Genomic DNA, 230,686 nt, shown 5'->3' with positions numbered 1-230,686 from the left:
CGCAAAATAGATGGTTTCAAATATCTCCTGATTTAATTTTTTTGCTTCTTCACAGGTAAAAGGCATCCTCAACATGATAAATGCATCTGCCAGACCTTGAATACCAATTCCCACCGGCCTGTGTCTCATATTTGAGTTTTCAGCTTCAGGTACAGGATAAAAATTCTGATCGATTACCGTATCGAGATTTTTTGTGATCTTCTTGGTGACTTTAAAAAGCTTTTTGTGATCAAAGAACTTTTCTCCGTCCGAATTTTCGGTGACGAACATTGGAATCGCAATTGACGCTAAATTACATACTGCAACTTCGTCAGGAGCCGTATATTCCATAATCTCTGTACAAAGATTTGAAGAACGGATCGTCCCAAGATTTTTATGATTTGACTTTCTGTTGACGGCATCTTTATAGAGCATATAAGGGTTTCCTGTCTCAATTTGAGCTTCAAGGATCTTTTCCCATAATTCTCTTGCTTTTACTGTTTTTCGTCCTTTACCAACTTTTTCATATCCTGTATAAAGTTTTTCAAACTCATCTCCGTAGGTATCATAAAGGTGAGGACATTCATTTGGACACATCAATGTCCATTCTCCATCCTCTTCGACTCTTTTCATGAATAAATCTGGCATCCACATGGCATAGAACAAATCTCTTGCCCTCATCTCTTCCTTTCCATGGTTCTTTTTCAAATCGAGAAACTGAAATATATCAGCGTGCCATGGTTCAAGATAAACAGCAAATGAACCTTTTCTTTTACCACCTCCTTGATCAACATATCGTGCAGTATCATTGAAAACCCTCAGCATTGGAACGATTCCGTTCGAGGTGCCATTTGTTCCTCTTATATACGAACCAGTTGCTCTTACATTATGTATAGAAAGACCAATTCCACCGGCGGACTGGGATATTTTAGCAGTTTGTCTTAAGGTGTCATAGATCCCGTCAATACTGTCTTCCTGCATCTGAAGCAGGAAACAGGATGACATCTGTGGTTTGGGCGTTCCCGCGTTGAAAAGGGTAGGCGTTGCATGAGTAAAAAAGCGTTTACTCATTAATTCATAGGTTTCAATGGCTGCGTCAAGGTCTTCTTTATGGATTCCAACAGAAACCCTCATTAACATATGCTGGGGCCTTTCAACAATCTGACCATTTATTTTAAGCAAATAGGAGCGTTCAAGGGTTTTAAAACCAAAAAAGTCATACCCGAAATCTCTGTTGTAAATGATGGTTGAATCAAGTTTATCTGCATTTTTTTCGATAATCTCGTAGACATCTTCAGCGATCATTGAAGCTTTTTTTCCTGTTCTGGGATTCACGTATTCGTGAAGGTCCTTCATCGTTTCACTGAAGGATTTTTTGGTGTTTTTATGAAGGTTGGAAACCGCAATACGAGCTGCAACCTTTGCGTAATCCGGATGGGTAGTGGTTAAAGTGGCAGCAATCTCAGCTGCAAGGTTATCTAATTCAGAGGTGGTTACTCCGTCATATATCCCTTCTATCACCCTCATTGAAATTTTGATCGGATCCACCAGATCATTTAATCCATAGCATAATTTTCTAACTCTTGCGGTAATTTTATCGAACATTACCGGTTCTCTTTTGCCGTCTCTTTTTACTACATACATTGACTTATTATGTTTTATTTAAGGTTAGTTATTCTCATGCCTTAGTCATGAGCCCACATTACTCGTTAAAAAATTGCAATACCTGAAAGCGATATTACAATGAAATTGAATAGATTTTTATCACTTCTAAAATAGGGTAAACACAAATCCATTCGGGAAACTCTTTAAGATATTGTTAACAATTTATCGTTAATAATGTTTTAAGACACTAATAAACAGCAAATTGCGAGCAAATAACCCTAAAGAAATGATTGATTAAAAATCAGCATCGAACGATATGCTACCGGTCCCGCCTGATTTTACACCTGCCTTTTGATATTCAGAAACTCTTTTTTCAAAGAAATTGGTTTTCCCTTCCAAGGAGATCATTTCCATAAAATCAAAAGGATTTGTAGCATTGTATACTTTCTCACAGCCGTATTCAAGTAATAATCTGTCAGTCACAAATTCCAGGTATTGTGTCATCAGATTCGCATTCATTCCTATCAAACTTACAGGAAGAGATTCAGTGATGAATTCTCGCTCAATGTTGAGTGCATCAACCAAAATCTCTGTAATTCTTTCTTTTGGAACTTTATTTACTATATGATTCTGGTGCAGATATACCGCGAAATCAGCATGCAGACCTTCATCTCTGTTGATCAGCTCATTGGAAAATGTCAATCCAGGCAGAAGGCCTCTTTTTTTCATCCAGAAGATAGAACAGAAACTTCCTGAAAAGAAAATACCTTCTACAGCCGAAAATGCAATCAAGCGTTCAGCGAAACTGTCACTTTCCACCCATCTAAGCGCCCATTCCGCTTTCTTTTTGATTGCCGGAAAAATTTCAATGGCTTTAAAAAGCTCATTTTTTTCCTTTTCATTTTTAATATACGTGTCAATTAACAAGGAGTAAACTTCAGAATGAATGTTTTCCATCATTAATTGAAAACCGTAAAAGAATTTTGCTTCGGTATACTGAACTTCGCTAACAAAATTTTCGGCAAGATTCTCATTTACTATTCCATCGGAAGCAGCAAAAAAAGCAAGAATATGCTTGATAAAGTATTTTTCATCACTATTGAGTTTATTCTCCCAATCAATTACGTCTTGTTCAAGATCTATTTCTTCAGCCGTCCAAAAGGAAGCCTCCTGCTTTTTATACCAGTCCCAGATATCGTTATGCTGTATAGGAAAAATAACAAATCGGTCTTTGTTCGGACGTAGAATAGGCTCAATATTTGACATAATGGGTGTGTTGTTAATTGAAAATTAATAAATAATTGGGAAAATCGTGAAGCAAAGATTTGACATTTTGCCCGAAAATAAAATCTTAGTTATTCACATTGCATCGAAAGTTTTTAACACGACCGTTAAAAAGTTTTTGAACTAATAAAATTTAACATTATTGTCCAAAGCTAAGAATCTGATAATCAGAAATAATTATTTTATTCTTGATAGGCTCAATTGCAGTTACTCTCATTTGTCCTTTTTGTTTTGAAACGGAATCATCAAAAAACAATTCCATCATCAGACCCTGGGCCTCATCCGGAATTTCATCAAAGGTTTTTCCTCCAAGTGATTTACTCATATTAAAAAACATATTCTTTTGAAAAAGCGATAACTCTTTTGTTACCCAAAAAGAAAACTTGCTCGTCTCATTCTGAGATTCGAATTCTTCACATGAATACCCTAATATGGTCTTTGTTTTTCCGGTCGGTTTAATTGATTCAAATTCTGTTTCCGTTTGTTCAGCCTGATTTTCTTTTTCGGCAATATCTTTGATTCTTTCCATTGAAATCATCTGTGCCATTTTTTGCTCCTCCATGAGAACAATCATTGCCTGGTTGCCATCATCCAAAATGGATAGAACTGAGGTCGGCATATCCTTGTCTTCCGGATCATTACTGCTCAGGACCTTAGTCGCCATATAATTTCCTTTTGATGGGAACCACATCTCATAGCTTACATCTGAAAGTTTACCATTCTCTTCTATGGTCATCAAATAGCTCACTTTTGTGTCAAAAGAATAGCTGTCCTCAACGGTGATGCTTCCCGAAGTGGAGCCCATCATATTTTTTAACTGCTCTTCATATTGTGACTGTTGTTCCTGATCTTCCATCATCATGCTATCCAAAGTCTTTTCAGACTCTTTTTGAGCTCTTTCTTCTATTACATCTTCTGTTGCATCCTGAACTCGCTTTTTTAATTTTTTCAGTAGTTGAGCCTGAAGAGAAGTAGCGGATAAAACACTAATTAACAAGAAAATAAATAGGAGTTTAGGCTGTCGCATGGTAAAGGATTTAGGGGGTTAAAATCTTCATATAAAGTTACGAAAACGGAGGGTAATAAAATCAAAAAAGGGTCCAAATTTAGGACCCCCTTTCGGTTTCTCTTCAAAGAGTTACCATACATCCAAAATACTCTTTTGTTTATAATTAAAACAATTACTTATTGTATTTGACTATTAGTTCGGATCCAAGCAGATGGTAAACATCAAATGTGATTTTATTTTAAAATATCAGTCCAAAAAGCAAGATCAACTAAGCCTTCAAAAATTCAAGCGTTTTATGGACAACCTCAGATAAATGCTCAGGTAATTCCGTATTTTCCCAGGGGTGACTGCTGCCAAAAGTATGATTGGCTCCTGAAATAATTTTTAAACTGCTATTTTCCGACCAGGATCCAAGATTTCGGGCCTCAGTGACCGATACGGTTTCATCCTCATCTCCGTGAAGAATCAGATACGGAATATTTGAATTTGAAACAGCTGTACGAATTGTTAGTTTGGCTTCATTTTCCTTAAAGGTATCGTAAAACTGAATATAATGAGGCATCTGCTGATTCGTCCTTGAATTTGTAATATAGGCTACGCCTTTTTTCTTCCATTGTTCTAATTGATCTCCCTCAGGAAATCGGCTTCCAAAATCTGAAACACCTGCCCAGCTTATTATTTTCTTAATTCGTTCGTCAGATGCCCCTTTAAGAGCCACAATTCCCCCACCACGTGAATGGCCTATCACAGAAATACGATTAACATCTTTCTCTTTACTATACTTCTGATCAGAACAAATCCATGAGATAACGGTGTCAAGATCATCTAATTCGATTAAAAAATTATTTAGCCCAAAAGCTTCAAGGTCCGGAAAATCGATCGGCTGATCAACGGTCCCCCCGTTGTGGGAAAAATTCATTTTTACAAAAAAGTAATTGTTTTGTGCAAATTTTTCGGCAACCAGTTCCCAGGCACCCCAATCTTTGTAACCCTTATAACCATGGCAAAAAACGACAACATCTTTGCTTATTTGATTTTCTGGGTAAAACAAATCTATCAATATAGGCCTGTCATGACTTCCTTCAAGGACCAGATTCTTTATTTTTTTCATTATAACGATTTTTAAAAATTAAATAACGGAAGTTCTTTTTCTTTGAAAGGAATCTCGATATTAAATATTTCCTCCAATAACTTATCGAGCTCTCTCGTATAAGCATCTAGTACCTCCTCCGTGAGGACTTTACCGTTGAATGGCATAAATCCCTGTTTCAGATTTTTAAAAGATACGATACCGGTCTCAATGGGAACCTGAAACAAATCTAATTTCAAAGAATTTAGATATATATATGCGTAAGTAAGAACCTGAAAACTTTTTGAAAATTTTTCATCTGCGCACAATTGATCCCATTGTTTCAGATTCAATTGATTTTGATTTACTTTTCCTGTTTTATAATCGATGATCCGCAGGACACCATCGACTTCATCAATTCTGTCAATTTTACCCTGAAGTTTTACAGGAAGATTTAACCCGGAATGAAAATGTATCATTTCAATACCTAACTCCAAACCTCTAACGATTATTTTTCTCCCTTTTTGAATCTGTTTTAGTTCATAATCAATAAAATTAAGCACGAACTGTTTGGCGATTTCAAATGCCAGAAGGTTTTTCCCTGATTTTACGGCCTTGATAGAATAGGTTTTTCTGAATTGATTTTCTACTTCTTTTTCAACCTTTAAAATCATTCTTTGAAGATACTCTCCTTTTAGTTCAGAATCAATATATGGGCTATAAAGCTGCTCAAGCGTATCGTGGACTATGGTCCCAAAGGTGTTGGCCGCAACGGTTTCTTCCGTTTTTCTGTATTCTTTTATTCCCAATACGGACCGTTTGTAAAAGTCGAGCGGATTTCTGATATATCTCATTAAGGCACTTGGAGAAAACCCTTTTTCAGCTCTGAATTTCAGTTCTTCGATAACCTTTTCAGTTTTATCAATTTCAGATAGTGAAAGAGGATCATGATTCAATTTAGGATGAATAACTGCCTCTTTAAAAGTCACCTTGTCGAGTAATCCAAGTTGTTTGGAAATCTTTAACTGTCTTATAAATCGGCTCGGTTCTCCAGAGCCAAAATCATCAGTAATATTGTTGTAAATCAGGTAAACATTCTTTGCTCTGTGCAGAAGCCTGAAGAAATGATAAGAAAATATAGCGTCCTTTTCAAAATAAGTTGGAATTTTCTTCTCCAGTTTCACATCCAGGGGTATAAAGGAATTGTTTCCACTGCTGGCAGGCAAATAACCTTCGTTAAGCGAAGTTATGATCAAGGTTTTAAAATCGAGGGCTCTCGATTCAAGAAGCCCCATAATTTGGAGGCCCTCTAAAGGCTCGCCCTGAAATGATAATTTTTCCGTTTTAAGAATTTGCTGGAATATATGATATAAGGTTTTTAAATTCTTAATAAATCGGAATTTTTCATTAAGATTGGAAATTTCCAGGAATATATTGTTAAATCGGAAGAGATACTCGCTTCTCAGCGGATTCAAATTTTCGTTTTGATTAAGGGTTTTAATAACAGAAGATAATTTTTGCAATGGTATATCAGCCCCGTTATTCCAATCTAAAAATAATTGCTGAAACAGATCAGACAGATAAACAGAATCATGGACAATTTTAATCAAATTCTCCTCTGAAATGAATAATTCCTTATTGATGGTACTCTTCAGCCTGTCCTCAAATTCCGGAAGCGATTCACAGGCTTCTTTCATCAAGGGGTCATTTAGCAGAGCCAATAAATCTTTGTAATAAAATGATCCTTTTTTATCAAGTTTCGCCTGGTTGAGATGCATTTTAAACAAGGAATGAAAAAAAGAGCTTAAAGGAACGTTTTGCAATTCATACCCCATTGTTATGTTGGCTGTACTTATTTCCTGCGGGATAGAATTCAATAAAGAGGGCAGTAACTTTTCGTTTCCAAGAATAATGGCAGTATCTTCAATTGAGCCATTTTGATTAAGTTCTTTTAGAACAGAACCAACGTGCTTAATTTGACTAATATTTTTAGGAAGCCCATGTAGATGAATGGTTTTGGGGGAATTCATCAGGTCTGATTTCCATCTGAACTGGTTTAATCGATAGTATTTCCAGGTTTTCTCATAGCGATTAAAGAACTGTTGCGATTGATTATTTGATTCTTGATAAAAGTTGTCGTTATCCCAAAATATTTCGGCTACTTTATTCTCTAACAAAAATTGGATAATATGTTCTTCAGCTTTGTTCAATGCGTTAAAACCCGCAAAGATGTATTTTTTTCCTTTTCCTTCAGAGAGAAAAGAATTTAAATTACTGCAAGCAATTTTATAGATTATTCCCTGATAACCTGATTTTATTTGGATCAAGTGCTGAGAGAATGACTGGTGGTAAGTTATAATCTGGTCAAAAAACGATAAGTAGTTATCAATCATTTGACTTTCTCCGTATGCTTCAAGTTTCCAATGCTCAATTCTCTTGGCATCACTTAAATAGGAGAGAATAGATTCTGCATCCAGAAGGTTACTGTCCAGGTCATTGAAATCCTGTATAAGTATAGGTGCCCATTTTGAAAAGTTTTCGAAGGAATCTATATTCTCTTTAGCGGTGTGTTCTTTGTATACTTTATAAAATTCAAACAACAGGTTAATCGAATCCAGTGATTCAAATCCTGAAATATCTTTTACAAATTCTTCAATACTCTGAATTACGGGCAGAAAGCTATTTTTTGCAGCCTCTTTTTTAAGAATTTTTTTCAGGAAGATCCCGGATCTTTTATTCGGTAATACGAAGGTAATATCTGAGAGAGATTTGTTTTGGATGAGTACCTCCGATACCACTTTATGGAGAAAAGATTGCATACTCAAATGTAATCATAATCCATAAAAAAACCACCCGTTTTACAACGGATGGTTTCAATTATTTCAATTAAAGAAAGATTATCTTTCAGCGTACTCAGAGAAGATTTCAACTCTTCTGTTCTGCTGTCTTCCTTGTCTTGTTCCGTTATCTCCAATTGGGTTGGCAGAACCAAATCCTTTAGCAGTGATCATGTCAGCTGGGAAACCATTTTCAATTAAGTAGTCTCTTACAGCATCAGCTCTAGCCTGAGATAATTTGTTGTTGATTGCATCACTACCAGTGCTGTCAGTATGACCTTCAACTTCAAAACTTAATGTTTTGTACTGGTTTACAATTTTACTTACCTGCTCCAATCTGATCGCAGTTTCATCAGTGAATTTAGCGCTTCCTGTTTTGAAGTAGATAGCTCTTGCCAAATCAGTGATTTCTTTCTGAACTTCAGCAGAAACAATTGGACAACCATTGTTTTCAGCAACACCAGCTATATTTGGACATTCGTCATCTTTATCAGGGATTCCGTCTCCATCAGCATCAGGCCATGGGCAACCATTGTTCGCAGCAGGACCAGCAACATCTGGGCACTGATCATCTTTATCAGCTACACCGTCACCATCTCTGTCTGGACAACCATTAAGAGAAGCAGGGCCAGCTTCAGTTGGACATGCATCATCTTTATCTGGCACACCGTCACCATCAGAATCTGGACAACCATTGAATTCAGCTAAACCAGCTTCGTTTGGACAAGCATCTTCTGAATCCTGGATTCCGTCTCCATCAGTATCAGGACATCCGTTGAACTGCTCTAAACCAGCAACTTCAGGACATGCATCGTATTTGTCATAGATACCATCTTTATCAGTGTCAATACCACCAAATTTAAATACGATTCCAGCGGCGTGTTGCCAGTGAGGAAGAAGTTGGTCTTCGTCGAAAGAATGTTTGTATTTAGTTTGAACATTGAAACCTAACCAGTCATTGAACCATAAGTTGAATCCAAGTCCGGCATTGGCAGTACCATTACCATCACCTTCTAACCAAGTGTAACCACCACCGGCAAGAATGTAAGGATCAAACCATCCGTGTTCTCTTACGAAATTAAATTTGATATCCAGATCGGCAGCAATTAATGAAAGTTTACCGTTCGTACTGAAATCACCAATTTTTTCAATTGTATTCATAGAACCTGTTAATCCAACAGAGAATCCGCTTCCTACATAGTAACCAACTCTCAAACGGTTAAGCAATGAATTGCTGTTCCAGTGTTCCGTATTGAAGAAATCTTCAAACATACCTCCGGTACGAGGATCATCAGCACCAGTGGGGTACAGGTCAATAGCGTTGGCACCCAACTCTATTACCCAGCGATCATCCTTATCCTGAGCATTAACGTTGTTAATAAAAACAACAGCCAATAGGATTAATAATACTTTTTTTAAATGTTTCATTGTAATCAATTTTAAATTAATCTTTTTAATTGTTAAGTAAGCTTAAATTTTAAGTAATATTTAACAAATATATAAAAACTTGTCAAATATCGCACTTTAAGGATTTTTTTTTTGTGGCTTCAAACACAAAGTGTCAAGTATTTACGAGGAAATCAAAGGATTTTCCTAGTAAAAAACAGCACGGTTATCCACGATGTCAGAATTCTCTTTGAGAGCGTCAAAAATCATCAGGCTTCTTCCGCTAAGAGCTCTTTCAATGTTCTTTTTATTACTATTGTAATTTTGAAGTTCAGTTGGCAGGGTTTTTTTCGTAACAACAGCAAATGCCACTCCATTTTTACCAACGATGTTTTTGGCAAGTTCATTCTCTTCCAATCCCGTTACAACACCTGCAATATCAACAAATCTACCTACTCCGGCAAATACGGGGCTACTGTTTGAAACCGCCATACTGCTTCTTTTGGTCACTTTATTTTGTTCCGCGATTTCTTCAAGAGTGGATCCTGTGGATCTTTCCTTAATAAGTTCTGCTTTCTTTTGGTTTAAGACAATGCTCCTTACATTTTTTCCTTTACCTGAAAGCCCGGCTTTGTTCTTTGATGATAATCTGACTACAGCATAACCGTTTTCCAGATCGAAACGCTTAATATCACCAACTTCGGTGCCGTCTTCAAAGGTCCATCTCACAATTTGTCTTTGAGAACCTAACTGACCAATATTGTCATCAAAAACCTCAAGTCTTAAAACGGGTTGTACCTGAAGGTTTTGGGCAGCAGCCAATTCTTTCATGTCATTACCTGAGATCAGGTCAGAAGCAAAAGTCTCCGCTTGTTCGAAAATATCATTTTCTGTTTTTTCAGAAGGATCTATTCTCCTTGAGAAAGTAGCTATTTTTACATTTTTTTGTTTGTTCTTTTGTCCATCGATTCTTATAATATGGAATCCAAACTGAGATTTAACAACCCCCATATCACCAACAGAATTTTCAAAAGTATAATCCCTGAATTCCGGAATCATCGTTCTGTAAACAAACCACCCCAGATCACCACCTTTGGCACCACTCACTTTATCAACTGACATCTCTTTGGCAAGTTCCTCAAATTTAGATTTATTTCCCTTTACAACTGTCAAAACACTATCGGCAATCTTTTTTGCTTCTTCTTCAGTCTGAATTACAGAAGGGTCTGCAGTAGCTGAACCAACAAAAGGGATCAGGATGTGACTGGCCTTTACAGAATCCGGAAGCTGTTTTACCTCCATAACCTTAGACAATTTGAACATTCCATTGTCTTTATAAGGTCCGAATACTTCTCCAGCTGGAAGGTCAAAAATGGAATCAGCCGCAACCTTGCTCAACCCGTTTTTATTGTAAAAAGAAGGGTCATACGGTGTGTCAGATTCATTTTCAGCATTAAATTCTACCATATCTTCGGCATTTCTGAATCCTTGAACCGTTACGTTGGTTTTTGCAGCAGAACTGTACTCTTCACGATCCTCAATCATGTTCATTAATTCTGCCTCAATTGCATTTTCATCTTCCTGAGTTGCCTCAATTTTGAATTGAACAAATTCAATATCTCTGGATTCCTCAACGGTATAGGTTTTTGGATTCGCCTTTATGTATGACTTCATGTCATCGGCGGTTACCGTAACAAGGCTGTCAGGAATGCTTGAAAAAGGAACATATACATAATCTACGTCCACGCTTGTATTTTGCATAAAGTATTCGCGTTCTCCTTCACTCAAAGTACTTCCCAAACCAGCTCTAATAAGGGCATTGTAGGTGTTTTGTTCAAGGTTTTTCTTGATACTTTTTTCATAGTTGATCCAACCTCTCCAGGCGGCTGCACCACTGGCATCTTCTTCTGAATTATCCTGCAGGGTTGCGATATATTCCTTTAATTTTTCCGGATCAAAAATTCCGGCTTCATTAGCAAACTGCGGGCTGTTTTGAGCAGATATTTGAGTCACCATAGCGTCCCAAACGTCTTTTTCTCCAACAACAACACCTGATTTTTCTAATTGAGTCTGATATATTTTTTCGCTGACAAGAGAGTTCCATGCGTTGTTGACATTCTGCATGTTTGTCGATCTTCCATTTGACCTGTTTCGGTAAAGTTCAACCTGCTGAGCAAATTCTTCTCTTGAAATAGGTTCACCATTTACTTCTCCTATACTGCTCGCGGTCTTGTTGAACAAGTTTCCGTCAAATAATCCACTTAAAACAAATGAAAATAAAGCAAGCGCAATAATTATGATTAAAAATAATGATCTCTCTCTAATTTTCGATAATACAGCCATTTTCTTTTCTATTATAAATTTTTAGGTTGCGAAAATACAATTTACCTTTTAATAATGAAAGGAGAACAAGACTAATTTTTTGGGTGAAAAAAGAAGCTATGTGTCTTGAAATAAAACTTTTAAATAAACCTCTTCAATTTTTGAGGCACTGACCTTAAGGATTGTGAATTGATAGTTTTCAATTTCTATGATTTCTCCGGTCGAAGGGATGTTTTCGGTATGGTTGACAATGAGCCCGCCAAGGGTTTCGTAATTACTGTCTTCAGCCAGGTCAAGGCTGTAAACCTCATTTATATAATCCACTTCCAGCCTTGTGGAGAATTTGTATTCCCTGTCGTTAATTTTTTCTTCCAAAAGGGAAATTGTATCATGCTCATCTTCAATATCACCGAATAATTCCTCTATGATATCCTCAATGGTTATCAGCCCTGAAGTACCACCATATTCGTCAAGTACGATTGCCACACTTTTGCTCTTCATGATAAGGTCGTTTAAAATATCATGGATCATCATGGTTTCAGGGACAATCTCTATGGGCAACAGAATCGATCTAATATTTTTGGGTTTTTTAAAGAGATCAAAAAAGTGGGCGTATCCAATAATATCGTCAAGTGAGTTATTATATACCATAATTTTTGACAAACCCGTTTCAATAAATAATTGTTTGAGATTTTTTGGAGAGTCATGCACTTCAACTGCGATAATTTCAGTCCTTGGAATCATGGCTTCCCGGGCCTTTACATTGTGAAAGTCCAATGCATTCTGAAATATCTGAATTTCAGAGTCAATTTCATCTTCGGCAGTCTCAAGCTGTTCATCAATATAATGGCCCAGTTCCGCTTTTGTGAAAGCGAGCTGAACCTGATCCTCCCGTACATTGAAAAAAATCCTCAGGAAAAAATCCGAAATAGCGGTTATAAATCTTGAAACAACGTAAAATAACAGGTAAAAGAAATAAGCGGGAAAGGCAAAAATTTTCATGGATTCATTCGCGTAAATCCTGAACACCGCTTTTGGAAGAAACTCAGCCGTTATAAGAATAATTATTGTGGAAATAAAGGTTTGGGTAAGGAGAAGCAAAAATTCATTTTGAATTCCATCCTTAAAAAAATTCATCAGGATATCCCCCATAAAATACCCGTAAATTACCAGGGCAATATTATTTCCAACCAGCATTGAAGTGATTAACTTAGAGGGTTTCCGGGTAAGGTTTCTCAATATTTTGGCCAGCAGTGTATCTTTTTTCTTTTCAAGTTCCAGATGCATTTTGTTGGAAGAAACAAAGGCGATCTCCATCCCTGAAAAAAAGGCTGACAACAGTACAGAGCTCAATATGATGATCATTTTAACGATCATTCCTTTTTCTCGTGCTTTTCAAAACGTTTTCTGTATTTCTTTCTAAAAAAATACATGAATACGGCCAAAACAGAGAAGGCCAGAAAGATATAGGCTTTATTAGGCTCCGAGTTCCATCTTAGCACAGTCTCAACCAAAAAAACAATGGCAATAATGAGATATGCAATTTCAAAGAATTTAAAATATTTTGACATAACTTAGGTTATTCGTTGACGTAGATGCTACCCTTTATGGATTTCATATTTACCTTGCTCAGGTCTTCATTCGATTCAAATCCTTTACCATGGATTGTATCGAGTTGTGTTATGAGCGTAAAATCTTTTTCAGTATAAATATAATGCTCATTTGAATCCCAGAAAAGCTGACTCGTAAATAATTTGGTATTTTCTGCCTTATTAACTACGGAAACACTGTCTTTTACTTCGGATATATTCGTATTATTAAAGGTTATGGAATAACCCGCGGTTAAGATAACGGAGTCTCCTTTCGCGTCAAAACTGACTATACGAACACCTTCAGGAAATAAGGTATAAGGATGATTTTCCCGATTCGAAAAATCATGCATTACGGGAGCAGTTAAAATAGTCTTTACCTTTCCCGAGTCTGTATGAACCAAATATACGTTCTTTGCCGCCCCAATCGGAAGATTTTTTTCGGCCAGAAAATCCTGTACTTCTTTAATATCGTTACCACAAGAAAAAAACATTGCTACTATAAGCATAGTAGCAATGTTTAAAAAACGGTATGATATTTTAGTACTCATAAAATCAATTATGGTATTCTTGCTGTCTCATTTATCCAGCATCCTATTTTATGCGTGGTACCGGATTCAAGGCCTTCGGTAAACACCAGCTTTTTGGATGGGGCACTAGCCATATAACTTTTGATATATTTATTTGCCATGGATGTAATTCCAGGGTCAGCTGCTTTTGCTTGTCTTGCTTTGTCTGCCGCAGCAACGTAAACCATTCTTTTGGAAATTTCATCAGTTCCGCAAGTATTCGCACTGGCTGCGTATAAATTGGAAATTAACAAGTAGGCACTTCCCATACTCGGTCTTTCCTTGATAGCCAGACGCGCATATTTTCTTGATTGGGATCTCGATCCTTGTTTCTTCATGATCAAAGCAACTCTGTAGTAATATTTTGCTTTTTTATAGTTATCTGATTCAAGGCCGACCGCTTTGTTAAAGTACTCAATTGCCTTGTCATTATCTCCGCTATCCATAAGGATTCCGGCATAGAATACATAAGCATCGGATGATGGTGCAGCATTTACATAGGCTTCTACCATTTGAGGATAAAGAGGGTTATCTGTACATTCTTTTTGGTTCAAACGAGACACAGCTCTTTTTAACCAGCTAATATTTCCTTTATTTTTTTCAAAATTGTCTTTGTAAAGAGGAATTAATCGCTCACAGGTAGCAACCTCGCTCAATGTATTGTCAAGATAACCTTCTACCTGGCCTAAGGCTCTCAGATTGACCTCTCTTGCTCTCTTTTTGCTTTTCTCCTTACTCGTAAGGGGTTTGCCACTTGCTTCTTTTGCATTAAAAGCGTCAAGGTCCTTTGAATACCCTTCCATTTTAGTACCGATGGCTTCCATAATGTCATCATAGGTGTCAAATACGAACTGCGGATCTGTGTCCTTATTCAAGTCTGTCAGCGTCTGGAAGTATTTACCAAGATTCTTTACGCTCATGCCGGTTGGGTCCGCTTTAAAAGATTTGCCGAGCTTGTCAAAGATCTCATCCCCAATTTCCAAGTATTCTATGACTCCTCTTTTGAATAAAAAGTTCGCCCAGTCACTGTAAACTTTACCTAAATTATCAGGAAAATGCTTTACTCTCATTTCATAGACATAAATGACTTCTCTTGCTTTTTCAGGCAATACCTCTTTGTTTGCATTTGAAACATCGAAATATTGCTTGTCAACCTTAAAGATGTGATCGTTTGTAGTTACTTTCTGACCTTTTTCAACCTTGATCAAACCTGCATTCTGATCATAAAAAGCTTCAGTCATTTTAATTCCATCACTGTAAATGATTTTTGAGGCCTGAGGACAATTTTCTAGACACCATTTCCAGGGTTCATAGGCAGCCTCATAGTTTTTCATTTTCACAGCCTCATGAAAAAGAGATAGATTCGTTTTACATTCGTCTGGTTGGCTACCATACTTGTCTTGTGCATGCATAGCGGCATTTCCTCCAATCAGGAAAATCACCACTACCATCATTACCGTCTTTACTAATTTCATTTTTAAGATTTGTTAATATTAATAAATTTTTTGTTTTCTAAACCATTTGTCGTTAAGTGACAAACTCAATCTGAAGTTGAAAAAATCTTCTTCAACCAAATTATTATCAGTTGTACCTCGTTTTCCAAGTTCAAATCCCAAATTTACGTTAGATAATTTTAATCCAATGGGTAAACTCACCCCAAAAGATATGCCATATTCATTTATTTCTGTATCATTAACCACTAAACCTGTTTTTTGATAGTTAAATCCGGCCCTGTAAGTAACGCGTTCAAAATAGTTATTAATCGAGTTAATTTTTGGCGTGTAAAAACCACCAACAGAAATATTCATAAATTCTTCATACCTGTAAAAATCAATATCATCATAAATGCCTCCGGTAAATTCCAAAGGGTTTTGAAATGTATATTCAGCGCCTACAAACCACTTGTTATCCTCACCTATACCCGCACTAATGGCGGTTTTAAGAGGTGATAATATCGTGGAGGTGTAGGAGTCACTGGACAAAGTGTCCACCGGAAATCCGGTTCCATCTTCCACGTTAAAGATAGTGTAAAGAAGAATATCTCCTTTTTCTCTTAAGGTGGATTCTAGATCTGCAGATACACCAACCTTCAGCCTTAGTTCATCCTTTATTTTCGGGCCATAATGAATTCCTAGTTTTGCTGAAGTTCCTTTAATATTAGAATCTGTAATATGCTGAGTCGCCAATTGAACATTGTCCCTTCTATTCAGTACATTGTTGTCAATTCCGCCAAAGACATAGGCCAGTTCTGCTCCCAAAGATAAATCAAAAGGGAACTTATAGCCATAACCAAGAAAAACCCGGTTTGTGCCTCCATTGCCGTAATATCTGTCAATTTCTTTCACGTTTCCGTCATCATAAAACTTTTGATCAACAAGTGAGTATCCTACAGCTGTATTTAATTGAAGCCCCATAACAAGGCCCTGATTTCCTCTTATAGGTATTCCCAGCCCAATATAACTAAGTGCAGCTGCTGAACTTGTTTGCTTATTTTCACCATCATCAACAAAATTAGTTTTGTTGCCTCCTGCAAAAACATATGTTGTATAATTTAACGAACCGTATGAAGCAGGGTTCGTAAAACTTAACTGATATTCGCTATTTAATGCTCCACCCATCTGTCCCATCGCAATTTCCTCAACCGTCTTTAGATGTGCCTGATCTCCGATTCCGAATAAAGAATAAGGAGAAGAATTTGTTGCCTGTGAAAAACCTAGTGTTGATATAAAAAGAATAGCAATTACTATTATATCTTTTATCATCCCTCTATATTATGTATCAAAATACTATTCAATCCCTCCAATAAAAAATTTGGAATGGCAAATATGCTACTTTTTATGTTTTTTGCCAAGAAAATTGTGTCTCCGCCTGTTAAAACAACTGTTAATTTTTGATAAATGGCCTTATATTGGCTGATCACTCCTTCAATTTCCTGAATTACACCGTTTAACACTCCTCTGTGAATGGCATTTTCAGTAGAATTTCCTATTTCAGGAATGTGTTCTGATTTTTCCAGTAAAGGAAGGTTAGCCGTAAAATGGTTCACAGCCTTATAACGCATATGTATTCCGGGGGAGATGTCTCCTCCCTCGTAAGAACCGTCTTCATTCAGGAAATCAAATGTTATACAGGATCCGGCATCGATGACGAGTACATTATTTTTTGGAAACTGGGATATTGCCCCGGCCATCAATGCAATTCGATCAACACCCAGAGTATTCGGGGTTTGATATTTGTTCTTAAAAGGCAACTGTGTTTTATAATTTAGTTTCAATGGCTTAATCAGGCCCTCTATGTCCTGCCAGACTTCATTATCAAGACTTGATACATGAGAGACAATTGATCTTTTGATTTCATATTGTTCGTCAATTGAAATTATTTTTGAAATAATCTGATCTTTGGGAAACTGATCTTTGTAGAGCAGAATAGTATCCTCAAATACTGCAACTTTGATTTGCGTATTGCCTATATCAATTACTAAATTCATGATGGACTGAGATGAGGCGCTAAATTACAATAGATTTTTTAATGATTTGTTTTGAAAAAAATAAAAAATAAATTTATATTTGCACCCGCCTAAAGCGATGGTGCCTTAGCTCAGTTGGTAGAGCAATGGACTGAAAATCCATGTGTCCCTAGTTCGATTCTTGGAGGCACCACATTTAAACCCTTAATTCTCATATGGATTAAGGGTTTTTTGTTGGACTGATTTATCCATTTTTTTTAAACCGGCATTTGATAATTATTATTGATCTATTCCAAATTGCCTGGCGTTCATTCTGGCTACAGGAAGGTATTTTTGAAGATCCTGAATCCTTGTTTCATTTGAGGGGTGGGTACTCAGGAATTCCGGAGGAGATTCCCCTTTATTAGCATCTTTCATTCTTTTCCAAACCTCAATTGCTTCTTCAGGATCATAACCGGCCATGGTCATAAATACCATTCCGAGTTTATCTGCTTCTGTTTCATGTGTCCTGCTGTAAGCCAGCATACCTATTTGTGAGCTGATTCCGTATATACTGTTCCAAAGAACCTGTGTATCATAATTTTGACCCGAAGTGCCAATGGCAACTGCCATTCCACCCAATTGCTGGCCGTAACTACTTGTCATTCTTTCCTGTCCGTGTTTTGCAAAGGCATGAGCTATTTCATGACCCATAACAGCTGCAATGCCATCTGTATTTTCACAAATTGGGAGAATTCCTGAATAAAAAACAACTTTTCCTCCGGGTAAACACCAGGCATTCATTTGATCATCCTGAACCAAATTAAACTCCCATTGGTATTTATCGGCCTCTTCAGTCATTCCATTGGCTCTCATAAAGCGATCCACAGATTTCGATATCCGGATACCCACCTCCTTTAATTCCCTGGTCTTTTCTGCATCTTTGGACAAGGCATTTTCTTTTAGGAAATTATCATATTGCGCAAAGCTTGCAGGAAGAATTTCATCATCATCAACAATATTTACACGTTTTCTCTCTGTAATTGGTACGGTACTGCAGGAGAGAATTAAAACAAAGGATGTAAAAAGAATAAGCTTTTTCATTGTTTCTTATAAAATTAAGATGCGATACAAATTTATGAATCAAATTCTTAATCATAATTAGTGGACTAAATAGAATTAAAAGTAAAGTATTTTATATAAAAAGTAAAATAAACTTTACAATATGGAAAAAAAAGTATACATTTGATTTTTAAATTGAATCAATATGAAAACTAATTATTTATTTCCGCACAGATTTAAACGAATTGGGTTAATATTCTTAATACCATTCTCGTTGTTTGGGATTTATGTAGTTCAACAAGATTTAGAGCCTATTTTTTTGGACTGGACGGTTCCGGCTATTTTTTACGATGAAATTATGGGAAATCAACTGGTTTTTTCCATGGCCGAAAACAATGTTTTAAATGAAATCATTGGAATCATTTTAATTATCAGTGGCATTATGGTGGCTTTTTCCAAAGAAAAGCAGGAAGATGAATTCATTTCAAAATTAAGATTGGAATCGTTGGTATGGGCTACCTATGTTAACTATTCCGTTTTACTGGTTTCAATGCTGTTTGTTTTCGGAATTTCTTTTCTTTGGGTTATGATTTTGAATATGTTTACAATTCTTCTGTTTTTTATAATCAGGTTCAACTGGCAGCTGAGAAAATTGAATAAAATCGGAGAGGATGAAAAATAGAATCAAGGTACAACGTGCGGAATTGAACATTACGCAAGCTGAACTGGCTTCGAGAGCAGGGGTGAGCAGACAAACGATAAATGCCATGGAACTTGGAAAATACGTCCCTTCAACGGCATTGGCTTTAAAGCTTGCATCAATATTTGACACGTCGGTTGAAAATATATTCAGTCTTGAGGAGAAAGACTGGACTTAAACGGATTTAAGAACTAAGATCATTTATTCCCCGGGATGGTATCTTGATTGAGCTCTTTTGAGAACATCTTCACGGTAATAGGCAGCATCTTTGAATTGAACCTTTGCGTATCTTTCGGCTTGATCATCAAAGTGTTTTGAATTCGGATTTCCGCTTTGCCCTCCAGCCAGCAGTGTTTTCGCCTTAACTTGCTCTCCAAACTCTACAACAGCAACAAAACTATTTCCACCGACTCCATATACCCTTTTGGTATTCTCTCCTGTCCTTGATCCAAATGAGGCCAGGGAGCCCCAATAACCACTTGCCATTCCCACAGGTATGCTTGGAAGGCTGTCATCAAATTTTTGAACAATGTCGCCATTGATCCTCTGGTATCGATTGTACTCTCCCCATGGAACCTGGGAAGTTCCGAAATCCTTGATCAAAACTTTTACGGATTTTTTAAAAATCTGAATTCTTTCTTTTTCAGATGATTCTTGACTCATATACTGAACCATTTTTATAAAATCTCTCGAGGAATATGGTGAATATCCGGATTTTCGGTAGGTATTCAAATAGTATTGTGCCAGGGTCATGGCCGAAGATTCAGTGTTTACCTGAAAATTCCAATTTTCTAAAAGATCCAGTGCAGTATTTTCTGATTCATTCAAATTTTCAGCTTTATTCAAAGCTCTAAGAAGGCCGGATATCAATTCCTTAGCACCGGGAAGAAAAGGGTCATAAGCCAGGTCGATCAGTGAATCAAGCGTCAGGTTATGGGCTTTACTGAGCAAGTTAATAGCATGAATACCTCTGTAGTTTTCCGGAAATGAGGCCATATAATCCGGATAGTTTTCGGTTTTAGGGCTTTCAGGACCTGCTGCTGTAAAAGGAGTTGAATTACAATTCTGAATCCACCCGATTTCAGGGTTGACAATCAAAATATTTTCATCCACTGTATGAAGGCCGTTCCAATCTGTCAAAGGGTCACTTCCATCCACAGGTTTAGAATAATCAAACTTCTGATTCCTTCTGGGGATAAAGTTGCCGTGATAATAAGCAATATTTCCCTCTGAATCTGCGAAAACAGTATTGTTGGAAGAGTTGGTTCTGAGATCCATCATTTTTCTAAACCCTTCATGGTTTTTTTGTTTTGTTCTGATAAACGACTGCTCCAAAGCCTTTACAGGCTTCCACATCAAGGCCGTAGCCACCCATTTATTATCATTTTTGTGTGTTATGGGGCCATGATGGGATCGATACAGGGTAAATGATTTATCCCTTAACCCTTCCTGAGTCAGGTATTTTAATTTTACGGGAAATGAAATCAGATCTTTTTTTTCCTTTCCGTAAAGATACTGCAGGTTGGCCCCATCCGCTATAATCGTTTCTTCAAATTCATCAATAATATCAGTTCCTGTTGATGTGTGCATCCAACCAGTATGCTCATTAAATCCCTGATAAATGAAAAACTGGCCCCACGTAACCGCACCATATGCATTGAGTCCTTCTTCACTGACAACATGGATTTCTCCCCTGAAGAAAAATGAGGTATGTGGATTGATAAGCAACATACTGTTACCCGATTGAGTCAATTTTCCACTTATCGCAAATCCATTCGATCCTTGATGATCCCCGTATTGAAGTCCTAACTTTCCATCATATGCAGTAGAATTGTTTGCGAGACCCTGAGGATCATAAAACTGCTGAATTCTTTTGGTTGAGACCCTTTCAATATCCCCACCAATAGATCCTTCGCTAAAATAGAAAGGCATCCAGGGTTCAAAGTGCTTTATCAGCTTGGGTTCCACTTCCGGGTGGGTGTTTAAATAATAATTAATTCCATCTGCAAATGCCAAACATAATTTTTTCAACCATTCAGGACTGTTTTCATAATGAGCCATAGCTTCTTTTTTTGTCATGAACAGATTTGCCCTTATATCACTGTAGATAGCCCTTTCACCTTCGATTTCAGCCAAACGACCGGTTGCCCATATATAGTTGCGTTCAACTCTGTTGAAATCGTCCTCACACTGAGCATATAACATCCCAAAAACGGCATCCGCATCTGTTTTCCCGTAAATATGTGGAACTCCAAAATCATCCCTGATGATTTCGACATTTTTGGCGTGCTCCTGCCATCGTTTAAGATCCGGATTAGAGGAATTCTCCGAAGCGGAAGGGGAGCAGCTTAAAAAAATGAAAAGTAAAAAGGGAACAAAATATTTCATGTAAGAAGCAGATTTAATGGAACAGGTCCCCAAATATAAGTTTTTTAACGCCCTATTTTCCTATTTTAGAGCGCTGTTTATTTCATAATACAAAGCCCTTAATCCTGACTTTACTGAAATTTTCAGTATTTTTAATCTAGACTTAGCATAATTGTAAATCTTATTTTAAGAATGAATCAGGGCCAAATTATTAAGGAAGCAGAATTCAGTTTAAAGATCAAAACCTATATTTTACTAACCGTGTCCTTTTTTCTGCTGATCACAATTATAGGAATTCCAATATTGATCATCTGGTTACTGGGTCTTGGACAATATGTAAGCAGGAGGTATTATGAGAATTTGAAATGTACACTAACGGATCGTCATTTAATCTTTAGTAAAGGTGCATTTTTTAAGGTGGAAAAAACCATACCTCTTGAAAATATACAGGATCTTACATTTCTTCAGAATCCGATTCTAAATTTGTTGGAATTAAAAATACTTAAAATTGAAACAGCAGGCGGCAGCAACCCGGATGGCAGCGATATGAAGTTGATTGGAATTGTAGGGTCTGAAGAATTCAAAAGAATGGTTCTTGAAGAGAGAGAAGTATTGGTTCGTAAACCTAAAACCGAAGAAACCCAGGATAAGGATTTGGAAACATTGACTGTATTAAGAGAAATAAGAGATCTTCTAAAAGATTTGCAAAAGAGTAAATAGAATGAGTTTCCTTTATTGAAATGGAACAGTTTTCATAAAGAGATATTTTAAAATACCATGAGGATATTGCTTACCGGAGCAACCGGTTATATTGGGAAGAGATTACTGCCGGCACTTGTTAGCAATGGGTATGAGGTGATTTGTTGCGTAAGGGATAAAAAGCGATTTAACCCTCCTACTTCTATGGCTTCTAAAATCGAAGTCATCGAAATCGATCTCCTTGATAAATCTTCCCTTCAAAAAATTCCGAAAAATATTGACGGGGCTTATTATCTTGTGCATTCCATGTCTAATTCCAAAAACTATGTAACACTGGAGAGTCAATCTGCGAGTAATTTCAGAGAAGCTATGAACTTAACGAAAGTGAAGCATGTGGTTTATCTCAGTGGCATTATCAACGAAGAAGCCCTGTCAAAGCACCTTTCTTCCAGAAAGAATGTAGAAGAAGAACTTTCCCGGGGAAAGTATAAACTTACAACCCTGAGGGCCGGTATCATCATTGGCTCAGGAAGTGCGTCTTTTGAGATTATCAGGGACCTGGTGGAAAAATTGCCTGTTATGGTAACACCCAGATGGTTAAATACAAGATGTCAGCCAATTGGAGTTAAGGATGTGATAAGTTTTCTTATCAAAACCATGTTGAATGAAAAAGGCTACGATAAAGATTTTGATATTGGAGGGCCGGATATTTTGAGCTATAAAGAAATGTTACTGGAATTCGCGAGAATAAGAAATTTGAAACGCTATATCTATATTGTCCCTGTTATGACCCCCAGGCTTTCTTCCTACTGGCTATATTTTGTTACCTCCACTTCTTATAATCTTGCGATCGCTCTTGTGAACAGCATGAAGATAGAAGTGATTTGCAGGGATAATAACTGGGCCGAGACCTTGGGTATTAAACCTGTCAGCTATGAGGAATCACTTCGAAGAGCATTTAGTAAGATACAAAGTAATGAGATCATATCAAGCTGGAAAGATGCAATGAGCAGTGGCACATTGGAAATGGATATTTCTGATTTCATTAACGTTCCTTCTTTTGGCTGTTTCAGGGATCAAAGAGAAATGAAGTATGATGATTTTGAAGCTACAGTGGACAGGATTTGGAGGATAGGTGGTGAGAATGGATGGTATTATGGGAATATCCTTTGGAAGTTTCGAGGATTTCTGGATAAGCTGGCAGGAGGAGTTGGATTACGAAGAGGAAGGACCAGCCAGGTTGAACTGAATTCAGGAGATGCTGTTGATTTCTGGCGGGTATTATTTGCTGATAAAAAAGAGGGAAGGCTCCTGTTATTTGCAGAAATGAAACTTCCCGGAGAGGCCTGGCTGGAATTCAGAATAAAGAACGGGATGCTTGTGCAAACCGCAACGTTCAGGCCTGTGGGAATTATGGGAAGAATTTACTGGTATCTGGTTTATCCGTTTCACGGACTTATTTTTAGAGGAATGCTCAAGAATTTAGTAGGTGCTGAATAGGATCTCTAATAAATCTAATAGATAAATGAAGACTGCTGTATTTTGGTTTCGACGAGATCTGAGAATTGACGATAATATTGGTTTTTTTTCTGCACTTGAAGAAAATGAACAGGTTTTGCCGGTATTCATATTTGACGAATTGATCACCAGGGAACTGGAAACCGATGATCCACGTATCACTTTTATATATGACTCACTCAGGAACATTAACCAGGAGTTTTCCCAATATGGAAGTAGCCTGAAGATTCTAAAGGGAGATCCTTTAGGGGCCTGGAAGGAGTTGCTGCGAGAATACGATATATCAACACTTTATTACAACAAAGATTATGAACCCTATGCCAGAGAAAGAGATCAAGAGATCGAACTTCTGTTAAAGCAGGCATCTGTTGAGTGCAGATCTTTTAAAGATCAGGTTATTTTTGAGGAGGATGAGGTTGTCAAAGGGGATATGAAGCCCTATCAAGTCTTTACACCCTATAAAAATAAATGGCTGAGTCTTTATCAAAAGGGAGGACCGTTTAAAAAGGCTAATTTAGAACGATTGATCCGGCAAAAAATACCATTTCCGGAAATAGAAGAACTTCAGTTTAAGCGTTCAGGGATAGTGGTTCAACCCTTTGATTTGAGCAAAGCTAAAAAGTATGAAGAAGATCGAGATTATCCTTTTAAGGATGGGGGGACCCGTTTAGGGCCACACTTAAGATTCGGAACGATTAGTATTCGCAGGCTTGTTGAAAAAATTGAGAAAAAAAGTGACGTACTGTTAAGTGAATTGATCTGGAGAGAATTTTTTATGCAGATCCTATATCATTATCCAAAGGTGGTTCATGAAAATTTCAAATCCAGGTATAACGGAATTATTTGGAGAAACAATCAGGAGGATTTTGAAAAATGGTGCAATGGAATGACAGGTTACCCGATGGTTGATGCAGGTATGCGGGAATTAAATACAACAGGTTATATGCATAACCGAACCAGGATGATAACTGCTGGTTTTTTATGTAAACACTTGTTAATTGATTGGAGATGGGGAGAGGCTTATTTTGCTTCAAAGCTTCTGGACTACGAACTATCTTCGAACAATGGAAACTGGCAGTGGGCGGCAGGCACCGGTTGTGACGCCGCTCCCTATTTCAGGATTTTCAATCCGTCTTCACAACTGAAAAAATTTGATAATGACCTGCTCTATGTTAGAAAATGGATTCCAGAATATGAAACTTTTGATTATCCGTCGCCTATGGTTGAACATAAAATGGCTCGCGAAAGAGCGCTGAAAGTCTATAATGCCGGTTTGGAATTTAGCTAATCGGAGCAGTTAATTTTTAAAATCCTTAGCTCACACCTATCGAAACATACAGTAATGGAAATTATCAAAACCAGTTCAAAGAATAAAGAATTTCAATTTTTAGTTCTTCTTTTAGATGAAGAACTTGCCGAACGCGACGGGCCGCTGCACGATTTTTATCACCAGTTTAACGGTATAGAAAATTTAGACCATGTCATTTTAGTTAAGGAAGGAGAAGTTGCAATCGCGTGTGGGGCTATTAAATTATTTGAAAGGGATATGATGGAGGTAAAAAGAATGTTCGTTAAAAAGGAGTACCGATCAAAGGGTATAGCAGGATTGGTCCTTAAAGAACTGGAGTCATGGAGCATTGAACTTGGCGCTGAGAAATGTGTTTTGGAAACAGGGAAAAGGCAGCCTGAAGCAATTTCACTGTACCTAAAGGCAGGATATAAAAAAACACCTAATTACGGGCAATATAAGGGTATTGAGAATAGTGTCTGTATGGAAAAGGATTTGATTTAACTCACTTCAAAAAGGGTTTCTTTTTCTTATTGACATGCCATGTCGTCTGGATTCTAATGTGTTGAATCTAAATTTACAGCATTAAAATCGATGTCATGAAGGAAATATTCAAAAGTATCATTGGGATGATCGTCATCATAACCTTGTTCCTGGTTGTGGAAATTGCTGTTCAACTTTTTGTTCCTCAATTAAATCCTTTCGTGTCAGTATTAAAGGGAATTGCCATCATTACAATGATTTTGGGAATTTCCATCATCTCAAAATCGGTATTTGACCTGACTTTCAAAAGATAGCCTTAACGATTCAAAATCCGCTACAATACAAATTGCCCTGCACAATCCAGAGCGGTCACAAGACACTCATTTTCAAGGTTTTTGTTTACAAAGAATAATAACTATAAACCCTGAGTAGTTTCAGAATTGAATTTAAATTTCTATTTTTGAGCGGTTTGGTGAATTTAATCTGGAAATCATGAAAGGAAAAATCATTGTCCTTTCACTTGTTTTAATGTATGGAAAAATAACATTTGGACAAGCGAAAGTAGATGTTTCTGAAATAGAGGAGAGAAATGTCAATGGAAAAAATATCTTAATTGCGAATGAAAAACCTTTTACCGGGATTGTCTATGAAAATTATGTGGCCCCCAAATTAAGATATTCAGTAAAGGAAGGGGTTAAGGACGGCAGCTATGCTTTGTATTTTGAGAACGGACAACTTAGAAGAAAAACCTCTTTCGAAGCGGGAAAATATAACGGTCAATATGAGGAGTTTTATGACAATGGCCAATTGAAAATAAAAACAAGCTTCAAAATGGGCAAATACCACGGCCCTCTTATCATGTATTATAAAAACGGGCAAATCGAAGCAACAGGGAATCATCTGGAAGGTCAGTTTGACGGAGTTCAGAAGAAGTATTATCAGAATGGAAATTTAAAATCAAAGTCAATATATGTTAATGGTTCAAGACAGGGAGAATCATTGAAGTATTACGAGAATGGAGATTTAAAAGAAACTGCCTTTTACAAGGATGATCAGTTAAATGGAAGTTACGAGAATTATTATGAAAATATGATGCTCTATGTAAAGACCGAGTACTATGAAGGAGAGAAGGAAGGGGTCTTCCATATGTATTATGAAAACGGTTATCTGAAAAGAAAGGGATATTACTCAAAGGGGAAGGAAAACGGTCCGTTTGAAATTTACCACGATAACGGAAAACTCAAAAGGAAAGGATACTTCAAGGACGGAAAGTTGAGTGGAGAATTTGAAAGCTACGATGAAAAAGGGCGGCTCGTAAATAAAATGACTTACCGTAATGGCCAGGTTATAGGATATGTTCACTAGAACCTTAATTAGAACGATTCTTTAATTGCCATTAATCTTCTCAAGGGCTTGAAAAACAGGGGATAATTTCGTAACTTCATAAAGTGAATTTTTAAAAATCTTGACTCATGAAAAAGAGTAATGAGGTTTTTTACAAAATTTGCTTTGATTCCCTGTTAGAGGGAATTTGTATTGCAAATCATGAAGGGAGAATTATCATGAATAATTCTGCCGTGGAGGAGATGTTTGGTTATGAAAAAGGTGAGTTAGTTGGAAAAGAGATCAGCGTTTTAATTCCTGAGGAACAACGAAAAATTCATCTCAGTTATTTTCAAAATTTTATTGACCATCCCAGAAAATATAAAAAGGGAAAAGGTAGAGAATTCAGGGGTCTTCACAAAAGTGGGAATATTCTTGATTTGGAAATAGGACTAAATTACTTTACACACGAAGGAAAATTTTATGCAAAAGCATTAATTTCTGAAATAGGTATAAGAAAGCGCAAGGAACTTCGTATTAAGGAGAAGAATAAAAATCTGGAGATAGAGGTAGAGGAACAAGAAGGTCAATTGATGGACCTCATCTCTGAACTTGAATTTTCCAATATAAAACTCAAGGAGGAAATTAAAGAAAGATCGTTTGCTGAGCATCGTGCCAAATTAGCACTGGAGAAAGAAAAGGAACTTAATATCATGCAAACAAAGTTTATTTCTCTTGCTTCTCATGAGTTTAAAACACCCTTAAGTGGAATACTAACTTCAGCTTCCCTGATTCAAAAGTATAATGAGGTTCAGGCCAACCCCCGTATCTCAAAACATACAAATACGATCAAGTCGCTGGTGGGACAACTAAATAATGTGCTGGACGATTTTCTATTCCTGGAAAACTCTGAAAGAAAAGGGTATCCAATGAATTTGTCAAGATTCAAGTTGGGTGAAATAATAAAAATGCTTGTTGAAGATGCTACCGCCATATTAAAAGAAGGGCAACGCATAGTAATCTCTCCCTACGACCTGAATACAGAAATTCGGCACGACAGAAGAGTTATTGACATCATCATAAGAAATGTTCTATTTAATGCGATAAAATATTCGGGAAAAAACTCGATCGTGAGTATAAATATAAATACGGGAAAAGATTTGAAAATTGTTATCGAAGATCAGGGAATTGGAATACCCAGCGAAGCTAAAGAGCATATTTTTGACCGGTTTTACAGAGCAAAAAATGCTTTGCCAATTCAAGGAACAGGAATAGGCCTCAATATTGTACAAAGGCATTTGCAACAGGTAAAAGGCTCAATATATGTTGAAAGTGAAGAGAAAGAGGGTACTAAGGTGTTCATTAACCTTCCTTTGACTGTTAAGGACTAATCAGTTAACATTGTAAAATTTTAATATGATGAAAAAGAAGATATTAATCATTGAAGATGATACAATTGTAAGAGAAAATACAACTGAAATATTGCAATTGGCAAATTATGAAGTCATATCAGCTGAAAACGGAAAGATTGGTATTGAAAAGGCTTCCTTTTTTAAGCCTGATCTAATTATTTGCGATATATTAATGCCGGACCTTGATGGTTACGGTGTACTTCAGATCCTTATGCGAAATAAGTCCCTGCAAAAAATTCCGGTGGTTTTTATGTCTGCCAAAACCAAGCATGAAGACATAAGAAGGGGGATGGACCTGGGAGCAAGTGACTATATAACAAAACCTTTTGAAGAATCAGAACTATTGAGCGCGGTAGCCACTCGATTGAAGAGAAAGGAGATTTATGAAAGAAATATTAATGAGGAAAACAGGATTCCACGTAAACTTAAGATTGATGAAATAGAAAGAGCGTTTAAGTTTAAGGAATCGGTTGAATATAAGGCCGGATCAACCATTTATTGCGAAGGCAACGTAAGTAACCATATATTTTTTATTGTCAAAGGGGAGGTAAAAACATTTAAGGTCAATCAGGATGGTAAGGAATTAATTACTGAAATATATTCGGATAAAAGTTTTTTCGGATTTACTTCATTGTTGGAAAGTTCTCCTTATGTTGAAAACGCAGAGTCCATCAAGGACACTAAAATATTGAAAATTCAAAAGAATGAATTCTATCAAATCATAAAGGATAATCCGGAATTAGGTCTGAATTTTATTGATATGCTGTCGCATGATCTGGAATTCATAAAAGACCATCTAATGCATTTGGTATATGATTCAGTACGTAGAAAGACAGCCGATGCAATTATTCAATTGCATGATAAAAGGGGAGGGCAAAGCCCGATAGAAATTTCCAGGTCCGATCTGGCCAGTTTTCTGGGAATTGCCAAGGAAACTTTGACCAGGACCCTGACCGATTTTAAAGAGGAAAACCTGATATACACTCAAAAAAACGAGATTCAAATTAAAGACAGGGAAAGACTCCAAAAAATTCAGTAATCAGCGTTAAATTTCTAAAAACACTGATCAAAATCAACGTTGAGGCTGACCGGGGTCAATGACTGGCATCCATGATTTTTATAGATTTAAAACATACTAAAACTTATTATCATGAAAAAGATTCTTTTACCTACGGACTTCTCTGAGAATTCTATAAATGCGATTGAATATGCCACAGAATTATTTAAGGACATACCCTGTAAATTCTATGTATTGAATGTCTTCAAAATTCCGTATTTGGCAAATGAGGAATTGATGGAGCACAACGCCACCCAATTGGCGGCTCTGGAAGAAGAAATGTACGATCATTCCATTGAAGAAATGAATAGGCTTCTGGAAAAAATTCCTGAAAATCCAAAGCATAATTATGAAACCATCAGTGATTATAATTTGTTTAGTCTGGCGGTTCATCAAGTTGTTTCGGAAAAAGAGATTGAGCTGATTATTATGGGGACGAAGGGAGCTACCGGTGCCAAGGAAATATTCATAGGAAGTAATACCAGCGATGTTATTATGAGAAACGCATGTAATGTGATTGCAATTCCAGAAAATCATTCGTTTAAGTTTCCAAAGGAAATAGTTTTTCCAACCGATTTTATGATCAGATACAGTCCAGAGGACCTGGAACCCTTATTGGATCTGGCCAACAAATTTGAGTCTTCGGTTCGGGTTGTTCATTTTAGTGAAAGTGATATACTGGAAGAGGATCAGATCGAGAATAAAAGAGTTCTGGATTCCTTTCTCAAAAATGTTAATCACCAGTATTACACGCTGTCTAATGATGATTTCGAAGAGGGTATCAATTGCTTTGTTCAGAGCAGAGCCAATATTGATTTGATCATGATCATAGGCCGTCATTACGGATTTTTTGAAAGGCTGTTTTTGAAGCCGAAAGTAAGGACCTTGAGTTTTCATACAAAGGTACCTTTATTTGTGGTGCATCATAAAAAAGAATAGATGATGGATATATCGATATTTCTTGCAAAATTCTGGGGTTGGTATTTTATGCTCTTTTTTGTCCTTTTCATGGTTTATCCGAAAAGGATAAAGCAAATGTTCCTGTTTGCCAGGGAGGACCAGTTTATGATCATATTGTCAATTCTGGGAATCATCATAGGGCTTCTGCACATTTTGGCCCATAATATTTGGGTAACGGACTGGAGGATAATTATTACGCTTTTCGGATGGTTCAGTTTGATGAAAGGCATAAGTCAGTTTGCTTTTCCGGGATTCGCAACTAAATGGGTAAATAATATTGATTATAAGTGGTTTCAATTTATTTTGTTCTTATTGTTTTTGGTAGGATTGATTTTGCTAAATCAGGCCTATCAATGGGTTCTTTATTAAAAAAACACTCCCGTATTGATCAGAATCAATCAAAGTATTGATTCTGATCATTGTTTTGTATTTGATTTGATTCTAAATTTGAACTATTAAATTAAAATTCCATCAAGGGTTTAATTTATAAACAAATTCTATGAAGCATTAAAAGGCAGAGTATGTTCCGGCATACAAAGCCTCTGAATCGAAGATGGTTTTTATAGATTAACATGTACCTAACTGATGATTAAGATCTGCTAAGGAATTTAACGTAGGTATACTTAAGTATAAAAGTTATTTTTGATTTAAGGGAACAGGAAATTAAAAACTTCCTGTTCCTTTTTTTTTAGTTTTTTTGAATTTTACTGATTAGGATCATTCTTTCTTATGAGCGGGGTCATTGTGGGCGGAGCTTCCATTAATTAATTTTATTTCAAGCAATGAGTAACAGTATTTATTAATTAAAACCAAAAGCATCATGAAAAAAGTATTTTTAGGTTTATTAGCACTTGGGTTAACCGCCCAATTATCTGCTCAGGTAGTTAATGATGGCATGCTACCGGAAGTTGAGGTCCGTGCCACAAATTATAAATATCTGAACAGCGTTGACAACACTGAAGCAGCCGTGCCGGTTAAACTTCTTGAGGATATGGTTGCCAAATTTGATGTAAAAAGTTCAGAGTTTTACGAAGATGGCAATGATTTCTACAGAGTTTATTTCTATATCCCTGAGGGAAAAATAGTTGCTGCTTATGATCGAGATGGAAAGATTCTTTATACCATTGAAAAGTTTAAGAATGTGGCTTTACCTGACAACGTTGCCTCTGCCGTGGCAGAAAGGTTCCCCGGCTGGTCCATCGACAAGGATGTCTACAGGGTAAATTACGATGTAGATTTAGGAACAAATAAGCGGTACAAATTAGTTCTTAAAAATGGCAAAAAAACCATAAGAGTTAAAGTTGATGAAGATGGTGTTTTTCTATAGGCTGATTCTATCAACCTGAAAAAGTTGCCTTCCGGGGCAACTTTTTTTTTTGACGACAATCATTTGGCCTGTTGATTTGGATCATTGCAAAAATCAAACTTCAGGATTAGCTTTGATACGTTATTAATTATAAAATGTTTTGTCATGACTCTTGTAAAATTTAAAAGACCCAGATTACCTTGGTACGACAACATGTTTTCAGATCTTTTAGGATCGGACAGGTTGCTTACCAATGACTTTTTTATGGAGGACAGATGGATACCTGCAATGAATATCAAAGAAACTGAAGATTCTTATGATATCGAAATTGCAGCTCCAGGTTTTAATAAAAAAGATTTTGAAGTATGTATTGAGAATGGAATGTTAAAAATCGAAGCTGAAAACAGCGAAGAGAAGAAAAAAGAGAAAAAAGACTACACTCGCCGAGAGTTTAACTACAATTCTTTTTACAGATCATTTACTTTGCCAGAAAATGTAAATGAAGATGAAAAAATCGATGCGACCTACAAACGTGGTATCTTGAAATTAGTTTTGAACAAAGTTCCTGTAGTGGAAACTACTCCAAAACAAATGATTGAGGTTCATTGATCTTTGAAATAGGGAGTTTAGGCTCCCTATTTTAAATTAATAAAACTTTTAAATTGAATATTATGGAAGCCGGAGAAAAAGAATTGTACCATTTACATGAAGAGACGTCCAATTGGTTGAGTGAAATGGAGTTTATGAAAGATGAACAGCTATTTCTTGAGCACTTATTGAGTACGCATTTTTTGGATTTAAGTTCCACCAAACTTTACGAACCAACCCGAAAGTTGATAAAAAGGTTAAAAGAGGTTGAATCGTTGGGTACGGAATTGGTCGACAGAACCCGGAAACATGATGAAAATACCGGAATAATGCTTGAAAATATACAAGCATCAAGAACTTCAAAGTTGTTGACGGAACATGAAAAGATCAAAATAGAATATGACAATTATACCCTGAAGTTCAGATATGTTAAGAAAAAGATATTTGCTTTGATCAAAGAAATTATGATCCAGCACAAACAAAAATTACTCATTAACAAAACCTGATAATTAATCAAATTTTTCCCCCTTCATGAAGAATAAATAGGTTCACACTCGAGGGTGTAGCCTATTTATTTTTTTGTAAACGAAAAATATTCGAATCAAGGGGAGCGAGATCAATACTTATTTTCCCCTCTCCCTGAACAATTGTCAGTTCGCTTATTGAGTTATCCGAAAGCTCATCTTTCACCTGGTAGGTGGTGCCATCTTGAAGCCCCCACTCTTTAATAAGATCTTCGGGAATAATAAGGTCAGTTTTATAATGGTTGTTTTCGTCAAAATTGGAAACAATAACCAAGTGTTCATTCTGACTCCATCGCACAAAAGAGAAAATACGATGATCGTAAGCAGGGTTACGGTCTTTATTGAAATAGTGAATTTCTCGATATTTTCCCATCAGGGCCCCGCTTCCAATAGTGAAAGACAGAAGCTTTTTATAGAATGAACGTAGTTGTTGTTCTTCAGGCTTAAGCGATCCTCCGTCGAATTTTTTATGATTTGTCCAGCGTTGTAAAGAAGGAACCCCTATATAATCGAAAATTGAAGTACGAGTCGGGGAGCCAAATCCGGCATTTTCGGCCCCTGGTTCTCCAAATTCCTGAGCAAAATACACAAGGGTAGGAGAAGTGCTGATGGTAGTTGAAACTACCATAGCGGGCTTTCCTTTTTCCGCAGACCCCGCAAAATCGGGACTAGCAATTCTTTGTTCATCATGATTTTCAAGAAAATGAAGCATCTGATGTTCAATATCCTGGACTTCCTCCTGAACCTTTGGAATATGATCCGTCCAGCCATGGCCCTGTACGATATGTTTTATGCTATCATAAAAACCAACTTTATCGTACAAATAATCCATTTTCCCCAAGCGTATATAATCCCTATATAAGCTTGGATTATAAACTTCTGCCAGTAATAAGGCCTCCGGGTATTTGACTTTAATGGAGGAATTCATGTAACTCCAAAATTCAACGGGAACCATTTCGGCCATATCATACCTCAGGCCGTCAACTCCCTTGGACAGCCAGAAAAGTGCAATATCCCGGAATTTGATCCAGGAATCAGGAACGTTCTTATCCTTCCAGAATTCATAATGGGCGTTAAAATCCATCTGATCGTAACCTTGCGGGAGGCTTTCAAAATCCTTCGTTCCGTCTGGAGCAATTCCATAGTTGATTTTTACTGTTTCATACCAGTCATTTTGATCCGGCCGAGATAAACGCGAGCCATTTCCGGTCCATTTTGCCGGATTTTCTTCAAATTTACCATCGGCAAGAGGATGTGTTTCCCCTCCCAGAGGCTTGTAATTATCTCTCCATTCCGGGACCTGAAAGGATTCCCCATTGATATAATAAAAATTGTTATCCCTTTTATAGGTAACTGAATTATCATCATTTTCCCCGAAGTCCACAACACCTTCAGGATTATTTAAGCCTTCGTATTTTCTGGCTATATGATTGGGAACTATATCGATGATTACTTTCATACCCTGATTATGTGTCCTCTCTATAAGCGCCTCGAACTCCTCCATTCGCCGGGCTGGGTCTTCTGCAAGATCAGGATCTACACTGTAATAGTCTTTTACGGCATAGGGTGATCCTGCCCTGCCTTTTACTACATCCGGATCGTCATTTGAGATTCCGTAAGCCGTATAGTCTGTTACCATGGCATGATGTAATACCCCCGTGTACCAAATATGAGTAACTCCAAGTTCACGTATACCTTTTAAAGCACTATCACTAAAATCATTGAATTTTCCTACTCCGTTTTCTTCAATCGTACCCCAGGGTTTGTTGGTCCTGTTTTCATTACCAAAAAGGCGTGTGAAAACCTGATAGATTACTTTTTTATGTTTGTCATCCTTCATCTCAGGAATATTTTGATCATTATTCTTTGAACAGCCGAAAAATAAGCCGATTAATGAAATTATAAAAAGAATAGCTGGTTTTTTCATAAGAAACTTTATCTAACTTCTTCCAATAAAATAATTGAGTGAGGACTATTGATTTCTACCGCACCATTTTTTACAACAGTTTTAATCCCAGAATAGGCGTCATGTAAGGCTGCTCCTTCTTTAAAATTATTACCAACAGATATGGTTTGGCTGCCCTCACCAAGATTAAGCCCTACGACTACGGTATCTTCAAAATCACCCTTTTTAAATTGTCTCTGGAAAACATAAGGAGATTCACTGATCATTTTGTGCTTTCCTGCACCAATAGATGGATGTGCAATTCTGAATTTACCTAATTTTTGCCAGTGTTCCAGCAAAGACTGGGTTTCCGGATTTGTACTGATATCTTCCCAGTTCATAAAGGATCTCAAAGTTGCATCCCCCTGGGTTCCTTCGATAATAAGGTTTCGTGCAGATTCATCTCCGTAATATACCTGGGCCGTTCCAGGTGATAACAGCAATTTCGTTGCTGATTCATAAGGTTTAGCTCTTTCTTTATCAAAAGGAGTGGAATCATCATGAGAGGTCAGATAGTTGAGTACCTGAAATCCAGAGCTGTCATTATTGAGCATATTGCTGTAGGTTGAGAAAATACTTTCATAATCCTGTTCTGCACTCTGTTTGAATTCAAAATTGATCATACTGTCAAAGCCATGGTCGTAATAATTCACCTTAACATCTCCGAAATCAAAACTTTTTCCTGTTGAAATAATATAGTATCCATAAACCTCTCCAACCATGTAAAAATCGTTGTCATCCAATACCAATCCAGGATTATTTTTTTTCCATGATAAAAATGCCTCATCACATTCGTTTTTGAACTCAGCCCATACTTGTTCTTCTATGTGCCTTACAGTATCTGCTCTGAATCCGTCAATACCAAAATCTCTCACAAAATCCGTAAGCCATTTAATAATGTAGAACCTGGGAGCCCTCGGGTATCCCGTCCTTTCAAAGAAGGAATCAAGCTCTGCCATTTCCTTTTCATATCTTCCTTCTGCCTTCCATTTTTTAATAAGTGCCTCAGGAAGTTCAACATTATCATCCGATTCGGTTAATATGTCCGGAAGATTTTCAACTAGAGTGCAGGTCACAGCTGTTTCGTAGGAATCAAATTCGCATTTAGGACTGGTTCTAACCCAATCCGATGGCCAGACAGGGTCTTTTTCAGTAACAGGGCCCGTGTGATTGATCACGGCATCCATTACGATTCTAATTTTATTCTCATGAGCTACTTTTACAAGTTCAGCGAGATCTTCCAAGGTTCCAAAGTTTGGATCCAGTGCCGTCCAGTCCTTTGCCCAATAACCGTGAAAGCCGTATGTAAATCCTGTTCCCTCATCTGTACCTCCATGAATTTGTTCAACGACGGGCGTGAACCATATGGCATTGATTCCCAAATCTGTAAAATAACCATCTTTGATTTTTGCGGTTATTCCTTTAATATCACCACCCTGGAATCCCCTCATGGGAGCAGTTGGTAAATTCCTGTCAAAGTTCATGTCATTTTCCGGATCTGCATTATTGAACCTGTCGGTAAGAAGGAAGTATAAATTGGCATTTTCCCAAAGAAAAGGTGTTTCTTCCGTCAAAGTTTCAGCATTTGACCTTTCCCCGGCCGATTCCGAAGCTTTTTGAGTATCTCTTCCGCATGAAGAGATCAATATCACTATACTGACAAGCAAGAGGTTCTTAAACATTGTGTTCATATTTCAATAATTTTTGATTCAAGTTTTAGGTTCGAATAACCAGATTACAGCCCTTTCAAATTCAGCTTTCCAAAGCTTTTCATTGTGTTCTCCGACGGGGTTTACCCTGGTATAAATATTTTCAACGGGTATGCCTGATTGAATCATTTTTTCAGACATAAGTTTCATTTCCTTAACGACATTGTGGCCTTCACGACCTCCCGACATGAAATAAATTCTAAGTTTTTGTAGTTCAGGGTTTCTCTGAGAAATTTCTATCTCTTCATCCACCAGTGGAAAAGAAGGTGAAAAGATACCTGCTATACCAAATACTTCAGGGTATTCGATGGCTGTATAAAATGAGATCAGGCCGCCCAGGGAGCTTCCCATTATACCCGTATTTTCAGCTTCTTTAAGTGTACGGTAATTCTCATCCACATAGGGCTTTAAATTCTCAGAAATGAATCTTACATATTGATCTCCTTCTGCATTTGTTGGATAATTTTCAAGGTTCCAGGGCGAATATTCATCAATTCTTTCAGCTCCTCCATGATCAATTGCAACTACGATAAGTTCCAGGCCGATTGAATCTTTCAGTTTGTCCAGCGTCTCATCCACTTGCCATTCACCACTGAAGGAAGTAGTTGCATCAAACAAATTCTGTCCGTCATGCATGTACAAAACAGGATATTTTTTTTGATCATTTTCATATTCCTCAGGAAGATAGATCCAGATTCTTCTTTTTTTGTTCAAAGGAAGCATATCAAAGTTTTCATCAAGAACACGGACATTTTTTGAGGCAGTGCTTTTTGCCGGGCTGAAATCGTGCCATCGCGAAATGCTAAGGTTCACGGTGTCATTTTCCCGTTTAAACGAATAGGTTCTGTTCTCCATCTGTAGCCCTTCATGATCTACCTCCACGGTAGCCCAGCTACCTCTTGTAAACTTAAATTCGATCGGCCTCTCATCCATTTCATTGAAGGTATATACATACTTTCCTTGCATGGATTTCATTTTATATTTGTCTTGCCCGCCTGTCCATCCTTCAAAATTGCCGGAAATGAATATCTTCTCACCTACCGGGGTGTTCTCAGGGATTTCATCAATCACAAAAGTTACCTGCGCAGACACTAAATTTGAACAGATAGCAAAGAAAAACAGATAAACATAATGATATGAACAACTGATTCTGCGCATAGATCTATTTTGTGGACAATACCCTGGCTCCTTTTTCCTTTAGAACTAATTTATCCTTCCAAATCAGATTCTCCCCCGTGATTACATCCTTTAGATCTCTGTTGTCAAGAATCATTTCCTTAAATCGTAATAAATCCAGTTCAACGGGGTCATCATTTTTATTTAGAATCAACACCACGGTTTCTTCATTTAAAACTCTGAACATGACATAGACCCCATCCTTTGGTGCAAAGTGTACAGTTTTCCCTTTGTGTATAGCTTTGGAGTTTTTTCTGAATCGCAAAAGTGTCTTTACATAGGCCTGCATGTCTTTTTGATCCGCTTTGAGGCCCTCTCCGGTAAAAGCATTCACCTCATCTCCTTCCCAGCCTCCGGGAAAATCGGTCCTGATCAGTCCATGATCCCCGGGTTTAGCCGTATTCTGCATTAATATCTCGGTGCCATAGTAAATTTGAGGAATTCTGGGCAAGGTTAAATGATAAGCCAGAGCCATTTTGGTAAGTACCGGATCCTCATTGAGTTGGGTATGTATCCTGTCCATATCATGATTGTCAGGAAAAATCATGATTTTCTCAGGGTTCGGATAATGGAAATCATTGGCAAGGCCTTCATAAATTTTGATTAGCCCCGAATTCCATTGTTCTTTCTCTTTAAGTGCATCTGAAATTGTCTTCTGCATTGGAAAATCCATTGACGAGGTCAGATTTGAATGGTATCCGTCATGGTTCTCGGCACCCTGCTGCCAATAAGCAACAAGTAACGGATTATAACTCCATTCTTCGCCAACGATGCTAAAGTTAGGATACTCCTTCATAATGGCTCCTGCCCATTCTGACATAAATATTTTGTCCGGGTAGGGATAGGTATCCTGCCTGATTCCACCAAGTTGGGCTGTTTCGATCCACCAAATTGAATTTTGAATGAGGTAGGTTGCCATAAACGGATTGTTCTGATTCAAATCCGGCATACTATCAGTAAACCATCCATTTGTCATTCCAATGGCATCAATTTTGGAAGCATAGATGTCCTGATTTGTGGTCCTTTTATGATTTGAATAAGTTGTTTTCTCACCAGCTTCATAGGCTGCCTGATAATTAAGCCAATCTTCAAAAGGCAGATCTTTTATCCACCAGTGTCCTATCCCACAATGATTCGCTACCTGATCCATAATTAACTTAATCCCCTTGGCTTTTGCTTTTTGCGATAATTCAATATATTCTTCCAGGGTGCCGAATCTTGGGTCAATCTGGTAAAGATCCGTAATGGCATAACCGTGATAAGAGGCCTGAGGCATGTCATTGGTAAGCACAGGGCAAGACCAGATTGCGGTAAACCCCATCTCATCGATGTAATCAAGATGGTTTGAAATGCCTTTAATATCACCTCCATGCCTTGCATAGTCATCGTTTCTGTCTATAGCAGCTTCTTTTAATCCCTTAACAATGTCATTTTCAGTCAGGGCATTCGCAAAACGGTCCGGGGTAATTAAATAAACTACATCGGAACTGTCAAAACCTAGAAATTCCTCTGAAGGTCTTGAACGTTTTTTTAACTCGTATTCATACTTGAGTTTTTTCTTTCCTTTACGCTCGAAAACAATTTGCATTGTTCCCGGCTTTGTATCTGTTGAAATACTCAGATCGAGAAAAAGGTAATTCGGGCTTTTCGCCTTGTTAGTTTTTACAATACTTACTCCTGCATATTCAATATTTGGGGTGTAATCAGAGATATTCTCACCCTTAATTAGCAATTGAAGATCTTGATTTTTAAAGCCAACCCACCAGTTTGGCGGTTCGACTCTTTCAATCTGACCAAAGGCACTAATACAGATAAAGCTGATAAAGAACAATGCAAGACGTTTCATAGGTATTGAATTTAGGTTTATAATATGACCAGATCCTGGTTAAATATGGTGACCTCCTTTCCGGAGACGATAATATTTACAGGTGTATCGGATTCGTTGTAAAATTTACAGCCTTCATGGTTTTTGAAAACTTTTATCGTATGATCTCTGTATTTGATTTTAAATGAGTAAGATTTCCAGTTTTTAGGAATAACAGGGTCAAATGAAAGCTGATCATTAAAGTTTCGCATTCCTCCAAATCCTTGGACGATGGACAGCCAGGTTCCCGCCATCGACGTGATATGCAAACCTTCGTGAACTTCATGATTATAATCATCAAGATCCAGCCTTGAGGTTCTCAGGTACATTTCATAGGCCTTTTCAATTCTTCCAATTTTGGCTGCCAGTATGGAATGTACACATGGGGATAAGGAAGATTCATGGACCGTTAGGGGCTCATAAAAATCAAAATGTTTTACCAGAGCCTCCAGTTCAAAAAGGTTCTCAAAGAAATAAAATCCTTGAAGAACATCAGCTTGTTTGATATAAGGGGATCTCAATATTCTGTCCCAGGACCAGTTTTGATTGATAGGCCTGTCAGCTTTAGATAATTGATCGGCCGGAACAAGTTCTTTATCCAGAAACCCGTCCTGCTGAAGAAAAACTTCATATTTTTCACTGTAAGGGAAATACATTCGATCAGCCACTTCCGTCCAGTTGGCTATTTCGGACTCGTCCAATGCCACTTTTTGAATGATGCGGACATAATCTTCAGGGTATTTATCCTTAATCTCCTCCAGATTTTCAAGCGCATATTCAAGGCACCATTTGGCCAGATAATTTGTATACCAGTTATTGTTGATGTTATTTTCGTATTCATTGGGCCCGGTTACACCCAGAATTACATATTGGTCCTTGTCGCCGGATAAGGTGGCTCTTTGACTCCAAAACCGTGCAATGGCCAAAATTACTTCCATTCCATGCGTTACCACGTACTCGTAGTCTCCACTGTAATTCACATAATTATAAATGGCATACACCATGGCTCCATTACGGTGAATTTCCTCAAAAGTAATTTCCCATTCGTTATGGCATTCCTCACCATTCATTGTTACCATTGGATAAAGGGCAGCGCCATTTGTAAATCCTAATTTTTCGGCATTTTCAATGGCTTTGTCCAATTGATTATATCTGTACAAAAGCAAATTTCTGGCCACGTCCTTATCCTTGGTACTCATGTAAAAAGGTATACAGTATGCTTCGGTATCCCAATAGGTGCTACCTCCGTACTTTTCACCTGTAAACCCTTTTGGACCAATATTCAATCTTGAATCATCTCCAGAATAGGTTTGATTAAGCTGGAAAATATTAAATCGGATAGCCTGTTGAGCCTTCATATCACCGGTGATCGTGATGTCGGCAGTATCCCATATTTTATCCCAGGCCTTTTGCTGTTTTTCGAACAGTTGATCAAATCCTTGTTCGGCTGCAGCATTCAAAGTATTTTTAGAAACATTATATAGCTCAGAATTTGGATGATTCATCGATTGTGTGTATCCTCCGTATTTTACAATTGTAAAAGTGTCTCCACTGTTTACCAGCGTTTTATAGGCGTATTTGATACTTTTGTCTGTAGAAGACGATTCTTTTTCAATGTCAATGATGTAATCGTTGAGAATTAACTCTATCTTCATTCCAGTACACACTTGAAATCCTGTTTTCAAGGTTTTCGAGATGATAAAAGCTTCGTTATCTTCTTGTTTTTTATCAAGAATCTCCCAGAAAAATTCATCGTAATTACTGTCTTCATTCATGATGCCGGCATCTAAATACGGGTCAAATTCAATAGTTCCCTGAAAATTGATCGGGGTAACACTGTATTTGATCACTCCAACCTCCTGCAGATCCATACTCAGAAACCTCGTGGCCAGAATTTTTACCATATCTCCGTCTTCAAATTCTGCAATAAAAGACCTTGTCAGGACACCATTTCTCATGTCGAGTTCACGGCTAAAATCGATAACCTTGCAGCTATTTAAGTCAAGGGTTTTTCCGTTGATCTTAACTCCTATTCCTATCCAGTTCGGAGCATTTAGTACCTTGGCAAAATATTCAGGATATCCGTTTTTCCACCAACCAACACGTGTCTTGTCAGGATAATAAATCCCACCGATATAACTTCCCTGAAAAGTGTCACCGCTATAATCTTCTTCAAAATTGGCACGCTGTCCCATAGCGCCATTTCCAATGCTAAAGATACTTTCTGAAGCAGTAACATGTTCTTTGTTGAATCCTTCCTCAATTATTTTCCAGTCATCTGGTTTGATATAATCTAAATTCATGGTCTTGTATTTAAGCGATTAATTTCTGCACGAAATCAACAGTTAATTCATTTGTATTTATCAGATTGTAATCGGCGTTTTCCAAAACGTCGGGGTCGCCGATCCCTATACTCGTCATTCCCGCCCTGGCAGCGGCGTCTATACCCGCTTTGGCATCTTCAACCACAATACATTCTTTGGCCGGTACACCGAGTTTATCTGCACCTATTAAAAACACTTCAGGATCAGGTTTCGCTGTACTGACGTCATTTCCGTCAACGATGGCATCAAAAAGATCAAGAAGATTAAGGGTTTTGAGAATAAGCCGGGCATTCTTACTTGCAGATCCCAAGGCAAAAGGAATTTGGTTACGTTTTAAATAATGTAATACCTCGTCAATACCAGGCAAGATTTCAGAATGGTCCATCTTGGCTATATATTTTAGGTATTGTTCATTTTTTTCATGAAGATATTTTTCTTTTTCATCCTGATCGAGCTTTACATTTCCTATATCCAGGAGAATTTCGAGAGATCTAACCCGGCTCACGCCCTTAAGAAGTTCATTTTGTTCATGACTGAAATCAAACCCTAACTGATTTGCCAGTTCACGCCAAGCCAGATAGTGATACTTTGCCGTATCCACGATTACGCCGTCAAGGTCAAATATAAAGGCCTTATTTTTCATTTCTGATTATTCTGTTTTTAATGAAACATGATCATCAACATCTTTTACTTTTGAGACCAGAGCTGCGGCGATCAAAAAGGAAACACCACTTATCACCAATGCGTAAATTGGATTCCCGTCATAAACATATTTTACGATAGGCCCTCCGATCAAGGCATTTATGATTTGTGGGATAACGATAAAAAAGTTGAAAATACCCATGTAGACTCCCATTTTCTTTGGTGGGATGGATCCTGCTAAAATTGCGTAGGGCATGGCCAGTATACTAGCCCAGGACACGCCTATGGCCACCATCGAAAGTATCAACCAGTTTTTGTCAGGAGCAAAATAAATTGAGATTAAGCCTAACCCACCAATGATAAGTGATATCGCATGAGTTCTTTTTCTCCCCACTTTTTCCGCAATTGCAGGCAGAAAAAAGGCATATATTGCAGATATCAGATTATATACCCCAAAAAGAATTCCAACCCAGTCACCGGCATTTTGATAATCAGTACTATGAGAATCGTCTAGTGGAAGTCCATAGACATGATGTGCTATTGCCGGAGTTGAAAAAACCCACATTCCAAACAGACCAAACCAGGAAAAGAACTGAACCCAGCTCAATTGTCTCATGGTCAATGGCATATTTTTGAAATCTGTAAAGATGTTGAGTAAACTTGATTCCTCTATCGCCTCATCTTCTTCAGCTCCGTTGATCAGCGCCATTTCCTCGGGAGAATATTCTTTTGTGGTAATGACCGTTATCAATATACTTGTTATGAGTACGGCAGCACCAATAATAAATGATAGCATTAAACTCAGAGGAACCTTGCCGGGTTCCGCCGTATTTTCAATGCCAATCCAGTTGGTCAAAACATAAGGTAACCAAGAACCCAGAACAGCACCGATTCCAATCAGCACGGTCTGAACACTAAAACCTAAGGTCCTCTGATCACTTGGTAAAACATCGGCAACCAAAGCTCTGAATGGTTCCATGGCTACATTAAAAGAAGCATCCATGATCATGAGCATTCCTGCTCCCACCCAAAGGGCAGGCATAAATGCAGTAAACATATCAGCATTTGGCATCAGGATCAATCCAATTGATGCCAATAAAGCACCTGTAAGAAAAAAGGGTCTCCTTCTTCCTAATTTTGTCCATGTGCGATCACTGTAATAGCCGATTATAGGTTGAACAATTAACCCAGTTAACGGGGCCACAATCCAGAACCAAGACAGTTCATGTACATCAGCTCCAAATATTTGTAATACTCTAGAGGCATTTGCATTTTGAAGGGCAAAACCCATTTGAATTCCAAGAAATCCGAAACTAAGGTTCCATATCTCCCAAAAACTAAGACGTCTTTTTTCCATAATCGATTTAGAATTAAAGTGAAATTTTATTTATTACATGTTACGTCAAGAACACAAAAGAAAACCTCCTCTTGCAAGTTGTCGAACATCAAATAAATAGGTTGGGATTCAGCACATGGCCAAGTCCGTTAGTGAAGTATTAAATAATTAGCAAGTCGTGAAATATTTACTAATAAGGGTCAAATATATAAAATTTATTTCTTAATTCTGAAGTTGAACCTTTTTTGTTGAGTTTCTAACTTTGAGATCAGTCTGTATTAAATGTGTTTTGTGATGATACTGAAGGTCTTGCGAGTCAATTTCATCGAGAAGAAGTTCCAAAGCTTTTTGACCCATTGTTCTCCCATGTTGAGCCACAGTAGTCAATGAAGGAGATGTAAATTCAGAAATGAGACCATCGGTAAAGCCAATAACTTCAATATCGTCCGGTACCGAGTGACCAAATTTTCTTGCTACTTTCATCACAGTGGCGGCGTAAATCTCGTTTACGGCAAATATACCGTCCGGAATTGTATTTCCCTCAAATAAATCATTCAGCTGATCATCAATTGATTTTTGATCATCAATTGTGATCACGAGATCTTCATTAGTCGGGACATTGTATTCGTTCAGGGCCTTAAGATATCCTTCCTTTCTTTCATGCCCTACAGTTACATAGTCAGGAGTTGTAATAAGTGCAATATTGCTGCAACCATTTTTGATCAATTGTTCCGTTGCGAGGAAAGCTCCACCTTTATCGTCTGCTATAACTTTATTACATTCAATTTCATCGACCACCCTGTCAAACATGACCAGTGGGATTCCATTATCGATCAACTCTGTAAAGTGTCTGTAATCTTCTTTTGCTTCTGTTTCTTTGGCCACTGAAGCAATAATGCCATCAACCACTCCATTTGCCAGCATATCAAGGTTTAGTACCTCCTTTTCGTATGATTCGTTCGAAAGGCAGATCATAACGTTGTAACCTTTTTCGTTAGCGAGTTTTTCAATTCCCGTAATGACTTTGGTAAAGAAATGGTGTACGATCTCAGGAATGATGACACCAATGGTTTTCGTTTTTTGATTACGCAGGTTTAGGGCAAGGCTATTGGGTTTGTAATGATAATATTTGGCGAAAGCCTGAATCTTTTCCTTTACTTCAGAACTTATCTCGTGACTATCTTTTAGAGCCTTTGAAACTGTCGAAATTGAAACACCAAATTCCTTCGCTATTTTTTTTAATGTAATTTTTTGTTTCATACTTTATTCGCCCTCTAATTCTAAAAAAATGTACAGGTTTAAATCAATATTTTTCTTCCTGTAACACCCAAGCAATAAAACCAAATTAAATTGTCACAATCAACTCCGGTTTATGTTCATAAAAATAGGAAAATTTAATCGGTGAAAAAAATCAAATAATTCTACCAATGTCAAGTATATAATTTGAGCCCTATATTTTAAGAATTTGTGAATATTCCCCTCTTAAATTTGGAATTTATTAACATCTTTAACTTGGGTCGAAAATTTACTCTAACGTTTGCGTAATAAAACTTATCAACACGAAAACGTTTTCGCAATTTTTTTCATGTATTAATTTTGTGTTAAATCCCTGTTAACGAATTAAATTCGTAACGTGAAATATTCAATAACAGCAAGTTTAATTACAAATCATAGTGCTTAATAACTAAATTCATTTTTATGAAAAAAATTAGACAATTAGTCTTTGCGATTTTATTTTTATTGCCAATGATGATTTCCGCTCAGGAACTTATCACAGGTAATGTAAAAGATGACCAAGGAATTGACCTTCCCGGTGTATCTGTAATGATACAAGGTACAACTCAGGGAACAGCCACAGACTTCGACGGGAATTTTGAACTCGAGGTTGAGGAAAATGCGATATTAGTATTCTCTTATGTTGGATATACCGGTACAGAGTTACCTGCAACGGATAATATGCAGGTTGTACTGATGGAATCTGCGGAGAGTTTAGATGAAGTTGTATTGATTGGTTATGGACAAACAACCAAAAAAGATGCAACCGGTGCGGTAGAAAAAGTAAGCGAAAAAGAGTTCAACGTTGGTGTTATCGCTTCACCTGAACAATTGATCACGGGTAAAACCGCAGGTGTGAATGTTACACCTCCCAGTGGTAGACCGGGTGAAACAGGAGACGTTAAGATCAGGGGTGGTATTTCATCGTTGAGCAATAACAGCCCGCTATATGTAATTGATGGGGTGCCGATTGACCAGAAGGGTCCTGCACTAAATTCGATTAACCCGAATGATATTGAAAGTTTTAACATTCTAAAAGATGCTTCTGCAACAGCGATCTATGGATCGAGAGCGACAAACGGGGTTATCATCATTACAACAAAGTCAGGAAGAATGAATTCAGACTTCCGGGTTGAGATTGGAAGTTACGTATCTGCCGGTGTAAAATCGAACACGGTTGACGTGCTAAAACCAAGCCAATTCAGAAAGGCGATCAATTCTCTTGAGAACCCTGACGCTTCTGCATTACTAACCAATGATACTACCAACTGGCAAGACAATATCTACCAAACCGCATTTGGAACGGACAACAATATTACCTTATCAGAAGGTTTTGACAACAGTTCTTATAGAGTTTCAGTTGGATACATGTATCAGGAGGGAATTTTAAAAACAGGGAAATTTTCAAGGCCAAGTATTGCCATGAATTTCAGACAAAATTTGTTTGACAATTCGTTGAAGATGGATTTCAATCTGCGCGGATCCTGGGTTCAGGATCGATTTGCTGATCAGGGAGCCATTGGAAATTCAGTGAGTTTTGACCCTACGAAACCAATTTACAGCGGAAGCCCTGAATATGGCGGATACTGGGAATGGCTGAACAATGATGGCAGCCCGAATAACCTGGCTCCAAGAAACCCCGTTGGCCAATTGATGCAGAATTATGATAATGCAAATACACAAAGGTATTTGGGAAATGCGAAGTTTGATTATAAATTCAACTTCTTGGAAGGTCTTAGTGTGGTTTTGAACCTTGGTTTTGATTATTCAGAAGTTCAGGGGCAATTCATTGTTCCTGCAGAATCTGCCAGTGGATATAACTCTCTGGGATCAGTTAGAGATTATTCTGAATTGAAAAGGAACACGCTTGCAGATGTTTACCTGAACTACCTGAACACTTTTGCGGACAAGCATAAAGTTGATGTAATGCTCGGACATTCCTTCCAGGATTTTTATCGTGAGAATTCAAATGTTACAGAAACAGGTTTAGGTAATGTTACAGGGCGTCCACGAATTGTTTCTTTAAATGCCTTGGAATCTTATTTTGCACGTCTGAATTATACCTTTAATGATAAGTACCTGGTAACATTTACGTATCGTCGTGATGGTTCGTCAAGATTTGCCCCTGAAAACAGATGGGCGAATTTCTTCTCTGGTGCTCTTGCCTGGAACATTTCTGAAGAAGCTTTTCTTCAGGATTCTGAAACCATATCAAATTTGAAATTAAGACTCGGATTTGGACAAACAGGACAACAGGAAATTGATAAAGATTTTGGTTATTTGCCTATTTACACTCCAGGAGATAACGGGGTGAGATATCCATTTGGAGGCAGTTACCATTACACATTACGTCCGGAGGGATATGACAAGAATATCAAGTGGGAAGAATCTGACACCTACAACATTGGTTTGGATTATGGTTTTATGAATGATGTTATCACAGGTTCGATAGAATACTTTAAAAGAGAGTCTTCTGATATCCTAAGTACGATTGCTCCTCCGGCCGGATCCAACCTTACCAATAACCTATATACGAATATTGGTGATTTATCAAGTCAGGGTGTTGAATTTACACTGAACGCTGATATTTTCCAGAGAGAAAATTTTACGTGGAACGTGAACTTTAATGCTACCTGGTTAAGCAATGAGATCAAGAAATTGAATAATGTTGATGATCCTTTATCACCGGGTATTGCCCAAGGTGGTATTAGCGGAGGTGTAGGTAATACCATTCAAACGCATAAAGTAGGACATCCACAATTCTCATACCTGGTGTTTGAACAGGTTTATGATGAAAGCGGTAATCCTTTAGAAGGAGTTTATGTGGATCAATTAACCGTTGACACCAATGGTGACGGGATTGCTGATGCCAGAGACGGGGTAATCAATGACAGTGACAAGAGAATCTATAAAAATCCAAATCCTGATTATTTATTCGGTTTTTCATCTTATATGAATTTCCATAATTTTGATTTATCATTTACACTTAGGGCCACACTTGGAAACTATGCCTACAATAACGTTGCTTCTTCAAGAGGTTATGAAGGGGCCTTATATGAGTTAGGAACTCTAAGGAATGTTCATTCAGATTATCTGGATACGGATTTTAAAACACAACAGTTCTGGTCTGACTACTATATTCAGGATGCATCTTTCTTGAAAATGGATAACCTTTCTCTGGGTTATACCTTTGATGACCTTAAAGAAGGAGAAGTTGGATTAAGATTATATACAACTGTTCAGAATGTATTTACCATTACAGGATATAAAGGTTTAGATCCTGAAATTAGTGGAGGAATTGACAATAATTTTTATCCAAGACCACAGACATTCTTACTTGGATTTAACATTAACTTTTAAAAGCATTGATGATGAAAATATTTAATAATATAAAATTAAAAGTAGGTATTGTCGCTTTAGTGCTTGCATTTGGATTTGTATCCTGTGAAAGTGAATTAGACAAACAACCTGTTACTGAACTTACCGAGGGTCAGGCTTTTGCTGATCCCGAAGCTTATACAGAGTTTCTTGCAAGGGTATATGCTGGTATTGCCGTGAGTGGACAAGAAGGTCCGGCCGGTAATCCGGATATCCAAGGAATTGACGAAGGGTTTTCGAACTATTTAAGACAGTTCTGGAAGCACCAGGAGTTAAATACGGATGAAGCAATTATTGCATGGAATGACGGAACCATTCATGATCTTCATAACCATGTATGGACCCCTTCTAACGAATTTATCCGTGCAATGTATGACCGGATTTATTTCCAGATCGGGATTGCAAACCAGTTTTTAAGAGAAACTACGGATGAAAAACTGGACGGAAGAGGCGTAGACGGTGCATTAAAAGCGGAGATTCAGATATTCAGAGCTGAGGCTCGATTTATGAGAGCCTTGAGTTACTGGCACGCTATTGATTTTTATGGAAACATCCCCTTTGTAACTGAAGAGGATGCTGTAGGAAACTTCTTCCCTGAACAAAAAAGCCGAGAGTTTGTTTTTGACTGGTTAATATCAGAATTAAATGAGATTGAGCCATCAATGGTAGGAGCTCGTCAGAACGAATACGGAAGGGCGGACCAGGCAACGGTTTGGATGCTTTTGGCAAAATTGTATTTGAATGCAGATGTTTACATAAATGAATCGAAAGCTTCAGAGGCCATGGCGAATATCACTAAGGTAATTAATGCCGGGTATACCTTGCACGACACCTACACAGAGCTTTTCCTTGCAGACAACGATGTCAACGGTTCTCAAAATGAAATCATCTTCCCGATCCGATTTGACGGAATCAATACTACCGGATACGGAGGAACAACGTTCTTGACACATGCCCCTGTAGGAGGAAAGATGAATGCTGCAGACTTTGGAATCAACGGAGGCTGGGGTGGTATCAGAACCACCAAGAATTTTGTGTTCCAATTTGGAGATTTGGATACTGATGCTTTGAATGAGGCCATAGGACCTGAATCAAAATGGGGCTTGGTAGGAAGTTCCACTCCAAATGAATGGTCTGGACCTGATATGGTAATGCATGAATCTGCCACGGATCAATATGCCATCTACGCTAATTTGGTTGCCGGCGAGATCAAATTCAGATTTGACAATGACTGGGGCCTTAACCTAGGCGATAATGGTGCCGATGGTACTTTGGAAGAAGGAGGTGCAAATATTGCCATTGCCAATGATGGAGCGTATTATATCACCCTGGACAGAACAAATAATACCTATACCATTACGGAAACAGGAGACGGAAGGGCCAACTTCTTTACAGAAGATCAAACCCTTGAGATCGAAGATCCTTTCAATTTTTCTAATGGCTATGCCGTTGAGAAATTTAAAAATGTGGACGTAAACGGAAACCAGGGATCAGATGGATCAGGGGATTTTGTTGATGTTGATTTTCCAATGTTCAGATTAGCAGATGCTTATTTGATGTATGCGGAAGCCTTTTTAAGAGGTGGAGGAGGAAGTGCCTCTGAAGCAGCAGTATATATTAATATGCTTAGAGAAAGAGCTTACGGAAGTTCTGCCGGAAATATTGATGCCACTGATTTGACTCTTGAATTTATTCTTGATGAAAGATCAAGGGAATTGCACTGGGAAGGACACAGGAGAACTGACCTTGTTCGTTTTAATCAGTTTACTGAAAATGGAGTTTGGCCTTGGAAAGGCGGTATCATGGAAGGAAAAACAACGGAAAAATGGAGAGATGTTTATCCTATTCCTTCAGCAGATATCATCGCAAATCCTGGCCTTGAACAAAACGAAGGTTATTAATTAATAAACAGACATATATCATGAAAAAATATATAAACAAAATATTATTCTTATTAGCCTTTACAACAGTATTTGTTGGCTGTTCGGACGATGATGTGGTTGTGATCAACGAAGATTTTACCACTACGGTCAACCTGAATAATGACAATATTGTTTTGGAAGAGGCAAATGAAGGGGTTCCCGTACTTACTGTATCATGGGCCAAACCTGATTTTGGATATGAGGCTGCAGCCGAATATAACATTCTTTTCTCTTTAGCTGGCGTTGAAGATTCACCTGTTGAATCAGTAGCCGCAGGATCTGCTTTGGAAAAAGTATTTATGACAGAAGATCTTAACAAAGTTCTTTTAAACCTCGGTGCGGAACCGGGAACTGCAACGAATCTGGATGTAATGGTTGATATTATTTTATCCAAACAATACAGTAAAGCAACTGATCCAACAAGTTTAACGGCCACTGCTTATTCTGGTGTTCTTGACCTGACGACCCCATGGGGTGTTGTGGGTAGCGCAACTCCAGGCGGCTGGGGAGAAGGACCAGACACGCCATTCTATAAAACTGCTGAATCAGGAGTTTATGTTGCCTACATCGATATGATTGTTGGTGAATGGAAGATCAGAAGGGATAATAACTGGGATGTAAATTACGGTTCAGACAATAATGACGGAACTTTACAACCTAATGGAGGTAACATTCCTGTTGCTGAGGCCGGATCTTACAAGATCACGTTCGATGAAAATAATCTTACTTATGCCATTGAGAAATATTCTTGGGGATTGGTAGGAAGTGCAACCCCAGGCGGTTGGGATGGTCCTGACGTACCACTAATGTATGACTCTTGTTCAGATACCTGGCGAGCCGTTGTTAAATTGAATGATGGAGAATGGAAAATCCGTCAAAACAATGAGTGGACTGTGAATTACGGATCTGATGCTGCGGATGGTACTTTGCAGTCAGGTGGAGGAAATATTCCGGTTACCTTAGGTTATTATGAAGTTATTGTTGATTTTAATAATTTGACCTATAGCATTGAGAAAACAAGTGTTTATGGCGTTGTTGGATCTGGATATAACGATTGGGGAGCAACACCGGATTTCCCATTCACTCCTGACTATTGCAATGAGGGGATTTACTATGCCAATGATGTACCATTATTGGATGGTGAGATCAAATTCAGGGTCAATAACGATTGGGGTGTAAATTATGGTGACAACGGATTAGATGGAATTTTGGAGCTGGATGGAGCAAATATTCCAAGTACTGAAGGTACTTACGATATTATGCTGGACTTCACCAACCCAAGTGTTCCAACTTATACGATCACTGCCAAATAATTTTGATTGTTAGTAAGATAAAAGGGCTGTTTTTTGAACAGCCCTTTTTCCCATTTAATCAACTCATATGAAAAAACTTTTACTATTTTTTTTGATTTTATCCACTCTGGCAAATGCCCAGCAACAAAATGTTACTTTTGACATTGTACCGGAATCATTCTCTGAAGACGATCTTATTATGATAACGGCCTCTGATTTTAGCCCGGCAGTTTGGGGAGTAACCGATGTATATCTGTGGGCCTGGGCTTCGGCAAACGGAATACAGGAGGATTCACCTACCAACGGGGAATGGACCAACTCAAATGAGGCTCAGAAAATGACAGATAACGGGGATGGAACCTATTCGATTTCCTTTGTTCCAAAGGATTTTTATCAGCGAACCGGACTGGAAACAATTGGTTTTCTGGTCAAGGCAAAAAATGGAACTGGCGACAAAAAATCACAGGATAATGTTGTGGTAGTAGGAGGAAGTACGGTTCCTCCTGTTACCGAAGCACCTGTACCCAATGGATTGCTCGACGGTATCAATCTTGATCCTGAAGATAATACAAAGGCAACCCTTGTACTTTATGCCCCTTTAAAACAGTATGTTTATGTTCTTGGGGATTTCAATAACTGGGAAAAGCAGGAAGCCTATCTTTTAAAGAAAGACAGTGCTAAAAATCGTTTCTGGATTGAGTTGACCGGATTAACCCCTCAATTTGATCACACTTTTCAATATCTGGTCGATGGCTTTATACGCATTGCGGACCCTTATTCAACCACAATTCTTGACGAATTCAATGATCAGTTCATTGACGAGGTTACCTATCCTAATCTTCCGGATTATCCCGAGGGGAAAACCAATCATGCGGTAACTCTTTTAAGGACAGGTGACCCTGAATTTAACTGGCAGACCAATAATTATGAACTTCCAAAAAAGACCGATCTGGTGATCTATGAATTATTGATCCGTGATTTTGATAACCTGCACAGCTTTGACGCCGTAAAGGCCAGGCTGGATTATTTACAGGAACTGGGAGTTAATGCCATCGAACTTATGCCTGTAAACGAATTTGACGGGAACCAGTCATGGGGTTATAACCCTTCTTTTCATATGGCTCTGGATAAATATTATGGTACACCTGAGGCTTTTAAAGAATTAATTGATGAATGCCATAAAAGAAACATGGCAGTAATTTTGGATGTTGTTTACAACCATGCAACGGGTCAGAATCCTTTTTACAGAATGTGGAACACAAGTGCAGGAGGTTACGGAGGACAGGCCAGTGAAGACAGCCCTTTTTTCAATCAGGTGGCAACACATTCCTACAGTGTTTTTAATGACTTTAACCATAGTAAACAGGCCACAAAGGATTATGTAAAGAGAACCGTTGAATACTGGATCGAAGAATATCGCATTGATGGTTTTCGTTGGGACCTCACCAAAGGGTTTACTCAGAATTGTACCGGAAGTGACAGTTGCACAGATTCAAAGCAAGAAGACAGAATAGCCGTACTTAAGGAGTATGCAGATTATCAATGGGCCGTTGACAGTGATTTTTATATCATTTTTGAACATCTGGGCACCAATGCGGAAGAAACAGAATGGGTGAATTACAGGCTCAATGAAGGGAAAGGGATCATGATGTGGAGTAAACTTACCGGACCTTATAATGAAGGAACAATGGGCTATAATGAGAATGGCAAGTCTGACTTTTCCTGGATCGATTACAAGAACAGAAACTGGTCGGTGCCTGCCAATGTTGCCTACATGGAAAGCCATGATGAGGAAAGACTCATGTATAAGAATGTTGAATTTGGCAATGCAGACGGTTCTTATGATGTAACAGAATTGTCAACTGCCTTGGAAAGAGAGATGCTTGCGGGTGCTTTTTATTTTACCGTACCGGGACCCAAGATGATCTGGCAATTTGGTGAGCTGGGATACGATTACAGTATCTTTACCTGTCCAAATGGTACTGTTCCAACTCCTTATGGGAATGACCAGTGCAAAGTTGATCCCAAACCCATACGGTGGGATTATCTTCAGGATCCTGACAGGAAGGAAGTTTACGATACCTGGGCGAAACTGATAGAACTTAAATTAAAGGAGAATATTTTTGAGACCTCTGATTTTGAAGTTGATGCGAACAAATCCACCGGGTTAAAAAAGATTCAGCTCAATAACGTTGATCAGGGAGACGTACTAAAATATATTAATGTTATTGGAAACTTTGGAGTTACTGTGCAAAACATTAACCCTGAGTTCCAGGAAACCGGTATCTGGTATGATCTGCTGAATGATAATTCAGAGTTGAACGTGACTAATGTAAATCAATTGATCTCACTTGAGCCAGGAGAATTCAGGGTCTATGGAAGTTCCCAGGTGGCTTTGCCAGTGATGGAATTCGACCCTTTGGCTGATTTGATCATTTACCCTAATCCCGCAAAGAATACTTTCAGGATAAATAAGAATGTTCAGAAAGTTGAAATTTTTGATCATACAGGACGCCTGGTAAGTAATTTTAAGGGTGATTTTTATCCGGATCAGGAATACGATGCATCATTTTTAGAACCTTCGATCTACTTTTTAAGAATCAGTTCTGAAGAAGGAAGCAGTTCCAGAAGATTAATTATTGAGTAAATGGATTGTTTTTCGATAAAAAAAGACTGCATATTTGCAGTCTTTTTTGTTTTATATAAAACCTCATATATCAATTCCGAGGTCTAATTTGCTCCGAAAGAAGTCTTACTTTCTATATCATTTTTAGGTTGTTAACCTCTTGTTCCGTTAGATGCCTCCACACACCTCTTCCCAGATTCTTCTTTGTAAGACCTGCAAAGATTACACGGTCCAGTTTGATTACATGGTATCCAAAATGCTCAAAGATACGTCTTACGATCCTGTTTCTGCCAGAATGAATTTCAATTCCGACTTCAAATTTTGGCTTGTTTTCGATATAGGAAATATCGTCTACGAAAACCATTTTTCCGTCCAGCACGAAATTTTCTGAGATCTTTTTCAGATCACTCATTGCCAGTTTTTTGTCCAAAGTCACGTGATAGAGCTTTTTTACCTGATGTTTGGGATGTGTAAGTTTTTTAGCCATTTCGCCATCGTTTGTAAAAAGAAGCAGTCCCGTCGTTTGTCGATCGAGCCTTCCTACCGGATAGATTCTTTCTTTTGATGCCTTATGAATCAATTCCATTACCGTCTTTCTTTCTCTTTCATCATTCATCGTAGTGATATAGTTCTTGGGTTTATTCAATAGAACATATCTTTTTGCCTCCGGTGAAATCAAAGCATCATCAAATCGGACTTCATCACCGGGTTTTACCTTATATCCCATTTCGGTAATGATCTTACCGTTTACTTTGGCGCTTCCGGTGGCGATAAAAGTATCAGCTTCACGTCTTGAGCAGATCCCTGAATTTGCTATGTATTTGTTCAATCTAATTTCTCCCGAATCTGATTTTTTAGTGGGAGCTGAAGGCCCTTTTTTAAATGCTTTTAGTTTTTCGGGGTGAGGCCTGAAGTTTTTATCCTTTCCTTTTCCTTTGAATTTTCCGGAAGTCGATCTTGAAGCTGCCTTTTTTGAAAAATCACTTTCTTTTCGACGCTCTTGTCGTCCTCTCGACGAGTTATTTTTTGCGGTCATTTTTAAATTTTTTGCAAAAATACGAAATCATTTCAATAATGAAGTGAACTTATACATTAATGATCCTTTTTATAATTACGGAGGTATCAATCAAGAGAATACTAAGCACTCCTACCAGAATCACCAGCTTGATCACGTTGTGCAAAATGACATAGTCACGTTTTGAATTGGCCTTCCATAAAAAGAACAGGAAAAAAACGAATATGATTCCTACCAGGTAGAAGTAATACTTCATCATTCCTATTTCCGGATATCCCCATAAAAAATATACGGGATTCATGGTAAGCAAAACCAAAAGGGTAATGAGAGCTTTGGTAAAGTACTCTCCGTATTTGATCGGAATTGTCTGGTAATCCTGAACTATATCTCCTTTAATATTCTCGAGATCCTTGAGAAGTTCCCTGATCATAAGTACGAAAAACAAAAAAGCTGCATGAATAAAAATAACCTCTGAGAAATTCTTATAATAAATGAAGATGGCGAAAAATGGAAGAATGGATAATATAGAAGCAGAGAAAAGACCTGTTAAAGGGTACTTTTTCAACTTATGTGAGTAGAGCCATATCAGAAAAATATAAACCGCAAAAAAGAGTGCGGCTCTCCATGAAACCAGCAATCCAAATAGCACACCTACAAAATTCAGAAAAAAATAGATCTGTAATTTTATTTTCTGACTTACTAGACTATCTATTTTGGATTTTATGGGTTTATTGATCCTGTCCTTTTTACTGTCATAAAAATTGTTGATTATATAGCCGGAAGCGATTACACAGATCGTAGCCAATACCAGGAAATAGAGGTCCAGATTAAAAATAATTGATTTTAAAGGCAGATCCGGAGAAAAAATGAAAATAGCGGCCAGGTATTGGGCAAGGACGATCAGTGCGATGTTATAACCCCGCACAACAGATAGCAAACTTAGAAATTTGAAAAATAAAGAATATGATTTCTTTGATTTGGGTTTTTTACTCAACCCTTTGTCGGAGGCATCCATAATCCAGGATGTTTAGAATCGATAAACGAGTTCCAGTTTGTAGGAATCAAGCAATTTTTTGGCCTTTTCATAATCCTCGGTAAAGCCTAAGATATAACCTCCTCCTCCGGAACCACAAAGTTTTAAATAATAATCGTTTGTCTCAATTCCCGTTTGCCATAACTGATGGAATGAATCGGGAATCATAGGCTTGAAATGTTTCAAAACGACTTTTGACAGCTTTTTCACATTTCCGAACAAAGATTTAACGTTTCCATGTAGAAAATCATCGATGCAGTCATCCGTATAACGCGCAAAGTCCCTGTCGATCATTTTTCTGAATCCTTCATTCTTCATTTTATTCATAAAGATGTTCACCATGGGTTGGGTTTCACCGATCATTTCTGAATCGAGAAGAAACACGGCGCCTTTTCCCTCTTTTTGGGAAGGGATCCCTGTTGCCTCGAGATTGTCTTTTGAGTTGATAAGGATCGGTAAACTCAAATAGGAATTCAACGGGTCAAGACCTGAACTTTTGCCGTGAAAAAAGGACTCCATTTTTGAAAAAACAGATTTCAGTTTTAACAGTTTATCTCTGGTCAGGTTTTCAAGAACAGTAATTTTATTGTCCGCGTATTTATCATAAATGGCAGCAACAAGTGCTCCGGAACTTCCAACTCCGTATCCCTGGGGGATGCTCGAGTCAAAATGCATATTTTTTTCAATGTCTCTCTTGAATTCCTCTAATCGCAATTCGATTTCAGGGTCTTTTAGATTTAGGAGATAATGATAAAATTCTCGAAGTTTGTCATTGGAATCTTTCGCCTTTTCATCGGTGTCATCCGAAATAATCAAAGCTCCCTGATACGAATTGTAAGGGATAGCCAAACCTTTGGAATCTTTAATAATGCCATATTCTCCAAACAGAAGGATTTTAGCGTAAAAAAGAGGACCTTTCATTATCTCTGTTTAAAAATTTGCTACAAATATAAGACAAAATTAGATTTGATCTGATTTTGACTTCTCATTAAACGAATTAAATTCTTAAAACTTATTCACTTAAAAGAAAAAATTAAGCTCCATAATGGATTTTACCCCAGTACATCACAGGAGTTTCGCTCCGTTGCCAACGTTATCATGAATAAACTGGCCATTTTGGCAAAACTGAACCAGTTCCTTGTCAATAAAGTCTCTTACTGCTTTTTTGTCTTTATCCGGATAAAGTACGTGTACATTTGCCCCGGCATCCAAGGTAAAACAGATATGACATCCTGATAATTCTCTGAAATTCCAAATACGGTTTATTATTTCAAGGGTATTAGGTTTCATTAAAATAAAATAGGGGTCGGAAGTCATCATCATTGCGTGAAGTGATAAGGCTTCACGTTCAATGATATCAATAAACGAGTCCAGTTCTCCGTTTTTTAAAATAGCTATCAAACGATTCATATTGTCCTTTGCCTGCTCAAATCTTGATTCGGCAAAAGGATGACCCAGCATTAATTTATGCCCCAAAGTTGATGAAACTTTTTTTTCTCCTTTGTCCACCAGCAGAATCGTATCCTGAAAGGAAGTAAAAACATCGTGAATTTCACCAGAGTATTTTGTTCCGTAAAGGTTACTGCTTTTGAATATGGAGTGATGTTGTCCCCAAACGACCAGTGGACCTTCAATGCTCCTCGCCGCACTACCTGAACCCAATCGTGCCAGGAAGGAGGCTTTCTGATTAAAATCAATTTCACTTAGATGAGGATCCATAGATTTTTGAATGCTCATCAGACACAGCGCCAGGGCACTCATACCGCTTGCGCTGGAGGCTATACCACTGCTGTGTGGAAAAGAATTCCCAGTATGGATTTCAAATTCATAGTTCCTGATAAAAGGAATATAAGGCACTACTCTCTCAAAAAACTGTTCAATTTTTCGCCGGAAACTTTGATTTTCCTTTTGGTCAAAAAAAATCTTGAAATCAAAGTCCTCTGAAATGCTCGATTTGGGCCTGTATTTTACCGTGGTTTGAGTATTACAGTTAGAAAGCGTAAAACTTATAGAGACATTCTTTGGTATCTGAGGATCTGTTTTACCCCAGTATTTTATTAAGGCAATGTTACTCGGGCTTTGCCAGGTGACACTTCCGGAGGCCCCTGTATCCTTTGTGTTCAAATTAAAAATAAAGTTTTTCTCTATCACAGTTTCTAAGGTTTCGGCAAAGATAAATCTTTAGCTAAACATTATCTAATCTCTGTTTTACATCGTTTTTATAACTTCTGCTTATTGGGATTGCCTTATTTTCTATTTCTACAAATTCCTGAGTAAAAGAATCTATCTTGTTAAGAGACACAATAAATGACCGGTGCACTCTCAGGAAGTCTTTTGCAGGAAGTTTGGCTTCAATACTTGATATGGTTTCCCGGGTTATGATTGCCTTGCCGTTGACGAATAGTTTTACGTAGTCAGACAGGCTTTCAATGTATTGAAGATCAGAAAATTTTATTTTAATCATTTTCCTGTTGGATCGTACAAAAAAGAAATCGGATTTTTCAAATGATTGGTCAGGAGAGCTTTCTTCCTTGAATACGAGACTTTCGTTTTTGTATTTTTCAATGGACTGAATCAACCTGTCAAATGAAATAGGCTTGAGTAAGTAGTCCACAGCTTTTAAATCAAAACCGTCAACAGCGTATTCTCTGTAGGCCGTAGTAAATATAACCTTGATATCTTTATTAATGGATCTGGCAAAGGACAAACCGGATATTTCAGGCATATTTATATCAAGAAATATCAGGTCAACAGCATGTGAGTTCAATAGATTAAAGGCTTCTACAGCATTTTTACAAAGCCCTAAAATCTCAATGGAATCGATCCTGTTTAAATGATTTTCCAAAATTTCCCGAGCCATGGGCTCATCATCAACAATTATACATTTAATATTTTTAGCCATTTTAAACAGTTTAGATTTTGTGGATTTTCAATTCAACTTCATACCATTCTCCCTCAGATCTGATCTTAAGAAAATGATTATCCGGATAGATCAGCCCAAGGCGTTTCTTAATGTTTTCAAGGCCTATACCAGATTCTTTTTGTTTCTTGGTGGCCTTTTTTACACTGTTTTTAATTGAAAAATTCAAAGATTCATCTATAAGTCTGATTTCAATAAAAATATGAAGAAAACCCTCTATGAGATCTCCATGTTTAAAAGCATTTTCAACAAACGGGATCAGGAGCATTGGTGGAATGAACTTCTCACCATTCCCTATTTCCGAGTCAAATGAAATTTTTAAAGTATCCTGAAACCTGATACGCTCAAGGTCAATATATTCCTGAAGATGCAGAATCTCTTCCCTGAGGCTGACTTTAGGCTTATTCACCTGATACAGAATATAATCCAGGAGATTAGATAATTTTAATATAATATCAGGGGTGTTTTTTGACCCTTTTAAAGCAAACCCATAAATCGTATTCAAGGTATTGAAAAGAAAATGAGGATGGATCTGTTTTTTGAGATATTGCAGTTCCTGGTCCTTAATCTGTAATTGGGTTGAAAGGATCTTGTTCTCCAATTCTTTGTTTTTTGATTCAGTCTTGAAATTATGGCTCAGGAGGTTGACGAAACTGACGAGTAAAACAACCAGATATACAAGGATAAGAACAAAAATATAGTTCTTACTCATGGGTGGCATTTTCTCTATTTTCAGATTTGAAAGGAAAATAAGGCTGGCGAAAATAGTCATCAGGATCAACCAGGTTGAAATAACAACTGTATAAACGCTATACAGTGTGAATAATAAGTACTTTTTCCTGAGAAGGTATTTTGGAATCAGAAAATAAACAACAAAGTATGTGGTGATCATCGTTACCGGCAGCAGAAAAGTCGAAAACCAGGTCACATAATTTGAATCTGTAGAATTATAACTGAAGAAATAAACAAAAAAGAACCATACTCCCACCCAGAATATCAGGTGCAGGGAAATGAATCTTGAATTGATCAATTTAATAAGGTCCATGCTGCAAGTTGCAGAATTTATTTTAAATGTAAACTTTTTTCGGTTGGACTGCCGGTTTAAAAAGGGTTTCTACCGGATTTGGAATCGATTTAACAAATAACTCGTTATTTTCGTTAAATCGATGACCTTATATGTCATTTGTCGCATTTTTAATTTCAATTGATTGGATTCAGTTAGGTTTGATCTCATTAATTTAAAATCTTAATATTATGTTATTCGATCGTTTACAAGAAGGAGGACCATTTTTTATGTACCCGTTGGCTATTATATTCATACTTGTCATGATACTAATCGTAAAAGGTTTATTAAGCAGGGGACGGGATAAAAAAACGAATGAACTGATCAGTTCAATTACACTTTTTGCTATAGTATGGGGTTTTCTTGGTCAGATTATTGGATTGATTGGCGCGTTTGATGCCATTGAATCTTACGGGAATGTGTCAGCTGAGGTCATGGCGGCTGGTTTAAAGGTAGCTTTTCTTCCACCTGTGTTTGGCATGTTTATTTTTCTTATCGGGAGATTGGGTTTGATCATTATAACCTGGATCAGAAAGGAATAACGCTATCTTCAATGTTATAAAAATATCCATTTTTTAAATGGATATTTTTATTGTCCTTAAGTAATGATCTGTTTGATGTTTTGATTAAAGAATGAATATCTTTGTCAAAATTTAAGCCATGGAGAGGAAAATAAAACTGATATGGGATTTTCGGGGACCGGAAGCCAAAGAAATCGCCAAACACCATGTGGTTCATTTGGAGGAATTTGCGATCAAAGAGAACCTGGATTTTTTTCAAGCAGATATTCAGGATATAAATGAGATGTATTGCTTGGCCTATATCACTGTGCCAGAGAAAGATATGATCGTATACAGAGATGCTTTAAAACCCCATCGAGGAGAGGTTGCCAAATAAAATTTGCAAAATCTTTTTTTTATAAAAATAATCATCGTACATTTGCGATGAACAATTAAATCAAAGAGATGAAACGTACCGCACAAGATATTGAGTATTCACAGGACACGTTAACGATTTCCAAATTTGCCAAGGCTCTGGGCCATCCGGCAAGGATAATTATTTTAAAGCATTTGAGTAACCAGAGTTGTTGTTTCACTGGAGACCTTCTGGAAGTTCTTCCGTTGGCTCAATCAACGGTTTCACAACACCTTAAAGAATTAAAAGAAGCTGGTCTCATCGAAGGGGAAGTAAATCCTCCAAAAGTGAAATACTGTATTCACTCAGAAAACTGGCAACTGGCAAAGGGTTTGTTTGCGGACCTGTTCAAAGAAGATTTCTCAAAGATCAGTTGTTGCTAAATCAGGTAGGCTATGATACGAACTGAAGCAATAAATTATTCTCATTGGCCGGAAGTCTCCCGTATTTATGAAGAAGGGATAGCCACGGGCATGGCAACTTTTGAGAAAGAAATTCCCTCTTGGGAAGCATGGGATGCCAATCACTTGAAATCTTGCAGGATCATTGCCAGAAACAATGAGGAGGTGCTAGGCTGGGCGGCTCTGTCGCCTGTTTCCTCAAGATGTGTTTACGGTGGGGTTGCTGAGGTCAGCGTTTATGTTGCCGCAAATGCAAGAGGAAAAGGAATCGGAAAAATTCTGATGAACAGGCTGATCACTGAAAGTGAATCTGAGGGTTTCTGGACCTTACAGGCGGGAATATTTCCGGAAAACAAAAATAGTATTCGATTACATGAAAAGTCAGGATTCAGAATTATTGGTTTCAGAGAGAGAATTGGACTATTGGATGGTGTTTGGAAAGATAATGTATTACTCGAGAGGAGAAGCTCTAAAATTGGGCTTTGACTACTATTGAGACTGCAGGAAGAAATAGTTAGAATGTATAAATTATTAAATCGATAAAAATGAAAGTAAATGAATTTATTAATGTGCTGAATCAGCATCAAGGGAAAGAGTTGCTGTTTTCATATCAGCCAGAAAAATTAGTTGGTGCAAATTATCACTTAACCGAAGTGAAAAATGTACAATTCGATACTACGGATTGTGGGGGGAAAACCAATTTTTGGGAGGAAACCCATTTTCAGTTATGGGAAAGCCCAGAGGAACTGAATAAGAGAACTTACATGACAACAGATAAAATTCTGTCCATTCTAAAAAGGGTAGATGGTATTAAAGCCATAAAAATGGACACAGAATTAAAACTTGAATATGGAAATGAGGAATTTACCACAGCGGTTATGCCGGTTGGGGACTTACAATGGGATGAAAACCGACTGTATATAGAATTGTTTTCAGAGAAAACAAGATGCAAGGCTCAAGATGAATGCACTATAGCTGAAAACGTGAAGGAGGAAGAAGCTTGTTGCACAACCTCAAATTGTTGTTAAAAGCCTGTAATTTCTATAATAAAGATTACTTTAGCTGAAATTTTAAGGAATGAAGAAAAGACTCAAGTTACTGGACCGTTATTTAACGTTATGGATATTTTTGGCTATGGCTTTAGGGGTGTCCCTGGGTGTTCTCTATCCGGGGTTTGCCTCACTGAATGAAAAGCTGTCGGTTGGAACAACAAATATTCCTCTGGCCATTGGCCTGATATTAATGATGTACCCACCATTGGCCAAAGTTGACTATAACTTGATTCCTTCTATATTTAAAGACGCAAAACTAATGCGTCTTTCTTTATTTTTGAACTGGATCATTGGTCCGATTTTAATGTTCTTTCTGGCCATTATTTTTCTCCGTGACCATCCTGGTTATATGACAGGTTTGATTTTAATTGGCCTTGCAAGGTGCATTGCCATGGTTATCGTTTGGAATGATCTGGCAGGAGGGAGCAGGGAGTATGGAGCCACATTAATAGCTTTAAACAGCCTGTTTCAGGTATTTACATATAGTTTCTACGCCTGGTTATTTATAACCGTTTTACCACCTTATTTCGGCATTAAAGGCTATGATGTAAATATTTCTATTTGGGAAGTTTCTCAAAGTGTTTTGATCTATCTGGGAATTCCGTTTGCTGCAGGTTTCTTATCAAGAAAGTATCTTGTTAAGGCGAAAGGAATAAACTGGTACAACAGAAAGTTTATTCCATTTATATCCCCCATAACCTTGATAGCCCTTCTGGCAACGATCGTATTGATGTTTAGTTTAAAGGGTGACATGATCATGGAACTACCCATGGATGTTGTAAGGATAGCTGTCCCACTTATCCTGTATTTTGCCCTGATGTTTTTTATCAGTTTCTTTATTGCTCAGAAAAGAGGGGTCGACTATAAAAGAAATGCTTCCGTGGCATTTACCGCCACAGGAAATAATTTTGAATTGGCAATAGCTGTTGCCATTGCTGTTTTTGGAATTAATTCCCCACAGGCTTTTACAGGAGTTATAGGCCCGCTTATTGAAGTACCCGTTCTGATTTTACTGGTTAATATTTCGCTGAAACTTAAGAAGAAATATTATTCGTGATCTGTAGCAATTGATATTAAAAAATAAAAATTTAAAAAATGAAAGATAAGATACTCATATTATGTACAGGAAATTCTTGCAGAAGTCAAATGGCAGAAGGGTTTCTTAAGGAATTTGATCATGAACTACAGGTTTTTTCCGCGGGTACAAACCCTTCGCACGAAGTTCATCCAAAGGCGGTTCAGGTTATGAAGGAATTAGGGATCGACCTCGGTGGACACAGCCCGGAAAATGTGGATAAGTACCTGGATAAATCCTTTGACTATGTCATTACTGTATGCGGTGGAGCAAAGGAAACCTGCCCAAGATTTTTGGGTGATGTAAAGCATCATTTGCATATAGGATTTGAAGATCCGGCAGATGCTACAGGAACAGAAGAAGAGATACTCAAAGAATTTCGATCTATAAGAGATGAAATCAAAGAGGACTTTTATAAGTTTTATGTCGAGAAAGTGAGATCGAACTAGATGGTTGAAATTGCCCGGGCTGCGATATACCCTCCGGTCCAGGCATTTTGAAAATTAAAACCTCCGGTTAACCCGTCAATATTCAGGACCTCGCCCGCAAAATACAAATTGGAATGAAGCCTGCTCTCAAAGCGTTTAAAATTGATTTCTTTTAGATCAACACCACCTGCTGTAACAAACTCTTCCTTGAATGTCGTTTTGCCTTTTACTGATAAAGAGGTTTCAGTAAGAACGAGGCTCAAAGATTCTATGTGTTTTTTTGAAAGATCGGACCAGTTTTGGTCCCGATCTACATGGGCACGGGTTAACATATTTTCCCAAAGCCTTCTCGAAATTTCTGAGTAGGGAGAACGTATCCCTACCTTTTTTTTTGGATTTTGTTTTTTATACTGCCAGAGCCTTTCATCAGTTTCCTCTTTGGTCGAATTTATCCAGTTAAGGGCTATTTCGAAATCATAGTCTTTATCTGCAAGCTCAAGAGCCGCAAGAGAAGATAGTTTTAATACCGCAGGACCGCTTAGGCCCCAATGTGTAACAAGAACAGGCCCCTGGGCAGAATATTTTGAATTTTTTATCGAGATCAAGGCATTCGGAACCGAAATTCCAGGAATATTCTGGAGTAGCTCATCCTTGATTTTAAACGTAAAAAGTGAAGGCACCGGATCTACAATGGTGTGATTCAAACCTTTTATCAATTCCCACATTTTACTGTTTCCCCCGGTGGTTATAAGAAGCTTTTCAGATCTGAACCTACCGGTTTTAGTTTCTATTTCAAAGCCCTTTTCAGCAATTTTGATATGATGAACATTTTGGTTTAATAAGATTTCTACTCCGGCTTTTTCTGCACTGCTTTGAAAGCAGTCTATGATCGTCTGAGAGCTATTGGTTACGGGGAACATTCGCAGATCTTCTTCCACTTTCAATTCGATTCCCTTTTTTTCAAACCATTCAATTGTATCACCTGTCATAAAAGAATGAAAGGGGCCCAAAAGCTCTTTTTCCCCTCTGGGATAGTAGGAAACAAGGTCTTTAGGGTCAAAACAGGCATGGGTCACATTACACCTTCCACCACCTGACACTTTTACTTTTTGCAGAACCTTGCTGCTTTTTTCAAGAATAGATACCTGAAGGTCCGGATTAGATTCTGCGATATTGATCGCAGCAAAAAAACCAGCTGCCCCGCCACCAATGATTATGACATCTTTATGATCCATCAGCTTTTTATCATATTCTCAAAAGAAATAACCGTTTGGAATCCTTTTGATTTAAAATAATCAGGACTAAGATCATTTCCCGCAGCCAGAATAAAATCTCCTCCCCATCCACCTAAGCTCTTAATCTGGCCACTATAGTCTTCAAATAGCCTTTTTTGAATTGGCAGGATTTCAAGAACTTCAGAGATGATATTTTCATGTTTTTGCATCAAATTTTTAAAATCATCCAGTTCAGCAGTATTTAACAATGACTGGGATATTGATGAGATATCATCGATATTTTTCTGAGTGACTTTTTTGCTCTTGTATAGTTTTATACTGTCACTGCTGATTTGCTTTTTATTGAGATGAACAAAGTAAAGATTGTTTTTAAACGGCGGGTTAAAATCAACAGGCTGGACCTTGGGTTTGTTTTGATCAAGCTGATAAAGGATCGAGGACTCTGAACCTGCACATGCGATATCGTATCCGCTTCCTCCAAAACTTCGGAACAAAAGTTCAAAAGCATCCACCTCGGCCCATGATGCAATGTTATTGATCAGTGTTGAAGAGCTTCCCAATCCCCAGTCCCTTGGAAATCCAAGTTTATTGATAATCTGGAATCCTTGAGAGCCGGAAAGAAAGTCAGAATTCATCAGCCTGGCATGGCCAAGGATTTTAACCAGGGTAAGGGCTACTTTTTTTTCTCCTTGATAAGAGATGACTTCCAGATCCGGAAGGGTTAACTCTGTCCTGAACCAAATTTCATCTTTATAATTTTTACTGATCCATTGCAACTTATTTTTTGTTTCAATGGGCCGGACCATCGTTTCCTGTCCCAGCCGGGTGGGCAAGGCCAAAGAGAGGGCTCCGTCCAAAACCAGGTATTCACCGCTTAAAAGTAGTTTTCCGCTGCTGTAAAAATTTTGCATGTTGAAATTCTTCTCGATCAGGTATTAAAAATACTTAATCTTCTTCTTTGTTATAAATTGGAAGGACCAAAAAAGAGAGGCCGCCAAAAAACAGGACCATAACGGTCTGTGCCGTCCACATGATCCATCCAAAGGCCAGGGCCGGATTTTCATCAATCCCGTAAAGGGTAAGGGCACTGGCAACAAAAATGGGATATGAACCCAGGCCACCGTTGGTCAGCGCCATACTCAATCCGCCTACAACAAACCCTACAATGATCGCTCCAAACGCGAGATGGGTTGTTTCAGGTAAGGCAAATGTTACAACATAGAACATGAGCACATACATGATCCAGATAAAAAAAGTATGAAAGATAAAGGCCCATTTCTTCTTCATTCTGAAAATGCTCACAATACCCTGAATAAGGCCAGTAACAAAGTTCTGTATTCTAATGGCAAACGGGTGCTTTGATTTCCGGATCAGCCAGGTGAATATCACTCCGATTAACCCTAACCCTCCCAAAATATAATAGGTATAACCTGTACTGCCATCATCTTCAGGGAATAGGTAGGAAGAGAGAAGTTCTGTCTGAAATACAAAGGCCAAACCAATTATTCCGAGCAACATAACAGCATCAGCAACTCTTTCTGACACAATGGTTCCAAAAGCCTTTTCAAAAGGGATATTCTCGTATTTTGAAATAGTTGTGGCCCTCGCAATTTCACCTGCCCGGGGAACAATCAGATTAACAAGATAGGCCACCAAAACCGCCATCACATTATTGGCAAATTTTGGTTTATACCCCAACGGGTCCAGCATAAACTGCCATCGATAAGCACGGGATAAATGGCTGAGGACACCCAGTAACAATGAACAGGCCACCCACCAATAGTTCGCCGTTTTAAACGAATTCTTGATCGATTCAATATCTTCAGGTTTTAATTTGGCCAGGGAATACCAAATAAGAAACACCCCTAAAGCTATTGGGAGTGTGGTAAAAATGATTTTTTTAGAGCTAAATTTCAAAAACTAGGTCAGTGAATTATCATTTTCATTGGGGAATACAATAGCAGGTTTGAATGCTTTCGCCTCTTCAAACTCCAAGGTTGCATAAGCAATAATGATGATGATGTCATCTTTGGCAACTTTCCTTGCAGCCGGCCCGTTAAGCACAATATCACCGCTTTTTCTTTCCCCTCTTATGGCATATGTTATAAATCTTTCTCCATTGTTGATGTTAACAATGTGAACTTTCTCACCCTCAATTATATTGGCCGCGTCCATCAGATCTTCATCAATGGTAATACTTCCGATATAGTTCAAATCAGACCCCGTTATCCTAACGCGATGTATTTTTGATTTTACAACTTCAATATTCATTATTCACTTAAAAAATTAACGGTGCAAAGTTACTCAATTTAGGGCTATGTTGTCAATTAATCTTACATCACCGGCAAAAACGGCAATAAAGGCCCGGTAACTCATTGTTGGATCGAGTTTAGATACAGGTTTAAGACTCTCATTATCAGCAATTTCAAAATACTCCAGAACAAGTTCTTTGTTCTGGATGAGTTCATTTTTAACAAAACTTTTAACTTTTTCCAGGTCTCCCTGCTGAAACAGTTTTTTGCCTTTGAGCAGGGTTTGATAGATCTCAGGAGCCGCTTTGCGCTGGGCCTCATTAAGACGGGTGTTTCTGGAACTCATGGCAAGACCATCTGATTCTCTATAGATTTCTACCGGAATAATCTTTACAGTCAGTCCTTCCGTTTTAACCATTTGCCTGATGATTTGAAGTTGCTGAAAATCCTTCTCTCCAAAATAGGCATTATCGGGTGAAGTGATGATAAAAAGCTTCTTCACAATGGTGGCCACACCATCAAAATGGCCTGTTCTGAATTTCCCTTCCATTTCTTTGTCGAGTCCCTTGAAATCGAAAGATTCTGATTTGGTGGCTCCCCCGTAGATTTCTTCGATAGTAGGCGTGAAAACAAAATCACAGCCTCTTTTTTCCAAGGCATCAAGGTCTGATTCCAGCGTACTTGGATAATTGATAAGATCTTCTTTTTTATCAAACTGGGTAGGATTCACAAAAATACTGGCAATGACAATATCATTCTCTTTTTTAGCCTTGTCAATAATGGAAAGATGACCTTCGTGAAGTGCGCCCATGGTCGGAACCAGACCAACAGTTTTATTTTGGCTGTCTTCCGTCAGACTTTGCTGAAGAGATTTTATGGTTTTAAAAACCTCCATTGAGACGTTAAATATTGTTAATTACCGCTTCAAACTTAAGATTTTAATTCGAATTTCGCATATATTTTCGTAATTTTGCACCGATCCAAAACAGATTGATAAATGAAAGATAAGAGAATCCTTTATATTTCGTCAGAATTAACCCCCTATTTACCTGAAACTGAAGTGTCAAAAATGGCTTTTGAGGTTCCAAAGGAGATGCACAGCCAAGGTGCGCAGATTAGGATGTTTATGCCGAGATTTGGAGTGATCAATGAGAGAAGACATCAGTTGCATGAAGTTATCAGATTATCTGGTATGAATCTGATCATCAATGACATGGATATGCCATTGATTATCAAGGTGGCCTCTTTGCCTAAAGAACGTATGCAGGTTTATTTTATTGATAATGAAGAATATTTCAGAAGAAAGGCCGTGTTTACGGATGAAGAAGGGAACCTGTTTGCTGATAACGATGAGAGAGCTATCTTTTTCGCAAAAGGTGTGGTAGAAACTGTCAAAAAACTAAACTGGTCACCAGACATCATTCATATACATGGCTGGATGGCGTCCCTTTTGCCGTTATATTTAAGAGAATACTACAAAAATGATCCTCTTTTTGCTGACAGTAAAATTGTTACTTCGGCGTTTAATTACCAAAATTCAGGGGTTTTAAGTGGTGATAAGCTTATTGATAAAATCAAGTTCGATCAAATAGCTGAAGAGAAACTGGAATCTTTTTCCAAAGGAAATGGTAATAGTTTCGTTAAAGTTGCCATTGAGAATTCGGATGCGGTAATTATGGGAAGTGAGGAGTTAAGCGAAGAAATTTCTGAAGTAATTGAGAATCTTGAAATACCTGTCCTTGGGTACCAGCCCATCGAAGAGTTTTCAGACGCATATTCCGACTTTTATCTCAACAAAGTTTTATAATAAATTGCTTTAACATCCAAGAATAGTTTATGTCTAAAAGAATAGCCATTTTTAAAAATATTGGTATAGGATTGATATTTTTATTCGGAATCGTTTCGTGTGAAAAGGATCTTGAAGATATTGCCGTTGATCTCACGGGACAGAGACCCTTTGAGGTAGGAGATTCGATTTTTGAGGTTATTGCTTACCATCGAAATGTTGATTCCAACCGAGTGGATAATAACGAACCGGACAATGCCCAGCTGAATGCTCCATTAGGCCTTTTAGGAGTCAATTCAGATATGACCTTTGGTGCTATGAACAGTGATTTAATCTCTCAGGTTTTACTTCCTTTGACAGGTGCTGATTTTGGAGATAATGCCATTATTGACCGTGTCGTTTTGGACATCCCCTATTTTTCTACAAGGGATGGCGACCAAAGCGCTGTTGACCCTGCAACGGGATTACCTATTATAAATGAAGGCGGAGATACACTTAAAGTACCCAATTTCATCTTGGATTCAATCTACGGAAATAAGGATTTAGAGTATCAGATCGCAGTATTTGAATTGGGGACCTTTTTGAATTCACTTGATCCGGAGGACCCTACCAAACCAAAATCTTACTATTCGGATAAGGAGTATGAATTGAGGGATGAGCTATTTTCCGGAGGGTTCAAACCGAATCGAAATGATACTGTCTTATATGTTGAAAGACGTCACCTGGATGGGGATCCCACAACAGTAGATGACATTGACACCATTAAAACAGAGACGGCTGCCCCATCCATTAAGTTTGATCTGGATGAACAATTTTTTAAAGAAAGGTTCGTAGATCATGACAACCCTTTCGATTTTGAAAATAACGGAAACTTTGTTAGATACTTCAGAGGACTGTACGTTGATGCGGAAGGCTTTGACGGGTCTCTTTTGAATCTTCAGGTTTCCAATGCAAGTATGACCATTTATTACACCAATGATGTAGTGACTGATGAGCCCGACGATGAGGATTTAAATGGTAATGGGATAAACGGGGAAGAAGATGTAGTGGTAAAAACCAAACAAGGTCAACGATATAATTTAGGAGGGGTTCGAACCTCAAAGTATAATAGAAATTACACAGGTTCAGAAATAGAACGACCGTTGACGAATCCTGATACCGAAACAGGAGAAATAAATTTATATCTTCAGGGAGCGGCCGGATCTGAGATCATTCTTGAGGTATTTGATGAAGAGACGGTTGATTATCTCAGACAACAGAACTTTTTGATCAATGAGGCCAACCTTGTTTTCTATTTAGACGGGGATCAGAATGAAATCCCATCCCGATTACTTTTATATAAGTATGATTTTAATTCATTCGTGGATGATTTCTACAGTTTTAGATATGGGGCTGACGTGTTTGGCGGAGAGCTGGAATATGATGATGAAGGTAATCCTGAGAAATATAAATTCAGGATTACGGAATACATCAACAGGGTACTCAAAGGAGACGAACCTATTGCCATGTCAAGACTTGCTTTAAGAAACCTGGTGAATACCGATTTTCCCCAGGGAGCTGTTCGTGATACTACGGTTAGCGACTGGAACTGGATCCCAAAAGGTGTTATACTACACGGCAATAAACCAAAAGACAATCAAAAACGGATAAAATTGGAAATGTTTTTTTCAAAATAAATCCATATTTTCGTCAAATAATATTCCTGACAGTTTAAAGGAGTTCTCAACCTTTGCAATAGATTGTCAGGTTTTTCGTTTTTTAGATGAACTTAATACTCAAATAAAATGTGTGGAATTACAGGTTATATTGGTTATCGTGAAGCTTATCCCATTATTATAAATGGATTAAAGAGATTGGAATACAGAGGGTATGACAGTGCAGGAGTGATGCTTTATGATGGAAAAGAAATCAATCTTTCTAAAACCAAAGGAAAAGTTTCCAGCCTAGAAGAAAAGGTTCAAAAGGAAATCCCGGAGTCAGGATTTGTAGGTGTGGGGCATACAAGATGGGCAACACATGGAGTTCCCAATGATACAAATTCTCACCCTCATACCTCCCAATCGGGAAATCTTGTAATTGTTCATAACGGGATTATCGAAAATTACGATACCATTAAACAGGAACTTCAAAGCAGAGGATATGTTTTTCAAAGCGACACAGATACAGAGGTTCTTATTAACTTTATTGAGGAGATAAAAACAACTGAAAATGTTAAGCTGGGCAAGGCAGTTCAGATAGCGCTAAATCAAGTGATTGGTGCCTATGCCATAGCGGTGTTTGACAAGGCAAAGCCTGACGAAATTGTTGTAGCAAAATTAGGGAGTCCCATTGCTATTGGAGTGGGAAAAGATTTCCAGGAATTTTTTATTGCTTCGGATGCATCTCCATTTATAGAATATACCAAGGACGCGATTTATCTGGAAGATCAAGAACTGGCCATTATAAAAAGAGGTAGAGAAGTCCGTGTTCGAAAAATCCTGGATGACAGCTTAATCGATGCCAATATTCAGCAATTGAAACTGAATCTGGAGGAAATTGAAAAAGGTGGATATGAGCATTTTATGCTAAAAGAGATTCATGAGCAGCCCAGAGCGATTACAGATACGTTCAGAGGAAGGCTTCTGGTAGATGAAGCGATCATAAAACTTTCTGGACTCGAGAATAACATGAAAAGATTCCTCAATGCTGACCGGATCATTGTAGTAGCCTGTGGAACTTCATGGCATGCCGGGCTGGTTGGAGAATATATTTTTGAGGAATTTGCAAGAATTCCAGTGGAGGTTGAATATGCCTCCGAGTTCAGATACAGAAATCCGGTAATAACAGAAAGAGATGTGGTCATTGCGATCTCTCAGTCAGGTGAAACAGCAGATACTTTGGCTGCGATTAAACTTGCCAGATCCAAGGGAGCTTTTGTCTTTGGAATCTGTAATGTGGTGGGATCTTCAATTGCAAGAGAGAATGATTCGGGTGCATATACGCATGCTGGGCCAGAGATAGGAGTAGCTTCAACAAAGGCTTTTACAACTCAAATCACGGTTTTATTATTGATGGCTCTAAGGCTTGCTCGAGCTAAAGGAACCATGACAAGTTCAGATTACAGATTGCATTTACAGGAACTGGAGCGGATTCCGGAAAAAGTTGAACAGCTCTTAAAAATTGATGATAAGGTAAAAGGTATAGCAAGAGAATATTTATTATCGAGTAATTGCCTTTATTTAGGAAGAGGTTATAATTTCCCTGTGGCTCTTGAAGGAGCACTGAAATTAAAAGAGATCTCTTATATTCACGCCGAAGGATATCCGGCTGCCGAAATGAAGCACGGACCAATTGCTTTGATCGATGACAGAATGCCTGTTGTTGTGATAGCTACCAGCAAAGGTCATTATGAGAAAGTGGTTAGCAATATTCAGGAGATTAAATCCAGAAAAGGTAAGATCATAGCGGTCGTTACGGAAGGGGATGTAACAGTTAAGGAAATTGCGGATCATGTGATTGAAATACCAGAGGTAGAAGAAGCTTTTACTCCACTGCTGACTACCATTCCATTACAGTTGCTATCATACCATATTGCTGTTATGCGTAATTGTAATGTTGATCAGCCAAGGAACTTAGCGAAATCAGTTACGGTGGAGTAATTTTATGTGACTATTTGCTTACACGGTAAGATTATTTGTCAAAGAGGAATAGGATACCACGGTGAAGTAACTATTTTCCGTTAAAGGTATTCATGGTATTTGCAAGCCCTGCCAGGGCGAAGGAGGTAACGGCCTTTGATGACTTATCTATCCTTTCTCCTATTAAAGCGGATTCATCCTCATTCCAGCTTCCCAAAACGTGATCAACCTGACGTCCTTTACTATATTCATTGCCTATCCCAAATCTTAGCCGGGCATAATTTTGAGTTTGAAGGATCTCATTGATATTGGTTAGCCCGTTATGCCCCCCAGAACTTCCTTTACCTTTTAAACGGATGGTCCCAAATGGAAGGTTGAGGTCATCGGTTATCACAAGCAGATTTTCCAAAGGAATTTTTTCGATCCTCAACCAGTAATTAACAGCCTTTCCGCTTAGATTCATAAAGGTGCTTGGCTTCAGTAGAATAAAGGTTCTTCCTTTGTAGTTAAACCTTGCTATATCTCCCAGTTTTTTGGACTCAAATGTTGTATCTTCCTTTTTTGCCAGGTGATCAAGTATTGAAAATCCAATATTATGTCGGGTATTATGATATTTTTCACCAATATTACCTAGCCCTACAATCAGAAATTTTTTCATGTCAACCTCTTGTTTTCCCGGTCGAAAAAAGCCGAGAAGATTTTTTATGAAATTCATGTTCTAAAGATAAAAAAAAGCTTTTCGAATTTCGAAAAGCTTTTTTTATGAGTCGATCTAACTGAAATTATTCAGCGGCCGGAGCTCCTTGTTCCGCAGAAGCTTCAGCTCCTTCAGCTCCTTCAGCTGCTTCTTCTTCGTCTTCATCTTCTCCTTCAGCTGCAACCACCAGTCTAGATACTCTAACTTGAGCCACAACCGTATTTTCAGGGTGAAGAATAGAAAATTCATCAGAAGCCAGTTCTGTTACATACAATTTGTCACCAATTTTCAATTTTGAAATATCAGCATTGATGAAATCCGGAAGATTAGCCGGAAGTGCTCTGACCTTTAATTTTCTGTAAGGGTTACGAAGGTTTCCACCTGCCATAACACCAGGAGAATTCCCGATCAGTCTTACAGGGATTTCCATTGTAACTTCTTTTGCCTGATCTAACTGATAAAAGTCGATATGCAAGATTTTATCCGATACCGGATGAAACTGAATGTCTTGTAAAATAGCTTCAAACTTTTCACCACCTTCAAGTTCAATCGTTGCCGTATATACATTTGGAGTATATACCAATTTGCTGAATGCCAACTCTTCTGCTGAAAAGTGCAAAGCCTGGTCTCCTCCGTATAATACGCAAGGTACCTTTCCAGCATTACGTAAGGCTTTGGTCGCTGCCTTGCCCACGCTTTCTCTTTTAGATCCTTTGATTGTAATTGATTTCATTTTTCTATATTAATTATTTTACATTATAAATTTACCACTGATGGATGAATTGGATTGAACCATCTTCATCACGTCCGCAAATAAAGGGGCGCAAGATACAACTTTTATTTTAGAACTTGTCTTTTTAAGAGGAATAGTATCTGTCACGATAAGTTCCTTTAAACCAGACTGTTCGATCCTTTCATAGGCGGGACCCGAAAGAATTGCATGAGTTGTAAGTGCTCTTACGCTCAAAGCTCCTCTTTCCATCATCACATCAGCTGCTTTTGTTAAGGTTCCGGCAGTATCTACCATGTCATCAACAAGGATAATATTTCTCCCTTCAACATTACCGATAACCTCCATGGTGTCAATAACATTTGCTTTTTTTCGCTGTTTGTAACATATGACAACCTCACATTTCAGGTATTTGGAATAGGCATATGCTCTTTTTGAGCCTCCCATATCCGGAGATGCTATGGTGATATTGTCAAGATTCATGGCCTCAACATGTGGAAGAAGAATTGTAGAGGCAAATAAATGATCCACCGGAACTTCAAAAAATCCCTGAATCTGATCGGCATGCAGGTCCATTGTCATAATTCTTGTCGCACCTGCAGCATGCAGCATTTTTGCTACCAGCTTAGCTGCAATTGGAACTCTTGGCTGGTCTTTTCGGTCTTGTCTTGCCCATCCAAAATAAGGCATTACGGCTGTGATATGCCTTGCCGATGCTCTTTTTGCCGCATCGATCATTAGCAGCATTTCCATCAAGTTGTCATTTGGAGGATTAGTGGATCCAATCAAAAAAATACGACGACCTCGGATTGATTCTTCAAAGCAGACCTGGTACTCACCGTCACTAAACATGGTTTTACGAACCTTTCCAAGTTCCATTCCATAGGAACTTGCAATTTTTTCCGCTAATTCAACACTTTGGGAACAAGCAAAAATTTTTGGGGACAACATAGCAGATTGCATAAAGAATTGTTTTATAGAAGTTTGGACTGGTTTAAAATGGTTGCAAAATTAACCAATTATTTCCATTGCTGAAATTTTTAAGTAAAGAATTTAATCGAGTGTAATGGATACCTTATTAATTTGGAAATATCTTGATGAATTGGTTTTTATTTTGACCAAAAAGATTATATTTGCAAGCCCAAAATTATACTATTTTGGTCACTCTACTAGAGGCCTTGGTGGCGGAATTGGTAGACGCGCTGGATTCAAAATCCAGTGATAGCAATATCGTGTGGGTTCGATTCCCACCCAAGGTACAGATTGAATCCGTAAATGCTCCTTAGTAGGCATTACGGATTTTTTCATTTAAGAAATACATGTTTCTTAGTGGAGCAGTCTATTCATTTTTCTTGTACTTTTTTTTATAACGCAGAGTAATCACGGATTAAGGGAAAATGACTCTCGGATTAATCCCTTGAAATAGAGATCTTTTTTTGTGGAATAATAAAATAGAACCCTATTTTTGTTTGTAAAATTACTGTGATTCAGAATTAATGAATGATTTTCTTCCAGAATCTTTGACTTGGAAAAAGCTAGTTGTATTTGCTTTTTTTGGACTCCTGTTGGCTTGGATTCCAGAATCGGTATATGGGCATCATGTTATTAAAGGCAAGGTAGTTGACAAAGTTAACAACTCACCTCTTTCAGGAGCAAGTGTTACAATTAAGGACAGCTTCGAAGGGACGATCACCGATGAGTGGGGTAGTTTTACTTTAACCACTGAACATGATGAAGGAATTCTTATAGTGTCATTCCTTGGTTACAGGACACAGGAAATTAGCTTCAGTTCCCATCAAGGTTTGATCAATGTGCTAATGGAGACAGACGCCATAGATCTTGAAGATGTATACATCGATGGGTCACATGTAACACCTTTATCAATTGCACAGATCGATGTTAACATCAGAAGCGTGAACTCTTCTCAGGATGTGCTTCGTGTAGTGCCAGGGTTGTTCATTGCTCAACATGCAGGCGGAGGGAAATCAGAACAGATATTTCTAAGGGGCTTTGATGCTGATCATGGAACGGATGTAAATATTTCCGTAGATGGATTGCCGGTAAACATGGTATCTCAGGCACATGGGCAAGGCTATGCTGATCTGCATTGGGTAATCCCTGAATTGGTTCATAATATTGAATTCGGAAAAGGGACCTATTATGCTGAACGTGGAGATTTTACCACAGCTGGTTATGTCGAGTTTAAGACCTTGGGTTTTCTGGATAAAAACATGATAAAAGTAGAAGGAGGTCAGTTCAACACTGCGCGAACCGTGGGTATGTTCAATCTATTGAATGAGAGCCTTAATGAGAAAAGGAACGCTTTTGTGGCCATGGAATACTTTACCACGGACGGGCCTTTTGACGATCCCCAGAATTTAAACCGATTCAATTTTTTTGCCAGATATAATGAGGCCGTCAATCAATCAAATATGCTGAGTATCTCGGCCTCTTTATTCAATAGTAGTTGGGATCAGTCGGGTCAGATTCCTCAATCTTTGGTTGAGGACGGCAGCTTATCCAGATGGGGCTCCCTCGATCCTACCGAAGGTGGTTCGACCTCGCGAATGAACTTGTCTGCCAAGTTAAAAACCCTATTTGATAATGATGGTGTCTTGACTAATCAGATCTATTTCACCCGATATAATTTTGATTTGTATTCAAATTTTACGTTCTATTTGAATGATTCGATAAATGGGGATCAAATAAGACAAAAAGAAAGTCGAAATCTAATTGGTTATAACGCTTCCTACAAGAAATCATTTCTTTTTGCTGGAGAAAATAAGATAGATACTGAGATAGGAGCAGGGTTCAGATTGGACGACATTGATGATAGCCAGTTGCTCCATACCAAAAAGAGATATGAGGTGATTGATACGACCAATTATGGGGATATTAACGAGCAAAACTTGAATCTATTCGGTAAAATCACTTGGCAAAAGAAGAAGTGGATGGTTAATTTGGGGCTTCGCTTTGACGCCTTTGGTTTTTCATATCTGGACAAGACAGAAGTGGATAAAATAAAAAGCTCCAAGACACAGGCGATAGTCAGTCCTAAATTAAATGTGGCTTTTAATGCAACGAATCGTTTTCAATTGTATTTGAAATTTGGTCAGGGTTTTCATTCTAACGATGCTCGGGTGGTTACGCGAAATGACAGTTTACCCACATTGGCAAAAGCTCAGGGAGCCGATTTTGGCTTGATCTGGAAACCTTCTCCCCGTGTGATTCTCAATACCGCGATATGGCAGATGAATCTTGAGTCAGAAATGGTTTGGTCCGGTGACGCGGGAACCTGGGAGCCCAGTGGTCGAACCAGGCGGGAGGGAATCGATTTTAGCCTGCGTTGGCAGGTTGTTGACTGGTTGTTTTTTGATACCGACATCAATTATTCATTAGGTCGTTTTGTTGACGAACCTGAGGGCTCAAATTATATTCCTTTGGCACCTGAATGGACCTCGACCGGGGGATTCACTCTCAATTCGATTCGAAACTGGTCTGGTTCCGTTCGATATCGTTTTATGAGTGATCGACCGGCCGACGAAATTAATTCGGTTACCGCGTTCGGATATACCGTTTTCGATACAAAGATAAATTATGCTCACAGAAATTGGACCTTTGGTATTTCTGCAGAAAACCTCTTCAACACAAAATGGAATGAGGCACAGTTCGCAGGCGACTACAGGGTGAGTCAAACCTCAGAGCCGGAGTATGGACTCACCTTCACCCCGGGAACTCCATTTTATTTAAAAGGAAGTGTTCGATATCAATTTTAACCTTATCCGGCAATAAATTATGTCCATTTGAAAACCTTCCTTTTTCTAGCCTTTGAATCAACTATTCTGCAAGAATAAGGGCACTAATAATAAAGTGTCCATATAAGCATGGGCCAGTACCAGGATCCAGAGGTTTTTGTATTTCAAATAGAATATACCCATAACAAGTCCCATCATTGCCGTTGAAACAATTCCTGTTGGACCCCATTCAAAATGAACTAACCCGAAAATTATCGAACTGAATATCACTGCCAGGATCTTTCCAAATGTTGAATCTAAACCGAGTTCGGTGAAACGGTTAATTAGGAATGCACGATAAATAACTTCTTCGCCGAATGAGGAAACGATATAAACCCCGCACAGAGTCAAGATGAGCATAAAAATATTGTTTAGGTATGTATAGTTACTCATATCCGCGCTCTCAGGCATTCCTGATATTTGGGACATCATAAAAGTTCCCAAAATATAGGCTGAGATTCCCAGTACGAAGACCAACAAAGAACGAGAGAATACCCGGATTCCTTCTTTGGAAGTAACCCTTCCAAAGGTAAGACCAAAATCGGCCCATTGTCTTCCACGAAGCGTATTGCCCAGCCAGATCAGCAGAAGCATTAAAACATTTATGCACCAAATGATTCCCAATTTTAATAAAACATTTTCTCCGGCTAAAGGTTTCAAAATCACAAATAATGAAAAAGCTGAAGAAAAAATCAATAGTATCTCACCGATGATGGCTAACTTACTTTTGTTTAAAAGATTTCCTATGGTTGATATGTGACTTGTTTTTTCCATTTGAGTTTGATTTAAAATTCATATTTATACAGCAAGTATCTGAACTTTTTAAATCAAAATGGACCGATATCATGATCTCGAACGCATTTTTTATATCGTTTTTCGAAACTCGGTAGGAGTTTGTCCTGTTTCTTTTTTAAAGGCTGTGTTGAAGGAAGATTTGGAATTGAATCCCACGTCGAACATGACTTCCATGACTGTCATCTTATCGTCTTTGGCTTCTTTAAAGATATGTTGAGCTTCTTTAATCCTGTAAGAATTGATAAAATCAAAAAAACTTTTATCAAAGGATTGATTGATCACCTGGGAAAGATTTTTACTGGATATGGAAAGTTTTTCAGATAAATCCTTCAGACTGACTTCGGGATCAAGGAACGTTTTCTCCGTGTTGAACAGTTCAATTAACCTTTCTTTATATTCTTTTATTTGTGAGGAGGTCAACTTTGACCCTTGATATCTGGATGTTTCTTTTTGATTTATACCGGAAAAAATTTCGGGTTGCCTTAACGCATCAAGAATCACCTTATTCACAAAGTAAAAGATAAAAATCAGCAGGAGGATCAAGGTGATCAAAAACACAGTCATGTTATTTGCCAGGGGAATAAAGTTGTGCACAAAAGATATAATAGTAATCAGGACAAAAGTGTTTAAAGCAAAACTGAGCCAGTCCAGATTGATCTTCTCTATCTGAGAATATTTATTCTTAATGACCTGTCGGTACTTCCATAATGACCTATAAGTCATAACCATATAGACATAGAAATGAAGGTAAATCAGAATACTTCCCAGGTAAAACTGCCATGGTAAATCACTACTGATAAATTCAGCTGATGTTTTCGGTGAGGGATTTCCTGCAACAAAGAGAAATAGCGTAAGTAACAGATAAGGTATCAAGTGAAGGAGATGTGTTTTGGATAACTTAAAATCCTTAAATATTACGCCTTGTGCATATATATAGATTATTGGGCCGTAGAGAAGAAAAAACCCGCTGTCGATCACCTGCAGGAAACCCCAATTCAAAATTACATCATTCATTTGCAAGGTAAGATCCCCCATATTCCAGGCCATCAAAATAAAAATACTTCCAAGCAGTAGATTATTTCGTCGGTTTCCTTTTTTGTTTGAGATTAAAAATAGACCGACAAACAAAAGCTGAAATGAAATAAGAAAGGAGAGATATGAAATGAGACTCAGGTCCATCGAATCACATGAATTGATTGTTAATCACAAGGATTGGTTATTCTTTTCCTAAATCGAAAATTTTAAAACCGGTTTTTAGCCGGATTTATAGGCCTTGTTCCCTTCAAAAAACTCAAGATAGCTTTTTAAATTAAGAAACTCTCCGGATTCAGAAACCAATTTGATGGAAATATTTCTTTCTTTTGCTTTGACCGTAAAATCATCCAGAATTTCTACAATATCATGGTCCAGATAAACTGTGTTTCTGACATCCAAAACCAACTGTGAGTCATCAGGAAGGTTCTCCAATTCCATAAGAATCGCCCCTTTGTTAAAAAATGTAACCTCTTCGGCAAGTGCCATTTTAATAACACCATCATCAATATCCTCTCCCTCTTTGTGGAGAAAATGACTGTTTTTATAGCTTTTGAACAAGATCACTATGATTCCTGCAAAAAGCCCCATACCAATACCTACTAACAGGTCTGTGAATACAATTCCTATAACCGTAATCATAAAGGGAACAAACTGCTTCCGGCCTAATTTATACATTTTCAAAAATGTACCTGGCTGTGCCAGTTTGTAGCCTACCACTAAAAGTACTGCAGCTAAAACTGATAAAGGAATCATATTTAAAACCGTTGGTATGATCAAAACACACAATAACAATAATATTCCGTGCATGATGGTTGAAAGCTTACTGCTACCTCCCGATTGTATGTTAGCCGAACTACGCACAATTACCTGTGTAATGGGCAACCCTCCGATCATACCTGAAACTATATTCCCTGCTCCTTGAGCAAATAATTCACGATTTGTTGGAGTTACATTTTTACCCGGATCCAGTTTGTCAGTTGCTTCCACACTTAACAGAGTTTCTAAACTCGCCACCAATGCAATAGTAAAGGCAACGATCCATATTTCAGAATCCATAATTGCACCGAAATTAGGTTTTGTAAACACACCTAAAAAGGCTTGTAAATCTTCTGAAACCGGTACCTGAACCAGATGATTTCCGGTAATTTGTAATACAGGGTGGTCTTTGGTTAGTATAAAGAAAACAATTCCAAGTACCACCGCAACCAAAGGTCCTTGAACCAATTGAAAAAACCTTCCTTTTTTGGAAAGCACCTTATCCCAAAAAATTAAAACAGCTAAACCAATTATACCTATCAATGCGCTTCCGGGTCTGATGTGATTAATTGTGTTGAATATGGCCGTAAATGTATTCTCACCATCTGCCTCCATAAAAGCCAAATCACCCTGGTAATCCGTATCATAGCCAAAAAAGTGGGGAATCTGTTTTAAAACAATAATGATGCCGATTGCAGTGAGCATTCCTTTAATTACAGAAGACGGAAAATAATATCCAATGACCCCGGCTTTTAAAAATCCAAGAACGATTTGAAAAATACCGGCCAGGACAACAGCAACTAAAAAGTTTTCGAAGCCGCCTAAAGTACTGATGGCACTTAATACGATAGCTGCCAAACCTGCAGCAGGCCCGCTGACACCTATTTTAGAACCGCTGAGGGCACCAACAAGTATACCTCCAACTATTCCGGCTATAACACCTGAAAACAAAGGAGCTCCGCTTGCCAATGCAACTCCCAGACAGAGGGGTAAGGCGACAAAGAATACGACAACACTCGCCGGGAAATCGTTTTTAAACTGAGTAATAAGGCTGGTTTTTTGCATTTTGATTGGTTTATTGATGTTTTAAAGATACAAAAGCTAGGAATTTATCATGAGAATATTATGTAATATAAAATTTGGGTAGTAAATTTATAGTACCATAAATTGTTGATTATGCGTTTCTCCAAGGATAAATTACAAGAGATTATTACTGCACTTAATTCGATAATTGAAACAGTTTATGAATTTGAAGATAAGTACGAACCTAATCTCAGAAATGTTCATCCCAACTATGCCCAAAGTGCAAGGAACCTGGTCCATTATTTGGCTTTGCGTTCCTTTAATATCAACATCCTTCAGCAAAAACTGGAAGACCTTGGCTTGCCCATTACCCTAGAATCTCAGGACAATATTTTATTGAGTATAATCAGTCTAAGAGCGATTGTTTACAGCCTTCTCGATTACCGATTCACGGAAGAGCAGGAAATAGCAATGGATAATCAAAGGGTCAGAGAATTAAAGGAGCAAAATTCCATCGCGCTTTTTGGCTCGATTAATGAAAAAAGAAGAACGGCTATTTTGGTTACCCAGCCAACTGAGGCTGCTACGGATGAGAATTTTGTGAAGATCCTTTTGAAACAAGGGATGGATTGTGCGAGAATAAATTGTGCACATGACGAGGAAATTATTTGGAAACAGATAATTGATCGTATCAGAAACAATGAGAAAGATTGTAAAATCATGATGGATTTGGGAGGCCCGAAAATCAGAACCGGGAAAATGAAACCAGGACCAAAGGTGATTCATATCAAGCCCAAAAAAAATTCTTTGGGTCAGGTAGTGGAACCAGCAAAGATCTGGCTGGCCCCATATGGAGTTAAGCCTCCCAAAGATGTGGATTTTGATGTGGCCATTCCAGTAAACAAAAAATGGCTGCGCAAAACTAAAAAAGGATCGTATATTATTTTTAGAGATTCGCGGAATAAAAAATGTACAATACATATTGAATCCAAAGAAGATAAAGGTCGCTGGGCTTTTTGTAAAGATTCTGCTTTTGTTACTTCGGAGACCGTTTTAAACGTATTCCTGGAGAAAAAATCAAGAAAAGAGATCCATACACTTCAGGAGTTGCTGCCTTTAGATGAGGTGATCTTTTTATTTGAAGGAGATTCACTGAGGTTAGATAAGAAAGCTGTTCTCGGTGAACCTGCTGTTTATGATGATGAAGGCAATTTATTGGAGATGGCTCATATTTCCTGCACATTGCCAGAGGTCTTTGACCATGTAAAATCAGAGGATCCGATCTATTTTAATGATGGTAAAATAGAGGGGATCGTTCGGGAAATTCATTCTGATCACTTAGTCATTGAGATCACGGGAGCGAAAAAGAAAGGAGGCAAATTGAAAGCCGATAAAGGAATTAATTTACCAAACAGTGCCTTGGGCTTAAGAGGTTTGACCAATAAGGATAAGGAAGACCTCAAGTTTGTTGCGAAACACGCTGATGCAGTGAATTTTTCATTTGTTAATTGCAAAGAGGACGTAGAAGAATTGCTTGATGAACTAAAGAAATTGAAGGCCGAACTCGGAATCATACTGAAAATTGAAACGAAGGAGGCTTACAGAAATTTACCAAGTATTTTATTAAAGGCAATGGAGAATTTCCCCATTGGTGTCATGATTGCAAGGGGTGACCTGGCCATAGAAACAGGCTGGAAAAATTTTGCCATCATTCAGGAAGAAATCTTACAAATGTGTAATGCTGCTCATGTACCAAATATCTGGGCAACACAGGTATTGGAAAATCTGGCAAAAAAAGGTATACCCACAAGGGCAGAAATAACCGACGTTGCCATGGCCCAGCGAGCCGATTGTGTTATGCTTAATAAGGGCCCATATATAGTGAAGGCCGTAAGGATGCTGGACAAAGTTTTACGTAAGATGCAAAGAATTCAAAAGGGTAATGTGACCATTTTACCTAAACTCGAGTTTTCAGAGAATATTTAAGGGAGCGATGATTTTATTCGGTTTTTGAGATCTTTCTTCGTATCGTATCCACAATAACCCGTGAACCCACGGCAAGAATAGCCGCAAAAGAATTGAAAATGATATCCTTGATATCGAAGAACCTGTTCGGGACCAGTAATTGAAGGGTTTCATCAATTAAACCCAAGGCCGAAGTAAGGCCAATGGCGAGGAGGGGTACCTTCCAAGGCGACTTTGATTTTTTTTGCTTTTCAAGAAGCGCTTCATGGATTAGAATGGCCAGAATACAGTACTCAATGAGATGACTTCTTTCTGGGAGCCCAAGCCTGAGCAGAAACATACTAAACAAGGTAAGTAACGACAGCCATAATATCAAGCTTAGTTTATCGGAATTTTGTCGAAAAGCATGAATGGCAATTATCGCAGCGACCAGAAGCATTCCAAAAATAAAAAATCCGGCCTGTATATTCTGATTGGAAAATAATTGAAGGAGAGGTTGTCCCAGGAATAACATGGAAAGAATTAGGATCCAGCAGATCAAGGCATACAGCCATAATTGTTTTTCTTTTTTTGAGGAAAACAGATTCATGTTAATTCATATTGCCATTAATTATGGACTATCCTTTGCAATGGAAACAGTTTCAGATGTAATTGATTCTTTGTTAAGGGTGATAATCCGGTAGCCAAAGAAAGAGGCATCGATATCAATTTCTTCTGCGTCCTTTATTACCTGAAAAACTGAGCTTAAAGTGATCACCTGTGTGATCTTACCTACCTTTTTTTCATCATTCATATGATAATGACCACTAAAAATTTCTATATCTTTTGAGGAATCTGCCAGAACCTCATAAAGTTCAGCCCTGTTTTGAAGAGGATGCCTGCGGTCTATGGGGGTTTTAACCTCAAGAACAGGATGGTGAATAAAAATGACTATTTTGAGTTCTGTCTTTAATTCATTTGACAGCCAGATCAATTGATTTTTACTCACCAGTTTGGAAGAAGAATCCAGAAAAATGAATTTATAGCTTTCCAGGATTTTACTGAAATACAACTCTCTGTTATCTTTCCCTCTTTTGTAAAACTGACTTGCCTCTCTATACGCGTCATGGTTCCCCATGATGACATCATAATTAAAAGGCTCAAGGCTTTTAAAAAACCAGGAATATGCCTTTGGAGCACCGATATCTCCGCCGAATATAACCTTATCGATATTTCTCTTTCGTATGTCAGTAAGAATACGTTTCCAATTCAGTTTTGGATCGACCCCATAAATTTCCGGATTCTTTTCATCCAGATGAAGGTCACAGATAAAGGCTATTTTAGTATTCACTTTTTTTAAGGTTAAACAGTTTGTATTCTGGTTTATCAGGCTGCTTATTTCAGATTCAAACGGAGTACATAACTGTTGGCAGTCATGAACAAGCTTGAGTGATCTCCGTTGAAAGCCACATTCGAGGTAGCCTGGCCTGTTAAAAGTGTACCCAGATGAGATCCTTCTTTATTAAAGATCAGCACCCCTCCGGGTCCAGTGGCAAAGACAAATCCCTTGGGGTGTACCTCTAAGCCATCTGGCAATCCTTCTCGTTCGGAAGCTAATGCCTTTGAATCGAAGAATAATTCTTTCGACTTTACTTGTCCCATTGAGTCCAGATGATATGAATTCCAAATCGGATTTTCGGGATCTGAGTTCGCAACATATAATATTGACTCATCGGATGAAAACCCAATTCCATTCGGCCGGCTTAATTGATCATCGACTAAAGTCAGTTTACCTGATTTTTCCAGCCTGTAAACTCCCTGAAAACTCAGTTCTTTTTCAGGATCTTCCATTCTACCCGCCAATCCATAGGGAGGGTCGGTAAAAAACAACTGACCATTTGAGTGATATGCAGCATCATTCGGACTGTTTAATTTTTTATTATCATATACATTTACAAGGGAAATATATTCGGGTTTTGGTTGGTTCAAGGGGCTGTTCATTCTGGCTACCTGTCGATTACCATGTTGACATAATACTAAATTTCCTTCTGGATCAAGGAGTAAACCATTAGCCCCGGGTTCTGAGCCTTTATAATTTTCTCCGGTAAATCCTGATGGATTTAAATAAACTTCAACCCCATCTTTTTCTGACCAGCTGTACACTGTATTTCTCGGAATATCAGAAAATAAAAGCTTTCCCTGTTCATCAAGCCATAAGGGGCCTTCCGTCCAGTCATGGCCTTCAGAAAGAATTTCAAATTTGTTTTCCGGATTCACAATATTTAGAATTTCCTCATCAAGGATCTCAATGGTAGCCGAATCAAGATACCTTTTCTTCGCTTCACTCTTTTTAGGTTTTTCTGAACAAGAACCAAACAGTAAAGTCAGAACAACACCTGTGGCTAAAAATATTCTCATCATTTGATAATAGGTTGTTTTAGAGTATAAAATCAATGACATGCTCGATCGTTTCTGCTTCAAAAAATTTAGGGTTATCAATTTTGATATCTACTTTTTCATAGGCCCAGGTTGTGTGGTAAGGAACATGTATGGCATATCCTCCAAGATCGAGAACAGGCATCGCATCAGATTTAACGGAATTACCAATCATCAGAAAGTCTTCCGCTTTGCAATCGAGGTGTTTCAATAGCTTAGCATAATCCGATGGTTTTTTATCACTCATGATCTCAATATGATGAAAATGTTTTTCCAGCCCGGATTTGATCAGTTTCCTTTCCTGGTCAAGAAGATCTCCTTTTGTGGCCATTACCAGCCTGTAAGATCCATTCAATTTCTTTAGTACATCTTCAACCCCATCGAGAAGAATTACGGGTTTTTTTAGTAATTCCCTTCCTAAATCCACAGCTTTGTTGACCAGTTTAATGTCGGCATTGTTATTGGTGATGCGACCAATGGTTTCAATCATACTGAGAATAAAACTTTTGACGCCATAACCGTATAAATCAAGATTGTCCATCTCGGTTTTGAACAATTCTTTTTGGACACTGTGATGGGGAAGAAAGTCTTCAAGCAAGTTGCTGAACTTTTCTTCAGCCTCTCTAAAATAGGGTTCATTGATCCAAAGGGTGTCATCAGCATCAAATGCAATAACCTTTATTTTTTTCATGATGTATAGCGCTTTTATAAATAATTATTCGAGGATACCCGAACATTCATTTCAAAGATAAGCATTACTTTCTCTAAGATATAAACGATTAACAGAGTTTGGGAAAAGAATATCCAGAAAATGCAAAAAAGACTATTCTCCCTTTCTAAGGTCCTTTACAGTTCTCGACTCAATCCCAAAATAAAGAAATTCATGTAAGGCTTTTTTGCCTACCGGGCACTGGGCCTCTAATCCTATTTTTACCGAAGCAGCCTCATTCATTGCTGCTAATCGGCACATTTTATAATCAATTCCATCCAGGGACCAATGCAAGGCGTAAATATCACCCTTCCTGATCATTTTAAGCCAGATTTCATCGTAATCTTTTAAAATAGCTCCGTTGGCATCATCAGATACGTTCCGGGTTACAACACTGACTATGCTTTTCCCGGTAGCATCAGAGTTTTCAAAGGCAAATTTGATCCAATTGTATTGATCAATCATCATAAAAATTGCCCCTGCATTCCATTGTGAAGAAAAATCCGGACGCAGCTTCAAAACAGCAACAAAGTCACCTTCCATATCCTTGAAGAGAAAAGGTGCGGTTGAGGTTATTTCTCCGCTTTCCGGATCATTGAAAAAATCAGTTCCTTTCAGGGCTTCAATTTTAAGTTTACCCTTTGTCAATGAGAAATTTTCGGGCTTATTAATCCAGTTCAGTTCAGTCTGGTCCTTTGCATTGAGACTTATGAGCATATTATCTTTAAGGGTTGAATGGTTTTCTTGAGCCTCTGCATAATAAAAGAAAATAAGTGAAAAAAAAGCCAGGCAGGTGAAAATTGAATTCATTTTTTTCATGGGAGAAATATTTAAGTTCAATTTAAGAATTTGGGAACAAACTGTAAAAAATTATTTCAGCTGCCTGCAGACTTCCTTTTTTAGAGGGATGAAATCCGTCGGGGCCGTAATATTCATAACTCCTCGATTCATCAATATATCTTTTCCATGTTTCACCAACCGGGCATAAAATCGCATTATTGAGCTCTGAAGCACTTCGATAATTTTCAATAACACCATCAAAAGTTTGATAATAGGAAAGAGTAGGCCATACCATAAACACGCCTAATTTACTTCCCCCTTCCTTGCAAAGATGGGCAATCCTTTTTGAGGCATCTAAAAGTAACTTTCTACTCTCTGGTTGTGAGGAGGGCCCTTGTTGAATGATTACAAAATCATAATTGTTTTTAATTATTTCTGTTTGAATCTTTCCCTGATTCAAATGATCAATCAATGCATAATTGGGATATGCGATCATCTGCGTTTTGATCTTTATATTCTCTTTTGAAGCTTTCTTTTCGAGTAGTTTGGGGAGATTGTTCGTATAAGTGAGACTGTTGCCTATAAATAACACAGTGTAGAAACTCTTATCATTTTCAGTTTCTTTTTCCTGTCCGGAAATATGGAAATTAAATGACAAGATTAGAACTCCGATAAAAATAATTCTACTTCTCCTCAATTCCATGAATTTGTTGAGCTGTCCTAACATGATTCTAAAAATTTCCTGTTTCTTTTACCGCCCCGAAATTTTCCAAAAAATCTTTTCATTCATTAAAGGTTTTCTGCATCTCAGAGGAAATCAACAACAAGGATATTCCCAGGGTAAACCCCAATCCCGAAATACTTCAATTCGAAGGATAAGAATAAAAAAACACTTCCTAAAATTTCCTGTAAGGAGCGTCTAATAAGGCATTGGCTTCTTCTTCTGCAAATTGCGCTTTTTCACTGTCCCAATGCAATGTTTTATTAGGGAACCTTCCGGCAATAACCCCCAGTAAAATGGTTTCAATTAACCTTGAAGCATAAGAAAACGGTGCACTGCATTCGTCCTTGCCCAGACAAGCATCCACAAACTGATGATAATGTTTGTTGCTTTCTACTCCATAATCGCCGGTTGGAGGCCCCAGAGCCTCTTTGTCCTTGACCAAAGACAGGTCAAGGTCAACATATTCACCATTAACAATATGTCTTGGTAATTGCATAAAATGCGGAAGCAACAGTCTTCCTTTTTCTCCAATAAACATGGCTCCCTGATCAGGTAATTTATCTCCGCCCGGCAGTTCAAGGTCCTTATGCCATTCAGGGGCACTTAATCCGTCATTCCATATCCAGGTCAGGGTATCGGTGGTATACCTGGTGCCCGGGAATTCATAGGTTACCACATTATTTTCAGGAAAGCCAAAACCGGTAGGTTTTCTGCATTTATTTTTAATGGTCCTTGGAACATCCAGATTAAGGGCATTGTAAGGTGTATCAAATATATGAACCCCCATATCACCTAAGGTACCACAGCCATAATCAAGAATTTTTCTCCAGTTGGAGGGGTGATAGTGACCTTCCTTATAATCTCTTTCAGGTGCCGTCCCCAGCCACAGGTTCCAGTCCAGATTGTCAGGTACAGGATCTGATCCTTTAGGTTCGGGTCCGTCATAGCCCCAATTTTTATTGGACCATGCCCTGACTCTTTCCACCTTTCCTATGATCCCGCTCTGAATCAATATGGTTGCAAGCTTATAATCATAAAATGAATGAACCTGGATCCCCATTTGCGTGATCAGATTCTTTTCCCTTGCCATTTTGTTCATAGCTCTGGCTTCTGTCACATGATGTGTCAGAGGTTTCTGGCAGTAAACTGGCTTGTTCAATTCCATGGCCATCATGGAAGCCGGTGCGTGTGCATGGTCAGGTGTTGAAACAACAACGGCATCTATTTTATCAGCCATTTCATTTAACATCAGCCTATAATCAGCATAAACAGATGCTTTAGGATGCATTTTACCAGCTTTTGCAAGTAAATCAGCGTCCACATCGCATAAGGCAACTACCTCGACGGCTTCATGTGCAGTCATGGCCTTGAGGTCTTCAATACCCATCATCCCTAAACCGATATGGGCCGTTCGTAATCGTTTATCATTAGATAGAGCCCACAAGGGAGAAGGAAGGAAAGCTCCCATTGTCAATGCCGCTGTACTTTTTAAGAAGTCTCTTTTTTTCATGAGTATAGGTTTTATAATTTTCTGATTTTTATGTTTCTGAACCATATCGGGCTGGAATGATCCTGGAATCCGATATAACCCGTTTTAAAAGATCCGTAAAGATCTGCATCTTTCCATTTTCCTGCATTTTTCTTGGCATGCCATTCTTCATTCCAGGGAACAAATGAAACCAGCTTTTTGCCATTTAGCCAGTGTTCTACTTTTTCCGGCGTAAAAATGATTCTGGTTGAATTCCATTCTCCAACAGGGTGCAATACTTTTTGGGAGTCATCGGCTGGATGCATTGCATAATCCGAACCTGTTTTCTGCCAATCCTGAAGGTCAGCCAGGTTTTCTTTAACACCCATACTTTCATTGTATCCTGTAAGGTCGTGAATTGAGGCATAATTTTCATCATCGATGAGCTGATATTCAGGAGAAATGTCTGGTGGGCCCGCTCCTGGAATTCCTTCCTTCAAGTGATAAAAGATACCGCTGTTTCCACCTTCAGGAATTTTCCATTCAACATAAAGTTCAAAGTTGTCGAACTCCTCTTTAGCATAGATAATATCTTTGCCTCCGGTATAATCCTGCTCCAGTCCAAGCTCTGTATCGAAGGTGAGTACACTGTCTTTTGCCACCCATCCCGGTGGAAGTTCATCTCCATTATAGGCTCTCCAGCCTTCTGTACTTACTCCGTCGAAAAGGTACACCCATTCTTCGGATTTTTCATCAGATGGAACCTCCTTAAGTAATGGTTCCGGACTTACTGCTTCTTTGTTTTCTTTTTTACATGCTATTAATAACACCATTAAGAGAAAGAAATAAAAAATATGCTTCATAAAAGTTAATATTTCAAGGATTTAGAAAATAATTCTTCTTGTAAAAGTACGAATCAAAATGTATTTTTTAGCCCTGGATTCTCCATAAAGACCCCCTTCTTAGACAGACTCCAAAATACAAGGGTTGAATAACAAAATTTAAAGGGCAAGTTACATCAATTTTTCCCAATCCGGTAAAACCGAAAATAGGGATCATAAATAAACCAACATTGTCAAGAGGACCATAGTTACAAGAATCAAAATAATAAACAGGGGCATGACAAATTTCAGCCATTTATCAAACCCTACTTTTATTATAGCAAGTGAAGCGAGAATCAAGCCCGTTGGGTTAATCAAATAAAACAGGCCCATTCCGTATTGATAACAATTTACAATTATTTCTCGGCCAATTTGAACCGAATCAGCCAAAGGTGACATGATTGGCATGGTTAGAACGGCCATTCCTGAAGAAGAAGGAATAAAAAATGACAGTCCTGCATATACAAAGAGCATAGCATTGGTAAATACTCCTTTATTCATTCCTTCAGTGAGCGAACTTGCATAATAAAGCATGGTGTCACTAATCAGCCCGTCATCCATAATTACCGATACCCCCCTGGCAATACCAATGATAAAAGCTACGCCAAGTAATTCTGCCGCTCCTTTTGAGAATGATTCAACAAAATCCGTTTCCTTGATCTGACCGACAAATCCAATGAGAATCGAACCGACGAGAAACGTTGCCGTCATTTCAACAAACCACCAGTCAAGCACCGATACTCCGACAATCATGATGATAAAACTCATTGAAAAGATCAGGAGAATCAATTTTAACCGTAATGTTAGTTTTAAGGAATGATCAAGACCTTTGAAATGATTGGAGGCAGATTTTTTTTCCTCGAAAAGAAGAGAGGATTTCGGATCTTTTTTGACCCGATTTGCATAACGAATGATATAAATTATGGTAATCACTAGGCATGTCAACAGCATAATGATTCTTCCATTCAAGCCCGTGGTCCAGTTAATTCCAGCTGCATCAGAGGCTATGATCACCGAAAAAGGATTTATTGTTGAGCACATTGTGCCTATTGCGGAGCCAAGAAAGATGCTGGCCAGCCCCACCATTTCGTCGTATTTTGCTGCGAGAAAAACAGGGATTAGAATTGGAAAAAAGGCCATGGTTTCTTCGGCTAATCCAAAGGTTGTACCCCCTGCAGCAATTAGTACGGTTACCATAATGATCAGTAAATATTCCCTGCCTTCTAAATTCTTGGCGAGCCAGGAAATGCCGGCATCAAATGCCCCTGTTTTATTCATAATACCGATGAGCCCTCCTATAATCAAAACCAAAAAAATGATATCTGCTGCTTCTATAATACCTCGTACCGGAGATTTTACAAATGCCGCAAAGCCCTGTGGTCTTGCCTCCAGACTTTTGTAAGTATTTGGTATGCTTATCGGTTTGTATATGCTACCGCTGGTAAATTTTTCCAAAGGAATAAGAATGTCTAGTTTGTCTAATGTTTCCTGAGAGGCAGGAATTTGAACTGATCCTTCAGAACTGATTCGTTCAAAAATTTCTTCATCTGAATTGTATTTCAAGGTATCGTATTTTCCGGCCGGTACGATCCAGGTAAGCAGGGTGACAAGGCCCGCAATGGTAAATAAAATTGTTTGGGCGGTTGGGAAACGAAATTTTTTCATTTAAAGCGGATGAACTATTGTTTTAGATGATTGGTTATTCCGCAAGATACATTTTTCCATGATCCAAAATTTGTAAAGAGCGCATCATTTATCATTTTGGAAGATTTTTAATAACACGAAAGACCCAATTCCGCCAAGCAGGGACATTCCAAGATCAATAAAGTCTAAAGCCTGATTTCTCATTTGCCAGAATTCATAGGCCAGAGATCCGGCTATAACCATAAGAATAACCAACCTCGGGTGCCTGAATTTTTTGACAAGTAAAAGTTGAGAAAAACCGATGACATAGAAGAAACTTGGTGCCCCGTCAGATAGCCCGAAATCATTTACCTGATGCTCATATGCAAAGGGTCGGTAAATTGTTTTTGCTGCAAAGCCTGCCAGGACTGCCAGCAGCCCAGCAATGAAATGATTTTTATTGATTTCGTTCATTGAGGTTAAGGTTGCGAAATTTAAGATAAGAATAGACTACAGGAATTATAGTTATTAGAATAGTTACTATTAGAAAAAGGTTAAAACTGGCCTTTTTTTCCAAAATCAAACAGGACAAGACGATAATCAGTCCTCCGATGAACCAGATCTTACCTGCGAGTTTGTGTGTCTCCTTCCAAACCGTTTCATTTTCAAGTGTCCAGGGAGTTTTGATTCCAATAAAATAATTGGATCGAATGGTTTTAAAGAAATTGCCCAAAACAGTGAAGAGCACACCAACCAGTAAGAGGATGTAATTTGGATTGTACAAAGTTTCATGCATGGAAGCATAGATGATGATCATGGCAAGGACTGACATAAAAAGTGTGAGGACAGTTTTTAGAGCATCATATTTTCTACCCATTTTATAGATCTTTTGCTTGGGATCGATTTTAGGGATGATCAAAAAAAGGACATAGATAAAAACGGGTAAGAGGAAAGCCACAAGGATGAGTTCTGACTTGTTGCCGTAGCGATCTATTTCCCCATTGATGTCCCAATGAACAGGAACCTTCTCGGGTAATTTATCCCAAACTACATACAGATAAACAAAAGGCACAAGTACGATACCAATGAGCGGAAGTTCTTTTTTTAAGGAAAAGTTCATGATTTATTTTTTAAAGTTAATATCCAAGAGATCAAGTCCTCAAGAATAGTAGTATTCAAAGAGTAATTGACAAATTGCCCTTTTTTTTCGCTGCTTATTAATTCGGCTCTTTTCAAAATGTCCAGATGATGAGAAATACTGGGTTTTGACATTTCAAAATGAGCAGCAATTTCCCCGGCATTAAGATCCCTGTCTTTGAGCAATTCAATGATTTGCCTGCGGGTGTCATCATTAAGAGCTTTGAATAATGAGTTCATATAGATACTTATATAATTAGACAAATATCTAAATAATAATTAGATTTTCAAAATATTTGCCTGAGAAATTACATCTCAAAATGATCATAATATGGGATAGGGTCCTTGAATTCAATAATTTAACTGGAAAGTCTCCTCCTTTGAATATAACATTTGTAGCGTTTTAATGAGACCAAGTCATCTAAAGTTGTATTTTTGCAAAAAATTTAAAACATGAGTAGCAAAAAGCAACTAACATTTGATGTATTAATTGAAATCCCAAAAGGAAGCAGAAATAAATATGAATATGATTTTGTGCTGAACAAGATTCGTTTTGACAGAATGTTATTCTCATCGATGATGTATCCAGGAGATTACGGATTTATTCCCGAAACACTTGCACTTGACAAGGATCCTCTAGATGTACTGGTACTGGGAGCTGAACCAACCTACCCCATGGTGGTCATGGAGGTAAGGCCAATCGGTGTTTTCCATATGACTGATGAAAAAGGCCCTGATGAAAAGATTATCTGTGTTCCGGTAAATGACCCGATTTACAGCAAAAGGATGGATATTTCAGATTTGAACCCACACCGTTTGAAAGAAATTGAGCATTTTTTCCAGGTTTACAAGGATCTTGAAGAAAAGAAAGTTGATACCGGGGGATGGGGAAATTCTGAGGAAGCAGTAAAGATTTACAAACAATGTGTAAAGCGATACGAGGAAAGTGAGCACAAGAAAAAAAGAACCTTTACCATATAGTTTGATGGCCTGAAAAAGGTAGGATATATGAAACCACTATTTAATTGAATAGTGGTTTTTTTTATCTCATAAGTTTGCTTACTTTTAGCACCTTAAAAATCAAATCACTTAAAAAACAGTACACTTAAAATGGAATTAATCGTAAGTTATTTGCCTTTATTTGGCGTGATTGCCCTGGCATTTGTGTTTATTAAAAATGCATGGGTATCTAAACAGGAAGTTGGGGAAGAAAAAATGGCAAACATCGCAAAGCACATCGCTGAGGGTGCCATGTCATTTTTGAAAGCGGAGTATAAGATTTTATCAATTTTTGTTATCGCTGTAGCTGTATTATTATTCTTCAAAGGTCAGTCTGAGGAAGGATCGAATGGTATGGTAGCTGTATCTTTTATTGTAGGTGCAATTTGTTCGGCCCTGGCTGGGTTCATAGGAATGCGTGTAGCAACTAAAGCGAATGTAAGAACCACTCAGGCGGCGAGAACCTCTTTAGGAAAAGCCCTGGAAGTGGCGTTTGCAGGTGGAGCTGTGATGGGCTTGGGTGTAGTTGGTCTTGGCGTATTAGGGCTTAGTGGTCTTTTCATGATCTACAGCGAACTAGGCTGGGGTATCAATGAAGTTCTTAATGTTCTATCCGGGTTTTCTCTGGGAGCATCTTCTATTGCTTTATTTGCTCGTGTTGGCGGGGGAATATACACAAAAGCTGCTGACGTTGGAGCGGACCTTGTAGGAAAAGTAGAAGCAGGGATTCCTGAGGATCACCCTTTAAACCCAGCAACGATTGCGGATAACGTAGGAGATAATGTTGGAGACGTAGCAGGAATGGGAGCCGACTTATTTGAATCATTTGTCGGTTCGATAATAGGTACGATGGTATTGGGAGCGTTTTTCGCAACTTTACCGGAATTTGCCGGCAGCTACAATGGATTGGGAGGTGTTTATTTACCACTTGTCCTCGCAGCAGTAGGAATTATCATGTCTATCATTGGAACATTATTTGTGAAAGTTAAGGATGGAGGAAGCCCTCATAAGGCATTAAATCTGGGAGAATTCGGTTCAGGGTTTTTAATGATCGTAGCTTCTTATTTTATCATAGTACAATCTGGTCTATTACCGGCAAACTGGCTGGTTGATGGTAGAGAATTTACCTCTTTAGGAGTTTTTTGGGCTGTATTATCAGGGTTAATTGCCGGATTTGGAGTTGGGAAAATAACGGAATATTATACAGGAACCGGGACCAAACCTGTAAATTCTATTGTGGAACAGTCTGAAACAGGATCTGCTACAAATATTATTGCCGGATTGGGTGTTGGAATGATGTCAACAGCTATTCCCATTATTTTGATCGCCGGTGCGATTTTGGTATCCCATCAGTTTGCGGGTCTTTACGGGATCGCGATCGCAGCAGTGGGCATGCTTGCCAATACTGGAATCCAGTTGGCAGTTGATGCTTACGGACCAATTTCTGATAATGCAGGAGGTATTGCAGAAATGGCGGAACTGCCATCTGAAGTAAGAGAGCGTACCGATAAACTTGATGCTGTTGGTAACACAACTGCTGCAATTGGTAAAGGATTTGCCATCGCTTCTGCAGCTTTGACGGCCCTTGCATTGTTCGCGGCTTTTATGAAGACAGCTAACGTATCAGCAATTGACGTTTCACAACCAAGAATTATGGCGGGATTGCTTGTAGGAGGTATGCTACCTTTTGTATTTTCTGCTTTATCAATGAATGCAGTTGGAAGAGCGGCCATGGCAATGATTGAAGAAGTAAGACGTCAATTTAGAGATATTCCTGCCTTGCATGCCGCGTTGGAAGTAATGAGAAAATATGATTCGGATATGTCGAAAGCTTCAGAAGAAGACAGAAAAATCTTTGATGCTGCCGATGGAGTAGCCGAGTATGAAAAATGTGTTGAGATCTCTACCCAGGCTTCAATCAAAGAAATGGTACTTCCAGGTCTGTTGGCCATAGCTGTGCCCGTTTTGATAGGTTTTGTTGGTGGCGCGGAAATGTTAGGAGGACTTCTTGCGGGAGTAACTACTGCGGGGGTATTAATGGCCATCTTTCAGTCAAATGCAGGTGGTGCATGGGATAATGCTAAAAAGATGATCGAGGAACAGGGAAGAAAAGGAACAGGTGCCCACAAAGCTGCCGTAGTAGGGGATACTGTAGGAGATCCGTTCAAGGATACATCAGGCCCTTCCCTAAACATATTGTTAAAGTTAATGTCCGTAGTTGCCCTGGTCATCGCACCAAGTATCGCTATGGAAGCTGAAACAATTACCGCACATAACATGGAATCAATTCAGGTTACCGAGCAGGTTTCGATCAGTGAGTCTTCTTCTCAGGAAGTTACAGCTGATGAAAAAACTGTTGTCGTTGAATCTGATGTATTGAAAGAGGAAAAAGCTGAGGCAGATAATAATGATGGAGCTGATAAAAAGGAAGCTAAAGAAGAAAGCACCGAAGAATAGGCTTCGATCTAATTGAAACTAGAAAAAATGCGAACCAATTGGTTCGCATTTTTTTTTGTTCCAGAGTAAATACAAGGCCAAATAATTGGAAATCATCATCATTTTTAGTAACTTTAAAAGATAGGGTTTAGACTAAAATGAGGACGTATTATGCAAGTGAAGGAACCTTTTAAAGACTTTATATCTTTAGACGTTAAAGAATCAATCTGGGACCATTTTTATATGGTTGCTCCCTTAGTGGTTGTTGGAACGCAGGAAGAGAACGGATTTGACCTTGCGCCCAAACACATGGTCACTCCACTGGGGTTTTCAGATTATTTTGGATTCGTATGTACTCCCCGCCACAGAACTTATCACAATATTAAAGACCACGATAGATTTTCAGTCAGTTTTGTAAAGCCGGATCATATATTAATGTCTTCCCTTGCTGCAATGCCTAGATCCGCTGTAAAAGACTTTTCAAAAGAAATATCAGATCAGATACCCACCATATTCAATGAAGAAGGAACAAGCATTTACTTAAAGGATTCTTATGTGATTTTGGATTGCCGTCTTTTTAAGATTATAGATGGCTTTGATGATTATAGTATGATATGCGGTAAAATTGAATCCGCCTGGGTAGACAAAGATTATATAATCATTTCAGATGAAGGGCAGCAAAAGCAAATTTACGAACATCCCCTGCTGGCCTACATTGCACAAGGTCGGTTTGCCAGTATTGAAAAAACCTATAGCTATCCCTATCCAAAAGATTTCAAACGTTAGGGGATTTAAATAGTTTGGCATGGAAACATCTGTCGCTAGACATATTGATCAGTATTTAAAGAAGCATCAGAAAGAAATGATCGCTTTTTTAAAACGTCTTGTGGCCTGTGAAACACCTTCGAAAAATAAATCATCGCAGCAACAAATACTTAAGATCTTAGAAGATTCCTTGTCGGAACTTGGATTCTATACCCTGTTGTTTCCAGGAAAAAGAACGGGTGGTTATCTTTTTGCAAGGCCTCTTGTTAAGGAAGGAAAAGGGATTCAACTGATGGTCGGACACTGCGATACCGTATGGAAGTTAAACACCATTGAATCCATGCCAATCAAGGAGGTAAACGGAAAAATAGCAGGCCCCGGAATTTTTGACATGAAAGCCGGAATAACCCAAATGATCTTTGCCTTGAAATCGCTACGGAATATTGGGGCCAAAATGGATTTATGTCCCGTAATACTGATCAATTCTGATGAGGAAATAGGAAGTTTTGAGTCTACAATGGCGATCAAAAGAGTTGCAAAAATTGCAAAGAGAGCGTTTATACTGGAGCCTCCATTAGGGTTTGAAGGAAAGTTAAAAACAGCTAGAAAAGGAATCGGAAAATTTGTAATCAGGGTACTTGGAAAACCTGCTCATGCAGGATTGAATCCCGGAGAAGGAGTTAGCGCCATTGTCGAATTGTCCTATCAAATTCAGAATTTGTTTCAGCTTAATGATTTTGAAAAAGGAATAACCGTTAATGTGGGAATGATCGAAGGAGGATCATCGGCTAATGTTATTGCTGAAGAAAGTCAGGCTGTGGTGGATGTGAGAGTTTATAACCTGGAAGATGCCCGTGAAGTTGAAAAAAAGATTCTGAACCTTCGGCCAAAGCACAAAGGCACTTCCATAGCCATAGAGGGAGGGTTTGGAAGGCCGCCTATGGAAAGAACGGAAAGAAATCAAAAGCTTTGGAAACTGGCAAAGAAAATAGGTTCAAGTATGGAACTGAATCTTGAAGAGACCACGGCAGGAGGTGGGTCAGACGGCAACACAACCAGTCTTTACACGGCAACCCTGGATGGTTTGGGAACTGTTGGTGACGGTGCCCACGCAAGGCATGAGTTTATTTTTAGAGAAAAGCTGATCGAAAGAACAACACTTTTGGCCATGTTACTGGCAAATGAAGATATAGAGCAAGAAATTATTGTTTCACCCCAAAAAGCATAAATTATGAATTCAGAATATATTTTTTCTTCGATGCTGAGAATAGGTGATCTGCACAAATACCCTTTTGAAGTTGAGAAGTTGGAGAAGTTCAAATGGAAAACAGGAGATTATGTAATCGGTCAGATTACTAAAACCGGAAATGATCAGATGCAGATAGAACTGATCAACGGAAGAATGAGAAGTTTTATGAAAGAGGATCTTGTTGCAGGAGCACTTGGAGAAAGGTATGCAACCCTTGAGGCTACCGGTTCATGGAGAGAAGCAGAGGAGGATGGTATCATGCACCTGCTCACCGGAGGTGGACTTGTCGGGAAATGCACATCTAAATCTGTTCGTGTTCCGGACCTGATTGAAATCAAGTATGTTGGTCATGTCATGCGGGAAGGTAAGATTTGCAAAATGGATGATTATGTTAAAACTGTACCCTACAGGAAATTCGACATGCCGGTAATTCTTCTTGTCGGGACCTCTATGTCGGCAGGCAAGACAACAGTGGCCAGGATCATTGTTAATCAATTGAAACGTGCAGGGCTTAAAATTGTTGCAGGTAAACTCACAGGTGCGAGCCGTTACAGGGATACGCTTTCCCTTAAGGATGTTGGAGCGAGCCATATTTTTGATTTTGTCGATATAGGACTTCCCTCTTCTATTTTCCCAAGAGAGAAATTCAGAAAAAAACTTGTGCAATTGTTAAGCAGAATTCAAGGTGTGGATGCCGATGTTGCGGTAATAGAATTAGGAGCCTCTCCTCTTGAACCATATAACGGTGACATCGCTTTTGAAGAATTGAAGGACTCTGTGAAATGCAATATCCTGTGTGCATCAGATCCATACGCAGTTTATGGTGTGATGAAGAGTTTTAAGATGGTACCTGATATTGTAAGCGGTATTGCCACCAATACTTATGCAGGAGCTGAATTAATTGAAAAATTATGTGGAGTTAAGGCGTTGAACCTGATAGAGCCCGAAACGGCTGAAGAATTAAGGAAGATTCTTTCCAAAAAGCTTCAGATCAACCTTGAGCCACATTTGTTGAACTAGTAGATCCTTTTGCTTGGGAATTCTTCCTTAAAAAAGTTACCTTTGATCATTCAATAAGGTATTATGCTTAGGACAGCCATACTGTTTCTTTTATTTATCGGTTCTCTTCAGGCGCAGAATAAAGAAATGTTTGTCGATGACAAATACCTTGAAGATCAACTTTATTTTAATCTTACCTACGTGCAATTGCTCAATACACCTGATCCAATTGATCAGTCAGGTTTTTCGTTTGGGGTTGGATTAGGTTTTATTAAAGATTTCCCTCTTAACAAAAAGAGAAATGTTGCTTTAGGGGCTGGTTTGGGATACGGATTTACCAATTATTACTTCAACATTAAATTTGATCAGACGGATCCGCCGACTGAAGTAGGAACCCTAAACAATAAAATCAATATCCATACTTTAGAGCTACCATTGGAATTAAGATTCAGGGGATCTACGGCTACCAAATATAAATTCTGGAGATTTTATCCCGGCTTTAAAATTTCCTATGTATTCGCAAACAAAACAAGTTCGGACAAGGCATATGATTACGACATCAGAGACATTGTAAGTATCAATGATTTTATATACGGACTTACATTTTCGGCGGGATACAACAAGTGGAATCTACACGTGTATTATGGATTAAACGATTTACTCAATAACGCGCCGGAAAACCCATATGATATCAATGTGAATGATATCCGCGTAGGGTTGATATTTTATATATTCTGATAGACCTGGAAGCTTAGGAACTGCGAGACCATACCCAGCAAGAATCCGAGATAAATTTCTTTGGGTCTGTGTGCGTTTAAACCTAATCTTGACACACCTATAAGTCCTGCAAGCAAGAACAAACCTGAAAGCAGTGAGGTAAAATTAAGGCGGTATTCATAACTCATCACCATCACAAACCCAATAATTCCTCCAATTCCCAGCATATGCAGACTGGTTTTTATGTTTATATTGAAAAAGAGATAGGTAAAACTCAAAGCAAATGCCACTCCAAAAAAAGAGAAGGCAAGTAAATCGGCAATTTGAATTCCCAGCATGGCCCTTCCCAGGAGAAAGGAAAGCATGATGAAGAAAAGTATAGGAAATTTTCTTTCATCTATCGTTCTAAGATGATAATCCTGAATCATATTTACTCTTTTCAGCAAGGCAAGCAACAGGATAGGAACAATGTAAGTACTTACAAATACAATCAGTAAAATGATATACTCTTGTTGTTTAATAATATGCTTTGGTGTAAGGTATAGATACAGAAAACTGCCGAAAAACGAAAACAACAGCGGATGTAACAAGTAGGAAACAAGTTTGTAAATAAACATAGATCAAAGAATCTTTTTTCTCAACCTTGCGACCGGAATATCGAGTTGTTCACGATATTTGGCCACGGTTCTTCGGGCGATAAGATAGCCACTTTCTTTTAATAATTTAGATAACTTTTCGTCGGTAAGTGGTTTCTTTTTATCCTCGTTATCGATTTCCGTTTGTAAAATTTTCTTTATCTCTCTTGTAGAAATATCTTCACCCTGTTCATTTTTCATAGATTCAGAAAAGAATTCCTTAACAAGCTTAGTCCCATAAGGAGTATCCACATATTTGCTGTTGGCAACCCTTGATACCGTGGAAACGTCCATATTGATCTGGTCCGCGATATCCTTCAGGACCATGGGCCTCAATTTTCGTTCATCACCAGTCAATAAGAATTCTTTTTGATAGTTCATGATCGCGGTCATAGTGATCATAAGGGTTTGCTGACGTTGTTTAATGGCGTCAATAAACCATTTTGCGGCGTCCAGTTTTTGCTTTATGAACATGATAGCATCTTTCTGAGACTTTGATTTTTCCTTTGATTCTGAATATCCCTTCAACATGTTATCATATTCTCTCGAAATATGAAGATCAGGAGCGTTTCTGGCATTAAGGCTTAATTCAAGGTTTCCTTCATTGATTCGAATTGTAAAATCCGGAACGATATGTTCTATAATGGTCTGATTCCCAGAATAAGCGCCACCGGGTTTTGGGTTTAATCGTTCAATTTCTTTAATGGCCCCTTTTAGTTCTTCCATGGTTATATTGAACTTCTGTGCCATCTTGGCATAATGCTTCTTTACAAACTGATCAAAAGAACTATCCAGGATGTCCTGGGCCAGTTTTCTATCCTTAGTCTCTTCTTTTCGTTTCAATTGAAGCGAAAGACATTCTTTTAATGAACGGGCGCCAACTCCCGCTGGATCAAGTTGCTGGATCACTTCCAGGATCTTTTCAACCTCCTCATGGGTTGTATAGATATTTTCGGAAAATGCCAGATCGTCAATGATATCATCAATGGTCCTCCGGATATATCCGTTATCATCAATACAGCCTACCATAAATTCGGCAATAAGTTCTTCCTGGGGATCGAGGCTAAAAGTGTGTAACTGATTACTAAGATGCTGGTTGAAAGTTATGCCACCGGAATAAGGTACCCGGTTATCTTCATCGTCACTGCTGTAATTATTTGACTGTAACTTATAACTTGGGATCTCATCATCGCTGAGATAGTCATCAATATTGATATCAGTTTCTATGGATTCAGTTCCCGTATCGTCATATTCATTCCCGTTGTCCTGGAATTCATCAACACTTTCTTTACCGCTTTCCAGCGCGGGATTCTCCTCAATTTCCTGGGACAGTTTCTGTTCAAAAGCCTGTGTAGGCAATTGAATCAACTTCATCAACTGAATTTGTTGAGGAGATAACTTTTGCTGTAATTTTTGCTGTAAATTCTGTTTTAACATACAAGTATTAACTGTCAGCTAAAGTTACGAAAAAAGTATGAGGCGAAAGACATCAGGCCATCTTGTCAATACCTTCTAAAACTCAGCGCTTTGAGGTGTTCTTGGGAAAGGAATCACATCACGGATGTTACCCATACCCGTCGCAAACTGTACCATTCTTTCAAAACCAAGACCAAAACCGGAATGAACAGCCGTACCAAACTTTCTGAGGTCGAGATACCACCATAATTCCTTTTCATCAATGCCAAGAGCCTTGATTTTCTCCTTTAAAACGTCCAGTCTTTCCTCACGCTGGCTTCCGCCCACGATTTCTCCTATACCCGGGAAAAGTACATCCATGGCCCTAACGGTTTTTCCATCGTCATTTAAACGCATATAGAAGGCTTTAATATTTGCGGGATAGTCAAAAAGGATGACCGGCGATTTAAAATGTTTTTCAACCAGGTATCTTTCATGCTCACTTTGCAGGTCCGCACCCCATTCATGTATAGGGAATTTGAATTTTTTCTTTTTATTGGGTTTCGAGTTCTTTAAAATTTCAATGGCCTCTGTGTAACTTACCCTTTTAAAGTTGTTATCAATGACAAACCTTAATTTTTCTCGAAGCGCCATCTCACTTCGCTGAGCCGCTGGTTTTGTCTTTTCCTCATCCAGCAACCTTTTTTCCAAAAACTCAAGGTCATCCTGACAATGTTCAAGAATATAGCCAAGAATATATTTGATAAAGTCTTCACTTAGATCCATATTAGCATCAAGATCATTGAAGGCAACTTCAGGTTCAACCATCCAGAACTCGGCCAGGTGACGTGATGTATTTGAGTTTTCAGCTCTGAAAGTGGGCCCAAATGTATAGACTTTCCCAAGTGCCATGGCATAGGATTCAGCCTCGAGCTGACCCGATACCGTCAGATTGGTCTCTTTTCCAAAAAAATCTTCCTTAAAATCAATTTCTCCTTTTTCATTCAAAGGAGGATTCTTCTTATCGAGAGTTGAAACATTGAACATTTCTCCCGCACCTTCTGCATCCGATCCGGTAATAATAGGAGCGTGAAAATAGTAAAACCCGTTATTGATAAAATACTGATGGATGGCAAATGACAAAACGGATCTGATTCTCATCACGGCGCTGAACGTATTTGTACGAATTCTCAGGTGAGCATTTTCGCGAAGGAACTCCATACTGTGCTTTTTCGGTTGAATCGGGTATTCTTCCGGGTTTGAACCTCCAAGTATTGCTATTTCCGAAACCTGAATTTCAACTGTCTGGCCCTTGCCCTGGCTTTCTACCAAAACTCCCCTGATGTCAAGGGCGGCACCGGTTGAGATCTGTTTTAAATCTTCCTCCGGGAATTTTTCAAAATCGATGACACACTGTATATTTTTAAGGGTTGAACCGTCATTAACCGAGATAAAACGATTACTTCTGAACGTTTTTACCCAACCTTTGACCTGAACCTCCTGTAATATATGTTTTGCCTCTAAAAGCTCTGCTACACTTAAGTTTTGCATCCTCAAAATTTTAGGAGGCAAAGATACACAAAGCGATAAAATTGGGAAAGTATATTTATTTTAAAATTTCCATCAGATACTCGCCATATCCACTTTTTAAAAGCGGTTTAGCCACTTCTTTTAGCTGAGAAGCGTCGATAAAACCTTTTCTGTATGCGATCTCCTCGATGCAGCCGATTTTAAGCCCTTGTCGTTCTTCGATCACCTGTACAAATTGTTGTGCCTGGATAAGTGAGGAAAAAGTTCCCGTATCCAACCATGCCGTTCCTCTTCCAAGGGTAACCACTCTTAATTTACCTTCTTCCAGATAAGCTTTGTTGATATCCGTGATTTCATATTCCCCACGCGCTGAAGGTTTTATATTTTTAGCCTTGTGGACTACAGAATTATCATAAAAATAGATACCCGGAACAGCATAGTTTGATTTAGGGTTCTTAGGTTTCTCTTCAATGGAAACCACTTTTCTATTCTCATCAAATTCAACGACCCCGTATCTTTCAGGATCATTTACATGGTAGGCAAAAACAACCCCGCCTTCAGATTCTACCGCCTCGGTCAGCCTGCGCTCCAGATCTGACCCATAAAAGATATTATCTCCAAGAATAAGGGCTACATCGTCATTGCCTATAAATGATTCGCCTATAACAAAAGCCTGAGCCAAACCATTGGGAATTTCCTGTACGGCATATTCAAAACGGCATCCGAGATTCTTTCCATCACCTAAAAGCCTTTTAAATAAAGGTAAATCATGCGGTGTTGAAATAATCAGCACTTCCTTTATTCCTGCAAGTAATAAAACAGAAAGCGGGTAATAGATCATTGGTTTGTCGTAAATAGGCATAAGCTGCTTGCTGACAGCCAGGGTCAGGGGATGTAAACGGGTGCCGCTTCCACCGGCGAGAATAATTCCTTTCATAGTAATTCCAATGTTTAGGTTTCTTCATCCTCTTTGGGGATGATTGTAATTGCTGGCTTCTTAAACGTTTTCTTATTAGCGATCTTCGATTCCAAAGATAAGAGCAATGAAGGTAAAAGTAACAAATTAGATACCATCGCAAAAAGAAGTGTAACAGACACAAGTCCCCCAAGCGCAATTGTACCGCCAAAACTAGACACGGTAAAGACCAAGAATCCAAAGAACAGCACCACCGAAGTGTAGAACATACTCACTCCTGTTTCACGAAGGGCAGCATAAACTGATTTACGGACGTTCCATTTATGAGCAATAAGTTCCTGCCTGTATTTGGCCAGAAAGTGAATGGTATCATCAACCGAGATTCCAAAGGCTATACTAAAGACCAAAACGGTAGATGGTTTAATCGGAACACCCAGATATCCCATTAATCCTGCCGTAATAAGCAAAGGGAGAATATTGGGAATCAGTGAGATTATGATCATTTTGTAAGATCGAAACATCCAGGCCATAAACAGCGAAATCAAAAAGATGGCCAAAGAAAGTGAGATCACCAGATTTTTAACCAGATAATTCGTGCCTTTTAAAAACACAAGAGCTTTACCTGTAAGAGATACATTGTAACGTTCTTTTGGGAATACCTGATTCACTTTTTCTTTAATTCTCTGCTCAATGTTTTCCATTTTATCGGTTCCAATATCCTTCATAAAGGTTGTCATTCTGGCAAACTGCCCGGTGGAATCGACAAAATTGTTTAATTGCTCTGAAGTAGCTTCTGAATTTTTAGTATAGGCCAGGATGAAATTTTTCTCTTGTTCCGTAGGGAGCTGGTAATATTTAGGGTTACCGTTGTAAAACGCCTGTTTTGAATACTTAACCATATTCAGGATCGAGATCGATTTGGATAATTCAGGGATCTCATTGATCTCCTCATCCAGCTTATTCATTCTTTTCATCGTGGCGAGGTTCATCACGCCTTTTTTCTTTTTGGTGTCAATGAGTATCTCCAGGGGCATGATTCCGCCAAACTCCTTTTCAAAGAAGAGAATGTCTTTATAGAATTGTTTCCCTTTGGGCATATCTTCGATCAAGCTTCCCGAAACCCTTATCATATATACCCCAATAATACTTGTAACAATGATACCAACGGTTGATATATAAATCGCTATTCTGTGATGCCGAACCGTATTTTCCATCCAGTTTACAATGGCATCGATCCATTTCCTTTCCAGGTGCTCCAAATGTTTATCCTTTGGCTTGTGCATAAAGCTGTAGATAATTGGAATGATTAAAAGCGACAGAATAAAAATAGCAAGTATATTAATCGAGGCAATTATACCAAACTCGTTTAAAAGCTGGCTGTTGGTAAAAATAAAAGTGGCAAATCCCGAGGCCGTGGTAATATTGGTCATCAGGGTTGCATTACCAATTTTAGAAATTACGCGTTGCAGGGATTTGGCCTGATTTCCGTGTTTTTTAACTTCCTGCTGGTATTTATTGATCAAAAAAATGGCATTTGGAACCCCAATAACGATGATCAATGGAGGAATAAGGGCCATCAGCACAGAAATTTCGTACTGAAACCAGCCTATAAAGCCCAGTGCCCATACTACACCAATACTTACAACGGTCATGGTGATAAAGGTGGCGCGATAGGACCTGAAGAACAACCAGAAAATCAATGAGGTAATAAACAAGGCAAGTCCAACAAAGATGCCAATTTCATCAATGATGTTCTGGGCATTCATGGTTCTGATATAGGGCATACCCGAGACCCTGACATCCAGTCCGGTTTCTTTTTCAAAAGCTTCTACGGAAGGATTTAGAACATCAAAAACAAATCGTTCTCTTTTCTTTGTATTGACAATGGTTTTGTCAAGATATATGGCTGTTTGAACCGTACCTGTTTCTTTGTTATAAAGAATGTTGTCAAAAAAAGGTAAACTTTCAAACAGCTCGTTCTTTATTATCGCAACTTCTTCATCTGAGGAGGGAATGTTTTCATAAAGAGGCTCTACAAAGAACTTTTGATTCTTTTTATCCTTTTTCAGTTTTTTGATATCTCCAACAGAAATCGAAAAATCAACTTCCGGGAATGAGTCCAGCATATGGGAGAAGTCATTCCACCTGTTAAAATTATCAACTTTGAAGATGCTGCTGTCCTGGACCGCAAGAATGATCATGTTCCCCTCTTCTCCAAAAATATCCAGAAAATTATCGTATTTGACATTTTCAATATGGTCCTTTGGAAGAAGATTGGCTTCGGAATGAGAAAATTTAATGTTTTGAATTTTTGAACCCAGGAACACTGTTGCCGCCGCCAAAACAATGAGAATAAAAATTCGCTGTTTTAAAATAAACCTTGAAACTACTTGCCAAAAATTCATACTTAATTTAATTTTCCCTTCAAGCGTCAATGATCCTCAACATTACTATGAAAATTTTTGACAAAATGGTTGATCAATAAGTTAAATTATCTTAGGATCAGACCGTCATAATTTCTTTTTCTTTTATAACATACAAGGCATCGACCTTTTTGATATAGGAATCGGTGAGTTCCTGAACATCTATTTCAGCATTGGATAACAGATCTTCAGAGATTTCGAGTTTTTTTAATTCGTGATTCGCTTCTTTACGATCGTTTCTAACGCTCACCTTGGCATTTTCTGCTTCTGCTTTCGCATGCTTGGCAAGTTCTTTTCGTCTTTCTTCCGTCAGGATCGGGACGTTGATGATTACGCTTTCACCGTTATTCATCGGATTGAACCCTAAATTGGCCGTTAAAATACCCTTTTCAATTTCCGGAATAAGTTGTTTTTCCCATGGTTGAACGGTGATTGTATGAGCATCGAGAGTATTTATATTAGCCACCTGAGTCAGCGGGGTCAATGCACCATAATACTCAACCTTGACACCGCTGAGCATCGAGGGAGTTGCCTTTCCGGCTCTAATATTCAGGAATTCCGATTCAAGGTGATGGATCGCATTATCCATATTTTCTTTGGCTGAATCTACAATAAATTGAACTTCTTCATTCATGGTATTAAAGATTTAAGAATTGACTAAGGTTCCTACATTTTCACCTGATATAACTTTCATCAGGTTCCCCTTTTTGTTCATGTCAAAAACAATTATAGGAAGGTCATTTTCTTCACTCAGTGTGAAAGCCGTCATATCCATGACTTTCAAATCCTTGTTCATGACTTCTTTAAAGGTAATATTTTCAAACTTAATGGCACTCGAATCTTTTTCGGGATCAGAAGTGTAAATACCATCCACACGGGTTCCCTTGATAATCACGTCGGCATTTATTTCAATAGCTCTTAAAACTGCTGCGGTATCTGTTGTAAAATATGGATTACCCGTTCCTCCTCCAAAAATGACAACACGACCTTTTTCAAGATGTCTAACAGCTCTCCTTTTGATAAATGGTTCAGCTATTTGTTTCATTTCTATCGAGGTAAGTAATCTGGTTTGTAACTCAGCTTCTTCTAGTGCGCTCTGCAGCGCAAGACCATTGATGATGGTTGCAAGCATTCCCATATAGTCCCCCTGGACACGGTCCATTCCATTACTGGCTCCTGCGAGGCCTCTAAAAATATTTCCACCTCCTATGACTATGGCAACTTCAACTCCTTTGTCGACAATATTTTTTATATCGGCAGCATAATCGGCCAATCTGTTAGAATCGATACCGTAGTTCCTTTCACCCATCAAGGCTTCACCACTCAGCTTTAGAAGAATTCTTTTGTATTTCATAGATTTTATGATGTGAGTTGTGCAAATATAATAAATATTAACGACGAAAAATTGAACAAATCGGCGTAAAATAAAAGGAATTCTATATCTTAAATAAAAAGGCCCGGGATCATCCCGGGCCTTTTAAAATGTATTCATTTTGAGATTAACCTAAGGCCACTCTCTTAAAGTCCACAACTTCAACATCACCAATTGACTTTACGTATTTAGCAACGCTAATTTTACTGTCTTTGATGAAATCCTGATTCACTAAGGTGTTGTCTTTGAAGAATCTTTTGATCTTACCCTGAGCAATTTTATCAAGCATTGCCTCTGGCTTGCCTTCCTGACGCAATTGATCTTTTGCGATTTCAATTTCTTTATCGATCACAGTTTGATCAACGCCAGCCTCATTCAAAGCTATAGGGTTCATAGCTGCAGCTTGCATAGCCACGTCCTTTGCAACCTCGTCAGCTCCATCAACCTTTGCAGATAAACCAACAATTGTAGCAATTTTACCTGAGTGGATGTATGACCCCACGTAAGGCGCAGAGATTTTTTCAAAAGCAGAAAGCTCTATTTTTTCTCCGATTACACCTGTTTGCTCGATCAATTTCTCCTGAACAGTGATTCCTTCAAAATCAGAACTCAACAATTCCTCTTTTGTATTGCTTTTAAGTGCTTTTTCGGCTAATTCCTTAGCCAGATTAACAAATTTTTCATTTTTACCAACGAAATCAGTTTCACAACCCAATACAATTACGGCACCTTCCGTGTGGTCTTCATTAACAACGGCTACAGCAGCACCTTCAGTAGATTCTCTGTCGGCTCTTTTTGCAGCAACTTTCTGACCTTTTTTACGTAAAATTTCAATCGCCAAATCAAAATCACCTTCTGCTTCAACCAGGGCTTTTTTACAGTCCATCATTCCAGCACCGGTGGTTTTTCTCAATTTATTTACTTCAGCAGCTGTTATTTTTGTCATTTTTTTATGTTTAAACGTTATCGTCAGATAACAAGTTCTACAATTATTTTTCTTCCTTTTTCGCTTCGGCTGTCTCCTTTACAGGGGCAGCTTCTTTTGCAGGAGCAGCTTCTTTTACAGGAGCAGCTTCTTTTGAAGCAGCTTTTGACGCTACTTCCTGCTCTTTACTTTTCTTCCTGTCAGATAATCCTTCACTAATAGAATCCGTCAGGTAAGAAAGAACCTTTTCAATTGATTTTGATGCATCATCATTTGATGGGATTACATAGTCAATCGGTCTTGGATCTGAATTTGTATCTACCATGGCAAAAATTGGAATGTTTAATTTTTGTGCCTCGGCGACAGCAATGTGCTCTCTTTTGATGTCCACAATAAGAATTGCGCCAGGTAAACGCGTCATGTCAACTATTGAACCTAAGTTCTTTTCTAGTTTTGCCCTTTGACGATTGATCTGTAATTTTTCTCTCTTTGATAAAGCTTCGAAAGACCCGTCCTTCTTCATTCTGTCGATATAAGCCATTTTCTTGACAGCTTTTCTTATCGTAACAAAGTTAGTCAACATACCACCTGGCCAACGCTCAGTAATGTAAGGCATGTTTACACTTTTTGCTTTATCCGCAACGATGTCTTTTGCTTGTTTTTTGGTAGCAACAAATAATATTTTTCTACCTGAAGCTGCAATTTTATTTAAAGCTGAACCGGCTTCATCAATTTTAGCAGCAGTTTTGTACAAGTCAATGATATGAATCCCTTTTCGCTCTGTATATACATAAGGAGCCATATTTGGATTCCATTTTCTTGTAAGGTGTCCGAAGTGTACACCTGAATCAATTAAATCTTTTATTTCTATGTTTGCCATTTTGTTTTAGTTTACGTTCCGTGTGTTTTAGCAATAACTAAGTAGTCTTTAGAATTTGAATCTTAATTATTTGGATGCTAAACTTATACGACAACAGTTTTTTCAATTTTACTTTATTCTTGCGAACCTTAATAGATTCGACAACAATCGAATTAACGTTTAGAGAACTGGAATTTCTTACGGGCTTTCTTCTGACCGAATTTCTTTCTCTCAACCATTCTAGGATCTCTCGTGAGCAATCCTTCCGGCTTTAAGATGGCTTTGTTCTCTTCATTGGCAGCAACCAATGCTCTTGTAATTGCCAGTCTAATAGCTTCTGCCTGACCTGTAATACCTCCACCAAATACTTTGGCTTTGATATCATAGTTTTCAGCATTTTCAGTAAGTGCTAAAGGCTGCAATACTTTATATTTCAACATATCAGTAGTGAAATAGCTGTCATAAGCCTTTTCATTTACTGTAATGTTTCCTTTACCCTCTGAAAGATATACTCTAGCAACAGCAGTCTTTCTTCTACCAATTTTGTGAATAGTCTCCATATTACTTGATATCATTTAGGTTAATAGTTCTTGGCTTTTGAGCATCTTGTCCATGATCTCCTCCGTTATATACATAAAGGTTTCTGAACAATGCGCTGCCAAGTTTGTTTTTAGGTAACATACCTTTTACAGCTTTTTCAACAACTCTTTCCGGATTTTTTGCGAAAAGTTCATTTGCAGAAAGCATTCTTTGTCCACCCGGATAACCTGTATGACGAACGTAGGTTTTGTCATTCCATTTGTTTCCGGTTAATTTGATCTTCTCAGCGTTGATGATAACAACATTGTCACCACAGTCAACGTGAGGTGTAAAGTTAGGTTTGTGCTTTCCTCTGATCAGTTTTGCAACCTTTGAGGCCAGACGTCCTAACACTTCTCCTTCAGCATCCACCAAAAGCCATTCCTTGTTCACGGTAGCTTTGTTGGCTGATACTGTTTTGTAACTTAATGTGTTCACACGTATTTATTAAAATTAAACATTCCTTCTCTTCAGTTCAAAGAGTTTGCAAAAGTACAACTAATTATTCATTTGACAAACAGGATATAGCTATATTTTTGAACTACAGATCAATGCTCAAAATATTTAGAACGAGGGAAGTAGAGATTAGATTGGTTTTTGAATTGAAACAAGGTTAAAACCCAAAAGCTTTTACGCATAATTAGTGCGCTTCAAGCCAGTCATTTCCAAGGCCGATATCCACGGTTAATGGTATGGACATTTTATAGGCGTTTTCCATTGTGTTTTTAATAAGCGGCCTTAACAGTTCCAGTTCGTCTTTGTGCATATCGAATACGAGTTCATCATGTACCTGAAGCAACATTTTTGACCTGTAATTTTCTTTTTTCAAAAGTTCATGGATCCGAATCATGGCAATTTTTATGATATCAGCCGCACTTCCCTGTATGGGGGCATTTACAGCATTGCGTTCGTCCGCAGAACGTACAATAGCATTTCTCGAATTGATATTCTTTAAATACCTTCTTCTTCCCAGTATGGTTTCAACATAACCATGATCCCTGGCAAAATCGACTTGTTTAGCTATGTAGGATTTAAGCGTAGGGTAGGTTTCGTAATAAGTTTCAATAAGTTCTCTGGCTTCTGACCTGCTCAGGTCGGTTTGCTGGCTTAGTCCAAAAGCAGAAACTCCATAGATGATACCAAAATTAACCGTTTTTGCGTAACTTCTTTGTTCTCTGGTTACGTCTTCAATCGGAACGTTAAAAACATTTGCTGCAGTAGAACGATGAATATCCTCTCCTTTTAAGAAAGACTCCTTCATCTGTGCATCACCGCTCATTTCGGCGATGAGCCTGAGTTCAATCTGAGAATAGTCGGCTGCAAGGAGCGTGTAATTCTCATCTCTGGGAACAAAGGCTTTTCTAACCTGCTGCCCTCTCTCGGTTCTGATAGGGATATTCTGCAGGTTAGGGTTGTTAGAACTCAATCTACCCGTAGCGGCCACCGTCTGACTGTAGGTGGTATGTACCCTGCCGGATTTTTCATTTACCTCGTTGGGAAGCGAGTCTACGTAAGTGTTTTTCAATTTAACAAGGCCCCTCCATTCCAGAATATTCTTTACAATTTCATGATCGGCAGCCAGTTTGGAAAGGATTTCTTCGCCGGTGGCATATTGACCCGTTTTGGTTTTTTTGGGTTTATCTACGAGTTTTAACTTTTCAAACAGTACCACACCTAACTGCTTGGGCGATGCCAGGTTAAAATCAGTATCCGCCTCTGTGTAAATTAGATTTTCAAGATGTTCAATGTCTTTGTTCAGATCTATTGCCAGAGATTTTAGATATTTTTCGTCCAATCGAATCCCTTCAAGTTCCATGGATGCCAGTACATCAACCAGAGGAATTTCAATATCTCTAAATAGTTTGGTAAGCCCGTTCGATTCGAGTTCCTTTTCAAATATTCCTTTAAGTTGCCAGGTAATATCAGCATCTTCAGTAGCGTATTCGGTTTGAAGTTCAAGGCTTACATCACGCATGGAGCCTTGATTTTTACCCTTCTTTCCAATTAGATTCTCAATCGGTATTGGGGTGTATTTCAAATAAGTTTCCGAGAGGACATTCATGTTATGTCTCATATCCGGATTGATCAGATAATGAGCGATCATGGTGTCAAAAATGGGCCCTTTGATCTCCACGCCATAATTCTTTAAAACTTTGAGGTCATACTTTAAGTTTTGCCCCACCTTTTCTATTGACTCATTTTGAAAAAAAGGTTCAAATCTCTGAAGAACCTCTCGGGCCTCTTCATCTTCCTTAGGAACCGGAACATAATAACCTTTACCTTTGGAAAACGAAAATGCGATTCCAACCAGTTTTGCCTCAAGTGTATTCAGGCTTGTAGTTTCTGTGTCAAAACAAACCGAAGGCTGCTGTAACAACTTTTTTAAAAGCAATTCCTGGGCAAATGCAGTTCCCACATGCTGGTATAAATGATCCGTATTTTCAGCCTGACGGTATCCGGAAATGGAGGTGTTGCTGTCTGTATCACCTGAAGGAACTGAAAACATGTCAAGCTGATGGCCCTCAGCCTGATCTTCTGAACTTTTATTCTCATCGTTAGAAGGGGGTGCAGTCGTTTCTAACTGATCCTGAAAAATTCGATTGAGATTTTCCAGTGATCTTCTGAATTCCAACTCCTGAAAGATCTCTCTCACTTTATTGAAATCCGGGGTGTTTAACTCAAAATCCTCTTCATGAAATTCCACCGGGCAATCAAGCATAATGGTGGCAAGTTCCTTTGACAAGAGGCCCAATTCCTTGTTGGCTTCAACTTTCTCTTTCATTTTTCCCTTTAGCTCATGGGTGTTTTCAAATAAGCCCTCCATACTTCCGTAGGCTTTCAGAAACTTTTTTGCTGTTTTCTCCCCTACGCCGGGTAAACCCGGTATATTGTCAACAGAATCTCCCATCATTCCTAAAAAGTCGATAACCTGCTTTGGATCTTCAATTTCGAATTTTTCCTTAACGGTATCAACATCCCAGATTTCAATTCCGTTTCCCATTCGAGCAGGCCTGTACATGACCACATTTTCGGTAACAAGTTGGGCGAAATCTTTATCCGGGGTAACCATAAACGTTTTATATCCGGCTTTTTCAGCCTGAACAGACAAGGTTCCTATCAAATCATCCGCTTCATAGCCTTCCATTTCGATAATAGGAATATGCATGGCCTCAAGTATCTTGTGTATATAGGGTACTGCAATCTTAATGGCTTCAGGTGTCTCCAGCCGGTTTGCCTTGTATTCTGGAAATGCCTCGGTCCTGATCTGGGACCCACCTTTATCAAAGGCAACGGCCAGGTGATCCGGTTTTTCCCTTTTGATCACATCCAGCAGCGAATTGGTAAAACCCATAATAGCTGAAGTGTCCATCCCTTTTGAATTGATCCTTGGATTTTTAATAAAAGCATAATATCCTCGAAAGATCAAGGCATAGGCATCAAGTAAGAAGAGTCTTTTTTGTTCGGCCATTAGAATGAATTTAGATGTATGTAAAAGTACAAATTTGTGATTCTGCTGAAAAAGAATTACAAATTTATTGCTAATTCGTTAATTTTTTGGACTTTACCCTCCTTGTTATCAGAAAATACTATATTTGTAAGTATAGAATTTAAAACTATAGTATGACTAAGTTTGGAGAATTGATTGGATCGAAAACCCCCACGCTAATTGATTTTTATGCAGACTGGGAAGGAGATAATACAAATTTGCATTCCATATTGCGTGATGTGGCGGCTGCTTTGGGAGATAAGGCGAAGGTGGTCAAAATAGATGTTTCAAAAAACGAAACTCTTGCTGCCGCCTTAAGGATAAAGGGCAATCCTACTTTTATCATTTACAAGAACGGTGAAATGAAGTGGAGGCAGACCGGCCAGCAAGATGCAAATACCCTGATCAGCCTGGTTGAACAATATGTCTAAGATTTTTAATAAATAGATTTAAAAGCAAATCCCTTTTCGGTAAAATGCTCAAGTACCTTGGGCAGCACATAATCCAGATTTTTAAATGATTTATCGCTGTCGTGAAAAACGACGATACTACCGTTTCTGATGTGTTTCAAGGTCAGTTCCAGGCAGGTTTCTTTGGAGAGGCTCTGATCAAAATCACCACTGAGTACATCCCACATGATGATCTTATATCCTTGTTTCCTTAACTTCTTAGCCTGAAGAGGTCTTATTCGCCCATGAGGCGGCCTGAAGAGTTTGTTCCCTTGCTTATCCATCCTGCTTTGAAGGTAGGATTCGGCCTTTAAAATGTTTTTGATGTACTTGTTTGTCGGGGTCTTCCAGCCTTGCAGATGATTATAAGTGTGATTTCCGATGCTGTGATCCGCATCTAAAATTTGCTGATAAATATGAGGATGTTTCTTGATATTTTCCCCTACACAGAAAAAAGTAGCCTTTGCCTCAAACCTCCTTAAGGTTTCAAGGACCCAAGGGGTAAAATCCGGAACGGGTCCATCATCAAAAGTGAGATAGATCTCCTTTTTATCTGTTTTGATGCGCCACGAGTAATTGTAAAAAAAACTTTGCACCAATCTTGGGGTTTTCACCAGATACGGTCTCATAGAATAAAGTGTCAAATGATAAATCGGGGAATACCCAAGTTACAAAAAAATACTTCAACTAAAAAAACTACTCCTCAAGGACTTCCTCAAGCAGGGTCACAGAGGTCATAAAGTCATCTTTTAACTGAGTCGAATACTCCTCTGAATCAAATTCCACACAAGTCGCTATAATGTATTTGTACAAATCCAGTGTCCCCTCCAGGTCACCAAAGTTTTGTGACAGTTCGTAAGAACTCAGCCCAGAATAATACACAATCCGTTCTTTGAAGTTTTCAATTAAAAATTCAACGATCTTTCGTGCTTTTTCAGGTTTGTCAATAGAGTAATAGGATTCAATATGACCAATCACCAATCTAAAATATCCATAAGATTTCATGGGCATTTTATCCAGGGACATATCAAGAATTTCCTCGGCTTTTTCAAATTTCTTTTCCTTGATGAGTTCGTCGGCCAGCCTTCCCAGGCTGTTTCTGAATGAAATCCCGTTTTTCCTGGTCTCAGGATCAAAGTAGATATCACCATTGGAGTTTTTCCAGGACCATTTTTTCACGTTCTCATACATCACATCTGTATCTATGCGTCCCATATCCATAAAACTTCTGTTTGAAATAGGTGTTTTAATTGGAACAAATTTATAGGCGAGACCATCTAACTGGAGATAATCTTTTAGCCAGATATATTCTTCAGCCGCCTGGGCCCCACCCGTAAAATAAAGCGGTTTTTCCCAGTTGTTGTTAGCCAGTATATCCAGCATAAGTATGCGGTTTTTGATCAAAGCGGATTCAGAGATCTCTATATCGATATAGGGTTCTATCAGGGCTGAGTCTTTTTCAGCCACGATCCCGTTTTTGAGTACCGCTTCCTTGTCTACCATTAATCTCAGTTTGGTTGTTGGATAGACTTTCTCAGGATGGCCATTTTCTTCAAAGTCAATATAAGTGCGCTTATCCTTACTTTGGATCCAGCGCATAAAAAACTTAATATCCACAATGGAATCCTTGAACTGCGGAAAAGCATAAGGATAGTAATAAGCCACATCCAGTGACCCTTCCTTGTAGTCATCATGAGTCAGTTGAGAAGGAATGGGGTCTGCCTTGTAGGTTTTTCTTTTTTGCTGGTCAATGTACCAGTCCTTTGCAAATAAACTGGTATTAATCAGTTTAATATCCGTCCTGTAATCTTCAACTTCCTGCATGTACCACAACGGGAAAGTATCATTGTCGCCAATGGTAAACATAATGGCATTTTCCTGACACGAGTCAAGATATGATTTTGCATTGTTCCAGGTGGTATATTTTCCAGACCTGTCATGATCATCCCAGTTTTCTTTGGCCATCAGAACAGGCACGGCCAAAAGACATACAAGAGTCAGGACTGCAGGCAACAGGGAACTGGTTACTTTTGTTTTGAGCTTTTCATAAAGGGCCAGGACACCAAAACCGATCCAGATGGCGAAAACATAAAAGGATCCCACGACGGCGTAATCTCTTTCTCGAGGTTCAAAAGGCTTGGGATTTGTATAGAAAATTATGGCCAGTCCGGTAAAAGCAAAGAACAACAGCAGGATGTAAAAATTGTTCATGTCCCTTTTTAAATGAAAGAGCAGCCCTATAATTCCAAGTATCAAAGGGAGGAAATAGTATTTGTTTCGACCTTTATTTTCTGTAACTTCACTGGGAAGGTTCTTTTGTGAACCCAACCTCAGTTCATCAATAAAATCAATTCCGCTTAACCAGTTTCCGTGATTGTCCAGATTTCCCTGAATATCATCCTGCCGGCCGGTAAAGTTCCACATAAAATACCTGCCATACATATATCCGAACTGATAAGTGATCATAAAACTGATATTTTCCCCAAAAGTGGGCCTTCTTTTTGATCTTTGAGGTATTCCGGCAATCGCCTTGTAATTCTGAACTACCGAGGCCGTAGGGTCGACCATCCTTGGTATGATACCTTTGTGCTTACTGCTATAGTTTGGAAGAGCGTCCTTGTAATTATTTACGATCACATACTTTCCGGCCTTTTCATCTTTCTCATATTTGGGCTTGGCGTCCCTGTATGGATTACTTTTATCTCTTTCACCTGAATTGGAATAATAAGACCCGTAAAAGACGTTGGCATCTCCATACTGTTCTCTATTGTAATAGGCCAGAAGTTCTCGAGCACTGGAAGGGTTGTTTTCATTAATCGTGGTATTGGCATTTGCCCGAATAGGTAACATCAGCCATGAGGAAAAACCTATCATGATGAACAGGACGGACAACAATAACAGATTGGCTGTATACAGCTTCTTTTTCCGGGTATGCTTTAATCCGAAATAAAACAATGCTATTAACAGGATCCCCGCAATAATGCTTCCTGAATTAAAAGGCATTCCCAGGGTGTTGATAAAGAATAATTCAGAGGCACTGAAAAACCTCAGTGTAAATGGGAACAACAATTTAAAGACAAAAGCCAGAACCAGAATCGATACGATATTGGCCAGAATAAACTGCGTTGTATTAAGTTGTGGATATCGCTTATAGATATAGATAAAGACAATTGAAGGAATTACCAGTAATGACAGGATGTGGACCCCAAAAGATAATCCTACGATAAAACTTATAAGCAACAGCCATTTGTTGCCTCTTGGTTTGTCCATTTCTGCCTCCCAGTGAATAGCGAGCCAGAAAAGAAGTGCCATTAAAAAGGATGACATGGCATAAACCTCTGCTTCAACAGCGCTGAACCAGAAGCTATCTGAAAAAGTATAGGCTAAGGCGCCTACCAAACCGCTTCCAAGGATAGCTATGGAAGCTCCTTTGCTTATTTCTCCGGAAGTTTTTTCAACCACTTTTTTGGCAAGTGCCGTTATGGTCCAGAACAGGAATAAGATTGTAAATGCACTTGCGAGGGCAGACATAAAATTAACCAGCATGGCAATTTTAGTAACATCGCCTGTAAAGATCGCAAAAAATGCCCCCATCATCTGGAAGAGCGGTGCCCCTGGAGGGTGTCCGACTTCTAATTTGACCGAAGTAGCAATGTACTCTCCACAATCCCAGTAGCTCACAGTAGGTTCGAGTGTTAAAGTATAAGTGATTAATGCGATTGCGAAGGTTAACCAACCCAGAATGGTGTTGAATTTTTTATAATCAAAAGACAGCATAGACACAATTTAAAACTGAGGCGAATTTAGTAAATTAAATATTAACGGGTTTGATTTTGTGGAGCAGCAAAAAAAAATCAAAAAAACCCTTTTGCCAAACAAAAAGTTTGTTTTAAATTTGCGCCTGCTTAATCAAATTAGATCAGGCACTGAAATATTGACCCATAGTGTAACGGTAGCACTCCGGTTTTTGGTACCGTCAGTCAAGGTTCGAATCCTTGTGGGTCAACTGACAAGATTAGACAAACTCTCCAAGAAATTGGGGAGTTTTTTTGTTTTGGACCTTTCTTCGGGTCGCGATTCTTCTTTATTTGGAATTGTTTTAAAAAATTTAGTTCATCTATTACTTATGTATTGATCCATGAGAAAATGAATCATTTGAAAAAGCCTATTTATCATCGAAATAAACATCAAAACCCTTTGTCTTGAGAATAATAAAGGAATCTGCTTTTACCTTTAAGGGGCCAATAAATGGATTGCTCATTGAAAAAACAAAATAGATCAATACGGCAATTAAAATGTTATATAAAGTAAGAAACAACATCGATACAAAATCTATGCGATACACAGCGAAAAATATCCACATAAACGTTAATCCAAGTAATAAGATATAGACTAATTGAGGAGTAGAAGCACGTTGTGAATATACTCTGACCTGAGTCAATTTTATAATTTTATTCAGGTCATTGAAAATTATATTCTTTTCAATCTCCTGTTTTTCACTGGTCGCAGGTATATTGGCAATAATATTATTTGCTTCTACCAAAGACTGAATCATCTCAGAAAAAAATGGATCGGACTCAATTTTCTTCCAGTCATCGTTGATGGTTAAGTCTACATATTTCATTATTTTTCTCAGAGCAGTTTTGGATTCAGCGGTTTCAAATTGACTCAGCCTCATGCTCACATTGGCCAAGATAGATGCTTCTTCTTCCATTGAATCCAGGATTTTAGTATACCGTACATTTTCATTTGCATAACTTAATGAAAGAAGTAATGCAATTAAGCCAGCCGATACTCTAAAAAGCAGTCGGCCTATCCTTTCATGCTGTTTGGTGATCTTCTTTACGATGAATCGTTTGGACAGAAAAACCATCAGTATACCTGCGATCGAAATAGTTAAAATCGTAATTAGTAGCCCCATTAAAAATGGTAGTTCGAGTAAAATTTCCATATTCAAGAATTCATTGTATTGTTAAATATAAAAATAAAAATTCGCGGTTGAACCAAATGGCCTTTTTCGAAATAATATTGGTTTATATTTTATTCTTTTGTTTTGAGATGAAACATTGAACAAGTCAATATTTTGGCAACTTAAAATAATTTTTGTATTATTGAATACCGCCTTGATTTTTAGGCTCTAAGAAAAGTTAATCCCCTCTAAAGCTTATGTTATGGATTCAATATACAATGATGAAATAAATTCTAACCAACGAATTACTAGTTTCGCTCGAAGAAGTTATAAAATTTATCTGGAGCATTTTAAGTCTAGAAACTTAAAACCTACCTTGACTCAAGAAGAATTTTTGAAAAATTACAGATCCTGATTTTCTAAAGACAACAGTTTTAGAACTATGAAAAGGTGACATAGGAATGGCTAACCGGTTTGTTGGCTGATAAAAAATTATAAAAACTCTCCCATTTCCGGAGAGTTTTTTATTAACAGGATATCCTCCATGGCCAAAAAAGACATTAGTCTATTGTGGCAGGTTTCTGTCGTATGGACTGAAAGTCTTCATGACCTAATTGCCAGAGCGAAAAACTGAAATTATCAGCCATTTTTTCAAATCTTTTTGACTTGGAATCGCCTTGACCGTGTCCTGACTCATAATCGACTCTAAAAAGTATGGGTTCATCTGAGGCATTGGCGGCTTGAAGTCTTGCAGCAAATTTCCCGGGTTGCCAGGCTATAACTCGCGGGTCATTCATTCCAGCGGTGATGAGCGTGGCCGGATATTTGACTCCATCCTCCAGATGATGATAGGAGTCCATTTCTTTAAGGGCCAGAAATTCTTCTTCCATTTCGACGGTCCCGAATTCAGGGGTATTCACGGGTCCGTTTGGGCTAAATTCCACTCTAAGTGTGTTCATGCAACCTACCTGAGGGAGTACAACACCAAAAAGATCCGGTCTCGAGGTCATTGCCCTTCCCACTAAAATTCCTCCGGCACTTCCTCCTTGAATCATTGTTCTGTTCGGGCTGCTGTATTTGTTTTTATGAAGGTATTCGGTACAGGCTATTAAATCCTTCCAGGTATTGGGTTTTGTGGTTTTATATCCGGCTTTGTACCAGGCTTCACCCAAAGCTCCTCCTCCTCTTACATGAGCAACGGCCATTACGCCCCCCTTGTTGGTCCATTCCAGGTACATAGGATAAAAGAATGGATTTATTGTTGCGCCGTAGGCTCCATAACCCATAAGAAACAGAGGGTTGTTACCATCAAATTGGGTATCTTTTTGATGAATGATCGAAAGGGGAACTTTTACACCGTCATGAGATTCCACCATAACTTCTTTGACAACGAGATCTTCAAATTCCGGAAATTCACCTTTTGAAGAAAGGGTTTCATCTTTAAATTCATTTGAATTTTCATCGTAGCGATAACGCGTGTAATCTTTTGTCCAGCCATTCAGGGTGACCCATACCTCCTTGTGATTAACAGTTTTGGAACGAAGATTTGCATTGCCGGCTTTAAAAGGTAAGCTTAGTGAAACGGATTTTGAGCTATTATATTCTTTTCTGTATACCTTTGCCTCAACCCCATTTTTTGAGGTTGTGTAATACATCGCATTCTTTGTGAGAGTAAAAGCCTTTATAACCTCATTCATATTTTCTTTTACCACAACCTTAGCCTTTTCAACATCAGGGTCTTTCAGGTCCACTCTTAAAATCTTGTAATTCGGGGCGTTTTTACTTGATTTGAAATAAATATTTGAAGAATTGACATAAAAGTCTTCGATCTTGTCAATGCGTTCTGTCAGGGTTCTCCACTTTGGTTTCTCAGCGGGTAAATTGACAAAGTCGGCAATAAAAAGACGAAGGCTGTTTTCTACAGTAAAAGCACCGGCAAAAAAGGTTTTGGCATCGTTGTCGTAAAACATGAGTGGAAACTCTTTCGGGAGTATATCCAGTTCAGGATTTGTCTGATTGGAAAAAACCTCAATATCCTCCTTGGGATCAGTTCCCAGTTGATGATAGAATACCTTAGAGTTCAGTTCTCTTTCATGATCATGAATGTCTGCTGAATTTAGACGATTGTATATGAAGCTTTTGTTCCCGGGAAGCCATGACACCGACGGGAACCAGCATCTATCTATTTTTTCTTCCATTATTTTTTTATTTACCCGTTCCATGATCAGGATTTCTGAACTTTCGCTTCCGTTTGGGGATACTGTGAAGCTTACCAGACTTCCGTCTTCAGTTGGGGAAATCTGATTGATTGAATACTTCTGTCCCGAATCCTTTTTGTAATTATGTGGGTCGAATAATAATTGTTCCTCACCGTCGAATCCCTTGCGGCAAAATAATTTGCCAGTATCATCATCAGGGGTCGACTTCAAATAAAAATAATAATCGTTTTTAGTGATATTGAGATTGTAGACGTTAAATTTCATCCTGCTGTCATATTCTTTATAGGCTTTAAGGAGTTCTTTTCTGCCGTTGATATTATCCAGTACATTTCGTGTGTATTCTCCTTGTTTTTGGAACCAGTCAGCAACTTTTGCATCTTCCAGGTTTTCCATATATCGATATGGATCTTCAATTTTGTGACCGTAATATTCGTCCGTAACCGTTTTGATTTCTGCAACAGGTTGTTGAGCGTTAAGGAAAAGTCCTAATCCGGTAAACAATAGTAAGAGTTTGGTTTTCATGATTGTAATTTTATCAATTAAGGTTTTTATGGAATTCACTGAGTAAGAGATCCCTGTAAAAATGGAATTTAGTTTTTTCTCTTTGAAGAATAAAACACTTAGGGACGAATGGCCTGAATTCATGTTCGAATGGGACGAATTATTTTTCAAGCTTTGGGTAAAAAGGATTTTTTCTTTTAAGATATTAATCTTTAATTTGCAGCCCTTTAAAACGTCAAAATGACTTCAAGATTGCTGAAATTGCACCCCCCAACATTCTCAACAATTGCATTGTTCCTATTTCTTCTGTCAGGCTTTTTTATCGATGTTTATGCGCAAAGTGATACCATTAACTTTGAAGATGTAAAGGATGTCAAAAATTTTGGCAGATTTCGGTATATTGAAGTCAAAGGCCATACCGGATACCATTTGTATGCGGGGGAATTGTTGAATGAATCCGTGAATCAGGGGTATGGTGCGATCGAAGTGAGATATGGTTGGCAAAACACGAATCCGGATCACTGGACAAGCCGTTATGGGCATGCCACTTACGGAATCGGTTACTATTCAGGTTTTGTGGGAAATCCTTCGGTTTTAGGAAAACCGAATGCAGTTTTTGGATTTGTAAATTTTCCCCTGAGTTACCCTGGGAAAAAGAATGAACTCGAAATAGGTCTGGGCCTGGGACTGACCTACAACCTGGAGCCCTATGATCCGGTTAGTAACCCGGAAAATGATGCCATTGGATCTCCCTTTGCCGTTTACTTTAATCTCTATTTTGGCGGGGCTTATAAAATGACCAGAGAGGTAGATTTGCTGTACGGAATTGATTTTACGCATTTTTCTAATGGAAGAATGACCACTCCCAATTACGGATTCAATATGTACGGTATTAATCTTGGCCTTCGATACTACTATAATGTGGATCAAAGGAAGTTAAACAATGATGTTTACACTAAGGAGATTCTTCAGGCCCGATTTGAAAGGCCCGAAAGCAGTGAGCCTAAAAAATTAAGAGAGAGTTCCGTTGAGATGGTGCTGGCTGCCGGAACCGTTCAAAACGAAGAAGACAAAGGGACGAGCAAAAGATATGGAATCTTTTCCGGAGTACTTGACTATCGTTACAAATTCAATAGTATGCACGCGATAACGGCAGGATTTGATTTTTTCTATGACGGAAGCCTGGAGCCGGAATACCCTGAACCTTCTGATCAATGGCTTTACGGGGCACATATTGGGTATGACTTTATGTTTGGAAGGTTTGCCGCAAGATTACAGGCCGGAGCATACCTTTCCGATGATAAGGGAAAGACACCTTCATACCTGAGGGCCGCCTTTCGATATGATATCAATAAATGGCTTTTCACCCAGCTTGCCATTAAAACAAAAAACACCTCAAGAGCAGACTGGGTTGAGTTTGGAATAGGGTTTACACCCTTTAAATGGTAATGTCAGAGCCTGAATGTGATTACTGGCCTCAAGGCGTGGTTGGCTAATTCCTGACCGATACTTCCATTGAACAACCGGGACAATCCACTTCTTCCGTGTGTGTTCAGGGCAATTAAATCTGCATCTATGTCCCTTGCATAACTTAAGATGCCTTTTTCAATAGAAATGTCATTGTAAATTTTTGTGGAAAAATTGTCAAAATCAAAATCTTCCATAAAATGAGCCATTTTTGACTCGATATTCTTGGTTGTATTAAAGTTATGAATGGTATTTATGTAAAGCAAATGAATTTTGGCTCCAAAAAGTTCCGCAAACTCAACAACGCTTTGGAAGGTACTTTTACTTTCTTTATTAAAGTCTGAAGCAAATATCATATCGTTAACCTCAAATTTATCAACGCCTTCTTTTATTACCAATACCGGAACTTTGGACCTTCTGACCACTTTTTCAGTATTGGATCCAATAAACATCTCCTGCAGACCTGAAGCACCCTGAGAACCCATTACGATAAGGTCGATTTTGTTTTTCTCACTTTCACTAATTATTCCGGAAAAAGCATGCTGAAACTGAATTGTTTCCACAACACGAAGCCCCTTAAAAAAAGGAAGCTGTTTAAATTTTTCAAACTTCTCATGCGCCAGCTTCATAAAGTAGATGATCTGAGGTTCGCTGCTAATAGTGTTCATTTCGGCCGGATCAATAGTAGTGACAGGCAATTCCAGCATATGAACAAGAAAAATTTCACTGTCTGTTTTGCGGGCAATACTGGCAGCGACCTTTGCTGCGCTTTCGGCTTCTTTTGAAAAATCTACAGGAACTAATATTCGTTTCATAACATTATTTTTTGGTTAATAAGTTAAAGTTAATAAATTTTCATTGAATAAGCCGCTGATTTTTGTCAGTATCAAAGGAATTGCTATATTTGCAGCGAAATTTACGACGATAATGAGTTGGAGGGGACAAATAGTCCCCTCTTTTTATACCGGTCAAATGGATGAGAATTTAGTTAGAAAATTGGTTGATGAAGCTGTTGCTGAGAATGAGGCATTGTTTTTACTTGATTTGAATTTCGGAGCTGACAGAAGTATAAAGGTTGTGGTTGATGGTGATACAGGTGTTCCTTTAAGTGAATGCATCAGAATAAGCAGGCATGTGGAACATAATCTGGATCGGGAAGCAGAGGACTTTTCGCTGGAGGTTACAACTCCAAGCATTACGGACCCGCTTACAAACAATCGACAATTCAATAAAAATATCGGAAGGACTCTTAAGGTGAAAACCGATAATGAGATTTTTGAAGGTAAATTGACAGAGGTATCAGAAGAAGGGATACGACTTTTTTGGAAGGCAAGAGAGCCTAAACCAATTGGAAAAGGAAAAATAACGGTGGAAAAAGAAAAATTCTTGCCACTGAGTGAAATAAAGGAAGCAAAAGTGAAGATTATTTTTTAACAAGAACATGTAATGGAAAATATCGCATTAATTGAATCATTTTCAGAATTCAAGGATGAAAAGAGTATAGACAGGGTTACCTTAATGGCAATTCTTGAAGAGGTTTTTAGATCTGCTCTTAAGAGAAAATTCGGATCTGACGAAAATTTTGATATAATTATTAACCCGGATAAGGGTGACCTTGAAATCTGGAGAAACCGAATCGTGGTTGAGAATGGAGAAGTTGAAGACGACAATGAGGAGATTTCTCTTTCAGATGCTCAAAAGATTGAACCTGATTTTGAAGTAGGAGAAGAGGTGTCTGAGGAGGTTAAGCTGGTTGATCTGGGAAGGAGATCGATTTTGGCACTGCGTCAAAACCTGATCTCAAAGATACATGAGCATGACAATACGAATATTTTTAAACATTACAAGGAACTTGAAGGAGAACTTTATTCTGCCGAAGTACATCATGTAAGGCACAATGCTGTGATTTTACTTGATGACAACGGAAATGAGCTTGTTCTTCCTAAAAGCGAACAGATTCGTTCGGATTTTTTCCGTAAAGGTGAGTCTGTGCGCGGGATCATAAAGAATGTTGAACTTAGAGGCAACAAGCCGGCAATTATACTATCCAGGACAGCTCCTGAATTTTTGGTAAAATTATTTGAACAGGAGATCCCTGAGGTGTTTGATGGATTGATCACCATTGAAAGAGTTGCAAGAATTCCTGGTGAAAAGGCAAAAATTGCAGTGGATTCCTATGATGACAGAATTGATCCTGTTGGAGCCTGTGTTGGTATGAAGGGTTCAAGGATTCACGGAATTGTAAGAGAGTTGGGTAATGAGAATATCGATGTGGTGAACTATACCAAGATCGATGAGCAGTTTATTAAAAGAGCTTTGAGCCCGGCTAAAGTGGTTTCTTTAAAGATCCATGAAGCCGTTGAAGAAGAGAAGCCAAGAGTTGATGTTTTTCTTAAACCTGAAGAAGTTTCAAAAGCAATTGGAAAAGGCGGTGTGAATATTCGGCTTGCGAGTCAATTGACAGGTTACGAAATTGACGTTCAGAGAGAGGGTGTGGAAGATGATGTTGAATTGATCGAATTCTCTGATGAAATAGAAGAATGGGTAATCAATGAGTTTAAAAGTATAGGTCTTGATACGGCAAGAAGCGTCTTGGATCTTGAGGTCAGTGAATTGGTAAAAAGGACTGATCTTGAAGAAGAAACCATTCTTGAAGTACAAAGAATATTGAAAGAAGAATTCGAATCATAATATTTTTTATTTTGCAATAGAAAAAAAGAGGTTCACCTTAAATTAATTTATGACAGACTATAAACCACAAAGATTTAATAAAGTTTTACGAGAACTGAATATTTCTCTTGACAGAGCCGTGGAGTTTCTGGCCAACAAGGGGATTGATATTGATCATCGTCCTACGGCTAAGATCTCTCAGGAGGTTTATACAATTCTGTCTGATGAATTCCAGACGGATAAGAGTAAGAAAGTAGCCTCAAAGGAAATTGGAGAAGAAAAAAGAAAAGAAAAGGAAGAGATCCGGTTAGCGCTTGAAAAAGAAGCCGAGTTAAAACGTCTTCAGGAGGAAGCTAAACGAGCGGAGATCTTTAAGACGGATTCTGAAAGAATATCCGGCCCAAAAATGGTTGGAAAGATCGATATCGATCCGGCTCCGGCTCCCAAGGAAGAGGCCAAAGTTGTCGAAGAACCTAAAGAGGAGGCTCCGGTTGAGGAAGTGATCAAAGGTTCCAAGAAGCTCAAAGGCTTAAAACAGGTAGGTAAGATAGAGGTAGAATCCAAGGAGGCTCCCGCCGTTGAAGAAACGAAAAAGGAGGTAGAGAAAAAGGCGGAAGAACCTGCCGCTAAGGAGGGAGAAGCAAAATCAGAAGAGGTTGCACAAGAACCAACACAAACCCTGAAGACCGAATATCAAAAGCTGTCCGGACCTAAAAAGACGGGTGAAACCATAGATCTTTCCAAGTTCGAAAGGCCGAAAAAGAAACCTGCTGAAAAGAAAGAAGCTCCCACTGATTCTGGCAAGACCAAAAAGAAGCGTAAAAGAATTCACGTTCAACGAAGTGATTTTGGCCAATCAGGAAGAGGCCAGTCTGGAGGAAAAGGAGGCCAAAGAGGCTCTGGCAGGAAACCTGTTGTAAAAGAGGAACCATCTGCCGAAGAGGTCCAAAAACAGGTAAGAGAAACCCTTGAAAAGCTTCAGGGGAAATCCAAAAAAGGAAAAGGAGCGAAATACAGAAGAGAGAAAAGAGATCTTCACCGTCAGCAGGCAGAAAAAGACCTGGAACAACAGGAAGCTGAAAGTAAAGTAATCAAGGTAACCGAATTTGTGACTGCAAATGAGGTTGCGACAATGATGAATGTATCTGTAACTGAGGTGATTTCAGCCTGTATGTCACTGGGAATGATGATTTCTATGAACCAGAGACTGGATGCGGAAACGCTCACAATTGTAGCAGAAGAATTTGGATATAAAGTTGAGTTTGTAGATGCTGAAGTTGAAGAGACTGTTGAGGAAGAAGAGGACAGACCGGAAGACCTGAAACCAAGGGCTCCGATTGTAACTGTCATGGGTCATGTCGACCATGGTAAAACCTCTTTACTTGATTATATCAGAAAGGCAAATGTAATTGCCGGAGAATCGGGAGGAATTACCCAACATATTGGTGCCTATGCGGTTGAACTTGAAGATGGTCAAAAGATTACATTCCTTGATACTCCGGGTCACGAAGCCTTTACAGCGATGCGTGCCAGAGGAACTCAGGTAACCGATATTGCGGTGATCGTTATTTCTGCGGATGATGCCATAATGCCTCAGACCAAGGAAGCGATAAGCCATGCGCAGGCAGCTGGAGTGCCCATCGTGTTTGCAATTAATAAAATTGATAAGCCTGATGCTAATCCGGACAAGGTGAAAGAAGAACTGGCTCAGATGAACCTTCTGGTTGAAGACTGGGGAGGTAAAATACAGTCACATGACGTATCTGCCTTAAAAGGAATCGGAATTCAGGAACTTTTAGAGAAGATCCTTCTGGAAGCGGAATTACTTGAATTAAAAGCTAATCCAAATAAATTGGCCAGTGGCTCGGTAGTTGAAGCTTATCTGGATAAAGGAAAAGGGTATGTAGCCACAGTTTTGGTGGATGCAGGAACCCTTCGCGTTGGAGATTACATCCTGGCGGGACATCATTCGGGTAAAGTAAAAGCTTTACAGGATGAAAGAGGAAAAAACATAAAGGAAGCTGGCCCTTCCAGACCGGTTTCGATTCTTGGTCTTGACGGAGCTCCTCAGGCGGGAGACAAGTTTAAAGTGTACGAAGATGAGAGGGAGGCGAAACAAATTGCAGCAAAAAGATCTCAATTGAGTCGTGAACAATCTGTCAGAACACAAAGGCATATCACTCTTGATGAAATCGGAAGAAGGATAGCACTTGGAGGATTCAAGGAGCTGAATATTATTCTGAAAGGTGACGTGGACGGTTCGGTTGAAGCACTAACAGATTCGCTGCAGAAACTGTCTACAGAAGAAATTCAGGTGAATATCATTCACAAGGGGGTTGGTGCCATTACTGAATCTGACGTATTGCTGGCTTCGGCCTCTGAAGCGATTATTATCGGATTTAATGTAAGGCCTTCAGCCAATGCAAGGCAGCTTGCCGAAAAAGAAGAAATTGATATCCGTAACTACTCAATTATTTACAAGGTTATTGATGATGTTAAAGATGCCATGGAAGGAATGCTGTCACCGGATATTGTGGAAGAGATTACAGGTAGTGCAGAGATCAGGGAAACGTATAAGATTTCCAAGGTAGGTACCATTGCAGGTTGTATGGTTCAGGAAGGAAAGATTTACAGGAGCTCCAAGATCAGGTTGATTCGAGACAATGTTGTGATCTTTACCGGTGAGCTGAGTTCTCTTAAACGATTTAAGGACGATGTAAAGGAGGTATCCAAGGGATACGATTGTGGTATGCAGATCAAGAACTATAACGATATTATGGTGGATGACGTGATTGAAGCTTTCCAGGAAGTGGAAGTGAAGAAAAAACTGAAGTAAAACCACATTATAAAAGAAAAAATCCCGATCATATGATCGGGATTTTTTTTGATACTTATTCATAGAAACCTGAGTTTCAGTTTCTGATTAACTTTCTTGATTTCTCAGGTTTACTCAGTCTTTTTAACTTGATTATTCTCCCTGTTCACATCGGCCATCAGATTTTTCGGGTCAATTTTTACTTCTACGGCTTTTTTGTCTGTTTTGAATACATATGTTTCCTTTACCCATGGCCAGCTCTCCAGTACCTTGGCCTCAGTTGGTTTATGACCATACATCTTACGTAACGGAATGTTAAAGTCCTCCGTACTGCCATCTTCATAAACTACATGCACGTCCAATGGCATGGGCATAGAACCAATTCTTTTTAAGGTGATACTGTTATCTTCTAAAGAATCAACAGCGTAGTCTATGACCTTTGTTGAATTAATCCAGTAATTTATGTACCATTCCAGCTGTATGCCTGAAATTTTTTCGGCAGTTCGTTTAAAATCGGTTGGAGTGGGATGAGTGAATTTATAGTCGTCATAATATTTTAGAAGTGTCTTGTCTAAATTTTCCTTTCCTATGATATAACCCAGCTGAGAAAGAAAGATGCTTCCTTTGCTGTATGCTGAAATGCCGTAAACAAAATTAGAATCAAAATGATCTGCCAGGGTGGTTAAAGGCTCCTGTTTACCATTTTTAACCAGATAGAAATAGCCGTTGTAGGAATTTGAATTGGGCAGTTCCTTTTTCTGATCCATAACCTCGTTCATGCATGAGGCCGAAATATACTGTGTAAACCCTTCATCCATCCAATAATACTTTAGTTCATTGGTGGCGAGCAGGAACTGAAACCAGCTGTGAGCAAATTCATGGGCCGTTGTTCCCACCAGGCTTCCAAAGTTTTTTCCTCCTGCAATCAAAGTACACATGGCATATTCCATGCCTCCGTCTCCTCCTTGAATGACAGAGTATTGTTTGTATGGATATTTTCCGATATGTTTATTGAAATAACTCAAGATCTTCTGGGTTTTTTCAGGTAATTTTTCCCAATTTTCAACGACTTCCGGTTTGTCATTTTTGTAGAAGAAATGGAGTTCTACGTCATTCTCTCCCAAAACCTTTTCATGAATATAATCCGGGTCGGCGGCCCAGGTAAAATCATGGACCCTTGGGGCCACAAAATGCCAGCTGAGTTTTTTTCCTTTGGGTAGATTTAATTTTTTTGCCGGGTCTTCGTAACCGTGGCCCACTTCCTGAGGATTTTGTAAATAACCTGTACCCCCAATAACGTAGTCTTTGTCGATGTGTATGGTCACATCAAAATCCCCCCATACGCCGTGAAATTCGCGAGCTATGTACTGGTCCAGCTGCCATCCGTCTACATCGTACTCTGCAAGTTTAGGATACCACTGGGCCATACTCAATGCCACTCCATCCTGATTGTTTCTTCCTGCCCTCCTGATATGAACCGGAACCTGCCCATCGAAGTTCATCTCAAGGGTGGTTTTTGATCCCGGTTGAAGAGGCTGGTTCAAGTTTACAATTAGAATTGTACCTGAAACTTCATAATCAACCTCTTTACCATCCTGCAACAGCGATTGTATTTTTTGATACCCTATCTCATCGGGCCCTAAAGCGGCAATTCTACTCTTGTAATCGGGATTCTCCCTGGTGCCTTCATTGATGGACATTCTTGAATCAGGATCAGGAATGCTTTGTAACCGGATGTCCATATCACTGCCAGGTTGAAAGGCATTGAATTGAAGGTGATAAAAAACCTTATGTAATTCATCCGGAGAATTATTCGTGTAGATCAGCTTTTGCCTTCCTTTAAACTGGAATTTTTCAGCATCAACATCGATGTCCATGGTATAATCAGCATGCTGTTGCCAGTAATGTTCTCTCTGGCCAAATGCGTTTGTCAAAAAAAGAATTGTGAAAAATAAAAGAATTTGTTTTTTCATTGTTAATGGGTACTTATAAGAAAGCTACAAAAGATCGGAGGTCATTTGTAGCTTTCAAGTTTGAATTAATCTCTAATTATTTGTTTCCGTTCACCATGGAATCTGCCATTTTTAAAGCGTTGTAAGCATTTAACACTCTTCCCGATACGGATAAGTCACTAAAAGGCACCATTTCTCCTTCTCCACCTGGCAGTTTTACCTCCAGGTCTACCTTTGTTCCGGAATTCATCAAAATGTGTTTTACCTGGCTCGCAGAAAGTTCAGGATAGTAGGATCGAATTAAACAAGCAACTCCGGCAACTTCAGGTGCTGCCATTGAGGTTCCCTGAATCGATTTGTACTCATTTTTTGGAATCGTTGAATAGATCTCAAGTCCCGGAGCGAACAGGTCCACATTCAATTTTCCATAGTTTGAAAAGCTGGCTACCAGATCTTCATTGTAATTTCTGGTCATTGCACCTATGGTAATTACATTGTCTGCAATTTCATTCACTTTGTCAGGAGCATCCGTTGGGAAGTTGTCGCTTTTGTCAATATTTTTGTGGTCATTACCCGCGGCATGCACTAATAATACGTCTTTACTGGCAGCATATTTTATGGCATCGTACACCCATTCGGCATTGGGAGAATAACTTTTACCAAAACTCATGTTCACTACCTTTGCGCCGTTGTCAACGGCATATCGAATGGCAAGGGCCACATCTTTATCGTATTCATCTCCATCAGGAACCGATCTCACGGATAAAAGTTTAACGTTTTGAGCAACTCCGTTCATTCCAGTGCCATTATTTCTTGTTGCCATGGCAATTCCGGTAACATGTGTTCCATGCATTTCGTCTTCAAGGGAGCCTACTGTAAATCCATTCCCGTAAGGTACATCTTTGATGTCATAGGCATCATCACCCGTAACCCTTCCATTAAAATCTGGATTGTACATTGTTTCAGCCTGTGGAGAATAATAATCAAGCTTTCTTTTTTCATAATCCATTTCAAACTTGATCTGAGACAAAACTATATCAGGTGTTTCTCCGGTTTCCAGAATTTTTACCAAAACCGAAGTTCCTTCGAATTCATCAATGGATTTTAATTCATCAAGATTATAATCAGTTTTATTCAGTTTTTCCGATGCTGTATTGTGCGCATCTGTGATATACATATTTAACTTCTGTAAATATTCACGTTTCTGATTTGATTCATCAACTTTATCATTAACGTCTTTAATTCTTTTTTCATAGTCTTTTTTAACTTTTTGATAATAATTGAATCCGTCCATTTCAGAAGCATTCATATCATCTCTTGTTTTACCTTCATATTTGGCACCAAGCATTTTGTAAATACGAGTTACCTCCAGTTGTTCCGGGGTAGATTCACCTTTACCACCAAGAAAATTCCAGCCGTGAACATCATCTACGTATCCATTGTTGTCATCATCTTTTCCATTACCTGCAATTTCATCTGTATTGGTCCAGATATTGTCTTTAAGGTCTTCGTGGTCCTTGTCAATTCCAGAGTCAATTACACCCAGGATCACGGTTGTTCCTTTTTTATCGCTCAAAAATTCATAGGCTTTTTCAAGGCTCATTCCGGGAATCGAATCCGTCTTTAGATCGGCATGCGGCCAGGCCCTGATTTCATCTTCAGACATTTCACCCTTTTTTGCAGGGATGCTTACAGCAACCTCAGACCCTTCGGGTACTGCAACACTATGTAGGTTTTTTGTCGAACTACATCCGGAAAGAACGATGGCTAACCCTAAGCCCAGTAACAATCTATTATTCATCATTTCAAATTTGAATTTTATCAATTAAATATATCATTAAATCGGAAGGTCTGATCTAATCTAACTCCCTTTTCAGTGTGTTTCAAAGTACAAATTTCATGTTGTGCATCATGCTCCAAAAACAGGTAATAACCCTCATCAGCAGCTTTGTTAAGAAACTTTTCCTTTTCGGTCATAGTGATCAGCGGACGTACGTCATAACTCATGACATAGGGTAGAGGAATATGACCTACAGTAGGCAGCAGGTCTGCCATAAAGATCAATTTTTTACCCTGATACTCTATATGAGGGATCATTTGCTTTTCAGTATGCCCATCTGCGAAAAGGATGTCAAAACCAAGTGGCCCGTCAGTTAAAAGATTCTTTTCCGGCAATGGAACAAAATTTAATTGCCCGCTTTCCTCAATTGGACTAATATTCTCTTTGAGAAAAGAGGCCTTTTCTCTGGGGTTTGGATTTACCGCCCAGTCCCAGTGGTTCTTATTGCTCCAATATCTGGCATTTTTAAACGCCGGTTCATAACCCGTTCGGTCCTTGTTCCATTTTATGCTGCCACCACAATGGTCAAAATGTAAATGGGTAAGAAAAACATCAGTTATCTCATCCCTGTGATAGCCAAGATTTCCAAGTGAGCTGTCAAGATTGGCATCCCCAAAAGGAAAGTAATAACTAAAGAATTTTTCACTCTGTTTGTCACCTGTTCCGTTGTCTATAAGTATAAGCTGGTCACCATCTTCAATCAGCATACAGCGAAGGCTCATATCAATCAGGTTGTTGCTGTCGGCGGGATTGGTTTTTTGCCATATCACTTTGGGGACAACACCAAACATTGCGCCTCCGTCTAACTTGAAATTTCCGGTTTCAATCGGGTAAATCTGCATGAGCAATTTATAAGAATTGCAAATATGCAAAAAAAAGGGGTAAATAATTGTTAAATAAATAAAAAAACCTCATTCCAAATACTTTAGAAATGAGGTTTTAAGAGGCGTCAAGCGGATTCGAACCGCTGTACGAGCTTTTGCAGAGCCCTGCCTAGCCACTCGGCCATGACGCCAAAAACGGATGCAAATTTAATTAAAAAAATATTGATTGCAATGTAATTGAGACTTTAATGTTTCTTTTCGAGAACAAAAACATTTGAGGTGTTTCTTATTTCATGCCTGCCACCATTTTTTTTCCAGTTGTTTATGTCAAAACGGGTCACAAAATTCGCATTAAATCTGGTCTGAAGTGAATCGGGTATTGTATCATAGGTCATAAAGGTAAAACTTCCCTTTTCCGGTAAATCCTTTATGAAGCGCACTCTTTTGATGGGTTCGCCAAGATCATAAATGATTTCAGGAGCAAGAATAGGGTCCATGGAATAGATCTCAAGATCACGGGTTTCTTTTATTTCCCTGAGCGTAGAGGCGTTTTTGAATTCATCATTGTTATAACTCAACTCAACCAGTGGAAAAGCAAATAATATGATGGAGCAAATGAAGTATATTACACCATAAAAACAGTATTCATAATTTTCTGAGCGCAACCATTTTAGAATCAATATCCCCAATGATAAAAGACTTATCGAAACAAGAGCGAAATATGCAAAGTGATTACCGAAATCCCCATTAAAAACAATATAGATACCAATAGGTGCGGCCAGTCCGATCAAAGCAATCAGGCCGAACCCGAACCGGGAAAGATAGATATCCAGTTTAGGCAATTGTTTGGCGTATTTTATGAGATAGTTCAGGTAGAAACTCGTAGTGAGTGCCATTGGTATCAGCACGGGAAGTAAGTAACGTTCTTTCTTTTCGGGGACCATGGAAAGCAAAATTACGGAGGCAAGAGTCCAGGACAGGGAAAACAGATAGGCTTTTTTGTTTTCCACTCTTTTGATCATCAAGGGATACAAAAGGGCAAGAAATGAGAAAAAAGTCCAGATTCCCGACTGTACGAAAAAGCTCCAATAGTGATAAAATGGTTTTACACTTCTATTGGCCCAGGAGTTAGCCTCTTTGTTTGCAATAGTTTCAGCTGTGCTTAGATCAGTTACATAAATGTATAAGCCCCAGCTTAATCCAACAAGAGCAAAGACAACCAAGAAGATCATCAAAGGGCTTATTTTCTGTTTGAAGTTTCTGTATTTGAATACGATTCCATAAGATATTAGAAATGGAAGCAACAAGGCAAATAAGGAAACAGGCCCCTTACTCATAAAGGAGAACCCCAGAAATACACCTGCCAGGATCCAGTTCTTCCAGGCTTTTGTTTCCGATTGAAAGGCCAGATACAATTGAAAGATTGCAAAGGTCATAAAACTATGGGCAAAAATGTCCCATTGTCCGTTTCGGCCGGAAAAAACAATATAAAAAGAACTTGCCAGGATAAGCGATGCAATAAAAGCCTGTTTTTTTTTCTTCAATAAACGGTCAGCGAAAAAGTAAAAAGTGAATACAAGAAAAACAGATGCCAAAGCCGCAGGTAATCTCAGGGCAAAGTGATTTGTTATGCCAAAGGCAGCTCCTGACAGGGCGGTCAGCCAGGTAGGTAAAGGTGGTTTTTCATACCTCGGTTCAAGGTTCATGGTGGTATGGATCCAGTTTCCATTTTCAAGCATTTCCCTGGCCGTTATAAAATTTCTTGCTTCCATGATATTCACTTCAATCAATCCCAAATGAGGGAAGAATATACAAAGGCATGCGAGGGCAAGAAATATGAGGTATCGCCTATTATTCATATTTTGAACTTTTCATTAAATAGATGTTACGAATATAAACAACAGTACCAAAAAGATGACCAACAAATAATACCGGATCCCTTCTTAAAACAGCATAAATAATGATCAGTGATGATCCGGTAACACTCAGGAACCAGAAACCTAAAGGAAGAACGGATTCTTTTCTTTTCTCTGAATAGATCCACTGATAAATGAACCTCAGGTTAAAAATGACCTGGGCGACACTTCCCAAAACGATAAGCCACCAGGGGATATTTTCATTCTTAAAGACTCTTTCAACGTCAATCTGATTATTATTAAAAGAGTACCACAAGATCAGAAATGGTGCCAAGAACAGAAATCCTCTTAAAAAAAGAGGCAGCTTTTTCCAAAAACCATTTAACTGCAAGTTTCTGATATAGACAAAATAGGTGATCACCTGTCCCAGCATGATGGCAAAATCATCACGAAACCAACCATATACAAACAAAAGAAAAGAGGCAAGCAGGCTAAGTTGCCAGAATATGAGGGGGGTAATTACTTTTTTTACCTTTTCCGATTGTATCCATTGAATGATCAGTCTTGATGAAAACAGAATCTGGGCTGAAAACCCCAAACTATAAATGAGCCAGTCACTCATATTTATTGCTTTATCTTTGCAGACGAATCTGCTATTTTATAATTGATATATTTTCGTTTCATCCAAAGATAGGCAAAGCAATCGGCAAGAGGGCCAAACAATCGGTTCCATAAGTGGTACTTGGCTTCACCCGCAATACGCGGAAAATGTCTCACCGGAACCTGTTTTATTTTTCCATCCTGTAGCAGGATCATAGCAGGTAAGAACCGATGCAAGCCTTTAAACATAGGTATTCTTTTGGCATAATCGGTTTTAATGATCTTTAACGGGCAACCTGTATCATCCATTCCGTCATGTGTAAAAGATCTTCTGATTCCATTGGCAATCGTAGAAGACATGTTTTTAACGAATGAATCTTTCCTGTCAGATCTGACCCCGGTTACCAGGTCATAATTTTCAATTTCTGCCAGCAACAAATTAAAATCTTCCGGAGCGGTTTGAAGGTCCGAATCAATATATCCTATCAGGTCAGTTTCGGAATGGTCAAATCCCGCTTTCAGTGCTGCGCTTAGGCCTCTGTTTTCTTCAAAGCTAAGATATGAGAATCTGTCGTCTTTATCGCAGATTGAGCGTATTTCAGCCTGACTTTTATCGGTGGAACCATCATTGACCAAAAGAACTGTGGTCTTTGCCAGAGAGATATCGAGAAAAGAAGAAAGTTCCTCGCCCAGCCTGGAAAGATTATCTTCTTCATTGAATATGGGTACAATAATGTTAAGTGATTTTTTCATTTACAATCTCAACGCTTTCTCTCCATGATTATTGATACCATTTCTACGTTACCTCCAATGGGAGGGTTGAGCTTGGACACCTTAATTTTGGCTTTTTTTACCAAAGGAATCTCGAGTAAGATACGATCAAGAATAAGGCTGGCAACTGTTTCAAGTAATTTTGTCCGCACTGCCATTTCTTCTTTTACAATCGTGTTAAGATGAACATAATCAACAGTATCTGCAAGTTGATCTGATTTTGATGAGGGTTGCAGGTTTGCCTTTACAGAAAGGTCTATTCTGTAATCTGAGCCAATTTTACCTTCTTCCACCAAACATCCATGGTAGGCATACACTCTGATATTACTAACTTTGATCGTCCCCAAAATGCAGAAATTTTTGCAAATATACTTATTCCATATTCATGGGGGCCATATTTAATTAAAAAGCAGAAGGTCAGGTTTAAGAATCAATGCATAAATAACGATTAATAGTTGCCATTCTCGGGATATTTAGCCATAAACTCCTCAACTTTGTCGACCATTTTTTTACTTCCCACGAAAATAGGTACACGCTGATGCAGTTCAGAGGGCTTGATTTCCAGAATTCTTTTGTAGCCATCTGTCGCTTTCCCTCCTGCCTGTTCTGCAAGAAATGCGATAGGGTTACACTCGTAGAGTAATCTCAGTTTACCCTGAGGCGATTTGGAACTCGTAGGATACATATAGATACCTCCCTTGATCATATTACGATGGAAGTCCGAGACCAGGGATCCGATGTACCTGGCTGAATAGGGCCTGTTTCCTTTTTCCTCCTGACAATATTTCAGATAATCCTTTACGCCTTGTGGGAAATGGACATAATAACCTTCGTTAATGGAATAGATACTTCCATCTTCAGGAAATTTCATATTGGGATGAGACAGGTAATAAGTTCCCATGGCAGGATTCAGTGTAAAGCCGTTAACACCACATCCCGTTGTATAAACAAGCATGGTAGAAGTACCGTATACAACGTATCCGGCTGCTACCTGTAAATTACCAGGCTGAAGAAAATCTTCCTTGGTTACCGGGGTTCCAATAGGAGTCACCCTTCTGTAGATAGAAAATATGGTTCCCACCGATACGTTAACATCAATATTCGAAGATCCATCTAGAGGGTCAATGAGCACTACGTATTTATTATCATGTGATCTGTTTTTTCCTTCTATGACTACAAAATCATCTTCTTCCTCGCTGGCAATACCGCAAATAATTTCACGATTGATGAGTGTTTTCATAAAAACATCGTTGGCATATACATCCAGTTTCTGCTGATCCTCTCCCTGGATGTTAGTATCACCCGCGGCCCCAAGAATATCTACAAGGCCGGCTTTGTTAACTTCGTGGTTAACAACCTTACTCGCAAGTTTTATAGAGCTAAGCAATCTCGAAAGTTCGCCCGATGAATATTGAAAATCATTCTGATTATCAATGATATACTCTCCAAGGGTTTTAGTCTTATGCATTTTATCTTGGTTTAGGGGGTTACTATACAAATATGGTTATTTTTGTATACTTTAAAACGAAAATATGGAGATATTATTGAGGGAGGGAAAAAAATCTGATATGCCCGCTGTTCTGGAACTTATAAAAGAGCTGGCAACTTTTGAGAAAGAGAGTGAAGCTGTTGAAGTCAGTGTGGAAGAACTGCAAAGAGATGGTTTTGGACCAAATCCTTCTTTTAGAGTTTTTATAGCAGAAATACAAGGGAAGGTAGTTGGCATGGCACTATTTTATGAACGTTATTCAACCTGGAAGGGACGGTCACTCCACCTTGAAGACCTGATCGTAAATGAAGCCTACAGAGGGAAGGGAGTTGGAAAAGCATTATATGCAAAAGTAATGGAGTATGCGCATTTAAGAAACTTTAAAAGAGTTTCCTGGGAGGTACTGGACTGGAACAAGGTTGCCATAGATTTTTATAGATCCACAGGTGCGCATATAGTCGATGGATGGCAGGTTGTACATATGAATGAAGTATCTCTGAACAAATTTGTAAGTAATGCCTGAATCAGATTCAGGATCAAAATATATCAATGGAAATATTCAAATTTGGGGGGGCATCGGTAAAAGACGCTCTTGGTGTACGCAATTTTAAAAGGGTTCTTGAGAAACTTGAAGCGAAGGACCTTGTCATTGTCATTTCAGCGATGGGAAAGATGACGAACGCCTTTGAAGGCCTTGTACAGTCCTTTGTGAATAAGGACAAAACCGTTGAGGAGCACCTGAAAAGGATACGAAATTTTCATCTGGATATTATTGACGAACTTGATTTTGATCAGAAGGGTTCCATTTTTGAAATTGTTGAAGGGATATTTTCAGATTTGTCAAATTTTCTTATCAGGAATAATTCTACGGATTACGATTATATTTACGATCAGATTGTAAGCAAAGGAGAGATGCTTTCAACTCGCATATGCAGTGCCTATCTGAACCAAAGTGGAATAAACAACAAATGGCTGGATGTCAGAAAATGTATAAAGACCAACAGTGATTTCAGAAGGGCAAGAGTGGATTGGGATACCACTGAAAGAGCTATTAAAAACGAAATACAGGGTAAGGAGATAGTAATCACACAGGGTTTTATAGGAAGCGATAATTACGGCCGAACAACCACTTTAGGAAGAGAAGGTTCTGATTACACAGCGGGAATTTTTGCCTATTGTTTAGAGGCGGAATCGGTTTCTATTTTTAAAGATGTTCCCGGTGTTCTGAATGCAGACCCCAGAGAATTCAATGATACCACCTTAATTGAACAGATATCCTACAAAGAAGCCATTGAAATGGCTTTTTACGGGGCCTCCGTTATTCATCCCAAAACCCTGCAGCCCTTGCAGAGAAAATCAATTCCTTTAAGGGTCAGGTCCTTTCTCGATACGAAAGCGAAAGGAACATTTGTAGGCAGTGAATTGGATATTGTACCCAAAACCTCATGCTATATTGTCAAGAAAAATCAAATATTGGTATCAATTTCGGATAAAGAATTCCATTTTGTTATGGAGAATGATATCAGTGAAATTTTTAGACTTTTGCACGAATTGAAATTAAAAGTAAATTTAATACAGAATTCAGCCTTGAGTTTTTCCTTATGCATTGAGGATAATTTTAATAATTTTGAAAGGCTGCTTCAAAATTTGAAACCAGGTTATAAGGTGAAGTATAATAAGAACCTTGTTTTGTATACGGTCAGGCATTTTGATGAAAAGGCAGTAGATGAACTTGAAAAAGGGAAAGATCTTTTGTTGAAACAACGGAGCAGGGAAACCGTTCAATTAATAGTTAAAGCTTAGAGACGAATGAGTCTGGTCAATTCCAAAGAAATAGCAACAGTTTTGAAGCTTGACAGGTTCGGGTGGATAGGGACAATATTTGGATGGATGATATTGAAAACCTTGAGGATTTCCAAGTTGAACCGGATTTATGCACGTCACAGGGAAAAGCAGGATATTGAGTTTCTTGATGGAATTTTAAAAGATTTTAAAATCGATTTTGAAATTCCGGAAGATGATCTGGCCAGGATTCCCAGGGAAGGTGCTTTTATCACGGTATCCAATCATCCCCTTGGTGGAATAGACGGCATTTTACTTTTAAAATTGTTGGTTGACAAAAGGCCCGATTATAAGATCATAGCAAATTTTCTGTTACACCGAATCGTTCCATTGCAGAAATACGTGATGCCTGTAAATCCCTTTGAAGATCATAAAGATGCAAAATCAAGTGTTGCGGGAATCAAGAACGCTCTGTTGCATATAAACAAAGGATTTCCTTTGGGAATATTTCCGGCTGGCGAGGTGTCAACCTTTAAAGATGGAAAGCTCGTAGTGGACAAGCCCTGGGAAGAAGGAGCCATTAAGATTATAAAAAAGGCGAATGTTCCTGTTATCCCTATATATTTTCATGCGAAAAACAGTAAATTATTTTACTTTCTATCGAGTTTGAGCGATACAATGCGCACGGCTAAACTGCCTTCTGAACTCCTTACACAAAAGAACAGGGTGATCAAGGTAAGAATTGGAAAACCTATCACTGTTAAGGAGCAGAATGATTTTAAAACACTGGATGATTTTCATCTTTACCTGAGGAGAAAGACCTATATGCTGGCGAATCCTTTTGAAAAACAGTCTTCCTATATCAATTCAAAGAATTTTAAAATACCCAAGCCGGCCAAGACCATTATTGACGCCATTGACACTTCTCTTATCGAGAAGGAATTGAAGGTTTTGGATCAAAATGACTCTTTGTTGTTCACGAGTAAAATCTACAGGGTCTATCTTGCCGACAGTGTGGATATCCCAAATATCCTGAAGGAAATTGGAAGACTTCGCGAAATTACGTTTAGAGAGGTTGGTGAAGGAACCAACAAAGCCCTTGATCTAGATCAGTTTGATGGTTTTTATAAACACTTGTTTTTGTGGGATGCCAATGAGAAACAGCTGGTGGGAGCATACAGAATGGGACTCGGGCAAGAGATTTTCAAGCAGCGTGGAATTGAGGGGTTTTACGTCAATGAACTGTTTAAGATTGAAACGGAGCTCTTTGATATGATGGAGGCCACCATTGAGATGGGAAGGGCTTTTATTATCAAATCCTACCAGCAGAGGCCGATGCCTTTATTTTTATTGTGGAAAGGGATTGTTCATGTAACATTGAGATACCCTGAGCATAAATATCTGATGGGAGGAGTGAGTATTAGTAACAAGTTTTCCAATTTTTCAAAATCCCTGATGATCGAATTTATGAAGTCTCATTACTACGACCCTTTCATCGCTCAATATGTTCATCCAAAACAGGCATATAAAGTCAAACTGAACGTGGCCGATAAGGATTTTGTTTTTGATTCGGCCAAAGCTGATATGAACAAATTTGACAAGATCATAGACGAACTTGAACCAGGAGATTTGCGGCTTCCTGTCCTGATGAAAAAATATGTCAAACAAAACGCAAGACTGATCGCTTTTAATGTGGATCCAAAATTCAATAATGCGGTCGACGGGTTGATGTATATTCGGATCGCTGATATACCGGATAGCACGGTAAAACCTGTAATGGAAGAGTTTCAGGCCGAGCTGGAACGAAAGTTAAACAACGAGAAAGAGGTTCGCTGAATTTCTCAGGGTCCTTTTTGAGTTCAATTTTGCTGACTAATCCCTGAGTGCCTTGTTCAGAACCAGGGTTTTCTTCCTACCTGATACGTCTGGTAGAATTCCTCATCCGATTTGGTGAGGTATACAATACCTTCAATAAGCCCAACAAGAGCCACAAGTCCGGCGAGAAATCCCAGGCTAAGCATACTGATGACAAGCATTATTAATCCTTCTTTCTGATAGCCCAGAATGAATTTATGAATACCAAGGGCCCCGAAAATAATGGCCACGATACCTGCCACGATCCTTTTGCTTTCATTTTCCGTACTTATTTGTTGATAAGCTTCCCTTGCGCTTTCAGAGAATTCTGAAGCGGTACTTTTCACTTCCTCCTGAAAATCCTGGGTGTTTTCATCGATTTCCTTGGCTATTTTACCCGCTTTTTCCTTTATTTTTTTGGCACTTTCCCCGATCTCTTTTTTCAGATCTTTGATAGGATCTTTTTTGTTATCTGATGTATCCATTGCCTTTATTTTTTGAAGTGGATTCTCTCAAATTTAAAGATTTTAATAATCAATTCCTATTCTTTGAGGTTCTTTAAATTTTACTACTTTTGGAGGATAAGGGACAATTTATGCAAAGCAAAGAAAAAGTGGCAGTTATCGGTGGGGGAAGCTGGGCAACGGCAATCGTGAAGATGTTATGCGAGAACATTTCAGAAGTGGGCTGGTATATGCGAAGCCATTATATCATTGAACATATTAAAAGGAACAAGCACAATCCGAATTATTTAAGTTCAGCCTATTTTGATCCTGAAAAATTGCACTTTTCGGAAGATATAAATGAGATTATAGCCTATGCTGATTATTTAATCTTTGCCGTTCCATCAGCTTTTCTGCAGTCAGAGCTGGACAAGATCAAGGTCCCGCTAAAGGATAAAATCATATTCTCGGCCATTAAAGGTATTGTTCCGGAATCAGGCCTTATTGTAGGGGAACATTTTCATAATGTCTTGGGTGTGCCTTTTGAAAATATCGGGGTCATTACCGGCCCATGCCATGCTGAAGAGGTGGCAATGGAAAGACTTTCTTATCTCACCATTGCCTGTCAGGATGAGAACAAAGCGGAAATTCTGGCTGGTAAACTGAACAGTCGTTATATCAACACGAAAATTTCAGATGATATCATAGGAACAGAATATGCTGCCATGCTCAAGAATATTTTTGCCATTGCTGCCGGAATAGCCCATGGCCTTGGCTACGGGGATAATTTTCAGGCTGTACTGATGTCAAATGCGGTCAGGGAAATGAAACGTTTTATCAAAAAAATCCATAAGATGAAACGCAACATCAATAATTCCGCATACTTGGGAGATTTACTGGTAACAGGGTATTCCACCTTCAGCCGGAACAGAATGTTCGGAAATATGATTGGGAAAGGTTATACGGTAAAATCAGCTATGTTTGAAATGAGCATGGTTGCCGAGGGATACTATGCCACCAAAAGTGCGTATAAGCTGAATAAAAAGAACAAGGCAGAAACTCCCATTATCGATACAGTTTATAGAATCCTGTACGAAAACAAGGATGCAAAAAAGGAATTTAGCAAGCTCACCGATATTCTCAATTGATTTCGGTTTTAGGTAAAGATTTTGCTCTTTTGAATGGCTTTTTCAAGAATTTCTTTTTCCTTTTGACAGGTATTTTCATCCCAATTAAAAGTTTCGGAAAATAGGTTCAGAACCGGTACCACAAGCAAATTTAGGTCTATGGGGTCAAAGTAGAGTTTGCCCGATCTTCTCTCTAAAAAATCAAGGGGTTTTACAATCATTTCATGGTCCATACAGTATTGGAGTTCGGCAATTCCCAATCTGATCAAGGTGTTTTTTTCGTCTGATCCTTTAAAGCGATGGAAGATCAGTTCGGTTTGTTTGCCATAGCGGTGAACCAGCGATTTAACGGACTTTTTTGACACATTATACTTTTTCCATAAAGGAAATATTTCTTTGACGTAAGCCTTTACCTCCTGGTAATCTGTAAATGAATTTTCGGTCAGTTTCAGGTTTTCGGTTTGTACCGATCTCAAATTTACGTTATAGTCATTTTGCGCTCTTTTACTGACTACATCAACAACGCGTTCTGCCATTTTCCGGTAGCCGGTGAGTTTGCCACCGGCAATTGAAATTAAACCGGAATCGGATTCAAAGATCTCATCTTTCCGTGATAATTCACTTGCTGATTTCCCTTCCTTCCAGATCAGTGGCCGCAGCCCTGCCCAACTAGATATGACATCCTCAAGTGTTAATTCAATTTCGGGGAACATGTTATTTACCGCTTCAACCAGGTAAATCGCATCCTCATTTTTTACGTCCACTGCTTCCGGTTCCTTTTCGAATTTAGTATCCGTGGTTCCCACATAGGTAACTCCGTGCCTTGGTATAGCAAAGATCATCCTTCCATCAGGTACATCAAAATAAATAGATTGTTTAACAGGTAGCTTTTCATGAGGGAATACCAGATGTACTCCTTTGGTCAGCTGAAGCCGTTTTGACGGGTTCGCCTGAGGGTCCATAGACTCGCGGAGGTCATCCACCCACGGTCCTGTTGCATTTACTACATAACTGGCATTTAATTGATATTCTTTTTTAAGAAATTTGTCATAAACCAAGGCGCCTTTGACATGGTCGTGATGATAAATAAGTGACTTAACTTCTGCATAATTGATAGCTATTGCACCTTCCCGAACAGCAGTTTTTAAGACCTCAATGGTCAGTCTGGCGTCATCGGTTCGATATTCCGCATAATAGCCAGCTCCTTCAAGAATTTGATCAGGCAAAAGAGGTTCAAGCTTAAGAGTGGTTTCTTTATCCAGCATTTTTCGCTTGTCATCTCCTTCAACATTGGCAAGCAGATCATAGATTTTTAAACCTATGGAGGTGAGAAAAGAGCCATAGGTCCCGTTCTCAATTATAGGTAGTATCATTTTATCCGGTACCACCAGATGAGGGGCCAAATTATGAAGAATTGCCCTTTCCGATCCTACTTCATGCACCAGAAACAGGTCGAATTGTTTTAAATACCTAAGCCCCCCGTGAATTAACTTTGTCGATTTTGAGCTTGTACCGGAAGAGAAGTCATTTTGCTCCACAAGGGCTACTTTTAAACCCCTTGATACAGCGTCCAAAGCAATTCCTGCTCCGGTGATGCCACCACCAATCACAAGCAGGTCGAAGGATTCATTTTTCAACTTTTCATGGAATTCAAGACGGTATTTATTCGAGAAAGCGGGCATGTTAATAACCCTCCTCAATCCGGGTAGGGATCCCGTCTATACTGGTTTCATTTTTATCTTTCCAATATTGACGGATACCCTCTTCACCCTTTTTTTCGGCCCATTCATCGAGTTCGAGACGTTCTCCTTTAAAATCGAAGTAGGGAATGGACATGCCGCAGGAGGTCTGTACCATTTCAATATCTATACTAATTATTTGTCGGGTTCCGGCGAGTTTCGGGAACAGGTCAATGCTTTTGGACCAGTCTTTATGATTGGGATGGATTACGGTTCCCTTCCCATAGAGCCTTAGGATATTCGGGGCACCTTCAAAGGAACAGAACATAATCGTTATGCGACCATTCTCGTTGAGGTGAGCCGCGGTTTCATTCCCGCTTCCGGTAAGGTTGAGCCAGAGGACTTTCTTTTCGTTGAGAACCCTAAAGCTGTCCATGCCTTTGGGAGACAGATTGATTCGGCTTTCTTCAGTGGCTGTGGCGACAAAGAAAATTTTCTGTTTACTGATAAATTTCTGAATACGTTTGCTGATATGATCGGATTGATTTGCCATACTATTTTATTTAATGAGGACTCCCCTTTTATTGAGAATATCAATATGTCTGAGAGCACCTTCTTTTAAGCTGTTTTTCTTTAAAACGAACTCTTTTTCGAACATGCGGTTGTTTTCGAAAAAAGTAACTTTAAAATGATTGTCAAGCGATAAAACATCTTCAAGCATTAATTCTACTTTGGCAGCTGATTGTGCAGGTAGTTTTTCTATCTTATGCCTCATGACCGAGGTTTCCCTGTTTTTGTCTGTTCCTTTGGAGACGATCAGAACCATTTCCAGATCAACGTTTTTTTTATTGATCAGATAAACGTATTGATCATTTGATTTAAAAGCTTCATTATATTCCTGGCTCACTGCCATAAACACATTTTCAACTTTTGGAATTTCTATGTCTTTTTTCATTGATAATTTTGTTTGAAGCATTTCTTACGGCTTCCTTTTACCTTTTTCGGTTTCTTATTCCTGCTGCGTTACTCTTCCCAGTCCATGGAACGAGAGACAGCTTTTTTCCAGGTGGCGTAGAGTTTTTTTCTTTTAACGGCATCCATTTCGGGTTGAAACTCTTTTTGTATTTTTCTGTTTTTTAAAATATCTTCTTTTTTCCAAAGGCCTACTCCTATACCTGAGAGATAAGCTGCACCCAGGGCCGTGGATTCAATGATCTCGGCACGTTCCACCGGGGTATCCAGTATGTCAGCCTGAAACTGCATCAGATAATTGTTGGCACAGGCTCCACCATCAACCTTAAGGGAGGCAAGTCTTACACCGGAATCCTCTTCCATCGATACGATCAGATCTTTACTTCGGTATGCCAAAGACTCCAGTGTTGCTTTGATCAGGTGGTTCTTTCCGGTATCTCTTGTCAGTCCGAATATGGAACCTCTTGCATCCATATCCCAGTAGGGTGCACCTAATCCGGCAAAGGCCGGAACCACATACACTGAACTGTCTTCTTTTACTTGTGTTGCGAAATATTCAGAATCTTTAGCGTTGTCTATCAATTGTAACCCGTCCCTGAGCCATTGAATTGCCGCCCCGGCGATAAAGACACTTCCTTCAAGGGCATAATCGATTTTGCCATCAAGGCCCCAGGCTATGGTTGTCAGTAAGCCATGTTCTGAAAATTTTGGTTTTGAACCTGTATTCATCAGGAGAAAACAACCGGTTCCATAGGTGTTTTTGATCTCACCTTTTTCAAAACATGCCTGGCCAAAGAGCGCGGCCTGCTGGTCCCCGGCAATTCCCGTAACGGGTATTTTATGATTGTCGAATTCAAAGTTCCCGTAGTGATGATTTGAAGACCTGACTTCAGGAAGCATCGAGGCAGGGATTTCGAAATTATTGAGTAAGTGTAGGTCCCAATCCAGTTTTACAATGTTATAAAGCATAGTTCGGGAGGCATTGGAATAATCTGTGGCATGCACTTTGCCCTTTGTCAGGTTCCATAAAAGCCAGGTGTCAACGGTTCCAAAAAGAAGTTCATTTTTTTCAGCCATTATCCGTGCCTTTGGAACATTGTCAAGGATCCATTTTACTTTTGTCGCGGAGAAGTAGGAGTCAATTACGAGGCCCGTATTTTCCTGAATATAGGAGTTTAGGGTTTCGTCTTTTTTAAGTTGCTTGCAGTACTTGCTTGTACGGACATCCTGCCAAACAATGGCATTGTATACCGGTTCTCCGGTCTTTTTGTTCCAAACAACAGTAGTTTCCCTCTGGTTCGTGATTCCAATACTCAATATATCCTCAAAATCGATGTTGTTATCTCGAATCACCTTATGCATGGTTTCAAGTTGAGACTGATAGATTTCAACAGCATTTTGTTCAACCCATCCGTGTTTGGGATAAATCTGTTCTGTTTCTCTTTGAGAAATGCCACAGATCTTCCCCTTGTCATCAAACAATACTGTGCGGGAACTTGTCGTTCCCTGGTCCAGGGCGAGTATGTATTTTTTAGCCATTCCTCTGTTTTTTTTGAGTTTGGATATTATTGACCACTGCGGCGATGAGGATTCCGGCTACAAGAGCCATCACAATACCGTATTGGATCTGAAAATCATTCTTATAGAATAACTGATAGCAGGAGGCCCCTAAAAAACTCCCAACGATCGGCCCAAGAATTGGTACGAAGGCGTAATTCCAGTCAGAGCTTCCCTTTCCACTGATGGGTAATAGAAAATGTGCCAGTCTCGGACCAAAATCCCTCGCCGGATTAATAGCAAATCCTGTTGTTCCTCCCAAAGCAAAACCGATGACCATAATCAATGCCCCAACGACCAATGGATTCAGCCCTTCGGTGAAATTGGTTGTTCCAATAAAGAGCAGGCTAAATATGAGAACCGCTGTACCTATGATCTCACTTATCAGATTATGCAGGTAAGATCTGATGGCCGGAATGGTTGCAAATGAGCCTAATTTAGAAACCGGATCATCTGTTTTGGACCACAAGGGGATATAAAAGATCCATACGATGGTTGCCCCCGTAAAGGCTCCTCCAATTTGTGAAAGCATATAACCCGGAACTTTTTCCCAGGGAAATTCACCAACGAAGGCAAAACCAAGTGTAACGGCAGGGTTGATATGGGCCCCGCTGATACTTCCGACTCCGTAAATGGCAAAAGTTACTGCGAGCCCCCAGCTTATTACAATGGTGTTCCAGCCGGAACCAAAAGACTTGGAGTCTTTTAAAATAACACCGGCTACAACTCCACCTCCAATAAGGATAAGAAAAAAAGTGCCTAAAAATTCAGCTAAGTACTCTGACATAAAGATTGTAATTGTTGATACGACAAATTACGAATTTTTATTAATCCAGATCTTTTCTGTTTTTGAATTTGTAAAATAGAATATAAGCGATGATAACAAGGACCACAAACGGAAGGTAGGTTCCAATAGCAACTCCAATTTCATAACCCCTGTCCGGGGCATTTTTTATTTTTTCTTCAATATCAACCTGAAGCAATAGCAAAATGAGAAGAAGGAGTTTCATCATGATTAAGGTTTAAATTTACTGAGCGCCTTTTTTGTGAATTCTGAAAGAACCAGTTTTCCGCTGATCTCTGCCCTTTCGATCAAGAGCTTATCCCAGTGTTCTGTTCCCTGCCAAAAAATCTTTTTCATTTCTATAAGTGCTTCGGGATTGTATTGAGAAAGCTGATGAACCAGAATATCTATTCCTTCATCCATATCCCTTATGTTTTCAAAAACCCTGTTGAATAAACCGTATTTTTGCGCCCAATAGGCTGTTTTCCAACTTTTTGCATCAAGGCTAAGGTCGCTGAAAGCAAAGACCCCCATCTTTCTTTCAATGGCCGGAGCAATAACGAAAGGTCCTATTCCAATGCTCAGTTCAGACAACTTAATATCCGAGGCCTCTGTAGCAAAACAGTAATCGCAGGCTGCGAGGATGCCAACCCCTCCGCCAACAGCTTTCCCTTGTGCCCGGCCGACAATTAATTTGGAACATTTGCGCATGGCATTGATCAGGTTGGCAAATCCGGAAAAAAAGATTTTCCCTTTTGCTTCATTGTCAATTTGCAAAAGCTCGTCAAAAGAGGCTCCGGCACAAAAGGCTTTATCTCCTTCACTTTGAAGTAAAATAACCTTAACCTTATCGTCAGTGTTCAGCCGATCAAAGGTGTCGATCAATTTTTGTAAAAGTTCTGACGGAAACGAATTGCTTTTGGGATGGGAAAAGGTTACTGTTGCAATAAAATGGTCTATATGGGTGAAGATTGATCCTGCCATGGCGATGGATTAACTCATACCACTTGTGGCAACACCTCTATCAATTTTACGCATAAGCCCCTGTAGTACTTTTCCAGGACCTAATTCGATAAATTCAGTTCCTCCATCAGCTATCATTTGCTGTATGGTCTGTGTCCATCGGACGGGTGCTGTCAACTGTGCGATCAGATTCTTTTTGATATCTGCGGCGTTATTTACGGCTGAGGCTGAAACATTTTGATAAATCGGACATATGGGTTCTTTAAAGCTTGTATTTTCAATAGCTGAGGCAAGTTGTTCACGTGCAGGCTCCATTAACGGAGAGTGAAAAGCTCCTCCGACAGGCAAAACCAAAGCTCTTCTGGCTCCTTTTTCTGAAAGGGTTTTGCAAGCCTTATCAATAGCCTCGATCTCTCCTGAGATCACCAACTGTCCGGGGCAATTATAGTTTGCTGCCACTACAATACCTTCTGTTCCGGCGCACACATCTTCTACAACTTTATCGTCAAGTCCCAGAACGGCAGCCATGGTTGAAGGTTGTAATTCACATGCTTTTTGCATAGCCTGAGCCCTTTGAGAAACCAGTTTTAGTGCACTGTCAAAAGAAAGCGTACCATTGGCAACCAATGCAGAAAACTCACCTAAAGAGTGTCCTGCCACCATTTCCGGTTTAAAATCATTACCCAGGGTTTTAGCAAGAATAACTGAATGTAAAAAAATGGCAGGCTGAGTGACCTTGGTTTGTTTTAAATCATCGGCAGTTCCCTCAAACATAATATCTGTTATAGAGAACCCTAGGATTTCGTTTGCCTGGTTAAATAGTTCCTTGGCTTCTGAGGAACTTTCAAAAAGATCGAGCCCCATTCCTGAAAATTGAGCTCCCTGTCCTGGAAAAATATATGCTTTCATATTATTATACGTAACTTATTATAAAGGTTAATCGAACGATACAAAAGTAATTAAATGATTTTTATCCTAATCATACTCTTATTGAAATTCAGCCATCATAATTGTCTGCTTTTTCCTATTTTCGTTTTATGAGTGAAAAATCCTTATCCGGCCAAGAGAAAAACCTTGCCTTTAATATCTATTTGATCCTCGCCTCGATATTTATAGCTTCCCTGGTTGTTTCCAATCTGATTTTTCAGAAGTTTTTTTCCTTTGATTTTCTCGGGCTATATAATTTTGAAATATCCGTAGGGATACTTCCGTACCCAATTACTTTTCTGGTTACCGATCTCATTTCGGAAATTTACGGGAAGAAGAATGCAAATAAAGTTGTGATCACGGGTATTTTTGCATCAGCTTTCTCACTGATTATTATCATGTTGTCGGATGCTGCCCCTGCCACGGAATGGTCTCCGGTGGGGAATGAGGTATTTCATACTGTATTTGGATTATCTGCTTTAGCGGTATTTGCATCTGCAATGGCTTACCTGGTTGCACAGTTTGTTGATATTAGAATTTATCACTTCTGGAAGGTAAAGACAAAGGGGCGCCATTTGTGGCTGAGAAATAATTTTTCGACCATCACATCTCAGTTTTTGGATACTTTTTCCGTATTGTTTTTGCTTTGCTCTTTTGGTGTAATCGAATGGGACTTATTTGGTGTATTACTCTTAAATGGCTTCCTTTTTAAACTTTTAGTAGCCTTGTTCGATACCCCTATTCTTTACATCTTCGTGTATTGGTTCAGAGCCCATTTCGGACTCAAGGCTCATGAGGAGATCAGGCTGTAGTTGAAAAGTTCTAAATTAACTTACATTCAATGAAAGATACCTTCTTAAAGGTATTGTCATTATTATTTTACAAGGATACCTTGTACTTAACAATTTTCCACTTGAGTGGGCAGGTTAAGGAATTCTGTATGGCGGCAATGGCCCGGTTATTTATGATTTCCGGACATTATCTTTACTTTTGTCCCTGTCTCATGGTTCTCGGCAATGAAATGAATAATAGCAGGTGTTGAGCAAAAAATATACCCTCATGAGGGTATAGGAAGCGCTAAAGTATTTTAGTAATTTGTCGCGCATCAAAATAAATCAGATCGAAGGAAGTTTTTCCGTTTCATATTATGTCCTCAATTCACAAAAGTTTATCAAGTTTACTGGCAGAAATTGAAAATTCATTCGAAAAACAAGGGATTTCTATTGATCCGAATGAAAGAAATCACGGGCTTCCTTTGAATAACATGGAGTGTGTCTATTTATTTGATTTCTCGTTAAACAAAATAATTTTTCATCAGGGCTTTGATAAAGTATTTGGATATCAGGAAAAGGAAATGACCCTGGAGGATATTTTTGATAAATATCACCCAGAAGATAAACCTTACATTCAATCTATTGTAAGGTCGGTTGTTAGTCAGTTGATTAAAATTACGGTACCTGAATTTCTGAATGTTTTAAATATGTCCTATAGGTTTAGGAAGGCAAATGGGCAATATGCAAACATTTTGAGTAATACTATCGTTTATAAAACAAATGATCAGGACAGATTAGAACAGGTTTTGATCAAATACACCGATATTTCCTTTACCACGGATTCCGAAGCGGTGGAATGGAAAATAGATGAGACATTTCTAAATGAAAAAGAAGTTAATGAACAGGTATATGGAGACAAAATAATTTTTACGGATCGAGAATTACAGGTGATTGATAAAATGTTTAAAGGTCTTTCAAATGATGAAATTTCCTCGGATTTTTACATCAGCAAACATACAGTTGCCACTCACCGAAAAAATATTTTTCTAAAATCAAATTGCAATGATATTAAAGAACTCAGGGTTTTTTGTAAAAAAAATGGGATCAAACATTGAGAGGTTAGCTAATAAGACATGAAATTAGATCAAGAGGATATTCATAAGTTTCTGAAAAGATTTTCAGCAAATCTAAGGGCCGCGGACATTAACGGAGAAGCGTTTGATGATATTGAGCTTAGACTCCTCAGTCAGACAGAATGCTTGTATATCATTGATTTTAGATTAAATGAGATGACTTTCAAAAAAGGCTTTTTATCTTTTTTGGGCTATCAGGATAAAAATTTAAATCTTGAAAGCTATCTAAGGAAAATCCACCCGGATGACATGGAGATGGTTAGCAAAATCGGTAAGGCGACAATACTTCATACCAGCGTAAATCCCGGAGAAAATGAAAATAATGTACTTTATATTTCCTTTAGAATTCAGAAAAAAAGCGGTGAGTACGTTAAGGTTCTAAGTCAGTCCTCTGTATATGAAACAGATTCAGATGGGAATATGATTTCCTCTTTGGTAAAGGTCAGTGATATCTCTTTTATGGAAGACAATGATCTGGTCAAATTCAATTTTGTTGCCCAAAACCTTGATGAAGAGGGTTTTAATAAATCTGTTTACGGGGAAAATTATAGTTTGTTTACCTCAAGAGAACTTGATATCATATCAGAAATAGAAAAAGGATCCACAAACCTTGAGATTGCTTCAAATCTTGGTATCAGCAAGCACACGGTTGCTTCGCATAGAAAAAAGATCATGAAAAAAAGCGGCAGTCATTCTGCCGAAGAGTTGCTGTATTTTTGCAGGAAGAACGGGATTGTATAAATCTGTTTAAACGGGAGGATAGGAATCCCTTCCTGAGGCTACAAGTAAAATGGATAGCTGAACTTAACTCAATGAAAATCATGCCTTTGCTATAAAAAAAATGAAATTAAGTAAAAAAAATCATAGTTTTTCAGATTTTATTTATACATTTGCCTTAATTGCTGTGATGAGGAAAAAATTTCAATCAAATTTTTGACCTTGTTTGAGCATGTTTGAATACTAAGGTATTCGATTGAACTTTTTAATCCCCTCGCTATGAAAGAATATTACTTTATTGTTCTTGCATTTAAATGCAATCCTCGTATCAAATTTCACAACTCGTTTTTAGTTAATTCTCAAGTATTATAAGATGGAAGTATTAACCCAAGACTTAGTTGAACGTGAAATTTTTAAGGGTAGTATGAATATTGTGAAAGAACCACATAATCATAACCAAGTTTCGGATTCTTACATTTTTATCAAGACCCAGAATCAGGATAAGATCAGAGAAGAGGCGATTGAAAGAATGATAAAAGCACAGAATGAGTATTTAAAGAACTCATATTGGAAGTTTCCCAAAAGATTTTTTGATATTATTGTTTCGTGTTTTGTTGTAATTTTTGTCCTTTCATGGCTGGTACCATTGCTTTTTATTGCCATCAAGTTGGAATCGAAAGGCCCATTCATTTTTAAACAGAAAAGAAATGGAGAGCATATGAAACCTTTTGTATGTTACAAATTCAGATCCATGAGACTTAATGATGAATCCAACACAAAACCAACTTCTAAAGAGGATGAGAGAATAACAAGAATGGGATATTTTATGAGAAGGTACAGTATTGATGAGCTACCTCAATTTTTAAATGTTTTAAAAGGTGAAATGAGTGTTGTAGGACCCCGACCGCATATGATATCCGAGACGAATAGATATAACGAAATTTCAAATGTTTTTTACCTGCGTCACAGGGTAAGGCCGGGGATTACGGGTCTCGCTCAGATCAACAAATGCAGGGGAGAAATTTCTTGTATTTCAGATCTAAATCAGAGAATAAGGTATGACCTTTCATACATCAGAAACGCATCATTTCTTTATGATTTCAAACTTGTTGTGAACACAATTTTTCATGTCTTTTATCCAGATGAAAAGGCAAGATAGAACTACTTTTAAGGCATATTAAAGTTAACAATAACATTTTCCCTAATTTTTTTGAAATGCTATAAGTTGTTTATGATCTGACAATACCGGGTTTTATCAACTGTTGACTCCAAATCTATATTTAGATTTCTTTTTTTTTAGTTCGTAGAATCTATTTTGGTAATTTTAATTATCAATGAAGATTCCTCTGAAAAATGGGCATCAAACCCTATGGCTACAAATGAAATTGATTACATATCTGTTTTTGGTAAAATTTACAACTATTTTTTTCGTTTATAGGGTAGAAAAAGAGAATGTTGTTGTATTTTCTCATCCAATTAATTGATTGAGAGTCATCGGTTTCGATGGGTCTGATAGAGGCGAAGCAGTGTCAAAATTTAACTCTAAGCATATTTCAATATAGATTACAACCTAATGAAAAAACCAAAAATTATTCAATTACCAAAAATATTAGATCCTAGAGGAAACTTGAGTTTTTTTGAAAACAACAGTCAGATTCCTTTTGAAATATCTAGTACATATTGGGTCTACGATGTACCGGGAGGAGAGATTAGAGGAAGTCATGCCTTCAAAGTAAATGAAGTATTTATTGTTGCTTTATCAGGAAGTTTTGACGTCATTCTGAATGATGGTAATAAAGAGTCAAAATTTAACTTAAATAGATCTTATTACGGACTGTATATACCAAACTTATTCTGGAGAAGATTAGAAAACTTTTCTACAAACTCCTTGGCATTGCATGTTACGTCTCATATATATAACGCTAATGACTATATTAGAGATTTTGATAAATACTTAACTTATAAAAACAATGTTCACTAATTCAACTGTCTTTGATTGTTCCGTTATAGATTTATCAATTGTACACTCCAATAGAGGAAATACAACGGTAGCGGAGAATGGTAGAGGAATACCATTTGATATCAGAAGAGTTTATTATCTATATGATATCCCGGGTGGAGAAGTAAGAGGCGGCCATGCCCATTTTGAGTTAGAGCAGTTGGTGGTTGCCGCAAGTGGTAGTTTTGACGTTGTATTGGATGATGGCCGTTTCAAAAAGAGAGTTTCATTAAACAGGCCTCATTTAGCCCTACATATAGTTCCTGGACTATGGAGAGAATTAGAGAATTTTTCTTCCGGCTCCATTTCAATGGTTCTGGCTTCAGATAAATATGATGAAAAGGACTACATAAGAGATTATGATAAATTTATTAATTATAAATCACTTTAGAACCAATGCTCCTTGAAGTAAATCAAAAAGAGTTCGAAAGTCGTTTTTCCAGTGCCCCACATCCATTTCTGGAAAGTGTATTCCTAGAATTAAATAAGCAAAAAGTTGAAAGATTGGTCTATTTATTACCGGATAATAAGAGTAAAATTCAATTGGGCATGATCGCAGGTATAAAGGACGATAGAATTTTATCTCCTTTTTCGGCACCTTTCGGAGGATTGCATTTTAGACATAATAGTGTGTTGAGTAGTCAATTTGATCATTTTGTAAATGAAATAAAACTTTATATTGAAAAAAATAATTTAAGAGGATTTAAGTTAACTCTTCCTCCAGATATTTATCATCAATCGATAAATTCTAAAATGGTCAATTCATTGGTAAGAGCTGATTTCAAAATGAAAACCCCTGAAATAACTTGTTCCGTAGATTTAAAAAGTTGGAATAGTGATTTCACTGATGCAAATACCAGAAGAAACTACCGAAAAGCGGTTAAATATGATCTTAAGTTTCGCCAAGTTGAAGATTTGGTCCAAAAAGAAGTTGTGTACAATTTGATTCTCGAAAACAGAAAGAGCAGATCAAGACCTTTACATATGAAGTTTTCTGATATTTTGATGACAAATGAAATTTGGCCAATTGATTACTTTCAGGTGCTCGATGGGAGCAATATTGTGGTGGCATCAGCCATTATTTATAGAGCTCATAAGAAAATTGTTTATGCAACATTTTTAGGAGATACAAAATTAGGCAGATCTTTAAAGTCAATGACTTTTCTAATTTTTAATCTTTGGAACCATTATAAATCATTGGAATTTGAAACAATTGATTGGGGAATATCAACCGAATTGGGTGAGCCTAATGAAGGCCTGCTTAGATTCAAAGAGTGTCATGAGGGCATATCCTCCTTACGATATTCTTTTGAATTTGAATTTTAGCGTTTAGATAATTAAGAGATGTCAAAATCAAATCTTTCAAATTCAAGTACTTGGAAATATCGAATGGGACCTTTTAGGGCATTAGATATTGACTTTAATAATAGGCTTCAATTAGATAGAAGTATTAATAAATATTTTAAAGATAGATTTAATCACGGAAATTATTCTTTTCAATTAAGTGGAAGAAATGCTTTGGGCTTGGCTCTGAGTCATTATGATTTAAAGGAAGAGGATGAAGTTGCAATTTTAACTCCAACAAACAATTTTTACATAAGTGGATGTGTTACTAGGGAAATAGAAAAATTTTGTCAGTGGAAAAGAGTTATAAGTGAAAAAACGAAAATTATCTTAGTTATCCATGAATTTGGAGTTCCATATGAAAATCTGGAAAATTTAACTAAAATGGAAATTCCCATAATTGAAGATTGTGCTTATTCTTTTTTTTCAAGCGACAGGAAAGGGCGAATAGGCAAGATTGGAGAATTTGTAATTTATAGTTTTCCAAAAATGTTTCCCATAGAATTTGGTGGGTTATTGATCTCTAACTTAAAATCCAAATTAAAAAATAATTATTTAAATAAAGACAAACTAGAATATGTCCAAAAAGTATTATCCTACTATATTCAATTTCACGATCTAATTATAAATAGAAGGAAAGAAATATACATAAAAATGGGTTCTAAGGTTAAAGATTTTGGTTTTCATCCAAGATTCATGATGACTCCTGGTATGGTACCGGGTGTTTTTATGTTTACGGTTAAAGATGAAAGACTTGATCTGGATTCAATGAAGAGGTTTGTTCAACAACATGGAATTGAGTGTAGTGTTTTTTATGGTGAAAGGGCTTTTTTCATTCCTCTACATCAAAATTTAAATGATGAAGATCTCGATTATTTTGCTTTTGTTCTTCAAAAATTTATTCAAAAAACCGAAATATGATAAAATTTTTGGATTTGCATAAAATTAATGCACGCGATAACACTAAAATTATGGAGGCTATTAAAAGGGTGGTAGACTCTGGGTGGTATTTACGAGGAGAAGAGGTATTGAATTTCGAAGATGAATTCGCCAGATATTGCGGGGTAAAAAGATGCATTGGAGTCGCCAATGGATTAGATGCCTTGCGATTAATTTTTAAGGCGTATTTGGTTTTAGGCAAGTTAGAGGAGGGAGATGAAGTTATTGTGCCGGCCAATACTTTTATTGCATCTATACTAGGAATCACTGAAAACAAATTGAAACCTATTTTGGTGGAACCCGATTTATTCACCTACAACCTTGATGATTCATTGATCGAAAAATCTATCGGACCAAAAACTAAAGCAATTCTAATCGTACATTTATATGGTCAGAATGCTATGACGGCAAAGTTAAAGGATATTGCAAAAAAATATGACTTACTTATAGTGGAAGATAGCGCTCAAGCGCATGGATCGAAATACGAAAATAAAAAAGCCGGAAACCTTGGTGATGCATCAGGTTTTAGTTTTTATCCAGGTAAAAATCTGGGAGCTCTGGGAGATGCCGGTGCGGTAACAACAAATGATATGATTTTAGCTGAAACCATTAGGTCTTTGGCAAATTATGGTTCTAAGGAGAAATATAGATTTGATTTTCAAGGAATAAATTCGAGAATGGATGAAATTCAAGCAGCCATTTTGAGAGTAAAGCTTAAAAGGATAGATAAAGACATTGAAAGAAGAAGGAATATTGCAAGAATTTATTTAAATGATATGAAAAATGAACATCTCGTGCTCCCTCAATGTCTTCAGCATGATGGCCATGTTTGGCATTTGTTCGTGATTAGGTCAAGAAACAGGGGCGCTTTTCAAGAATATTTGAAAAATGAAGGAATTGAAAGCATGATACATTATCCGGTTCCACCCCACCACCAAAAAGCTTTTCCAACTTTAAACAAACTTAATTTTCCTATAACGGAAAAAATTCATCAAGAAGTTCTCAGTCTTCCAATGAGTCCTGTATTGCATAATACGGAAATAATTAGAATTGTTGAAGCCGTCAATAAATGGAATTGAATAAATAGATTGTCACATCAAAAATCTTCATATAGACAAATCATGAAAGCCACATCCCTTTTCGGTGGTGTTCAGGTATTTCAAATTCTAATAAGTATTATCAGATCTAAATTCGTGGCAATTTTAATCGGCCCTAAGGGGATGGGGATCTTAGAATTATTAAGATCAACGGTTGAAATAATTAGTAGGTTAACTAATATGGGACTTGGGATTAGTGCAATAAAAAATATTGCATCAGCCAATTCAACAGGGGATCAAAAGAAAATATCGACTACCGTTACGGTTTTTCGAAAAATAGTATGGGTGACTGGCTTGCTTGGATCCGTAATAACATTTTTTCTGGCACCTTGGCTAAGTAAATTTGCATTTGGGAGCAATAGTTTTACGATTGCCTTTCAATGGTTGTCATTAACCCTTTTAATGAATCAATTATTTAGTGGTCAGATCGTAGTTTTACAGGGTTTGAGAAGGCTTCAATATTTGGCAAAGGCAAATCTAACAGGAAGCTTTATTGGATTAATTATAACTGTTCCAATGTATTACATTTGGGGTATCGACGCTATTGTACCAGTTTTGATTACGTCTTCGGCTGTTTCTTTGATATCATCTTTTTATTACGCTCGTAAGATTCCGATTGAGTCTGTAAGTGTTACGAAAAATGAAATCTATAAGGAGGGAAAGTCAATGATAAGTATGGGTGTTGTTTTGAGTTTAAGTGGTGTTTTAACGATTATTGAGGCCTATTTAGTTAGGATTTATATTAGTTCGGTAGGTGACGTAATTGATGTTGGACTTTTTTCTGCTGGTTTTGCTATAATTGGAACATATACAGGAATGATTTTAAATTCAATGGCTACCGATTATTACCCCAGACTTTCTGAGGTTATCGATGATAATACTAATATGAAGGATACAGTAAATAAACAGGCAGAAATTGCTGTTTTACTATTGGCCCCATTATTGACCATTTTTCTTATTTTCATAGATTGGGGAATAATATTGCTGTATTCCTATAAATTTTTACCTATATCCGAAATGATACATTGGGCTGCTTTAGGAATTTTTTTTAAATCTGGAAGTTGGTCAATGGGTTTTATATTTCTTGCCAAAGGAGATAAAAAATGGTTTTTTTGGGGTTCCTTAATAAAGGTGGTTTATTTTTTCATATTAAATATCCTGGGATATAAGTATATGGGCTTGACTGGTTTAGGCATTTCTTTTTTCCTGGCTTACTTATTAGGTTTTATTCAAAATTTACTGATAACAAACTTTCTATATAAGTTTAGTTTCACAAAAGATTATTTCCGGATATTTTTTATTCTATTTTTAATAGCAATCTCTGGTTTTTTCATTTATATTAATTTTGAGAGTCATGTTATGTATTTTTTGGGTTCGCTACTGATTATTTCCTCATCGGTTTTTTCATATTATGAACTAAACAAAAGGTTGGATATTCAAGGTATTTTGATGCAACTAAAAAGTAAATTAAAAAAATATTAATCTTTAACTTTCCTGCTTCTATTCAAGAATGACTTACGATAATTTTAAAGAACCGCTTGCTTCAGTTATAGTAATTACTTACAATTCAGAAAAATATGTACTAGAAACTCTTGAGAGTACAAAAAATCAGACCTATAAAAATATAGAATTGATCATCAGTGATGATTGTTCTTCGGATCGAACTATTGACATCTGCGAAAGTTGGCTGAAGAAAAACAAAAGTCATTTTAGAAATTCCATGATATTGAAAAGTTCTGAAAACCTGGGAACTGTCAAAAACATGAATAAGGGATACCAATTTGCTTCAGCAGATTGGTTGAAATTTATTGCCGGGGATGACATTTTATTGAACAATTGTATCGAGGATTTAGTATTTTATTGCAAAACCCATCCATCTTGTGAAATATTATTTGGTAAGGTGAATATTCTGTCGGGCAAAAACATTTTTCCCTATCAGAACCTTGAAATTTCAACAGCAACTGAAAATGATCAGAAAAAGCTTGTATATCACGGTTCAGGATTACCGGCCCCAGGGTGTATGTTGAGCAAGAAAATTCTAGACAGATTTAATGGTTTTGACGAATCTTATTTTCTAATGGAAGATGTTCCTTTTTGGATCAAGGTTGTGAACGAAGGTATAAAAATTCATTTTTCTGAAGACACTGTTGTGAATTACAGGAGGCATGGTTCGAACGTTCATACTATAAATAAAAATGAATTTTATATTAATAAATCCTATTTCAGGGATGCTGAGAAATTAATAAAGAGAGAAATATTACCTTATTTGTTGGAACATCGGGATTATTTTATGGCTCTTCATTATTATAATTATTTATTGATCTCACAGTTGGTTTTATTTTTTGGAAACAGGAATAATTTTTTGTCCAAAATGTTGAATTTATTTATCCTCAGAACAACTGTGCTTCGGATAAGAAACAAAGTAATGACCCTAATATCATCTTAAATTATGAAAGCCAGGCGCGTAGCAAAAAACACAGGTTTTCTATATGCAAGAATGGGTATAACTGTATTCATTTCTCTTTATGTTACGCGACTTGTTTTAGCTGCATTAGGTACGGAAGACTTCGGTATTTATAATGTTGTTGCGGGAATGATAGCAATGTTGGTTTTTTTGAACAGTGCCATGACTTCAGCTTCTCTTCGTTTTATGTCATTTGCTCATGGGGAAGAAAACGAAGAAAAGCAAAAAAAAGTCTTTAATGTTAGTGTCATATTACATCTTATCATCGGATTTATAATTGTTGTATTCATTGAGCTAATTGGATTTTTTTTGTTCCGAAATATTTTACAAATTCCTGATAGTAGAGAGTATGCTGCAAAAATGATATTTCATTTTATGGTAGTAAGTACATTTTTTTCTATTATATCCGTTCCTTACGATGCCGTAATCAATGCTCGGGAGAACATGCTGTTTGTGGCAATTTTAGGAGTTTTTGAATCAATATTAAAGTTGGGAATTGCATTTTATATAACCTACACAGTACACGATAAGTTGATCATTTATGGAATGTTAATGGCGACATTGTCCTTATTGTTTTTGGCTGTAAAAAGGGTATACAGTCATCGTCGGTATAGAGAAGTAACCATAAATTTTCAGTTGTACTTCGACAAACCTTTGTTTCGAGAAATGACCAGTTTCGCGGGATGGTCATTTTTAGGAGTATCTACAAGCATGGTAGCTAATTATGGACAGGGAATAGTTTTAAACAGTTTTTTTGGACCTGTAGTGAATGCATCACAAGGTATTGCGAATCAAATAAGTGGCCAACTTGGCGTTTTTTCTACCACCATGTTAAAGGCATTAAAGCCTGTAATTGCGAAAAGCGAAGGTTCCGGGAACAGAAGTTTGATGCTTAATGCCTCTTTGATGGGAAGTAAGGTTTCCTATTTTTTATTACTCTTTGTATATGTTCCTGTTTTTCTTGAGATGCCTTTTCTTTTTGATCTATGGTTAGAAAGTGTTCCAGTTTATGCCATAGTATTTTGTAGATTATTACTAATTAGAAATTTGATAGAGCAATTATTCATTCCTCTATACTCATCAATAGAGGCAGTTGGGAAAATCAGAAAATTTCATATTTCATCGTCAATTCTGAATACTTTACCGCTTGTTATAGCAGTTGTATTGTTTTCATTAAATTTACCGCCACCAACCATTTACTTGGTTTTTATAGGCTATTCAATCCTGTATGCTATTATTATTCTTTACTATGCTAAGGTAAATTGCAGTTTATCAATCAGTTTATTTTTCAAACAGGTAGTTCTTCGATGCTTTATTGTTACAATTGGAGTCTATTCTATTGGAATAATACCCAGTGTATTGATGAACAATGAATTAATCAGAGTTGTTTTTACTTTGTTGTTCAGTTTTATGGCGTTTCTGGTTTTAGTTTGGTGGCTGGGTTTGACTAAAGAAGAGAATACGGTAATCAAAAGTTTAGTAAGAAAATAAAATGTTACCGGTGAAACGTTGAGAATGGCAATAATTTAATACATTTTTATGTCTAAAGAAAGTTGTATAAAGTCGAAAAGTTTAAATGATGATTTTTCCATACTTGTCAATACCTGTGATTCCTATGAGGATTGTTGGGATCCATTTTTTACATTATTTAAATATTTCTGGCCTGAATATCATGGGAAGATTTATTTGAATACAGAAAAAAAGGATTATTCATTTAACGATCTTGATATTATTCCTGTTAAATGTTCGTCAGGAAGTAAAGGAGAAAATCAGGAGCCATGGGGCAAAAGATTAAGGGCTGCTTTGGAAATGATTGATGATGATACGATTTTATATCTTCATGAAGATTACTTTTTTAAAGATTTTGTCAAAAATGATCTGGTGTCCAGATATGCACGTTTAATAGATTCAAACGAAAGTATTCACTGTATACATTTGACTGATCAATCGTTAATTGCTGAATCTGATCCTTCAGAATATGAGGGGCTGTTCCTTGCATTATTAAATCAAAGATACAGGACGTGCTTACAGGCTTCTTTTTGGAAAAAAGAAGTTCTGTTGCAATACTTGAGAGATGAAGAATCAGGATGGGAATTCGAAGAATTTGGATCAAGAAGAGGATTGATTTTAAAACATAACTTCTATGTTGTTGACAATCATTGGGTAAAATTAAACGAGTTTGAGATAATCCCCTATATTTTTACGGGCATAACACAAGGAAAATGGCATAAAGATGTCCCTGACTTATTCGAGCAGCACAGTATCAGATTAAATTATAATTTGCGAGGCATTTATCGGCCGGGGATAAAAGATTCTATGGAGAAGAGAATTTTTAGATTCATCAAAAGGATACCTGTTCATGCTCGTTTTTATTTTGATCTAATTAGTATGAAATATTCAAAAAAAATGTAAGAAAAGATCATGAAAGGACTATCAAATAATAGTTTTTCGATATTAGTAAATTCCTGCGATAATTTTGATGACTGCTGGGATCCGTTTTTTACCCTTTTTTCGAAATATTGGAAGAATTATCAAGGTAAATTATATCTCAATACTGAATACAAAGATTACAATTGTAAAAATCTGGATATTGTTCCCTTAAGAGTGTGTATAAAGCAGAAAGATGCTCATAGGGTTGCATGGAGTGAATGTTTGATCAGGGCTCTTGAAAAAATAGAAGAAGAGGTTATACTTTATTTGCAAGAGGACTATTTTTTTCGAGGAAACGTGAATGTTGAGATAATAGAATCCTATGTTAAATTGATGAATGACAACAATGAGGTTGATTGTATTCACCTTACAGATCAGTCAGTATTAGCGGACTTAACCAAACCCGGAAAGTATAAAAACCTCAGACCTGTTTTAAAAAATCAACGATACAGGGTGAGCTGTCAGGCAGCTTTGTGGAGAAAAGAAGTTTTGCTGAGCTATTTGAGATCCTATGAAAGTGCATGGCAATTTGAAGAGTTTGCCTCTAAAAGGAGTCAATATAAAAACCACAATTTTTACGTAGTTGACAGTAATTGGGTTATAAAGGATAAGCATGAGATTATTCCATATATATTCACAGGAATCGTCCAAGGGAGATGGAAAAAAGAAGTTGTTCCCTTATTCAATTCAAATGGAATTCAAATGGATTTTTCCATCCGGGGGTTCGTTGAAAACGAGATCAATAAACCTCTGTTTTTTAAATTTAAGAATCAATTCAATAGAATGATTGTAAAATGGTTTCATTTTAAAGAATATATACTGAAATGAAATCGGGAGGGTTCCCAATAAAGGGCAACCCATATCTTTGTTTAATTTGAACTAAAAAATGAATTTATTTTTAAAAATTGTTAGAAGTATTTATCAGATACTTACAGGCAAAAGAAATGAATTGAGAAATTGGAAAATGTTTTCTAACAAAAAATATTCCCAGGAATTGATTCATAAATTATTGATTTCAGAGGAGCCTTGCATGATAGGACGATTTGGGTCAAGCGAATTAGGCACGATTACCAATTACATTGGAGTAAAAAGAAAAGTGTTTAGAAGCAGAAAAAGTTATATAGTCAATAACACTCCACCCTGGTGGTGGGAAAAGTCGGTCATTAATCAGTTGACAAGGAATTCAGGATTCTTTCCCGGTACGGTAGCTTATGTTGAAAAATTTTGTGAATTAATGCTGAGTGATATGAAAGAATTGGATATTCTGGGATCTTGGCTTAATGAAGAAAAATATTATGGGGATTATTTAAAAAATTGTAAAAAAGTTGTACTTGAAGATTTGGAGCCTTTTTTTTCTGAAAACCCATGGACCCTTGCTTTAAAGAATAAAAAAGTGCTTGTTGTTCATCCTTTTAATAAAACGATCGAGCATCAGTATAAAAAAAGAGAATTGTTGTTTGATAGCCCTGTTTTACCTGAATTTGAATTGAAAACGATAAAGGCTGTTCAGAGCATAAGCTATAATGATACTGATTTTAAAACCTGGTTTGAAGCCTTGGAGTATATGAAAAATCAAATAGATCAGGTGGACTACGATATTTGCATTCTAGGTTGCGGTGCTTATGGTTTTCCACTGGCGGCACATGTGAAAAGATCGGGAAAGAAAGCGGTACATTTAGGAGGGGTGACTCAGTTGTTGTTTGGTATAAAGGGTAAGCGATGGGAAGAATTTGTTGTATGGCCATATGAGAATCTATTCAATGAAAATTGGGTAAGACCTGGAATTGATGAAAAACCAAAAAATGCAGATATGATTGAAGGTGGATGCTATTGGTAAATATTTCAAATTATAGATATGATAAGAATTGTTTCACGTACTTTATTGTTTCCTTTAGGACTTTTAAAAGAATTATTGGAGTTGTGTAATAAAGGAGCAAGAGATATTCAGAATAAAATAAAATTTTCAAAATCCATTATTGATGGTGGATCCTCCTTTACAAGTGATTCAACTGTAGGGTCCCGATCACATATACTATCGGGATGCACTATAAATAAAAGCCATATTGGTAATTTTACTTACTGCGGACAAAAATCTCTAATTCAAAATACTACAATTGGAAACTATTGCTCAATTGCCAGTGAGGTCATTATAGGTTTAGGTTCTCACCCTCTAGATTATTTTTCAACTTCACCTATTTTTTACAGGGTTAGAAATCCTCTTAAAATGAAAGTAGTAGACCAGGACGCTGATTATCAAGAATATAGAAAGATCCTAATTGGTAACGATGTTTGGATAGGGACCAGAGCCATAATCATGGACGGAATTAAAGTTGGTGACGGAGCGGTAGTTGCGGCAGGAGCAGTAGTGACAAAAGATGTTCCTCCTTTTGCGATCGTAGCAGGAGTTCCGGCCAAAATTATTAAATATCGCTTAGATTCAAAGACCAATGAAGACTTAATGATTTCGAAATGGTGGGATAATGACCCTTTTGAAATCGAAGAAATGGAAATTATTAAAGATTTTAGGAGAAAGTATAAATGATCTATTTATCAATTCAGTTGGAACTTTTTGAAATATATTTTCAGTTTAATCGAAATGGAAATTTAAAAAGATAAATGAAGTATTCAATATTCATTTTATTCACATTGGTGTCGATTATCTTGACGGATACGTTAACCATGGTAACAAAAAACAGCGTTGAAGTTGGTATTCTTAATACTGTTGCCATAGGATTAATATATGTTTCAATTTTTATATTGATGTATCTTCCATTCAATCAGAAATTTTCAATTCCCATGACAATAAGAATATCTTATTTGTTGTGGATTTCATGGTGCATATTGAATTTATTAAGAGGAGCATTTCTGGCAAACGATTACTTTGACTGGAAGTTTTTATTAGTAAATTCGTTTTCTTTCACCTTTGTGTCCTTATTATTTTTTGTAGGGCTTAATTTGAGCCTGGTTATTAAAATCTTTGGATTCGTTCTACTGGTTATGTTTCCCTTTTTTTGGCCTTTTATCCCAATAGGCTATTTAAATTTTCCGGACCAGCCGGAGCTTTATGCAAGATTAGTGTACCCCGTAACTTTTTTCATAGTATTCATTCCTTTCATGAAATTAAAATGGAAAATATTGATTAGTTTGGTTGCCATAGCTTCTTTTTTTGCTGATTTAACTTTTAGGACCAATATGTTAAAAATAACTATTTCTGTTATGCTATTGGGTATCTATTATATTAGAAATTACATACCTAAAAGTTTTTTTAAATGGATCCATCTAGTTTTTTTTATTACCCCAATAATGTTTTTAATTTTAGCTGTGACCGTAAAGTATAATATTTTTCAGGAAATAGATAAAATGAAAGATTTGAGTATCACTGAAAAATCAAAACAGAGTACGGTTAAAGATTCAAGAACATTTCTGTATTATGAAGTATTAACTTCCTTTAAGTCTTCAAAGGAACTGATTTTAGGGAAAGGAGCCAATGGATCATATTTCAGTAATTTTTTTGGATTCAGCAGGTATTCCTCGGAAGTTGCAGTCTTGAATATTATTTTGAGATATGGAATTTTAGGACTGAGCCTCTATTTTTTTCTACTCTTTTCAATTTCCTATTTGGCAATAACCAAGTCCAATAATAATTTGGTTAAAATATTAGGTTTATTAATAGCAACCAGATGGAGTTTGTCTTTTGTTGAGGAATTCACACAATACGACTTGAATTTTTACTTTTTCTTTTTAATCACTGGCCTGGTTACAAATGAACTGTTTAGAAAAATGAATGATAATCAAGTAAGAACATTTTTTAATCAATTAGGAAGATGGTAAATGTTGCCGTATTGATGACTTGTCATAATAGAAGAGACAAAACAATAACTTGTTTAAAAGAGTTTTTTAATACAAGAAAACCAAAGGATCATTTATTTGAGATATTTCTGGTGGATGATGGCTCAACGGATGGTACGAAATCAGCAATTGAAACCAGTTTTCCGAAAGTCAGAATCATTCAAGGAGATGGAACATTATACTGGAATCAAGGAATGCGATTGGCATGGAAGACTGCAATTGAAAAGGGTAATTTTGATTTTTTTATTTGGCTAAATGATGATGTTATTCTAGACAAGATCGCATTGATTGAATTATTTGAATCATATCACGAGATCCTTGGCAAAAATGCAAAAGAGTCTATAATTGTTGGGGCATGCAGAATTTCAGACTCAGAGGATATTTTTTCCTATGGAGGAAGATCTGAAAATGGAAAAGTAATTCCAAATGGAGAGATACAGCAATGTAAATATATAAACGGTAACATTGTTCTCATTCCTCATGCTGTTTATAGCTGCTTGGGTAATTTATCTGACAGTTACACCCATGCAATGGGTGATTTTGATTATGGATTGAGAGCTGTTAATGCCGGATTTAAAAACTATACAACAAGATGTTATATAGGGAGCTGTGAAATTAATAATGTTCAGGACTGTTTTAATCCGGCTGTTTCTTTCAGAAAGCGGCTTAAACATTTTCACAGTCCTAATGGCCTTAATATAAGGGAATACGTTGTTTTCAGACGCAAATTTTGGGGAAATCGTTGGATACTAGATTTTTTTAAGGCTTATATAAAGGTTCTTTTTCCACAATTATATGGTCGAATAAAAAAAGATGAATTTTGAAAAATCTAGCACCTATTTGCTTGTTTACTTATAACAGGTTGAACGAAACTATTAGGACCGTTGAGGCTTTGAAAATGAATGATTTAACAGGTGATAGTGATTTATTTATTTTTTCTGATGGTCCGAAAGATTGTATGTCAGGTTCTGAAATTGATGAAGTTAGAAAGTATCTAAAGACCATTGAAGGTTTTAAAAGTGTAACCATTTATTGTTCAGAAACTAATAAAGGATTAGCTTCCTCAGTTATTTCAGGGGTCACCAAAATAATGAATGAATTTGAAAGAGTCATAGTACTTGAAGATGACCTGATCACCTCGCCAAATTTCTTGTGTTTTATGAATGAGGCCTTAGATTTCTATGAGCATGATGCTTCCATTTTTTCAATTTCCGGGTACACTATGGACCTACCATCATTAAAAGGCAGGGAATCGGATTATTATATTGGGTTAAGAGCTTCATCATGGGGCTGGGGAACCTGGATAAGATCCTGGCAGGATATTGATTGGGAAATTCAGGATTACAAAACTTTCAAGAGATCATTTCTTGAAAAAACAAAATTCAATAAAGGAGGCAGCGATTTAACTAGAATGCTTGAAAAGCAAATGTCAGGTAAAATTGACTCGTGGGCTGTTCGTTGGTGTTATAATCAGTATAGACGTAATCAGTTTACCATATTTCCTTCTATTTCAAAAGTTGAATCCATTGGAATTGGGGAAAATGCCACTCATACAAAAACAACGAGAAGATTTGATACCAAACTGGATAATTCAAACAAAAAACACTTTGAGTTTGATGCCCCGGCAAAAATGAGTGTTCAATTAATCAAAGAATTTAAATTAAAATTTTCTTTTTACAACAGGCTTATTGACAAATTGAAAAACGGATTTTAAAACAATTATATTCACTTTAATTCAGAGGCTGAAATATTTTATAAGAGAATTTACAGATTATCAAAGGTAAAAGGATTAATAGATCCGAATTGAAAAATATGAGAATTGACCAAAATATCGCTAAAAAAGGATATTTAAAAATGAAGGAATCATCTGTTGTGATTTGTTCAATTGTTCGTAATTGTGAATCACAATTGTCTAGGAATATTCCGAAAATTGAGACTTTAAGGTCAAAATTCAAAAGAAGTGAAGTTATAGTTTTTGAAAACGATAGTTCTGACAGAACCAAAGAGTTGTTAGAAGAATGGAAAGAAACCTCAATGGGGGTTAATGTCAGATGTGAAGATTATAATGAAAAAACAATTCCCAAAAAGGATATAAATGGTGTAAATAAATTTTATTCTGAATACAGGATTTCGAAAATGGTTCGTTTTAGGAATAAATACATGTCATTTTTGGCGGATCATCAGGAAGAATTCGATTTTGTAATAGTTATTGATTTGGACATCCAGGATTTTGAAATCAATGGTATAGCCCATTCTTTTGGATTATCAGATATTTGGGACGTAGTATGTGCCAATGGATATTCGTATTCTAAATTTTTGAAGAGAAGATTTCACGATACTTATGCGTTAGTTGAATATGGTAAAGAAAACTTGGCGCAAAATGAAAGAGAAATAAATAGTAACCGGAAAAAATGGTCTTTTCTAAAAAAAGGAATACCCCTTATTCCGGTCTATTCCGCTTATGGAGGTTTGACGATATACAATTATGATATTTTAAAAAAGAAAGAATACTACATTTTGGAGAATGATGACCCTAGCGTTGAGGTAAAGTGTGAACATGTATCATTACATACATCATTACACGAAGCTGGAGCAAATAGAATTTTCATAAATCCGAATATGATTGTTCTGTACGAAAAAATAAACTTGAAGAAGATAAAGGATTATTTACAAAATAAATTGAATGATTCTTTTCTGGTTAAGAATTAGGAGGCTTGTAAATAATAAATTGTACTGAAATGAATTTTATCAGAACTTTGAACTACAAAGTTTATTCAGATTCTTTGTCTAAAATAAAAATTGAAGATGGTGCTTGTAAAGTAATCAACACCATAAGCCCTAATTCGTATGGGATCGCAACTAAAGATACAGAGTTTGATTTTGCTTTAAAGGATTCTGATTATCTGGTACTGGATGGAGTTTATTTTGCTTTATCCTCTATTTTATTGCAAGGTAAAAATATTAAACGTAATCAGGGGCCGGATGTTTTTCATCATTTCATAAGTAGATTTCAAAGAACAAGAGGTAAAGTTTTTTTTTTAGGATCCACTACAGAGGTATTGAATAAAATAGAAAGTAGATTAAAAATAGATTTTCCTTTGGTTGAAGCTGGAACTTTTTCACCTCCATTTAAGAAAGAATTTTCCGATGAGGATAATGAATTAATGATAGATCAGGTGAACTCTTTTAAGCCAGATATTTTATTCATCGGGATGACATGCCCAAAACAGGAAAAATGGGCAATAAAAAATCGTGACAAATTGAATGCTAAAATCGTTATTTGTATTGGAAATGTTTTTGATTGGTATGCAGGAACTCAAAAATCAATACATCCTATTTGGTTTAAATTGAGATTGGGGTGGTTTATTAGAATATTTCTAAGACCCGAGGTATTCAAGCGGAATATTGGAAATCAAATGATTTTTTTTAAAGATCTTTTATTGATAAAATTTAAAATTAAAAAAATATGATAAAAATTGCCGTAATTGGATTAGGCAAAATGGGTCTTTCACATGCTGCTATACTCGGCGGACTTGAGGGAGTAGAATTGGTCGCAATATGCGATAAATCAGCAATTGTCTGCAATGCGTTTAAAAAGTATAATCCCGAAATTAAGGTTTATAACGATTACAAAAAGCTATTTGAAAAACAATATCTAGACGCTGTTGTTGTTGCTACACCAACGAAACTTCACTTTTCAATTGTCAAGATGGCTATAAAAAAAGGGATCCATGTTTTTTGTGAAAAACCATTTACTTTAAATCTAAAAGAGGGTTCAGAATTAGTTCTTTTGGCAACTGAAAATAATATTATAAATCAAGTAGGGTATCATAACCATTTTATTGGAACCTTTAGGGAGATGAAACGTCTCTTGAACAATAATGTTATTGGTAATCTACTTCATTTCACAGGAGAGGCTTACGGGCCGGTAATTACCAAGTCGAAGAGTGGCAATTGGAGAGCCAGGCCCGAGGAAGGAGGAGGATGTTTGTACGATTATGCATCTCATGTTATCAATTTAATTCAGGAAATTATTGATAAACCGGTAATGGCAAAAGGAACAATGCTGAAAAAGTTTTTCAGCAAACATGTAGAAGATGGGGTTTTCTCCTCTTTAACTCTGGAATCAGGATTGTCAGGTACCCTTTCAGTTAATTGGAGCGATGAGACCTATAGAAAAATGTCTACAAGCCTAATGGTTTTTGGTGAGAAAGGAAAAATTATCTGCGATGCAACAGAGATCAAAATATATTTGAAAAAAGAAAACAAGGAGGAGAACCTATCAAAGGGATGGTCCATTAAATACATTACAGATCTAGCCATTCCAGTGAATTTTTATCTGAGGGGAGAAGAATATTCAGCACAGTTAGAATCGTTTGTAAATAATGTTAAGGATGGAAAGGATGGAAAGATCAATAACTTTGAACAGGCTTTGTACACGGATAAGGTTATAGAATTATTAAAATCGGATGCAATTAATTAGAAATATGAATAAAGTATTATACGGTGATAACCAGTTTTTCGCTGTCAATCATTTATCAGATGAAAAATCAAGAGCCCAGTCAATTCGTTTTAAGGATACAAAATCTATTATGGCGGTCTTGGATCAGGCCATTGATTTAGGAATTGGGACATTTATGTGTACAACGCATGATCAAATCGGAGAGATTACTGAAATTATGAGGAAAAACCCGGCGAGGTATCAAGATTTTGAAATTTATCCTTGTATGCCTTATGCTCATAAATATGCAAATGCAGTTACTGAATTGGGAATTTTAGGAACCATAAAACAATATGTTCCGGGGAATATATTCAGCCTGGCTGCCAAGGGAGGCCTTGCTGTGGTCAATAAGGATTTTAATAAAATGATGGAAATATTGATAGACTCTGAATTAAAAATGTTCGAAGGAATCAAGACTCCGGTCATTTTTATTCAGAATGTACTGGTCGATTTGGTGTTGGGATTAAAAATGTATGATGTTTTTGCACATTTCGATAATTATATCAGGCGAAAATACAATTCGGAACCTGGTTATATCACTATGAACATGCCACAACTGTTAGACGCTTTAAATTCTATTGGAATTGAAAACCCTATTATTTGTAGTTCTATTAATAAAATAGGATTCAGAATGAGTGGTGGTCAAGAACTCTACGAAAAGTATTTAAAGGAAAAAGAATTCAGACCTATCGCTATGCAGGTTTTGGCAGCGGGAGCGATAAAACCTAAACCAGCAATCGAATATTTAAGTCAATTCAAAAAAATAGAATCAGTTTTGTTTGGAGCATCATCAAAGGGAAACATTATAGAAACCAAAAGTCTAATTGAAAATTTGATTTCATCCTGAAATGTTAATATGTCATTGGTCACCCCAACAGCCTTTACAGTTGCAATGAATAATTTATTATTGAAATAAAAAAGTACAAAAATGAGAGAAGAAAGCACCCATGATCCAATATTCGGTTCGCTGACAGAAAATCAAGATCCTGAAATTAATTTAAGGGCAATGTTTGAAAAACTTCTGGACAATTGGAAGTGGATAGGGCTCGGAATAGTGATTGCAGCAGGAATAGGGTATTATTACTTGCAAAAGACTTCGAACGTTTATCAGGCAGCAACAACTATTATAATTGATGATGGAGATTCCGGCAGTGGCTCTGAATTAGCTGCTTTTCAGGATTTAAATATTTTCAGTCCTTCCAGTAATATTCTGAATAATGAAATTGGAATTTTAAGATCGAGAAGTTTAATGCGGACCGTGGTTAGTGATCTCAAAATCAATATTACCTATTTTGTTCCCGATAAAGTTGCCAATTCAGAACTGTATAAAGATGATGTACCATTTCGCGTTAATTTTTTTAATACTGATTCTCTTTTTTATCAGCGAGATACGAGCTTCATAATAGTTCCAGTGGATAATGAAAGATATAAATTAACGGATATTGATGGAGGCAATATTTCAAATGGAAGTTATGGAGAAAATTTAAAGGTATCATATGGGGAAATAAATATTACTCCTAACAATATAGGACAGACCCCGGCAATGAATAATTTACTGGTAAAAGTGAACCCTTTTGAAGAAGTCGTTCGAAATTATGTAGGCCAGCTTGAAATATTACAGGCAGATCAGGATATTAAATCAACGATCCTGACTATCAAACTAAAAGATAATATTCTGGAAAAGGCTAAGGACGTCCTAAATGTATTGATACTGAATTATAATGATGAAGCAAATAATTATAGACGTTTGTTAACCGAAAGAACGGATTCATTTATAAATATGCGAATCAATGAAATTTCTTCGGAATTGAATTTGGCTGATCAAGGAATAGAAGATTTTAAAAAGAGAAACAGACTTACCAATATGGACCTTGAGTCAGGTCTGACTCTGGAGCTTAATAAAGAGATAGAGAATAGAATAGTTAACCTTTCCACACAATTGAGAATTATTGAATATGTAATAGATTATGTTAACAACAATCCAGATGATTTAATACCTACGAATTTGGGCCTCAAGGATGAAGGTACCACAAATAATGCAAATACTTACAATCAATTGCTATTGGAAAGGAACCGGATATTAAAAGGATCGAGTCGAATGAATCCAACAGTAATCAATCTCGATGAACAACTATTAAAATTAAGAGAAAGTATCCAAAAGAGTCTAGATAATGCCAAGTCTTCAATAGAATTTGCTTTAAATGATGTAAGAAGTCAGGAGAGGCTCTTAATTAATAAACAAATTGAAGCCCCTGAACAAGAAAGAGAGATACAGGACATAAAGCGAAAGCAGCAAATTATAGAAACGCTTTATCTGTATTTGTTACAGAAAAGAGAAGAAAATGCAATTAAACAAGGAGTAGTATCTCCAAATGCAAAAATTGTGGATAAGGCTTTCGGACGAAATGTACCTGTTAGTCCCACTAAGGGTAAAACCTATGCTTTAGCTTTATTTGTTGGTGCTCTGATTCCGGTATTAATCATCGGGATAAACTCAATTTTGGACAATAAAACTCGTAATCGTAAAGACATAGAAAAATATTTTATTTCCCCGGTCCTGGGAGATATTCCTAAAATGAAATCGAAAAAAATAAGAATAGTTAAGGATCACGATAGAGATAGTTTGGCTGAGTCATTTCGTATCCTTAGAACCAATATTAATTATATGATTTCCGGATCTGGTTCTGATTCAGATGAAAAAGGTAAAACAATATATGTAACTTCTACAATAGGTTCTGAAGGCAAATCTTTCATATCGGTTAATTTAGCGTCTGTTTTGAGTTCTGTTGACAAAAAAGTATTACTTATTGAAGCCGATTTGAGAAAACCAAAACTCACCAAATATCTGAATATGAAGAAGGGTAGAGGTTTGACGAATTATTTAGTAGACCATAAATTGGATTATTCGGATGTAATAGAATCCGTTGAAAATTTTGAATTTGATATTATAAGATCTGGAGATATTCCACCCAATCCGGCGGAGTTATTAATGGGTGCCAGATTTGAAGGTTTGGTTGAATACGTCAAAAATGAATATGATTATGTTATCATTGACACCCCTCCCGTTAGTTTGGTGACAGATACTCTTTTGTTAACAAAAAGTGCTAATTTGGTGATATACGTTGTTAGAATGAATTATTTGGATAAACGCCTTCTAAATATTCCAAAAGAGCTCCATTCCAACAACAGATTACCAAATATGGCTTTGCTGTTGAATCAAACCGATTATTCAAAATCTGGTTATGGTTATGGCTATGGCTATGGATATTCCGAAGCAAAAAAAAGGTGGTGGAAAAGGTCCTGGAGGTTAGATTTATAGGGCCTCACCGAATTCAATTTCCTGGGATAAAGGAAAAATAAATTTTAATTTTCTGCGTTAGAATGAAGTACATGACTATCAGACAGGAATTCTGATCGATCCATGTATGATTCATTTTTTGCTATGACTAATCTTTATTTGAGCTTTTGCGGAAAAATAAGACCGGATATGAATTTGATTCGAAAATCAATAATATTGGGTTTGTTTATGATGTCTTTATCCCTGCAGGCCACGGAATATTTTGTGTCAAATTCCGGAAGTGATAGTAATGATGGATTATCACCGGAAACCGCCTGGAAAACGTTGAATAAAGTAAATTTGGAATCAGGCAGATTCAAGGCTGGTGATATCATTGCTTTTAGAGGCGGTGATGAGTTTTACGGTCATCTCTTAATTAAAGATATTCATGGTTCTGTTGATAAACCTATAATAATTACCTCCTATGGTAATTCAAGAGCTTCCATTACTGGAATGGTTAAGCCGGATAAATGGATTTATGAAGGAAATAATTTATGGGCGGCAGTATCATTAAAACCGGTATACCTGGCAGCCAAATCTGATGATTTGATCCAATTGGCAAAATCAACCGATTCAAGAATCAAGGATGTCAAAAGCAACAGAAATTTTAAGGTACCTGATTTTATAGGACAAGAAAATATTAAAGGATCAACAGTTCATGTTAAAACACAACCCTGGAGATGGGCACAGGGTGTAGTTGAAAGTTTTAACAGTTCAACCGGAGAAATAGTGTTGAAAGAGGATATTAATGCTTACCAATTAAAAAATGAACAGGAAATATTTGTAGTGAACCACCCCGGTTTTTTGAATAATCAGGACTATTGGTATTACGATGAAAGCAAATATAAATTTTTGATTTATTCAAGAAATGAACCTGTTGACGTTCGGATTGGTAATTATGATGGGACAAGCAGAGGTATTGAGATTCTTCAAAGTTCCAATATTAAAGTTGAGAATGTTGATATAAGTGGTTATTCGAATAGGTGCATTAGTATAAGATCATCTTCAGGTATCGAAATAAATAACAATTATCTTCACAAAAGCAAAGAGTACGCAATATTGGATTATGAGGACAATCGAGACATAGTAGTTCAAAATAATATTTGTAAAAACGGATACATAGTATCCTTGTATTCAAGAAGCCCGGGAGCTTATATTTATCAGAATGAAGTTTCCGAGGTTGCACTTAAACATCATTTGGGTTCTAGTATTTTTTACAATGGAAATGGAATTCTGGCATCTGGTTACGGCTCAAAAACTATTGAAAATTATGTTCATGATACTGGTTATAATGGTATAGGAGTACACAATTCAAATTGTATTGTAAAAAATAATGTGATTACAGGGTTTAATTTAATTTCTTCAGATGGAGGAGCAATTTACTGTATTGGTGAGAAAATGGTCAATACTTTGATTCAAGAGAATATAATAATTGGATCAAAAAATCAAACTCAAGTGAATGGAATTTATGCTGATGATGAAGCAACTGGTGTGAAAATTCATGGTAATTCCATTTCAAACACTTATTACGGTATATACATGCATAATACCAAATCTGTTACTGCCAGTAAGAATGTAATTTATGAAACAGAAAAGCATGGTATTTACCTAAGAGAAGACAGAATGGGTTTTAGTGACACTGCCGGCGGAGATATGGTTGATAACGTTGTAAAGAACAATCAAATATTTTTGCTCAGTGAGGAATATGAGGCGATAAAATCCAATGGATCGTGGGAACATTTCGATTTCGCCAGTTACAGTGATAACATTTATATCAATCCTTATAACGAAAAGGCTTTTGGCCTTAGGACTTCAATTTTAGATGAAAAATATTCCATACCCGAATGCAATGAATATTTAAACCAGGAACTCAATTCGGTTAGCAACAATTATTTATGGGACAGTTATGAGATAAAAAAGACCAATAAAATTATAATTGATAATGATTTTGAGGAGAATTTTGATGAATTTACAAATTGTACGAGGCAAAACTCAAATGATAATTCTTTTATTACAAGTGACGGCACATCGCCATATTTAAGATCGACTAAGTTTTCAATTGAAAAGGATAAAACTTATGCGGTTGAATTTGATGCTAAAACCAACGCAAAGGAAGGATTCAGGTTACTGGTCATGGAATATGGGGGTTCAAGTAGGATTTATCATAATAAGACCATCTATCCGCATGAAGAGTTTAAGCGATATAAGATTTTATTTAAGTCAGGATATGATGATGACAATGTGAAGTTATTTTGGAAACTCAATGATCAGGAAATAAGTATCGATAATATCGTACTAAAGGAAGTGGAGGTTGTACAGCCGAAAAAGAGATCCTTATTTTTATACAATCGAAATTCCGTGGAAGAGTCAAAATCTATACCTACCGGGACTTGGGCAGACTTAACAGGGAAGAAATATTCAGGGAATATCCTCCTGGAGCCATTTTCATCAAAAATTTTGTTATTATCTAAATCATCTTTAATTGCCGATGCAGGAGATGATAAAATTATTTGTAAAGGAGAAAGTGTTATACTTACAGCAAACGAAGCATCTCAATATTATTGGAGTAACGGTGAGACCACACAAAGTATAGAAGTTAATCCTGATATCACCACAACTTATACTGTTACTGTTTCGGATGCAGATGAAGTAGCTTCAGATGATGTTGTAGTAACGGTCAGAAATGTTATTGCCAATGCGGGGGATGATAAGATTATCGATGAAGGACAGACAATAACATTATCAGCAAGTGGAGGCGAATCATATATTTGGAATACGGGAGAAACAACGAAAGATATTGTGGTTAGCCCAAGTAATTCTACCATATATTCTGTAAAAGTAAGAGAAGGATTATGTGAGGATATAGATACCGTAAAAGTTACAGTAAACAAAATTCCAACAGATGATTCGATAATTGCTGATGCCGGTGAGGATAAGGATATATGTTTAGGGGAAAGTATAGTTTTAACTGCAGGAGGAGGTTCAAATTATTTATGGAGTACCGGGGAAACTGAAAAAAGTATTACCGTAAATCCGGATGTTACAACAGTTTATTCAGTTAAGGTAAGCGAAGGTGACAAATCAGATGTCGATGAAGTAACTGTGTTTGTGAACGAGTTTAAGGCAAATGCAGGTGATGATGTAACTATTCTGGAAGGAGAAACCATAAAGTTATCAGCAAATCAAGGTGATTCGTACCTTTGGAATACTGGTGCCGAAACTAAAGAAATTGAAGTGAGCCCAAAATCAGATACGATGTACTCGGTAACAATATCTAACGGAGCCTGTATCGATTCCGATAGTGTAATGGTTTTTGTTAACAGCATTGCAGAGTCTTCTCCTCCTGTTTCTGAGGCAAATGCAGGGGAAGATATGACTATTTGTTTGGGAGAGACAGTAACACTTTACGGGTCTGGGGGAGATTCATATCTTTGGAGTTCAGGTGAAAATACGGATCAAATAGAGGTTTCACCAACTGAAACTACCACCTATGAATTATCAGTTTCGGTTGAAGGAGTAATGAGTACAGATCGTGTTACAGTAACTGTTGAAAATTGTAATAATAGAATCGGTGAAAGGAATGAAATAAACCCGGATTTTTACTTGTATCCGAACCCCACCAAAAAAGATTTGTTCATCAGTGTAGATAATCTGGAAAATGACTCTTCCTTTATAATAAATGATTCGAAAGGAAGTATTGTATATCGAGAAATTCTGTCTTCTCAGGAGGATTATATAAAGAAGGATATTGATGTTTCAGGTTTCAGTGAAGGAGTTTACTTTGTCCGTCTAATTAGTCTGAATCAAAACATAACAAAAAAACTAATAGTGCAATAAACAAACCCGGTTATCATTATTGATTTGGTTCAAATATCAATATGACAGGTGGGTCATTCAGAGATTTCTATTCTGAGTTAGCACCTACTAATTTTTCATATAGTTCTTCTAATTCAATTATAGATTTTAATTCTTTTTTATTCAGGAATTCATTATAGATACCAATACTTTTTTGCCCGGTTTTAGGGTCGAAAAACAATTTCTTCTTGTTGTGTTTATTCTTCATACCCTTTATAAATTCTTCAATGGCATTTAAGGTTTCATCGTAATTAACTGTAAGATCTTTAAAATCTATAAGCAACAAGCTATCGGGTTCCAGATGATTTTTCAGTGAATCTACCCATTCCAATCTTCTCTTTATGGCATCAATATGAAAATTCAAAGCTCCAGCCCTGTTTCTCCCGTAAATTGTCTCTAATGTAACTCCGCTTAAAGTCATAAACGGGTCACCAAACGTTTCATATAAATATCCAAAATTGATAATATCAGCTAGTTGATCTTTAGGATCTCTTAAAACCACTATTAATTTGAATGGGAAGAAAACTTTTTTCCAAATATCAATATCATTTACTGTTTCAAGAGGTTGATTGAATAAAATATAGGGCTTGTTTTTTGCATGTATCACTCCTAAATTTTTAATCCATAATCTTGTGTGATGAATTTTATCCTCCAATTCATCCTTTGAAATCAATTTTTTATTTAATGATTTTAAGGAATTCAATTCTTTAATCCGCTTCTTGCTGAAATAAAACCGATCTTTAAATGAGGAATTCTTTATTTTTTTCAGTTCAAAGATTGGGAACAAGTTGTAAATCAACCTTAGTTTTTGTTTGAAATGCGTTATTTTTTCAATTTTATTTGGAAATATATCGTCAGGAGTAAATGTTAACTGATCTGCAACCAATCCTGGTGCACGATAATCATTGAATTCATCAGGAATCAAGCCAAAACATTCATATTCTTTTAATAAATCAATCAATGCGCTTGATCCGGTTTTTAACAAGCCTAAGACTAGAATATTGGTCTTTTCCATCATTATTATTTCATAACTAATTACATAAAATTCTTCTTAAAATTAAATTTTTAAAAAGACCTGATATGTAATTTTTCAATTTTTTCTATTCAAACATATTTACAAATCATGAAGCTATTTTTCAAGAAATAATGAAAGCTTTAGAGGTCTATAGTTATTTCCACAACATACCCTTCCCAATTTCTCACATTAAAAACGGTACCATTTTCGAAGATCAGATACTGCCCTTTAACACCTTTCAATACACCCGAATAACTCGGAGTTTTATCAAGATTAAGACTTTTGATTTTTACAGGATACAGCTCAACCGGAAATGAAATTGGGGTTTCTTTATTATTCTGAATAATGTAGGCTTTAGCTTCTTCCGGAACGAATTCAAAAAGTTTATCGCGCTGCTCTGCCAGGTCAACATCTTCAACTGAATTGGTCAGCATTTTTCGCCAGTTGGTTTTATCAGCAACGTGTTCTTTTAAGGCGACTTCGGTGATTCCTGCCAGATAACGATTAGGAACTTCCACAATTTCAATGGCTTCATGGGCTCCCTGGTCGATCCATCGTGTAGGAATCTGGGCCTTACGTGTAACACCTACTTTTACATTTGAACTATTGGCCAGGTATACAACATGAGGCTGCAGTTGCATCTTCTTTTCAAATTCAAGGTCACGGTCCTCTTTTCCAAGATGAGCCGTGCTCAGTTCAGGCCTCATGATCCAGTCTCCGGCCTGAGGCTGTTTAAAAAAATCTTCATAACAAAAGCCTTGTCTAAAGATCTTTTTATCTTCTCCACATGCAAGGCACTGATACTTTACGAATTCAATGGACAGCGTTTTCCCGATCAGTTGATTCATATTGAGGAAATCCTCTCCCATATCGAGAAAATAAGAAACAGGTACAGTATTCTCCGTGGCCATTTTTTTAAGGACTCCGGTATATTTCATTACGAATTGATTTTCTGGAAGTCCAAAATAGTAAATTTTGATCGCTAATTATTAAAGCCGGTCAGGTATTTTAAATATACTTTCTGATTTTCTTTAATTTTTAGGCTGAATAGAACTACTTTGCTACCACCTTGATCGTACTTTTCACCATAGCGGCGATCTCTCTCGCCTTTGAAATATCCTTGTTCACAATGGTCACATGGCCCATTTTTCGGAATGGGCGGGTTTGCTTTTTACCATAAATATGTGGTGTTACCCCGGGAATATGCAGGATATCTTCCATGCCTTCATAGACTACATCTCCTGAAAACCCTTCGGATCCCACCAAATTGACCATGATACCCGCCACTTTACTATCGGTATTTCCCAGTGGCATATTCAATATGGAGCGCATATGCTGTTCAAACTGGCTGGTATAAGACGCCTCTATACTGTAATGTCCCGAGTTATGGGTTCGGGGGGCCACCTCATTGACCAAAATTTCATCATCTTTGGTCTGGAACATTTCAACAGCCAGTAAACCTACAATTCCAAACTGATCAGCTACCTTCAATGCAATCTCACGGGCTTTTTCAGCCACAGAAGCATCAATTCGAGCCGGGCATATTACGTATTCCACTTGATTTGCCGTAGGATGGAATTCCATTTCGACAACAGGGTAGGTTTTGATCTCTCCACTCTCATTACGAGAAACGATCACCGCCAGTTCATTTTTAAAGGGAATCATTTCTTCCGCTATACATTCCACTTCAGGCAATCCTTCCAGATCAGTGGCCGAACGAATTACTTTTACTCCTGTCCCGTCATACCCAAATTGCGCCGATTTCCATACAAAAGGGAAGCTCGCCACATCATCCGAGGCCCGCAATTCCGCAACTGAGCCAAATCGGGAATAAGGTGCCGTAGGGATGCCGTGCTCGGAAAAAAAGTCTTTTTGACGGCCTTTATGCTGAATAATTTCAAGAATTTCAGGTTGAGGAAAGATTTTTAAGCCTTCCTGAGCCAACTTTTTTAAAGCCTCAATATTAACATGTTCGATCTCAATGGTCAAAACATCAACCTTTTTTCCAAAGTCGTACACCGTGTCAAAATCCATAAGGCTTCCATGATGAAATTCATTACAAATCTGGGAACAAGGAGCATTTTTATCTCCGTCAAGTATGACGGTAAAAATGTCGTATTTCTGTGTCTCTGAAAGCAACATACGGCCTAACTGGCCTCCTCCGAGGACTCCGAGTCTAAAGTCTGAAGAAAAGTAATTTTTCACGTAATGAACAAGATTTTAAAAGTTGGTAATTTGTAAGGTATTAGGGCCCGTTGCAATAACACGGTACTGCCTGGCCGGATAATTCACTCCCTCGGTCAAAGGTGCCCCGTTAAGAATATTGAATTCACTATCATCACAGGCGCACTTCATAACAAGGCCATTTTTCACGGTCATCGTAGAACAGGGAGTCGGACTCAGATGCGGGGCGCTTCGTTCATAGGCAATGTAGGTGTCAATTCCGTAATGGTACACAATTATGCCGCTGATCCCTCCTTGTGAATAGGCCCATCCTCCAACAACCTGAAGGTCGATAAATTCAGGATTATTTAAAAAAATTGTTTGATTTACAGGAATATCCGGTAACAGGTCATCAAATTCATTTCCATCATCATTACATGAAAAAAACGACAACGATATAAGCAAGATCCAAAGTTTTTTCACCTTTTTGAATTTTGGCGCAAGTTACAAATATTTTGGCTTGTTTGGCACGGATTTATAGGGTTCAAAGTGCAACATATTTTAAATAATTGCCAGGTATTTTCGTTTATAAAACAGAATTTGGTACATTTGTATCTAGATCTCATTCCAAATTCTTTGGTTTCGAGATTTTTTGTCTTTATATATCAGGGAACAATCCAAGGATTTTAATATAAAATTGTTTAGAAATGAGTGATGTAGCCTACTATTCAGCCGAGGGGTTGAAAAAACTGAGAGATGAGCTTGAGCAATTGGAACACGTAGAACGACCAAGAGTAACCAAGGAAATTGCTGATGCAAGAGATAAGGGTGATCTGAGTGAAAATGCAGAGTACCACGCTGCCAAGGAGGAGCAGTCTTTGCTCGAATATAAAATCGCGCAATTAAAAGATACTTTGTCGAAGGCAAGGCTTATAGACGAATCCTTACTTGATACTTCAAAAGTATTGGCTTTATCTAAGGTGAAGATCAAGAATATTGAGAATAATATGGAATTTGAATACACGCTGGTAGCCGATGCCGTATCAGATCTTTCACAGGGGAAGTTGTCTGTAGGATCTCCCATTGGGAAAGGACTTTTAGGAAAGGAAGTAGGTGATATTGCTGAGATTCAGGTTCCAAGTGGTATCATGAAATTTGAGATTTTGAGTATTTCGAGATAATTTCAGTTTTTAAACCTAAGGTTCGAGTCCAAGGAAATTCTCTTATAAAAATTGTATCTTAGTTACAATTAATTACCAAACCAAAGCTATGAGTACCGTATTCACCAAGATCATTAATGGAGAAATTCCGAGCTATAAAGTGGCAGAGAATGATCATTATTTCGCCTTTTTAGATATCAATCCGAATTCCAAGGGACATACCCTGGTTGTGCCTAAAAAAGAAGATGATAAGATTTTTGACCTCAGTGAAGATGAATACTTGAAGCTGATGCGATTTTCTTATAAGGTGGCAAAAGCCATTGAGCGGGCGGTTCCTTGCGAGCGCGTGGGAATGAGTGTTATAGGATTGGAAGTGCCGCATGTACATGTGCACCTGATTCCATTGCACAGCATGGCAGATGCTAATTTTTCTAAAAAAGAAGAATTGACCCCGGAACTATTTCAGGAAATTGCTAACGAGATTTCGAGGAATATGGTTTACTGATCCTCAGCCATTTTTAACTGGATCTGAAACGTAGTTCCTTTTCCAATTTCTGATTTTTTGACATAGATACGACCTTTGTGATAGTCGTTGATGATCCGCTTAGTAAGTGACAATCCAAGACCCCATCCTCTTTTCTTCGTAGTGTATCCGGGTTCGAATATTTTTTTGTGAAGCCTTTTCGGGATTCCTTTTCCGGTGTCCGTTATGGTAATTACCGCATTGGCGTTTTCCTGTGTCACATGGATATCGATCTTACCTTTTCCCTGCATGGCATCAATGGCATTTTTCACCAGGTTTTCAATTACCCAGCTATAGAGCTGAAGGTTTAGGTCTACATAAATCGGTTTATCGGTTTCAGTATGAAAGTTAAATTCGATTTGTTTAAAACTTCTCGAACGAATATAATCAAATGCGGTACTGGTTTCAGCAACAATTTCATGTCGGGTTAGTTTTGGAACAGAACCAATTTTGGAGAACCTGTCAGCAATGGTATTAAGACGCGAGACATCCTTTTCGATTTCCTGAACGGTATCCTCTTCCACATTTTCCATACGCAGTAACTCAACCCATCCCAGTAATGAAGAAAGGGGAGTCCCGATCTGATGTGCGGTTTCCTTGGCCATACCCGCCCACAGTTTATTTTGCTCCGCGATCTTGTTCGATTTAAAGGCCAGGTAAATGATGGTACCAAAAAGGATCAGGATCAATAAAAGGCCCAGAGGGTAGTACTGTAAACGATTCAGTAAATCGGAGTCTCTGTAATAGATCTTTTCGGTGATATTGACGTTGTCTAATTGAAAATTAACGATCAAAGGTTCATTTTCCTGCTTCATGATCTGTAACTGTCGACTCAGGTATAAACGATCATCGACATCCAGTTTGGTAAAACGCTTGGTATTTTCAACATCAAGGTTGGCCCAGCGGTTGATATCACCATTTTCATAGGTGATGATCATGGGGATACTGCGATTGCTCTGAATGATTTTTTCTTCAAGTGATACGTCGATGTCAAGGTCTGCATTGTTAAAATTCTCATAGGCAGTGGCGAGAACTTCCATCTTGATGCGCTCTTCATTCTTGAATTGTTTGAAAAACTGATTCGTATTCCATAAAATGGAAGAAACTATTAAAAATGACGCCAGGATCAGCGACCATTTGATAAGAGTTTTACTACTAGGGAGTTGATTCATCAAGAGCAAATATATAATATTCTTGTTTTATAACTGAATATTAAAGCGCTTATTATATGTAAAAATAATTATAGCTATTTTTGTTGAAAAATACGCTCAATTGTTAACAATTCACCCGAAAGATACAGTCACTTCTACCTTGCATTCCTACTTGCTTTCAGCGGTTGCACCAAGGCCGATTGCACTGGCGAGTACCGTTGATAAAAAAGGAAGGCCCAACCTTTCTCCTTTTAGTTTTTTTAATGTCTTCAGTGCAAACCCTCCAATATTGATTTTTTCACCTGCAAGAAGGGTTAGGGATAACACTACCAAACACACTTTGGAAAATGCTATGGAAATAAAGGAGGTGGTCATTAATGTGGTTACCCATGACATCGTCCAGCAAACCTCCCTTGCAAGCACTGAATATGGCAAAGGTGTCAACGAATTTGAAAAGGCAGGGTTTACAATGATCGAATCTGAAAAGGTAAAACCGTTTCGGGTAAAGGAATCTCCGGTTCAGTTTGAGTGTAAGATTCTTGAGATCAAGGAAATGGGCCATGAAGGTGGTGCAGGCAACCTGATCATTTGCGAGGTGGTCTGTATGCATGTGGAGGAGAAGGTTCTGGATGAAGAAGGTAAAATTGATCAGGTGAAACTGGACCTTGTGGCAAGAGCAGGAGGAAGTTTTTACAGCAGGGCAAGAGAATCATTTTTTGAAATTCCCAAACCCTTGCAAAATAAAGGAATTGGAATTGATGCATTGCCTGAAAACATTAGGAATAGTGACATCTTAAGCGGGAATGACCTGGGTCAGTTAGGTAATGTGGAACATTTGCCTGAGGAGTCGGATGTTAATAAGTTTCTGCAAGACAATCCCCAATTTATGACCCCAGAAATAAATGAAAAGCATAAATTTGCTCAGGACTTTTTAGCCAGGAACGATGTTGATAGTGCCTTAAAGATACTCCTTGGGAAGTCGAAATGAGTGAATTAAAAAATGAATTAAACAGACGAATAATAATAGTAGACAATTTAGAAATGGAAGTAACTGGAAAAATCAAAAAGATTGACGAAACAAAGACATTTGGAAACAATGGATTCAGAAAAAGGGAAATGGTCCTTACCACGGATGAGCAGTATCCACAAATGTTATTGATCGAATTTGTACAGGATAAATGTGATTTATTGAACAATTTTAATGAAGGAGAAGAAATTAAAGTAAGTATCAATCTAAGAGGAAGAGAGTGGATCAATCCTCAGGGCGAGGCCAAGTATTTCAATTCCATCCAGGGGTGGAGAATTGAGAAAGTTCAGGCAGGAGCTCAGGGTGAGGTACCGCCGATGGATGCTGCAAGTTTTGCTCCCGCAACGAATATCGACGAAAATGAACCAGACGATCTTCCATTCTAGGATCATTTGTTCATACGATTAAATTAAAACCATCAGTCTTTGCGATTGATGGTTTTTGTATTTTTATACTATGTTTTTACTAGGCCCTTCATTGGAATTTCCTCCTGTTGAGCGTGCAAGCCCTGAAGGTATTCTTGCCTTTGGAGGGGATCTTAGCCCGGAGCGCTTGATTCTGGCCTATGAAAATGGAATCTTTCCCTGGTACAATGAGGGAGAGCCCATTATCTGGTACAGCCCTGACCCAAGAATGGTCCTTTTTCTTAATGAATTGAAGGTATCCAAAAGTATGGCCCGCCTGATGCGTAAAAATGAATTTAAGATAACCATGAACCAGGATTTTAAACAGGTGATTGAGAACTGTCAGCAAGCGCCCCGAAAGGATCAATTGGGTACCTGGATCACTGAGGAGATGAAAGAGGCCTATATCAAATTGAATCAACTGGGGGTTGCCAAATCTGTGGAGGTCTGGAAGGGTAGTGAATTGGTAGGTGGGCTTTATGGAGTGGACCTGGGACATGTTTTTTGTGGGGAGAGCATGTTCAGCAAGGTAAGTAATACTTCCAAGCTGGCTTTTATTTACCTGGTACGGTTGTTGTCAGAGAAAAACTACAGGCTCATCGATTGCCAGGTATATAACGAGCATCTTGAAAGCCTGGGAGCACGTGAAATTTCCCGAACTGATTTTATGCAGATTCTAAAGGCTGATTATGTATAAGTGGCTGAGATGTCAGTAAATAAAACCTTTAAATCAATAAGCATTTCATCAGCCATGAACTTATTTTCCATAATAATTCATAAACTGAAATTCGGTTATCGAAATCCAATATTCTATATTTGTCAGCTAAACCTGAGTTATGGATATAAAGAATGCTCAATTGGCGGTTGATCAGTGGATCAAACAACATGGTGTAAGGTACTTCAATGAGTTGACCAATATGGCTCAGCTAACAGAAGAAGTTGGAGAGGTGGCTCGTATCATTGCAAGGCGCTATGGAGAACAAAGTGAAAAGGAAAGTGATAAAAACAAGGACCTTGGCGAAGAGCTTGCCGATGTTCTTTTCGTCCTTCTTTGTCTGGCAAATCAAACCGGGATTGACCTGCAGGAGTCTTTTGATAAGAAACTCTACCTGAAAGCCAAAAGAGATCATGAACGACATCATAACAATAAAAAATTGAAATAGATGGGAAAGAGTTTTAAAGACATGTCTTTTCTTCAGACCTTTTTAGTTATCGCAGCTATTTTTCTGGTTATTGTAGTTCTCATTGAATTTCTATACGGTTTGACCCGGGTTTCGTTTGAAGAGGCACTGGCTGGGTTAATGAATCCTAAATATCTTTTAAGAAAACTGGCAGGTTCTGTGATCTATGCTTTGATCATGACATTTTATTTTAAACGTAAACGAAAAAAAACAGCTTAAGTTGATCAGAAAAATAGCACATTATACCGGAGAGGTTAAAGGGGAGATCAATATATCGGGTTCAAAAAGCGAGTCAAATCGATTATTGATCCTTCAGAGTAATTTTCCGAATCTCAGATTAAAAAACCTTTCGAATTCTGACGATACAAAATACCTTGGGAAAGCTCTTGATGGAAAGAAAAATCTGGTGGATATCAGTCATGCGGGTACGGCTATGAGGTTTTTAACTGCCCATTTTGCGTCTCATGAAGGCTATGACCTTGAACTAACAGGATCGGAAAGGATGCAGAACAGGCCAATACGTATTTTGGTGGATGCTCTGCGAAGTATGGGAGCAGAGATCAGTTATGCAAAGAAAGAGGGTTATCCACCGTTAAAGATCAAAGGAAAAAACCTGGAAGTTAAAAAGGTTAGTATTCAGGGGAATGTTAGTAGCCAGTATATTTCAGCCTTGCTTTTGATGGCACCGGGATTAAAGAATGGATTGGAAATAGAGCTTCAGGGTAAAGTCACTTCAGTACCTTACATTAAAATGACCCTGGCGTTACTTGAAGAAATTGGGGTTGAGTTCAGCTGGGATGATAATCTGATTCGTATAAAGCCCAAAAAGGCCATCGAGGATAAAGAGATTACCGTAGAATCTGACTGGAGCTCTGCTTCGTATTTTTTCAGCCTTGTAGCCTTGAGTGATAAGGGAAAAGTTAAACTGACTTCGTACAAGGAGGATAGCCTGCAGGGAGATAGTTCCCTGGTTGAGATCTACAAGCACTTTGGGGTGAGCGCGCATTTTGAAAATGATCGGCTCATACTTCAAAAAGAAACCAAGGAAATTGGCCCTCTTGTCCTGGATCTGAGTGATTCACCGGATCTGGCCCAGACTATAGCCGTTACCTGCTTTGGCGAAGGTATTGCCTGTGACCTGACGGGTTTGCACACCCTGAAGATAAAGGAAACCGACAGGTTGGTAGCGCTGGAACAGGAGTTGACGAAACTGGGAGCAGAAATTGAGGTTACGGACAAAAGCCTTCATCTAAAGCCCAGAAAAAAGCTGAACAAGGATGTTCTTATCGAAACTTATGATGACCACAGGATGGCCATGGCTTTTGCTCCATTAGCCCTTTTGGTCCCGATAAGGATCAATGATGCGGATGTGGTGACCAAATCCTACACCGATTTCTGGTCCGACTTTGATAAGGTATTGGGAAACTGAGTATTTGTGGATTAGCTAAATTGAATTGCCGCATTTTCACCCTGCTATAAAATCCCCGGAATGGAGCCTCCGTCCACTTTAATGGCGGCGCCGTTAGTTGCAGCACTTAATGGGCTTGAAAGGAACAGTGCCATATCGGCAACTTCCCTGGGCTTTGCAAACCGCTGAAGTAAGGAACTGGGCCTGGCTTGCTGAAAAAATTCCTCACTAATTTCTCCTGGACTCTTGTTTTCTTTTTCAGCCTGTTGTTGTAAGAATATTTTAGCTCCTTCTGTAAGGGTAGATCCGGGTATAAGGGCGTTGACAGTAACTCTTGTTCCTTTTGTAGTTTGCGCCAGTCCGCGTGACAGGGCAAGCAATGCTGCTTTGGTTGTGCTGTAAGCGATGAGGTCCTCCGGGACAAGTTGCGCACATTCACTCGATACAAACAAAATTCTTCCCCATCCGGCTTTCTTCATTTGAGGAAGGTAATGCCTGGATAGCCTGACAGCTGCCATAACATTGACCTGAAACATTTCTTCCCAGTCCTGATCAGAAGTTCCTTCGAAGGATTTGGAGGCATAAATACCAACATTATTGATCAGAATATCTACTTCTCCAAGTGTTTTGATTATGGATTCATGCGCCCGGGAATCACGGAAATCTGCAACGATCCCTTCCATGGATCCATCCGGAAAGGATTCCTTCAGATTTCTCATAGACTTTTGAAGACTGCCTCCGGACCTTCCGTTGATGGTTACGGATGCACCTTCTTCTAAAAATCGCTTTGCGATTTCAAACCCGATTCCCGAGGTGGAACCGGTAATAAGTACCTTTTTATGTGTTAACTGGAGATCCATATTTTTAAGCTATTCCCAGAGGGCTGAATATAATCCATAAGAGTAAAACGCAACATATTAAAAGTAAAGTAAGAAATACATCCAAAGACCAGGTAAACTTTAGTTTCATTTCCTTTTTATTAAAGGTGACCAATCTCAGAAGATCATCTGATTTGGGCCTTCCAAGCTGGCTAAAGAGCATCAAAATCACTACACTAAAGATGAATAAATAAATGGCATAGTGCAAAAAGTTAATCTCCAGCATCACTTGTAAAAGGCTTCCCTGAGTCAACTCAATAATACCTTCCTTGGTTAAGTATTCGGTGACTAATCGCATCATTCCAAGAAAGAAACCTGTCCATAGTGCCATGATGGCACCTCTGGCATTGATCCACTTGAAGAACAGGCCAAAAAGAAATACGGCTGCAATTGGAGGCGAGATATAGGCCTGAACGCTCTGCAGATAATGAAATAATCCCCCTCCCATCAGGGTTTTCATAAAGGGTATCCAAAGAAAACTCATAATAACAAGGATGAGCGTTGCAATTTGACCAACCCATACCAGTTCCTTTTCGGTGGCATGGGGTTTATACTGTTTGTAAAAATCAAAGGTGATCAGCGTTGAGGAAGAGTTAAATGCAGATGACAAAGAACTCATCAGCGCTGCGAGGAGCCCGGAGATGGCCAGGCCTTTAAGTCCAATAGGAAGAAACCCGTTGATCATTGCAGGTAAAGCATGGTCTGGATTGTCAAGAGTAAAATTGAGCATTCCTTTTTGGGAAAGAGCAAAAGCGATAACGCCTGGAATGAAAAATATAAATACAGGTAAAAGTTTTAAAAATCCTGCAAATAAGGTTCCTTTTCGCGCATTGCTTATATCCTTGGCGGAAAGGGTCCTTTGCACGATAAACTGATCCGTACACCAGTACCAGACTCCCAGAATGGGAGCTCCAAACAACATTCCGGTCCAGGGGTAATCTGTATCTGAAGATGGCCTCCATAAATTAAAAAACTGGCTCGCTTTAGGATTACCAGGTTTTTCTGATGCCATTGTCAGGGTATCCATCATAGCATCCCATCCACCAATTTGTGCCAGTCCGAAATAAGTAACTGCAATTGTTCCTGCCAACAGAATAAAAGTCTGTATCATATCGGTATAAATTACCGCTCTTAACCCGCCAAGTATAGTATAGAATCCTGTGGCAACGATGGTTATTATGGCCCCTGTCCAAAATGAAACCCCCATGGTTTCAAATACCAGGGCCCCTGCAAAAATGATCAGAGAGATCTTTGTGATAATATAGGCCAGTACCGAAACCACAGACAAATAGTTCCTGCAGGCTTTGGAATATCTGATCTCGAGAAATTCAGGCATGGTATAGACTCCCGTTCTAAGATAAAAAGGGACAAAAACCCATCCAAGAAGGATCAGGATCAGTGCAGCAAGAATTTCAAAATTAGCCTGGGGCATTTCTGCCCTCGCTCCAGCCCCGGAGACCCCGATTATGATTTCAGATCCAATATTGGAAGCAAAAAGGGAGGCACCAATGACGAACCATCCGGCTGTTTTTCCTGCAAGGAAATAATCCTTCGAATCCCGGTCACCTTTATTTTTTCCTCCTCCTTTTGAGACCCACCAGGCTATCCACAAAATAATAGCAAAGTAAATAAATATGATACCAAGATCAATCGGGTTGAGGGTTCCTAACATGAAGCGAAGTTTAAAGGTATGATTTCGTGCTTATTAGGTAAATGTACCAATAATTTTTTAAACTGAATTTACCATTTATTAAGTCCTAACAGCTTTTTTCCAAGCTCACTTAGTTCGGCCCTTTCATATTTAATCTGTTCAAGATTTCTTGGATCCCCGGGGAAAGCGTAGCCGCTTGGAGCAATCCTTTTTTCCCAGGAATTGATTCTCCAGTCTCTGAGCTCCTCATTGTCTTCTTCTGCCGGCATCATGGAAATGTACTGAGCGATTCTAACCTTGTCTTTTGACAGGTTTGGCCGGATGCCATGAGGTTGTGTACTGTTGAAAATAAGGAGATCACCCGCATTAAGTTTTACCTTTACAATTTGATCTTCCAGACCTGAAACGTCAGGTTGAAAGTAATCACGGTCTTCAGGTTGATCCAGTTTCCAGGTATCATAATTGCGATACAACCAGGGAATGCACTGAAATCCTCCCATGTCCGGATCGTTCTGATCTGCAAGGGCCAAAACCCCTTGTACATTCTGTGGCTTGGTTTCAGGGTCATAATCCCAATGAATAAATCCTTTGTATTCATATCCGGGTTTAATAGGGAAATTGAGGTTGGCTCGGTCGATGGTTACCCAAAGTTTATCGGTTCCCCAGATATCGGTAAAGGCGTCATAAACCCTTTGATTTTGTCTGTTGTTCCAGAGGGCCTGATTGTTATACACTTCAACCATTCCCGTTCCTGCGAGCTCTTTCATTTCTATTTCTGCTCTTGGAGAAGTATACCAGGTGGAAGCGTCATTTTTATCCTTTTCCTCAAACTCCCAAAGGAAATCCGCTGTTTTGGCGGCCTGTTCTTTGGAAATGGCGTTTTTAATAACGATATAACCATTTTCTATCCAGAAATTCCAATCTTCCTCCGATAGTACTTTCAGAGGTTTGCCATTTGAACGGTCATTCAACTTCTGGGCACTGCTGGTCGCTGTTGAAGGATTGCCAGGAATCTCCTTATGATTTTGATTTGGACTTTCTCTTTCTTCTGTGTTTTGATTTTGATAGTTCATACTTACATTTTTTGGTTCATACTCCTTGTTTCAAACATTTTCTACTTTGATATATCTCAAAATTAAAAGAGATTCTTTGGGATCGCTACGCTTATAATAACATTAATTTGAACTATATTAACATAATAAAATCAAAAAGGAAGAACATAAAGCTAATAATGTTTAAATTTACTTCATGAAAACAGAATTAGAGCATATAAATCCTCGAAAAGGAAGTTCGGTAAGTCTGATGATCAATCCGAATCTGAGCGACTTTTTTTACTGGCATTTTCATCCTGAGCTTGAACTGGTCTACATTGAGGGAGCTGACGGTAACAGACATGTGGGCAGACATCATAAGGCCTTTAAGGGGAGTGACCTTGTGCTTATAGGTTCCTTCATACCTCACCTCAATTTTGATTACGGGATCAAAACAACCTACGAAAAGATTGTTGTCCATATTCAGCCGGATTTTCTTAAAAGCCCATTTACAGATACTCCGGAACTCGGTGCAATTCATAATTTGCTTAAACTTTCCAGGCATGGGATAGCCTTTGGAAGTATGACAAAAAGAGAAATAGGGCCAAGGCTGAAAAAACTGGAGCATCTGAATAGTTTTGAACTTTTTCTTGAACTGTTGGATATACTTAATGTTTTGGCCGGAGCCCGGGATGCTGACCTGCTCCACAAGGAGGCAGTTAGAAATCAATTTAATTCAAAAGACAAATACAGGCTCGACAAGATCTATTCCTTTATTGAATTAAACTACCGAAATCGAATTAAATTAGAAGAGGTTGCCCGGATGAGCCATTTAACCAAGCCGGCTTTTTGTCGTTATTTTAAGCAAATGACCAAACTAACATTTACTCAATTCGTCAATCACTATAGGGTGGATCAGGCAAAAAAACTCCTTCTCTCAGGAAGTAATGTAACCGAGGCCTGTTTTTCGAGCGGGTTTGAAAGCCTTTCCTATTTCAACAGGACCTTTAAAAAGATTACCGGGACCAATCCGGTTTCTTTTCGGTCCCGATATCAGAATCGCTAAATCTATCTCCTTCGACCACCACCACCTCTCATGGCACCGCTTGATCTTGAACGGCTGTAATTACTTGAACCCTGGCTTCGGGTTTGATAGGACCTGTTCAAATTTCTGCTGGTCGAAGGTTGTGTGCTTGAACGATTTCGTTGTTGAGTCGAAGAACGTTGCTGTTTTTGTGTAGTGGAAGGACGCTGTTGAGCCTGGCCCGAAGAAGCTCGATTAGCATTTGACTTGTTGTCAAATCCTCCGCTTTTGTTCCTTTGATACACGTTTCCATTTCGGTCCGAATACATATTGTTCGCTTTATTGGTGGGTCGGGCTTTACTATTTACGTTCCTTGTAGAACGATTATTCGTGCGTGCCACTCCGTTCTGACGGTTATTGTATACGTTTCGTTTGGCATTATTACGAGTTGCGGTGGCATAACCCCTCCGGTATCCCGCAGCCCTACCTGCTGCATATCCCCTTCTGTATCCATGCCTGTATCCGTGCCTGTACCCTCTGGCTCCCCAGTAACCGTATCGGTAAGGATGGAACCTCCAGCTCATCCATCCGAAACTAAAACCGAAGGAAAACCCCCATCCGGTATAAGGGTTCCAGTGGACTCCAAATCCAAAGGTTACCGGCCTTGGATAATAATAATATCTGTACCAGGGATAATAGTAGTAACCGGTACCGTAGACCACTACTCCGCTGTAAACATATGAATAGGTATAGCCGGGAAGATAGCCCACATAGACTACCTCAGGTGTTGAGTCATACACATAGGTGTATTTCACATTATATACAGGGCAATCAGGAGGTATATTATCTATGTCATCGGGCCTGCTGTCGGATACGGCCCATGGGCCCTTAGCTGAATTGGATACAAACCATACGGCATTATCCACACAATAATATTGCCCTTCGATCAATAAGACTGATTTATCCGTGTTTTTAGCATAGGACATACTGGTTCCTTCAATGGCTTCAAATTCAGGTTCACCGTCATAACTTACTTCAACCGTTGCAGTTTTACGGTCAATGGTAGCCGTTTGAGGGATCGATTGTTCCAGTAAGGCGGTCTGTGCCTCAGGCGTTCCCGGAATACTGGATCTTACGGTGGTCATTTCAGACTCTTCGGGGATCTTTTCAAAACCTGCGGGAAGATTTTCCGGTTCCTGAAATTTCCAGTCACCATCTTCAAGGGATTTGGAATAATACCAGCGGCCCCCTATCAATACATAATGCATTTGAGATGGGATATCCATGATAATATCACTTTCAGAGTTTGCCACATAAAGCAGGTTGGTCCCCTCAATAGGTTTGTAATCGATGTCACCGTTTACCTGGATCAATTCGGCCGGCTGAGTATCAATAATGATGGCCGGGGCCGTTTCATAGGTCCCGGCATTCGGATCTTTTTCCTGTTCCTCAAGGTTGTCTTTGGCAAATTTTTCAATTTTGGAAGGTGGATTTTTTATGCTTTTCCATCCATCTAAAATAGCATCGGAGCTGTACCAGAATTCACCTCCATTGATGTAGTATTTACCCTTTTTAGGATCCTTTACAATGAAAAAACTGGTATTGACAACATATTCCAGGCCTGAATTTTCATCTTTTTTTAGAATGGGTTCTCCGTCGATCATCAGCAAAACCGAGGGAACTTTTCTAAAATAAATATTTGGAGGATCATTTTTGAACTGGTCGGTTAATTCCTTGAGATTCTCAACTTCTTCCAAACTGGCGGCGAGTCGATCCATGGACATATCCATGTTCCAGGATTCCATCTCATCCTCCAGTACTTTTGAGAACTGTTTGGTTTTTTCCTCATCAACAATATCCGGGAAGTGCGTCCTGGTAATGTCCATTTTTTCCAGGGTGGCAATTCGGTTTTCCTTATCGGTCGATAAAGTTGCCTTAAACCATACAGCACCAAATATCATATCTTTATTTTGCGGTTTTAAGGTGATGGCCATTCTTCCTTCCAGGATATTTCCCGAAAAGGATTCAAGTTGTGGCTGATAGAGGGTTACAACAGTTTTGTCTTTGGATTCCATTTCCTTAGGCCATTCAAATGCATCTTCTGAATCCTGAGCCAGAAGATCAGGAGTAATGGAAGCAATTAAAAAGCAAAGAAGGGCAGTGAGCAGAGAATTGAATTTCATATTAGGCTATTTGTGTTTCCTGAAAGGTAATCGTTTCCCTACTAAAGTACTAATTAATAGAGTCCTTTGCAAGGTTAAATATCGCAATAGTATAATGCCGAAAATAAAATTTCAGGATGAAAATGCCTTGGATAATTCCTGTTGAGGTATACTAATCTTCCGAACTACTGAAATCAGTAATTTTTGTAGAAAGAAATTAACCGGTTATGCAATTGCTGCTGAATGGGCTTTGTAAATTCCACAAATAACTGTTGCGGTGGAGCCGGGTTGACCCTTCGATTACTGCAAATAAGGCTTTGCTCCTCTGTCAGTGCCCTTTCATCTCCATTGAACTGACCCCATTCATGGAACCATACAAATTCTCCCGGAAAGTCCTGATAGATCAGGTCTCTTTGGTCCATTCCGTTCTGGGTGATCGAAAGATTGACCAGCCCTCTTGAGATCACTTCCATTCTATATAAGGAAACATCTGCGTTTACGGTACCGATTACTTCTTTTTTACGGCCACTGTCAAGTGTAACTTCTCCAACCACTACACTGTCCTTTTCCATCTTTTCGATTTTCTGCCGGGTATGGGTTTCTCCCACGACAAAATCTTCAAAATTAACTTTAAGGATCTGATCGGGATTTTGTAAACCGTATTTCGAGGCTTCTTCAGGTGTGTAAAATCTGATGAACTCATTATTTTCTATCTGTTGCAGGGTGTTTTCCAACTGCTTGTAAAAAATATCTGCGCTTAATTCATAGGTTCTCGACTGAACAGGTTTTAAATCAGCCACCACATGTAAAATGGAACGGTTATAGGCTTCATCGATTTTAGGCCCTACATCTTTATATCCGGGCATGAACTGATCCGCTCGAACAAAATAATCGTAAGCTTTTTTTGCGTTGTTCCTGTCACCCAATGACAGATGATAGAGTCCTGCACTATATTGTTCTTCAGCTGCATCTGGTTTAATCTTGTTAAGCGTAGTATAGTATTTTTTTGGATTCGTGATGACCTGTTTGGCACCAGGAGAACGTTGAATGCTTTCATACATTTTATTCAGCTTCTCATAGGTGTAAACAGCTTTTGTGAATTTAAAATCCACATTGGCCTGATCTTCATTTTCCAGCCTGTCCATAAAGGAATTGATCGCCTGTGGATAAGCGTTGGCCAATGTTTCCCGAGCCGACTTATTGTTTGGGCTCTTACGAAGTTTCTCTACGGAACGCATAACGGCGTCATAGTAATTGCCTTTTTCATACTGACTTTTGGCCGTGGTACATGCCTCAAGAACTGAGATCAAAACGATCAAAACAACGATAATACCCTTTGTAGCTTTCATTTTATTCGTGTTTAAAAAGAGAATAATTGTATTTGTAACTTTCTAGATAACGAAATTCTTCAGGTATTATTGAATAAAAAAGAAATATAAGATTTACTTCTTGAGAAAAGGATTCTGAACAATTGGTGCAATCTGAATCCGAACGTTCCAGAGAGTTCCGTAATTATCGGGCTTAACTATGGAATATTGGGGCTCAAATCTCAGTTTCATGGGGGTGTTACCCCATTTTACAGTTTTTGTTATTCCAAGGCCTATAGGTAAGGTAAGTTTATTCCCTGACGGAGCATTCCAGTCAATTCCAATATTAGGCCCCATACCGATGGACATTCCCTTTCCCGGAATTTGTTTTCTTGCGATATACTGAATATCTGTTTTTGTTACATCTGATCGATTGACATCTCCTCCTACTGAGTTCCAGTGCTGGACAATGGTTCCAAGGGTCCATTTCTTTGTGATACTCAGCGCCATCAAAGCAGGCCCTAATTGTGTCTTCCCGCTTCCTAAATAGTTGGAAGTAGCAGTTGGAAACGTAAAAGTCATTCCTACTCCCCAAATTAATCCATCCTTTTTGTCGGGTCCATAGAGGGAAAAAACATTTATATCTCCCAAACCGGTTTCCATTCCCGTTTTTTCACCTTGTTCATTGAACCTTGGAGCGGATACTAAAGGAAAAACCGGTCTTACCAATAGCATTTTTGATTTACCTACGGGGACCGGAAGTGAAGGTTGAAAATTGAACACATTTGAGAATTCTGTTCCCTGAACCAGTTCACCACCGTTGAAAGCCAAATTTTCCTGAAAAATAAGCGACCAAAAACGTGACAGGGGATTTTCCAATTGTCGGTTCAATTCGTCCATGGAAACCTCAGTTTTCAGGGAGTCTGATTTATTTTCCTGACCACTCAGTACCATAGGGGACACTAAGAAAAATACAAATAAGGTGATTTTGATTGTTTTCATAAATAAGCCTCCTTGAAAAAGGAGGCTCTAAATAGTTTATTAGTGACCCCAGTCTCCGTCAACTTTCATTTTTGAACCGTCAAATTCAATGTATTTTTTTACATCGATGGGCATAAGCTTCATTTGTTCTTCAACCATGGTTTTAATGGCCTTAGTTTCCGGACGAGCATTGGAAATCCCCGTTAAAGGAATTCCCTTACCGTTCTGGCTGTCGGGGTATTCTTTTTTCATCAGTTCATGTCTGATTTGCATTCTTGTAAACTGGCCCTGGGTATGAATTAAAGGGACCAGATGTGGATTATGTTCTTTCGGATCCTGGTACAGATCATAAAAAGAAGCGCCTATTCCGGTTGCAACACCTGGATCATCAGAAATCAAATGTCTCTTATACCTTCCTTTCACGATGGCTGCCAGTTCGTGACCCTGATAAACAAATACATAATCGCGCCTTCCAAAAGTATCTCCGTTTAAAAGAACTGAAGTCTGGTCAATACCATCAATAATTCGATCCGTGGGAATGTATTTTTCGGCTCCGGCAATTTTTGCAAATGTAGTAAAGAGGTCAGTGACATGTACAATATCGCCTACCAATTGCCCTTCTTTAATGGTTCCCGGCCAATAGGCTATTGCAGGAACCCTGATTCCTCCCTCTGTAAAATCTCCTTTGCCACCCGAAAAAAGAATTTCGGTCATTCCCCAGCCCGGAGGAGGGTTGTGAACCATAGGTCCATTATCCGCCATGATCAAGAACAAGGTGTTTTCTGCAACACCTTCTTCGTGAAGGGTTTCTTTTACTTTACCTACAAAATCATCAAGCCTGGTATAAGCATTGGGGACCTTACCGCCGTTTATCGATGATTTTTGAGGCTCTGGCAACAGGAAGTTTAGGAAATTAGGCCAGTATTCCACGAAAAAGGGTTTTTTAGCCTGTGCATTTTTCCTGATAAATTCGAGAGTTCTTTTTTCTGACTCCGCTTCCATTTTTTCATAACATTCATTGCTGTTACCACACCATTCTTTTGCCAGTTCTCCTTTTTTCCCATCTAAAATCTGTACCCATCCCTTAGGGACCAAACCCGGATCATCAAGCTGATAAGGATCTTCAGGGTATTGTTCGGGGTGTAATCCAAGAATGGCATTGGCTGCATTCCCCTGAGGGTTATAAAGTGATGTGATTTGATTCATAGGAGTAAAAAGGGCTTCATCAAATCCCTGATTATGAAGATAACTTTCTTCTATATCACCTAAATGGCCTTTACCAAAGTGGGCAGTGGCATAACCTGCCTCTGAAAGCACCTCAGCAATTGTAATTTCTTCAGCTGCCATTCCTGAAAATTCATGGGGCATTCCAACGACACCCATTCCATTTCTGACTGGGTGCCGACCTGTAAGAAATGCCGCTCTTGTTGGTGTACAGGCAGGTTCAGAATACATTCTGGTAAAATTGATTCCTTCGTCGGCCAATTGATTCATGTTTGGTGTCGAGTAACCCAAAGCTTTTTGAATATGAGGGAAACCGACTGCACCGAATTGCTGATCATCCCATAAAATGTAAACAATATTTGGAGGGGTTCCATGTTTTTTTTCAAGGTCCTGGAGCTTTTTTTTCAGTTCTTTGTCCTCGTAATTCCATTGATCCTGATTCTGAGATTTCAAGATGTAATATTCTGCATCATGAATTATTTGGTCCTGAGCCATGAGGCTTGTACCATAACATAGACAGAAAAATAACAGGAAAAATAGATTCGCTTTAAATTTCATAGATTCTAATTGAATTAAGTTAAACTTTAGTACGTTAAAGACGATCAAGATTTTATCATCTTCTTAAAAGATATCTAATTTAATAAATTAAAAACATATGATTTAATGAAAAAGATCATGATTGCTGTAAAATTTTGTAATAATCAATTTAGCGTTCTTATTTTATGACAAAAGTCATAAAATTTGAAATCCCGGTAATTTAACTTTAAGGGAGGAAAAATCTGTACTCTCCAATACAGATTTTCATATTAGAATCAATCCTTAAATTTTTTTCTCAAAATTTCATAAGGGCTGATTGGTCGTTATTTTTCTTAACTGTTGGGCATGAAGCGAGAATCTAGAAATAGAATAGAATTAGCAGATGGATCGAGTATTGCCGTAATTGGAGGTGGGCCTGCAGGAAGCTTTTTTACTTATTATGCCTTAGGATTTGCTGAAAGATTGGGTATGAGCATCTCAATCGATATTTATGAAGCAAAAGATTTTGGAAAGATCGGATCCTCTGGATGTAATCATTGTGGAGGCATTGTTTCTGAGTCTTTGGTTCAGAAGTTGTCTGTTGATGGGATCCTTATCCCTAGGGAGGTTATTCAAAGAAGTATTAATTCTTATACTCTTCATATAGAACAAGGAAAAGCGATTATTCAAACGCCCAGTCAGGAGCATCGAATTGCTTCCGTATTCAGGGGTTGTGGACCAAGAGGCTGTACCAGGCAACCGGAAAGGAGTTTTGATAATTATTTGCTTGGTCTTTGTCAGAAAAAGGGAGCAAATATTATTCGCGGTAAGGTGTCAGGATTAGAAAGGGAAGAACAGGGCATTTTAGTCAAATCAAAAAAGGATACCAAAGAATATGACTTTGTTGTCGGTGGCGTTGGTCTTGGAAAAAAAAGTTTGAACATGTTTAAGGCGATATGCCCTGATTTTGATCTCCCTAAGGTGACTCGAGCCTATATAAGTGAAATTTCAATGAAAAAAGAGGAAATAGGTTCTCATTTTGGCGATTCCATGCATGTTTTCCTCTTAGATGTACCTAATGTGACTTTTGGGGCTTTGATTCCCAAGGAAAACTTTGTGACTTTGGTATTACTGGGGAAGGACATAAAACAGGAGACCGTAGATCGGTTTTTAGAGACCGATGAAGTAAAAAACCTGTTTCCGGAATCTATGGTTTTGAAGGATTCATGTCCTTGTAAATGTTTTCCTCTTATTAATATTAGAGAAGCAGTATCTCCTTACGCGGACCGGGTTGTAATGATAGGAGACTCAGCCTCTTCCAAACTCTATAAAAATGGAATTGGAGCTGCTTATATATCAGGAAGGGCAGCGGCTAAGGCAGCTGTATTTAACGGAATTGATGCAAGGAGCCTGAAATCTGTTTATGCACCTGTTTGCAGGGATCTTGCCCTTGACAACAGAGTTGGTAAATTGATCTTTTTTGTCACGAAGTTCATTCAAAAGAACTCGTTTTTGAAAAAAGGATTGTTACGAACTGTAATAAAAGAACAAAACAGCCATAACAGTAAATTTCTAATGAGTTCTGCCTTGTGGGATACTTTCACAGGCAGCGAGGGGTACAGGAATATTTTTAAAAGATTTATGAGTCCATCGCTGATTTTCAATTATTTGAGAAGTATTTTTTCCTCAGCTGTATTTTCTAAAGAAATGCAACAGCATACCAGTTCTAATGGAATTGGCCACCTATATAGAAATGGTGAAGTGATCATCGAACAAGGTACTTTAGGAGATTGTTTGTATGTCATACAGGAGGGCAAGGTGGAGGTCATATTGGAAAATAATGATGAGGAGGTAAAAGTAGCTGAGCTTGGAAAATCTGAATTTTTTGGAGAAATGGGGCTTTTTGAGAGCGATGTCAGATCCTGTACTGTAAGGGCGCTGGGAGAGGCAACGGTACTTACAATCGATAAAAAAAATTTTTATGAATCGATACAAAATGATGCCTCCCTGGCTTATAGGCTGCTGGAGAAAATGTCACATCGACTAAGAGAAGCGAATTTGAAATTATCCAATTATCAAGAAGACGGTTACTCTTATCAAAAAAGTTGAAAAGTTCAATGATAAGAGGATTTAAATACGGTAAATAATAGTGTTGTTTTAAAAATCATACTCAGAGTTTTTAGACTTCAGAAAATTATTTTAACCTTAAAATTTAGTAGCGTAACGAACCTTAACCCCCTCTAAAATGATCCATAATTACTCGATTCCCAGAAAAAAACTAAATTGTTTTTACACTCATCCATGGATTTATGTTTTCCTCTTTGTTTTTTGTTTTTCTTCCGGTGTGTTTTCCCAAAAGGAAAAAGATATACTTCCTCTAGTCTGTGTTAAAAAAATTGAAAGCGGTTTGTTTCAAGCAACCTTCTCTTATGAGAACCCAACGAAGAAAGAGGTGGTTGTTGATGAGAATGCCAGCATTGTGAAGTCTAACAATGGAAAAAGAATCGCAAAAGGGCTTAATAAATTTAAACCCGGCCTTAATAAAAAAGTTTTCACCAAGGAATTTGGCCCTCATGATTTTATCGAATGGACCATTACCAGTAACGGAAATACCCATACAGTTGTGGCCAACGTTAATTCGGGTTATTGTGAACCGAATGATGGTTTTATATTTCCGGTCATAGGTAATGGTAAATCATCCGATTTAATCGGACAGGAGCTCACAGCCATTTGTGATGATGTTGTGGGTGATAATCCTTCAGACTTAATATTTCAGGTTTTTGACGATAAAATTTTGGTCGAAATTATCCCTGTTTCCGGTAAGCTGGACGAGGTAATCACTTTGTTGAGTACTTCCGTATTCAGCATTGTGGAACAGGATTATTTACTTTACAGCACTGATAATCCGGACCCTTTTATTTTCTTAAATGGCTTATCTGCAATAGATGTATATATGAATACCAGCGTTTTATGTGATTTGAACGATTATCCGGAAATAATCAACTTTGCCAGACCCGTATACCCTTCCATTAAAAATGAATTCAGAGATGGAAACACAGGGCTTGCAGTCACGCAAGGAGATGTTACGCAAACCACTGACATTGTGAGAGAATCATTTAGAATAATAGATTCTGAAGGTGTGGTATCACCTGTTGATGGAACCGGTATTACCATAGGAGTAATGTCAAACAGCTTTGACAAACAGCCCTTTACGCCTGGAAACCCTTCCAAAGCCACTCTTGATGTTTTAGCCTATGACTTACCCGGAATTGGAAACACAAGTTACCCTGATCCGGTCAACGTACTTGAGGATTATCCTTATGGGGTAGCTTCAGATGAAGGTAGGGCGATGATGCATATCATTCACGATATCGCTCCTGGTGCCAAACTGGCTTTTTATGCAGCCTCGGTTTCACCAAGAATTTTTGAAACGGGGTTTGAGGCTCTTGCGGAGGTGTCTGATATCATTGTTGATGATATAACTTTTGTCACAGAACCTTTCTTTGGAACAGGAAAAATAGCGGGTATTGTTGATGAATTCAGGAACAGCGGGGGAATTCATTTTACATCAGCGGGTAATTTTGGAGACAACGGTTATCAGGCTGTATTTAACTCTTCAGCCAGTTTACCATTGACTAATTTTATCCCTACCGGGGAAACCAGGGCACATGTTTTTGGCTTCAATGATGACGGTTCCGAAGATTATTTTCAGAAAATAAGTGTTGTCCCGGGGACTTATATGATTGCTCTTCAATGGAAGGAAGACGTCGCATCACAGTACAACGACACTGGAGCCTTTAACGATCTTGATATTTACATTGTCGATGATAGCGGAAGGTTACTGGTGGGGAGTAACAGAGTAAATATTGCAGGAGATCCTAGTGAGGTAATTGTTTTTAAATCTACGGGGACCGGAGAGGCTAATATTTTGATTACAAGCGCAAATGGGGCGACCTCGGTGCCCTTTAGATATATAGCCTTTCAATCCAACGGACTGACTTTGTTGGAATATAACAGTGGTTCTCCCACAATCACCGGACATGCAATGATGGAGAATTCAGTAGCGGTTGGTGCCATACGCTACAATAAAACAGTACCTGAAGTATTTTCATCCTTTGGAGGAACGTTGTCTGACGGAACTTCCGTACAGGTTGATTTTGCGGCTCCAGACGGGGTAGATACCAATGTGAATTCCATAGGTATCAAATATTTTTTAAATGGGGAACCAACGGATGAGACACCAGAATATCCTAACTTTTTTGGAACCTCTGCTTCGGCTCCCTCCGCAGCGGCGGCAGTAGCATTGTTACAATCTGCCCTGCCTACTTGGTATCCGCATCCTACCGAACCCAATAAATCAGTAAAAACCGCAAGTGAGGTTGTCGAATTGTTTAAAAGTAATGTAAGGGATGGGTCTGTACAGGGCCTCCAGGTGGGTAAAGGTATGATCGATGCAAATAAGGTATTTAACACTTTAGCCTCCCAAACTGCCAGAATAACTTCCTTTGAATTTGTTCCTGAAGCAGATTCAGAAAATGCAGGTACATCAAATGTTACCATAAAGATTATTGGAGACTTTTTGCCCGTCCCTGCCTCAGACTCTGAGCCGGTCGTATTCCTGGATGGTGAACCTGTTCCTTTTACTTTTGAGGATGGGGTAATTTACGCTGAGATTCCTCCGTTTTCAGGAAATCCTGATTTACAGATTTATACCCAGCCTAAAGAAGGCTCTGAAGGTAATGGTGGTTTTTCAGAACCCTATAAGTTTTTTCAGGACGGAAAGAATATCATTACTGTTACAGCGAGTCCTGTAACAGTTAAATTTGGAGAATCCTATAAATCACATTTGGCTTATACGTTGGAGGGAATAGAACTTCCGGAGGAAGAAGCTTCATACGCATCTCTGTTGAGCGACTTAGGTTTTCCGGATATTACCTTGAAAACCACTGTGGACAATATTGATTATCCAGATGTAAATAATTACCCGATTACACCATCTTTTGAAGGCGATTTTATTGACTCAGACGAGGATTCAGTACCCGATGTATACGACCAGTGCCCGGATACACCACAAGGTGAATCCGTTGATCTGAATGGTTGTTCAGATGTTCAAAAAGAGGCCGATGATTTTACACCTGCCATAACCTATAAAGTGAATTTTGTGCCCGGAAATTTGGCCATTGAAAAGAATAATTTAATAATCACTCCAAAAGAGATCACCTCGTCAGTCTATGGAGATAAAATACTTATAGAATTGTTGTACAGTGGATACGGAACCGTGAATGATGCCGGAGTTGAATCTTTTGAATCCATTAACGATCCGGAGGCCTTTCTGGCAAAAATAAAAAGTGAACACCTCAAGGATTTTTATGTCGATGCTTCTTCAGGAATTACACCGCTTGGGTTAATTAATAATTTCAAATACGGAGCTACTTTTGATCCGAATGGAGTGGATCGATATCAGGAGATTCTTGACCTTTTGGAGAACGGAAGCTGGATATCTTCTGAGAATACGTTTTTAAACAGGCTGGAACAGTTCCCTTATCGGGGAGGATCATATTCTGAGGAGTCAGGAAAACCGGAAAGAGTTTATGGTTCAGTAAATGTAGATCAGCAAAGTGCATTTATCAATTTTAACACTCTGGATTTTACAGGATATCTGGATGAATTTGCCCCGGATAAGTCAATTGAAAATGGCCAGGCTTTAGGAATTATCAATGGTCAGGCCCTTGGTATAATTAATGGCCAGTCTATTGGTATTATTAATGGTCAGGCCCTGGGAATAATTAATGGTCAGGCGATTGGTATAATTAATGGCCAGGCAATCGGCATTGTTAATGGCCAGGCAATCGGCATTGTCAATGGCCAGTCATTAGGCATTATCAATGGTCAGGCTTTCGGTATTATCAACGGCCAGGCGTTTGGCATCATTAATAATGATTCAGGTCTGGGTACTGGAAACGACACCAATGATTACAACAAAGTTTTTAGTGTCATTGATGCTACCGATTTTAACGCAGAATGCTTAATTGAAGGAAATTGTTCCATTGCAAAATATCATGCCTTGAATTTGATTACAGGAACGGTAGTAACCAGCATAAATCCTCATTATATATTTCCTGGGTCCTTTATAAATCCGATGTCTGATAATTTTAATATCAATTATGAAAAATCGGAATTGACGATTTCAAAAAAGGATTTGGTAGTAAATACCACCAACTTTTCAATTCCCTATGGAGGAGACATTCATGCTGAAATAACAACTGCATTTGATTTCGCTTACAACGACAATCCGGAAACGGTTTTCCCTGATGGTATTCCATATTATTTTGTGAGTACTGATCAGAGTGATACGAAAGAATATATTATGGGTGACAAAATGAATGTTGGAACCTATGAAGTTAGAATCAGAGATGTAGCTGATAATTATTCCATTGTATACGGAGATAATCATGGTCAATTAACCATTACGGGGGCTACGTTGACAGTGACTGCAACTCAAACCGAAAATATCAGTTATGGAGGTACGCCGTCCATAACCACCGTAATTGAAGGTTTTGCTTTCAATGATGACGACGATGGCTCTAACGATGAAAGTATTTCAACTCTTTTCCCGGAAAACGAGGGAGGAATACCTTTCTATTTTATGAAAATTGGTGAAACACCTGATTGTGAGACTTGTGTAAAATATTATCTGCCTTACGAATCAGGTAATGATAAAATGGATGTTGGGGAATATGATATTTTTATAAGCGATAATTCGATTGTTAATTATACAATTGAATATGCCTCTGATCGGGGATCCTTAACCATTGAACCAGCATCTTTAACCATATCAACTACCCCTTTAACATTGGCATATGGCACCTCTGTCAGTGACAATATTCAAACCATTGTTACCGGAGTTGCATATGAGGATGAAAATTCCACAACTGTATATCCTGATGGTTCTGGAGGAACATTGATACCTTATGTTTTCATAGATGAAACGGGTACTGAATTTGGTACAGAAGTCAAAAGCCTGGGCATATATACCATAGAGGTTTTAGCTCCTGTGTCGGGGAATTACGTGGTTGAATACGGACCCGGCCATGGTGATTTAACGATTGGAAAAGCTACCCTAGAAGTTTTAATTTTGCCAGATGAATTAATTGTGAATCAAGGAGAAGACCCTGTTTTTCAGGCGAATATTTCAGGATATGTAAAAGGTGAAAATGAAACTGAGGTTTTCCCTCTGGGTATAAACTATTATTTTGTAGATGAATACGGATTTTCTACTGAATTGACAGATAAGCCTGGACTTTACACGGTGCAGATTGCTGATCCTCTCAATTACGTGATCGATTATGTCAACGAGGCGAAACTCATGGTCAATCCATTTACTGACGATGTGAGAAAAATACGTGTCTATGCAGATTGTGTTAGATACAATGAGCTAAATGATTATACAGTAATTTATCGCTACGAAAACGATAATGATGAAATTGTATATGTACCCGTTGGCAATGAAAATGAACTCATAGGAAATGTTTTGGAAGGAGAGTTGCCTACATTCTTTATGCCGGGAAGTGCAACTTTTGAAATTCGTTTTGATGGAAATCAGTTAACCTGGAGACTCACAACCTATGGCAGTACAAATAAATCTTCTGTATCCTCTTTGAATCAAAGTGGAACAGGGGAATGTGGTGCAAAAATTTCAGGGGCTTCTTATGTGCTATATCCAAACCCGGTAACTGAAGGTATCTTGAACATTGATCAAAGTGAACCGGAAGTCAGTACGGTTTATATTCTAGATATTTACGGAAGGATTTTACATACGGATAACCGTTTTAACGGAATTATTGATAGCATATCGATCAATATGTCAGACTCAAATCTTTATCCGGGAGGCATGTATATTGTAAAAATAGTGAGCTTTGATGAGGTAAAAACCTATAATATCATCAATGAATAGACGAATATAGATCAGTATGATTCAGAATTATAAAGTATTTTTTCTCTTGGGGTTCGCATTTTTGCTGACGTCGATTTCTATGTTATCTCAGGACAGAAAAATTGACAGCTTAAAGGAAATTGTTGAAACTGGGATTAAAGATACGGCCATGGTAGCCACTCTGAACCACCTGGGTATGGAATTATTGTATCAGGGAAAGATTGACGAATCCATGGAATTTAGCAAAAGAGCAAGTGACCTTGCCACTGAATTGAGCTATGTCAAAGGGAAAGCTCTTTCTTTAAAACAGATCGGGAACGCTAATTATTACAAAGGAAACTATTTAGAAGTTTTAGACTACTGGACCCAATCTCTGGAAAATTACGAGTTTATTAAGGATTCCATTGGAATTTCAAACATATTGAGTAACCTGGGAATCCTTTATTTCAGTCAGGGAAGTAATGCCAGGGCAATTGATTATCTTTTACGCTCCCTGAGAATTGCTCAAAAATCAAAGCATCCATTGCGTATTTCCACTGCATTGCTCAATATAGCCATGGTATATGGGGACAACCCTCAGGATTGGGATAAGGCGTTGAATTATTACGAGCAAGCGCTACCTTATTTAAAAATTATCAATGATCCTGCGAATTCAAAAGCCTATTATTTTGGGGTGGGTGAAATTGAATATGCCAAAGGGAATTATCAGACAGCCCTGGATTATTTTGAAGAAGGACTGACCATAACAGAAAATACGATCTATTATTCGCAAAACTTACTATTGTTAGGGAAGACAAAATTCAAACTTGGAGAATTGGAGGAATCCCTTATCCTTTTGAAGGAGTCCTATTCTAATGCAGTGAAAGATGACAACCTTTTGGTCAAGGTAAAATGTTTAATAGAATTGGGAATCGTATATCAAAACAATGATTTTGACAAAGCCATTGAAACCTACAGGGAGGCCGAAGAACTGGCACTGAGTCAAAAACTGAATTATGAACTTGCACAAATTTATGAAGGTATTTCCCAATCCTACGTGAACTCAGGTGATTTCAAAAACGGATATCGTTATCAGGCAAAATATCTTTCACAAAAAGATTCCATATTTAATATCGAGACAGATGATAAAATGAGAGGCCTTCAATTTGATTTTGACTTGTTAAAAAAGGAAGATGAAATAGGATTGCTTGAAAAAGAGGCTCAAATTCAGGATCTAAAGGATAGAAGACAGAGAAATGTGATATTTGCTTCCGGAATCGCTTTGGTACTGATTGGGTTGCTTGCATTAAGTCTTTACCGAAGGTATAAATTTTCAAAAGAAACGAATCTCATCATTGAGACAGAGAAGAACAGGTCGGAGTCACTGCTTTTAAATATTCTTCCTGAGGAAACTGCGAAAGAACTCAAGGAGAAGGGAAGAGTTAAAGCAAAAAGTTTTAAATCTGTAAGTGTGATCTTTGCTGATTTTGTAGGATTTACTGCTTATGCCAAAAGCCTTCAACCTGCCGAACTGGTAAGTAGTGTTGATTATTATTTTTCAAAGTTTGATGAAATCATGGAGAAATATGGTATTGAAAAGATCAAGACCATAGGTGATGCTTATATGGCTGTAGGCGGATTGCCTGACCCGGATCCAAACCATGTTTCCAAAATTATCGGGGCGGCTTTTGAGATTATTGAATTTATAAATGAGATCAAAGAATCCGATTCGAAAGAGCATCATATATTTGAAATACGAATTGGCATCAATACGGGACCCATAGTTGCTGGAGTAGTAGGCACCAAAAAATTTGCTTATGATATCTGGGGAGATACTGTCAACGTAGCATCGAGAATGGAATCTTCATCCCTGCCTGGTAAAATCAATGTTTCTGAAAGTACTTATGAGTTGATAAAAGATGACTATGAATGTGAATACAGGGGAGAAATACATGTGAAAAATAAGGGTATGATGAAAATGTATTTTGTCAACTCGAAAAAAGATAGCAATGAATAAAAAATAAAAGAAATTAAAAATTCGTTATAAAAAATAAACAGTATTAATTTATCATCCATTCGTTTTTGTTTACAGGGCAAAGCAGGATCTGTAAAATGATAAATATGAAAGGTTACATCAATATTAGAAAAGAATGCTGGAATTTATTAAATTCTGAACTCCCGGTCGCCCTGCATTATCACAGTATAAGGCACACAAAAAATGCTTTAAAGAACTGCGAAGAATATCTGAATTATTACAAAATAAACGGGAATGATGCCAAACTACTTCGATTAGGGGTACTCATGCATGATATAGGTTTTACGGTTTCTTCCAAAAATCATGAAGCGGAAAGTGTGAAAATAGCAATCAGACTGATGACGAAGCACAATTTTTCTGAGGAGGCAATCGATCTTGTTTCAGGTTTGATCATGGCAACAAGAATTCCTCAAAAACCAGAAAGTTTGTTGCAAAAAATTATCTGCGATGTTGATCTGGATTATTTGGGCAGAAAGGATTATTACGAAATAAGCGAATTACTTTATAAGGAGATCCTTGAAAATTCAGAATTCATTGAACGGGCAAGATGGAATAAAATTCAAATTGATTTTTTAGAAAAACACCGTTACCATACGGAATATGCCATAGAAAAAAGGCAATTATGTAAAGAACAAAGGCTTTTTGAACTTAAAAAAATGGTAAGGCAAGAACAAAGAAAAATTGTATGAGCATGGACAAAACGCTTGAATATACAATAACTGATCCTATTTATACCTTGGCTGTCGCCTCAAGATTGTCGGAAACACCTACACATTCCATAAGGCAATATATAGACAAAGGATTGATAATTCCTTTTAAAACGGCCAAAAAAAGACATCTTTTTTCAGAGGTCGATATTCAAAAATTAAAAAGTATTAAGAAATACCTGAAGGCTCAAGGGCTCAATATTGCCGGGATCAATGCGCTTTTTTCTGTAATCCCCTGTTGGGCGATAAAATCCTGTGATTTGGAACACAGATATCAATGTGATGCCTATAATTCAATGGCCAAACCATGTTGGATGGCTTCCAATAAAGGCCCCAATTGTCAAAATGAAGATTGTCGTGTTTGTGATGTTTATATTTTTCCGGAAAAGTTTTCCAATCCGAAAGAATGTATTAAGCAAATGACAAACCATTGAATTCAGGCAGTCAATCTCGTTAATTATAGATTAAAAAGGAAGGCTTTGAATAACTTCATTCTTTCTTCGGATCAGTGTGCTATCCGCTTTTTTTCTTTGTCTTTCTTTTGTTGAAAACAAGTGCTTGTATTTAGCTTTGGTAATTTTGAAATCCATGTCCTCTTCCGTACCCTTCAAGTCTAAACCTGCTTTGAAGGGCATGGGAGATTTTAATATGGAAACGTGATAGTCATAGGTGAGATCCAGATTATGATGCCCCCCAATGGCAACCCTATAGCGGTCTACGGTAACTACGGAGGGGAAAATTTCTATCTGTTTGTCCTTGAAGATCATGGCAAATTCCAATTTATCAATGGTGTTTTTTTCCTTATTTTTAAAGAACAGCATTTTTGCCATTTTTTCGAAAGTCTTACCACTAAGTATCACCAGGTCCGTACCCGTCACATGGGCCATGGCGTCAATTGAAGCGGCATTCATATCAAGATTTTTATCGATTTTAGAATTACCTTTCATTCTGGCGTTCACTTTACCCTCAAAAGAATCTACCATGGGTAATAAGGTGTCCAGAACAGGAAGCAAATCGGTTAATTTTGACAGATCGATGTCATATATTTTAAAGTCAAAGTCTAAGCCGGCAACACCCTTGACCTTAGATTCATAGGCAGCAGAGGTTGTCATTTTAGCAGCCATCGTGGTCATTTGAAGGTTCGACAGATCAATTTTCTGGTCCTTAATCGTGATTACTCCGTATAGGTCATTGATGTTAAAGGTTTTATAATTAACCTCTTTAAAATTACTTTTAAGGCTAAGATCGAGTTTCTTTGGTACAACAAAGGATTTAGGTTGTTCTGCAGGGGTGTTTTTTTCAAGGCCAGTTAAAACAATTTCTTCAGGCTCCTTTTGTCTTGATTTTTCACCCTCATTAATTGCCTGAACAATTTCATTGATATCGAGTAATTCTGAATGAACCTCAAGTTCTCCCTTTAAGATCTGATTGTTAAAAAATGCATCTCCAAATTCATATAATTTCCCTGTGGCTTCGATATCTGAATTTCCAATTTCAAGTTTTGCATGATCGAGGCTGATTACTCCGGGTTTAAAGCTGAATTTTGTTTTTGGCATCTTGAGCAACAATGGAAACTCCGGGGTGTAACCGTAAAGTTCATCAAAAGATATGTTACCAGATATGGGCCATTTATTGCCTTGTTTTGTGGATTGTAACTGATATGCTCCTTTTATTACGGCAAAGAATCTGCCTTTTGATTTTACACCCGTCGAATCAATTTCAAAATCTGACGAGAGAAATGGGGTCTTCGGATTTCCTGAATCTGGTTGAAGGTTAATATTGGCCTTTACATATTTTAGTTTCGCCATCAGGGTATCACCGAGATTGAAATTACCGTTTTCGATCAGGACCCTTGATTTCAATGTAGCTATTTGAGTAGTATCCCTGAGAGGAGTTGTTGCAAATTTTATATCAAGATGATCAAGATTTCCTGCAGAAACCGATCCGGCTTTGAATTCCAGATTATTGATGCTGATCTTTCCGGCCCTGACTTTGTTCTTTGTTTCAGTAAGAAGCGTACTGTTCTGTTCCTGCCGGACATGAATAGAGGCCTTTTCTAAAAGCAACAACAAACTGTCAGCCTCATTGTGAAAAGTAATTTGATCCATATTCATTGAGCCAAGAAGCTCCAACTTTCCATAATCCTGATTTTTCAGATCATTCAAATTAAAAGCAGCCTCCAGATCAATATCACCTGTCCCTCCAAGATTTAGACTTTTCTTTAATGGGAGGCTTTTTTCCAGGGACTCCAGATCTATTCTACCTTTTGCTGATAAATCCAGATCTGCATTCTGAAATAGGTTTTCACCGGTGCCGAGCAGGGTGATCTCAGTTCCGACTCCTTTTAAAATGAACTCATTAATTTTAAAATGAGATCCGGATTGAATCTGCGGGGATATATATATTTCGGCATCAACCTCAAGTAAATCAATTTTGTGGGGCTTGTCTTTATAGGCCAGGGATCCGTCATTTACTTTAAATAATGTCGTAACAGATGGTGTCTGACCTTTTTTATAAATTCCCTTAATGTCTGCTCTGATTGTCACATCTCCCTCTGCCGTATAATTTTTTGATTTTTCAAAAACAGATTCAGGAATAAGATCAATAATAGTTGATAAAGAAGGCACCTTAAGATCAAGATTCATGTCGACATCGATCTGTTTTTCCTGCCTGTCGGGACCAAGTGTTCCATTGGCAAGAAATTCAATATCATTTATTCCCACCAGCGCATTTTTTACATGAATAAGTCTTGTTTTTCGGTTTACATGGAAATCAGTATGAATCATCATTGATAACTGATCCGTATAAGTGTTTCCTTTTTTCCTCAAAATCACATTATCACTTTGAGTTTCTAAATTGAGGACTATTTCTTTATCGCTGTATTCCGCGGACAAATTCATGTCGAAACCTTCTACTGTAGCATAATTTTCACTGTACCGGTCATCAAATATGAGTTTCCCGTTAATAATAGAGATCTCCTCAATATCAATAGTTGCATCAAATTTCTCATCAGATTTTTCGGGTTGAGAGATACTGTCAATCGGTTCTGCATCAGAAGGTTTGAGGATATCCCAGTTTACCTCACCATCAGGAGAAACATAAGCATTGATTAACGGGTTTTCAAAAGAGAATTTGTTGATCTTGATTTTATCATTCAAGAATGCAATGGGATTGACACTGATCACCCCGTAATCAAATTTGATAAGCGTATCATTTAGGGCAGTATCTTCTTCAATTGATATGGGCGTGTTAGTTTGAATATAACCATTTTCAAGCTCAAGCTTAAAACTTGGAAACGTCTTAAAAAAAGTAAGTTCGATCGCGTCAATACTCAGTTCAGCATTAAGATTCTTATTAATTGCGGCAACTACTTTAGGGGTTATTTTTTCCGGAGTGAGAACAAATTGAAACGCAACACCTATCGCTATTGCAATCAATAAAATAATCGAAACAAGGGCAATACCAATGTATTTAGTGATTTTAATGATCCTGAGTTTCATGGGTTATGGTTTTGAAATCAGACAATTAGGAGCGTATTTTTTGTCTCCTCTAAAATACGAATTATTTGAGTTGTTTGTGATACGGTTTGAGGGACTGAAAATATGGTCTCATTATTCAGGGCAGATTCTTCCCCGGTAACTAAATGTAGATTTTCGGAAAGTTTAAATTGAGTTTCGTCCTAACATCTGCAATATTTTGTCTTTACTTTTCTATTTTCACAATGAGTATTATAATTTAACAATAACTTAATTAAGACAGGGATATGAAGACAGTATTGATTACAGGAGCAAACAGGGGAATTGGACTGGAAACCTCTTTAGTTTTTGCAAAAGCGGGATATAAGGTATTTGCAACTATGAGAAATCCAGATCATGCAATTCAGTTAAAGGAAAGAATGTTAAACGATAAGTTTGGAATAGTTGTGATGAAAATGGACGTTGATTCCGATGATTCTGTAAATGAATGCATCAGCAAGATTTATCAAGACAGCGGATCGGTTGACGTACTTGTAAACAATGCAGGCATTGAGCGCCACGGTGCAATTGAAGAAATGGATATTTCGGTTTTTAAGGAAGTTATGGAAACCAATTATTTCGGAATTGTACGTTGCGTCAAAGCTGTCTTGCCCAAAATGAGAGAAGCAAAAAAAGGATGCATTATCAATATTGCATCGGTTGCAGGAAGAATTTCAAGTTCTCCACTTGCTCCTTATGCAGCGTCCAAATTTGCAGTTGAAGCCTTTAGTGAAGCCCTTGCTCAGGAAGTAAAATCGTTCAATATCAGAGTTGGAATTATCGAGCCCGGGATCATTAACACTGATATGGCCAGAGATATAAGACATGGAGAACCTAATTCTAACTATCCTCAGTCTTTCAGGTTTGGAGGTATGTTTGCTGCTTCACTTGAAAATCCAACTTCCCCGATAATGGTGGCTGATACCATCTTAAGTGTTGCAGAGAGTGAATCTTGGACGCTAAGATATCCTGTTGGTCCGGATGCTCAGCCATTCCTTGACTGGAGGAAGGGTATGACCGACGAGCAATGGGTAGACTGGAACGCTCAGAATGATGATGATTGGTATGATGCGGTGAAGGAAACTTTTGGGCTGGATGCGAGAATAAATGTGGAGTAGGTGATTTCAATAAATCAGGGCCTAAAAATAATCTGCCTCTTCGAGTTCAGGCTTAACGGCCTGCTCTTTTTTCCATGAAATTAATTCAAAACTATCCTGGACCAGTTTGATCTGTTTTAAGTTTTTATCGGATTTATTTCTCAAATTATTTAATCGATAATCCACGATCATTGAGCCGATCAAATAACCGGTAAGAAAAAATAGTCCGGTGATCACCACGATGAGTAGCATATGACTCCAGAATTCTTCGAAATTCAGCACAGAGTCAGCCGGAGTTTCAACAAACCCTAATTCATCAATTACGACAAAAGGAAATTTAAAATATTCTTTTATGCCTTGCCCCAAGGTTTCAAATTTCAAATGAATAAAGCGGAGTGAGGACAAAACATATGCAATGAATGAAATTCCAAATCCTACCATCAGTGAATATTCCTTTCTGTATGAAGCCAGAAATTTATCATCTAATTTCCGGATGTCAAGATTACTTTTACGTGTAATCCATTTTTTCAGGCTGAAAATTCTACGATATTTATTGACGTAAATTTTAGAATATACCATCCATAAATAAATGATGAATAGCGGTGTCAGAACTACAAGCAATGTCGTTATTGACAATAGACCAATAGTTACCAATTCGGTGAGGGATTCAGATTTTAGTATCGCCATGTCATTATTGGGTCTGAGGTCTGAGCTGTTTTGAATTAATAAATAATTCAAAATGATTATCCAATGTGTCATTTCGTGGTTAATTGTCTTCAAGATAGAATAGAGAATTCAAAACCACAAACCATAAGGGATGAATAACACATATTTTTTAACGGAGAGCCAATAATCTTTTTCGAAGCGATTGATCACGGTGTTGAACTGAGTTATATTGTGAAACTATTTTATTGAATTGAATACATTTTTTTGCTGAATTCATCAGAGAATTTAAGTACTGGAATAATATAAATCACTAACTTTAAGAGTAGATAATGTTAGATTTATAAGGGATATATTTATGTGTAGATTCATAGCTTACCTAGGTAAACCAATTTTTGCAGATGAGTTGCTTCTCAAGCCGAAAAATTCTTTGATGAAGCAAAGTTATCACGCTTTGGAGTCGGAAGTGACGGTAAATGGAGATGGCTTTGGAATAGGATGGTACAACCATTTTAGAAGGAAGGAGCCGGCATTGTTCAGGTCGATTCGCCCGGCCTGGAATGATGAGAATCTGTCTTATAATGCTTCAATGATAAAGACAAACTGTCTTTTGGCCCATATAAGGGCCGCAACCCAGGGTAGTGTTTCTATTGAGAACAGCCATCCTTTCCAATACAAGGAATTTTTAATGATGCAAAACGGAGGGATACCTGAATTCGGTAAAATTAAAAGAAAGCTGATCAATCGTCTTGATGAAGAATCTTTTGAGTGGATTCAGGGGCAGACGGACACCCAATATATTTTTGCTTTGTTTATGACCATTACCGGAGAATGGAGAAAAAATAAAGACGAATTGTCTTTTGATGATTTATCTGCATGTCTTTCTGAGACCTTTAGCGAAATTGAAGACATGAAAAAAGAAGTTGGTGTTGAGGGGCCTTCCTTATACAACCTTGTATTAACCAATGGTAAGGCAATGATCGCTACACGTTACAGTACGAACCCTGAATTAGAGACCAGATCTCTGCATATAGCCAGTAATGCAGAATGCTATACCTGTGGGGAAGGATTTCTAAAGTTTAAATCAATTGAGCCAAAGGAAAGGGCAATTTTGATCTCTTCAGAGGTTCTGACAGAAAAAAAAGAACACTGGACGGCAGTACCTGAGAATCATTGCATCATGGTGGGAGAAGATTTGACCGTGGATATTAAGCCTCTTAAATAGAGATCCTTGAGAAATTTGGATGAATATTTCTCAATCAGGAAACCGGAACCATTAATTCTATGGTTCCTGTGTCAGTGGTTTCTCCTGCAACTACCTCAATGGTTTGAGATTCATAAATAATGTAGTTGAAATCCTCAATTTTAATTTTATATTCTCCGGGGTCAAGACCTCTCACTATAAAATTGCCTTCTGAATTGGTAGCTGTTTCAGTTATTTCAACATTATCCATAGTGTAAACAGTCACAGAGGCTCCTTCTATTGGTATCGCATCAACAAGATTGTCACCTTCAATTGGTTTCCCTACTACCTTCCCTCTAATAGACCCTGAATTTACTTCTGTATTTACTCTAATCACGGGTTTCAAATTGTACTTTCCGGAGTTTCCGGCTTTTACAACCGATTTTTGAACATCCCAATCCAGAATGAATGTGTATGAGTATCCCGGTTCCAATTCAGTATTTGTTTTTAGCTTTAATCCTGATTGTTGTCCGCTTGGGGTGTCCAGATTTATGGGATTTGCCTCTCCTTCTACGACGAGTGTGTTATTATCACCAAGTACCAGTCTGATTTGTTGCAGCATCCCTGAAGGAATGATGACATCGGATAACAGGAGTTCGTTCCCCGCAATGAGTTCAGTCAGATCTACTATAATGGGAGAAAAATCATCCTCCGTAATACTTTTCCATCCTTCATCGTCTTCTGTACTGTTGTAAAGAACATCAATGATTTCTACATTCACCTCTTGGTAATCACCAGGGGCATCTATTAACTTTAACTGAACTCTCGAAGTATTTTCGGGATTATCATCACTACAACTGTGAAGGCCCAAAATCGCAAATAGACATATTGCGACCATAAATATATTTTTATTCATAGCATTTTTAATTTTAGTGTAAACTTAAAACCCATTTCTAAAGGAATTCTTAAGAGGATCAGTTTTAATTTCTCATGCAGTAAATGTGCCTTTTGAATTAGGATTGTGAAAAACGATAAATTCATTTAGATTTGTAAAAAGCATTGCGTCCGAATGACATATTTCTGTTTATGGAGGCTTGATAACCAGTTTAAAAAGGAGAAATTAGAATCATGAAATCAAACTTTTCAAAAACCCTTATGTACTTGATTCCGGGTTTAATAGCATATATTTTGGCCTCATACTACCTGAACTCGATCCATGGATTTTCGGTTGATTCTAACTTCTTGAATTATGGGATACCTCTCCTAATTGCTCTCGTGATTACAGTTCTCTATAATTTTTCCAGATTGAGGACGGTAGTAACGAACTACAAAAAGAGAAAGATAGAGTTGTTAATTAAGACTACGCTGTTCAGTCTATATACATCCAAAGTGACTGATGAGCAGAAACAATATCTTTTTTCAGAGGACAGGCTCATGAATATTTTCTTTGAATTGATCAATGAAAACGATGCATTGAGGGGCAAAGAGGTCAAGGGGAATATTAATGAGATCATCTGGACTTCCCTTGCAGATCTTGGAATTTTGAGTCTATTCTGCTCCATTGCTTTTTTTGTCAGTATTTTCTTTTTTCCTGAGATTGAAAGTGAACTTATCATCAAGGGCTTTGGAATAAGTTTATTATCGATTATAGCACTGGCAGCACACAATCTTTCCTTTATAAAATTGATCGATCTGTCGAACAAAGTTTTGGTCTATATCGAGAATAATCTCATCAATCAACTTGATCAAAAGATAAGAAACACCTTGAGTTAATTTCTAGAATTATTTGGAAGAAGCTGTGATAAATATCATTTTCTGTAAAAAACACCCTCTACAGGGTGTATGAAATCAAACCATTTATCAACAATCCTGGATAAAATTCGGATGATTCTCTAATTTTAAGGGTCATCTTCATCAGCAATAAATTACATGCCTACAATCAAAAAAATTGCAATTGTTTTATTTAAAGGCGTATATGATTATGTGCCGAAAGATAAGTTACAGGAGTATAACAATGAATTTTTTCAAAGACAAAGATTCGATGCCCGGTTTGTCATGAAGTTTTTCTCAAGGTATATTGATTTCGAGAAATGGGTAAAGAATCCTAAACAGGAGTATGACGTGTTATTATTTAATTATTGGTTAACGGAAGTCTGTACCTATGGACTAACCGGTCTGAAAGGATCTACTATAATCAATGAATTTCGCAATCATAGAAATAGGATCATCAACAAACGATTAAAGGATTATGCTAAATCCAAATTGAAAGACAAAGATAAGAGGTAATCGCGAGTCTGCCAATCAAGATAATTTAGGCTTATTTTTTCATTTCGGCACCAAACTATCCGGAGTTGCTAAAAGTCTGTATAAGTCCAAATCGGAAGGCTGTGTGTGCATGTTTGAGATGGTAATTCCCCCAATTTTTAATCTCCCATACGCAAATCGAAAATATTTATATCAGTTGAGAATTTAAGTACCCTCATCAGGGTATATTGCTGATATAATGACATTTATCACAATCTACCACCTAATTTGGTTATAAGTTTATAAGTGCTTACGGTAAGCCGTAAAGAAAATTTATCTATTTCAGATATCATTGTTGCATTAATCAAAATTGTAAATCATGAAAAAAGCATTGTCTATTCTATTTTTTTTACTTTCAATCTCATCCGTGTCGGTCGCTCAAGTTGAATTAAAAGGGTTCCAATTAGGGCAACCATATGAAGGTGAAGAAGTAAATATGACAACTGTTGGAGGAATCGATGGAGCGATTATGGTCAGTCAAATTAATGATGGCAGAGCATATATGATATTTTTCGTTCCTTCTGAAGATGGAGAGACACTTAGGAGGGTTTATAACTCAGATGTTACTAGATTGAAAAATGGGTTAGAAAAAAAATATGGAATAAAATTCAAAAGGAGGGCTAAAAATTCATACTCTGATGATGATTACTACCTAAGAGCGACTAAAGAAGGAGTTCAGTATACAATTATTGTGGATAGCAATGAATATATGGAGCCCCCAACTGAAATGAAGTTATATCTCGTAAATACTGAACTTGATAAAATAAATCAAAAAGAGGAACAACAGAAAGCAAATTCTGATTTCTAAATTACTCAAAATCAATTCAAAATTACCCCTTACATACTAGTAGGGGTTGTCCTTTCATTTAAGCCAGGCGGATATTCTCACGGGTGTATGTTTGAGCTTTTAAGATACCCTCACATGGGTATTAAAATGATGATAATCAATTATATAATTGACCTAAATCATTTAATAGCATTTTTCATGGAATTAATTTTAGTCTAATTTAAAATTTATGAATCATGAAGAAACTTTTTGTACTCTTATTAACGCTATTCGTAATCAATTCTTGCGACGAAGACACTACAATTATCGACTCTACTGCCGATAAGAAAGCCCCTAAAGTGGATGTATGCCACTATGATGAAGCTACTAGATCATGGAAAACTATCTCTGTCAATCAAAACGCTCTGAAAGCTCATTTAGCACACGGAGATTTTGAAGGAGGATGTGACAGAAAGACCTATGTTCCCGATGATACGTTTGAAAGAAGATTGATCGCAATGGGGTTAGATGTTGAATTAGATGATTATGTCTTAACTATGAATATACATAACTTGGAAGAATTATGGTTTCCAACTGGGGATTTTCCACCAGGGCCTGGTCCAAGTTGGTATTTATATGATTTAACCGGTATAGAGGACTTTATTGCTCTAAGAAAGTTATCAATTGGATGTAATCCAATTGACACAATTGACTTGAGTGCTAACATAAATTTAGAAGAGCTGTATCTTGGTGGGGGATATTTTACATCATTAGATTTAAGTAATAACCTTAAATTAAAGAGTGTTTCAATTGTTGAAGGATTTGGATCCTGTGGTAGTGAATTACAAATGGATATTGATTTAACAAAAAATATCCTTTTAGAAAGGTTTGAAACTGATTCTTACACATACTTAGAATTGGATTTGTCCAAGAATATTCTCCTATCCACTTTAAGTATAACTACTGGATCAATTCTTGCATTGAATTTGAGGAATGGTAATAATAGGAATCTTACTTTTTATTCGGTTGGTATGGTTGGATTAGATTGTATGGAGGTTGATGACCCTGAATGGTCAGAGAATAATTGGGTAATTCCGTATTCGGGAGTTTACTCAACAGACTGCGGTTACTAAATAATAATTAAAATAGATTTGTTTTAACCCCTTACACACCAGTAGGGGTTTTTCTTTCAAAATGGTACAAACCTTATCAACACCAACAGTACCTTCTTAGTAATTTTGAAGGGTGATTTATACAGAATACTTTGCGGTCAAGCTTTCGACCAAATCTACTCTAATCGTATAATCATTGTGCCAAAAATCCCTTGAATGCCTGTTTGGTTCTATTAGGTTCGTCCTTTCACAATATAAATTATTTACAACATCGAACCTTTGTGCTATTCCTTTTGGCAGTGCTTCGAGGTTAAATGGAGTGGTAGAATCAATCAAGCTGTTTAAAAGAGGCAATTTTGAAGCTATTCGAAGATGTCTTATTCGCATAATCAAAGATTTTCATCAAAACTAGTCCTTTATGAAATTGAAAGAAATGATCAATATCATTTAACAATAAGAAAAAACTAAAGAATAAATGGAAGTTACTGACTAAATACTGACTCGATATAAAACAAGAAAACCTTAACTTACTATAAAATAGTTTGTTAAGGTTTTTCTCTGTACTCGGAGCGGGACTTGAACCCGCACGGACATTACTGTCCATTGGATTTTAAGTCCAACGTGTCTACCAATTCCACCATCCGAGCCTGTGTTTTTGGTTTTAGTAATGCAGAGCGAAAGACGGGATTTGAACCCGCGACCCTCACCTTGGCAAGGTGATGCTCTACCCCTGAGCTACTTTCGCATAAATTTTTATTCAATGAACAAATCGATGTCTATCATCTGAACCTAAGAACGAAAGAAACACCTCTTTCTGCTTAGGAGGCGCAAATTTAAAACATTTTCATAAATCCCAAAGGATTTTCGATCATATTTTTCAGTTTTTTTTATATGGTTAATCTCAATTAATGGATATATTTGCAGCGATTTTAAGAACAGGTGATTAACAAGGTGGAGACGGCAGTGATTCGACATAATTATTTTGATGATATTAAGCAATTGACAAAATTTGGTTTATCGCTAAGTGTCGTCTTTTCATCCATTGCGGGTTACTTACTTGCCGCCGAAGTAATAGATTATCAAATCGTTCTTTTGTTGTCAATTGGAGGCTATTGTATGGTTGGAGCTTCGAATGCCTTCAATCAGATCATCGAACGAGGGCCGGATGCCGTGATGAAAAGGACCATGGACCGTCCGATTCCTGCAGGGAGGATATCTGTTAATGTTGCCATGATCATTGCCGTGTTATTGACCTTGTCTGGTTTAGTGATTCTTTACTCAATAAATCAGAAAACGGCGCTTTTCGGGGCGGTTTCAATTTTCTTATATACCAGTGCCTATACACCCTTGAAACCGGTCACACCTCTTTCTGTATTTGTTGGGGCAATTCCGGGGGCGATTCCTTTTATGCTGGGCTGGGTGGCAGCAACCGACAAGTTTGGTATTGAACCGGGAATTCTTTTTATGATTCAGTTTTTTTGGCAGTTTCCTCATTTCTGGGCCATTGGCTGGCTTCAGTTTGATGAGTACAAGAAAGCCGGATTTAATTTGATGCCAACAGGTGAAAAGAACAAGAAAGCATCAAAGCTGGTTATCATTTACACGCTTTTTATGCTTGTCGTTTCTATTTTTCCGGTATTCCGGCTGACTGGAGATCTTTATTTGTTACCATTTTCTGCGGTGCTCATTTTTCTTCTGGGACTTGTTATGCTGTATTATGGGGTAAAACTCCATACAGATCAAACCGATAAAATGGCAAGGAAGTTGATGCTTTCTAGCGTGTTGTATATAACCTTGATACAGATCATTTTTGTGATCGATAAATTTTTGCATTAAACCATGGAACAAAAAACGAGAGAAAAGTCATATAAGCAGATGTTGTGGATATCGATGATCAGTATGACCATGATGTTTGCGGGTCTGACAAGTGCCTATGTAGTAAGTAAAGGAAGAGAGGATTGGGTTAGTTTTGATTTACCGGGTTCCTTTTATATCAGTACCATCTTAATCGTTTTGAGCAGTATCTCTTTTGTATTGGCCAAAAGAGCCTTGATGTCTGGTTCTCAATCCAAAACAACACTTTTATTGGCCGTAACACTTTTATTGGGACTGGGATTCGTATTCTTTCAATTCAGTGGTTTTAATGAACTGATCGATGCTGGACTGTATACCACGGGGCCCCAAAGCAATGTGGCTTCTTCGTTCCTTTATGTCATTACAGCAACCCACCTGCTGCATATTTTTGTTGGAATTCTGGTTCTGGCCTGGGTGCTTTTTAGAAATATAAGGGGTAAATATTCTCCGGAAAGCCATCTGGGCATGTCTTTAAGTGCGATTTTCTGGCACTTTGTGGATGCCTTATGGATATATCTGTTCATCTTTTTCTATTTTATCCGATAGCACCAACATTTTTGGCTTATTAATTCTATTTATCAATTATTTTTATATTTTTGCTGCACCGGAGAAAACATGATAAATGTCAGTTTTTTTCAGATTGTATAAGATCAATTAAATTAAACTTTTTATATGGAGGCAACAGTTGCTGATACCTCAAAAGGAGGAGTTTGGAGCGGAGGAGGAAGTAGACCATTCGATGCGAGTTATGGAAAAATGATGATGTGGTTCTTCATCATGTCCGATGCCCTGACTTTCTCAGGATTTCTGGGTGCATACGGATTGATCCGCTATAAATTTTTAGATTCCTGGCCGATTGCCGATGAGGTCTTTACACACATTCCTTTTATTCACGGAGATTTCCCAATGTACTATGTGGCCTTCATGACATTCATCCTGATCTTTTCATCGGTAACCATGGTGCTGGCGGTTGATGCAGGTAAGCATATGCAGAAGAACAAGGTTATCGTTTATATGGGACTGACCATTATAGGAGGTTTGATCTTCCTTGGATCACAGGCCTGGGAATGGAAGACCTTTATCAATGGTAGTTATGGCGCACTTCAGCTTGAAGATGGAAAGATCGTACAGTTTGTTGATGCCTCCGGACATCAGGTGACTTTGGAGAGTTTTGCCTCTGATACACCTACTGACAGAGTACAGCATAAAAAAGAGAACGGGCTTTGGTTTGAATACGAATCAGCGCTTCCACCTGTAACCCTTCAGCAGGTAAAAGAAGGATTTGCTGCCAGTTCAGACATTTCAATGCGGACTGAACTTATTAATCTGGACACAAAGCAAAAGACAATAGTGTCGAGGGAAGAAGCAAATAAATATCTTGATAATGCGGTAAGAGTAGTGCAAGGTGCTAATCTAACAGAGAATGAATATGGTAAAACCTTGTTCGCTGACTTTTTCTTCTTCATTACAGGATTTCACGGATTCCACGTATTTTCGGGAATTATTATCAATATCATCATCTTTTTTAATGTGATCATTGGAACTTATGAAAGAAGAGGTCATTATGAAATGGTTGAAAAGGTTGGTTTATACTGGCACTTTGTAGACCTTGTATGGGTATTTGTTTTCACATTCTTCTATCTGATCTAAAAATAAACTTAAATGTCGCACGCAAAATCACACACAGCATTAATTTGGAAAGTTTTCGGCTTTCTTTCAATAGTTACCATCGTAGAGGTTTGGCTGGGTATAGTAAAACCGGATTCTTTGAACCTGACACAGGTTTTGGGGACAAGTATTTTGAATTGGATCTTTTTGATCCTTACGCTTGTCAAAGCCTATGGAATTGCCTGGTACTTTATGCACTTAAAGGATGAAAAAACCTGGTTCAGAAGAGCTATTGTATGGCCTGTTGTCTTTTTGATCGCCTATCTGGCCTTTTATCTTCTTTATGAAGGAGATTCCCTGGGCATTATTGACCAGAGCCTGACTAGATGGTCTTATAACTAGTAATTTACTGAATCGATAATAACAAGTGTTTTGAAATTTCAAAACACTTTTTTTATACCTTTGCACAATGTCAAAACCCGGCAAAAATACTCTAGTTTTATCGATATTGTTTTTCGGACCATTATTGTTCTATCTTTTTTTATTGACAGGTACCAATAATTTTGCGAAACTACCGGTTGTAACCACAGATGTAGAGGATGTCGCAGAATTTTCCAGGGAAGATTCGGTGACTTTAAAGAACAATATCAGCATTTTGTGTTTCCTTGGATCGGATCTTTTGCAGCATAAAACCAACGCCCTGAATTTAAATGAAAAGATCTATAAACATTTTTACGGATTCAAAGGATTTCAATTCGTAGTGGTTTTGCCCAAGGGGTCAGAGAAAGATGCTGCCCAGTTGAAGAAAGAACTGGGTGCCACGTATAACGTGGATAAGTGGCATTTTTTGTTCACGGATCCGTCCAGAGTTAAGAAGATCTTCGAAAGTTTGTCCACAACCTATACCCTGGACGAGAATTCGTATTCGCCTTATGCTTTTATAATCGATAGAGAATTGAACCTGAGAGGAAGAAACGATGAGGAAGCCCGTGAAGATGGATTGATGTATGGGTATAATGCTGAATCTGTAGCAACGGTTCACCAGGAAATGGTTGATGATGTTAAAGTGGTCATGGCAGAATACAGGCTGGCACTGAAAAAGAATAAGAGAGAGATCTAGAATCAAATATGTAGAAAGCAATGAAGAAGAACTCCTATATCGCAATCGCTTTTGTAATATTGATTTTTGGAATCTGGGCCATTCCAAAGATCATCAAGAAGATGGGCGGAAATGAGCTTTTGAAATTTGAACAGGTTCCTCCTTTTGAATTTACAAACCAGGATAATAAACGGGTCACCAATGCCGATTTTGAGGGTAAGGTTTATGTAGTTGAATTCTTTTTTACGTCCTGTCCTACCATTTGCCCTCGAATGAATGAGAACATGGTGAAGATCCAGAACGAATTCTACGGAAACCCTGATTTTGGTATCGCCTCGGTTTCCATCGATCCCAAAAGAGACAGCCCCGAAGTTCTGAAGATTTATGCCAAAGAGAAAGGAGCAACGTTAAAAAACTGGCATTTTTTAACCGGTGAGAAATCAAAGGTTTATTCCTTTTCGAATGATGGGTTTAAGCTATATGCCGGAGAAAATAAGGATGTTGAAGGCGGTTTTGAACATTCCGGGTTGTTTGCGCTAATCGACAAAAATGGTTTCATCAGATCAAGAACCGTGATCAATGGTGAAATGGAGAATCCTATTAAGTTTTACAACGGGTTGGACGAAAAAGAAGTCCAGTGGATAAAAGAGGATATTAAACTTTTATTAAAGGAATAAGTTATGGAGGAGTCAAAAAAGTACAACCGATTAATCATTATTTTGTCCATTGCTATTCCTTTGGTTGTAGCTGCCCTGTTTGGGGTGAAACTGGACATTGAACTTCCTGTGTTTTTACCACCCATTTACGCAGGAACAAATGCCGTAACTTCAGTTGTTTTGGTCATGGCCCTTTGGGCCATCAAGGTTAGAAATATTGATTTGCACAAAAAATTAATGACCCTGGCCATTGCCTTTTCAGTTTTCTTTTTGGTGTTATATGTATTGTATCATATGACCTCGGATTCCACGAGTTATGGGGGGCAGGGAATTTCTAAATATGTTTATTTCATTATTTTGATATCACATATCTTACTTTCCATTGCAGTCATTCCGTTTGTCCTGATTACCTATGTAAAGGCACTTGCCAAAGATTTTGAAAAGCATAAAAAAATTGCGAGAATAACGTTCCCGCTTTGGCTCTACGTTACCATTAGCGGCGTTGTGGTTTACTTTATGATTTCTCCTTACTATTAAACCCTGCTTTACAGATTAACCACAGATTAAAAAACAATGCCGGGTCCTGAAGACCCGGCAACTTTTATTTATTGTCGTTTTTGTGTCTTTACCAAGGTAGCCATATAGCCATATTTCATGTCTCTGCTGGCAATACCTTCATTAATTTTTTTCATCTGCTCTTCGGTATATTCCGGGCTTGACGCAGTTTCCGGGGGATTGAAGTAGTGATTAAAGTCCTTATACATGTCTACAGTAATGTGCGTGGCATAGGTATCTGTTCCATAAGGAGACATGTACCTTAGGAGTCCCCAGGAAGAACGTATTCCATTGTCCACAGCTTCCTGGTGCATGGGTTTAAATATCTCAGATTCCATTTTTTCATACCTTCCGGCTCCTCCGGGTACGACTTTCATAAAATTAATCGAGGCCATGGTTCCAAGGGGCATCTCAAAGTTATCATCGGTCCCGTCAATATGTTCTAAGTAAATTCGAACGGCCAGATCCCTTGATTTCACCGTTTTATCCATCATTTTATCAAGATCCTCTTCAGACATATCCGGATAAGCAGCTTTTAAAGCAGCATCGAAATCTCCGGCGTTGCTCATCATTTTTACGGGATCGTCATACAGATTAACGGTCATGTACTGATAGTGCTGGTCTTCTCCACCGGGCCTTAATTGCCAGAGGTCCCATCCAATGATATCTCCGTTTTTAACTCTTTGTTCGTGAATTTTTTCCCAAAAGCTTTCCACTTCCCAATAATTGCTTTCCTGTTCGTTGTCAACTCTCATAAATTCGAAGACCAGGTAAAGTTTATCCTGTGCATTTAAATTTACAGCGAACAGGATGAACGCCGTCATTAGCATTAATTTTTTCATAATAGTTTGGTTTAAATTAGATTTGATTTCCCTCAATTTATGAATTTATTTTCATTTCTGCTTAATTTTTTGTATATATTAGACTGATATTCAGCGATTCAATATATTTATTAAGTTAAAAAATTGAATTTTAACCTACCAATTTTAAGATTATGAAATCCAAACTGAACCTCTACATTTTTATCTTATCGAGCTTGATTATTCTCGTATTATTTTTCAAGATCCGTTTTTCAGATTCCAACCTTACAGTTAAAAAGATCGGAATGAATCCTATAAAATGCACTCCGTCTACCTTTCTTTTGGAGGATGTCGATTCTACCCGCCAGATAGCTCCTCTTTTTGAGAATCTTGGGAGCCATGAATTTAAGATCACAACCAAAAACAAATCCTCTCAGATTTTTTTTAATCAGGGTCTGAATCTTGCTTTTGCGTTTAATCATAGTGAGTCACACCGTTCTTTCCTGGAAGCAGAAAGACTGGATCCGGAGGCGGCCATGAATTATTGGGGTCAGGCCTATGTACTTGGGCCTAACATAAACGATCAGATTCCGGATGCTGAGCGAAGGATGAGTGCTTACAAGGCTATTCAGGAAGCATTGAATAAGAAACAAGGTACATCAAAGAAGGAAATGGCGCTTATTGAGGCACTTTCGCACAGATATAGCAAGGATAGTCTGGCTGATTTAAAAGAGCTCAATAGCAACTATATGGAAGCCATGAAAACTGTTGCCGAGAAATTTCCTGAAGATGCAGATATTCTTACCCTGTATGCCGCATCGGTAATGAATACAGTACCCTGGGATTACTGGGATAAAAAGGGAAACCCATCCCCAAATATTGCTGAGGCCAAACAAGCCTTGGAGAAGGCTATGAAAATAAACCCTTCTCATCCTGGAACACATCATTATTATATACATATGGTTGAATTGCCAAAACCCGATCTGGCTGTTCCAAGTGCGGAAAAATTAGCGGCACTGATGCCTGGCGCGGGACATATGGTTCATATGCCTGGCCATATTTATATGCGAGTCGGCCGTTATAAGGAAGCTGTTGAAGCGAATCAGGCGGCCATACTTGTTGATGAGGATTATATCTCTCAATGTTTTGCTCAGGGTCAGTATCCTTTGGGCTATTACCCTCATAATATTCACTTTTTGTGGTCGGCGGCAACGATGATGGGAAATGAGGCGATTGCCATTGAGGCAGCTAAAAAGACTGCTGAAAAGGTTTCTGTATCTAATTTAGATGATGGTCAGTTCTTTCAGAATTTTGCAGCGACCCCGATGCTGGCCTATATGAGGTTCGGAAAGTGGAACGAAATTCTAACCATCCCGGATCCGGGAGATGAATACACGTATCTTAAAATGATCTGGACATTTACAAGAGGGGTTGCCTTTACCAGAAAAGGGAACCTGAAAGAAGCTAAAGAGGAGCTTAAGTTACTTGAAAACAGGGATAAGGATCTTGGCCATGAGAATATTTCAAAGGTGGCGTTCCATGTGCTTTCAGGAGAGGTAGCTGCGGCATCTGGAGATCTGATGAATGGAATCGAGCAATTAAGGATTGCTGTCGAGTTTGAAGATCAGTTGCCATATGACGAGCCGTCTGTATGGTACGTTCCAACCCGCCAGGTTCTTGGGGATCTCTTAATGAGAAATGGGCAATATGAGGAGGCTGAAAAAGTTTATCTGGAAGACCTTGACTATTATCGTCAGAATGGCTGGTCCCTGATGGGTCTGCATAAAAGCCTGAAAGCTCAACAAAAGATTCAGGAAGCTGAGGAAGTTATGATTTCCTTTAAAAAGGCATGGAAACATGCAGATATTGAGATTGAATCTTCTGTTTTATAATAAAATTGATATGAATTGATTCTCAAAAAAGTTGGCATAAAGCCATCATTGACTTATTTTTGCAGCTAAATAATTTGATAGATACACCTGTGTCTGGTCACTTGCTTTATTCTTCAAAATGAAAAAGATTGTTTTTGCTGTAATGCTGATGATTTCCTTTGATTCAATTGCTCAATGCGCTATGTGCAGGGCTGTTGTAGAGCAGGGAGGAGAGGAAGTTGCAGAAGGCATAAATTCAGGAATTGTATACCTTATGGCCTTCCCTTATTTACTTATTGTGGTGGCAGCGTTTTTGTTCTACAGAAATTGGAAGAAATCCTCGATAGGATAATTTTGTAAATATTGTGTAACAAATTTTTTAAGACCTCGTCTTATATTCAAAATTAAAATATCGAAACTTCACGTATATGAAAGCACCACTTAGCTTTATTTTTTTGCTGAGCTTTATTTTTTCTGCTTATGCACAAGAATCAAACCCAAATGTAAAGAAATGGACACTGAAAGAATGTGTCAATTACGCCCTTGAAAATAATATTACTGTAAAGCAGTCTGAGAACAATATTGCTTTGGCCGAGGTGGATAAACGAGGCGCCATAGGGAATTTTATTCCGAATCTTAATATGAGTAGTTCGGCTGCATGGAACTCAGGTCTTACAACCGATGTTACCACAGGGGTTTTAATTAATCAAACGACTCAAACCACCAATGGTGGAATCTCCTCTGGGGTAGCGATCTACAGGGGTTTAAGGAATCA

General features: G+C 37.9%; 204 protein-coding genes and 6 tRNA genes (2 of these 210 running past the window's edge). 104 read left to right on the top strand and 106 right to left on the bottom strand.

Translation table 11 applies throughout. The features are described 5' to 3' along the window. The 13 genes from LCM02_RS10070 to LCM02_RS10010 all read right to left on the bottom strand — a co-directional run. Positions 1-1,623, bottom strand: the 5' portion of a protein-coding gene (locus tag LCM02_RS10070) for a ribonucleoside-diphosphate reductase subunit alpha (protein WP_224928980.1). It extends 780 nt beyond the left edge of the window; only the first 1,623 of its 2,403 coding nucleotides appear in the window; its start codon is at positions 1,621-1,623; its stop codon lies beyond the left edge, outside the window. Between the two features lie 255 nt (positions 1,624-1,878). Beyond that, positions 1,879-2,850 (bottom strand): ribonucleotide-diphosphate reductase subunit beta, encoded by a 972-nt coding sequence (locus LCM02_RS10065; RefSeq protein WP_224928976.1) that lies wholly within the window; start codon positions 2,848-2,850, stop codon positions 1,879-1,881. Positions 2,851-3,007: 157 nt separating this feature from the next. Continuing rightward, positions 3,008-3,895 carry a DUF4412 domain-containing protein gene (locus LCM02_RS10060; protein ID WP_224928973.1) on the bottom strand — a complete coding sequence of 296 codons (888 nt, stop codon included), beginning with the start codon at positions 3,893-3,895 and terminating at the stop codon, positions 3,008-3,010. 250 nt (positions 3,896-4,145) lie between these two features. Then, positions 4,146-4,988, bottom strand: a complete 843-nt coding sequence (locus LCM02_RS10055) for an alpha/beta hydrolase family protein (RefSeq protein WP_224928970.1) — start codon at positions 4,986-4,988, stop codon at positions 4,146-4,148. Between the two features lie 11 nt (positions 4,989-4,999). Continuing rightward, entirely contained in the window at positions 5,000-7,765 is a 2,766-nt protein-coding gene (locus tag LCM02_RS10050) for a PD-(D/E)XK nuclease family protein (RefSeq protein WP_224928967.1), read from the bottom strand. Positions 7,766-7,843: 78 nt separating this feature from the next. After that, positions 7,844-9,211: an OmpA family protein gene (locus LCM02_RS10045; RefSeq protein WP_224928964.1), complete on the bottom strand. Its 1,368-nt coding sequence runs from the start codon at positions 9,209-9,211 to the stop codon at positions 7,844-7,846. A gap of 165 nt (positions 9,212-9,376) precedes the next feature. Further along, entirely contained in the window at positions 9,377-11,512 is a 2,136-nt protein-coding gene (locus LCM02_RS10040; protein WP_224928962.1) for a peptidylprolyl isomerase, read from the bottom strand. Between the two features lie 96 nt (positions 11,513-11,608). Then, positions 11,609-12,868: a hemolysin family protein gene (locus LCM02_RS10035; RefSeq protein WP_224928960.1), complete on the bottom strand. Its 1,260-nt coding sequence runs from the start codon at positions 12,866-12,868 to the stop codon at positions 11,609-11,611. Continuing rightward, complete coding sequence (locus LCM02_RS10030) at positions 12,865-13,062, bottom strand: hypothetical protein (protein WP_224928957.1); 198 nt, start codon at positions 13,060-13,062, stop codon at positions 12,865-12,867. Before LCM02_RS10030 ends, LCM02_RS10035 begins: the two co-directional genes overlap by 4 nt. An 8-nt stretch (positions 13,063-13,070) precedes the next feature. Continuing rightward, complete coding sequence (gene lptC, locus LCM02_RS10025) at positions 13,071-13,589, bottom strand: LPS export ABC transporter periplasmic protein LptC (protein WP_224928954.1); 519 nt, start codon at positions 13,587-13,589, stop codon at positions 13,071-13,073. A 50-nt stretch (positions 13,590-13,639) separates the two neighbouring features. Next, entirely contained in the window at positions 13,640-15,124 is a 1,485-nt protein-coding gene (locus LCM02_RS10020) for a tetratricopeptide repeat protein (RefSeq protein ID WP_224928950.1), read from the bottom strand. An 18-nt stretch (positions 15,125-15,142) separates the two neighbouring features. Further along, positions 15,143-16,411: a hypothetical protein gene (locus LCM02_RS10015; protein ID WP_224928947.1), complete on the bottom strand. Its 1,269-nt coding sequence runs from the start codon at positions 16,409-16,411 to the stop codon at positions 15,143-15,145. After that, positions 16,408-17,136 (bottom strand): type III pantothenate kinase, encoded by a 729-nt coding sequence (locus LCM02_RS10010; protein ID WP_224928944.1) that lies wholly within the window; start codon positions 17,134-17,136, stop codon positions 16,408-16,410. Before LCM02_RS10010 ends, LCM02_RS10015 begins: the two co-directional genes overlap by 4 nt. A gap of 99 nt (positions 17,137-17,235) precedes the next feature. On the opposite strand from LCM02_RS10010, the gene LCM02_RS10005 reads away from it, so the two are divergent. After that, positions 17,236-17,308 (top strand) — tRNA-Phe (locus LCM02_RS10005). Between the two features lie 86 nt (positions 17,309-17,394). Here the strand turns inward: LCM02_RS10005 and LCM02_RS10000 are convergent. Further along, positions 17,395-18,198 carry a M48 family metallopeptidase gene (locus LCM02_RS10000; protein ID WP_224928941.1) on the bottom strand — a complete coding sequence of 268 codons (804 nt, stop codon included), beginning with the start codon at positions 18,196-18,198 and terminating at the stop codon, positions 17,395-17,397. Positions 18,199-18,361: 163 nt separating this feature from the next. Here LCM02_RS10000 and LCM02_RS09995 point away from each other — a divergent pair, with 163 nt between their 5' ends. Both LCM02_RS09995 and LCM02_RS09990 read left to right on the top strand, forming a co-directional pair. Beyond that, entirely contained in the window at positions 18,362-18,838 is a 477-nt protein-coding gene (locus LCM02_RS09995) for a hypothetical protein (RefSeq protein ID WP_224928936.1), read from the top strand. Beyond that, entirely contained in the window at positions 18,828-19,034 is a 207-nt protein-coding gene (locus tag LCM02_RS09990; RefSeq protein WP_224928933.1) for a helix-turn-helix transcriptional regulator, read from the top strand. The genes LCM02_RS09995 and LCM02_RS09990 overlap by 11 nt, the downstream gene beginning before the upstream one ends. A gap of 23 nt (positions 19,035-19,057) precedes the next feature. On the opposite strand, the gene LCM02_RS09985 is transcribed toward LCM02_RS09990, so the two are convergent. After that, positions 19,058-21,244, bottom strand: coding sequence for a penicillin acylase family protein (locus tag LCM02_RS09985; protein ID WP_224928930.1), 2,187 nt, complete (start codon positions 21,242-21,244; stop codon positions 19,058-19,060). A gap of 171 nt (positions 21,245-21,415) precedes the next feature. Between LCM02_RS09985 and LCM02_RS09980 the strand changes: the two genes are divergently transcribed. The 13 genes from LCM02_RS09980 to LCM02_RS09920 all read left to right on the top strand — a co-directional run bounded on the left by LCM02_RS09980 (position 21,416) and on the right by LCM02_RS09920 (position 32,363). Continuing rightward, positions 21,416-21,943: a PH domain-containing protein gene (locus LCM02_RS09980; RefSeq protein ID WP_224928927.1), complete on the top strand. Its 528-nt coding sequence runs from the start codon at positions 21,416-21,418 to the stop codon at positions 21,941-21,943. A gap of 57 nt (positions 21,944-22,000) precedes the next feature. Beyond that, positions 22,001-23,422 (top strand): SDR family oxidoreductase, encoded by a 1,422-nt coding sequence (locus LCM02_RS09975; protein WP_224928922.1) that lies wholly within the window; start codon positions 22,001-22,003, stop codon positions 23,420-23,422. Between the two features lie 25 nt (positions 23,423-23,447). Continuing rightward, complete coding sequence (locus tag LCM02_RS09970) at positions 23,448-24,728, top strand: cryptochrome/photolyase family protein (protein ID WP_224928919.1); 1,281 nt, start codon at positions 23,448-23,450, stop codon at positions 24,726-24,728. 54 nt (positions 24,729-24,782) lie between these two features. Further along, complete coding sequence (locus LCM02_RS09965; RefSeq protein WP_224928915.1) at positions 24,783-25,232, top strand: GNAT family N-acetyltransferase; 450 nt, start codon at positions 24,783-24,785, stop codon at positions 25,230-25,232. Between the two features lie 95 nt (positions 25,233-25,327). Continuing rightward, complete coding sequence (locus LCM02_RS09960) at positions 25,328-25,525, top strand: hypothetical protein (protein WP_224928912.1); 198 nt, start codon at positions 25,328-25,330, stop codon at positions 25,523-25,525. Positions 25,526-25,703: 178 nt separating this feature from the next. Further along, a complete protein-coding gene (locus tag LCM02_RS09955) occupies positions 25,704-26,576 on the top strand; it encodes a toxin-antitoxin system YwqK family antitoxin (protein WP_224928909.1) in 873 nt (290 codons plus the stop codon). Positions 26,577-26,683: 107 nt separating this feature from the next. Then, the gene (locus LCM02_RS09950) at positions 26,684-27,925 is read left to right on the top strand and encodes a PAS domain-containing sensor histidine kinase (protein WP_224928906.1); all 1,242 of its coding nucleotides are present in this window, start codon (positions 26,684-26,686) and stop codon (positions 27,923-27,925) included. 28 nt (positions 27,926-27,953) lie between these two features. Beyond that, positions 27,954-28,985 carry a response regulator gene (locus tag LCM02_RS09945; protein ID WP_224928903.1) on the top strand — a complete coding sequence of 344 codons (1,032 nt, stop codon included), beginning with the start codon at positions 27,954-27,956 and terminating at the stop codon, positions 28,983-28,985. A gap of 111 nt (positions 28,986-29,096) precedes the next feature. Beyond that, positions 29,097-29,942 (top strand): universal stress protein, encoded by an 846-nt coding sequence (locus tag LCM02_RS09940; protein ID WP_224928900.1) that lies wholly within the window; start codon positions 29,097-29,099, stop codon positions 29,940-29,942. Next, on the top strand, positions 29,943-30,332 hold the full coding sequence (locus tag LCM02_RS09935) for a hypothetical protein (protein WP_224928897.1): 390 nt from the start codon (positions 29,943-29,945) through the stop codon (positions 30,330-30,332). Between the two features lie 451 nt (positions 30,333-30,783). Beyond that, on the top strand, positions 30,784-31,290 hold the full coding sequence (locus LCM02_RS09930) for a nicotinate-nucleotide adenylyltransferase (RefSeq protein ID WP_224928894.1): 507 nt from the start codon (positions 30,784-30,786) through the stop codon (positions 31,288-31,290). A 144-nt stretch (positions 31,291-31,434) separates the two neighbouring features. Beyond that, a complete protein-coding gene (locus tag LCM02_RS09925; protein ID WP_224928891.1) occupies positions 31,435-31,878 on the top strand; it encodes an Hsp20/alpha crystallin family protein in 444 nt (147 codons plus the stop codon). A gap of 62 nt (positions 31,879-31,940) precedes the next feature. After that, positions 31,941-32,363, top strand: a complete 423-nt coding sequence (locus LCM02_RS09920) for a hypothetical protein (protein ID WP_224928888.1) — start codon at positions 31,941-31,943, stop codon at positions 32,361-32,363. 61 nt (positions 32,364-32,424) lie between these two features. Here the strand turns inward: LCM02_RS09920 and LCM02_RS09915 are convergent, their stop codons facing one another. The 8 genes from LCM02_RS09915 to LCM02_RS09880 all read right to left on the bottom strand — a co-directional run bounded on the left by LCM02_RS09915 (position 32,425) and on the right by LCM02_RS09880 (position 44,637). Further along, the gene (locus LCM02_RS09915; protein WP_394369938.1) at positions 32,425-34,308 is read right to left on the bottom strand and encodes an alpha-amylase family protein; all 1,884 of its coding nucleotides are present in this window, start codon (positions 34,306-34,308) and stop codon (positions 32,425-32,427) included. 8 nt (positions 34,309-34,316) lie between these two features. After that, entirely contained in the window at positions 34,317-36,008 is a 1,692-nt protein-coding gene (locus LCM02_RS09910; RefSeq protein WP_224930208.1) for an alpha-amylase family glycosyl hydrolase, read from the bottom strand. A gap of 27 nt (positions 36,009-36,035) precedes the next feature. Next, entirely contained in the window at positions 36,036-37,193 is a 1,158-nt protein-coding gene (locus tag LCM02_RS09905) for an alpha/beta hydrolase (RefSeq protein ID WP_224928883.1), read from the bottom strand. 4 nt (positions 37,194-37,197) lie between these two features. Continuing rightward, entirely contained in the window at positions 37,198-39,057 is a 1,860-nt protein-coding gene (locus LCM02_RS09900; protein WP_224928881.1) for a glycoside hydrolase family 13 protein, read from the bottom strand. Positions 39,058-39,074: 17 nt separating this feature from the next. Beyond that, positions 39,075-41,378 (bottom strand): glycoside hydrolase family 65 protein, encoded by a 2,304-nt coding sequence (locus tag LCM02_RS09895; RefSeq protein WP_224928879.1) that lies wholly within the window; start codon positions 41,376-41,378, stop codon positions 39,075-39,077. 10 nt (positions 41,379-41,388) lie between these two features. Next, the gene (gene pgmB / locus LCM02_RS09890) at positions 41,389-42,042 is read right to left on the bottom strand and encodes a beta-phosphoglucomutase (protein WP_224928876.1); all 654 of its coding nucleotides are present in this window, start codon (positions 42,040-42,042) and stop codon (positions 41,389-41,391) included. A gap of 6 nt (positions 42,043-42,048) precedes the next feature. Then, a complete protein-coding gene (locus LCM02_RS09885) occupies positions 42,049-43,398 on the bottom strand; it encodes an MFS transporter (RefSeq protein WP_224928873.1) in 1,350 nt (449 codons plus the stop codon). Positions 43,399-43,599: 201 nt separating this feature from the next. Beyond that, entirely contained in the window at positions 43,600-44,637 is a 1,038-nt protein-coding gene (locus LCM02_RS09880) for a LacI family DNA-binding transcriptional regulator (protein ID WP_224928871.1), read from the bottom strand. 438 nt (positions 44,638-45,075) lie between these two features. On the opposite strand from LCM02_RS09880, the gene LCM02_RS09875 reads away from it, so the two are divergent. The 4 genes from LCM02_RS09875 (at position 45,076) to LCM02_RS09860 (ending at position 53,891) form a co-directional block, all read left to right on the top strand. Continuing rightward, complete coding sequence (locus LCM02_RS09875) at positions 45,076-48,012, top strand: SusC/RagA family TonB-linked outer membrane protein (protein ID WP_224928868.1); 2,937 nt, start codon at positions 45,076-45,078, stop codon at positions 48,010-48,012. 11 nt (positions 48,013-48,023) lie between these two features. Beyond that, entirely contained in the window at positions 48,024-49,931 is a 1,908-nt protein-coding gene (locus tag LCM02_RS09870) for a RagB/SusD family nutrient uptake outer membrane protein (RefSeq protein WP_224928865.1), read from the top strand. Positions 49,932-49,951: 20 nt separating this feature from the next. Continuing rightward, a complete protein-coding gene (locus LCM02_RS09865; protein ID WP_224928860.1) occupies positions 49,952-51,265 on the top strand; it encodes a SusE domain-containing protein in 1,314 nt (437 codons plus the stop codon). Between the two features lie 67 nt (positions 51,266-51,332). Further along, positions 51,333-53,891, top strand: a complete 2,559-nt coding sequence (locus LCM02_RS09860; RefSeq protein ID WP_224928857.1) for an alpha-amylase family glycosyl hydrolase — start codon at positions 51,333-51,335, stop codon at positions 53,889-53,891. A 112-nt stretch (positions 53,892-54,003) separates the two neighbouring features. Here the strand turns inward: LCM02_RS09860 and LCM02_RS09855 are convergent, their stop codons facing one another. The 6 genes from LCM02_RS09855 to LCM02_RS09830 form a co-directional block, all read right to left on the bottom strand. Next, entirely contained in the window at positions 54,004-54,906 is a 903-nt protein-coding gene (locus tag LCM02_RS09855) for a pseudouridine synthase (protein WP_224928853.1), read from the bottom strand. Between the two features lie 49 nt (positions 54,907-54,955). Continuing rightward, entirely contained in the window at positions 54,956-55,900 is a 945-nt protein-coding gene (locus LCM02_RS09850; RefSeq protein WP_224928850.1) for a geranylgeranylglycerol-phosphate geranylgeranyltransferase, read from the bottom strand. 12 nt (positions 55,901-55,912) lie between these two features. Beyond that, the gene (locus LCM02_RS09845; RefSeq protein ID WP_224928847.1) at positions 55,913-56,839 is read right to left on the bottom strand and encodes a mevalonate kinase family protein; all 927 of its coding nucleotides are present in this window, start codon (positions 56,837-56,839) and stop codon (positions 55,913-55,915) included. Positions 56,840-56,983: 144 nt separating this feature from the next. Beyond that, on the bottom strand, positions 56,984-58,042 hold the full coding sequence (locus tag LCM02_RS09840; protein ID WP_224928844.1) for a diphosphomevalonate/mevalonate 3,5-bisphosphate decarboxylase family protein: 1,059 nt from the start codon (positions 58,040-58,042) through the stop codon (positions 56,984-56,986). Positions 58,043-58,103: 61 nt separating this feature from the next. Further along, complete coding sequence (locus tag LCM02_RS09835; RefSeq protein WP_224928841.1) at positions 58,104-58,820, bottom strand: LytR/AlgR family response regulator transcription factor; 717 nt, start codon at positions 58,818-58,820, stop codon at positions 58,104-58,106. A gap of 10 nt (positions 58,821-58,830) precedes the next feature. Then, complete coding sequence (locus tag LCM02_RS09830) at positions 58,831-59,883, bottom strand: sensor histidine kinase (RefSeq protein ID WP_224928838.1); 1,053 nt, start codon at positions 59,881-59,883, stop codon at positions 58,831-58,833. A gap of 209 nt (positions 59,884-60,092) precedes the next feature. Here LCM02_RS09830 and LCM02_RS09825 point away from each other — a divergent pair, with 209 nt between their 5' ends. The 7 genes from LCM02_RS09825 to LCM02_RS09795 all read left to right on the top strand — a co-directional run bounded on the left by LCM02_RS09825 (position 60,093) and on the right by LCM02_RS09795 (position 63,793). Then, complete coding sequence (locus LCM02_RS09825; RefSeq protein WP_224928835.1) at positions 60,093-60,443, top strand: MotA/TolQ/ExbB proton channel family protein; 351 nt, start codon at positions 60,093-60,095, stop codon at positions 60,441-60,443. 118 nt (positions 60,444-60,561) lie between these two features. Then, on the top strand, positions 60,562-60,798 hold the full coding sequence (locus tag LCM02_RS09820; protein ID WP_224928833.1) for a hypothetical protein: 237 nt from the start codon (positions 60,562-60,564) through the stop codon (positions 60,796-60,798). A gap of 68 nt (positions 60,799-60,866) precedes the next feature. Continuing rightward, positions 60,867-61,199 carry an ArsR/SmtB family transcription factor gene (locus tag LCM02_RS09815; RefSeq protein WP_224928831.1) on the top strand — a complete coding sequence of 111 codons (333 nt, stop codon included), beginning with the start codon at positions 60,867-60,869 and terminating at the stop codon, positions 61,197-61,199. A 12-nt stretch (positions 61,200-61,211) separates the two neighbouring features. Next, positions 61,212-61,703, top strand: a complete 492-nt coding sequence (locus LCM02_RS09810) for a GNAT family N-acetyltransferase (protein ID WP_224928828.1) — start codon at positions 61,212-61,214, stop codon at positions 61,701-61,703. Positions 61,704-61,762: 59 nt separating this feature from the next. After that, the gene (locus LCM02_RS09805) at positions 61,763-62,245 is read left to right on the top strand and encodes a DUF6428 family protein (RefSeq protein WP_224928825.1); all 483 of its coding nucleotides are present in this window, start codon (positions 61,763-61,765) and stop codon (positions 62,243-62,245) included. A 49-nt stretch (positions 62,246-62,294) separates the two neighbouring features. Then, positions 62,295-63,326: an ACR3 family arsenite efflux transporter gene (gene arsB, locus LCM02_RS09800; protein WP_224928822.1), complete on the top strand. Its 1,032-nt coding sequence runs from the start codon at positions 62,295-62,297 to the stop codon at positions 63,324-63,326. Positions 63,327-63,364: 38 nt separating this feature from the next. Then, positions 63,365-63,793, top strand: a complete 429-nt coding sequence (locus tag LCM02_RS09795) for an arsenate reductase ArsC (protein ID WP_224928819.1) — start codon at positions 63,365-63,367, stop codon at positions 63,791-63,793. Here the strand turns inward: LCM02_RS09795 and LCM02_RS09790 are convergent. From LCM02_RS09790 to panC, 5 genes are read right to left on the bottom strand one after another with little or no spacing between them, the layout of a single operon-like run. Then, a complete protein-coding gene (locus tag LCM02_RS09790; protein ID WP_224928816.1) occupies positions 63,790-65,007 on the bottom strand; it encodes a BaiN/RdsA family NAD(P)/FAD-dependent oxidoreductase in 1,218 nt (405 codons plus the stop codon). The genes LCM02_RS09795 and LCM02_RS09790 overlap by 4 nt on opposite strands. Next, on the bottom strand, positions 65,007-65,918 hold the full coding sequence (locus LCM02_RS09785; RefSeq protein ID WP_224928813.1) for a GYDIA family GHMP kinase: 912 nt from the start codon (positions 65,916-65,918) through the stop codon (positions 65,007-65,009). The genes LCM02_RS09790 and LCM02_RS09785 overlap by 1 nt, the downstream gene beginning before the upstream one ends. Positions 65,919-65,952: 34 nt before the next feature. Beyond that, positions 65,953-66,924: a lysylphosphatidylglycerol synthase transmembrane domain-containing protein gene (locus tag LCM02_RS09780; protein ID WP_224928810.1), complete on the bottom strand. Its 972-nt coding sequence runs from the start codon at positions 66,922-66,924 to the stop codon at positions 65,953-65,955. A 3-nt stretch (positions 66,925-66,927) separates the two neighbouring features. Next, positions 66,928-67,278, bottom strand: a complete 351-nt coding sequence (gene panD / locus LCM02_RS09775; RefSeq protein ID WP_224928806.1) for an aspartate 1-decarboxylase — start codon at positions 67,276-67,278, stop codon at positions 66,928-66,930. 33 nt (positions 67,279-67,311) lie between these two features. Next, positions 67,312-68,154: a pantoate--beta-alanine ligase gene (panC, locus tag LCM02_RS09770; RefSeq protein WP_224928803.1), complete on the bottom strand. Its 843-nt coding sequence runs from the start codon at positions 68,152-68,154 to the stop codon at positions 67,312-67,314. 102 nt (positions 68,155-68,256) lie between these two features. On the opposite strand from panC, the gene LCM02_RS09765 reads away from it, so the two are divergent. The 3 genes from LCM02_RS09765 to glmS all read left to right on the top strand — a co-directional run bounded on the left by LCM02_RS09765 (position 68,257) and on the right by glmS (position 72,683). Next, positions 68,257-69,066 (top strand): glycogen/starch synthase, encoded by an 810-nt coding sequence (locus LCM02_RS09765; RefSeq protein ID WP_224928800.1) that lies wholly within the window; start codon positions 68,257-68,259, stop codon positions 69,064-69,066. A gap of 29 nt (positions 69,067-69,095) precedes the next feature. Beyond that, positions 69,096-70,721, top strand: a complete 1,626-nt coding sequence (locus tag LCM02_RS09760) for a DUF4270 domain-containing protein (RefSeq protein WP_224928796.1) — start codon at positions 69,096-69,098, stop codon at positions 70,719-70,721. Positions 70,722-70,829: 108 nt separating this feature from the next. Then, positions 70,830-72,683, top strand: coding sequence for a glutamine--fructose-6-phosphate transaminase (isomerizing) (gene glmS / locus LCM02_RS09755; protein WP_224928793.1), 1,854 nt, complete (start codon positions 70,830-70,832; stop codon positions 72,681-72,683). A gap of 70 nt (positions 72,684-72,753) precedes the next feature. On the opposite strand, the gene pth is transcribed toward glmS, so the two are convergent. The 3 genes from pth to LCM02_RS09740 all read right to left on the bottom strand — a co-directional run bounded on the left by pth (position 72,754) and on the right by LCM02_RS09740 (position 75,052). After that, a complete protein-coding gene (gene pth / locus LCM02_RS09750) occupies positions 72,754-73,320 on the bottom strand; it encodes an aminoacyl-tRNA hydrolase (protein ID WP_224928790.1) in 567 nt (188 codons plus the stop codon). Between the two features lie 124 nt (positions 73,321-73,444). Next, the gene (locus tag LCM02_RS09745) at positions 73,445-74,092 is read right to left on the bottom strand and encodes a 50S ribosomal protein L25/general stress protein Ctc (protein WP_224928787.1); all 648 of its coding nucleotides are present in this window, start codon (positions 74,090-74,092) and stop codon (positions 73,445-73,447) included. A gap of 18 nt (positions 74,093-74,110) precedes the next feature. Continuing rightward, positions 74,111-75,052: a ribose-phosphate pyrophosphokinase gene (locus tag LCM02_RS09740; protein WP_224928784.1), complete on the bottom strand. Its 942-nt coding sequence runs from the start codon at positions 75,050-75,052 to the stop codon at positions 74,111-74,113. Between the two features lie 212 nt (positions 75,053-75,264). On the opposite strand from LCM02_RS09740, the gene LCM02_RS09735 reads away from it, so the two are divergent. After that, positions 75,265-75,348 (top strand) — tRNA-Leu (locus LCM02_RS09735). A gap of 237 nt (positions 75,349-75,585) precedes the next feature. After that, positions 75,586-77,865: a TonB-dependent receptor gene (locus LCM02_RS09730; protein WP_224928781.1), complete on the top strand. Its 2,280-nt coding sequence runs from the start codon at positions 75,586-75,588 to the stop codon at positions 77,863-77,865. A gap of 57 nt (positions 77,866-77,922) precedes the next feature. Here LCM02_RS09730 and LCM02_RS09725 read toward each other — a convergent pair whose 3' ends face one another. From LCM02_RS09725 to LCM02_RS09715, 3 genes are all read right to left on the bottom strand, one after another. Then, on the bottom strand, positions 77,923-78,657 hold the full coding sequence (locus LCM02_RS09725) for a CPBP family intramembrane glutamic endopeptidase (RefSeq protein ID WP_224928778.1): 735 nt from the start codon (positions 78,655-78,657) through the stop codon (positions 77,923-77,925). A gap of 90 nt (positions 78,658-78,747) precedes the next feature. Beyond that, complete coding sequence (locus LCM02_RS09720) at positions 78,748-79,725, bottom strand: helix-turn-helix domain-containing protein (protein ID WP_224928775.1); 978 nt, start codon at positions 79,723-79,725, stop codon at positions 78,748-78,750. A 207-nt stretch (positions 79,726-79,932) separates the two neighbouring features. Then, positions 79,933-81,534: a SulP family inorganic anion transporter gene (locus LCM02_RS09715; protein ID WP_224928771.1), complete on the bottom strand. Its 1,602-nt coding sequence runs from the start codon at positions 81,532-81,534 to the stop codon at positions 79,933-79,935. Between the two features lie 111 nt (positions 81,535-81,645). Here LCM02_RS09715 and LCM02_RS09710 point away from each other — a divergent pair, with 111 nt between their 5' ends. After that, the gene (locus LCM02_RS09710) at positions 81,646-83,478 is read left to right on the top strand and encodes a pyruvate kinase (RefSeq protein ID WP_224928768.1); all 1,833 of its coding nucleotides are present in this window, start codon (positions 81,646-81,648) and stop codon (positions 83,476-83,478) included. A gap of 13 nt (positions 83,479-83,491) precedes the next feature. On the opposite strand, the gene LCM02_RS09705 is transcribed toward LCM02_RS09710, so the two are convergent. The 12 genes from LCM02_RS09705 to LCM02_RS09650 all read right to left on the bottom strand — a co-directional run bounded on the left by LCM02_RS09705 (position 83,492) and on the right by LCM02_RS09650 (position 93,434). Next, positions 83,492-84,046: a VanZ family protein gene (locus LCM02_RS09705; RefSeq protein ID WP_224928766.1), complete on the bottom strand. Its 555-nt coding sequence runs from the start codon at positions 84,044-84,046 to the stop codon at positions 83,492-83,494. Between the two features lie 21 nt (positions 84,047-84,067). Further along, on the bottom strand, positions 84,068-84,787 hold the full coding sequence (locus tag LCM02_RS09700; protein ID WP_224928763.1) for a metallophosphoesterase family protein: 720 nt from the start codon (positions 84,785-84,787) through the stop codon (positions 84,068-84,070). A gap of 44 nt (positions 84,788-84,831) precedes the next feature. Beyond that, positions 84,832-85,857: an SMP-30/gluconolactonase/LRE family protein gene (locus tag LCM02_RS09695; protein WP_224928760.1), complete on the bottom strand. Its 1,026-nt coding sequence runs from the start codon at positions 85,855-85,857 to the stop codon at positions 84,832-84,834. Between the two features lie 16 nt (positions 85,858-85,873). After that, positions 85,874-86,563, bottom strand: a complete 690-nt coding sequence (locus LCM02_RS09690) for an HAD family hydrolase (RefSeq protein WP_224928757.1) — start codon at positions 86,561-86,563, stop codon at positions 85,874-85,876. A gap of 132 nt (positions 86,564-86,695) precedes the next feature. Then, complete coding sequence (locus tag LCM02_RS09685) at positions 86,696-87,391, bottom strand: DUF1349 domain-containing protein (RefSeq protein WP_224928754.1); 696 nt, start codon at positions 87,389-87,391, stop codon at positions 86,696-86,698. Between the two features lie 31 nt (positions 87,392-87,422). Next, a complete protein-coding gene (locus tag LCM02_RS09680) occupies positions 87,423-88,088 on the bottom strand; it encodes an SGNH/GDSL hydrolase family protein (protein ID WP_224928751.1) in 666 nt (221 codons plus the stop codon). 169 nt (positions 88,089-88,257) lie between these two features. Further along, positions 88,258-89,595 (bottom strand): Gfo/Idh/MocA family protein, encoded by a 1,338-nt coding sequence (locus tag LCM02_RS09675; protein ID WP_224928747.1) that lies wholly within the window; start codon positions 89,593-89,595, stop codon positions 88,258-88,260. Positions 89,596-89,606: 11 nt separating this feature from the next. After that, the gene (locus LCM02_RS09670) at positions 89,607-90,416 is read right to left on the bottom strand and encodes a 3-keto-disaccharide hydrolase (protein ID WP_224928745.1); all 810 of its coding nucleotides are present in this window, start codon (positions 90,414-90,416) and stop codon (positions 89,607-89,609) included. Positions 90,417-90,608: 192 nt separating this feature from the next. After that, positions 90,609-92,099, bottom strand: coding sequence for a YfcC family protein (locus LCM02_RS09665; protein ID WP_224928743.1), 1,491 nt, complete (start codon positions 92,097-92,099; stop codon positions 90,609-90,611). Between the two features lie 84 nt (positions 92,100-92,183). After that, the gene (locus LCM02_RS09660; RefSeq protein ID WP_224928740.1) at positions 92,184-92,531 is read right to left on the bottom strand and encodes a hypothetical protein; all 348 of its coding nucleotides are present in this window, start codon (positions 92,529-92,531) and stop codon (positions 92,184-92,186) included. Continuing rightward, on the bottom strand, positions 92,515-93,177 hold the full coding sequence (locus tag LCM02_RS09655) for an SdpI family protein (RefSeq protein WP_224928737.1): 663 nt from the start codon (positions 93,175-93,177) through the stop codon (positions 92,515-92,517). The genes LCM02_RS09660 and LCM02_RS09655 overlap by 17 nt, the downstream gene beginning before the upstream one ends. Further along, positions 93,174-93,434 (bottom strand): autorepressor SdpR family transcription factor, encoded by a 261-nt coding sequence (locus tag LCM02_RS09650; RefSeq protein WP_224928733.1) that lies wholly within the window; start codon positions 93,432-93,434, stop codon positions 93,174-93,176. Before LCM02_RS09650 ends, LCM02_RS09655 begins: the two co-directional genes overlap by 4 nt. A 213-nt stretch (positions 93,435-93,647) precedes the next feature. Here LCM02_RS09650 and LCM02_RS09645 point away from each other — a divergent pair, with 213 nt between their 5' ends. From LCM02_RS09645 to LCM02_RS09620, 6 genes are all read left to right on the top strand, one after another. Next, the gene (locus LCM02_RS09645; protein WP_224928730.1) at positions 93,648-94,175 is read left to right on the top strand and encodes an inorganic diphosphatase; all 528 of its coding nucleotides are present in this window, start codon (positions 93,648-93,650) and stop codon (positions 94,173-94,175) included. A 129-nt stretch (positions 94,176-94,304) separates the two neighbouring features. Continuing rightward, positions 94,305-96,650: a sodium-translocating pyrophosphatase gene (locus tag LCM02_RS09640; protein ID WP_224928726.1), complete on the top strand. Its 2,346-nt coding sequence runs from the start codon at positions 94,305-94,307 to the stop codon at positions 96,648-96,650. A gap of 150 nt (positions 96,651-96,800) precedes the next feature. Next, complete coding sequence (locus tag LCM02_RS09635) at positions 96,801-97,415, top strand: flavin reductase (protein WP_224928723.1); 615 nt, start codon at positions 96,801-96,803, stop codon at positions 97,413-97,415. A gap of 19 nt (positions 97,416-97,434) precedes the next feature. Then, positions 97,435-98,622 carry a M20 family metallopeptidase gene (locus tag LCM02_RS09630; protein ID WP_224928720.1) on the top strand — a complete coding sequence of 396 codons (1,188 nt, stop codon included), beginning with the start codon at positions 97,435-97,437 and terminating at the stop codon, positions 98,620-98,622. 3 nt (positions 98,623-98,625) lie between these two features. Next, positions 98,626-99,663, top strand: coding sequence for a DUF1611 domain-containing protein (locus LCM02_RS09625; RefSeq protein ID WP_224928717.1), 1,038 nt, complete (start codon positions 98,626-98,628; stop codon positions 99,661-99,663). A 63-nt stretch (positions 99,664-99,726) separates the two neighbouring features. Beyond that, a complete protein-coding gene (locus tag LCM02_RS09620; RefSeq protein WP_224928714.1) occupies positions 99,727-100,380 on the top strand; it encodes a porin family protein in 654 nt (217 codons plus the stop codon). On the opposite strand, the gene LCM02_RS09615 is transcribed toward LCM02_RS09620, so the two are convergent. The 12 genes from LCM02_RS09615 to polA all read right to left on the bottom strand — a co-directional run bounded on the left by LCM02_RS09615 (position 100,368) and on the right by polA (position 114,462). Continuing rightward, a complete protein-coding gene (locus LCM02_RS09615; RefSeq protein ID WP_224928711.1) occupies positions 100,368-100,976 on the bottom strand; it encodes a hypothetical protein in 609 nt (202 codons plus the stop codon). The genes LCM02_RS09620 and LCM02_RS09615 overlap by 13 nt on opposite strands. 3 nt (positions 100,977-100,979) lie before the next feature. After that, a complete protein-coding gene (rpoN, locus tag LCM02_RS09610) occupies positions 100,980-102,431 on the bottom strand; it encodes an RNA polymerase factor sigma-54 (protein WP_224928708.1) in 1,452 nt (483 codons plus the stop codon). A gap of 75 nt (positions 102,432-102,506) precedes the next feature. Continuing rightward, positions 102,507-103,940, bottom strand: coding sequence for an asparagine--tRNA ligase (asnS, locus tag LCM02_RS09605; RefSeq protein ID WP_224928705.1), 1,434 nt, complete (start codon positions 103,938-103,940; stop codon positions 102,507-102,509). 55 nt (positions 103,941-103,995) lie between these two features. Continuing rightward, the gene (gene rfbA, locus LCM02_RS09600) at positions 103,996-104,856 is read right to left on the bottom strand and encodes a glucose-1-phosphate thymidylyltransferase RfbA (RefSeq protein ID WP_224928702.1); all 861 of its coding nucleotides are present in this window, start codon (positions 104,854-104,856) and stop codon (positions 103,996-103,998) included. A gap of 14 nt (positions 104,857-104,870) precedes the next feature. Continuing rightward, the gene (locus LCM02_RS09595; RefSeq protein ID WP_224928697.1) at positions 104,871-107,240 is read right to left on the bottom strand and encodes an efflux RND transporter permease subunit; all 2,370 of its coding nucleotides are present in this window, start codon (positions 107,238-107,240) and stop codon (positions 104,871-104,873) included. Positions 107,241-107,337: 97 nt separating this feature from the next. After that, positions 107,338-107,892 (bottom strand): ribosome recycling factor, encoded by a 555-nt coding sequence (gene frr, locus LCM02_RS09590; protein ID WP_224928694.1) that lies wholly within the window; start codon positions 107,890-107,892, stop codon positions 107,338-107,340. A 12-nt stretch (positions 107,893-107,904) separates the two neighbouring features. Beyond that, the gene (gene pyrH, locus LCM02_RS09585; protein WP_224928690.1) at positions 107,905-108,612 is read right to left on the bottom strand and encodes a UMP kinase; all 708 of its coding nucleotides are present in this window, start codon (positions 108,610-108,612) and stop codon (positions 107,905-107,907) included. A 145-nt stretch (positions 108,613-108,757) separates the two neighbouring features. Next, positions 108,758-109,576: a translation elongation factor Ts gene (tsf, locus tag LCM02_RS09580; RefSeq protein ID WP_224928687.1), complete on the bottom strand. Its 819-nt coding sequence runs from the start codon at positions 109,574-109,576 to the stop codon at positions 108,758-108,760. A 43-nt stretch (positions 109,577-109,619) separates the two neighbouring features. Then, positions 109,620-110,435: a 30S ribosomal protein S2 gene (gene rpsB / locus LCM02_RS09575; protein WP_224928684.1), complete on the bottom strand. Its 816-nt coding sequence runs from the start codon at positions 110,433-110,435 to the stop codon at positions 109,620-109,622. Between the two features lie 152 nt (positions 110,436-110,587). Further along, positions 110,588-110,974: a 30S ribosomal protein S9 gene (gene rpsI, locus LCM02_RS09570; RefSeq protein WP_224928681.1), complete on the bottom strand. Its 387-nt coding sequence runs from the start codon at positions 110,972-110,974 to the stop codon at positions 110,588-110,590. 1 nt (position 110,975) lies between these two features. Further along, positions 110,976-111,431 carry a 50S ribosomal protein L13 gene (gene rplM, locus LCM02_RS09565; RefSeq protein ID WP_224928678.1) on the bottom strand — a complete coding sequence of 152 codons (456 nt, stop codon included), beginning with the start codon at positions 111,429-111,431 and terminating at the stop codon, positions 110,976-110,978. 202 nt (positions 111,432-111,633) lie between these two features. Further along, on the bottom strand, positions 111,634-114,462 hold the full coding sequence (polA, locus tag LCM02_RS09560; protein ID WP_224928675.1) for a DNA polymerase I: 2,829 nt from the start codon (positions 114,460-114,462) through the stop codon (positions 111,634-111,636). A 152-nt stretch (positions 114,463-114,614) separates the two neighbouring features. On the opposite strand from polA, the gene LCM02_RS09555 reads away from it, so the two are divergent. Continuing rightward, positions 114,615-114,911 (top strand): thioredoxin family protein, encoded by a 297-nt coding sequence (locus LCM02_RS09555; protein ID WP_224928672.1) that lies wholly within the window; start codon positions 114,615-114,617, stop codon positions 114,909-114,911. Between the two features lie 5 nt (positions 114,912-114,916). Here LCM02_RS09555 and LCM02_RS09550 read toward each other — a convergent pair whose 3' ends face one another. Then, positions 114,917-115,558: a polysaccharide deacetylase family protein gene (locus LCM02_RS09550; RefSeq protein ID WP_224928669.1), complete on the bottom strand. Its 642-nt coding sequence runs from the start codon at positions 115,556-115,558 to the stop codon at positions 114,917-114,919. A 67-nt stretch (positions 115,559-115,625) separates the two neighbouring features. Beyond that, a complete protein-coding gene (locus LCM02_RS09545; RefSeq protein ID WP_224928666.1) occupies positions 115,626-118,706 on the bottom strand; it encodes a glycosyltransferase family 117 protein in 3,081 nt (1,026 codons plus the stop codon). A 158-nt stretch (positions 118,707-118,864) separates the two neighbouring features. Here LCM02_RS09545 and LCM02_RS09540 point away from each other — a divergent pair. Beyond that, positions 118,865-118,935 (top strand) — tRNA-Gln (locus LCM02_RS09540). A gap of 159 nt (positions 118,936-119,094) precedes the next feature. Here the strand turns inward: LCM02_RS09540 and LCM02_RS09535 are convergent. Together LCM02_RS09535 and LCM02_RS09530 are read right to left on the bottom strand one after the other, a co-directional pair. Continuing rightward, on the bottom strand, positions 119,095-119,880 hold the full coding sequence (locus tag LCM02_RS09535; protein ID WP_224928663.1) for a bestrophin-like domain: 786 nt from the start codon (positions 119,878-119,880) through the stop codon (positions 119,095-119,097). Positions 119,881-120,398: 518 nt separating this feature from the next. Next, entirely contained in the window at positions 120,399-122,579 is a 2,181-nt protein-coding gene (locus LCM02_RS09530) for a prolyl oligopeptidase family serine peptidase (protein ID WP_224928660.1), read from the bottom strand. A gap of 219 nt (positions 122,580-122,798) precedes the next feature. Between LCM02_RS09530 and LCM02_RS09525 the strand changes: the two genes are divergently transcribed. After that, positions 122,799-124,007 carry an acyloxyacyl hydrolase gene (locus LCM02_RS09525; RefSeq protein WP_224928657.1) on the top strand — a complete coding sequence of 403 codons (1,209 nt, stop codon included), beginning with the start codon at positions 122,799-122,801 and terminating at the stop codon, positions 124,005-124,007. Between the two features lie 2 nt (positions 124,008-124,009). Here the strand turns inward: LCM02_RS09525 and LCM02_RS09520 are convergent, their stop codons facing one another. Then, positions 124,010-124,840 carry a universal stress protein gene (locus tag LCM02_RS09520; protein ID WP_224928653.1) on the bottom strand — a complete coding sequence of 277 codons (831 nt, stop codon included), beginning with the start codon at positions 124,838-124,840 and terminating at the stop codon, positions 124,010-124,012. Positions 124,841-124,997: 157 nt separating this feature from the next. Between LCM02_RS09520 and rimP the strand changes: the two genes are divergently transcribed. Genes rimP through infB form a run of 3 tightly spaced genes read left to right on the top strand, consistent with a single transcriptional unit; the run spans position 124,998 to position 129,531 of the window. Then, positions 124,998-125,459 carry a ribosome assembly cofactor RimP gene (gene rimP / locus LCM02_RS09515; RefSeq protein WP_224928650.1) on the top strand — a complete coding sequence of 154 codons (462 nt, stop codon included), beginning with the start codon at positions 124,998-125,000 and terminating at the stop codon, positions 125,457-125,459. 12 nt (positions 125,460-125,471) lie between these two features. Next, positions 125,472-126,716: a transcription termination factor NusA gene (gene nusA / locus LCM02_RS09510; RefSeq protein ID WP_224928647.1), complete on the top strand. Its 1,245-nt coding sequence runs from the start codon at positions 125,472-125,474 to the stop codon at positions 126,714-126,716. A 49-nt stretch (positions 126,717-126,765) separates the two neighbouring features. After that, complete coding sequence (infB, locus tag LCM02_RS09505) at positions 126,766-129,531, top strand: translation initiation factor IF-2 (RefSeq protein ID WP_224928644.1); 2,766 nt, start codon at positions 126,766-126,768, stop codon at positions 129,529-129,531. A gap of 110 nt (positions 129,532-129,641) precedes the next feature. Here the strand turns inward: infB and LCM02_RS09500 are convergent, their stop codons facing one another. The 9 genes from LCM02_RS09500 to fbp all read right to left on the bottom strand — a co-directional run bounded on the left by LCM02_RS09500 (position 129,642) and on the right by fbp (position 138,821). Next, positions 129,642-131,483 carry a M1 family metallopeptidase gene (locus LCM02_RS09500; protein WP_224928641.1) on the bottom strand — a complete coding sequence of 614 codons (1,842 nt, stop codon included), beginning with the start codon at positions 131,481-131,483 and terminating at the stop codon, positions 129,642-129,644. Positions 131,484-131,559: 76 nt separating this feature from the next. After that, complete coding sequence (locus LCM02_RS09495) at positions 131,560-133,263, bottom strand: S8 family peptidase (protein ID WP_224928638.1); 1,704 nt, start codon at positions 133,261-133,263, stop codon at positions 131,560-131,562. Between the two features lie 20 nt (positions 133,264-133,283). Further along, positions 133,284-134,144 (bottom strand): MBL fold metallo-hydrolase, encoded by an 861-nt coding sequence (locus LCM02_RS09490; RefSeq protein WP_224928635.1) that lies wholly within the window; start codon positions 134,142-134,144, stop codon positions 133,284-133,286. 102 nt (positions 134,145-134,246) lie between these two features. Next, positions 134,247-134,317 (bottom strand) — tRNA-Cys (locus tag LCM02_RS09485). A gap of 54 nt (positions 134,318-134,371) precedes the next feature. Continuing rightward, the gene (locus tag LCM02_RS09480; RefSeq protein WP_224928630.1) at positions 134,372-135,985 is read right to left on the bottom strand and encodes an ArnT family glycosyltransferase; all 1,614 of its coding nucleotides are present in this window, start codon (positions 135,983-135,985) and stop codon (positions 134,372-134,374) included. Further along, positions 135,978-136,604: a lipid-A-disaccharide synthase N-terminal domain-containing protein gene (locus LCM02_RS09475; RefSeq protein ID WP_224928627.1), complete on the bottom strand. Its 627-nt coding sequence runs from the start codon at positions 136,602-136,604 to the stop codon at positions 135,978-135,980. The genes LCM02_RS09480 and LCM02_RS09475 overlap by 8 nt, the downstream gene beginning before the upstream one ends. A gap of 2 nt (positions 136,605-136,606) precedes the next feature. Then, positions 136,607-137,335, bottom strand: a complete 729-nt coding sequence (locus LCM02_RS09470; protein ID WP_224928624.1) for a glycosyltransferase — start codon at positions 137,333-137,335, stop codon at positions 136,607-136,609. 8 nt (positions 137,336-137,343) lie between these two features. Beyond that, a complete protein-coding gene (folB, locus tag LCM02_RS09465; protein ID WP_224928621.1) occupies positions 137,344-137,700 on the bottom strand; it encodes a dihydroneopterin aldolase in 357 nt (118 codons plus the stop codon). Between the two features lie 101 nt (positions 137,701-137,801). Further along, entirely contained in the window at positions 137,802-138,821 is a 1,020-nt protein-coding gene (gene fbp / locus LCM02_RS09460) for a class 1 fructose-bisphosphatase (protein WP_224928617.1), read from the bottom strand. Positions 138,822-138,885: 64 nt separating this feature from the next. On the opposite strand from fbp, the gene LCM02_RS09455 reads away from it, so the two are divergent. Genes LCM02_RS09455 through LCM02_RS09445 form a run of 3 tightly spaced genes read left to right on the top strand, consistent with a single transcriptional unit; the run spans position 138,886 to position 142,460 of the window. Beyond that, complete coding sequence (locus LCM02_RS09455) at positions 138,886-139,365, top strand: GNAT family N-acetyltransferase (RefSeq protein WP_224928613.1); 480 nt, start codon at positions 138,886-138,888, stop codon at positions 139,363-139,365. Positions 139,366-139,391: 26 nt separating this feature from the next. After that, positions 139,392-140,645, top strand: a complete 1,254-nt coding sequence (locus LCM02_RS09450) for an aspartate kinase (RefSeq protein WP_224928608.1) — start codon at positions 139,392-139,394, stop codon at positions 140,643-140,645. A gap of 6 nt (positions 140,646-140,651) precedes the next feature. After that, positions 140,652-142,460 carry a GNAT family N-acyltransferase gene (locus tag LCM02_RS09445; RefSeq protein ID WP_224928605.1) on the top strand — a complete coding sequence of 603 codons (1,809 nt, stop codon included), beginning with the start codon at positions 140,652-140,654 and terminating at the stop codon, positions 142,458-142,460. 56 nt (positions 142,461-142,516) lie between these two features. Here the strand turns inward: LCM02_RS09445 and LCM02_RS09440 are convergent, their stop codons facing one another. Next, entirely contained in the window at positions 142,517-142,963 is a 447-nt protein-coding gene (locus tag LCM02_RS09440; protein ID WP_262902505.1) for a TM2 domain-containing protein, read from the bottom strand. Between the two features lie 110 nt (positions 142,964-143,073). Between LCM02_RS09440 and LCM02_RS09435 the strand changes: the two genes are divergently transcribed. Further along, the gene (locus tag LCM02_RS09435) at positions 143,074-144,069 is read left to right on the top strand and encodes an NAD(P)H-dependent glycerol-3-phosphate dehydrogenase (protein ID WP_224930202.1); all 996 of its coding nucleotides are present in this window, start codon (positions 143,074-143,076) and stop codon (positions 144,067-144,069) included. An 8-nt stretch (positions 144,070-144,077) separates the two neighbouring features. Here the strand turns inward: LCM02_RS09435 and LCM02_RS09430 are convergent, their stop codons facing one another. The 8 genes from LCM02_RS09430 to fabD form a co-directional block, all read right to left on the bottom strand. Next, entirely contained in the window at positions 144,078-145,730 is a 1,653-nt protein-coding gene (locus tag LCM02_RS09430; protein ID WP_224928602.1) for a glycerol-3-phosphate dehydrogenase/oxidase, read from the bottom strand. A 1-nt stretch (position 145,731) separates the two neighbouring features. Then, positions 145,732-146,280, bottom strand: a complete 549-nt coding sequence (locus tag LCM02_RS09425) for a pyridoxamine 5'-phosphate oxidase family protein (protein ID WP_224928599.1) — start codon at positions 146,278-146,280, stop codon at positions 145,732-145,734. Between the two features lie 6 nt (positions 146,281-146,286). Beyond that, entirely contained in the window at positions 146,287-146,682 is a 396-nt protein-coding gene (locus LCM02_RS09420) for a hypothetical protein (RefSeq protein ID WP_224928596.1), read from the bottom strand. 68 nt (positions 146,683-146,750) lie between these two features. After that, positions 146,751-148,238, bottom strand: coding sequence for a glycerol kinase GlpK (gene glpK / locus LCM02_RS09415; RefSeq protein ID WP_224928593.1), 1,488 nt, complete (start codon positions 148,236-148,238; stop codon positions 146,751-146,753). Further along, the gene (locus tag LCM02_RS09410; RefSeq protein ID WP_224928590.1) at positions 148,231-149,043 is read right to left on the bottom strand and encodes an MIP/aquaporin family protein; all 813 of its coding nucleotides are present in this window, start codon (positions 149,041-149,043) and stop codon (positions 148,231-148,233) included. Before LCM02_RS09410 ends, glpK begins: the two co-directional genes overlap by 8 nt. A 40-nt stretch (positions 149,044-149,083) precedes the next feature. Then, positions 149,084-149,269: a hypothetical protein gene (locus LCM02_RS09405; protein ID WP_224928587.1), complete on the bottom strand. Its 186-nt coding sequence runs from the start codon at positions 149,267-149,269 to the stop codon at positions 149,084-149,086. 2 nt (positions 149,270-149,271) lie between these two features. Then, positions 149,272-150,024: an enoyl-CoA hydratase/isomerase family protein gene (locus tag LCM02_RS09400; protein WP_224928584.1), complete on the bottom strand. Its 753-nt coding sequence runs from the start codon at positions 150,022-150,024 to the stop codon at positions 149,272-149,274. A gap of 9 nt (positions 150,025-150,033) precedes the next feature. Further along, positions 150,034-150,912 (bottom strand): ACP S-malonyltransferase, encoded by an 879-nt coding sequence (fabD, locus tag LCM02_RS09395; protein WP_224928581.1) that lies wholly within the window; start codon positions 150,910-150,912, stop codon positions 150,034-150,036. A gap of 128 nt (positions 150,913-151,040) precedes the next feature. Here fabD and LCM02_RS09390 point away from each other — a divergent pair, with 128 nt between their 5' ends. The 25 genes from LCM02_RS09390 (at position 151,041) to LCM02_RS09270 (ending at position 179,350) form a co-directional block, all read left to right on the top strand. Beyond that, on the top strand, positions 151,041-151,742 hold the full coding sequence (locus tag LCM02_RS09390) for a queuosine precursor transporter (protein WP_224928577.1): 702 nt from the start codon (positions 151,041-151,043) through the stop codon (positions 151,740-151,742). A gap of 335 nt (positions 151,743-152,077) precedes the next feature. Further along, the gene (locus LCM02_RS09385) at positions 152,078-152,818 is read left to right on the top strand and encodes a LuxR C-terminal-related transcriptional regulator (RefSeq protein WP_224928573.1); all 741 of its coding nucleotides are present in this window, start codon (positions 152,078-152,080) and stop codon (positions 152,816-152,818) included. 18 nt (positions 152,819-152,836) lie between these two features. Beyond that, positions 152,837-153,577 (top strand): LuxR C-terminal-related transcriptional regulator, encoded by a 741-nt coding sequence (locus LCM02_RS09380; RefSeq protein ID WP_224928570.1) that lies wholly within the window; start codon positions 152,837-152,839, stop codon positions 153,575-153,577. Positions 153,578-153,926: 349 nt separating this feature from the next. Next, a complete protein-coding gene (locus tag LCM02_RS09375) occupies positions 153,927-154,712 on the top strand; it encodes a sugar transferase (RefSeq protein ID WP_224928567.1) in 786 nt (261 codons plus the stop codon). Positions 154,713-155,126: 414 nt separating this feature from the next. Then, positions 155,127-155,534, top strand: a complete 408-nt coding sequence (locus LCM02_RS09370) for a sugar 3,4-ketoisomerase (protein ID WP_224928564.1) — start codon at positions 155,127-155,129, stop codon at positions 155,532-155,534. Continuing rightward, positions 155,524-155,943, top strand: coding sequence for a sugar 3,4-ketoisomerase (locus LCM02_RS09365; RefSeq protein WP_224928561.1), 420 nt, complete (start codon positions 155,524-155,526; stop codon positions 155,941-155,943). The genes LCM02_RS09370 and LCM02_RS09365 overlap by 11 nt, the downstream gene beginning before the upstream one ends. Before the next feature lie 5 nt (positions 155,944-155,948). Further along, on the top strand, positions 155,949-156,878 hold the full coding sequence (locus LCM02_RS09360) for a hypothetical protein (RefSeq protein ID WP_224928558.1): 930 nt from the start codon (positions 155,949-155,951) through the stop codon (positions 156,876-156,878). 18 nt (positions 156,879-156,896) lie between these two features. After that, on the top strand, positions 156,897-157,817 hold the full coding sequence (locus LCM02_RS09355; RefSeq protein WP_224928555.1) for a DegT/DnrJ/EryC1/StrS family aminotransferase: 921 nt from the start codon (positions 156,897-156,899) through the stop codon (positions 157,815-157,817). A gap of 50 nt (positions 157,818-157,867) precedes the next feature. Next, positions 157,868-158,914: a DegT/DnrJ/EryC1/StrS family aminotransferase gene (locus LCM02_RS09350; protein WP_317197457.1), complete on the top strand. Its 1,047-nt coding sequence runs from the start codon at positions 157,868-157,870 to the stop codon at positions 158,912-158,914. Between the two features lie 42 nt (positions 158,915-158,956). Continuing rightward, positions 158,957-160,414, top strand: coding sequence for an oligosaccharide flippase family protein (locus LCM02_RS09345; RefSeq protein WP_224928549.1), 1,458 nt, complete (start codon positions 158,957-158,959; stop codon positions 160,412-160,414). Positions 160,415-160,442: 28 nt separating this feature from the next. Then, the gene (locus LCM02_RS09340; RefSeq protein WP_224928545.1) at positions 160,443-161,378 is read left to right on the top strand and encodes a glycosyltransferase family 2 protein; all 936 of its coding nucleotides are present in this window, start codon (positions 160,443-160,445) and stop codon (positions 161,376-161,378) included. A 3-nt stretch (positions 161,379-161,381) separates the two neighbouring features. Further along, the gene (locus tag LCM02_RS09335; RefSeq protein ID WP_224928541.1) at positions 161,382-162,887 is read left to right on the top strand and encodes an MATE family efflux transporter; all 1,506 of its coding nucleotides are present in this window, start codon (positions 161,382-161,384) and stop codon (positions 162,885-162,887) included. Between the two features lie 48 nt (positions 162,888-162,935). Continuing rightward, on the top strand, positions 162,936-163,808 hold the full coding sequence (locus LCM02_RS09330; RefSeq protein WP_224928538.1) for a hypothetical protein: 873 nt from the start codon (positions 162,936-162,938) through the stop codon (positions 163,806-163,808). A 9-nt stretch (positions 163,809-163,817) separates the two neighbouring features. Continuing rightward, positions 163,818-164,654 carry a hypothetical protein gene (locus LCM02_RS09325; RefSeq protein ID WP_224928535.1) on the top strand — a complete coding sequence of 279 codons (837 nt, stop codon included), beginning with the start codon at positions 163,818-163,820 and terminating at the stop codon, positions 164,652-164,654. Positions 164,655-164,712: 58 nt separating this feature from the next. After that, complete coding sequence (locus LCM02_RS09320) at positions 164,713-165,663, top strand: hypothetical protein (RefSeq protein WP_224928532.1); 951 nt, start codon at positions 164,713-164,715, stop codon at positions 165,661-165,663. Positions 165,664-165,681: 18 nt separating this feature from the next. After that, positions 165,682-166,368, top strand: a complete 687-nt coding sequence (locus LCM02_RS09315; RefSeq protein WP_224928529.1) for a CatB-related O-acetyltransferase — start codon at positions 165,682-165,684, stop codon at positions 166,366-166,368. 74 nt (positions 166,369-166,442) lie between these two features. Beyond that, the gene (locus tag LCM02_RS09310) at positions 166,443-167,657 is read left to right on the top strand and encodes a hypothetical protein (protein WP_224928526.1); all 1,215 of its coding nucleotides are present in this window, start codon (positions 166,443-166,445) and stop codon (positions 167,655-167,657) included. Further along, a complete protein-coding gene (locus tag LCM02_RS09305; protein ID WP_224928524.1) occupies positions 167,651-168,499 on the top strand; it encodes a glycosyltransferase family 2 protein in 849 nt (282 codons plus the stop codon). Before LCM02_RS09310 ends, LCM02_RS09305 begins: the two co-directional genes overlap by 7 nt. Further along, complete coding sequence (locus LCM02_RS09300) at positions 168,496-169,389, top strand: glycosyltransferase (protein WP_224928520.1); 894 nt, start codon at positions 168,496-168,498, stop codon at positions 169,387-169,389. Before LCM02_RS09305 ends, LCM02_RS09300 begins: the two co-directional genes overlap by 4 nt. 98 nt (positions 169,390-169,487) lie before the next feature. Continuing rightward, complete coding sequence (locus LCM02_RS09295; protein WP_224928517.1) at positions 169,488-170,384, top strand: hypothetical protein; 897 nt, start codon at positions 169,488-169,490, stop codon at positions 170,382-170,384. 29 nt (positions 170,385-170,413) lie between these two features. After that, the gene (locus tag LCM02_RS09290; protein WP_224928513.1) at positions 170,414-171,145 is read left to right on the top strand and encodes a WecB/TagA/CpsF family glycosyltransferase; all 732 of its coding nucleotides are present in this window, start codon (positions 170,414-170,416) and stop codon (positions 171,143-171,145) included. After that, entirely contained in the window at positions 171,142-172,158 is a 1,017-nt protein-coding gene (locus LCM02_RS09285) for a Gfo/Idh/MocA family protein (protein ID WP_224928510.1), read from the top strand. Before LCM02_RS09290 ends, LCM02_RS09285 begins: the two co-directional genes overlap by 4 nt. 4 nt (positions 172,159-172,162) lie before the next feature. Further along, positions 172,163-173,023 (top strand): hypothetical protein, encoded by an 861-nt coding sequence (locus LCM02_RS09280; RefSeq protein ID WP_224928507.1) that lies wholly within the window; start codon positions 172,163-172,165, stop codon positions 173,021-173,023. Positions 173,024-173,104: 81 nt separating this feature from the next. After that, positions 173,105-175,495, top strand: coding sequence for a GumC family protein (locus LCM02_RS09275; RefSeq protein WP_224928502.1), 2,391 nt, complete (start codon positions 173,105-173,107; stop codon positions 175,493-175,495). A gap of 123 nt (positions 175,496-175,618) precedes the next feature. Next, a complete protein-coding gene (locus LCM02_RS09270) occupies positions 175,619-179,350 on the top strand; it encodes a T9SS type A sorting domain-containing protein (protein ID WP_224928499.1) in 3,732 nt (1,243 codons plus the stop codon). A gap of 67 nt (positions 179,351-179,417) precedes the next feature. On the opposite strand, the gene LCM02_RS09265 is transcribed toward LCM02_RS09270, so the two are convergent. From LCM02_RS09265 to LCM02_RS09250, 4 genes are all read right to left on the bottom strand, one after another. Further along, complete coding sequence (locus LCM02_RS09265) at positions 179,418-180,383, bottom strand: hypothetical protein (RefSeq protein WP_224928496.1); 966 nt, start codon at positions 180,381-180,383, stop codon at positions 179,418-179,420. Positions 180,384-180,523: 140 nt separating this feature from the next. After that, a complete protein-coding gene (locus tag LCM02_RS09260; protein ID WP_224928493.1) occupies positions 180,524-181,321 on the bottom strand; it encodes a DUF2797 domain-containing protein in 798 nt (265 codons plus the stop codon). A 115-nt stretch (positions 181,322-181,436) separates the two neighbouring features. Then, positions 181,437-182,588 (bottom strand): 5-(carboxyamino)imidazole ribonucleotide synthase, encoded by a 1,152-nt coding sequence (locus LCM02_RS09255; protein WP_224928489.1) that lies wholly within the window; start codon positions 182,586-182,588, stop codon positions 181,437-181,439. 15 nt (positions 182,589-182,603) lie between these two features. Beyond that, positions 182,604-183,029, bottom strand: coding sequence for a hypothetical protein (locus tag LCM02_RS09250; protein WP_224928486.1), 426 nt, complete (start codon positions 183,027-183,029; stop codon positions 182,604-182,606). Positions 183,030-183,253: 224 nt separating this feature from the next. Here LCM02_RS09250 and greA point away from each other — a divergent pair, with 224 nt between their 5' ends. Both greA and LCM02_RS09240 read left to right on the top strand, forming a co-directional pair. Further along, entirely contained in the window at positions 183,254-183,727 is a 474-nt protein-coding gene (gene greA / locus LCM02_RS09245) for a transcription elongation factor GreA (RefSeq protein WP_224928483.1), read from the top strand. Positions 183,728-183,815: 88 nt separating this feature from the next. Continuing rightward, positions 183,816-184,211, top strand: coding sequence for an HIT family protein (locus tag LCM02_RS09240; RefSeq protein ID WP_224928480.1), 396 nt, complete (start codon positions 183,816-183,818; stop codon positions 184,209-184,211). Here LCM02_RS09240 and LCM02_RS09235 read toward each other — a convergent pair. Continuing rightward, the gene (locus tag LCM02_RS09235) at positions 184,205-185,401 is read right to left on the bottom strand and encodes a sensor histidine kinase (RefSeq protein WP_224928477.1); all 1,197 of its coding nucleotides are present in this window, start codon (positions 185,399-185,401) and stop codon (positions 184,205-184,207) included. The two genes, LCM02_RS09240 and LCM02_RS09235, sit on opposite strands and share 7 nt — an antisense overlap. 100 nt (positions 185,402-185,501) lie before the next feature. Here LCM02_RS09235 and LCM02_RS09230 point away from each other — a divergent pair, with 100 nt between their 5' ends. The 6 genes from LCM02_RS09230 (at position 185,502) to aroA (ending at position 189,421) form a co-directional block, all read left to right on the top strand. Next, a complete protein-coding gene (locus LCM02_RS09230) occupies positions 185,502-186,368 on the top strand; it encodes a flavin reductase family protein (RefSeq protein WP_224928473.1) in 867 nt (288 codons plus the stop codon). A gap of 53 nt (positions 186,369-186,421) precedes the next feature. Continuing rightward, positions 186,422-186,793 (top strand): DUF3127 domain-containing protein, encoded by a 372-nt coding sequence (locus tag LCM02_RS09225; protein ID WP_224930199.1) that lies wholly within the window; start codon positions 186,422-186,424, stop codon positions 186,791-186,793. A gap of 70 nt (positions 186,794-186,863) precedes the next feature. Then, positions 186,864-187,508, top strand: coding sequence for a leucyl/phenylalanyl-tRNA--protein transferase (aat, locus tag LCM02_RS09220; protein ID WP_224928470.1), 645 nt, complete (start codon positions 186,864-186,866; stop codon positions 187,506-187,508). Between the two features lie 139 nt (positions 187,509-187,647). Next, positions 187,648-187,974, top strand: a complete 327-nt coding sequence (locus LCM02_RS09215; RefSeq protein ID WP_224928467.1) for a nucleotide pyrophosphohydrolase — start codon at positions 187,648-187,650, stop codon at positions 187,972-187,974. Continuing rightward, positions 187,975-188,211, top strand: a complete 237-nt coding sequence (locus LCM02_RS09210) for a hypothetical protein (RefSeq protein ID WP_224928464.1) — start codon at positions 187,975-187,977, stop codon at positions 188,209-188,211. A 1-nt stretch (position 188,212) separates the two neighbouring features. Further along, positions 188,213-189,421: a 3-phosphoshikimate 1-carboxyvinyltransferase gene (aroA, locus tag LCM02_RS09205; protein ID WP_224928461.1), complete on the top strand. Its 1,209-nt coding sequence runs from the start codon at positions 188,213-188,215 to the stop codon at positions 189,419-189,421. A 44-nt stretch (positions 189,422-189,465) separates the two neighbouring features. Here the strand turns inward: aroA and LCM02_RS09200 are convergent, their stop codons facing one another. The 3 genes from LCM02_RS09200 to LCM02_RS09190 all read right to left on the bottom strand — a co-directional run bounded on the left by LCM02_RS09200 (position 189,466) and on the right by LCM02_RS09190 (position 193,002). After that, positions 189,466-190,260: an SDR family NAD(P)-dependent oxidoreductase gene (locus LCM02_RS09200; RefSeq protein WP_224928458.1), complete on the bottom strand. Its 795-nt coding sequence runs from the start codon at positions 190,258-190,260 to the stop codon at positions 189,466-189,468. A 4-nt stretch (positions 190,261-190,264) separates the two neighbouring features. Next, positions 190,265-191,950, bottom strand: coding sequence for a sodium:solute symporter (locus LCM02_RS09195; protein WP_224928455.1), 1,686 nt, complete (start codon positions 191,948-191,950; stop codon positions 190,265-190,267). Between the two features lie 68 nt (positions 191,951-192,018). Continuing rightward, complete coding sequence (locus tag LCM02_RS09190) at positions 192,019-193,002, bottom strand: phytanoyl-CoA dioxygenase family protein (RefSeq protein ID WP_224928451.1); 984 nt, start codon at positions 193,000-193,002, stop codon at positions 192,019-192,021. A gap of 175 nt (positions 193,003-193,177) precedes the next feature. Here LCM02_RS09190 and LCM02_RS09185 point away from each other — a divergent pair, with 175 nt between their 5' ends. Beyond that, positions 193,178-194,026, top strand: a complete 849-nt coding sequence (locus tag LCM02_RS09185) for a helix-turn-helix domain-containing protein (RefSeq protein ID WP_224928447.1) — start codon at positions 193,178-193,180, stop codon at positions 194,024-194,026. 2 nt (positions 194,027-194,028) lie between these two features. Here the strand turns inward: LCM02_RS09185 and LCM02_RS09180 are convergent, their stop codons facing one another. The 4 genes from LCM02_RS09180 to LCM02_RS09165 all read right to left on the bottom strand — a co-directional run bounded on the left by LCM02_RS09180 (position 194,029) and on the right by LCM02_RS09165 (position 200,216). After that, entirely contained in the window at positions 194,029-196,167 is a 2,139-nt protein-coding gene (locus LCM02_RS09180) for a hypothetical protein (RefSeq protein WP_224928445.1), read from the bottom strand. A 173-nt stretch (positions 196,168-196,340) separates the two neighbouring features. Beyond that, entirely contained in the window at positions 196,341-197,495 is a 1,155-nt protein-coding gene (locus tag LCM02_RS09175) for a tetratricopeptide repeat protein (RefSeq protein ID WP_224928442.1), read from the bottom strand. A 93-nt stretch (positions 197,496-197,588) separates the two neighbouring features. After that, positions 197,589-198,455, bottom strand: coding sequence for a hypothetical protein (locus LCM02_RS09170; RefSeq protein WP_224928439.1), 867 nt, complete (start codon positions 198,453-198,455; stop codon positions 197,589-197,591). A 39-nt stretch (positions 198,456-198,494) separates the two neighbouring features. Then, the gene (locus LCM02_RS09165) at positions 198,495-200,216 is read right to left on the bottom strand and encodes a sulfatase-like hydrolase/transferase (RefSeq protein WP_224928436.1); all 1,722 of its coding nucleotides are present in this window, start codon (positions 200,214-200,216) and stop codon (positions 198,495-198,497) included. A gap of 324 nt (positions 200,217-200,540) precedes the next feature. Here LCM02_RS09165 and LCM02_RS09160 point away from each other — a divergent pair, with 324 nt between their 5' ends. The 5 genes from LCM02_RS09160 (at position 200,541) to LCM02_RS09140 (ending at position 211,262) form a co-directional block, all read left to right on the top strand. Then, complete coding sequence (locus tag LCM02_RS09160; protein ID WP_224928433.1) at positions 200,541-202,283, top strand: cyclic nucleotide-binding domain-containing protein; 1,743 nt, start codon at positions 200,541-200,543, stop codon at positions 202,281-202,283. A gap of 298 nt (positions 202,284-202,581) precedes the next feature. Beyond that, positions 202,582-208,128 (top strand): S8 family peptidase, encoded by a 5,547-nt coding sequence (locus LCM02_RS09155; RefSeq protein WP_224928430.1) that lies wholly within the window; start codon positions 202,582-202,584, stop codon positions 208,126-208,128. A 16-nt stretch (positions 208,129-208,144) separates the two neighbouring features. Next, positions 208,145-210,103, top strand: a complete 1,959-nt coding sequence (locus LCM02_RS09150; RefSeq protein ID WP_224928427.1) for an adenylate/guanylate cyclase domain-containing protein — start codon at positions 208,145-208,147, stop codon at positions 210,101-210,103. Between the two features lie 104 nt (positions 210,104-210,207). Beyond that, complete coding sequence (locus LCM02_RS09145) at positions 210,208-210,810, top strand: HD domain-containing protein (RefSeq protein WP_224928424.1); 603 nt, start codon at positions 210,208-210,210, stop codon at positions 210,808-210,810. Positions 210,811-210,812: 2 nt separating this feature from the next. Further along, positions 210,813-211,262: a MerR family transcriptional regulator gene (locus tag LCM02_RS09140; protein ID WP_224928421.1), complete on the top strand. Its 450-nt coding sequence runs from the start codon at positions 210,813-210,815 to the stop codon at positions 211,260-211,262. 30 nt (positions 211,263-211,292) lie between these two features. Here LCM02_RS09140 and LCM02_RS09135 read toward each other — a convergent pair whose 3' ends face one another. Next, a complete protein-coding gene (locus LCM02_RS09135; RefSeq protein ID WP_224928417.1) occupies positions 211,293-214,328 on the bottom strand; it encodes an AsmA family protein in 3,036 nt (1,011 codons plus the stop codon). 263 nt (positions 214,329-214,591) lie between these two features. Between LCM02_RS09135 and LCM02_RS09130 the strand changes: the two genes are divergently transcribed. Beyond that, entirely contained in the window at positions 214,592-215,461 is an 870-nt protein-coding gene (locus tag LCM02_RS09130) for an SDR family oxidoreductase (RefSeq protein WP_224928414.1), read from the top strand. Positions 215,462-215,482: 21 nt separating this feature from the next. On the opposite strand, the gene LCM02_RS09125 is transcribed toward LCM02_RS09130, so the two are convergent. Further along, positions 215,483-216,199: a hypothetical protein gene (locus tag LCM02_RS09125; protein WP_224928411.1), complete on the bottom strand. Its 717-nt coding sequence runs from the start codon at positions 216,197-216,199 to the stop codon at positions 215,483-215,485. Positions 216,200-216,536: 337 nt separating this feature from the next. Here LCM02_RS09125 and LCM02_RS09120 point away from each other — a divergent pair, with 337 nt between their 5' ends. Further along, positions 216,537-217,328, top strand: coding sequence for a class II glutamine amidotransferase (locus tag LCM02_RS09120; protein WP_224928408.1), 792 nt, complete (start codon positions 216,537-216,539; stop codon positions 217,326-217,328). A 34-nt stretch (positions 217,329-217,362) separates the two neighbouring features. Here LCM02_RS09120 and LCM02_RS09115 read toward each other — a convergent pair whose 3' ends face one another. Then, positions 217,363-218,202 (bottom strand): DUF4382 domain-containing protein, encoded by an 840-nt coding sequence (locus LCM02_RS09115; protein ID WP_224928405.1) that lies wholly within the window; start codon positions 218,200-218,202, stop codon positions 217,363-217,365. A 212-nt stretch (positions 218,203-218,414) separates the two neighbouring features. Here LCM02_RS09115 and LCM02_RS09110 point away from each other — a divergent pair, with 212 nt between their 5' ends. The 4 genes from LCM02_RS09110 (at position 218,415) to LCM02_RS09095 (ending at position 221,489) form a co-directional block, all read left to right on the top strand. Further along, the gene (locus LCM02_RS09110) at positions 218,415-219,059 is read left to right on the top strand and encodes a hypothetical protein (protein WP_224928400.1); all 645 of its coding nucleotides are present in this window, start codon (positions 218,415-218,417) and stop codon (positions 219,057-219,059) included. Positions 219,060-219,215: 156 nt separating this feature from the next. Further along, positions 219,216-219,572 carry a hypothetical protein gene (locus LCM02_RS09105; protein WP_224928397.1) on the top strand — a complete coding sequence of 119 codons (357 nt, stop codon included), beginning with the start codon at positions 219,216-219,218 and terminating at the stop codon, positions 219,570-219,572. A 337-nt stretch (positions 219,573-219,909) separates the two neighbouring features. Next, positions 219,910-220,398, top strand: a complete 489-nt coding sequence (locus tag LCM02_RS09100; protein ID WP_224928394.1) for a hypothetical protein — start codon at positions 219,910-219,912, stop codon at positions 220,396-220,398. Between the two features lie 215 nt (positions 220,399-220,613). After that, the gene (locus LCM02_RS09095; protein ID WP_224928390.1) at positions 220,614-221,489 is read left to right on the top strand and encodes a hypothetical protein; all 876 of its coding nucleotides are present in this window, start codon (positions 220,614-220,616) and stop codon (positions 221,487-221,489) included. Between the two features lie 117 nt (positions 221,490-221,606). Here LCM02_RS09095 and LCM02_RS09090 read toward each other — a convergent pair whose 3' ends face one another. The 3 genes from LCM02_RS09090 to LCM02_RS09080 all read right to left on the bottom strand — a co-directional run bounded on the left by LCM02_RS09090 (position 221,607) and on the right by LCM02_RS09080 (position 222,213). Next, entirely contained in the window at positions 221,607-221,855 is a 249-nt protein-coding gene (locus tag LCM02_RS09090; RefSeq protein ID WP_224928385.1) for a hypothetical protein, read from the bottom strand. A gap of 174 nt (positions 221,856-222,029) precedes the next feature. After that, positions 222,030-222,115: transfer RNA gene (locus tag LCM02_RS09085), tRNA-Leu, on the bottom strand. 26 nt (positions 222,116-222,141) lie between these two features. Next, positions 222,142-222,213: transfer RNA gene (locus LCM02_RS09080), tRNA-Gly, on the bottom strand. A gap of 197 nt (positions 222,214-222,410) precedes the next feature. On the opposite strand from LCM02_RS09080, the gene cyoE reads away from it, so the two are divergent. The 7 genes from cyoE (at position 222,411) to LCM02_RS09045 (ending at position 227,222) form a co-directional block, all read left to right on the top strand. Beyond that, complete coding sequence (gene cyoE / locus LCM02_RS09075; RefSeq protein ID WP_224930197.1) at positions 222,411-223,304, top strand: heme o synthase; 894 nt, start codon at positions 222,411-222,413, stop codon at positions 223,302-223,304. Positions 223,305-223,307: 3 nt separating this feature from the next. Further along, the gene (locus tag LCM02_RS09070; protein WP_224928382.1) at positions 223,308-223,868 is read left to right on the top strand and encodes a cytochrome c oxidase subunit 3; all 561 of its coding nucleotides are present in this window, start codon (positions 223,308-223,310) and stop codon (positions 223,866-223,868) included. Positions 223,869-223,994: 126 nt separating this feature from the next. Next, the gene (locus LCM02_RS09065) at positions 223,995-224,972 is read left to right on the top strand and encodes a cytochrome c oxidase subunit 3 (protein WP_224928379.1); all 978 of its coding nucleotides are present in this window, start codon (positions 223,995-223,997) and stop codon (positions 224,970-224,972) included. Positions 224,973-224,984: 12 nt separating this feature from the next. Continuing rightward, positions 224,985-225,332, top strand: a complete 348-nt coding sequence (locus LCM02_RS09060; protein WP_224928376.1) for a cytochrome C oxidase subunit IV family protein — start codon at positions 224,985-224,987, stop codon at positions 225,330-225,332. A gap of 67 nt (positions 225,333-225,399) precedes the next feature. After that, the gene (locus tag LCM02_RS09055) at positions 225,400-226,050 is read left to right on the top strand and encodes a hypothetical protein (RefSeq protein ID WP_224928373.1); all 651 of its coding nucleotides are present in this window, start codon (positions 225,400-225,402) and stop codon (positions 226,048-226,050) included. Between the two features lie 20 nt (positions 226,051-226,070). Beyond that, positions 226,071-226,706, top strand: coding sequence for an SCO family protein (locus tag LCM02_RS09050; protein ID WP_224928370.1), 636 nt, complete (start codon positions 226,071-226,073; stop codon positions 226,704-226,706). A 3-nt stretch (positions 226,707-226,709) separates the two neighbouring features. Beyond that, complete coding sequence (locus tag LCM02_RS09045; RefSeq protein WP_224928367.1) at positions 226,710-227,222, top strand: DUF420 domain-containing protein; 513 nt, start codon at positions 226,710-226,712, stop codon at positions 227,220-227,222. Between the two features lie 68 nt (positions 227,223-227,290). On the opposite strand, the gene LCM02_RS09040 is transcribed toward LCM02_RS09045, so the two are convergent. Beyond that, positions 227,291-228,082 carry a hypothetical protein gene (locus LCM02_RS09040; protein WP_224928364.1) on the bottom strand — a complete coding sequence of 264 codons (792 nt, stop codon included), beginning with the start codon at positions 228,080-228,082 and terminating at the stop codon, positions 227,291-227,293. A gap of 152 nt (positions 228,083-228,234) precedes the next feature. Between LCM02_RS09040 and LCM02_RS09035 the strand changes: the two genes are divergently transcribed. The 3 genes from LCM02_RS09035 to LCM02_RS09025 form a co-directional block, all read left to right on the top strand. Then, positions 228,235-229,932 (top strand): tetratricopeptide repeat protein, encoded by a 1,698-nt coding sequence (locus LCM02_RS09035; protein WP_224928361.1) that lies wholly within the window; start codon positions 228,235-228,237, stop codon positions 229,930-229,932. A 118-nt stretch (positions 229,933-230,050) separates the two neighbouring features. Then, the gene (locus LCM02_RS09030; RefSeq protein WP_224928358.1) at positions 230,051-230,263 is read left to right on the top strand and encodes a hypothetical protein; all 213 of its coding nucleotides are present in this window, start codon (positions 230,051-230,053) and stop codon (positions 230,261-230,263) included. A 76-nt stretch (positions 230,264-230,339) separates the two neighbouring features. After that, a protein-coding gene (locus LCM02_RS09025) for a TolC family protein (RefSeq protein ID WP_224928355.1) crosses the window boundary here: on the top strand, positions 230,340-230,686 show its beginning. 1,102 nt of this gene lie beyond the right edge of the window; 347 of the gene's 1,449 nt are visible here — the first part of the coding sequence; it begins with the start codon at positions 230,340-230,342; the stop codon falls past the right edge of the window.

It is taken from the genome of Lutimonas saemankumensis (assembly GCF_020171465.1).
Taxonomy (GTDB): domain Bacteria; phylum Bacteroidota; class Bacteroidia; order Flavobacteriales; family Flavobacteriaceae; genus Lutimonas; species Lutimonas saemankumensis.
The sequence above is the reverse complement of the archived record's forward strand: the minus strand, read 5'-3'. Positions and strand labels throughout refer to the sequence as shown.

What these genes read in the sequence shown, in the direction of transcription:
- LCM02_RS09810 (WP_224928828.1), top strand. Translation starts at nt 61,212, where the DNA reads ATGATACGAACTGAAGCAATAAATTATTCTCATTGGCCGGAAGTCTCC.
- LCM02_RS10000 (WP_224928941.1), bottom strand. Translation starts at nt 18,198, where the DNA reads ATGAAAAAGCTTATTCTTTTTACATCCTTTGTTTTAATTCTCTCCTGC.
- LCM02_RS09380 (WP_224928570.1), top strand. Translation starts at nt 152,837, where the DNA reads ATGAAATTAGATCAAGAGGATATTCATAAGTTTCTGAAAAGATTTTCA.
- LCM02_RS09090 (WP_224928385.1), bottom strand. Translation starts at nt 221,855, where the DNA reads ATGCGAATAAGACATCTTCGAATAGCTTCAAAATTGCCTCTTTTAAAC.
- LCM02_RS09760 (WP_224928796.1), top strand. Translation starts at nt 69,096, where the DNA reads ATGTCTAAAAGAATAGCCATTTTTAAAAATATTGGTATAGGATTGATA.
- LCM02_RS09715 (WP_224928771.1), bottom strand. Translation starts at nt 81,534, where the DNA reads ATGCAAAAAACCAGCCTTATTACTCAGTTTAAAAACGATTTCCCGGCG.
- LCM02_RS09660 (WP_224928740.1), bottom strand. Translation starts at nt 92,531, where the DNA reads ATGAACGAAATCAATAAAAATCATTTCATTGCTGGGCTGCTGGCAGTC.
- LCM02_RS09215 (WP_224928467.1), top strand. Translation starts at nt 187,648, where the DNA reads ATGGATATAAAGAATGCTCAATTGGCGGTTGATCAGTGGATCAAACAA.
- LCM02_RS09940 (WP_224928900.1), top strand. Translation starts at nt 29,097, where the DNA reads ATGAAAAAGATTCTTTTACCTACGGACTTCTCTGAGAATTCTATAAAT.
- LCM02_RS09145 (WP_224928424.1), top strand. Translation starts at nt 210,208, where the DNA reads ATGAAAGGTTACATCAATATTAGAAAAGAATGCTGGAATTTATTAAAT.
- LCM02_RS09960 (WP_224928912.1), top strand. Translation starts at nt 25,328, where the DNA reads ATGAAGGAAATATTCAAAAGTATCATTGGGATGATCGTCATCATAACC.
- LCM02_RS09140 (WP_224928421.1), top strand. Translation starts at nt 210,813, where the DNA reads ATGGACAAAACGCTTGAATATACAATAACTGATCCTATTTATACCTTG.
- LCM02_RS09790 (WP_224928816.1), bottom strand. Translation starts at nt 65,007, where the DNA reads ATGGATCATAAAGATGTCATAATCATTGGTGGCGGGGCAGCTGGTTTT.
- LCM02_RS10010 (WP_224928944.1), bottom strand. Translation starts at nt 17,136, where the DNA reads ATGAATTTAGTAATTGATATAGGCAATACGCAAATCAAAGTTGCAGTA.
- LCM02_RS09170 (WP_224928439.1), bottom strand. Translation starts at nt 198,455, where the DNA reads ATGAAAACAATCAAAATCACCTTATTTGTATTTTTCTTAGTGTCCCCT.
- LCM02_RS09655 (WP_224928737.1), bottom strand. Translation starts at nt 93,177, where the DNA reads ATGAACTTTTCCTTAAAAAAAGAACTTCCGCTCATTGGTATCGTACTT.
- LCM02_RS09875 (WP_224928868.1), top strand. Translation starts at nt 45,076, where the DNA reads ATGAAAAAAATTAGACAATTAGTCTTTGCGATTTTATTTTTATTGCCA.
- LCM02_RS09685 (WP_224928754.1), bottom strand. Translation starts at nt 87,391, where the DNA reads ATGAATTCAATTTTCACCTGCCTGGCTTTTTTTTCACTTATTTTCTTT.
- LCM02_RS09855 (WP_224928853.1), bottom strand. Translation starts at nt 54,906, where the DNA reads ATGACCGCAAAAAATAACTCGTCGAGAGGACGACAAGAGCGTCGAAAA.
- LCM02_RS09310 (WP_224928526.1), top strand. Translation starts at nt 166,443, where the DNA reads ATGAAGTATTCAATATTCATTTTATTCACATTGGTGTCGATTATCTTG.
- LCM02_RS09325 (WP_224928535.1), top strand. Translation starts at nt 163,818, where the DNA reads ATGAAAGGACTATCAAATAATAGTTTTTCGATATTAGTAAATTCCTGC.
- LCM02_RS09385 (WP_224928573.1), top strand. Translation starts at nt 152,078, where the DNA reads ATGTCCTCAATTCACAAAAGTTTATCAAGTTTACTGGCAGAAATTGAA.
- LCM02_RS09420 (WP_224928596.1), bottom strand. Translation starts at nt 146,682, where the DNA reads ATGAAAAAAGACATAGAAATTCCAAAAGTTGAAAATGTGTTTATGGCA.
- LCM02_RS09320 (WP_224928532.1), top strand. Translation starts at nt 164,713, where the DNA reads ATGAATTTATTTTTAAAAATTGTTAGAAGTATTTATCAGATACTTACA.
- LCM02_RS09400 (WP_224928584.1), bottom strand. Translation starts at nt 150,024, where the DNA reads ATGGCAGGATCAATCTTCACCCATATAGACCATTTTATTGCAACAGTA.
- LCM02_RS09350 (WP_317197457.1), top strand. Translation starts at nt 157,868, where the DNA reads ATGGAGGCTATTAAAAGGGTGGTAGACTCTGGGTGGTATTTACGAGGA.
- LCM02_RS09665 (WP_224928743.1), bottom strand. Translation starts at nt 92,099, where the DNA reads ATGAAAAAATTTCGTTTCCCAACCGCCCAAACAATTTTATTTACCATT.
- LCM02_RS09635 (WP_224928723.1), top strand. Translation starts at nt 96,801, where the DNA reads ATGCAAGTGAAGGAACCTTTTAAAGACTTTATATCTTTAGACGTTAAA.
- greA (WP_224928483.1), top strand. Translation starts at nt 183,254, where the DNA reads ATGAGTGATGTAGCCTACTATTCAGCCGAGGGGTTGAAAAAACTGAGA.
- LCM02_RS09990 (WP_224928933.1), top strand. Translation starts at nt 18,828, where the DNA reads ATGAAAAATAGAATCAAGGTACAACGTGCGGAATTGAACATTACGCAA.
- rfbA (WP_224928702.1), bottom strand. Translation starts at nt 104,856, where the DNA reads ATGAAAGGAATTATTCTCGCCGGTGGAAGCGGCACCCGTTTACATCCC.
- LCM02_RS09165 (WP_224928436.1), bottom strand. Translation starts at nt 200,216, where the DNA reads ATGAAATTTAAAGCGAATCTATTTTTCCTGTTATTTTTCTGTCTATGT.
- LCM02_RS09265 (WP_224928496.1), bottom strand. Translation starts at nt 180,383, where the DNA reads ATGGAAAAGACCAATATTCTAGTCTTAGGCTTGTTAAAAACCGGATCA.
- LCM02_RS09105 (WP_224928397.1), top strand. Translation starts at nt 219,216, where the DNA reads ATGCCTACAATCAAAAAAATTGCAATTGTTTTATTTAAAGGCGTATAT.
- fabD (WP_224928581.1), bottom strand. Translation starts at nt 150,912, where the DNA reads ATGAAAGCATATATTTTTCCAGGACAGGGAGCTCAATTTTCAGGAATG.
- LCM02_RS09880 (WP_224928871.1), bottom strand. Translation starts at nt 44,637, where the DNA reads ATGAAACAAAAAATTACATTAAAAAAAATAGCGAAGGAATTTGGTGTT.
- LCM02_RS09070 (WP_224928382.1), top strand. Translation starts at nt 223,308, where the DNA reads ATGGAACAAAAAACGAGAGAAAAGTCATATAAGCAGATGTTGTGGATA.
- LCM02_RS09390 (WP_224928577.1), top strand. Translation starts at nt 151,041, where the DNA reads ATGAGTGAAAAATCCTTATCCGGCCAAGAGAAAAACCTTGCCTTTAAT.
- LCM02_RS09730 (WP_224928781.1), top strand. Translation starts at nt 75,586, where the DNA reads ATGAATGATTTTCTTCCAGAATCTTTGACTTGGAAAAAGCTAGTTGTA.
- LCM02_RS09235 (WP_224928477.1), bottom strand. Translation starts at nt 185,401, where the DNA reads ATGAATCAACTCCCTAGTAGTAAAACTCTTATCAAATGGTCGCTGATC.
- LCM02_RS09815 (WP_224928831.1), top strand. Translation starts at nt 60,867, where the DNA reads ATGAAACGTACCGCACAAGATATTGAGTATTCACAGGACACGTTAACG.
- LCM02_RS09430 (WP_224928602.1), bottom strand. Translation starts at nt 145,730, where the DNA reads ATGCCCGCTTTCTCGAATAAATACCGTCTTGAATTCCATGAAAAGTTG.
- LCM02_RS09200 (WP_224928458.1), bottom strand. Translation starts at nt 190,260, where the DNA reads ATGGATCTCCAGTTAACACATAAAAAGGTACTTATTACCGGTTCCACC.
- LCM02_RS09240 (WP_224928480.1), top strand. Translation starts at nt 183,816, where the DNA reads ATGAGTACCGTATTCACCAAGATCATTAATGGAGAAATTCCGAGCTAT.
- LCM02_RS09050 (WP_224928370.1), top strand. Translation starts at nt 226,071, where the DNA reads ATGAAGAAGAACTCCTATATCGCAATCGCTTTTGTAATATTGATTTTT.
- LCM02_RS09795 (WP_224928819.1), top strand. Translation starts at nt 63,365, where the DNA reads ATGAAAGATAAGATACTCATATTATGTACAGGAAATTCTTGCAGAAGT.
- panC (WP_224928803.1), bottom strand. Translation starts at nt 68,154, where the DNA reads ATGGAGGTTTTTAAAACCATAAAATCTCTTCAGCAAAGTCTGACGGAA.
- LCM02_RS09355 (WP_224928555.1), top strand. Translation starts at nt 156,897, where the DNA reads ATGTCAAAATCAAATCTTTCAAATTCAAGTACTTGGAAATATCGAATG.
- LCM02_RS09500 (WP_224928641.1), bottom strand. Translation starts at nt 131,483, where the DNA reads ATGAAAAAACAAATTCTTTTATTTTTCACAATTCTTTTTTTGACAAAC.
- rimP (WP_224928650.1), top strand. Translation starts at nt 124,998, where the DNA reads ATGGATGAGAATTTAGTTAGAAAATTGGTTGATGAAGCTGTTGCTGAG.
- LCM02_RS09315 (WP_224928529.1), top strand. Translation starts at nt 165,682, where the DNA reads ATGATAAGAATTGTTTCACGTACTTTATTGTTTCCTTTAGGACTTTTA.
- LCM02_RS09980 (WP_224928927.1), top strand. Translation starts at nt 21,416, where the DNA reads ATGAATCAGGGCCAAATTATTAAGGAAGCAGAATTCAGTTTAAAGATC.
- LCM02_RS09885 (WP_224928873.1), bottom strand. Translation starts at nt 43,398, where the DNA reads ATGGAAAAAAGACGTCTTAGTTTTTGGGAGATATGGAACCTTAGTTTC.
- frr (WP_224928694.1), bottom strand. Translation starts at nt 107,892, where the DNA reads ATGAATGAAGAAGTTCAATTTATTGTAGATTCAGCCAAAGAAAATATG.
- LCM02_RS09630 (WP_224928720.1), top strand. Translation starts at nt 97,435, where the DNA reads ATGGAAACATCTGTCGCTAGACATATTGATCAGTATTTAAAGAAGCAT.
- LCM02_RS09110 (WP_224928400.1), top strand. Translation starts at nt 218,415, where the DNA reads ATGAAATCAAACTTTTCAAAAACCCTTATGTACTTGATTCCGGGTTTA.
- LCM02_RS09965 (WP_224928915.1), top strand. Translation starts at nt 24,783, where the DNA reads ATGGAAATTATCAAAACCAGTTCAAAGAATAAAGAATTTCAATTTTTA.
- LCM02_RS09670 (WP_224928745.1), bottom strand. Translation starts at nt 90,416, where the DNA reads ATGAAGCATATTTTTTATTTCTTTCTCTTAATGGTGTTATTAATAGCA.
- LCM02_RS09945 (WP_224928903.1), top strand. Translation starts at nt 27,954, where the DNA reads ATGAAAAAGAAGATATTAATCATTGAAGATGATACAATTGTAAGAGAA.
- LCM02_RS09280 (WP_224928507.1), top strand. Translation starts at nt 172,163, where the DNA reads ATGAATAAAGTATTATACGGTGATAACCAGTTTTTCGCTGTCAATCAT.
- LCM02_RS09850 (WP_224928850.1), bottom strand. Translation starts at nt 55,900, where the DNA reads ATGGATGCCTCCGACAAAGGGTTGAGTAAAAAACCCAAATCAAAGAAA.
- LCM02_RS09845 (WP_224928847.1), bottom strand. Translation starts at nt 56,839, where the DNA reads ATGAAAGGTCCTCTTTTTTACGCTAAAATCCTTCTGTTTGGAGAATAT.
- LCM02_RS09330 (WP_224928538.1), top strand. Translation starts at nt 162,936, where the DNA reads ATGTCTAAAGAAAGTTGTATAAAGTCGAAAAGTTTAAATGATGATTTT.
- LCM02_RS10065 (WP_224928976.1), bottom strand. Translation starts at nt 2,850, where the DNA reads ATGTCAAATATTGAGCCTATTCTACGTCCGAACAAAGACCGATTTGTT.
- rpsB (WP_224928684.1), bottom strand. Translation starts at nt 110,435, where the DNA reads ATGGCAAACATAGAAATAAAAGATTTAATTGATTCAGGTGTACACTTC.
- arsB (WP_224928822.1), top strand. Translation starts at nt 62,295, where the DNA reads ATGAAGAAAAGACTCAAGTTACTGGACCGTTATTTAACGTTATGGATA.
- tsf (WP_224928687.1), bottom strand. Translation starts at nt 109,576, where the DNA reads ATGACAAAAATAACAGCTGCTGAAGTAAATAAATTGAGAAAAACCACC.
- LCM02_RS09045 (WP_224928367.1), top strand. Translation starts at nt 226,710, where the DNA reads ATGGAGGAGTCAAAAAAGTACAACCGATTAATCATTATTTTGTCCATT.
- LCM02_RS09135 (WP_224928417.1), bottom strand. Translation starts at nt 214,328, where the DNA reads ATGAAACTCAGGATCATTAAAATCACTAAATACATTGGTATTGCCCTT.
- rpoN (WP_224928708.1), bottom strand. Translation starts at nt 102,431, where the DNA reads ATGTTAAAACAGAATTTACAGCAAAAATTACAGCAAAAGTTATCTCCT.
- LCM02_RS09305 (WP_224928524.1), top strand. Translation starts at nt 167,651, where the DNA reads ATGGTAAATGTTGCCGTATTGATGACTTGTCATAATAGAAGAGACAAA.
- LCM02_RS09345 (WP_224928549.1), top strand. Translation starts at nt 158,957, where the DNA reads ATGAAAGCCACATCCCTTTTCGGTGGTGTTCAGGTATTTCAAATTCTA.
- LCM02_RS09035 (WP_224928361.1), top strand. Translation starts at nt 228,235, where the DNA reads ATGAAATCCAAACTGAACCTCTACATTTTTATCTTATCGAGCTTGATT.
- LCM02_RS09555 (WP_224928672.1), top strand. Translation starts at nt 114,615, where the DNA reads ATGACTAAGTTTGGAGAATTGATTGGATCGAAAACCCCCACGCTAATT.
- LCM02_RS09365 (WP_224928561.1), top strand. Translation starts at nt 155,524, where the DNA reads ATGTTCACTAATTCAACTGTCTTTGATTGTTCCGTTATAGATTTATCA.
- LCM02_RS09065 (WP_224928379.1), top strand. Translation starts at nt 223,995, where the DNA reads ATGGAGGCAACAGTTGCTGATACCTCAAAAGGAGGAGTTTGGAGCGGA.
- LCM02_RS09120 (WP_224928408.1), top strand. Translation starts at nt 216,537, where the DNA reads ATGAAGCAAAGTTATCACGCTTTGGAGTCGGAAGTGACGGTAAATGGA.
- LCM02_RS09475 (WP_224928627.1), bottom strand. Translation starts at nt 136,604, where the DNA reads ATGAGTGACTGGCTCATTTATAGTTTGGGGTTTTCAGCCCAGATTCTG.
- LCM02_RS09040 (WP_224928364.1), bottom strand. Translation starts at nt 228,082, where the DNA reads ATGAAAAAATTAATGCTAATGACGGCGTTCATCCTGTTCGCTGTAAAT.
- LCM02_RS09705 (WP_224928766.1), bottom strand. Translation starts at nt 84,046, where the DNA reads ATGAATCTGTTTTCCTCAAAAAAAGAAAAACAATTATGGCTGTATGCC.
- LCM02_RS09860 (WP_224928857.1), top strand. Translation starts at nt 51,333, where the DNA reads ATGAAAAAACTTTTACTATTTTTTTTGATTTTATCCACTCTGGCAAAT.
- LCM02_RS09180 (WP_224928445.1), bottom strand. Translation starts at nt 196,167, where the DNA reads ATGAAATTCAATTCTCTGCTCACTGCCCTTCTTTGCTTTTTAATTGCT.
- asnS (WP_224928705.1), bottom strand. Translation starts at nt 103,940, where the DNA reads ATGCAAAACTTAAGTGTAGCAGAGCTTTTAGAGGCAAAACATATATTA.
- glpK (WP_224928593.1), bottom strand. Translation starts at nt 148,238, where the DNA reads ATGGCTAAAAAATACATACTCGCCCTGGACCAGGGAACGACAAGTTCC.
- LCM02_RS09650 (WP_224928733.1), bottom strand. Translation starts at nt 93,434, where the DNA reads ATGAACTCATTATTCAAAGCTCTTAATGATGACACCCGCAGGCAAATC.
- LCM02_RS09480 (WP_224928630.1), bottom strand. Translation starts at nt 135,985, where the DNA reads ATGAATAATAGGCGATACCTCATATTTCTTGCCCTCGCATGCCTTTGT.
- infB (WP_224928644.1), top strand. Translation starts at nt 126,766, where the DNA reads ATGACAGACTATAAACCACAAAGATTTAATAAAGTTTTACGAGAACTG.
- LCM02_RS09905 (WP_224928883.1), bottom strand. Translation starts at nt 37,193, where the DNA reads ATGCGCAGAATCAGTTGTTCATATCATTATGTTTATCTGTTTTTCTTT.
- LCM02_RS09490 (WP_224928635.1), bottom strand. Translation starts at nt 134,144, where the DNA reads ATGCAGATTTACCCGATTGAAACCGGAAATTTCAAGTTAGACGGAGGC.
- LCM02_RS09745 (WP_224928787.1), bottom strand. Translation starts at nt 74,092, where the DNA reads ATGAAATCAATTACAATCAAAGGATCTAAAAGAGAAAGCGTGGGCAAG.
- LCM02_RS09895 (WP_224928879.1), bottom strand. Translation starts at nt 41,378, where the DNA reads ATGAATTTAGATTATATCAAACCAGATGACTGGAAAATAATTGAGGAA.
- LCM02_RS09210 (WP_224928464.1), top strand. Translation starts at nt 187,975, where the DNA reads ATGGGAAAGAGTTTTAAAGACATGTCTTTTCTTCAGACCTTTTTAGTT.
- LCM02_RS09830 (WP_224928838.1), bottom strand. Translation starts at nt 59,883, where the DNA reads ATGGACCTTATTAAATTGATCAATTCAAGATTCATTTCCCTGCACCTG.
- LCM02_RS09690 (WP_224928757.1), bottom strand. Translation starts at nt 86,563, where the DNA reads ATGAAAAAAATAAAGGTTATTGCATTTGATGCTGATGACACCCTTTGG.
- LCM02_RS09645 (WP_224928730.1), top strand. Translation starts at nt 93,648, where the DNA reads ATGAGTAGCAAAAAGCAACTAACATTTGATGTATTAATTGAAATCCCA.
- LCM02_RS09370 (WP_224928564.1), top strand. Translation starts at nt 155,127, where the DNA reads ATGAAAAAACCAAAAATTATTCAATTACCAAAAATATTAGATCCTAGA.
- LCM02_RS09765 (WP_224928800.1), top strand. Translation starts at nt 68,257, where the DNA reads ATGAAAGATAAGAGAATCCTTTATATTTCGTCAGAATTAACCCCCTAT.
- pyrH (WP_224928690.1), bottom strand. Translation starts at nt 108,612, where the DNA reads ATGAAATACAAAAGAATTCTTCTAAAGCTGAGTGGTGAAGCCTTGATG.
- LCM02_RS10055 (WP_224928970.1), bottom strand. Translation starts at nt 4,988, where the DNA reads ATGAAAAAAATAAAGAATCTGGTCCTTGAAGGAAGTCATGACAGGCCT.
- LCM02_RS09615 (WP_224928711.1), bottom strand. Translation starts at nt 100,976, where the DNA reads ATGTTTATTTACAAACTTGTTTCCTACTTGTTACATCCGCTGTTGTTT.
- LCM02_RS09825 (WP_224928835.1), top strand. Translation starts at nt 60,093, where the DNA reads ATGTTATTCGATCGTTTACAAGAAGGAGGACCATTTTTTATGTACCCG.
- polA (WP_224928675.1), bottom strand. Translation starts at nt 114,462, where the DNA reads ATGGCCGAACAAAAAAGACTCTTCTTACTTGATGCCTATGCCTTGATC.
- LCM02_RS09675 (WP_224928747.1), bottom strand. Translation starts at nt 89,595, where the DNA reads ATGAAAAAAAGAGACTTCTTAAAAAGTACAGCGGCATTGACAATGGGA.
- panD (WP_224928806.1), bottom strand. Translation starts at nt 67,278, where the DNA reads ATGAATATTGAAGTTGTAAAATCAAAAATACATCGCGTTAGGATAACG.
- LCM02_RS09725 (WP_224928778.1), bottom strand. Translation starts at nt 78,657, where the DNA reads ATGGAAAAAACAAGTCACATATCAACCATAGGAAATCTTTTAAACAAA.
- LCM02_RS09520 (WP_224928653.1), bottom strand. Translation starts at nt 124,840, where the DNA reads ATGAAACGAATATTAGTTCCTGTAGATTTTTCAAAAGAAGCCGAAAGC.
- lptC (WP_224928954.1), bottom strand. Translation starts at nt 13,589, where the DNA reads ATGCTTATAGTAGCAATGTTTTTTTCTTGTGGTAACGATATTAAAGAA.
- pgmB (WP_224928876.1), bottom strand. Translation starts at nt 42,042, where the DNA reads ATGAAAAATAAGGCCTTTATATTTGACCTTGACGGCGTAATCGTGGAT.
- LCM02_RS09405 (WP_224928587.1), bottom strand. Translation starts at nt 149,269, where the DNA reads ATGATGAAACTCCTTCTTCTCATTTTGCTATTGCTTCAGGTTGATATT.
- LCM02_RS10060 (WP_224928973.1), bottom strand. Translation starts at nt 3,895, where the DNA reads ATGCGACAGCCTAAACTCCTATTTATTTTCTTGTTAATTAGTGTTTTA.
- LCM02_RS09535 (WP_224928663.1), bottom strand. Translation starts at nt 119,880, where the DNA reads ATGGAAATTTTACTCGAACTACCATTTTTAATGGGGCTACTAATTACG.
- LCM02_RS09335 (WP_224928541.1), top strand. Translation starts at nt 161,382, where the DNA reads ATGAAAGCCAGGCGCGTAGCAAAAAACACAGGTTTTCTATATGCAAGA.
- LCM02_RS09545 (WP_224928666.1), bottom strand. Translation starts at nt 118,706, where the DNA reads ATGCTGTCTTTTGATTATAAAAAATTCAACACCATTCTGGGTTGGTTA.
- LCM02_RS09285 (WP_224928510.1), top strand. Translation starts at nt 171,142, where the DNA reads ATGATAAAAATTGCCGTAATTGGATTAGGCAAAATGGGTCTTTCACAT.
- LCM02_RS09805 (WP_224928825.1), top strand. Translation starts at nt 61,763, where the DNA reads ATGAAAGTAAATGAATTTATTAATGTGCTGAATCAGCATCAAGGGAAA.
- LCM02_RS09930 (WP_224928894.1), top strand. Translation starts at nt 30,784, where the DNA reads ATGAAAAAAGTATTTTTAGGTTTATTAGCACTTGGGTTAACCGCCCAA.
- LCM02_RS09290 (WP_224928513.1), top strand. Translation starts at nt 170,414, where the DNA reads ATGAATTTTATCAGAACTTTGAACTACAAAGTTTATTCAGATTCTTTG.
- LCM02_RS09150 (WP_224928427.1), top strand. Translation starts at nt 208,145, where the DNA reads ATGATTCAGAATTATAAAGTATTTTTTCTCTTGGGGTTCGCATTTTTG.
- LCM02_RS09260 (WP_224928493.1), bottom strand. Translation starts at nt 181,321, where the DNA reads ATGAAATATACCGGAGTCCTTAAAAAAATGGCCACGGAGAATACTGTA.
- LCM02_RS09225 (WP_224930199.1), top strand. Translation starts at nt 186,422, where the DNA reads ATGGAAGTAACTGGAAAAATCAAAAAGATTGACGAAACAAAGACATTT.
- LCM02_RS09185 (WP_224928447.1), top strand. Translation starts at nt 193,178, where the DNA reads ATGAAAACAGAATTAGAGCATATAAATCCTCGAAAAGGAAGTTCGGTA.
- aat (WP_224928470.1), top strand. Translation starts at nt 186,864, where the DNA reads ATGTTTTTACTAGGCCCTTCATTGGAATTTCCTCCTGTTGAGCGTGCA.
- LCM02_RS09740 (WP_224928784.1), bottom strand. Translation starts at nt 75,052, where the DNA reads ATGCAATCTGCTATGTTGTCCCCAAAAATTTTTGCTTGTTCCCAAAGT.
- LCM02_RS09680 (WP_224928751.1), bottom strand. Translation starts at nt 88,088, where the DNA reads ATGTTAGGACAGCTCAACAAATTCATGGAATTGAGGAGAAGTAGAATT.
- LCM02_RS09125 (WP_224928411.1), bottom strand. Translation starts at nt 216,199, where the DNA reads ATGACACATTGGATAATCATTTTGAATTATTTATTAATTCAAAACAGC.
- LCM02_RS09695 (WP_224928760.1), bottom strand. Translation starts at nt 85,857, where the DNA reads ATGATGAGAATATTTTTAGCCACAGGTGTTGTTCTGACTTTACTGTTT.
- LCM02_RS09595 (WP_224928697.1), bottom strand. Translation starts at nt 107,240, where the DNA reads ATGAATTTTTGGCAAGTAGTTTCAAGGTTTATTTTAAAACAGCGAATT.
- LCM02_RS09455 (WP_224928613.1), top strand. Translation starts at nt 138,886, where the DNA reads ATGGAGATATTATTGAGGGAGGGAAAAAAATCTGATATGCCCGCTGTT.
- LCM02_RS09970 (WP_224928919.1), top strand. Translation starts at nt 23,448, where the DNA reads ATGAAGACTGCTGTATTTTGGTTTCGACGAGATCTGAGAATTGACGAT.
- LCM02_RS09920 (WP_224928888.1), top strand. Translation starts at nt 31,941, where the DNA reads ATGGAAGCCGGAGAAAAAGAATTGTACCATTTACATGAAGAGACGTCC.
- LCM02_RS10035 (WP_224928960.1), bottom strand. Translation starts at nt 12,868, where the DNA reads ATGATCGTTAAAATGATCATCATATTGAGCTCTGTACTGTTGTCAGCC.
- LCM02_RS09100 (WP_224928394.1), top strand. Translation starts at nt 219,910, where the DNA reads ATGAAAAAAGCATTGTCTATTCTATTTTTTTTACTTTCAATCTCATCC.
- LCM02_RS09360 (WP_224928558.1), top strand. Translation starts at nt 155,949, where the DNA reads ATGCTCCTTGAAGTAAATCAAAAAGAGTTCGAAAGTCGTTTTTCCAGT.
- LCM02_RS09055 (WP_224928373.1), top strand. Translation starts at nt 225,400, where the DNA reads ATGTCAAAACCCGGCAAAAATACTCTAGTTTTATCGATATTGTTTTTC.
- LCM02_RS09550 (WP_224928669.1), bottom strand. Translation starts at nt 115,558, where the DNA reads ATGAGACCGTATCTGGTGAAAACCCCAAGATTGGTGCAAAGTTTTTTT.
- LCM02_RS09275 (WP_224928502.1), top strand. Translation starts at nt 173,105, where the DNA reads ATGAGAGAAGAAAGCACCCATGATCCAATATTCGGTTCGCTGACAGAA.
- LCM02_RS10050 (WP_224928967.1), bottom strand. Translation starts at nt 7,765, where the DNA reads ATGCAATCTTTTCTCCATAAAGTGGTATCGGAGGTACTCATCCAAAAC.
- LCM02_RS09865 (WP_224928860.1), top strand. Translation starts at nt 49,952, where the DNA reads ATGAAAAAATATATAAACAAAATATTATTCTTATTAGCCTTTACAACA.
- LCM02_RS09525 (WP_224928657.1), top strand. Translation starts at nt 122,799, where the DNA reads ATGACTTCAAGATTGCTGAAATTGCACCCCCCAACATTCTCAACAATT.
- LCM02_RS09095 (WP_224928390.1), top strand. Translation starts at nt 220,614, where the DNA reads ATGAAGAAACTTTTTGTACTCTTATTAACGCTATTCGTAATCAATTCT.
- LCM02_RS09820 (WP_224928833.1), top strand. Translation starts at nt 60,562, where the DNA reads ATGGAGAGGAAAATAAAACTGATATGGGATTTTCGGGGACCGGAAGCC.
- LCM02_RS09640 (WP_224928726.1), top strand. Translation starts at nt 94,305, where the DNA reads ATGGAATTAATCGTAAGTTATTTGCCTTTATTTGGCGTGATTGCCCTG.
- LCM02_RS09440 (WP_262902505.1), bottom strand. Translation starts at nt 142,963, where the DNA reads ATGGATACATCAGATAACAAAAAAGATCCTATCAAAGATCTGAAAAAA.
- LCM02_RS09030 (WP_224928358.1), top strand. Translation starts at nt 230,051, where the DNA reads ATGAAAAAGATTGTTTTTGCTGTAATGCTGATGATTTCCTTTGATTCA.
- LCM02_RS09295 (WP_224928517.1), top strand. Translation starts at nt 169,488, where the DNA reads ATGAGAATTGACCAAAATATCGCTAAAAAAGGATATTTAAAAATGAAG.
- LCM02_RS09925 (WP_224928891.1), top strand. Translation starts at nt 31,435, where the DNA reads ATGACTCTTGTAAAATTTAAAAGACCCAGATTACCTTGGTACGACAAC.
- LCM02_RS10045 (WP_224928964.1), bottom strand. Translation starts at nt 9,211, where the DNA reads ATGAAACATTTAAAAAAAGTATTATTAATCCTATTGGCTGTTGTTTTT.
- LCM02_RS09060 (WP_224928376.1), top strand. Translation starts at nt 224,985, where the DNA reads ATGTCGCACGCAAAATCACACACAGCATTAATTTGGAAAGTTTTCGGC.
- fbp (WP_224928617.1), bottom strand. Translation starts at nt 138,821, where the DNA reads ATGCATAAGACTAAAACCCTTGGAGAGTATATCATTGATAATCAGAAT.
- LCM02_RS09900 (WP_224928881.1), bottom strand. Translation starts at nt 39,057, where the DNA reads ATGAAACGTCTTGCATTGTTCTTTATCAGCTTTATCTGTATTAGTGCC.
- LCM02_RS09445 (WP_224928605.1), top strand. Translation starts at nt 140,652, where the DNA reads ATGAGTCTGGTCAATTCCAAAGAAATAGCAACAGTTTTGAAGCTTGAC.
- LCM02_RS09340 (WP_224928545.1), top strand. Translation starts at nt 160,443, where the DNA reads ATGACTTACGATAATTTTAAAGAACCGCTTGCTTCAGTTATAGTAATT.
- LCM02_RS09720 (WP_224928775.1), bottom strand. Translation starts at nt 79,725, where the DNA reads ATGGCCTGGAATATGGGGGATCTTACCTTGCAAATGAATGATGTAATT.
- LCM02_RS09710 (WP_224928768.1), top strand. Translation starts at nt 81,646, where the DNA reads ATGCGTTTCTCCAAGGATAAATTACAAGAGATTATTACTGCACTTAAT.
- LCM02_RS09195 (WP_224928455.1), bottom strand. Translation starts at nt 191,950, where the DNA reads ATGTTAGGAACCCTCAACCCGATTGATCTTGGTATCATATTTATTTAC.
- LCM02_RS09530 (WP_224928660.1), bottom strand. Translation starts at nt 122,579, where the DNA reads ATGAAAACCAAACTCTTACTATTGTTTACCGGATTAGGACTTTTCCTT.
- LCM02_RS09175 (WP_224928442.1), bottom strand. Translation starts at nt 197,495, where the DNA reads ATGAAAGCTACAAAGGGTATTATCGTTGTTTTGATCGTTTTGATCTCA.
- LCM02_RS09130 (WP_224928414.1), top strand. Translation starts at nt 214,592, where the DNA reads ATGAAGACAGTATTGATTACAGGAGCAAACAGGGGAATTGGACTGGAA.
- LCM02_RS09620 (WP_224928714.1), top strand. Translation starts at nt 99,727, where the DNA reads ATGCTTAGGACAGCCATACTGTTTCTTTTATTTATCGGTTCTCTTCAG.
- nusA (WP_224928647.1), top strand. Translation starts at nt 125,472, where the DNA reads ATGGAAAATATCGCATTAATTGAATCATTTTCAGAATTCAAGGATGAA.
- pth (WP_224928790.1), bottom strand. Translation starts at nt 73,320, where the DNA reads ATGAAAAAATTTCTGATTGTAGGGCTAGGTAATATTGGTGAAAAATAT.
- LCM02_RS09495 (WP_224928638.1), bottom strand. Translation starts at nt 133,263, where the DNA reads ATGAATAATAGATTGTTACTGGGCTTAGGGTTAGCCATCGTTCTTTCC.
- LCM02_RS09270 (WP_224928499.1), top strand. Translation starts at nt 175,619, where the DNA reads ATGACTAATCTTTATTTGAGCTTTTGCGGAAAAATAAGACCGGATATG.
- LCM02_RS10020 (WP_224928950.1), bottom strand. Translation starts at nt 15,124, where the DNA reads ATGAAATTAGTAAAGACGGTAATGATGGTAGTGGTGATTTTCCTGATT.
- LCM02_RS09190 (WP_224928451.1), bottom strand. Translation starts at nt 193,002, where the DNA reads ATGAACTATCAAAATCAAAACACAGAAGAAAGAGAAAGTCCAAATCAA.
- glmS (WP_224928793.1), top strand. Translation starts at nt 70,830, where the DNA reads ATGTGTGGAATTACAGGTTATATTGGTTATCGTGAAGCTTATCCCATT.
- LCM02_RS09625 (WP_224928717.1), top strand. Translation starts at nt 98,626, where the DNA reads ATGAATTCAGAATATATTTTTTCTTCGATGCTGAGAATAGGTGATCTG.
- LCM02_RS09425 (WP_224928599.1), bottom strand. Translation starts at nt 146,280, where the DNA reads ATGGCAAATCAATCCGATCATATCAGCAAACGTATTCAGAAATTTATC.
- LCM02_RS09935 (WP_224928897.1), top strand. Translation starts at nt 29,943, where the DNA reads ATGATGGATATATCGATATTTCTTGCAAAATTCTGGGGTTGGTATTTT.
- LCM02_RS09835 (WP_224928841.1), bottom strand. Translation starts at nt 58,820, where the DNA reads ATGGCTAAAAATATTAAATGTATAATTGTTGATGATGAGCCCATGGCT.
- LCM02_RS10030 (WP_224928957.1), bottom strand. Translation starts at nt 13,062, where the DNA reads ATGTCAAAATATTTTAAATTCTTTGAAATTGCATATCTCATTATTGCC.
- LCM02_RS09470 (WP_224928624.1), bottom strand. Translation starts at nt 137,335, where the DNA reads ATGAAAAAATCACTTAACATTATTGTACCCATATTCAATGAAGAAGAT.
- LCM02_RS10015 (WP_224928947.1), bottom strand. Translation starts at nt 16,411, where the DNA reads ATGATAAAAGATATAATAGTAATTGCTATTCTTTTTATATCAACACTA.
- LCM02_RS09450 (WP_224928608.1), top strand. Translation starts at nt 139,392, where the DNA reads ATGGAAATATTCAAATTTGGGGGGGCATCGGTAAAAGACGCTCTTGGT.
- LCM02_RS09995 (WP_224928936.1), top strand. Translation starts at nt 18,362, where the DNA reads ATGAAAACTAATTATTTATTTCCGCACAGATTTAAACGAATTGGGTTA.
- rpsI (WP_224928681.1), bottom strand. Translation starts at nt 110,974, where the DNA reads ATGGAGACTATTCACAAAATTGGTAGAAGAAAGACTGCTGTTGCTAGA.
- LCM02_RS09435 (WP_224930202.1), top strand. Translation starts at nt 143,074, where the DNA reads ATGCAAAGCAAAGAAAAAGTGGCAGTTATCGGTGGGGGAAGCTGGGCA.
- LCM02_RS09975 (WP_224928922.1), top strand. Translation starts at nt 22,001, where the DNA reads ATGAGGATATTGCTTACCGGAGCAACCGGTTATATTGGGAAGAGATTA.
- LCM02_RS09950 (WP_224928906.1), top strand. Translation starts at nt 26,684, where the DNA reads ATGAAAAAGAGTAATGAGGTTTTTTACAAAATTTGCTTTGATTCCCTG.
- LCM02_RS09160 (WP_224928433.1), top strand. Translation starts at nt 200,541, where the DNA reads ATGAAGCGAGAATCTAGAAATAGAATAGAATTAGCAGATGGATCGAGT.
- LCM02_RS09955 (WP_224928909.1), top strand. Translation starts at nt 25,704, where the DNA reads ATGAAAGGAAAAATCATTGTCCTTTCACTTGTTTTAATGTATGGAAAA.
- LCM02_RS09910 (WP_224930208.1), bottom strand. Translation starts at nt 36,008, where the DNA reads ATGTTTAAGAACCTCTTGCTTGTCAGTATAGTGATATTGATCTCTTCA.
- LCM02_RS09785 (WP_224928813.1), bottom strand. Translation starts at nt 65,918, where the DNA reads ATGCAAAATTTTTACAGCAGCGGAAAACTACTTTTAAGCGGTGAATAC.
- LCM02_RS09115 (WP_224928405.1), bottom strand. Translation starts at nt 218,202, where the DNA reads ATGAATAAAAATATATTTATGGTCGCAATATGTCTATTTGCGATTTTG.
- LCM02_RS09985 (WP_224928930.1), bottom strand. Translation starts at nt 21,244, where the DNA reads ATGAAATATTTTGTTCCCTTTTTACTTTTCATTTTTTTAAGCTGCTCC.
- LCM02_RS09870 (WP_224928865.1), top strand. Translation starts at nt 48,024, where the DNA reads ATGAAAATATTTAATAATATAAAATTAAAAGTAGGTATTGTCGCTTTA.
- LCM02_RS09915 (WP_394369938.1), bottom strand. Translation starts at nt 34,308, where the DNA reads ATGAAAAAACCAGCTATTCTTTTTATAATTTCATTAATCGGCTTATTT.
- LCM02_RS09375 (WP_224928567.1), top strand. Translation starts at nt 153,927, where the DNA reads ATGGAAGTATTAACCCAAGACTTAGTTGAACGTGAAATTTTTAAGGGT.
- LCM02_RS09410 (WP_224928590.1), bottom strand. Translation starts at nt 149,043, where the DNA reads ATGTCAGAGTACTTAGCTGAATTTTTAGGCACTTTTTTTCTTATCCTT.
- LCM02_RS10040 (WP_224928962.1), bottom strand. Translation starts at nt 11,512, where the DNA reads ATGGCTGTATTATCGAAAATTAGAGAGAGATCATTATTTTTAATCATA.